This window comes from Herminiimonas fonticola (assembly GCF_003293745.1).
GTDB lineage: Bacteria > Pseudomonadota > Gammaproteobacteria > Burkholderiales > Burkholderiaceae_D > Oxalicibacterium > Oxalicibacterium fonticola.
In genome coordinates, this window is record NZ_PTLZ01000003.1 from 57,672 (window position 1) to 288,357 (window position 230,686).

Below are 230,686 nucleotides of genomic sequence, written 5' to 3' on the forward strand. Positions count from 1 at the left end.
GCCGAGCAAATCGCCGTTAGCGATGCGGAATAACAGGGAATAACCGATCTGACCGGCGGCACCGGTAACGGCAACACGCATAGGGGCTTTAGCCATGTTGAATCTCCAAGGTAATGATGAAATCGAGGTTGGGTATGGGGAAAATATTCCGCGTGGCGCAATGATACAGTTGAATACCTTATAAGTCAGCGGGGGCTATCCACAAGCAAGCCATGAACTTTGCGATTGCTTGAATAAAACGACTGGCGGAAACAATGTTGCTGGAAGTGTAGACTTTCGATATTGCACTGTCAATATGTATCTTATGTCTTATATAAGACATATTAATTTCCAATCTTTTACTGGACGGCACTACTGGTTTTGTGTTGAAATCTACATCCATGAGTTCAGCCCATTCTTCATCGAACAGCAATCCGGCACATCCAGCTACTGGCGGGCAGTCTGCGGGATCTTCGCCTACGTTCAGCCCGCTGTATCAGCAAATCAAGGCCTTAATCACGCAAAGCCTGCAATCAGGTGAGTGGCGTCCGGGTGAGCTGATTCCTAGCGAAATCGAGCTGGCCAATCGCTTTAAAGTCAGTCAGGGCACGGTACGCAAAGCGATTGATGAGCTTTCTGCCGAAAACCTGGTGGTGCGTCGACAAGGGAAGGGGACCTTTGTCGCAACGCATCATGAAGCGCGCGCGCAGTTCCGTTTCTTGCGTTTAAAGCCGGATGTCGGCGACGCTCAATATCCAGAGAACAATATAGTAGAAGCAAAGCGCTTGCGGGCGCCGGCCGATATCGCACGTCAGCTGGATATCAAAACCGGCGACTCGGTTTATTTTATCAAGCGTATTCAATCGTTTGGCGCTGCGCCGACGATTCTGGAAGAGTTGTGGTTGCCGGGTGCTATCTTCAAAGGCTTGTCGGTTGAGCGCGTGCTGGAATACAAAGGTCCCATGTACGCCTTGCTGGAAACTGAATTCGGCATCCAGATGATCCGTGCGGTTGAAAATATCCGTGCTGTGGTTGCGGATGAAAGTGCATCAAGCCTGCTGGCGGTGGAGTTGAACACGCCATTGTTGAGCGTGAATCGGGTTTCGTTTACATACGGAGATAAAGCAGTCGAGGTCAGGCGCTCTTTGTATGTAACAAATAATCATCATTATCAAAACGAATTGAGCTGAGCATATGGCGATGCGATTGTCAGTCCCTGGTTTGTCAATCAAACAAGGGAAAATTGTCAAACAAGATTTAATAAAAGATTTATTTTGGTGCAGCACACCAAAATCGGTGAAAATTACAAGTTCATCTCGTTTGGGAAAGTCACGCCATGTCTGATTCACTCAAAACCAGCAAGCCGGAATTCCGCAATATTCACATTACGGACATAGCGCGTTACCGTTTGCCGCTGGCCGGGATTTTATCGATCCTGCATCGCGCCAGTGGCGCGTTGATGTTTGTGTTGCTGCCATTTATCTTGCTGCTGCTCGATAAAAGTCTGATGTCTGAAATTTCTTTCGAATATTTCAAAGGCATTGTTTCTCACTGGTTTATCAAACTAATCATTCTCGCCCTGTGCTGGGCTTATTTGCATCATTTGTGTGCAGGTATTCGCCATCTATTCATGGACGTCCATTTCGGACTGAATAAAGAGCAGGCGAAAAAATCAGCTGCGGTGGTGTTTGCAATCAGCTTGCCATTAACCGTGCTTGTCGCGCTCAAACTGTTTGGAGTGTTCTGATGCCAAAAGATAATATCGGGCCACATCGTCTGGTCGTCGGCGCGCATTATGGTTTCAAGGATTGGCTGGCGCAGCGTGTGACGGCGATTATCATGATCGCTTACACGCTGGTTTTGTTAGTCGCTTTTCTAGTAGCCAGCGATTTCAGTTATGAAGGTTGGGCCGGGCTGTTTGCTCAGCAATGGTTCAAGATGTTTACCTTCGTCACCTTCCTCGCGCTGTTCTATCACGCGTGGGTCGGCATGCGCGATATCTGGATGGATTACATCAAACCGGTTTCTATACGCCTCGCATTGCAGGTTGCCACGATCGTGTGGCTGGTCGCTTGTGCCGGATGGGCGGCACAGATTCTCTGGAGAGCGTAACGTGGCAGCAATCAAATCAAGCATTCCTTCACGTCATTTTGACGCCATCATCATCGGTGCCGGCGGTTCGGGTATGCGCGCATCGCTGCAGCTTGCAGAAGCCGGATTGAATGTTGCAGTCTTGTCGAAGGTATTTCCAACGCGTTCGCACACAGTTGCTGCGCAAGGCGGTATCGGTGCTTCGCTAGGCAATATGGCGGAGGACAATTGGTACTGGCATATGTTCGATACCATCAAAGGTTCGGATTATCTGGGCGATCAGGATGCGATCGAATTCATGTGCCGCGAAGCCCCGAAAGTGGTCTATGAGCTGGAACATTTCGGCATGCCTTTCGACCGCAATTCTGACGGCACGATTTATCAGCGCCCATTCGGCGGTCACACTGCCAACTTTGGTGAAAAACCGGTGCAACGCGCTTGTGCGGCGGCCGATCGTACTGGTCATGCCTTGCTGCACACGCTGTATCAACGCAATGTACGCGCCCGTACGCATTTCTTCGTTGAATGGATGGCGATCGATCTGATGCGCGACGCCGAAGGCGACGTGATCGGCGTGGTCGCGCTGGAAATGGAAACCGGCAATGTCATGATGCTGGAAGCAAAAACAACTATGTTTGCAACCGGCGGCGCTGGCCGTATCTGGGCTGCATCGACCAATGCTTTCATCAATACCGGCGATGGCATGGGCATGGCGGCGCGTGCCGGCCTGCCTCTGGAAGACATGGAATTCTGGCAGTTCCATCCAACCGGCGTGGCTGGTGCTGGCGTGTTGATTACGGAAGGCGTGCGCGGTGAGGGCGGCATTTTGGTGAATAGCCAGGGCGAACGTTTCATGGAACGTTATGCGCCAACCTTGAAGGATCTGGCACCGCGCGATTTTGTTTCGCGCTCGATGGATCAGGAAATCAAGGAAGGTCGCGGTTGCGGCCCGAACAAGGATCACGTGATGCTGGATCTGCGTCACATCGGTGCCGAGACGATACAAAAACGTTTGCCATCGATTCTGGAAATCGCGCACAAATTCGCCAACGTTGATGCGACGCGCGAAGCTATTCCTGTGGTGCCAACCATTCATTATCAAATGGGTGGCATTCCAACGAATATTCACGGTCAGGTGGTTGAGCCGAAAAACGGTAATCCGAATCATGTCGTGAATGGTTTGTACGCCATCGGCGAGTGCGCTTGCGTATCAGTGCACGGTGCGAATCGTTTGGGTACCAATTCATTGCTTGATTTGATCGTATTCGGTCGTGCGGCTGGCAATCACATCGTTCAAAGCCATCTGAAACAACGCGAGCATAAACCTTTACCGGCTGATGCCGCCGATCTGGCGCTGTCGCGCCTGGCGCATCTGGAAAGCAGCACCGGTGGCGAACGCGTGCAGGATGTTGCCAACGATATTCGTGCGACGATGCAGCAATACTGCGGCGTGTTCCGCACCGATGCATTGCTGCAAACCGGTTACAAGAAAATCATGGAACTGGATGAGCGCCGCAAGCACGTTTCGTTCAAGGATAAATCCAAGGTTTTCAATACTGCACGTATCGAAGCACTCGAACTCGATAACCTGATTGAAACAGCCAAGGCCACCATCACCTCGGCAGCGGCACGCAAGGAATCACGTGGCGCGCATGCGCATCGGGATTTCGAAAAACGTGACGATGAAAATTGGTTGAAACATACATTGTTTTATTCGGAAGGCAATCGTCTCGATTACAAGCCGGTGGTAATGAAGCCGCTGACGGTCGATACCTTCAAGCCTAAACCACGTACTTTCTAAAAGGTCAGAACATGGCACGGACGCTAAGACTTCAGATTTACCGCTATGATCCTGACAAGGATGCGAAACCGTACATGCAGGATGTGACGGTGGAGTTGCAGGATAATGACAAAATGTTGCTGGACGCCTTGCAGCGCATCAAGGCCGATGTAGACGATTCACTGGCGCTGCGTCGCTCCTGCCGCGAAGGCGTATGCGGCTCGGATGCAATGAATATCAATGGCAAAAACGGCCTGGCTTGCACTACCAATCTGAACGAGTTGACAGAGCCTATCGTCCTGCGTCCATTACCTGGTTTGCCAGTGATACGCGACCTGATCGTGGACATGACGCAATTCTTCAAGCAATACGATTCAATCAAGCCGTATCTGATTAACGATACAATCCCGCCTGAGAAAGAACGTTTGCAATCGCCAGCCGAGCGCGAAGAACTTGATGGTCTGTACGAATGCATCTTGTGTGCATGCTGCTCGACTTCATGTCCTTCATTCTGGTGGAATCCTGATAAATTCGTCGGCCCGGCAGGTTTGCTGCAAGCCTACCGCTTCATCGCAGATACACGTGATCATGCGACCGGCGAACGTCTGGATAATCTGGAAGATCCATACCGATTGTTCAGATGTCATACAATCATGAATTGCGTGGATGTTTGCCCTAAAGGTTTGAACCCGACTCGCGCAATCGGAAAGATCAAGGAATTGATGGTGCGGCGCGCGGTGTAAGCTTCGTGCAGTGGCAAATCGGTGACGATGCGCCACACTGCTCCTTCCTCAGTCATAGACTGACGTAGATGGTAGTAACAAATGACGTGGAAAAGCGTTAAACAGATTGAATGAAACTCCATGTCGAACACCCATCAAGCTGATCCTGTAAAACGTGCACGCCTGAGATGGCGCGGCCGCCGCGGCTTGCTTGAAAACGATTTGCTACTCACACGTTTTCTGGATCAACACGAAGAAACGCTGACGGATGAAGAGGTGGAAGCCTTTTCGATATTGCTGGAATTGCCGGATAACGATTTACTGAATTTGCTGTTGTCACGCACCGAACCACAGGACGAGACCGATGTGCCTCATGTTCGTGCGCTGCTGACAAGATTGCGCGCCATTTGATTGAAACTGATCAGGCGTGCATCGATAAAGGTTTTTTTAATTTAGCGATTTATTAGTTCTTAAATCGACTTACCCCTTGTTATTTAGAAGGAAGAGCCATGCCCCACTCTCAATCTGACACCAAAGCCACACTGTCGTTTTCCGACGGTACGCCATCATTGGAGTTGCCGATCTATAAGGGCACTATCGGTCCTGACGTGATTGATATTCGCAAGCTCTACGGCGCGAGCGGAAAATTCACCTACGATCCAGGTTTCATGTCGACCGCTTCATGCAACTCGACCATTACCTACATTGACGGTGATAAAGGCGAATTGTTGTATCGCGGTTACCCGATCGAACAATTGGCGGTGAATTGCGACTTCCTGGAAACCAGCTACTTGCTGTTGAAAGGCGAATTGCCTAACGCGCAGCAGAAAAAAGATTTCGTCGCGACTGTCACCCGTCACACGATGCTGCATGAACAGATGCAATTTTTCTTCCGTGGTTTCCGTCGTGACGCACATCCTATGTCGGTGCTGGTTGGTACGGTTGGTGCACTGGCTTCCTTCTATCATGACTCGCTTGATATCACTGATGCGCATCACCGTGAAGTATCGGCGATCCGCCTGATCGCGAAGATGCCGACGCTGGTCGCGATGTCGTACAAGTATTCGGTTGGTCAGCCATTCGTGTATCCACGCAATGACTTGTCGTACAGCGCGAACTTCATGCACATGATGTTCTCTACGCCAGCTGAAGAATACAAAATCAATGACGTGCTGGTGCGCGCACTGGATCGCATTTTGATTCTGCATGCCGATCACGAACAAAACGCTTCGACATCGACAGTACGTTTGTCGGGTTCGTCAGGCGCCAATCCATTTGCGTGTATTGCAGCGGGTATTGCCTGTCTGTGGGGTCCTGCACATGGCGGCGCGAATGAAGCAGCATTGAACATGTTGAAAGAAATCGGTTCGGTCGACAAGATTCCTGAATTCATTGCTAAAGTTAAAGACAAGAATTCTGGTGTCAAGTTGATGGGCTTCGGTCATCGCGTGTACAAGAACTTCGATCCGCGTGCCAAGTTGATGCGCGAAACCTGCCATGAAGTGCTGGAAGAACTGGGCCTGCACGATGATCCATTGTTCAAGCTGGCAATGGCGCTGGAAAAAGTGGCGCTGGAAGACGAATACTTCGTATCACGCAAGCTGTATCCGAACGTCGATTTCTACTCAGGTATCGTGCAATCGGCATTAGGTATTCCTGTGTCGCTGTTCACCGGTATTTTCGCGATGGCGCGTACCGTAGGTTGGGTCGCGCAATGGAATGAAATGATTTCAGATCCGGAACAAAAAATCGGTCGTCCGCGTCAATTGTTCATCGGCGAAAAAGCGCGCGATGTACCAGAGATGTCAAAACGTCCAGCTTGATTAATAAGTAAATAAGCAGGTAAAAACAAAATGCAAAAAACGAGTCTGATGATTCGCTTTTTGCAGATTTGTTTTATGTTATTCTCGTTTCACATTATTAATTTTTAGTTGTCGAATTTTAGCTAACGAATAAAACGTCCTTCCCCACAACTTGATGTGCAATCCGCCAAACGGTCAGGCCGTGCCGCGGAAGGTTAAATTAACCCGCTAATCTCGCGAAACGCGAAGAAAGGTGAGCAAGATGATGCAACAAAGCCAATCCAACTCTTATCTGTTTGGAGGCAATGCGCCGTACGTTGAAGAACTGTACGAAGCGTACTTGGACAATCCGGGTTCCGTGCCAGACAACTGGCGCGCCTATTTCGACGCCATGCAACACGTGCCTGCTGTCGATGGATCCAGCAAACCTGACGTGGCGCATGCCTCGGTCATTGCGTCCTTTGCCGAACGTGCCAAACATGGTCCTATTCGTACCGTTACCGCTTCGGAAGATGTCGAGATGGGACGCAAGCGCGTCGCTGTCACGCAACTGATCGCTGCTTATCGCGTACTCGGTAACAACTGGGCCAATCTCGATCCGCTGCAACGCCAGGAACGTCCATCGATTCCTCAACTGGAACCAGCTTTCTATGGTTTCACCGATGCAGATATGGACATTGTGTTCAATATCAGTAATACCCACTTCGGGACAGAAACAGCGTCGCTGCGCGATTTGCTGAATGCCTTGCGCGATACCTACTGCCGCTCGATCGGACCTGAGTTCATGTACATCAGCGATCCTGCGCAAAAGTTATGGCTGCAGGAACGCTTTGAATCGATACGCTCGACACCGACTTTTTCCAGCGAAAAAAAGAAACACATTCTTGAGCGCCTGACTGCAGCTGAAGGTCTGGAACGTTATCTGCATACCAAATACGTAGGACAAAAACGTTTTTCTCTGGAAGGCAGCGAAAGCTTTATCGCGGCATTGGATGAAGTCATTCAGCGCGGCGGTGAAAAAGGCGTGCAGGAAATCGTCATCGGCATGGCGCATCGCGGCCGTCTGAACGTGCTGGTCAATACACTGGGCAAAATGCCGCAGGAATTGTTCGCTGAATTTGAAGGCCGTCATGGCGACGATTTGCCATCCGGTGACGTCAAATACCATCAAGGTTTTTCATCCGATATCAGCACACCAGGCGGCCCTATCCATCTGTCGCTGGCATTCAATCCATCACATCTGGAAATCGTTAATCCAGTGGTGGAAGGTTCGGTGCGTGCACGTATCGAGCGCCGTGGACAAAACGATCCGTCGCAACAAGTGTTGCCTATCCTGATTCACGGCGATGCAGCATTTGCCGGACAGGGCGTCATCATGGAAACCCTGAACCTGGCGCAAACGCGCGGTTACGGTACCGGTGGTACGGTGCACATCATTATCAACAACCAGATCGGTTTTACCACCTCTGATCCGCGCGATACGCGTTCGACCCTGTACTGTACCGACGTGTCGAAGATGATTGAGGCGCCGGTCATTCACGTCAACGGCGATGATCCGGAAGCAGTGGTGTTTGCAGCGCAGATGGCACTTGATTATCGTCTTGAATTCCGCAAGGACATCGTGGTCGATATCGTCTGCTATCGCAAACTGGGGCATAACGAACAGGATACGCCGGCGCTGACGCAGCCGCTGATGTACAAGAAAATTTCCCAGCATCCAGGTACGCGCAAGCTGTACGCAGACAAGCTGTTTACGCAGGGTACCCTGGCGGAGAATGAAGCCGATGACATGGTCAAGGCATACCGCGATGCGATGGATGCCGGCAAGCATACAGTCGATCCGGTCATTTCCAACTTCAAGAGCAAGTATGCAGTTGATTGGATGCCGTTCCTGAATCGCAAGTGGACCGATGCTGCCGACACCGCCATTCCGCTGACGGAATTGAAGCGCTTGTCGCAGCGCATTACTGCGATTCCAGAAGGCTTCAAGGTTCATCCTCTGGTCGAAAAAGTACTGACTGATCGCGCCATGATGGGCCGTGGTGAAATGAGTCTGGATTGGGGCATGGGCGAGCATCTGGCCTATGCATCACTGGTTTCTTCCGGCTATGCAGTGCGCTTGACGGGCCAGGATGCCGGACGCGGTACCTTCGTGCACAGGCATGCAGTTTTGCATGATCAAAATCGTGAGCGTTGGGATGCAGGCACTTATGTTCCTTTGCAGAACGTTTCCGACCAGCAGGCCTGGTTCCGCGTGATCGACTCGGTGTTGTCGGAAGAAGCAGTCCTTGCGTACGAATATGGCTATTCGACAGCAGAGCCGAATACGCTGGTCATCTGGGAAGCGCAATTCGGCGATTTCGTCAACGGCGCACAAGTCGTCATTGACCAGTTCATCAGTTCCGGCGAAGTGAAGTGGGGTCGCGCATCAGGCCTGGTAATGATGCTGCCGCATGGTTACGAAGGCCAGGGTCCGGAACATTCATCCGCACGTCCTGAGCGTTTCTTGCAATTGTGTGCGGACAATAATATGCAGGTGGTACAACCGACTACTGCGGCGCAGATTTTCCATTTGCTGCGTCGTCAGATGATCCGCAAGTTCCGCAAGCCCCTGGTTATCCTGACGCCAAAATCCTTGTTGCGTAACAAGGATGCCGGCTCACCGCTGGATGAATTAGCCAAAGGTTCGTTCCAGACTGTGATCGGCGAAGTGGATACGAGCATCGATGCGAAGAAAGTCAAACGCGTCATTGCTTGCTCAGGTCGTGTGTATTACGACTTGGTCAATGCGCGCAAGGAACGTGCGCAAAACGACGTCGCGATTGTTCGTATCGAGCAACTCTATCCATTTCCGCACAAGGCATTTGCGGCTGAGCTCAAAAAATATCCGAATGCAGTTGATTTGGTGTGGACGCAGGATGAGCCGCAAAATCAGGGCGCATGGTTCCAGATTCAGCACAACATTCTTGAAAATATGCCTGATGGACAAAAACTGGCTTACGCAGGTCGTCCCGCAAGTGCATCGCCAGCTGTTGGGTATTACGATAAGCATTACGCGCAACAAAAGGCTTTGATAGAAACAGCATTCAGCAAGTTAAAAGGTTTTATTCAAACGAAATAATGACCCTGCGGCATTCCAAAGACTGGGATGTCGTATGAACAAACCGAAACGGAGAGTTAAATGGCAATTCTTGAAATCAAAGTTCCGCAACTGTCGGAATCCGTTGCAGAAGCAACCTTACTGCAATGGCATAAAAAAGTAGGCGAGACCGTCACACGTGACGAAAACCTGATCGATATCGAAACCGATAAAGTCGTACTTGAGTTGCCGGCACCGGCTGCTGGCGTGATCACGCAAATCGTTCGCGACGACAATAGCACTGTGGTTGCCGGCGAAGTGATTGCGCTGCTTGATACCGATATGTCGGCAGTTGCTGCTCCTGCGGCGACAGCTGCGGCCGCCGCGCCTGTTGCTGCTGCAGCACCAGCTACGGCAAGTACTGCTGCATCGTCGAACGCCGCTAGCGGCATTGCGATGCCAGCTGCTGCCAAGATGCTGGCGGAGAACAAACTGGCGACGACTGATGTCGCGGGCACCGGCAAAGATGGTCGCGTCACCAAGGGTGATGTGATCAATCAGTTGGAGAAAAAACCAGCTGCACCTGCGGCCAAGCCGGGATTGCAGCAAATTGCCCCACCAAATTCTCCGGCCTCGCTTGCGAATCGCCCGGAAGAGCGCGTGCCTATGAGTCGCTTGCGTGCGCGTATCGCAGAACGTTTGCTCGAATCGCAATCCACCAATGCGATCCTGACCACGTTCAACGAAGTCAATATGCAGCCGGTGATCGACCTGCGTACCAAGTACAAAGACAAGTTTGAAAAAGAGCATGGCGTCAAACTCGGCTTCATGTCTTTCTTCGTCAAGGCCGCGGTCGCTGCGCTGAAAAAATATCCGATCATCAATGCATCTGTCGATGGCAATGACATCGTGTATCACGGCTATTTCGATATCGGTATTGCAGTCGGTTCGCCACGCGGTCTGGTCGTGCCTATCTTGCGCGATGCGGATCAAATGTCGATCGCAGACATTGAAAAGAAAATCGGCGAATTCGGCAACAAGGCAAAAGAAAGCAAATTGACGCTAGATGATTTGACTGGCGGCACCTTCTCGATTTCGAACGGCGGTATCTTCGGCTCTATGTTGTCGACTCCTATCATTAACCCGCCGCAATCGGCGATTCTGGGCGTGCATGCAACCAAGGAACGTGCGGTTGTTGAAAACGGTCAGATCGTGATTCGCCCTATGAATTATCTGGCGATGTCTTACGATCACCGCATCATCGATGGACGCGAAGCGGTATTGGGCCTGGTCGCGATGAAAGAGGCATTGGAAGATCCAGCTCGCTTGTTGCTGGATCTCTAAGATCGGTCAGATAAAAAGACACGCGAGCGCATTGAATTCATTCTCCATGCCTCCGTGTCTTTTTATTTATGTGAAAAACTTCGCGGGATAAAGATATGTCGAAAAATTTTGATGTGGTGGTAATAGGCGGTGGCCCAGGCGGTTACATTGCGGCGATTCGTGCCGCGCAACTGGGATTTTCAACAGCCTGTATCGATGAATGGAAAAATGCCAAAGGCGGTGCAGCACCAGGTGGCACATGTACCAATGTAGGTTGTATTCCTTCCAAGGCTTTGCTGCAATCTTCGGAACATTATGAGCATGCCGGCCACGCATTTTCCGACCACGGTATTGAAGTCAAAGGTCTGTCGCTGGACATGAAAAAAATGCTGGCGCGCAAAGACACCGTTGTTAAACAAAACAACGATGGCATCCTCTATCTATTCAAGAAAAACAAGGTCACCTTCTTCCACGGCCGCGGATCATTTGTCAAAGCGGTAGAGGGCGGACATGAAATCAAAATCGCCGGTGCAACTGAAGAAAGTATCGTCGCCAAGCATGTAATCGTGGCGACAGGTTCCAATCCGCGCGCATTGCCGGGGGCAGATTTTGACGAAAAACTGATACTGTCGAACACAGGCGCGCTCGCTATTGCGGATGTTCCTAAACGTCTGGGTGTAATTGGTGCGGGTGTGATTGGTCTGGAAATGGGCAGTGTCTGGCGTCGCCTCGGCTCCGAAGTAACCGTGCTGGAAGCATTGCCAGCATTCCTCGGTGCAGTAGATGAGCAGGTAGCGAAAGAAGCGCAAAAGCAATTTACCAAGCAAGGTCTTGCCATCAGCCTGGGCGTAAAAATCGGCGCTATCACAGCTGGCAAGAACGATGTCACGGTCAATTATGTCGATGACAAAGGCACGGCACAAAAAGCTGTGTTCGATAGATTGATCGTGTCTATCGGTCGTATTCCAAACACAATCGGCTTGAATGCAGAAGCGGTTGGCTTGAAACTCGACGAGCGCGGCTTCGTCGCAGTAGATGGTGATTGCAAAACCAGTTTGCCAAATGTGTGGGCAGTAGGTGATGTCGTACGCGGCCCTATGCTGGCGCACAAGGCGGAAGAAGAGGGCGTGGCTGTCGCCGAACGCATTGCGGGTCAGCATGGCCACGTTAACTTCAATACGATTCCATGGGTGATTTACACTTCGCCGGAAATCGCATGGGTAGGCAAAACCGAGCAGCAATTGAAAGCGGAGAAAGTGCCTTATAAAGCCGGCTCTTTCCCTTTCCTCGCAAATGGCCGCGCACGTGCATTGGGCGACACGACAGGTTTCGTCAAGTTTCTGGCGGATGCAAAAACAGATGAAATTCTTGGCGTACACATTATCGGGCCGCAGGCATCGGAGTTGATTTCGGAAGCCGTCGTGGCGATGGAATTTCGCGCCTCGTCGGAAGATATCGCACGCATTTGCCACGCACATCCATCCTTGTCAGAGGCAGTAAAAGAAGCAGCACTTGCCGTAGATGGCCGGGCCTTGAATTTCTAGGAGTTGTTGATGCGCTTTGCCACTTGTTTCGCTTTGTCTTTATCATTGTTGTTGGGAGCATGTGCGACGACCGGTCAGGGCGACGGCCGCGTTTCGATTGCGACTGCAAGCAATGGTCAGGAATTTGGCGGCGCGAATTGTGTTGTGAGCACCGGCGCTGGCAGCTGGAATATCACGACGCCGGCGACCTTGCAATTGGGGGACGCCAACGGTGAACTGCGCATAGTCTGCAACCGCTTCGGTTATCGCACGTCTGAGTTAAGATTGCCGCCTTACGGCCAAACTTCGGGTTCCAATGTCGGCGTTGGTTTGGGCGGCGGCAGTGGTGGTGTGGGAGTTGGCCTCGGTTTCAGTTTGCCTATCACGTCCAGCGGTGGCGGCTATCCACCACGAGTTGTGGTGAATATGTATCCACAGTAAACGTTTGCAGCAATAGCACTGTGATGGAAATGTTTGGGCGAGTCATGACTCGCCCATTTTTATCTGGCGCACAGATAATTACATCGTCTGTTAAAACTGAAGAGAATTGGATTTGAACAGAATGAATGTTCAGGAGTTTTATGATCATGCCTTGTTGCAGCGCGGATTCAGTGCGGATGAAGCGCAGAGGAATGCGGTTATTCGGCTGCAGCAAGCATACGACGAGTGGGTAGAGTACAAGGCGCAGCGCGCCAATGCCTTTTTGCGTTTTCTCAAACCACCGGAAATTCCACGCGGCGTGTACATGTGGGGGGGTGTCGGTCGCGGCAAATCGTTTTTGATGGATAGTTTCTATTCAGTCGTGCCGGTTGTGCGCAAGACGCGCGTGCATTTTCATGAATTCATGCGCAGCGTGCATCGCGAACTCGACGAATTGAAAATGATCGCCAATCCGCTGGACGAAGTGGCTAGACGACTTGCAAAGAAGTATCGCCTGATCTGTTTTGACGAGTTTCATGTTACAGACATTGCGGATGCGATGATTCTGTACAACCTGTTCAAGGCCTTGTTCCAGAATGGCGTGTCATTCATCATCACCTCTAATTTTGAACCGGATACGCTTTACCCGGATGGTTTGCATCGCGATCGCATGTTGCCGACGATTGCGCTGCTGAAAGACAAGCTCGATATCATGAACGTCGATGGCGGCAATGATTACCGCAAACGCGCGTTGACGCAGGTCCATGCTTATCGCACACCATTAGGTGCACAAGTCGATCAAGCATTACGCACTGCATTTGCACGGATTGCGGAAACCAGCGATGAAAATCCTCTTATCAATGTTGAAGGACGTCAGCTCAAGGCGTTGCGGCGAGCGGGCGGTGTGATATGGTTTGACTTCGCCACATTATGTGGTGGGCCGCGTTCGCAAAATGATTATCTGGAAATTGCCAGTCGTTTTCATACCATTATATTGTCTGACATGCCGGCCATGTCGGTCGGCATGTCTTCCGAGGCTCGCCGGTTTATCTGGCTGATCGACGTGTTGTACGATCACAAGGTCAAACTAATCATCTCCGCGGAGGTCGAAATGGATAAGCTCTATACCGATGGTGCATTGCTGATGGAGTTTCAGCGCACGGTGTCGCGCTTGATCGAGATGCAATCGACTGAATATATGGAAGCCGAGCGTCGTCATAGCGGCAATGCAATTTTGTAGGTCGCCGAGAACGTAATTAAACTTAATTGAAACTGTAATTTATGAAATTGTTATTGAAGATGTTCGTTGCCGGCTCGATACTTTTGTCCAGCCAGTTTTCTTGGACGCAAGCTTCCGCCCTGGCAGTTTTGGATGAGACCGCTTTGCAAGCTTATTCCGTGCAAGGTGCAGTTGACAAGTATCCGGCCGGATCGATTCACTCGCATGAGGCTGCGAATAGCGCGCTGGAAATGGTAACGACTGCGCGTGCCAATATCGAAGCACGTTACAAGGTAGAGCAGCGTGTTTGCTACCCTAAATTCTTTACTACTTCCTGCTTGAATAAAGCGACCGAGCGTCGTCGCGTAGATTTGTTATTGCTTAAACCGGTAGAAGTTGAGGCAAATGCCTACATACGCCAAGCACGTGTGGCCGAGCGTGACAAACGTCTGGCAGAAAAAGCAGCCCAAAATGCAGGCAAGCCAATGCTGACTGAAACACCAGGCGATAACAAGGCTGCAACGGATGCCAGAAATGTCGAAAACGAAAAAAACGGTGTTTCAAAGGAAGCCGAGCGTAAGGCTAGAGCCGATGCCTATGCTGAGCGAAACAAGAAATATGTAGAAAAACAGCAGAATTTGAAAGCGAATGAAGTTGCAGAAGAGCAAAAGCGCGCCGAGAACATCAAAAAGTACGAGGAAAAGGTAAAGGCCTCGGAAGCTCGCCAAAAAGAGATTTTGGAGAAAAAAGCCGAGAAGGAACGCGCGCACTCAAATTGAGAACAATTGTCGATCAGAATTGGGCTGATGCAAATAAGTGATTGCGGTTTAAAAAAACATCGAGTTTTCATAAAGATAATGCCTGCTAAAAAGCGGAAATCAGCGGTGCTTTATTGCAACATTGCGTAATTATCAAAGTTTAACTATTTTTTTTTTATCCGGTATATAATCGAGCATCGTTGAGATTCGAGTTAGTAGTGCAGTATTAGTCTGTCATTCCTGTCTTGGTTGAAACGATCTAACGGGCAACTGCCCAACTTAACTGAAATTAGGAATTGCAATGGCAACTGGTATCGTAAAATGGTTCAATGATTCGAAGGGCTTCGGCTTTATTACCCCTGACGAAGGCGGCGAAGATCTGTTCGCTCACTTCTCGGCTATCCAGTCGAGCGGCTTCAAATCACTGCAAGAGAACCAACGCGTTTCTTTTGAAGTGACTGCTGGCCCTAAAGGCAAGCAAGCTTCGAACATTCAGCCTATCTAAGCTGAATCAAGCGAAATAGAAAATCCTCGGTTCGCCGGGGATTTTTTTTGTCTGGAAATTTGCGACCAGAAAAGTAAACGCGAAGTACTGGGGTGATCTGACTCAGCCTTGGATCAAGGCCTTGCGAAGATTTCGTTCCAGCTGCCACTCTTTATGTTCAATACTGCTTTGTGTCTGCAACTTTAGTTCAGATTCAGTTTTATCGACATGCGATGCGATCAAGCGATGGGCAATGCGATGATCGGGTATCGTGGTGCCGTAGAACATCACATCATCGCCACGTTGAATTAATAGCGTGGGGAAATTCTCGACATCGAAATCACCGACTAAATCTGCGCTATCTTCAATATCTATCCAAACGAAAAGCTTGTCCGGATGCTGCGCTGAAAGTTCGTCGAAGCCAGGGCGATAGCTTGTGCATACGTCGCACCATGCCGCGCACAGACAGGCTACGACCCATACGTCGTCTTTCATGCGTTGCGCTAATTGATGCTGGTTTTCCGGCTGTAGTGTGATACTTGGCATAGCGGTATTTTACCGGTTTCCTTGAAGCGGCGAGTGATTCACTCGCGTGCTGTAGTACTTCTGATTATTTCTCTAAAGAGTTGTATTCGTTCCAAGCGCCTTCCTGCGCGCGCGCTGTAAAATACTGCCATGTCTATCATTCTCGCTATTGAAACATCTTCTGAACTAGCCTCAGCGGCCTTGCTCCGTGACGGTGTCGTGACGTCTGCAGAGGCTGCTGGCGTTGTGACGCACTCCCAAAGCATCTTGCCCATGGTGCAAAGTCTGCTCGGCGATGCGGGCATCAAATTAGCTGATTGCGATGCGATTGCGTTCGGCTCGGGTCCTGGTTCGTTTACCGGTGTGCGCACTGCATGCGGAATTGCGCAGGGACTGGCTTATGGTTCTAATCTTCCCGTCGTGCCGATTGTGACGTTGCTGGCGCTGGCACAAGCCTGCCATGATAAAACTGGTGCGCGCGATGTATTGACGGTTATGGATGCTCGCATGGGCGAAGTGTATTGGGCGCAGTATAAATTTGATCAAACGTGGCAGATAGTCGTGCCCCCGACCTTGTCTGCGGCGGTGGAAGTGATGCCGATAGGCGAGGTGCTCGCTTGCGGTAATGGATTGAACGCTTATTCAACAGAGTTTTCATCACGACCTTTTTTCAGCGACGAGCGAAAAGCTTGGGTGCCGCACGCGGCGCATATTGCGCATTTGGGTGCGATTGCGTTTGCTCAAGGTTTGGGTGTGCCAGCCAAGTCTGCTGAACCTCTGTATTTACGTAACAAGATTGCGCTGACGACGAACGAACGTCTTGAGAAGGCAGCAAAGGCGTTGGCATGAGTTCTGTGCAAAGCCCGATTCCTCCGTTGGCATCATCGCCGCGACCGCTCAAACTGTATTTTTATCGAATGCAGTCCGCTGATATCAGCGATGTGCTGGCGATTGAAAATGACGTTTATCCATTTCCGTGGACTCGGGGGAATTTTCTTGATTCCATTAATAGCGGCTATGAAACCTGGATACTGCGAGACGGTACAGGTGTATTGAGTGGATATTTTTTATTGATGCCATCCGTGGACGATGCACATTTATTGAACATCACAGTACACCGTGATCTGCAAGGTAATGGCATTGGATTGTTATTGCTGGATAAAGCAAAAGCCATCACGTCTGAAAGAAATCTGCATGCACTTTTACTGGAAGTGCGACCATCGAATACACGTGCTGAAAAAATCTACGAACGTTATGGTTTTGCACGGATTGGCGTTCGTAAAGGATATTATCCGGCGCCGAATAATCAGCGCGAAGACGCAATTGTGATGAAGTTGGATCTATGAGCGATCAAAACCGTCGTGTGGCATTTTTGAATGAAATGGGCCTGGGACCTGTCTGGTCGCAACGTGCTGCTACGGCTTTGTTGCAACTAAATGAAGACGACGCGCCTGCCATTGACCCAGTGCTTGCAAGTATGCCGGTGGTGGCAGAGTTGCGTGTTGTCGAGCCAACGTCATCGGCGTGGGCTGACGTCGAGTCGACGGCGATGGATACGTTTGTGCCAGTTACAGCGAAACCAGTGATTCCCATTGCTGACATCACTGACATCGCACATATGGACTGGAATCAACTCAAGTCTGTTGTTTCGACTTGTACGCAATGCGATTTATGCAAAAGCCGCACCCAAACTGTATTCGGGGTCGGTGATCAAAAAGCCAGATGGTTATTTGTCGGCGAAGGTCCGGGACGGAATGAAGATTTCCAGGGACTTCCTTTCGTTGGTCCTGCAGGGAAATTGCTCGACAATATGTTCTCCGCGATGGGGATGAAGCGGGGCGAGAATACTTATATCGCCAATATCGTGAAGTGCCGGCCGACGGATGCCAACAAGCGCGATAGGCCGCCTGCAGCAGAAGAAGCGAACGCCTGTCTGCCGTATCTTGAACGGCAAATTGCCTTGATTAATCCGACTGTTATCGTCGCCCTTGGCAAAACGGCTGCTTTGTCGTTGCTGAAACTTGATCCGGCAACGCCGGTGAGCAGGTTGCGCGGGACTGTGCATCGTTATGCCGGCCGGCCTGTCATCGTCACTTATCACCCGGCGTATTTGCTGCGCAGCCCTGCAGACAAGAGCAAGGCCTGGGCCGACTTGTGCCTTGCCATGAAAACCTATGCCGGTAGTGCAGACGCCTAAACCCACGCATAATTTTTACACTGAATTCCACCTGCGCTGCGGGGGGCTGAACGATCTGCACGTGCGTGCATTGGCGTGGTTATTGTTGGCTCCCGATTTGCTTGATAAGCATGCGCCGCAATGGGGCGACAAGATCGCGACGCTGCCAACATATCTGCTGGATGGCGTGGATGACTGGCTGCAAAATCTGGATCGCCAGCCTGCAGCCTTACACAGCTATCTGGATCTGCAGCCTTTTGCCCGACTAGGGCGTTACGCTGAGAAGTTGATGGCGTTTTTCCTTGAACAAAATGGCGTGCTCTTTGCACATGGTGTTCAGGTACGCGCAGGAAAAACCAGCACGATAGGCGAATTCGATTTTCTGTTGCGTATAAACGAACAGCTAATTCATTGGGAATTTGCCACCAAATTCTATTTGCTGGAAGCTAGCGGTGCAGGTGACGATGCGGATTATTTTGTCGGCCCGAATCTGGCGGATACGCTGGGTGCAAAAATGCACAAGATTCTTGATCGCCAATTACTTCTTTCTACACATGCTGCCGCGCAAATTCATCTGCCCGAACCTGTGAGTTGCGCGCAGGCCTTGGTCAAGGGTTGGCTTTTCTATCCCGATAATGAATCGCAGAAATTATCCGTATTCGGTACATCAGCAGCGCATTGCCGAGGTTTCTGGTGCACATTTTCTGAAACCTTGAATCTAGGCGCGGAGCGATACGCAATTTTGCCGCGTTTACAGTGGCTTGCTCCAGCTAAATTGCCTGTTCAGCAGACGATGGACAGGCAAGCACTACAAAGCTATCTGGAAGAATACTTCGTCAACGATACGATGCCAGTGCTGGTGGCGCTGCTGGAAGTAAATGGAAATACTGCGGTGGAAGCGAGCAGGGGATTCATCGTGCCAGACGACTGGCGTACACGTGCCAGACAAAGAGTGAAGCTGGCACATCCATCAGCATAAAAATTACTGATGTTTTTTTAATAATCTGATTCATTGAATGACGAGTCGGGTTATTAAAACGAATTAGTGCTTGTGTTCGCCGATCAGGGACAGCGAATCATGTTCGCTCTGATTGGCGGCATGGCGACGCATGATCAGGAACATGATGCCGGAGACTGATAGCCCGAACATGACAATGACAATGTTGATATCCAGATCCAGTTTGACCATCAATGCGTAGAGCAGCAACATCGTCAAAACAGACAGGTTTTCATTGAAATTCTGAACTGCAATCGAATGACCTGCGCTCATTAACACGTGACCACGATGCTGTAATAGCGCATTCATCGGGACGACAAAATAACCGGACAAAGCGCCTACCAGTACCAGCAAAGGATAGGCTAGCCAAATCGTGTTTACCATCGTCATGATGACAACGACGAAACCCATGATGACGCCTAAAGGCATCACGGATAATGATTTCTTCAATGGGACAAAACGGGCTGCCGCGACGGCACCAATGGCAACGCCAACTGCAACCACCCCTTGCAGGATGGCGGCTTTATCCAGCGGCATTCCCAGAGATTTTCCTGCCCATTTCAAGACAATGAACTGCAAGGTCGCGCCGGCGCCCCAGAACAAAGTGGTAACAGCGAGTGAAATCTGACCGAGTCTATCTTTCCACAAAGTGGTAAAGCAGTGCGCAAAGTCGCCTATCAATTTGATCGGATTGCGCTCCTGATGTGGATAATGTGCGCCTGTGTCAGGAATTTTCAGGTTGAAGAGCGCTGCCAGCAAATAGAACACGGCAATAATGCACAGTGCTGTTTCTGCTGGTGTGTCGATCCCGAAGTCGACAAGAGGGAAGTCGAAAGCGAGCAGTTTGGCGGCGATACTGGGGTTGATTAATGCACCGCCTATTACTGTGCCGAGAATGATGGATGAAACGGTAAGACCTTCGATCCAGCCATTTGCTGCCACCAGTTTTTCCGCTGGCAACAGTTCGGTCAAAATTCCGTATTTGGCAGGGGAGTAAGCTGCGGCACCGAAGCCGACCACTGCATATGCGATCAATGGATGCACATCAAAGAACATCATGCCGCAACCGAAAATCTTGATCAGATTGGTGACAAACATGACGCGTCCTTTTGGCAAGGAGTCCGCGAATGCGCCGACGAAAGCGGCGAGTAATACATAAGAGAGGACGAAGAAAAGCTTCAGTAATGGCGTCATCCAATCGGGTGACTTCATTACTGTCAATAAAGCGATAGCCGCAATGAGGAGGGCGTTGTCGGCGAGCGATGAAAAAAACTGCGCCGCCATGATGGTGTAAAAACCGCGATTCATCCGTATTGATCTATTCGTCTATGTATCTCCGGCTTGCTTTATACCATGAAAATATAAGACTTCGATTGAAATGCTCGTCATTCGCGGAGACGCGTCCGGTAAAATAAGGCACTCTTCTTGATTCCAGCTTGTGATTTAACTTACTTTACATTTGCTTATGCCCAGACCGCTCGTTGCCACTATCGATATTGCTGCTTTGCGCCATAACCTCGGCGTCGCAAAACGTTGTGCGCCGAATTCCAAAGTTCTGGCAGTCGTCAAGGCAAATGCATACGGTCATGGGCTGGAACGAAGCATGCGTGGCTTCGCCGATGCCGATGGTCTAGGCTTGATCGAAGTAGATAACGCGGCAAGATTGCGACAACTCGGCTGGCAGAAACGCATCGTGTTGCTGGAAGGTTTTTTTGACGCATCCGACTTGCAGGCGATCGTTGAACATCAAATTGAGACCGTTGTGCATTGCATGGAGCAACTTGAAATGCTGGAAAATGCGCAGCTGAACGGTCGAATTAATGTGCATTTGAAAATTAATAGCGGCATGAATCGTTTGGGATTTCTGCCATCGGTATGCAAGGCCATCTATCAACGTTTGCGCGCAATACCTGCGGTACGTGATATTTCCTTCATCACGCATTTCGCTAATGCAGAAGATGCGAACAATGCTCGCGTATCACTGGCGCAGCAAGTACAGCGTTTTAACGCTGCTATAGAAGGTTTGCCCGGCGACAGATGTTTATCCAACTCCGCCGCCGATTTAATGCATCCTGAATGCGCCGCGGATTGGGTAAGGCCAGGCGTGATGCTGTATGGCGGTACACCGGCAGACACGACGGCAGAAAAATTCGGATTGCGGCCTGCAATGACCTTGCGCAGTGAAATCATCGGCATCCAGCATATCGTTGTCGGCGATGCTGTCGGTTACGGCAGCAGTTTTGTCGCTGACAAAGCGATGACGATAGGTATTGTGGCATGCGGTTATGCCGATGGCTATCCGCGTCACGCGCCTAGCGGCACGCCTATCGTGGTTGATGGTATCAAGACCAGGATAGTAGGACGGGTATCGATGGATATGATTACCGTGGACCTGACATCGATTGCCAGTGCACGCGTAGGCAGCAAAGTCGTGTTGTGGGGACAGGATCTGCCAATTGATGAAGTCGCTAATGCGGCGGGGACGGTTGGCTACGAATTGATGTGCGCGATCGCGCCACGCGTACAAATCGCTGAACGTGATGACCTTGAACAAACTAACCATTCCATTTGAAATAGACCCTGATGGCAAAAGCCAAAACCAATTACACCTGTAGCGAGTGCGGCGGCATTACCAATAAATGGGGCGGACAATGTCCGTCTTGTGGCGCATGGAATACCTTGGTTGAAACCATTGTGGAAACCGGCTCGAACCGCTTTTCGGTACAGCACCAAGGATTGGCGCAATCTGCTCCCGTATTGAGTCTGGCCGATATTGAGGCGATAGACGTTCCTCGTTTTGGTACAGGCATAGAAGAATTCGATCGCGTGCTGGGCGGTGGTTTGGTTGCCGGTGGCGTGGTGTTGATTGGCGGCGATCCCGGCATAGGCAAGTCGACCTTGTTGCTGCAGGCTTTGGCCAATCTGTCGAAGATCAAAAAAGTCTTGTACGTCAGTGGTGAAGAGTCAGGCGCACAGATCGCATTGCGCGCCAAGCGTCTTGCCGTCGATGCAAAAGATTTGAAGCTGCAAGCTGAAATCCAGCTGGAAAAAATTCTCAATACCTTGGCTGATCACAAGCCGGACGTCGCCGTCATCGATTCAATTCAAACGGTGTATTCGGATGCCCTCAGCTCGGCTCCAGGTTCGGTCGCACAAGTGCGCGAATGTGCTGCGCAACTGACGCGCGTCGCCAAGCAGACCGGCATCACCATCATCATGGTCGGTCATGTGACGAAAGAAGGCGCGTTGGCTGGACCGCGCGTGCTGGAACATATTGTCGATACCGTTTTATATTTCGAGGGTGATACACATTCCAGCTTCCGTCTGGTGCGCGCGATCAAGAATCGCTTTGGCGCGGTCAATGAGTTGGGTGTGTTCGCGATGACGGAAAAAGGATTGAAAGGCGTTTCCAATCCATCCGCATTGTTTCTGTCGCAGCACGATACGCCGGTTCCCGGTGCGTGCGTCATGGTGACGCAGGAAGGCACGCGTCCCTTGCTGGTTGAAATTCAGGCCTTGGTCGATACCTCGCACTTGCCGAATGCGCGTCGCCTTTCGGTTGGACTGGAACAGAACCGGCTGGCGATGTTGCTGGCGGTATTGCACAGACATGCGGGCATCGCTGCATTCGATCAAGACGTCTTCATCAATGCGGTTGGCGGCGTGAAAATTACCGAACCGGCTGCCGATCTTGCCGTCTTGCTGGCGATTCATTCATCGATGCGTAGCAAGCCTCTGCCACGCGGCCTGGTTGTGTTTGGTGAAGTAGGGCTGGCCGGTGAAATTCGTCCCGCACCACGGGGACAGGAACGTTTGCGTGAAGCGGCCAAGCTGGGATTCTCAATCGCACTGATTCCGAAATCGAATGCGCCCAAGCAAAAAATAGAAGGCTTGACCATCATTGCCGTCGAACGGATAGAAGAAGCCTTGAATCGCGTGCGGGAACATGAATAAAAACGCGAATAAAGGCGTGAAGAAGATTCAGTCTTCTTCCTTATTCAGATTGAAGCAAATTTTTCTGAAGTCAAGCTGGCACTCAGCAGCTTCGCTGCTTTCACACCGCTGCGTACGGCGGATTCCAGTGTGGCGGGATAATCGCTGGCCAGATAATCGCCGGCCAGGACGAGGTGAGGAAACTCGGTTTGTTCTTGCGGACGTTGCAAGGCAGGCGTGCATGAAAACGTAGCGCGCTTTTCGGTAATCACACGACTCCATTCCGGCGTTGCCAGTTGTGGCATCTGCAGAGTGTTGGCAAGTTGCGCAGCGATCGCTGCCGACAGGGCTTCATGTCCCAGCTCAATCGCGTCTGTCGACGCGCTGACCACTACCGCGAACAAGCCGTTTTGCGTAGCGTCCAGTTGACCCCTATCAAATACAAACTGTCCCCAGCATTGTGTTTCTGGATCGTCATTCAACGCATAAAACGGGATATCAAGTTTTGTATCGGATGGGTATTGCAGATAGCAAGTGGTGATAGGTTCGTATTCAAAAGGCGGAATCTCTGTGCTTGTCGTTACATCGCTTAGCAACGTAGCGGCCTGACTTGCTGAAGTCGCGACGACAATGGCATCGTACATTTCATCTTCTGTTTTATCTTGCGTGACGATCCAGTGATTATCGTTCTGCACAATTTTTTGAACGGATGCACCGAGTTTGATTGCTCCATCGTACCGTTGAACAAACGCTGCGGCTTGTTGCGGGAATAGGGCAGTCAAATCCACGCGCGGAATCAACATGTCCGATGCCACACGACGTGCACCCAGACTATCGCGTAATACATTCAGAAAAATTTGTGCAGAAGCGCGTTCCGGTGGTGTGTTCAGCGCCGCGATACATAGCGGTTGCCACATCAATTTGATCAAGCGTTCGGTTTGATCGAAGCGTTGCAATAATTCGCTGACACTGCAATCGTCATTCATGCGCCAATCCATCCAGCGTGCAGCCGATGAAAAACGGGCCAGTGCCATTTTGTCTGCGCCAGCAAGGCCTTTGCTGCGCAACAGGGCAGCAATCAAATGAAATGGGGCTGGCAGTCGTGGTGCGACGAAGTCCATGCCGTCGGAGTTTTCCGGATAGCGAATTTGCAAGGGCAGGCGCAGCAATGTCTTTTCAGCATCGACGCCAACCTGCTGCAATATGCGCAAGGTTTCTGAATACGCACCGAGCAGAATATGCTGTCCGTTATCCAGTCGTGTGCTGTTGATGTCGACTGCACGGGCCCGACCGCCTAGAGTGCGTGACGATTCGTACAGTGTAATTTTATGACCGGCTGCAGCTAGCTCGACTGCCGCCGCGCATCCGGCCCAACCTGCACCGATGACAGCAATGGATTTGCTCATGCTATGCAGGATGCATTACGCATTAGCCGCGCACATAGGTGATCCATGCGAGCCAGAGTTTGCGTATCGGTGTCAGCGAAATACGTTGGTTCAAGACATGAAAGCCGTCATGTTCAACTTCATTCAGAACAGCGCGGTAAATCGCCGCCATGATCAGGCCGGGACGTTGTGCGCGCCTATCTTCTTTAGGCAGTAATGTGAATGCCTCGTCATAATATTTTTGCGCGCGGGCTGCCTGAAACTGCATCAGCTTTTCGAAGTTTTCGCTATGCCGTGCATTCAATATATCGGCAGCGGTGACGTTGAATTGTTGCAGTTCGTTGACCGGCAAATAGATACGACCTTTGCGGGCATCTTCACCGACATCACGAATGATGTTGGTGAGTTGAAAAGCGAGTCCCAGTTTTTCTGCGTATTCCAGAGTTTGCGGATTGGTGACGCCGAAAATTTTGGCGGACAGAATGCCGACTACGCTGGCCACATGCCAGCAATATTTTTGCAAGCCGGGGAAATCGAGATAGCGCGTTTGGTCGAGATCCATTTCCATGCCATCGATGATCGCCAGCAAATGCTGGGTATCAATAGAGAACGTCGCCAGATGCGGCTGCAGTGCTTTCGCGACTGGATGCGTAGGCGTGCCGGATGTTATCGCAGCTACTTCGCCACGCCACCAGCTCAGTTTGGTGCGGGCGATGCCGACGTCCGTACATTCATCAACGGTGTCGTCGACTTCGCGGCAGAAGGCGTATAGCGCAGTGATGGCGCGACGGCGATCCGCCTTCAGGAAAAGAAAGCTGTAGTAAAAGCTGGAACCGCTTTGTGCGGCTTTTTGTTGGCAGTAATCGTCGGGTGACATAAAAGTAGGTCAAGTAGAGCAGGTAGAGCGCTTGGCGCTGATGAAGCCGCTATGCTAGCCGACTAAGGCAATCGGGACAAATAATGTCGGTATCTTGTGTGTGATTTTTTGATACGAAACAACGTTATGGAAAAAGAGTTGGATGCAGTCCGCTTATTTGGAAGAATCGGGTGCTGCGCCAGCCTTCATGTTGATGGCACGCCATATCAACAAAATCCAATCACATTTTCCCAGCTTGGGACGGCGTTGAAATACATCGTAATCGACAGCTTCTATACATTCCAGAATCCGCAAGCCACCTTGCACTACCAATCGCAATTCCCAGCCTATGCGGCCCGGCAATCGCAATGCAAGCGGTGCGCCTGACAGCAACATGCTGCGCGCGCGGTCGACTTCGAACTGCATCAACTTGCGCCACGCATCATCAATGCGCTGAGCTGTGATGTGCTCTTCGGTGACCATGAATTGCTGCATGTCGGTCAGCGGTAAATAAATACGCGCTTTTTGCATATCCACCGCGACGTCTTGCCAGAAATTGATCAGTTGCAGGGCAGAGCAGATGTCATTCGAATCGCGCAAATTTTCTTCGCTGGCCGCGCCATATAAATGCAGCATGAGCGTGCCGACTGGATTGGCTGAACGGCGGCAGTAATCCAGTAAGGCCGTGAAATCTGCATAGCGCGTCGTTACAACATCTTGTTTGAAGGCGGACAGCAAGTCGCGGAACGGCTGCAAGGGCAATTGATATTCGGCAATGACTTTTGCCAGATCCGTGAATAATACGGTGCTTGGTGTGCTTGCGGCGGCGATCTGGTCCAGTCCATCTTCATATGCACTCAATGCTGCGAGACGTTCATCTGCGCTGGCGTCACCTTCATCTGCCAGATCGTCGGCACTGCGGGCGAATGCATAAATAACTTCAACTGCGGGACGTAATCGTGCCGGCAGCAAAATCGAAGCGACAGGAAAATTTTCGTAGTGATCGACAGCCATGGTTGGAAAAATTAGTGCGCGTAGAGATGATCGCTTCGTAGAACTATTGCAATGAAGCAGGAAGCCAGCCCGCATAGTAAATGAAAATGCATGTCTTACAGGCAAATAAGCATTTTTCGAAGATCCATAATTGGACTTGGAATCAAGCTCCGGGATTGTCGATAAACAAAGTAATAATTCATTTTGCAGGAGGGATTGGCATCGGCAACATAGGCAAACTGTCAAAATCTGCGCAGGCGCTGCAAAATCCAGTAAAATCCCGGGTTGAAGTTGAACGGCCGATACAAAAGGCAGTGCAGGGCGACCCACAGTTTCACTTCCAGGTCGCCCTTTGCTTTTGTATTTGCGCACTTAGTGCACATTCCCGCGAGGATGGCGAAATTGGTAGACGCACCAGGTTTAGGTCCTGACGCCAGCAATGGTGTGGGGGTTCGAGTCCCCCTCCTCGCACCACAGAATTCTTTATTTTTGGATGATTCACATGGCAACTGCAGTCGAAACTCTGGACAAACTTGAGCGCCGCATCACGATTACCGTACCGCTCGCCGATGTACAAGCGGAAGTTGAAAAACGTCTGAAGGTCCGTGCTCGCACGGTCAAGGCGCCAGGCTTCCGTGCCGGTAAAGTGCCGATGAAAATGGTCGCGCAACAATACGGCTATCAAATCGAAAACGAAGTGCTGAACGACAAAGTCGGCCAGGCATTCGGCGAAGCAACGAGCGAAAACAAGCTGCGCGTCGCTGGTTATCCAAAAATTGAAGCCAAGAACGACGACGTAGCTGAAGGCACACTTGCTTTCAACGCAACCTTCGAAATTTACCCAGAAATCAAGGTAGGCGATCTGGCTAAAGCGGAAATCGAAAAAACTACCGTTGAAGTCAGCGATGCTGAAATCGATAAAACCATCGATATCCTGCGCAAACAACGTGTGCACTACCACGTCAAAGGCGAGCAAAGCGCGCACGGCGACGGCGGCTCGGATCTGACCGCTAAAAACGGCGATCGCGTGACTATCGATTTCGTTGGCACCATCGACGGCGTTGAATTCCAGGGCGGCAAGGCAGAAGGCTACGCATTTGTATTGGGTGAAGGCCGCATGCTGGCTGAATTTGAAGCCGGCACGATCGGCTTGAAAGTCGGCGAATCCAAAACTTTCCCATTGTCTTTCCCTGCTGATTACCACGGTGCTGACGTTGCCGGCAAAACTGCCGAGTTCACGATCACACTGAAACAAATCGAATGGGCGCACATGCCAGAAGTCGATGCAGAATTTGCAAAATCGCTGGGTATCGAAGACGGCGATCTGAGTAAAATGCGTGCAGACGTCAAACAAAATCTGGAACGTGAAGTCAGCAACCGCGTAAAAGCGCGTACCAAAGACAGCGTCATGGATGCGTTGATCAAAATCAGCGAATTCGATGTGCCTAAAGTGCTGATCGACCAAGAAACCGAACGTTTGATGGAATCGACCCGTCAAGACATGACACAGCGCGGCATGAAAGTCAGTGACTTGCCTTTCCCTGCCGAATTGTTCACCGAACAAGCAGAACGCCGCGTACGTTTAGGCCTGATTCTGGCTGAAGTTGTCAAAGCGAACGACCTGCAAGCAAAACCAGAACAAGTCAAAGCGCAAGTTGAAGAGTTTGCACAGAGCTACGAAGACCCAACTCAGGTTCTGAAGTATTATTTCAGCGACCGTAATCGTTTGGGCGAAGTAGAAGCTCTTGTATTGGAAGAAAACGTCGTCAATTACGTGTTGGGTAAATCCAAAGTAACCGACAAGTCGGTTGCGTTCGATGAATTGATGGGCAATAACGCACAAGGCTAATCGCTTTGTGCGCTCCATAAGGAAAGCACATGACCACTAGCATGACTCGTACTTCCGCTCTTGATACCGACATGCTCGGTATGGTCCCTATGGTGATCGAGCAGAGCGGTCGCGGCGAACGCGCGTACGATATTTATTCGCGTTTGCTGAAAGAGCGCATTATCTTTTTGGTCGGACCGGTCAATGACCATTCGGCCAATCTGATTGTTGCGCAGTTGCTGTTCCTTGAAAGCGAAAATCCGGACAAGGATATTTCCTTGTATATCAATTCGCCAGGCGGTTCTGTTTCGGCAGGCATGGCGATTTTCGATACGATGCAATTCATTAAACCGAATGTATCGACGCTGTGTACTGGCCTGGCTGCATCGATGGGTGCTTTCTTGTTGGCTGCTGGTGAAAAAGGCAAGCGTTTCTCTCTGCCTAATTCACGCATCATGATTCATCAGCCATTGGGCGGCGCACAAGGTCAGGCTTCCGATATCGAAATCCAGGCGCGCGAAATTCTGTATCTGCGCGAACGTCTGAATGCGATTCTTGCTGAAAGAACTGGCAAATCGATAGACGAAATCAGCCGGGATACCGATAGGGATAATTTCATGTCCGCCGATGCAGCTGTCGAATACGGCATGATTGATAGTGTTTTAGCAACACGCGCCTGATAGTTATTGTATTTTTTGTACAAAGTGACGCCCGGGCGCTTCAACGTTCGGGCGTTTTACATTGTGATCCTGGTTAGTGGACCTTGCTTTTCGTGCCCGACGTGACGAATCCGTAATTCGCAGGTAATATCAATCCGCAGCCAAGATCAATCTGTATCAACCATAGATAACGCGCACCATGTCAGAGAAAAAATCCTCAAACGGCGAAAAACTGCTCTATTGCTCCTTCTGCGGCAAGAGCCAACACGAGGTTAAAAAACTCATTGCTGGACCATCCGTGTTCATTTGCGATGAGTGTATCGACTTGTGCAACGACATCATTCGTGATGAAGCCTCCAGCGTAGAAACATTGGGCAGCGGCCCACGTACGGATCTGCCGACACCGCAGGAATTATGCGAGTTGCTGGATCAATACGTGATCGGCCAGAATTCAGCCAAACGTATTTTGTCGGTAGCGGTTTATAACCACTACAAACGCCTGAAGCATCTGGGTAAAAAAGACGACGTTGAACTGGCGAAGAGCAATATTCTGCTGGTCGGCCCAACCGGCTCCGGTAAAACACTGCTGGCACAAACACTGGCGCGCACACTGGATGTACCTTTCGTGATCGCCGATGCAACCACGCTGACTGAAGCGGGTTATGTTGGTGAAGACGTAGAAAACATCATTCAAAAGTTGCTGCAAAACTGTAACTACGAAGTCGAACGCGCGCAAAAAGGTATCGTCTATATCGATGAGATCGACAAGATTTCACGTAAGTCAGACAATCCATCGATTACGCGCGATGTGTCCGGCGAAGGTGTACAACAGGCTTTGCTGAAACTGATAGAAGGCACGATGGCTTCGGTGCCGCCGCAAGGTGGTCGCAAGCATCCTAACCAGGATTTCGTGCAGATCGATACCACCAACATCATGTTCATTTGTGGCGGTGCATTCGACGGTCTGGCCAGAATCATTTCTGATCGTTCGGAGAAGAGTGGTATCGGCTTCTCGGCTACTGTGAAGAGTCGTGAAGAACGTACTGCAAGTCAGGTCATGCTGGATACAGAACCTGAAGATCTGATCAAATTCGGTCTGATTCCTGAATTGGTCGGTCGTCTGCCGGTCGTGGCAACCTTGCGCGAACTGGATGAAGAAGCGCTGATTCAGATCTTGCTCGAACCAAAAAATGCGCTGATCAAGCAATATTCCAAATTGTTGCAAATGGAAGGCGCAGAATTGGAGATTCGTCCAGCCGCCTTGCAAGCGATCGCCAAGAAAGCAATTGCACGCAAGACCGGTGCACGCGGTTTGCGTTCGATTCTGGAGCACGCCTTGCTTGATGTCATGTACGAGTTGCCAAACGAGCAAAACGTTTCCAAAGTTGTGATTGACGAAGGTACGATTACCAACGGTGCGAAACCATTGTTGATCTATCACGAGCAACCTAAGGTATCAGGCGCAAAATAGTAAATATCTGCAAAAAACAGCAGGAAATATCAAAAAACAGGCTCTTTTGAGCCTGTTTTTCATTTGAAACGCAGTACAATAAAGTCAGCAGAGATCATTCAGGCTTACATCGTAAAGCCACTTCGAAGACAACTTCGCGGGTGGCTTTTTTTGTTTTTCGGTCTGATTTTTGTTGCTGTCCGGGCTTGTGTTTTGGCCGTTAGCGCCAACATCATTAACACGTTTATCGATAAGGCTCGCCATGACGACTACTATTTCCACTGAACAAACCCAACTGCCGCTGTTACCGTTGCGCGATGTTGTTGTCTTCCCGCATATGGTGATCCCACTGTTCGTAGGTCGTCCAAAATCCATCAAGGCGCTTGAAGCCGCGATGGAGCAAGGCAAGAGCATCATGCTTGCCGCGCAAAAAGCCGCCGCCAAGGATGAGCCGTCCGCCGACGACATCTATGAAATTGGTTGCGTCGCGAACATTCTGCAAATGCTGAAGCTGCCCGATGGCACCGTCAAGGTACTCGTCGAAGGCGCACAGCGTGCTCGCATTCATCACATCAGCGAACTCGACACGCATTTCGTGGCCGATTTGACGCCGATTGAATCTGAAGCCGGCGATGAATCTGAAGTCGAAGCGATGCGTCGCGCGATCGTTCAGCAGTTCGACCAGTACGTCAAACTGAACAAAAAAATTCCACCAGAAATTCTGACCTCACTGGCCGGGATCGATGATGCCGGTCGTCTGGCCGATACCATTGCCGCACATCTGCCGTTGAAGCTGGAGCAGAAGCAAGTCATTCTGGAAATCTTCAACGTTGCCAAGCGTTATGAACATCTGCTCGGCCAACTGGAAGGCGAACTCGACATTCTACAAGTCGAGAAGCGTATCCGTGGTCGCGTTAAACGCCAGATGGAAAAATCGCAGCGCGAATACTATTTGAACGAGCAGGTCAAAGCAATTCAAAAAGAATTGGGCGAAGGCGAAGAGGGCGCAGATTTCGAAGAACTCGAGAAAAAAGTACTGCTTGCCAAGATGCCGAAAGAGGCGCTTGCCAAAGCTCAAAACGAGCTGAAAAAACTCAAACTGATGTCGCCAATGTCAGCCGAAGCGACAGTCGTGCGTAACTACATCGATACCTTGGTCGGTTTGCCTTGGAAGAAAAAATCCAAAGTGAACAATGATCTGAGCAATGCTGAAAAAGTATTGGAAGACGATCACTACGGTCTCGACAAGGTAAAAGAACGCATTCTGGAATACCTCGCCGTGCAACAACGCGTAGACAAATTGAAAGCGCCAATTTTGTGCTTCGTTGGTCCTCCAGGTGTAGGTAAAACTTCGCTCGGCCAATCGATTGCTCGCGCGACAAATCGCAAGTTCATTCGCATGGCTTTGGGTGGTGTGCGTGATGAAGCAGAGATACGCGGTCATCGTCGTACTTATATTGGTTCGATGCCAGGCAAGATTTTGCAAAGCATGGCCAAGGCCGGTGTACGCAATCCATTGTTCCTGCTGGATGAAATCGACAAGATGGGCGCTGATTTTCGTGGTGATCCGTCGTCGGCTTTGCTGGAAGTGCTCGATCCAGAACAGAATCACACGTTCTCGGATCACTACATCGAAGTCGATTTCGATTTGTCGGATGTGATGTTTGTTGCGACTTCAAACTCGTACAACATCCCGCCTGCCTTGCTGGATCGTATGGAAGTTATTCGTCTGTCGGGTTATACCGAAGATGAAAAAACCAGCATTGCACAACGCTACTTGTTGCCTAAGCAGATCAAGAACAACGGTCTGAAAGAAGGCGAAATCAGCGTGGCGGAATCGGCAATTCGCGACATCATTCGCTACTACACACGTGAAGCTGGCGTGCGTTCGCTGGAACGCGAAATTTCGAAAATCTGCCGCAAGGTTGTAAAAATGCTTCTGCTTAAAAAGCAGGAGAAAAAAATTGCGGTTACTTCGAAAAATATCGACAAGTTCCTCGGTGTGCGCCAATTCGATTTCGGTGTAGCCGAAAAAGAAAATCAAATCGGCCAAGTGGTTGGTTTGGCATGGACCGAAGTAGGTGGCGATTTGCTGACCATCGAATCTATGGCAATGCCAGGCAAGGGCGGCATCATTCGTACCGGTACCTTGGGCGATGTAATGAAGGAATCGATCGAAGCAGCGCGTACTGTGGTGCGTAGCCGCGCGAGAAAACTCGGTATCAAAGCCGATATTTTCGAGAAGAGCGATATCCATATTCACGTTCCTGAAGGCGCGACGCCGAAAGACGGTCCGTCGGCTGGTGTGGCGATGACGCTTGCGATGGTGTCGGTTTTTACCGGTATTCCGGTACGTGCTGACGTCGCGATGACAGGCGAAATTACCTTGCGTGGTGAAGTCTTGCCGATTGGTGGCTTGAAGGAAAAACTGCTGGCGGCACATCGCGGCGGAATTAAAACTGTTTTGATTCCTGAGCAAAACGTGAAGGATCTGGCAGAGATTCCTGACAATGTGAAGAACAAGCTTGAAATCGTTCCGGTACGCTGGATCGATAAAGTGCTTGAGATTGCATTGGAACGCGCACCTGTGCCATTGACAGATGAAGAGGCTGCACTGGTTGAGGCAGCGCTTGCCAAACCAGCTGCACCAACTGATTCTGGTGTCGTGAAGCATTAAGTTGTTTAATTTAAAAAGCGCTCTTCGGAGCGCTTTTTTTTTTGCGTAAAACGTTCATGCTGCACAAGCACATCAGCATTCACACATTAAAGCTGTATTTTCAGAGGGAAAAGCGTGGCAAAGCGCTTGACACAAGGCTTTGCGGCTTGTTTAATACCTGCTGCAGATTTTTCTGCGACCGCATAGTCGTTTTGTTCATCTAGGCAAGAGCGATTTGCGGCATTAACCTTTGTGAGGGGACGTAAGTGAATAAAACAGAATTGATTGAACACATCGCCGGCTCCGCCGACATTTCCAAAGCTGCCGCAACGCGCGCACTGGATGCTGTTATCGACGCAGTTAAAACCACATTGAAAAAAAGCGGCACTGTTACCCTGGTTGGTTTCGGTACTTTTTCCGTTGGCAAACGTGCAGCACGTACAGGCCGTAACCCACGTACCGGTGAAGCGATCAAAATCAAGGCTGCTAAAGTGCCTAAATTCAAACCAGGCAAGGCTCTGAAAGACGCAGTTAACTAAGTAAATGCCTGATGCAATTTGTTCGCGTAAAAGCGTAGTGCAAATTGCGTCAAGATGTTGTAAAATAATTTCTTTGCGGCGTGGTGACAACGCTGTATGTTTGGCTGAATTAAGCAAGTGCGAGCAGTATGCGCAATTTGGGTGCTTAGCTCAGTTGGTAGAGCGGCGCCCTTACAAGGCGTAGGTCGGCGGTTCGACCCCGTCAGCACCCACCATCAGTCAAACTCGCAAATAATCATCAAGTAGTTTAGGAGTGGTAGTTCAGCTGGTTAGAATACCGGCCTGTCACGCCGGGGGTCGCGGGTTCGAGTCCCGTCCACTCCGCCAAAAAAGCAAAAAAGGCGAACGAGAGTTCGCCTTTTTTCATATGCGACGTATTAATCTGTTTGTGATTGGTTAGCCATGTTTGAATTTATCCGCACCCACCAACGTTTGATGCAGTTTTTGCTGCTGTTGATTATTTTTCCTTCGTTTGCCTTCTTCGGACTGGAAAGTTATACCAGTATGGGCGACGCTTCGAATACAGTGGCCAAGGTCGACGGTCAAACGATTACGCAACCCGAATGGGATGCGGCGCAACGCGAACAGATGGCGCGTTTCCGTCAAATGTTCGGCGAACAATTCGACGCCAAAATGTTTGATACGCCAGAAGCCAAACAAGAAGTCTTGAACAACTTGATCGCACAACGTGTGTTGGCTGCTGAGGCCAAGCGCAACAAACTCTCGGTATCTGATCAATCCTTGCAGCAAACCATTATCAATATGGGTGGTTTGACGACTGCAGACGGAAAATTCGACGTAGAGCGCTATAAAACCATCCTTGCAGCTCAAGGCATGACACCAACGACTTACGAAGCACGCTTGCGCCAGGATATGATTTCGCAGCAAGTGAACGCAGCAATTCAAAGCACCGCATTCGCGCCAGACTCATTGGCTAAACGCCTGTCGGAATTAGGCGAGCAAGAGCGTGAAGTACAGCAATTGGCATTCCGCGCATCGGATTATGTTGCGCAAGTCAAAGTGACTGATGACATGCTCAAAGCGTATTACGACAAGAGCAATCAGTTTGATGTCCCTGAACAAGTCAAAGCGGAATATGTCGTATTGACGGCAGATGCGCTTGCGGCACAAATCAATGTAAGCGACGCCGATATCAAATCGTATTACGAACAAAACACAAAGCAATACGGCACCGAAGAACAACGCCGTGCCAGTCACATTCTGATTGGTGTCAGCAAGGATGCATCCGACGCGGATAAAGCAGCTGCCAAAGCCAAGGCTGAAAAGCTGCTGGCAAGCCTGCGCAAGAATCCGCAGGACTTTGCCAAGCTGGCAAAGGAAAATTCGATTGATACCGGTTCAGCGGAACGCGGTGGTGATCTTGGATTTTTCGGCAAAGGCTCTATGGTCAAACCGTTTGAAGATGCTGCATACAAGTTGAAGCAAGATGAATTGAGCGACCTGGTTCAATCGGATTATGGCTTCCACATCATCAAAGTGACGGCGATCAAACCTGCTGCTATCAAGCCGCTGGAACAAGTTAAAGGCGAAATCGCCAGCGACATAAGAAAGCAATTGGTCGTCAAAAAATATACTGAAACTGCCGACGTGTTTAACAACACCGTGTATGAGCAGGCAGATAGTTTGAAAGCCGTTGCCGACAAACTGAAATTGAAAATTGAAACGACCGGTAATTTGTCGCGTCAGGTGAACCCTGCTGTTGCGCCAAGCACTCCTTACAATAATCAAAAATTCCTGACAGCATTGTTCTCGGATGAATCACTGAAAAACAAACGCAATACAGAAGCAGTCGAAGTTGCGCCGAACACATTGATCTCAGGCCGTGTTGTTGAATACAAACCAGCAACCAAACGCCCGTTCGATGAAGTGAAGGCCTTAGTGCAAGAGCGCGTAGTGCAGACAGAAGCGCACGCGCTGGCTAAAAAAGCCGGCGAAGCAAAATTGGCTGCGTTAAAAGAGAAAGATGACGCGACCGGTTTTTCGGCAACACAAGTTGTTTCGCGCGCTAAAAGCCAGGGTCTGAATCCTGCGGTATTTTTGGCAGTGATGAAAGCCGACACCAGCAAGCTGCCATCGTATGTTGGTCTGGAAGCGCCACAAGGTTATGCTGTGTTACGCGTTGTGCGCGTCGTGCAGCCAACCAATGTCGACAGCGCCAAGCGTCAAGCAGAACGTCAGCAAATCACCGCAGCTCTCGCGCAGCAGGAAACCTATGCCTACATCGAAGCATTGAAGAAAAAGGCTAAAGTCGAAATCAAGAAACCGACCGCAGCCAAATCCGAGACTGCTGAATAAAAAATCGGATGTTTTGAGAGACAATAAAAAAGCCGCTTTAACTAGCGGCTTTTTTTATTTGGAACTGGAAATCAAAGGTTGGAGTTGAGGCCAGATATTGTTCAGTATCTTCGGATGTGCTTCTGCGCTGGGATGTATGCGATCAGCTTGAAACAGTTCAGGTTTTTCAGCTACGCCTTGCAGCATGAATGGTACGAGTGATGTCTTGTTTTCTTTCGCCAGTTTGGGGAAGAGGGCGGCAAACTGTTTGGTGTAATCGCCACCGTAGTTAGGCGGTATTTGCATGCCAACCAATAAAACTTTTGCCTTTACACCTTTTGAGCTGCTGATCATGCTGCGCAGATTTTCTTGCGTTGCAGCGAGCGACAAGCCGCGCAGTGCATCATTGGCTCCCAGTTCGATGACGACGATTGCCGGTTGATGTTTGGCGAGTAGCGCTGGCAGTCGCGCTTTGCCGCCGCTGGTGGTTTCGCCGCTGATGCTGGCATTGACGATGGGGGCCGTAATTTTTTCCGTTTCCAGTTTTTTCTGCAGCAGACTGACCCAGCCTTCACCGCGTACCAAACCATATTCCGCAGACAGGCTGTCGCCGAGCACGAGTATGGTTTTTGATGCAGAATAAGCGCTCGTTCCGAATGACGTTAAAGCGACTAGCGCGACTGCTTGTAATATCGCTTTTATTTTTCCCACCTGATACGAGAACCTGAAATTAATCCGCATGCCTGAATCCTCTACTGTTTATCCTGCAATTGAAGCAATCAATCTGACTAAACGCGTGGCCGATGCAACGGGTGAATTAACCATCCTGCAAGCAGTTGATTTTACCGTGCAAGCAGGAGATACGCTGGCCATCGTCGGCGCGTCCGGTTCAGGCAAGTCAACCTTGCTTGGTTTGCTGGCTGGATTGGATACGCCTTCTGACGGTACGGTGAAGCTGGATAACGTTGATATCTTTGCACTGGATGAAGATGGTCGTGCCGGCTTGCGCAAAGAGAATCTGGGTTTTGTCTTTCAGTCATTCCAGTTGTTGGGTCATTTGAATGCCGTTGAAAACGTCATGTTGCCTTTGGAATTACGCAATGATGGCAAGGCTAGAGAAAAGGCTGAAGCGATGCTGGCACGGGTTGGCTTGTCCAGCCGCTTGAAGCACTATCCCAAGTATTTGTCGGGTGGCGAACAGCAGCGCGTAGCGCTCGCACGCGCCTTTGTCAGCGAACCGCCTTTGCTGTTTGCCGATGAGCCTACCGGCAGCCTGGATGCGGCGACTGGTGCATCAGTGATTAATTTGATGTTCGAATTGAATCATGAGCGTAAGTCGACCCTGGTATTGGTAACGCACGATCCATCGATTGCCGCTTTGTGCAAGAGGACGATTACGATCGCTGCGGGTCGCCTGGTATAAGCTGCAGGATTGCCGCAGTGATTATTTTTGCGCTGAGTTTTGCCTGGATACGAGTTGATTCAAGGCGCTACGTATTTCCGGAATCAGTTCGCTTGCAGTAAGCCCGATGGGGCCAATGCCGTTTGTCACCAGATTATCTGCCGCCTTGCCGTGCAGCCAAACGGCGGCGAGAGCCGCTTCCCAGAGTGGCCAATTCTGCGCCAGCAAGGCACCACACAATCCCGATAGCACATCACCGGCACCGGCAGTCGCCAGCGCCGGGTTACCAGTCGTATTAATCACGGTTGTTCCATCGGGTACCGCGATAACTGAACCTGAGCCTTTCAAAATCGTTGTTGCATTGAATTTCTTTGCAAGGGCGCGTGCCGCAGCCAAACGATCAGCCTGTATCTGTGATGTCGTTATTCCGAGCAGGCGTGCGGCTTCCAATGGATGTGGCGTCAACAAGGTATGAGCTTTGCGTGTAGCGAGCTTTTGTTGCAAGCCGGCTTCCACTGCGATCAGATTCAATGCGTCCGCATCCAGCACTAAAGGTGTATGCGCTGCCAATGCCCTCGCTAGAAAGTCATGTGCTGCGCGCGATGTTCCCAAGCCTGGCCCGGCCACGATGGTTGCGTTGTTGAAGTCGACGTCGGTGGCGTCGCGACACATTAACTCGGGTTGCATGCTGTCATAGTTCAAGTGCTCTGCAATACATGCAAGGAATACGCGACCGGCACCAGATTTGGCAGCGGTACGAGCGGCCAGCACTGCCGCTCCGAGCATGCCTTGTGCGCCGCCGAGCACAAGCACATCGCCGTAACTTCCCTTATGTGAATTGTGCCGCCTGTACTGCAGAGCGCTGGCAAACAATTCCGTCTGATTCAAGTGTGTGGACGATGGGGGAAATAAATCAGCATCCAGACCCAAATCGCTGACATGTACTTCGCCGGCGTAGTCGCGGCCGTCGCAGGTATGCAAGCCCGCTTTGTTGGCTATGAAGGTGATCGTGTGTGTGGCGCGAATTGCATTGCTATCGCCTTTGCCAGTGATATTGGCACCAATAATTGCACCAGTATTCGCATCCAGTCCGCTCGGTACATCGAGCGCCAGCACCGGGCAGTGAAGGGTATTGATCTGTTCGATCAGCGCGGATATTTCACCCGTAATCGCACGCGTCAATCCAATGCCGAATAAGCCATCAACGACCAATGCCCAATTGTTTTGTGTTGAGATGTTTTCGTCGATGAAGTGAGCCGGGCTGTTTTGCGCGCGTAACAATGCCTGTTGTGCATCTGCCGGTAAGCGTGCTGGATCACAGGATAAATATATCTTTACGTTCCAACCTGATTGCGCCAGCTGACTTGCTGCCTCCAGCGCATCGCCACCATTATTGCCGGGGCCGACCAGAACCAGTATTGCGGCACTGTAATCATGATCTGCGAGTAAGTGCCGTGCATAGTTGGCCGCAGCAGTTCCGGCACGTTGCATCAATGTGTAGGAGGGAAGTATTGCGAACGCAGCCTGTTCGATTTGGCGAATTTCTGCGACGGTATAAAGTGTGAGGCTGCTTGGCATCGGATACGACCATCAGAAAAATAGGTGAAAGCAGGGCGCAATCACAATTAATCTGATTCTATTCCAATCGCTTACACTGCTCTATCAGTTGGACCACAGCTTTAGTCTCAACAAGTCGCAATCAGCTGAAGCGCATGGCAGTCAAACCATCCAGATCGATATCCGTCACCCGATCAGAAACGATATCTGCCAGCACTTTGCCGGAACCTGCCGCCATGGCCCAGCCGGTAGAGCCGTGACCGATATTGACGTATACATTTCTGACCGATGTTGCGCCCAGCAGCGGTGGACCATCCGGCATCATCAGGCTGGTACCCGACCAGAATGACGCGGTGTTGTAGTTGCTCGCATCCGGGAACCAGTCATAGCCAATTTTCATTAAAGTATTCAATGCGGCCTGGCGTAGTTCCGGTGTACGTGAACCCAATTCTGCGGTGCCCGCAATGCGGATGCGATTGCCCATGCGCGTGATCGCCACCTTGTAGGCTTCATCGACGACCGAGGAGATAGGTGCGGATTCAAAATTGCGAATGGTCGCTGTGGCCGAATAGCTTTTGACTGGATAAACCGGCAAATGCAGGCCCATAGGTGCCAGCAGTTTGGCGCTGTCGGCGCCGCTTGCGAGGACGATTTTATCTGCGGAAAAGCTGTAATCATCAATCCGGATATCCACGCCGCGCGCAATTTGACGTATCGATTTGACGTTGCAGCCAAAGTGAAACTCCACCCCCATCGCTTGCGCAAGCTGGCGAATCTGGCGGGTGAACAAAGGGCAGTTGCCCGATTCATCCGCTGGTAAATGCAGGCTGCCAGCCAAGGGTATGTTGGTATTGAGCGCCGGTTCTATGAGACGCAGAGCATCCGCATCGGGTAAGTCGTGTCGAATGCCATTCGCGGCCAAGAAGTCGAAGCCTGATTTCGCGAGTTTCAGGTCACGTTCTGAACGGAACAACTGAAGGTAGCCAGATGCCTGTTCATAATCCAGTTGATGCCGATCGCGCAGTTGCTGCATGACGTCGCTGCTGTAAAAAGCAATTCGTTGCATGCGCTCGCGATTGATTTGATAACGCGCTATGTCCGATTCCTTCATCCAGCGTCGCATCCAGCGCCATAGGGAAGGATCGAGTACGCGATTGAAGAATAAAGGCGATTCTGCTTTCAGCAGATAAGAGAAGAAGGATTTTGGTACGCCTGGAGCTGACCAGGGTGCGATGCTGGAAGGTGCAAGTATGCCGGGGTCGCCAAAGCTGGCTTCTTCCGCCACATTATTGCGACGTTCGATGACCACGACTTCATGTCCTGCTTCAGCTAAAAAATAGGCAGTACAGACACCAATCACACCTGCACCAACAACTGCTACTTGCATTACTTCTACCCTTCTTGGAATTAGCGTGCCATGTTACCAAGCAGGTGTGTAAATGCGCTAGCACAACGAAGGTAAATCGCTAATAAGTTGCATGAAATGTGATAGCTGGTGGCCGCGTTATGCAGAAATTTGCGAATTAATGGCGATTCGCCAATAAAAAACCGCGCCAGACGGCGCGGTTTTTTAAATAAGCCGGCAAATAATTTTGCCGCTTTTTAAGCAATCATCACAAGGGCTTGCGACCGCTAATGATACGCAACAGGACGATCACGATGGCGATCACCAGCAGAATATGGATGAAACCGCCGATGGTATAAGAACTGACCAAACCGACCAACCACAGGATGACGAGTACGACTGCGATGGTATAGAGCATGGCAATTTCCTTTCGAGTTATGGTTCATTGTGGAATGCTCGCTACAGCAACTTCAAGTTTTTCTTTTTATCGTCGGCAAATTTGTGTCGGAATCATTTGGGTACAACGATAAAAGTGCTGATTGCAATAATCCAGCAGATTGGCAATCAGCTTCGTCAGAAGTGTATCTCCGCGTTCAACATGTATCTGTACGTTGGCGCACACAGACGCATCAATAGGAATTGTCGTGTGAATTACTATGATTTATAAAGACGCATATGGGACAATCGCTTCACGTTTATTCGCTTGTAATCGTTTGTTGCAGATGGCCATGGCAAGCGGCGGTTTCTGTAATATGGCAATCAATTTTCCAGGCACACAATCATGAGTAGCAAAAAAATAGAAGAGCAAGATGACGTGGCAGTGCCCGCTGAACTCAAGATAAATGGCAGTGCTTCCGGCGAGATGGCGCGCATTCATATTCCAGTCAATGCACGTGGCGTTGCGCTGACGATACTGGCCAGTGTGACATTTGTATTTGCACTGTCGGCAGCGCATAAATTTTTCATTCCGCTGATATTCGGCATCTTCATCGCCTATACCTTGAATCCTTTGGTGGCCAGACTGGAGCGCGTCCGTATTCCGCGCGTCATCGGTACTTTGGTCGTGATCACGACTATATTAACCAGTGCCTTGTGGACTGCGAATAATCTGCGGGATGAATTTAATTCGATCTTGATCAGCTTGCCTGCAGCGACACAAAAAATATCGCGTTCTATCAAACAGTTGCAACGTGATCAGACCAGCACGATTCAACAAATGCAGGTTGCGGCAAACGAGATTGAAAAGGCAACCAATCAGGCAACTGGTGCACGGCCTGTTGTGAAAAGCAGCAGTGGTGATCAATCCGTATTTAATTTAAGCCAGTGGTTGTTATCGGGCTCGGTAGGGATAGTCGCTTTCGCGAGCCAGGCCTTGATAGTGGTTTTTCTGGTGTTTTTCTTTTTGCTGTCGGGTGACATGTTCAAGCGCAAGCTGGTGAAAATCAGCGGTCATTCGCTTTCCTCGCGAAAAATCACAGTACATATTCTGGATGCGATCAATACTTCCATTCAGAATTACATGCTGATGATGTTGATCACCAACGTCATTTTTGGCTTGATGATGTGGATCGCCTTGCGCTGGATAGGTCTTGAGAATGCAGGTGCCTGGGCAGTTGCGGCCGGATTCTTGCACATCATTCCTTATTTCGGGCCCTTGCTGATTGTTGCAGCTACCGGCATATCGGCGTTCATGCAGTTTGGAACGTTCGCTTCCGTGTTGGCAGTCGCCGGCGCCACGCTAGGGATAGCAACCATCATAGGAACATTCGTGACGACCTGGATGACAGGACGCATCGCACGGATGAATACGGTGGCGGTATTCGTTTCACTATTGTTCTGGACCTGGCTCTGGGGTGTATGGGGCATGCTGCTCGGCATTCCGATCATCGTGATCATCAAAGTGATTTCGGAGCATATCGACGGCTGGCAGGTAATCGCCGAATTGTTGGGCGAATGAGCTGGATAGTCGGTTCGCCATGCTTGATGACTAACAGTATTCGCGCTTGTGCATAAGCGGGAGTATTATGTCTCTGGCAATAAAGCCGGCTTGTATATTGTCTCGCTACCTCTCTAACTAAACACTACCTATCAAGGATGAACACTATGCAAAATACTGACGACCTCGGAAAGTTGCTGTTGCGGCTAGTGCTGGGGATAACCATACTGTTGCACGGCATCGCCAAGATCATGGCCGGTCCGGCTTTTATCATCAGCTCGGTGACGGCGGCCGGATTGCCGGCGCCACTGGCGTATCTGGTGTATGTGGGCGAGGTGCTTGCGCCCATCCTGTTAATCATCGGCATTTGGTCGCGGCCGGCGGCTTTGGTCATTGCCGGCAATATGGCTTTTGCGATTTTCCTCGTACACATGAAACAATTGACATCGCTGAATGATCAAGGTGGCTGGGCGCTGGAATTACAGGGCATGTTCTTGGTGACGGCACTGGCGCTGGTTTTCCTTGGGGCGGGGCGCTTCAGCTTAGGTGGCAATGGCGGCAAGTGGAATTGACCGCACGCTAGCTGAGCCGTAGTCTGATAGCGAATTTATCGAAGGCATATCAAATAAGGGACGCATGAAAATGCGTCCCTTTTGCATTCCTGGCATAGCAATCCTTGCGGTTCAGGCAGTTTTTAGGTCGTTACCCGGCAGTAAAAAGGTGCTCCGTCGCGGTATAATCACGCTTTCTGATTTAACTCGCAGGACGGCAGCGGATTTACTCTGCTTTTCTGCATCAACTACCTTCTCGCCATGCTGATTTTGCCAGGTTCCAACGCCCTGTCTGCCTTTCGTACCGAACGTCTCTTACTGCAACTGCAAGAAATCGATCATGCGATCGTCAGTGTCACTGGACGGTTTATGCATTTTATCGATTCCGCTGCGCCTATCGCACCGGACGATGTCAAACGCCTGAATGGCTTGCTGACTTACGGCGATCCGTTTGACGGCAAGATCGAAGGTGACGAATTTGTCGTGATTCCACGCTTTGGGACGATTTCTCCATGGGCCAGCAAGGCGACCGATATTGCGCATAACTGCGGCATGACGGATATCCATCGCATCGAACGCGGCATCCTGTATGTCGTGCACCTGAAATCAGGTTTGCTGGGCGGTGCGAAAAAATTATCGGAAGAAGGCATCGCAGCAGTGCAGGCATTGCTGCACGATCGCATGACCGAGATGGTCTTGCGCAGCCCCGAAGAAGCCGCTGGTTTGTTCCGCGCACTGGACGCCAAACCATTGGCATTCATCGATATCATGCAAGGTGGCAAGACGGCTTTGGTACAAGCCAATACCGAACTCGGCCTGGCCTTGTCTGATGATGAAATCGATTATCTGCTGGCCGCTTTTACCACTGCGAAACGCAATCCGACGGACGTCGAGTTGATGATGTTTGCGCAGGCAAACAGCGAGCACTGCCGCCATAAAATTTTCAACGCCGACTGGACCATCGACGGCGTGAAGCAGGATAAATCCCTGTTCGGCATGATCAAGAATACGCATCAACTGGCACCGCGCGGTACCGTGGTTGCATATAGCGATAATTCATCGGTAATCGAAGGCGCTACGGTTTCCCGTTTTTATCCACGTGGCGCAGCGAGCGGCAACGTGTATGAAGCATCGGAAGAGTTGACCCATATTCTGATGAAGGTCGAGACGCATAATCATCCGACCGCGATTTCGCCTTTCCCTGGCGCGTCGACTGGTGCCGGCGGTGAAATTCGTGATGAGGGTGCAACTGGTCGTGGCGCGAAGCCTAAGGCAGGCTTGGGCGGCTTTACCGTTTCCAACCTGATGCTGCCGGATGCTGTGCAGCAGTGGGAAAACGATCACGATGTCACCATCGCGGTCACAGGAAAAACAAAATCGAACGCATACGGCAAGCCTGATCGCATCGCGTCGCCTTTGCAAATCATGATCGACGGTCCTATCGGTGCGGCGTCGTTCAACAATGAATTCGGCCGTCCGAATCTCGGCGGTTATTTCCGCACCTACGAACAAAACGTGGCTGGCTCGGTCAACGGTTATCACAAGCCAATCATGATCGCCGGTGGCATTGGCAGCATCTCTGCCAAGCACACCAAAAAGAACGATTTACCGGTTGGCAGCTTGTTGATTCAACTTGGTGGCCCGGGTATGCGCATCGGTATGGGCGGTAGCGCTGCATCGTCGATGGCGACTGGTGCGAATACTGCCGATCTGGATTTCGATTCGGTGCAACGTGGCAATCCCGAAATGGAACGCCGCGCGCAAGAAGTCATCAATGCATGCTGGGCGATGCAGGATGACAATCCTATCCTGTCGATTCACGACGTAGGCGCAGGTGGCTTGTCGAATGCCTTCCCGGAAATCACCAACGATGCCAAACGCGGCGCGATCTTCGACTTGCGCGCAGTGCCGCTGGAAGAAAGCGGCATGGCACCGAAGGAAATCTGGAGTAATGAATCGCAGGAGCGTTATGTCCTGGCGATCGCACCGGACAGCCTGCCGCAATTCGAATACCTGTGCAAACGCGAGCGCTGCCTGTTTGCGGTCGTTGGCACTGCGACTGAAGAACGTCAATTGAAGGTCATCGATCCGCAACACGGCAACGAGCCGGTCGATATGCCTATGGACGTCTTGCTCGGCAAGCCGCCGAAAATGCATAGAGACGTCAGCCACGTCAAACAAACATTGCCTGCGGTCGATTTGACTGGCATCGATTTGCTGGAAGCATCGGTGCGCGTATTGCGCCTGCCTACCGTTGCCGATAAATCCTTCCTGATCACGATTGGCGATCGTACGGTTGGTGGCACCACAGTGCGCGACCAGATGGTCGGTCCATGGCAAGTGCCGGTCGCTGATTGCGCCGTCACAGCGATGAGTTTTGAAGGCTATCTTGGTGAAGCAATGGCGATGGGTGAACGCACTCCGCTGGCCGTCATCAATGCTGCAGCGTCCGGCCGTATGGCGGTGGGCGAAGCGTTGACCAATATTGCAGCGGCGCCGATAGCCGATATCTCCGATATCAAACTGTCCGCGAACTGGATGGCCGCTTGTGGTCAGCCTGGCCAAGATGCAGCGCTGTTCGACACAGTCAAAGCGGTCGGCATGGAATTGTGCCCGGCCTTGGGTATCAGTATTCCAGTCGGCAAGGACTCCTTGTCCATGCGTACGACATGGCAAGACGATGGTGAAGACAAGGCGGTTGTTTCGCCGGTCTCGCTGATCGTCTCGGCATTCGCACCTGTGTATGACATCCGTAAATCATTGACGCCGCAATTACGTACCGATGCCGGCGACACCGTGTTGATCGCAATCGATCTGGGTCGCGGCAAGAATCGTTTGGGTGCTTCTTGCTTTGCGCAAGTCATGCAGCAAATCGGTAACGAAACACCGGACGTCGATAGCGCTGAGGACCTGAAAGGATTCTTCAATGCGATCCAGCGCTTGAACAAGGAAGATAAACTGCTCGCATATCATGACCGTTCCGACGGTGGTTTGTTTGCAACCTTATGTGAAATGGCATTTGCCGGTCACAGCGGTTTGTCGGTCAATCTGGATATCCTGACGCTGGAAGGCGAGCACGCCAGCGATGGTGGCGATGCGAAAAACTGGACTGGCCAGATCGCAGAACGCCGTAACGACATGACTTTACGTGCCTTGTTCAATGAAGAGCTGGGTGCCGTGATCCAAGTACGTGCAGCTGAAAAATCGGACGTCATGAATGTGCTGCGTGAATACAATCTCGGTGCATGCAGCCACATCGTCGGCAAGCTGAGCGACGACGACATGATCGAATTCACGCGTGACGCGAAAGTCATCTATAGCCAATCGCGCATCGATCTGCACCGCTTCTGGAGTGAAACCAGCTGGCGCATCGCGCGCTTGCGTGACAATCCGGATTGCGCTGATGCCGAATACGATCGTATCCTCGACAAGCTCGATCCAGGTATTACTCCAATACTGACTTTCGATCCGCAGAAAGATATCGCGGCACCGTTTATTGCCAAGGGAGCGCGTCCTCGTGTTGCGATCCTGCGCGAGCAGGGCGTCAACTCGCAAGTTGAAACAGCTTACGTGATGCACAAGTCGGGCTTCGAAGCTGTCGACGTGCACATGAGCGACCTGATCACCGGTCGCGCTTCCCTGAGTGACTTCAAGGGCCTGATCGCTGTCGGTGGTTTTTCTTACGGCGACGTATTGGGTGCAGGCGAGGGCTGGGCAAAAACTATTCTGTTCAATATGCAATTGGCGGAAGAGTTTGCAACCTACTTTGATCGCGCGGATACGTTTGCGCTGGGTATCTGTAACGGTTGCCAGATGATGAGTAATCTGAAATCGATTATTCCTGGCGCACAAGCATGGCCTAAGTTCACGCGTAACAAGGCGGAACAATTCCAGGCACGTTTCTCTATGGTTGAAGTGGCGCATTCTCCATCCATCTTCTTCAACAACATGGCCGGCACACAAGCGCCTATAGCCATTGCACACGGTGAAGGTTATGCCGACTTCTCGCTGACCGGCGATATCGACGAGGCAATTGTGGCAATGCGCTTTATCGATAACAAAGGTCATGCAAGCGAAACCTATCCGTACAACCCTAACGGTTCGCCGGAAGGTATTACGTCGGTGACGACACCGGATGGTCGCTTTACGGTCTTGATGCCACATGCAGAACGGGTGTTCCGCAGTGTGCAGCAGTCGTATCATCCGGATTCGTGGGGTGAAGATTCGCCATGGATGCGCATGTTCCGTAATGCGCGTAAGTGGGTGGGCTGATTAGGTAGTTTGTGGTTTGCCGTAGGCAAGCCGCTCGATTGGAAATGCCGTTCAGTTTTTGACTGGGCGGCATTTTTTATTGATGAGTGTTTTTGTTAATAATATTTTTGCTGCTCCGTGGAGGCTTGCCGGGGGTAGCCCGGCGGCTACTCACTTTTCTTGCTTCGCCAAGAAAAGTAAGCAAAAGAAGGCGACGCAGAAGCCGTTGCCCGCTACGCGGGTACCCAAGTCAAACGATCCTCAGTCGGGAGCACAAACAAACTCGCCTTCGGCTCAAACAGGTTTGCGCTCCTTATCCGACTGAGGATCGTTTGACTTGGCAACGTCACATGCGGTTAATGTCAAAAACAATCGCAACCGCAACCGCAACCGCAACCGCAACCGCAACTTCTACAACCTTGGTTACTTGTTGGTTTTTGAGTTGGCTCGTGCCAATGCTGTTGCCGTTGAATTGCCGTTGAAGTTAAACCGCTGTGACGCTGCCGTTTGTGCGAAGCAGAAAATGGAAATAGAAGTGAACGGTGTCTGAGCGAAGCGAGTTTCGTTCGCTTCCCATTTTTTGATTTGCACAAGTAGGAATCCGAAGGGCAGCGGCTGTGCGGTCGCCTTTCTTTGCCTTCTTTTTTGGCGAAGCAAAGAAAGAAGGTGGCCGCCGGGCCACCCCGGCAACCCAACTCTGTCCGAAGAAATACAACCATCATCACCACCAAACCAAAAACAAAAACCAATAAAAAAAGCGCTCCGAAGAGCGCTTTTTTATACCTGCAAAAGATTATTGAATCTTCGCTTTAGCACGCAATTGCTGTTGGAATGCTTGCAGTTTTTTCTGTTGCAGGCCTTCTGCGATTTGCGGTTTGACTTCTTCCAGTGTCGGGATTTTTGCTGTACGTACGTCATCCAGCTTGATCACGTGGTAACCGAATTGTGTTTTAACCGGTGTGTCGTACAACTGGCCTTTTTGCAGGGAAACCATCGCATCCGAGAAAGGTTTGACGAAAGCTGCTGGTGCTGCCCAATCCAGATCGCCGCCGTTGGCTGCTGAACCTGGGTCTTTGGATTGCTTGGCCAGATCTTCAAACTTGGCGCCAGCTTTCAATTTAACGATGATGGCTTTTGCTTCATCTTCTTTCTCAACCAGAATGTGGCGAGCGTGATATTCCTTGTCGCTGGCTTGTGCCTTGAAGCGGTCATATTCAGCCTTGATGTCTGCATCCTTGACCGGATTCTTTTTCAGATAATCGGCGACCAGTGCGCGGATCAGAATCGATTGGCGTGCGATTTCTACCTGGCTTTTGACGTCGGCATGGGTGCCGAGGCCGAGCTTGTCAGCTTCCTGGATCAGGATTTCGCGGTTGATCAATTCATCCTTGATCATGGCGCGCAGTTCGGGTGTGTCTTGCTGGCCCTGAGCAACCATTTGCTTGACCATGACATCTGCACGAGAAGACGGTACTGGTTTGCCATTCACTACAGCCAGATTTTGTGCCATCGCAGGCAGTGCAGCGGATACGAATAATGCGACCAGCAGATGAGCAGGTTTGAAAGTCATATAAATTCCTAATGGAAGTATTTTATTAGAGGGTACGGCAATCGATCTATTTACCAAGCGCGCATCGGATTTCAACATCAAATTTCTGAAGGCGCCAAAGCAGTAATGGCTAACGCATGTATTTCTTTTTGCATCATGTCATCGAGGCAATCATACACCAGCCTATGGCGTTGTATACGGCCCTGTTTTTCAAATTTCACGGAAACAATGCGCAGTCTATAGTGACCGCCACCTGAGGCAGCACCGGCATGTCCTGCATGCAATGCTGACTCGTCTTCCAATTGACATTCCGAAGGTGCAAAAGTTTCAACAAGTCGTTCCCGGATGCGGTCAATTCTGTTATTCATTGCGGCTCTTTTATGTGTTTGGACAGGATCAGACTTTGCGCAATGATGAAGGCAAACATCAATCCCATGCTGCCGAATAACTTGAAGTTGACCCAAGTCGCGGTCGAAAAGTTAAATGCTACATACAGGTTCAGCAAGCCCATGGTCATGAAAAATGCGACCCAGGATAGATTGACGCGACGCCAGATGCCGTCCGGCAGCGACATTTGTTTTTCCATCATCGTGCGTATCAGGTTTTTCTTCAGGAAAATTTGGCTGAATAAAAGTGCTGCAGCAAAACACCAGTACAGAACGGTAGGCTTCCATTTGATAAAGGTTTCATTGTGGAAGTAAATCGTGGCGCCGCCGAAGAACACAATGATGGCGAGCGATAGCCACAAGGTTCCATCAACTTTCTTTTTGCGTGAAAGCAGATAACCGATTTGGAAAATGGTGGCGATGATTGCGATCGCAGTTGCCAGCAGGATAGGGGCTTGCGTTACCGTGACCTGTCCACCGGAAACCAGGCCGGAAAGAAACTGCTGGCCGAACGATTGCGCAGCCTCGGCATTGCCTTCACCCCATTTAAATACAACGAAGAAAAGAATGACGGGAAAAAGGTCGAACAGGAATTTCATTTAGGCTTGCCTTCAGTCAGGTCGGGGGTGGCATCGAAGCGTAAGGATGCCGAATTGATGCAATAGCGCAGGCCGGTTGGTGGCGGGCCGTCGTTGAAGACGTGGCCCAGATGCGCATCGCATACGTTGCAGATCACTTCGGTACGGATCATACCGTAGCCACGATCGACTTTTTCTTTGACGTTTTCTGGATTGAGCGGTGTGAAATAGCTCGGCCAACCGCAGCCAGAATCGAACTTGGTATCGGATGCGAATAGCGGCGTATTGCAGCACACGCAAGTGTAAATGCCGTGCTCGTGATGATCCCAGTAGCGGCCGGAATAGGGCGCCTCGGTCGCAGCGTGACGGGTAACGTCGTACTGCTCATCGTCCAGCATTGCGCGCCATTCGGCGTCGGTCTTGATTACTTTTTCAGTCATGATGAACAACTCACTTCCAGGTCGTTGGCCCAGTCGGGCGGTAAGGCGGCATATTTCTCGTTTTCGGGTTGCTCGTCAAACGGTTTTTCCAGCACCTGCAATAATTTTGCTACTTCGGAAAAGTCTTTATTTTGCGCTTTTTCAATCGCAATTTGGGCCAGATAATTGCGTAAAACGTATTTGGGGTTGACTGCGTGCATTGCAAGTTTGCGCGCTTCATCATCACTGTTTTCTACCTTGAGGCGAGCACTGTATTGCTGTGCCCAGCTGTCAAATGACGCTCGATCTATAAACAGGTCGCGTACCGGTTCCCAGCTAGCGGCCACGTCGATCTGTACATTGCCCAGACTGCGGAAGAATAGCGTGAAGTCGGCGTGACTGCCGTGCAGTACTTCAAACAAGCGATCAAATAGTTTGCCGTCATCCGGCTGGCTGGTTTGCAGGCCGAGTTTGGCACGTATCAATTCCTGGAATTTTTCGGCAAACGCGGGTTTGTAAATACGCAAGGCGGCTTGGGTTTCCTCGACTTCGCCTATCAATGGCAACAAGGCCTGACCCAGCGCATAGCAATTCCATTCGCCGATTTGCGGTTGGCGTGCATAAGAGTAGCGGCCTTGCTGATCGGTGTGATTGCAGATGTGCGTGGCGTTGAATGCTTCCATGAAACCGAAAGGACCGTAATCCAGCGTCAGACCGAGTATCGACATATTGTCGGTGTTCATCACGCCATGCATGAAGCCGACGGCCTGCCAGTGCGCAATCATGTGCGCAGTGCGCAAGGTGACTTCGGTCAACAGCGCCTTGTACGGATTGTCTGCAGTCTTGAATTGCGGATAAAAATTGGCGATAACGTAATCGGCCAGCGTTTTCAGCTCATCATGTTTTTCATTGTAGAACCAGTGCTCGAATGAGCCGAAGCGCACAAAGCTTTGCGCCATGCGAGTCGCTACTGCGGCGGTTTCACGCTGTTCGCGCATGACGATTTGATCCGAACCGGTGACGCACAGTGAGCGCGTGGTTGGAATGCCCAACGCTGCCATCGCTTCGGAACACAGGAATTCGCGTATCGATGAGCGCAGTACTGCGCGGCCATCGCCCATGCGGGAGTAGGGCGTCAGCCCGGCACCTTTTATTTGCAACTCCATGCGGCCGGACGGCTCAATCGCGGGCGCAGGCACATCGCCTAGCAGGATTGCGCGGCCATCACCCAATTGCCCAGCCCATGTGCCGAATTGATGGCCGGAATAGACAGCCGACAAAGGTTTGGAGCCTTCAAGAATTTGATTGCCGGTAAAGATATCGATGAAAGTCGCGTCATTGGCATCTGCAATATCAAGGCCGATCAAGGCTGCGGCCGATGCGCTGGCACATACCAGATAAGGCTTGGACAAAGGCGTAGGCATCAATGCCGTGTAATGCGCAGGCGGTAAATCGGCAAAGGAGTTGGCAAGCGGCAGTTGGTCTATGCGGTGACCAGCTTGCGGCGATAGTGGGGCGTTCATGTCAATTCCTTGAGTTTCTGGGGCCTGCGGTCGGGGGCGATTGAGCAAAGGAGGTAATCAGACTAAAGACGATGCAAATGAGCAAATTGAGTTGCTGCTCTGCTCGCGCCATAATTGCGGGACGAAAACGCGTATTTTGACAGAGAAGATCAAATCAGATGCGGCGCGCTGGAAATAGTTTCTTTAATGTATTTTTTGAAACTTTTTTGAAGCGATGCCTCCCATATATATGGTATAAAAATGGCTATTATTGCTTACAAGAAAATACGATGCATTTTCGCGCTTTCTCCCTGCCGCTGTCTTTAATTGCCACTGCTGCCATTTCCTTCGCATACGCACCGCTTGTGCAGGCGGAGAATGTGAAGATCGCCTTCATCGATCCTTTGTCCGGCCCGTTCGCACCTGTCGGTCAAAATCTGTTGAGAAGTTTTCAGACGATAGCCGAGTTGGCGAATCAAAAAAAATGGGGCGGTAACAACACGATAGAAGTAGTTGGCTTCGATAACAAGGCCAGCCCGCAGGAGTCGCTGATTCAATTGAAGTCCGCGATCGATCAGGGTTACCGCTACATCACGCAAGGCAATGGCTCGGGCGTTGCGATTGCGCTGTTGGATGCGGTGAACAAGCATAACGAGCGCAATCCCGGCAAGGAAGTTGTCTTCCTCAATCACTCCGCAGGTGATCCAGTGTTGACGAACGAAAAATGCAGCTTTTGGCATTTCCGCTTCGATGCGCATTCCGAAATGAAGATGGAATCGCTAACTGCCTACATGGCGAAAGATCCGAGCATCAAGAGGGTGTATGTGATCGGACAGAATTACGCCTTGGGCCAGGAAGTTTCGCGCACATCGCGTATTTACCTGAAACGCAAACGTCCTGACATCCAGATCGTCGGTGACGATTTGCATCCTATCGGCCAGGTAAAGAATTTTTCTCCATACATTGCGAAAATGAAGGCGGCAGGTGCAGACACCATCATTACCGCCAACTGGGGCGCGGATCTGGCCTTGTTGATCAAGGCGGCGAAGGATGCGGATCTGAAGGCAAATTTCTATACCTACTATGCGGCGACGACAGGTGTGCCGACGGCGATGGGTGCAGCCGGCCTGGATCGCGTGCGCTATATCGCTTACTGGAATCCGAATAACGAAACCTATGCCGGCAAGGAAATCATCGAGCAGTTCAAGAAAAAGTATAACGACGATTATTACGCGATGACCTCGTACACCATCATGGCGATGCTGGGCAAGGCATTCAAGGAAAGTGGCTCGACCGATCCACTGAAAGTCGCATTGGCGATGGAAGGGATGAAGGTCAAAAGCCTGAACGGCGACGTCGACATGCGCAAATCCGATCATCAGGTGCAACAGCCTTTATACATCGGTACCTGGGTGAAGAAAAATAATACCGATGTTAAATTCGATCAGGAAGACACCGGCTACGGCTGGCGCACCAACCAGAAAATCGATGCCTACGTCGCGGCTCAGCCGACTTCTTGCCAGATGAAACGTCCCCAGTAATCGCAGAGCAAGGGTAGTATTGCAAAGCTGTAAATTTTGTACAGCTGCCCTTGCGTAGCATATCGCCACGCACGTAAATAAATAGGCGTGTCATTTGCGCTGCAATCAAACAGGGAAACCGGTTTCTTGGAATTCACGCTGATCTCATTGCTGAACGGATTGAGCTACGGCTTGCTGCTGTTCATGCTGTCATCCGGATTGACGCTTATTTTCAGCATGATGGGTGTGCTGAATTTTGCGCATGCCAGCTTCTATATGATAGGTGCGTATTTCGCATATAGCATTAGTACCGCCATCGGTTTCTGGCCTGCGCTGGTGTTGGCACCGTTGGCAGTAGGATTGCTAGGCGCGCTGGTTGAACGCTATGGTCTGCGCAAGGTACACAAATATGGCCAGATCCCCGAATTGCTGTTTACCTACGGCCTGTCCTACGTCATCGTCGAACTGGTGCAATTGTTGTGGGGCCGCGTTGCCGTGCCCTATGTCATTCCTGCGGAACTGCAGGGTTCGCTGTTCACGCTCTACACCACGACTTTCCCAATCTATCGCGCCTTCATGATGTTGATTGCGTTATTGATGTTGTGCGCTATCTATCTCGTGCTGACGCGCACCCGCATAGGTTTGGTGATCCAGGCAGCATTGACGCATCCGCAGATGGTAGAAGCGCTTGGTCACAATGTGCCGCGCGTCTTCATGTGGGTATTCGGTGGCGGTTGCGCGCTGGCTGGCCTGGCTGGCGTGATAGGTGGTAATGCCTTCGTGACCGAACCGAATATGGCACATGCACTTGGCAGCATCATTTTTGTCGTCGTCGTCGTCGGTGGCATGGGTTCGTTGACAGGTGCTTTGCTGGCATCCTTGTTGATCGGTGTGTTGCAGACCTTCGCGGTTGCGCTGGATTTTTCAATGTTGAGCATGTTGGCGATGCTTGGTATTCATGTAGACGAAGGCGCATTCGCGTATGGCGCGCTGAAGCTGACGATTTCTCAACTTGCACCAATCTTGCCTTACCTGTTGCTGGTACTTATCTTGATCTTCAGGCCGAAAGGCTTGTTGGGCACGAGAGAAGGCTAACTCATGCAAAACTTCAATTTTGGCCGCTGGATCGTATGGGGTGGTTTTGCCTTGACTTTGCTGATCGCACCTTTGATTTTCAATAAAGGCGCCTCGCTGTCCTTACTGTGTCAGATGGGCACCTTCATCATTCTCGCATTGTCGTACAACATGCTGCTGGGTCAGGGTGGCATGCTGTCGTTCGGACATGCGGTGTATTCTGGGCTGGGTGCATTCTGCGCTATCCATGCACTTAATCTTGCCGCGGCCGGGAGTGTCGCGATACCGGTTACCTTGATTCCATTGGTAGGTGGTGTTGCTGGCTTATTTTTCGGCGCATTGTTTGGTTATGTGACGACAAAAAAATCCGGCACGACGTTTGCAATGATCACGCTAGGAATTGTGGAATTGGTGTTTGCCTGTTCGCTGATGTTTCCTAAATTTTTCGGTGGCGAAGGCGGTATTTCAACGAATCGGGTGATTGGTGAAGCTTTCTTCGGCATCAGTTACGGGCCACAGATACAGGTGTATTACCTAATTGCGTTCTGGCTTTTTATCTGCACGATCGCGATGTTTGCATTCACGCAGACACCACTGGGTCGCATTATCAATGCGGTACGGGACAATCCTGAACGTGCAGAATTCATAGGCTACGATCCGCAATGGGTGCGCTATCTGGTCTTGATGTTTTCTGCATTTTTTGCAGGGATTTCCGGTGGTTTGACGGCGCTCAATTTTGAAATCGTCAGCGCAGAAAATGTAAGTGCCTTGCGATCCGGCGCCATCTTGTTGTTTACCGTTATCGGCGGGGCCGGTTTTTTCTTCGGCCCGCTCATAGGCGCTATTCTCGGTGTGTTTCTGACGGTCATGCTGTCCGACTTTAGCAGCGCGTGGCAACTTTACTTCGGCGTATTCTTTTTGTTGATCGTCATGTATGCGCCTGGTGGAATTGCGGGTTTGATCATGCAAATTCCTGCTCTGATTCGCAGCGGGAAAATCAGATATGTGTTGCCACAGCTTGGTTTGACTCTGTTCGCAGGATTGTTGATGACGACAGGTTTTGTGATGATGGTAGAGATGCTGTATCACCTGACCTTGAATGCGGCGAATGGCAGTGGCATGCAGTTGTTCGGTTTTGCTGTTGATACTGCGCAGGTTTATTGCTGGCTATTCGCAACGACATTGCTGTGCATAGGTTTAGTTGGCGGGATCAATTCTAGAAAAAGACTTTTACATGCATGGCAGCTTGCCAATCCAGAACTTCTGGATGAAGAAAAACAGGTGCGTGTATGAGTGTGCTTGTACCCACACTGTCATCTGCTGCTTCCACGGTGCCGGCAATTGAACTCATCGACGTACGCAAGAGTTTCGGTAAAACGGAGATCATCCGCGGTGCCAACTTGCAGATAGCGCAAGGACAGCGCTATGCCTTGATCGGTCCGAACGGTGCCGGAAAATCCACCTTGTTCAATTTGATTTCCGGCCGTTTTCCTCTAAGTAGCGGCGATATCTTGTTGAACGGTACTAGCATTGCCGGTCGCAAGTCCCATCAGATTAACCGGCTCGGGCTATCGCGCAGTTTCCAAATCACGAACATTTTCCATCGTTTAAGCGTGTTTGAGAATTTGCGCTGTGCGGTGCTGTGGTCGTTAGGGTATCGATATTCGTTCTGGCATCGCTTGAGTGCTTTGAAAGATGCGAATGAACGCAGCGAGAAAGTACTGGAAGAAATCGGTTTGCAAGCAAGGCGAAACATAGAAGCGGGTTTGCTGACTTACGCAGAGCAGCGCGCGCTGGAGATCGGTATCACGATAGCGGGCGGTACCAGCGTTATCCTGCTGGATGAACCGACGGCCGGCATGAGCCGCTCTGAAGCCGAAGCGGCGGTTGAACTGATACGCAAGGTCACCGTTGGCAAAACGCTGCTGATGGTTGAGCACGACATGAGCGTCGTCTTCGATCTGGCAGATCGTGTTGCCGTACTGGTTTATGGCGAGATCATCGCGTGCGACACACCGGCAGAAATTCGCAATAACCAACAAGTACAACAAGCTTATCTTGGCGGTTCAACACTCAGCGAAGAAGTTGTATGAGTGCGCTGCTCCAAATCAATAATCTGCATGCCTACTATGGCAAAAGCCATGTGCTGCACGGCGTCGATCTGGTAGTGAATCAGGGCGAGATAGTTAGTCTGCTCGGACGTAATGGCGTAGGACGTTCAACTACCGTCAAGGCTGTAATGGGCATGGTCGAAGCGACTGGTTCGCTGAAATTCAAAGGCGATGAGTGCCTGGGTTTGAAGACATTTGAACTTGCGCAAAAAGGTTTGGCGTATGTAGCAGAAAGTCGCGATGTTTTTCCTACTTTGACGGTTGCGCAGAATCTGTTGTTGGGTGAAAAACGAACAGGCCAGTCGCGCTGGCATGCCGACGATATGTATCGTTTGTTCCCGTATCTGAAAGCCCGCCAGGATGTCGCCGCCGGTGTGCTGTCCGGTGGCGAACAACAAATGCTGGCCTTATGTCGCAGCTTGATCGGTGATCCTGATCTGATCATGATCGATGAACCGACTGAAGGCTTGGCACCGCAAATCGTCGCGGTGGTTGCGGAATTTTTAAAAGAGTTGGTACAGCGTGGCGTATCGGTTTTGTTGATAGAACAAAAGCTCGATATCGCGTTGAAGATCTCTCAACGCGTCTACGTGATGGGACACGGAAAAATTGTTTTTGAGGGGACGCCGCAAGCATTGCAGGCAGATGCGGCAATACGCAAAGAATGGCTGGCAGTTTGAAGAAGGCTGTCGACTAAAACTTTTCGAAAAAAACAATGCAGGCGACAGAGTTCAATTGAATCCTGCCGCCTGCTTTTTTACTTGCGCGGCAAACAGTGTGTCGTAAGTTGTCAGCAACGTTTTGATCGATATGCGTTTTGCTGAGGATCAGGCTGTCAGGTGTCAGAGACAGTGGAGACCAGAGTGCACACGCGGTTGCGGCCGGATTCTTTTGCCTGATATAGCGCCTGATCTGCGGTTCTTACCAAATCTTGCGCCGAATTTCCTGCCAGGCTGCGCACCGGCACAATGGACGTTACACCAGCGCTGATGGTCACGATGGATCCTGGATTTTCTGCATGCTCGATGTTCAGTTCCTGTATTGCGGCACGAGTGCGTTCGGCGACCACGGTTGCGCCATCGATATCCGTGCCGGGTAACAGAATGGCAAATTCTTCGCCGCCATAACGGGCAACCAGATCGCCGGTTCTGCTTTGTAATTTCTTTAATACGCGACTGACTAATCGCAGGCATTCATCACCTTGTGGATGCCCATAGCGATCGTTGTATTTTTTGAAGTGATCGACATCCAGCATGACAAGCGCGAGTGGTGTTCGATTGCGCATGGCACGTACGTATTCTTCATCCAGAGCCGCATCGAAACGTCGGCGATTCGCCAAGCCGGTCAAGCCGTCCAGCAAGGCTAAAGCTGCCAACTCACCGTTCATTCTTTCCAGATCATCTCTGGCTATACGCAATTCAGCTTGTGCACGTTCGCGTATCGTGATTTGATGAATCAGGCGCAAACCCATTATCCATAGCAACACGATGAGGACAACGCTGGCTGATACATAGCGTATGGTTTCCTCACGCCAGCCAGTCAGCACTTCTTCCGTGGAGAGTGCAACAGAAATCAAGACCGGGTAGTGATCAAGACGACGATAGCTGCTGATACGTTCTACCTGGTCAATTTTGGAAACCAAAATAGCTGTGCCGGATGGGCCATGTTTGGAGTAGTGCTGAAATATAGAGCCTTTGCTGACATCGCTGCCTATCAGTTTTTCGTCGAAGGGGCGACGTACCAGCAAGGTTCCGTTTTGTGTCGCCAGAAAAATTGCACCGGATTTTCCTATATCAAAGCTTTCGTAATACGAACGGAAGTATTGCATGCTGATTGTCGCTAATACGACGCCGGAAAAACTGCCATCAGGATGTTCCAATCGTCGCGATACGGTAATGATCCAGTCGCCGGTAGAGCGGCTGCGTACTGGCGGTCCAACATGTGGGCCGCGATCGGCATGATCGCGATGGAATATGAAATATTCACGATCAGAATTATTGAATTCGGTACGCAGGACTTCTTGCGAGTTAACGATCCATCTACCCTTGTCGTCGTAGACAAAAAGACCATGCAGCAAAGGCAGGTCTGCCACGCGTTGGCGCATGAACATGTTCATGCGATCGAGATGTTCGCTATCCCATGGATTCTGTTCCAGTGTTTCCACCAGCCCGACCAAGACATTGTCGATGCCGCCTATGGTGTCTTCACCATGTTGCGCCAGCGCTCTCGCCATATTGGCAGTGGCTGTCTTGGTTTCGTTTAATGTGGTCGTGCGTGCATTCCAGCTATTCCAAGTGAGAATGCTGATCAATAAAAAGGTAACGGTGACGACAAATGCAGTGAGCATTCCCTGCAAGGAAAGTCGTTTTGATTTTGTTGGGGTGGTAGGAGTATGAGTGGTCAAAATTCATGCCAAAACAAAGTGTGCAGAATTATAACGCGCGACAACAACGGTTAAGTCCCATTGAGTATCCCACCGCTATTGCGCGCTTCTATTTATTTTTTTCCAGATTAAAGCATTTCTCTTCAAGAATTGGCATCCGGATTTTAGAGCCAATATTCCAATCGACGTGCCATCCACTCTTGGATGCGATCCGAAGTCGGACGTTGCTCCCATTTTTCAGGATTGATTTCGAGCGAATTTTTCAAGTCTTCATTAAAGGCGCTTTCCATCACGGCACCGAAATTCTGATCAATGGCAATCAGATTAACTTCGCTGTTATGCAAAAAACTACGCATATCAAGATTGGTAGAACCGACGGTCGACCAGTAACCATCAATGACTGCAGTCTTGGCGTGCAATACCGATGCCTGCAATTCGAAGATGCGTACGCCGCTGGCCATTAATTGTGTATAGAAAGAACGACCGGCATGCCTCACCAGGCTGGCATCGGAAACGCCCGGAAAAACAATCCTCACGTCGACACCACGTTTGGCTGCCTTGGTAAGTGCGTCCACCATTTGTGCATCCGGCACGAAATAGGAATTGGTGATGTGTATGGATGTTTTTGCCTCCTGCATGGCCAGAATGTAAGCCTTGTATATTTCATAGTCACCGTCGGGTTCGCTGTCGATGACGCGCACAATTTTGTCGCCTACGGGCTTTAATGGAGGGAAGTATTTTCTTGCAGCCAGGTCGTCGACTTTTTGGCTGACCCATGTTTGCATGAACAGCCATTGAAATGAGGCAACGGCAGGGCCTTCAACCTGAATGTGCGTGTCGCGCCAGCCCAGATTTGCGCGACTTTTTGAGCGCGAGCGGAACAGCGAGGCTGAGGAATAGTCGTCCGTAATATTGATGCCACCTGTAAAAGCGATCATGCCATCAACCACCAGAATTTTGCGATGATCGCGATTATTCAAACGCCATGAAATCATCCGTTTGAATGGATTGACTGGATTGAATTCGACGACGCTGATGCCAGCATCACGCAGCTTCTGGAAGAATTCCGGAGACGTACTGAGCGAGCCTATGCTGTCGTAAATAATATTTACCTGCACGCCTTCGCGCTGCTTTTGTATCAGCAGATCGGCGAATTCTCCGCCCAGACCTTCCTGATCAAAAATATAGGTTTCCAGGTTGATGTGGTCTTTGGCATTTTTGATCGCGGCCATCATTGCAGCCATCGTCTTCGGACCGTCATTAAGCAAAGTGAGTTTGTTGCCGGCGATGAGCGGCCGGCCGGTCGCTGCTTCTTCCAGTGCGGCCAGTTCTGGCAAATCGACTTTTGCGCTGCGCAGTCTTTGTGCGAGCAAGGATTCTGTTTTTTGTTTGGAGAGTGTGTTGCCTTGTGCGGTTTGCACGGAGGCAGAATTTTGCGGGTCCAACGATGTTTTTAAATAATGAACATCCGGCAGGGAAGCACAAGCACTCATCAAAAGACACAGCGCCGCGAGAGTAGGGTTCTTCAAAAATTGAACGCGAAATTGATTATGCATGATGATTTTTATATTTTAGATTGTTCAAAAAAATCAATAGCGGCTTGATTGAAGCTTCATTAGCCAAGTCCGCGTGCAAACATCTATCTCATCTTGGAAGCGAGTGCGCATTGCTGTAGAGACGATAATCAATATGACAGAAAATTCTCTCAAAAGTTGGCTTCAAAGCAAACTTTCTTTTCTCGATGTAGCTTTAGTTTTGAATCCTTGTAATTTTTACAGACGGATATTCTCATCTCTGATCTAAAGTATTCAGGGCATTGGCCGATAAGAAGTAAGAAGCGCCATTTCAGGTGCATGTAGAGGCGAATATGGACGTAAGCAATATTGCGAATTTGGCGACAAATCTGGCGCAACAACGCAACGATATGGATATCTCGGTTGCTGTTTTTAAAAAGGCTCTGGATGCGCAAAGCTCTGCAGCGCTTTCCTTGATTGAGGCTATCCCTACGGTGTCGCTTCCTCCTCATCTCGGTAATAACGTCAATACAAAAGCCTGATCAAAAAGCTTTTTACGGTTGCAAAATCGACCATATGTCCGCATCTATTTTTCTTTGAGAAAATAGACAAGGATGACAATGGAAACTGCAGACGCGATACACGAATTCTGGTTCGGCACAGACGCGGATGACGTCAAGGCTGCCGATCAAAAGAAAAAACTCTGGTGGTCCAAGGACGCTGCGATTGATAACATCATCGTGCAGCGCTTTGAAAAATCTACATTGGCCGCCGCCGATGGGGCATTGGACTTCTGGAAAACTACTCCGCGCGGATTGCTGGCGCTCATTCTTCTGACTGATCAATTTCCCCGCAATATGTATCGCGGCACAGCAAACTCGTTTGCATACGATCACATCGCCTTGCAATTGAGTTTGCAAGCACTGGAGCAGGGTGTTGACCAACTATTGCGGCCAATAGAGCGTGTGTTTGTCTATTTGCCGCTGGAACATTCTGAATCGATAGACGATCAGGAACGCGCAGTGCAATTGTTCGAGCAGCTTGCGCGCGATGTAGTACCTGCGCAGAAAAGCACCTTCGATGGCTTCCATCAATTTGCGATTCGTCATCGCGACATCATTGCCCGCTTCGGGCGCTTCCCTCATCGTAATGAAATCCTGGGGCGAACTTCGACTGAAGAAGAAATTTCATTTCTGAAAACAGCAGGATCTTCGTTTTAACAGAGCGCTGACTGTCTGCTTCGGCCGCTTGAATCCAAACCCTAAGCAGACGATCCAAGCATCACTTCCATCAATATGAACTTTCATTCATAACTATTGCCAAAGAGATCGCCATTTACTTAATAGGGATCGCTATGGACTGTCCAGTTTGTCAGAATACAAAACTTTTGATGTCAGATCGAAAGGGCATCGAAATCGATTACTGCCCTAACTGCCGCGGTGTTTGGTTGGATAGGGGGGAGCTCGACAAGATTATTGAGCGATCAACTGAGGACGACTCTGCGCCGTCTCGTCCACAGAGCCGTGCGGAACCAAGCCAGGGGCAGCAGTATCAGCAGCAGGGATTTGGCCACAACCAACAGACGCATAACCATCAGCAACAAGGTCATTACAAAAAGAAGAAGGGTGGATTTCTTGGTGAATTGTTTGACTTTGATTGAGGGAATACCTCGGTCATGAAATCCGCTATCAGCCAGTTTCTGGCTGATAGCTGCCATCTGTCTTTAGGCGACGTTGCTATAAATACGATTAGAAGTTCGTATGCAATTGAAATTAAGCAGAGTTCTGGGTATCGAATTCTGCTTTCGCAAATAACTCTGCAGTCCATTCCGCGAAGGCTCTTACCTTTGCCGACAGATGTCGATTCGGTGGATACAAAATCCATACGGGAATCACTTCAGATACGTAGCCGTCAAGTACAGGCACCAGCTGACCCGAAGCGGTGTATTCAGTTGCGATAAACGTCGGCAGTTGTATCAAGCCTATGCCTGAGCAGGCAGCGACTGCGCATATATCGAAATCGTTGATAGCGACCCGTGGGCGACCCTGGATCGTAGTCTGTACTTCGCCTTGCTCATAAATGAATGGATAAGTCTTGCCGGTTTTGGATGAGAAAAAACTGACGACTTGATGGCGCTCCAGTTCTTCCAGATCTTTTGGCGTGCCGTGTTTGGCGAGATAGGAGGGCGCTCCATAGGTGATCATGCGGAATTCGCCCAGACGACGTGCCACCAGCGATTCGTCGTTGATATCGCCCCCGCGGATCACGCAATCTATCCCTTCATTGATCAGATCCACTGGTCTGTCAGAACAACCCATTTCGAGATCGATCTCGGGGTAACGATCAAAGAATTCGGCGAGTGCAGGGGCGAGAATGCGACGACCGACTGCACTGGGTACGTCGACGCGTAATCTGCCTTTCGGTGTCATCGCAGCATGGCTGACAGCGGCTTCGGTTTCTTCCAGTTCACCCAACAAACGTATCGCGCGCTCGTAATAGCCTGCGCCTTCCGGCGTGACGCTGACGTGGCGCGTGGTGCGGTTCAACAGTTTGACGCGCAAGCGTTTTTCCAATGCGATGACTTGTGCAGATACGGTCGCCTTCGGCAAATTCAATGAGACTGCAGCTTTGGTGAAGCTCGTTAGTTCAACCACGCGGGTAAAGGCCAGCATTGTGTCGAAGCGATCCATCGCGTTTTTCCGTTATCGATTAAAGTTGTTGTGATTCTAGTGTATTTATTCTCACGCTTCTTTGAAAGCAGGGACCTTACGCGCTGCGTCACGAGATCTTTTTAAGTTGCCATCAAATGCAATCTCATTTTACTCAACAGGAAACTGCATGATTACTCTCTATACGTGGACCACGCCGAACGGGCGCAAACCGGCAATCATGCTGGAAGAACTCGGTGTGCCTTATCAGGTACGTGCGGTCAATATCGGCAAGGATGAGCAGTTCGCACCATCCTTTTTGGCGATTGCGCCGAACAACAAGATTCCCGCTATCGTGGATGAAGATGCAGAAGGCGGTCCGCTGCCGATTTTCGAGAGCGGTGCGATCCTGACTTATCTGGCAGAAAAGCATGGGCGTTTTTTGGCTCCTTCCGGTCGTGCACGCTATAAGGCACTGGAATGGTTGCATTGGCAGATCGGTGGACTGGGTCCGATGCTGGGTCAGCTCGGATTCTTTGGCGTGCGCTCCAAAGATAAATCACCGCTGGCAATTGATCGTTTTGTCGAAGAGTCGGATCGGCTGCTGACGGTGATGGACAAGCAGCTTGCCAGCAGTACTTATCTGGCTGGTGACGACTATACGATTGCGGATATTGCGTGTTACCCGTGGACCATCGCAGCAACGATTACCTTGAAAGACGTGCTGGCGGAAAGCCTGGCGACCAAACCATCTGTGCATCGCTGGTTGCAAACTGTAGGTGAGCGCCCAGCAGTGAAAAGAGGGATGACAATTCCCAAGCTTTAAAGCGAGACTGAAATAAAAAACGCTCGATATCTTTATCGAGCGTTTTTGTTTTTCTACGAGAATTTCGTTCAGCGAATTAGCTAGCGATCTGCTTGTATATTGGCCATGCACGCATTGCAGTCGCGGCGATCGCCAGCAGCTTGTCACGATTACCACCGCTATCTCGCGCTTGCGTCGACATGCCTTGAATCACTGTTGTATAAAAACTTGCAAGCGCACCGGCATCTGTATCCGGATGCAATTCGCCTTCGGCAATTCCCCTTTCTATTCTTGTCGTGATCAGGGTTTCCACATTATCGCGACGCTCGGTCATCGCGCTCTGCACATGTTCGGATGAAGCAGAGCAGTTGGTGGCAGCGGTTACGACCAGACAACCGGGCGGATGACTCGGACAAGTGTTATCTACAGCACTGCTTTGCAACAGACGTTCAATCGCATCGCGCGCAGTCGGTGCCTGATTGAACAGGCACTGCAACGCGTCGCAACTCTTGGTTGAATAACGTTCTACCGCTTCCAGAAAGAGCTTTTCCTTGTCACCGAATGCAGCATACAAACTCGGCGGCGTAATTCCCATCGCCGACGTCAATTCCTGCAGCGAAGCAGCTTCATAACCGTAACGCCAAAACACCAGCATCGCGCGTTCGAGCGCAACTTCGCGATCGAATGAAAGCGGTCGGCCAGTCTTTTTACGTGGTTTTTCGGATTTATTTTCTATTTCCATAGTGATCGATAGTAAACCTCTTGACACCTGAAAACAAGCGCTATAAAGTCACAAACTTAATTCATAGCGATCGCTATTAAATATGACGTTTGCATGACAAGGCGTCATTTCCCAGAGTGTATTTATTAAAAAGATGATTGAAGGTCATCAATTTTTGCGTCAAATATGATCGACTGTCCAGAAATTATAGATAGTTCTTCATAAATATCAGTATTTATCTTTGATTGATGGATTCATATACTCCTTCCATCGAATCAAGTTTTACGGGAGCAACAAAATGAAAAATCAAATTTCTCGGCGTATTTCGCGTCACTTATACCAAGCCACTGCTGTTGCCGCAAGCACATTGGTGATCTCTGTTGCACTGCAAAACGGTGCTTTCCAGGATGCGATTTACGACGGTGCACTGACCGGCGGTGCAATGTGGGCCAGCGCAACTTCGGTCGGTTCTTTTGCACAATCGACTTCGGTGGAGCATCGCTGAGATGAGTTCGACCGGCACAAGTTCAGCGTTTGATCCTTTGACCACTTCGTTCAAGACGTCGGCAGAATCGCGCGAAATCGGTTTGCGCGTATTTGGCAAAAACGGTGGAAAAAGCAGAACAGCTGAATTGTTGCCGCTCGTCGTTTACTTCCACGGTGGCTTCTTCACTTGCGGTGCGGTGGAAGATGCTGATGGCATTGCCAGCGCATTGTCGGAAAAAGCAGTCGTTGTCGCCGTGGATTATCCACTTGCCGGCGATGATTCCTTTCTCGATATCACCGAAGTTGCATTCGAAGCCTTGCAATGGGCATACGACCATGCAGACGGATTAGGCGCTGACGGCACGCGCGTGATGGTGGCTGGCGATCAGGCAGGCGGCAATCTGGCCGCGGCAGTTGCGATGATTGCACGCGACAGATTGACACCAACCACACGCGGCATCTGCCTCAAAGGTCAGATTTTGATCACACCTATGCTGGATCCTACCCAATCGACCAAATCCATGAAGGCACTTGGTAAATGCGTGTGTCAGGAAGGTTGGGCTGCATACCTGCCTTCGACAAGTGACGCCTTGCACCCGTATGCGGCGCCTGCGCAATCGCGTCGTCTCAGTGGTTTGGTTCCGGCATTGGTAATCACCGCACAGAACGATGCCTTGCGCGATGAAGCCGAGCAGTACGCATCAAGTTTGATCGCCGCCGGCGTACCGGTACAGGTTCGTCGCTTTGCTGCAGAAAGCGGACAACTGGTCGATCCGACTCACGCAAGTTTTTCATCCGTCATTTCAACGATTAAGCAATTTATTCAGGATCCAGCCTGATCCGGCACTTTTTGGCAAAAGCCTTTTCATCTTTCACAAACATCCTTATTTACGCTTACTTAATTTTTCAGGTGAATAAAAAATGCAAACCTCCACCACACCACGGTTTTCTCGTAGCGCGATTGCGATTGCAGTCGGCGTCCTATTAGTCATTGGTGTCGCTACCGTATCGTTGACCGGCCATGCAGAAAAATCTGCACCTGCTGCACCGGCAGCGACACCAGTTACGGTTGCGAGTGTCATCGAACGCTCTGTTACTGAATGGGACGATTTTTCCGGCAGGGTGGAGGCGATAGAACGGGTTGAAATTCGTCCGCGCATATCCGGCACCATCGACGCTGTGCATTTTCAGGATGGTCAGTTGGTGAAAAAAGGCGCATTGCTGTTCACCATCGATCCACGTCCATACAAGGCTGAACTGGCGCGTGCCGAAGCTGCACGCGCAGGCGCGCAGGCCCGTTTGACATTGTCAAAAACAGAACTGGATCGTACCCGTCGTTTGCTGGAAGACCGTGCAGTTGCGCAACGTGAGCTGGACCAACGCGAAAATGCATTGCACGAAGCTGATGCCAATCTGAAAGCTGCAGATGCTGCAGTACTGACCGCACGTTTGAATCTGCAATACACCGAAATCACGGCGCCAGTTAGCGGCCGCGTCTCGCGTGCCGAGATCACAGTCGGCAATCTGGTGGCAACCGGACCAACCGCACCGACATTGACGACACTGGTTTCGGTATCGCCGGTCTACGTCAATTTTGAAGTCGACGAACCTACTTATATTCGTTATGCAGGCAACGGCACGGTCGGCAACAGCGGTGTGAATCGCGTCCCGGTTTCCATCGGTCTGACCAGTGAAGAAGGTTATCCGCGTCAAGGTCATGTGAAGTCCTTTGACAATCGCATCGACAACAGCTCCGGCACGATACGCGTGCGCGCCGTGTTCGCAAATGAAGACGGCACGCTGACGCCAGGCATGTACGCACGCGTACGTACCGGCGACTCCAATGCAAAGAATGCATTGCTGATCGATGACAAGGCAGTCGGTACCGACCAGGACAAGAAGTTCGTGATGGTGGTCGGTGCGGATAACAAGGCGGTTTATCGTCCGGTGACTTTGGGCCCTATGGTGGAAGGTTTGCGCGTGGTTCGCAGCGGCTTGAAACTGGATGAGCGAATTGTCGTGAACGGTCTGCAACGGATACGTCCGAATGACACCGTCGCACCGGAAGTCGTGAAGATGGATGCGCGTGTTGCGAGCGCCAATACAGGCAAGTCGGCAGGGCAGGCGGCTTCGAGTGCAGTCAACTAAATCGAAATTCAATTTGATTTAAACCATCAAGTTGAATTTCCAAGCTGACTTCACTATCCACATTTAAAAAGAAGAAACTGAAATGAATATCTCTCGATTTTTTATCGATCGCCCCATCTTTGCCGGCGTGCTGTCGGCCATCATCCTGATCGGTGGTTTGATCTCGATGGTCAGTCTGCCGATTTCCGAGTATCCGGAAGTCGTTCCCCCATCGGTCGTGGTCAAGGCCAACTTCCCCGGTGCCAATCCGCAAACCATCGCGGAAACCGTTTCCACGCCGATTGAAGAGCAGATCAACGGCGTCGAAGGTATGTTGTACATGCAATCGCAAGCAACGTCCGATGGCTTGATGACATTGACGGTTACTTTCAAACTGGGTGTGTCGCCGGATCAGGCGCAACAACTGGTGCAGAACCGTGTGAATCAGGCATTGCCTCGTTTGCCCGATGTCGTACAGCGACTCGGCGTGACGACGACCAAGAGTTCGCCTGATCTGACGATGGTGGTCCATTTGGTGTCGCCTAACGATAGATACGACATGGCCTACCTGCGTAACTATGCCGTGCTGAATGTGAAAGATCGTTTGGCGCGCTTGCCAGGCATAGGCGCAGTGCAACTGTTCGGTTCGGGTGATTACTCGATGCGCGTCTGGCTGGATCCGCGCAAGGTTGCCGAACGCGGCTTGTCGGCCAATGATGTGGTTGAGGCGATTCGCGAGCAGAACGTCAATGTCGCTGCCGGTGTGATAGGTGCATCGCCATCCGTACCGGGTGTCGATTATCAAATCTCTGTGAATGCACAAGGTCGTTTGACGACCGAAGACGAGTTCCGCGATATCGTTATCCGCACCTCGCCTGATGGTGTGGTCACACGCTTGCGCGATGTGGCACGTGTGGAACTGGGTGCCAGCGAATATGCATTGCGTTCTTTGCTGAACAACAAGTCTGCGGTAGCGATTCCTATTTTCCAGTCGCCAGGTTCCAATGCGCTGGATATTTCTAACAACGTCCGCAAGACGATGGCCGAGTTGAAAAAGGACATGCCGGAAGGCGTCGACTACAGCATCGTTTACGATCCGACCCAGTTCGTACGGGCGTCGATTGAAGCGGTTGTGCATACCTTGCTGGAAGCGATTCTGCTGGTCGTGATCGTCGTGATCATCTTCCTGCAAACATGGCGCGCATCGATCATTCCCTTGCTGGCGGTGCCGGTGTCGGTGATCGGTACGTTCGCGGTGATGATGGGACTCGGCTTTTCGATCAATGCGCTCAGTCTGTTCGGGCTCGTGCTGGCAATCGGTATCGTCGTCGATGATGCGATTGTGGTGGTCGAGAATGTCGAGCGGAATATTGAAGACGGACTCACCGCGCGTGAAGCGACTTACAAGGCGATGCGTGAAGTGTCCGGCCCGATTGTGGCGATTGCGCTGACTTTGTCGGCTGTATTTATTCCGCTCGCATTTGTCAGCGGTTTGACTGGTCAGTTCTTCAAACAGTTCGCTTTGACAATTGCGATTTCGACCGTGATCTCGGCTTTCAACTCGCTGACCTTGTCGCCTGCATTGGCTGCCTTGCTGCTGAAAAGCCACGGCGCGCCGAAAGACAAATTCCAGTTGTTGATCGATCGTCTATTCGGCTGGTTCTTCACACGCTTTAATAAAGTCTTCCATCGCGGTTCGGAAAAATACGGCACCGGCGTTACCGGTGTGTTGAAACGCAAATCGGCATCGCTGGCAGTGTATGCAGTGTTGATAGGTGCGACGATGTTCCTGTTCCATCATGTACCGGCCGGCTTCATTCCTGGCCAGGACAAGCAGTATCTGGTTGGTTTTGCACAATTGCCGGATGCCGCTTCGCTGGATCGTACGGAAGACGTGATCCGTCAAATGTCCGAAATCGGCATGAAGACACCGGGCGTTGAATCGGCAGTGGCTTTCCCTGGCCTGTCTATCAATGGCTTCGTCAACAGCCCTAGTTCAGGCATCGTTTTCATGTCGCTCAAACCGTTTGAAGAACGCAAGAGCAAAGAGTTGAGTGGCCCGGCGATTGCGCAAAGTTTGAATCAGCAAATGTCCGGCATTCAAGGTGCATACATTGCAATGTTCCCGCCACCGCCGGTGCAGGGTCTGGGTACCATCGGTGGCTTCAAGCTGCAGATTCAGGATAGGGGCGCATTGGGCAAGGAAGCATTGAACGATGCATTGAAAGCGTTTTTGGCCAAGGCTTACCAGGCCCCTGAACTGGCTGGCATGTTCTCCAGCTATCAGATCAACGTACCGCAACTGTATGCCGATCTGGATCGTACTCGTGCACAGCAACTTGGTTTGTCGGTACCGGCTGTATTCGATACCTTGCAGGTTTATCTGGGCTCGCTGTACGTCAATGACTTCAACAAATTCGGTCGGACTTTCCAGGTACGTGTACAGGCAGATGCACCGTTCCGTGCCCATGCTGAAGATGTCGGTTTGTTGAAAGCACGTAACAAGAATGGCGAAATGGTGCCGCTGTCATCGGTATTGAAAATGACGCAGAGCTACGGCCCTGATCAATTCATCCGTTACAACGGTTTCCCGGCAGCGGACGTCAACGGTGGACCTGCACCTGGTTACAGTACAGGTCAGGCGCAAGCTGTGGTTGAGCGTCTATTGGCAGAAACACTGCCGCGTGGCATCAGCTATGAATGGACCGAGATCACGTATCAGGACAAGATTGCCGGCGATACCTTGTTCATCATCTTGCCGTTGGCAATGTTGCTGGTGTTCTTCGTACTTGCTGCGCAATATGAAAGTCTGGCTTTGCCGCTCGCCGTCTTGTTGATCGTGCCTATGGGCTTGCTGTCTGCCATCTTCGGTGTCTGGTTGACCGGTGGCGACAACAACATCTTTACGCAGATCAGTTTGATCGTGTTGGTGGGGCTAGCCTGCAAGAATGCGATTTTGATTGTCGAGTTCGCTCGTGAACTTGAACATCAGGGACGTGAAACCTATGCAGCAGCAATTGAAGCAGCACGTTTGCGTCTGCGTCCTATTCTGATGACATCGATTGCGTTTATCGCTGGTGTAGTGCCACTGATTCTGTCTTCCGGTGCTGGTGCAGAAATGCGTCATGCGATGGGTGTTGCGGTGTTCTCCGGCATGATTGGTGTAACTGCATTCGGTCTGTTCCTGACGCCTATCTTTTACGTGTTGCTGCGTACGCTGGAGAAGAAATTCACCCGCAAGAAGGAACCGGAAGGCGAGGCCTACGTGGCTCATTCGGCTCCTGTCGCGTTGGACACTCAGCACAATTACGAGGGTTGATCATGAAAAAATTTAATTTAACTCTTACTGCTTTGGTCGCGGCACTGGTACTCGCAGGTTGCTCTACGGCGAAACCGCCGGATCAGGTGAAACTCGATTTGCCTACGCAATATCGCGAAAAGTCCGAACAGCTGGATGGCGCATGGAAAGTTGCTACGCCAGCCGACAATACAGATCGTGGTGCCTGGTGGAAGGTGTATGGCGATAACGATCTGGGTAACCTGATCGTTGAAGCGACGACCTCGAATCCAAATCTGGCAATGGCACTGGCGCGCGTAAAAGATGCGCGTGCTGCTGCCGGTGTAGTCGATGCTGATCGCGGTGTGCAGGTTGATGTCGGCGTAGGTCCGACTCGCGTTGGGAATGCACAAACAACATCAACCACTTATCGTGCACCTTTGTCGTTCTCGTACGAAGTCGATTTGTTCGGTCGCTTGTCCGACTCCAGTCGTGCTGCACGACTGGATGCAGAAGGGCAGGAGGCTGCGTATCGTTCCGTTCTGCTCGCATTGCAATCGGATGTCGCGCAACTGTATTTCACGATACGTTCACTTGATTCGGAAATCGATGTTCTGCAAAAAACCATAGACTTGCGTCAGGAGGCACTGGATCTGGCACAGCGTCGTTTTAATGCAGGCGACACCAGCGAGCTGGATGTAGCGCAGGCAAAAACCGAATGGGCTACCACCAGCGCCGAGCTGGAAGGCGTCAACCGTGAACGCGCACGCAGTGATCATGCATTGGCGATTCTGCTGGGCAAAGCACCAGCTGAATTTACTTTGGTCGTCGCTCCGTTCAACGCACCTATCGTGACAGTACCGGCTGGCTTGCCATCCGATCTGCTGGAACGCAGACCGGATATTGCACAGGCGCAGCGTCAACTTGCCGCATCCAGTGCACGTATCGGTGCGGCCAAGGCAGCCTTCTTTCCGAAGTTGCTGTTGACCGGTTCTGCCGGTTACGAGTCCAACGAATTGCGTGACTTGTTCAAATGGTCTAGCCGTAGCTGGATGCTGGGACCTGTAGTTGGCACCATGTTGTCTATGCCATTGTTTGATGGCGGTCGCAACAAATCCAATCTGGCACGCGCCGATGCTAACTACGAAGGTATGGTTGCCAATTATCGTCAGCAAGTATTGGTTGGTTTCCGCGATGTCGAAGATAACCTGAGTGCGTTGCGTACCTTGGATAGACAAATGGTGTTCGAAGAGCAGGCAATCAAATCGGCGCAACTCGCTGCGCGCCTGGCAGATTCGCGTTATCGCAATGGTTCGGCCAGTTACTTTGAAGTGATCGATGCACAACGTTCCAATCTATCGTCGCAACGCTCACGCGTACGCAGTGCAGGTCAACGTGCAGTGGCATCGGTGGGCTTGATCCGTGCATTGGGCGGTGGCTGGGAGTCGCCAGTGCAGAAAGATGTACCGCCGCTGGCGCAGCAACAGTAAAAGGAAGTTATCAAATAAAAACACCGACAGAATCGATGACTCTGTCGGTGTTTTTTTATGTGCGCTTAATTAGCTTGAGTGGTGCTTTTCAAATACTTTTTTGATTGACGCGTTTGCTCAATGCTTCCGCGCTTTCCTTGCGTTCACTGTAGCGGTCTACCAAATACGATGATGCATTACGCGTCAGCAAAGTGAATTTAAAAAGTTCTTCCATGACATCGACCACGCGATCGTAATAAGGAGATGGTTTCATCCGACCATCTTCATCGAATTCCAGAAAAGCCTTTGCAACCGACGACTGGTTGGGGATCGTGATCATGCGCATCCAGCGGCCGAGTATGCGCATTTGATTCACAGCATTGAATGATTGTGAGCCGCCGGAAACTTCCATCACGGCCAATGTTTTGCCTTGCGTAGGACGGACCGCACCGATGGCTAATGGGAGCCAGTCGATTTGCGCCTTCATGATGCCGGTCATCGCACCGTGACGTTCCGGCGAACACCAGACCATGCCTTCGGCCCATGCTGCCAGATCACGCAGTTCCTGTACTTTGGGATGATCATCGGGCGCACTGTCAGGCAAGGGTAGGCCATGCGGATCAAATATTTCGACTTCGCCACCCATTGCTTCCAGCAGGCGTGCGGCTTCCATAGTAAGCAATCGACTATAGGAACGTTCACGCAGAGAACCGTACAACAATAGAAATCTTGGCGCATGAGTTTTTGCAACGCATGCTAAATGCTCTGCAGTTGGAACGCGAAAATGTTCGTTCGAAATCGCCGGTAAATCAGAGAGAGGATCTGTCATGAGAATGTTGAAATTATTTTGCTTCGTACCAGTTTTTTGACCGGTTCACGATACCTACGATCAGCAGCATGACGGGAACTTCAATCAATACGCCGACTACCGTTGCCAATGCAGCGCCAGATTTAAAGCCGAACAGGCTGATGGCTGCAGCAACTGCAAGCTCGAAGAAATTGGATGCACCTATCAATGCTGAAGGGCAGGCGACAGAATGTTTTTCGCCGACGACTTTGTTCAACCAATACGCCAGGGCAGAATTAAAAAATACCTGTATCAGGATAGGCACGGCGAGCAGGGCAATGATCAGAGGTTGTTCGATGATGGCATTGCCCTGGAATGCAAACAGCAAAACCAACATGAGTAGCAAAGCGCTAATCGACCACGGTTGTATCCGTTCCATTACCTTATCAAAGCCGGCTTGTCCCCGACGTAAAAGATGTTTGCGCCAAACTTGAGCAAGCAACAGTGGAACGACAATGTAGAGAAGCACCGATGTCGCTAGCGTGGCCCATGGCACGTTGATGCTCGATACACCCAGCAACAATGCAACCAAAGGTGCGAATGCAAAGACCATGATCAAGTCATTGATAGCAACTTGCGATAGCGTGAAGTAGGGATCGCCGCCGGTGAGGCGGCTCCAGACAAAGACCATCGCAGTGCAGGGGGCGGCAGCCAACAGTATCAAGCCGGCGACATAAGAATCCAGTTGATCGGCTGGCAGATACGGTGCAAACCAATGCCGGATAAAAAGCCAACCCAGGAAAGCCATAGAAAATGGTTTGACTGCCCAGTTGATAAACAGGGTGACGCCCATGCCGCGTGCATGCCCTTTGATTTGCTTCCATGCCGCAAAATCGATCTTGATCAGCATAGGAATAATCATCAGCCAAATCAGCACGCCGACCGGCAGATTGACCTGGGCGATTTCGAGTGCGCCTACGGCTTGTACCGTAATCGGAAATGCCTGCCCAAGAAAAATTCCGGCGATGATGCACAAACCTACCCACACACTCAGATAGCGTTCGAAGTTATTCATGGATGTGTCTGTCCGCGTATCGGCGGCTTTGCATAGGCTAGACATGGAGACTCAATCAGTGAGGGCGTGAACCGATGGCATCCATCTCGCGCTTGATCGCAGTTTTTTCCAGCGTAGCGATAGGCAAATTGTTCAGCAGATTGATGCGGCTGTAAATCTGCTTGGCAATTTTGGAAAACACGGCACGTTTTTCATCTTCGGTGCCGGTAGCCGCTGCCGGATCTTCAAAACCCCAATGTGCAGAAACGGGCTGACCTGGCCATATCGGACAGACTTCGCCGGCGGCGTTATCGCAAACAGTAATGATGAAATCCATCTTAGGCGCGTCCGCTGCTGCATATTCATCCCAGCTTTTGCTGCGCAAATTGTCCGCAGCGTAGCCAGTCGTTTTGATTTGTTCTATCGCGAATGGATTGACCGTGCCGCCGGGATGGCTGCCGGCGCTATAGGCACGGAAGTGCCCGTTGCCTATCGTGTTCAACATGGCTTCAGCCATGATGCTGCGTGCAGAATTACCGGTGCAGAGGAAAAGTACGTTGTACGTCTTGTCATTCTGTTGCGTAGTCATGTTGCTTCCTTTGTGGGATGTATGGTTGAGCGATATAGCTAGGAGACTGTTTCTTCTGGAGTACAGCAGGCAACGACGGGAGTGCAGACGTTGCCGCCGCAACAGTTTTCAGTAAGAAAACCGATCACCGCATTCATGGTGCTGAAGTTGGCTGAGTAAATGACGTAGCGGCCTTCTTGCCTCGCCGTGATCAGGTCGGCATGCGCCAGTTCTTTCAAGTGGAAAGACATGGACGAGGGCGCGATGCCCAGTTGCGCACCGATTTTGGTGGCGGCCATTCCTTCCGGACCAAGTTGTATCAGCAGGCGAAAGACAGCGAGGCGTGATTCTTGTGCGAGTGCCGCCAGGGCGACGATAGTGGCTTTGGTATCCATACAGATCCTTTATTCAATGTTTCAATTATTATTGAAATGACGGAAAAAAACAAGCATTCTCGTTTTATGGGTGCGCCATATCGTCATGTGGAGCATGGATATCCGCTGGATTCTGCACGATAGCGTCGAATTTCACTGCATTTGACGATGCATTAGTTGATGCATTAGTTGCTGCATTAAGTGATGCATTAGACGATGCATTTTTTCATTGCGTATGCAGCAGGGTGGGATTGCGGTCGCAAGTCCGGCGCATTAGCCGGCGCATTATTGAGTGCCTTGCCGCGTCGCGAGCAGCTGCATCACAGGAGCCAGGTTTTGTGCCGACTTGCTGTAGTCATTCCACGGCGTATTGCCTTGTTCCAGTCGCGTCCGGATAGTGGCGATAGTCCAATGTGCGCTGCCATGCAACTGTGCGATTTCGTCGCGCGAGACCGGTACCGATACAGCGAGTCCGGGACGCGCACGCACTGACCAGGCGGCGACCGTGGTGGCACCGAAACCATTGCGCAAGTAATCGATGTAGATTTTTCCAATGCGATTTTGCGCGCCGCTTTTGGCGACAAAATGCATGGGGTAGATGGCGGCTGCGTGAAGCACGATGGCATGGGAGATATCCCTGACGGTTTTCCAGTCATGCAGCGGCTGCAGCGGAACCACGATGTGCATGCCTTTGCCGCCGCTGGTTTTGACGAATGGCGGCAAGCCCAGTTGCTCCAGCAGTGAGCACATCAGCAAGGTTGCTTCCTGCGTCATTTCCCACGCTACGCCGGCGCCGGGATCCAGGTCGAAGGTCATGCGGTCAGGTGTGTTGATTGCGGTTTTCCTGCTGTTCCAGGTATGGAATTCGATCACGTTGATTTGGGCTGCCGACAGCAGGCCCATGGGGTCGACGATTTCTATCAGCGATGCATGTTCCGGATCGAGTGACCGGTCGAGCAAGGCGATGCCTTCCATGGGTGCGTCCAAATGTTTTTGGAAAAACAATTCGCCGTCTATACCGAGCGGCGCGCGTACGACGGATACCGGCCTGTCCTTGAGGTGAGGCATCATGAAAGGGGCGACCAGCGAGTAATAGCGAATCAGATCGATCTTCTTCATGCCGGTGTCTGCATCCACGACACGATCCGGATGACTGACATGGACCTTGTTGTACAGCACAGGCCTCGCCCCCACGTCCGACTGAGGACTCGACGCCATTGCCGCGGGCGTGTCGGCGGCAGCTGATGTGCGACCAGGGCGATCAACATCATCGCTACCGTCTGCCGTCATATTGGGCCGGGCCGGGACATCTTCGCAATCCAGATCGGCCACGCTATCCGGCATGGCATCGACGATGCTGAATTCGGCAGCCGGACGCACATACTGGTCCTTTTCCTTGATCAGCAACCATGTCTCTTTTTTTTCGCCTTTTCCTTTCATGCGTATCAATACCCATTTTCCGTGCAGCTTGTGGCCATACAGCGCGAATTGCAGATGACCGTCGCGATAGCCCTGGTGCGGGTCGCCGTCAGGTATCCAGGTCCCTCTATCCCAGATGATGACTTCGCCGGCACCATACTGGTTTTCCGGTATGCGTCCTTCAAAACTGTTGTAGGAAATCGGATGATCTTCGACATGTACCGCCAGCCGCCTGTCTTTGGAATCCAGGCTCGGCCCCTTGGGAATGGCCCAGCTTTTCATCGTGCCATCGAGTTCCAGCCGGAAGTCATAGTGCAGTTGAGTGGCCCAGTGTTTCTGGATGACGAAGGAACGTGCTGCTGGATGCGCCACGCCACCTGCGGCTGGTTCCGGCGTCACGCTGAAGTCGCGTTTTCCCTGATAAGTCTTGAGAGGGTGGGAGGCCATGATCGACGCCCTATAAAAAAGCGATTGATACTTGATGCTACGCCTACCCGACTATCGTTTCGCAAATAAATGCGGAAACGATGCGCGTTGTACGCACTTTATCCTGTGTATATGGGATAGCGGTTGCCTGTCATCCACGTATCATGAAAAGCGAAAATACATAGTTGATACAGCCGCCTGTCTTTCATTGGAATGAACCCGCACCCGGAGCATGCAATGCGCACTGAAAAACTATTTCCCATACGCATTGTTCGACTGTTTCTGATCGCGCTTATTGCATCTTGTTGCATGCAGGAACCCGTCTTTGCACTTGACGATAATGCGTCCAGGCGCGCTCCCGTCATGCTGGCCAATGTGTATCACGCCGACATTGATTTGCACGCGTATTGGGTAAGCGAAAAATATGATGGCATACGCGCTTACTGGGATGGCAAGACACTGTGGACCCGTGGCGGGGAAGCGATTGCGGTGCCTGCATGGTTTGTAGCCGGCTGGCCGGAGACTGCACTGGACGGCGAATTATGGGCAGGGCGCGGAGGATTTTCCGATGCAGTATCGACTGCACGGCGGCAAGTGCCGGATGATATCGCGTGGCGAAAAATGCGTTTCATGGTGTTTGATTTACCTGCGCACGCCGGCACTTTTGATCAGCGATTGCCGATACTGCAAACTACCGTTGCGGCAATTGGATTGCCATGGGTTCAATCGGTGAAGCAAAGCAGGGTGAGTGATCATCGCAGCTTGCAGAAAATGCTCAGCACGGTGACAAAGGAAGGCGGCGAAGGTTTGATGCTGCACCGCGGTGCATCGTACTACCGCGCAGAACGCAATGACGACTTGTTGAAACTCAAGTTGCACGATGATGCCGAAGCACGCGTGATTGCCCATATCGACGGCAAGGGGAAACATGCCGGTCGCCTCGGTGCCTTGCTGGTCGAGATGCCGAACGGGCAGCGCTTCAAACTCGGGACCGGATTCAGTGATGCGCAACGCGCGCAGCCGCCTATGTTGGGTAGTCTGGTGACGTATCGTTTTCGTGGCGTGAATGACAGCGGCATTCCGCGCTTTGCGAGTTTTTTGCGTGTGCGCGAAGATTTGTAATTTCAGCGGATAAATTCTGCTGCTATGGATATACTGATTTGCCAGGCAGAACTTCAACAACACTCGTCCACCAAGGAGACATCATGTTTATTCCCCATTTTTCCAAATCGGTTATTGCCGGTTCGTTGATGTGTGCCGCATCGTTCGCCTGGGCTTTGTCGCTGGCTGATGTCAGCAACAAGGATGCGACGAGCGGCGTCAAGGCAGCGCTGGAAAAAGGCGCAACCATCGCTGTCGCCAAGCTTGGCGTTGAAAACGGTTTTCTGAATAACGAGAAGGTGAAAATCGGTATGCCGGCATCGATAGAAAAAGCGATGCCCTTGTTACGCATGACTGGTCAAGGCAAGAGAATCGATGAATTACAGGTATCGATGAATCACGCTGCCGAATCGGCTGTCGCACTGGCCAAGCCTATGTTGCTGGATGCTGTGAAGTCGATGTCGGTAAGCGACGCGAAGAATATCCTGACTGGTGGTGAAACCTCGGTAACGGATTTCTTCCGCCAAAAAACGGCTACACCTTTGAGCGCAAAATTCTTGCCGGTCGTGAAAAAAATCACAGATGGGAACGGCTTGTCATCCCAATACAATGCGGTGATGGGCAAGGCCAGCGCCAGCGGTCTGGTATCGAAAGAAGAAGCAACGGTGGAAAGTTATGTCACACAACGCGCACTGGATGGTTTGTACACGATCATTGCCGAAGAAGAAAAGGCGATACGCGCTGATCCGGTAGGCAGCGGCAGCGCAATTCTGGGCAAGGTGTTTGGGGCGATGAAATAAAAATGAAGTAAAGGGGCTATCAAGATGAAGCCACAGCCATCAACTAACGATCCGAGTTCGGTAGTGCGATATTGCTGAGAGCGGGAGATGAGTGGGCAGTATCATCATAATAATTGCTGTTGCTGATGTTGATGTTGATGTTGATGTGGTGGTTCTTGTTGCGAGGCAGTTAAAGAAAGCGGTTTTTGTACCGAACGCTCGTTCTTTCTGTACTCGCAAGGTGAGATGGACATATGCTTTCGGAATAATTTGGCAACGTGTTCACCACTTAAAAAACCGCAGCGACGTGCAATTTTATCGACGGGTAAATCTGTTTCAGCCAGCTGTCGTCGAACTGCTTCCAGACGTAGATGCAATAAGAATTCGTGCGGCGTCCATCCGGTTCCCCGTTTGAACTGACGCTGAAAATTGCGTTCGCTCATCGATACGAAATTTGCGGCATCGAGGATGTTGATAGGTTCTGCCATGTGTTCGGCAAACCAGCGTGAGGCTTGCTGGATTTTATTGTTTTTGCTTGCCTCGGGCACTTTCATTGGGCGTACTGTGGGCGGATTGTCCCGACGACGCTGACAAATCAGCAGACTTTCTGCCACCCGTTTTGCAACGCTGGGGCCCAAATCGGCTTCCAGAAAATGCAGCGCCAGATCTGCAGCCATGCCGATATCGCTTGCGGTAAAAATACCGTCGTCTTCCGTAATCGTCGCTTCCCGTTCAATTTTGATTTGCGGGAATTCCTGCATCAATTTATCTTGCAATGCCCAATGTGTGGTCGCACGACGATTGTTGAGCAGGCCGGCTGCGGCCATGACGAATACACCGGTGCAGATGGCACCAATGCGACGTACATTGCCTTTGACTTTTTGTAACCAGGAGAGCAGCGCGGGATCGCGATAAGCGTCGAAATTTCCAGTACCACTGACGATAAGCAGGCTATCAAATGAATGATTGTCGTGCGCTGGTAATGGGGAGGTCATGATTTGAACCGAGGCGGAGGATTTCACGATGCCGCCCTGTAGAGATAGCAATGATATTGCGTAACCTGTCTCGCCTACATATATGGAGGAAAGAAGTTTGTCACCAACACCGAATACATCTGCAATGCCGATAACATCAGTCAGGATCACTCCTTCAAAAACAATAATGCCTATATGCTTGATTGATCGAGAACAGTCGTTCAATGCCAGTGTTTTAAATGACATCACTTCCATGTTGCCCTCCGACGATTAATTCTTTGTCTTGTTTACTTTCCTGAAAAGAAAGTTATTGCTTTTTAGTTTGCTGCTCCCGGCAATCTGGGATGACAGCAAGCGGAGTTGTTTTTTTTACATCGTTCCATGAGATTACCCCATGTGTTTTAATCAGCCTATATTTTTTTGTCAAAAAAATATTTTTTATCATTTATCTTCCAATGAATCTTTCAATCGAGAATTTTCCAATGCCATTTCAGCAACAATTTGCTTGAGTCTGACATTCTCTTCTTGTAAACATTTCAAATCCTGCGGAAACCCTGGTAAAGCGCTGTAACGCTTTTTCCAGCTAAGGAATGTGTGCTCGGAGACGCCTGCCTGCCGAATCACGTCTTCCAATGGCATCCCCAATTCTTCCTGTTTCAAGGCGGCTGCAATCTGATCGCTGGTGGTAGTCCGCTTCATCACGCACTCTCTGATTTCTATTCCGTTACCGGGTAGCCGGGGCGACTGGCTCTTCAGCTGCTGGCTGGCTGAGCGCAGGCGTACTAACTTCAGGTTGAGCCTGTGTGACCGAAGAGGTTGTGACTTCGGATGGCGGCGGCGCTAAAGATGCGACCGGAGCTGCCTGTACTACAGGTTTGGGTTGTGCCAGGCTAACGGTAGGCGGAGCAACGCTGGGGCAGGAGCGGCCAGTCGATTCAATCGCCTTGCGATTGGCGTCGCTCTGGCATAGCAATGCGAGCGCAACGTCGTTCATGCCCATGGCACGGAACTCTCGTGAATCCAGTCGTCGTACGCAAGCATCGTCAACCACGGTGGTGCCGCCTGTCGCACCAAATCCGACTACCGACAAACCAAAGGAGGCCGATCCCATGCACGTATCGGATAAGGTTGCCGTGAGCGATGGTGAGATGACGCTAGGTACTGTCTTGACGGTATAGCTGCCGCCATAACCTACATATGCTGCGGTGTTATACGCACTGCTGCCCGGGTCTCCCACCGCACCGACTTCTGCCGCTGCCGGCCCGGCTGTAGTGCCGCTTCCATTACTGCCCGTGGATACCGAAACATTAACATTCGAAGAGCCGCCAGCTGCACTGCCGCCGGTAGCCGATCCGCCACTTGCCGCACCACCTGCACCACCTGCACCGCCGGTGGCGGATGAGCTTGATGAGGATGCCGGGCTCGATCCGCCTGATCCTCCTGGGCCATTTGCATATGCGGACAAAGCTGGTAAGGCGAATATTGAGGCTACCAGCACACCTAGAAGATTGCTTTTCATGGCTGCTCCATCACAATTTTTTGTTCTTGAAAAACAGGGGAATTCTCTTTCCCCCTGTTTTTCGGGCTATCTGATCGATAGCTGTTTGCTGCTGATTAGTCGTGAGCAAAAGCAGCTGAACTGCCGCCACTGCCGCCGTCACCACCGATAGCTTTGCCGCTGAAAGCGGGGCCGCCGATCGTGATTGTTTTAGCTGAACCACCGAGATTCGTGTTGCCATCGGCTGAAGCGTCGGCTTTGCTGGACGATATCGTGGTGCCGCCAACTGCCATGGCGTTGCCATTCAATTTTTGCTCATTGCCGCTTGTGTTGCCTGCTTTGGCAGTACCGCCGCCGCTGTTATGTTGGCCATAGCCGCGTTGGAAACCCTGGCTGCTACCCGATGGATTGCCGACAGAAGCATTGCTCGAAGTGCCGCCAGATCTAGTGTCGCCACCGGACGCTTTCACGCCGCCCGTAGCTGTATAGTTGCCGCCGGAATCGGCAGCGCCGCCCCAGTTAGTCTGATTTGCTGCGCCACCTGTTGCAGTCCCACCAGTGGTAGCACCGCCGGTAACATTGCCTGAAGCTGCGCCGCCACCAGCACCGCCGGCACCACCAACTGAAACGGCGATGACTTTGCTTGGTTGCTGTTGTTGATGATGTTGTTGTCCGGGATAACCGGCGTATGCCGAGGCCGCGAACAACGAGGTGACGGCTATTGCAATGATGTGCTGTTTCATTTTTGATTCTCCTAGATAAGGGGTGTCATTTACTTTGTGATTGCGTTCATATAAAACCGATTGGAAGACAGAATTTTAAAAACGACTTTCTGTCTCCCATCAGGCTCAATCCACTTGTCCCAGCGGCCGTCTGGTTTCGTCTGGATTGGGTTGATAATAGGACGCCTGACTATTTACTAAACGACAAAACCTTGTCTACTTCGGACAGATGTACATGGCGCTTTTGTTTAGGGTTTTCGTCGTCAATATGGCGCGAAGATCAAACCTCATGGCGACATGCTGTTATATCGTTGCGCGAAAAAAAGAAAACGCGTCGACGGATATTTTTGCTGTGCAATTTCTTTTTTGAATTTATTTTTCTGTTGCAAGGTTTTATTGCGCAGAGAAAAATTGCTTGTGCGATGAGATTAATGAAGAAGCCCAGGCATGCTGGCAATGAGGGTGTTTCGGAGCATCAGCGCAAATGAAAATACGCTACTCGCAAGAGTGAGAAAAAATAAAAAAGAGGATACGCAAGCTGCGTGGAACGGCGGCCATATCATCATGGCGCACGAGGAAAAAACGCTGCGAGTCGATTCACTCAAAAGTGGGTAGCGTTATTTCGAACAAGATTTTTGGCGCGTTGAAGTGGCAGTTAAAAATTCCATGCAAGTATCGGTGATTGCCTGCACTCTGTTCCTGGCGGATGACATGTTCGATACTCTCAACCATGTTGTTGAAGCTGATGCCGGACGTCATCAGCCTGTGTGACTTCCTGCATCAGCGATGGAACAGTTGAATGATTGAATGGCGTCTTGCGCCATTCATCGAATCGCACATGGGCGTGATTTTGTTTACCGAGTTGCGACTTGCATGTCGTTTGTGATCCAGTCAAAAACGGACGTATGCGTTGGCTCCCAAGCCAATTCCTTGCGAGCCTTGGCAGCAGTCACACGACTGTTGGAGCCGAAGGAATACACGGCATGACCGAAACCCCATTCCTTGATTGCTTCGTCGACTGGCCATGATTGCGGTGCGCCTAGTTTCAGACGTTTGGCGATCGCTGCAACGATGTCGGCATACGAGGCTTCGCCATTTTCCACGAAGTAGAAAGAGCCGGCCGGTGCATTCTTCAATGCCAGCAAATACAGTTCAACGACATCCTTGATATGCACGTTGGACCAGACGTTGACGCCTTGGCCTACATAGCGCGCGATACCGCTTTTTTGCGCTTGCATTACGAGTGGCGGGATTTGTACGCTATTCGGACTGACACCCAGGCCGGTGCCGTAGATCATCGTGTTGCACAGAATGACCGAGCGCACACCGCGTTGAGCCGCATCGATAATCAATTTGTCGAGCGCTGCACGCGCTGCTTTTTCCGGCACGATGGTGACTGGTGTGTCTTCGGCAAAGACCTTGTCCGACTTCCATTCGCCGCGCGCATCGTCACCAATGACGCTGGAGCCACTGGTATGAACGAAGGCTTTGTTTGAGCCTTCGAGTGCGTTGAGCATGGTTTCTACCGAAGCCAGGTGATCGGAGCTGGCGGCGTTGATGACCGCATCTGCCTGTTTCGCTTCGCGCGCCAGGATGTCTTTATCTTCCAGTGTGCCGATCACAGGGTCTATGCCGAGTTGCCTGACGCGGTCTGCCTGTTCTTGCATGCGTACCAAACCGCGTACTACGTAACCTTCTTTCAGCAGACGTGCTGCAACCGATCCGCCGATATAGCCTGCTGCGCCAGTGATGAATACGTTCATGTTTTATCCTTTGTAGAGTTGATCTATCTGGTGGCTTGCTCCGTGCCGGAGTTTTCCGGCTGCAGGAGCAAGTGCATGGACGTACTATGCCGGCATTTATTGTTGAGAAAAATAGCTGTATTATCAAAACATACTTTCTCTAAAATCAATAATAAGTTAACTATAAGTGCGGCGTATGGATATCAATTCAGACGATTTAAAGACATTTGTCACTGTGGTCGATAGCGGCACCTTGGGCGCTGCAGCGATCAATCTGGGGCAAACCACATCGGCTGTCAGTCGCGCCTTGTCGCGGCTGGAAGAAAAACTGGCGACATCTTTGTTGACACGCACCACACGTCGAATGGAGTTGACGGATGAAGGTCATCTCCTTTTAAAGAAGGCGCGCAACATTCTGGCAGCGATGGACGAGGCGGAAGAAGCGATACGCGTGCGGCGACAAAGACCGAGCGGCCGATTGCGTATCGATGCGGCAGCACCATTCATCCTGCATGCAATCGTGCCGCATGTAGCGGAATTCCGCGCGCTGTATCCCGAGATCACACTGGAGCTGACCAGCAACGATCAGGTTGCGGACTTGCTTGAGCATCGCACCGACATCGCGATACGCATAGGTAGCTTGCAGGATTCAACTCTGCATGCACGTGCCTTGAATTCCAATCCGCTTTATTTATTAGCGAGTCCGGAGTACTTGCAAAAGCATGGCACACCAAAAACGCCAGAGGAATTGGTGCAGCATCAGCTGCTGGGTTTTCTGCAATTTGAAACCGGTAACGCGTGGCCGATACGGCATAGCGGAGGCGAAACACTGATCGTTACGCCATCGATATTTGCTTCGAGCGGTGAAACTTTGCGTGCCTTGGCACTGCACGGGCAGGGCATTGCCAGCCTGGCAGATTTCATGACTAGGGAAGATATTGCGGCAGGTCGACTGGTCAAAATCCTGCAGGATTACTACACGGGATACCGGCAACCCATCCATGCGGTGTATTACAGGAATACGCAGTTGTCACGGCGTATCAGTTGTTTTCTGGAATTTTTGCAACAGAAGTTATAGTAATTTTATTTTTTTAAAAAACAATAAATTACGATTGAAAGTTAATGTTGGTTTGAATGCTACTTTCAATGCTGGCCGCTGCTTGAAAACACCAGTGCCAAGGCTCGTATATAAATCCTAAAGTATTGTCGCGCGGGTAGGACAGGACAAATCCAAAGCGTCCTGCGTGTTCATGCAGCCAGCGATATGCGGCCGTATTTTCAAACTCTTCTTCGGTGGCGACGCAACCGGGCGTGTTGATATCGATTGCGCAACCAGTGTGATGTTCGCTGTAACCAGGTGGCGCGCTCAAGGTCAAAATCTTTTCGATAGGCATGTTGCGATCCAGCTTGTTCTGGATGATTTCGATTTGCCTGTCGATGGAACGGAAGGCAGAGACGACTTCCAGAATCACATTGTCCTGTAAGGCTGCCGCCTTCATTTCAGCCCAGGCTGCCGCCGTCGCTGGCGTCATCATGTACTCGCGACCGTCGGCATCTGTTTCGCCTATTGCCAGTTGCTGTGCTTCCATATAAAACGGCAATTTTTTCTGCGCGATCAATTCCAGCGCAATGCCCAGCTTTGCCAATTCGCGATTGATGCGGTTTTCATATTCGTGATTTCTGATTTTGTTTTTCATGCAATTTTTTAATCGGGCTTGCCAGGACGAGTCAGCTTACGTCGGAATTTCGATGTCTGCAATCCTGCGACATGTTTGGATCTGCGTGGAGTGATGCCGAACTGCGTTATGATGCCAGCCAAAGAAAACTATGAGGTGACATGTGAACTTGAAGATGAAAGAAAATTCGATCTTTGCCCTATTGCTGCGCGCGCAGTGGTGGGTGAGTGGCGGTATTGCATTACTCATCGCAATCATTGCCTCGGCTTTGATGCCGCGACAATACGCGGTGTACGGTATTTTTACCGGCATGCCGTTCATGATTGTCTGCATCATGGTGCTGTGGCGCAAACGCGGTGAACCCAGCGCTACCCGCGTGGCGGAAATCATGCAGGCAACGCGTGCGATGTCGTGGAAGGATTTTTCAGTAGAGATAGAGCGCGCATTGCTGCGTGATGGCTTTGAAGTAACCCGTATCGACCAGCCGCATGCAGATTTTTCCATTATCAGTGGTGGTCGCAAGGCGCTGGTCAGTTGCAAACGATGGAAAGCAGCGAGCAACGGTATCGAACCTTTGCGCGATTTGCATAATGCGGTGGAGGCGGGTGGTGCGGATTACTCGTTCTATATTACTGCCGGCGAATTCACGCCAACTGCGATGCAGTTTGCGGTGGCTCACAAGATGCGTCTGGTGCACGGTGCCGGTCTCGCCAAACTGTTGCGCGAAATGACGGTGCTCAAGAGTAAAGGCTAGTTGTCTATACGCTGGATAGCTGCCGTCCATTGTATTGATTCAAAATGATTAACGATTGATTGAACCCGGCGTCCAGCCGGGTTTTTCATTTTGGGTAAGGAAAAAGTTGCGCCGGCTTGCATGAATGCAGCTCACGCGAAATAAAATAGATCATGTCGTGATATAATTATTGCTTTCATTTACATGCGATATCTGGCGCAAATCACGATATCGAGCTCTGCAACATGACAACTACTCCTGCGCTGGAACAAGCCGATTTTGAGGCTCTGTCCGAATTCCGATATCAACTGCGCCGCTTTTTGAAATTCAGCGAAGATGCCGCGCAAAGCGTTGGTCTGACCCCGCTGCATTACCTGGTTCTGCTGCATATCAAGGGTTTCCCGGGGCAGGATTGGGCGACGGTGGGCCAGTTGGCAGAGCGCTTGCAAATCCAGCATCACGGTGCAGTTGCGCTGGTATCGCGCTGTGAAAAAGCCGGCCTGGTGACACGTACGCCAGGTTTGGAAGACAGGCGCCAAGTGCGCGTCAAGCTGACTGCCGTCGGCGAAAAGCAGTTGCGCCATCTGGCGGAATTGCATCGCAATGAATTGCGTTCCTTGTCGAATGTCTTCAAGGTGGCGCGCATTTCAGCCTTCAATGATAGCGGGAACGGGCGTGATCAGAACTCCTGAGTTCGCTATCACTGCTTCCAAGGTATTCCCTGTCGCGTTTGCTGTACTTGAGCGTTACACAAACATTCAAACGAGCATTTTCCTTTATGCAAACTCATAAAAATCATGGGCATCACGGTGCTCATCAGCGTGACTTTTCTTTCGATAAGCGGATTCTTCTTCTGTGTCTGATTGCTGTCGTGATTGGCGTGGTCAGTACAGTTGCGGCTTATATTTTGCTGAACTCTATTCATTTTTTTACCAATCTTTTCTTTTTTCAAACCTGGTCGTTTGAAGATCGTTCGCCGGCCGGCAATACCTTGGGTTTGTGGGTGATTGCAGTGCCGGTTGCGGGCGGGCTGATCGCTGGTTTGATTGCGCGTTACGGTTCGGACAAGGTGCGCGGCCACGGAATTCCGGAAGCAATCGAGGCGATTCTGTTTCGCAAAAGCCAGATGTCACCCAAGGTCGCGGTGCTCAAACCATTGACGTCCGGCATCGTGATCGGTAGCGGCGGCCCCTTCGGTGCGGAAGGCCCGATCATCATGACAGGCGGTGCAATCGGTTCCTTGATCGCACAGAATTTTTCCATGAGTGCGGCGGAGCGCAAGACCTTGCTGGTGGCTGGCGCGACTGCGGGCATGACGGCGGTATTCGGTACGCCGGTAGCGGCGGTGTTATTGGCGGTGGAATTGCTATTGTTTGAATGGCGGCCGCGTAGTTTGTTGCCGGTGATGCTGGCTTGTGCGGTGGCGGCTTTCTGCCGGCCTTTGCTGCTGGATACTGGCCCTTTGTTCCCGATTCATACTGCGCCTGTTGGTTTGGCTGCATTTGGGATTTGCATCGTTGCGGGTTTGTTGAGTGGTGCCTTGTCGGCGTTGATGTCGGTTTCGCTGTATCAGGTAGAAGACTGGTTTGGAAAATTGCCGCTGCACTGGATGTGGTGGCCAGCCATAGGCGGCTTGGTGGTCGGCATAGGCGGCTACTTTGAACCGCGCGCATTGGGTGTGGGCTACGATGTGATTTCGGATCTGTTGAATAACCGGATGTTGCTATCGGCCGCCTTGTCCTTGCTGGTAGTCAAAGCGGTGATCTGGGTTGTTGCACTTGGCTCCGGCACATCGGGCGGTGTATTGGCGCCGCTGCTGATGTTGGGTGCTGGCCTGGGTGCTGTCATCTCAAGTTTGGTGCCGGGTAGCGATCCGACTTTGTGGCCCCTGGTGTGCATGGCGGCAGTTTTGGCTGGCGTGCTTGGCGCACCTTTGACTGCGGCGATTTTTGCGCTCGGTCTGACTGGTGATTTCAACGCTTTGCTGCCTTTGTTGCTGGCTACCGGTGTTTCTTACGGCTTCACGGTGTTGGTGATGCGTCGTTCCATCATGACGGAAAAAATCGCACGTAGAGGGCTGCACATTTATCGCGAATACAGCGTCGATCCGCAAGAGCGCGTGTTTGTACACGATGTGATGGCGACTGAGATGGTCAGTATCGCGGCATCTTTATCGCTGAAAGAGGTGGCGCAAGATTACTTCGGCAATGAGCAAAAGCATCGTAGTTTTCCAGTGGTGGACACGCGAAATGCGGCACAACAACGCTTGTTGGGTATGCTGGATAGAGAATCCTTGTTGAGCGGTTTGCACAAGCACGATGAAAATCAGACGGTTGCGACCTTGTTCGATGAGGCACCACATGTGGCTTTGGCGACAGAAACCTGTCAGGTTGTGAGCCGACGCATGGCGATCCAGCATGTAGAAAGATTGCCGGTGGTGACCGACAAGGAAACGCTGCACTTGATCGGCATCATCAGCCGCAGCGATCTGGTCAAGCCATCACATACGGTATTCCATGAAGAGCACGTCAGGGAGCGTTTGTTCAGCCGCTGACGGGATGACGCGGACTGATCCAAGAGATAAATAAAAAAACGGTAGCAAGATTATTCTTGCTACCGTTTTTTTATAAGCGTTACTGCTTTGCGTTGTTACGCTGCTGCAGTTCCAGCTCAAGTTCCGGATTTTTCAGCCAAGGCTTTTTCCAGTTCGGCAACACGTACGCGTTGCGCCTTATCGTTGGCGAAGCGTTCGGTGATATCTCTGGCGACTGCCAGTGCTCCCAGGATTTTTCCTGCTTCATCGCGCACCATGCCGAAGCTCATGTCTATGTAAATCTGGCTACCGTCTTTGTGCATGGAACGGGTGGTCAACACCTTGTTGACGTACTTCATTTCGCCAGTGCTAACGGCGTGGTCGAAGCCTTTGTTATGCGCATCCAGCATACGTTCAGGGATGATGATATCCAGTGGGCCGCCGATGACATCCGCTGCCTCGTGACCGAAAATGCGTTCTGCACCGCTATTCCATATTTTGATCATGCCGGCAGGGTCGGCAAAAATGATTGCATCCGGTGCCTGATCGACGATCGCCTTGGATAAAGCCAGATCCAGATTGGTAGTACCTGTAGTGTTATTACTCATTCTTTAATCTCCTGTAATACATGCTGAATGCGTTCCGATAATGCCTTGGCACGAATATGAACGTTTTAAATACCTTCGGCAAGGCCGTGTTCGAAAAGTGCTGCGATCATGTCGGTCTGCGAAATCATTCCAACCAATCGTCCTTGTCCATCGATCACCGGCATCTGGTGAACTTCAGAGTCGGACATCAGCGGTATCAGATCGACGATAGATTGATCGGCGTTGGCCGTGTAAACCTCTTTCGTCATGATCTGACCGACGACTTCATGCTTTTCCGTATGCGTCAGTTGAGAAGGGCGCAGCAAATTGGTCAGCCGTTGACCGAGTCCTTCATGCAGTTCGATTTCTGCATGAAGCAAGAAGTCTGCCTTGGTCACGATCCCGATCACGCGTCTGCCTCTATCGATCACCGGCAAAGCAGTTAAATCGTGCGATTGAAATTCTGACCAGGCTTCGGCCAGTTCGGTGCCGAATTCAACACTGACGACGTCCTTGGACATGATGCTGGAACACTTCACTTCACCCATCCGGCGGCGATACGCCTGCATTTCTGTTTGCAGCATGATCGATTCAAGATCGGCGCGGCTGATATCGAGCACCTGGTTATAGCGTGTCAGTACGCTATCCAGATCACTAGGCGTAATACCGATGCGTTCGGTCGGCGGGACGTCTGTGGTGTTATGTTTGCTGCTGCGGTCGGGCTGTACGACATGCGGATAGCGACGTCCCGTTGCGTTATTGAAAAACAATGCAGTCAGCAAAAGCAGCAAGGAGTTGAGTGCAACCGGGATCAGTACAAAGCTGTAACCCATCGCATGCACGGCAGGTCCGCCCAGTACGGCGGTCAAGGCCACCGCACCGCTAGGCGGATGAATACAGCGGAAGGCAAACATGGCACCGATTGCCACCGCTGCGGCGAGGCCGGCTGCCAGGATCGGTTCGCCTATCAGTTTGGCGCAACTTACACCAACGATTGCCGCAATAATATTGCCGCCCATGATGGACCACGGTTGTGCCAAAGGGCTGGCCGGTACCGCAAACAACAGCACGGAAGATGCTCCCATAGGTGCAATCAGCCACATCGCATGCACGTCTTTGCCAAGGAGAAGATAAGTAGTGAGACCGGTGATAACCAGACCAAATAATGCGCCTGAGCAGGCGCGCATTCTTTCATAACGATCGACGGAACCCGGTGCCGGGAAAAAACGGTACATCCACTGCCATTTCGATTGAACCATGCTGCCCCTAACAGATTGCGGAATGTGCCATTACATCACAACGTGATACTGTGGAATGCTTCAGTCCCGTACAGCATCGTCGCGTATTGTCATGCGGATTATCATACGAACTCGATAGTTTGCGTTTGATATTCCTGAGCAAATAAGACCTTGCTCTTCAAGAATGGAAGTTTAAATATGTTGCATTTCAAATGCAAGTATATTCGAAGCCTTGCTTCTCGATGGAAAAGCATTTCGATTTCCCTTCGACGGCGCATGAAACCTCGCTGCAGTCTTCGCCAGCATTATTTCGAAGTCTCATAATAAAAAAACAATCGCCATGAGTCTGTAATTCTGTATCTTTAATACACGACTCAATACCATTGGTTAAAAACATTCATCTCAAGAATGATGGCGAAGAAATAAAATATCGCATATAAAAATAAAGACCTGCCATCGTGTGCAGCCAGCGAATCAATCTGAATTGATCGTTTAAAAGGAAACCACCTGATGTCCATCATCACCAATATTGAAGATTTACGCGTACTGGCGCAAAAGCGCGTACCTCGCATGTTCTACGATTACGCCGATTCCGGTTCATGGACCGAATCGACTTATCGCGCCAACAGCAGTGATTTTGCCAATATGAAGTTTCGTCAGCGGGTGGCGGTCGATATGTCCAATCGCACGTTGAAAACCACGATGGCCGGGCAGGATGTACATATGCCAGTGGCGATTGCGCCTACAGGTTTGACCGGCATGCAGCATGCGGACGGCGAAATCCTCGCGGCCAAGGCTGCTGAAAAATTCGGGATTCCCTTCACGTTATCGACAATGAGTATTTGTTCGATCGAGGACATTGCCGCGCATACCAGCAAGCCATTCTGGTTTCAGCTGTATGTGATGAAGGACCGCGCATTCATCGAGCGTTTGATAGAACGCGCCAAGGTTGCCGGTTGTTCTGCGCTGGTGTTGACGCTGGATCTGCAGATATTGGGGCAGCGCCACAAGGATTTGAAGAACGGCTTGTCCGCACCGCCGAAACTGACGCTGGCGAATATCGCCAACATGATGACCAAGCCGCGCTGGTGCATGGGCATGCTGGGTACCAAGCGTCGCGGCTTCGGCAATATCGTCGGCCATGCCAGCGATGTGTCGGATATGTCTTCGCTGTCGTCATGGACTTCGCAACAGTTCGATCCGGTTTTGTCGTGGAAAGACGTCGAATGGATCAAGAAGTGCTGGGGCGGCAAGTTGATCATCAAGGGCATCATGGATGCGGAAGATGCCAAGCTGGCAGTTGCCAGCGGTGCCGATGCATTGATCGTGTCGAATCACGGTGGCCGTCAACTGGACGGAGCCTTGTCCAGCATCGCAGCATTGCCGAGTATCGTTGAAGCAGTCGGCGACCAGATCGAAGTGCATATGGATGGTGGCATCCGTTCCGGTCAGGATGTCATCAAGGCCTTGGCTTTGGGTGCGAAAGGTACGTATATCGGCCGTTCCTTCTTGTATGGTTTGGGTGCGATGGGCGAAGAGGGCGTGACCAAATGCCTGGAAATCATCGAGCGCGAGCTGGATCTGACGATGGCTTTTTGCGGTTTGACCGATGTGAAAAAGGTCGACAAGAAAATTCTGATTCCAGGTACGTACTAATCGGAAGTAATTAAGCCAGTGCGATGAATCCGATGTAAGAATGAAAAAAGGCCGCACATGTGCGGCCTTTTTTCATTCTGGAACTCTTCTAGGATAGCAGCGCTCGGCGATGCCGGGCGGCAGTTGCGGCAAGGGCAGAGTGGTTAACGCTATATGAAAGTTCACTGAAAACGGGTTTGCCGAGAACACGTGTCGCGAGCGGTTTGAGCAGTATTTCCGGAACCTCTAACGGCAAAATGATTGGTTCAAGGTGCACCGGGCCGCGACGCTTGATGATCTCTACCGAAAGTCGTCCGATAGCCAGCGGTTTGCAAAGCATGCGTAATGGTGCAGGCGAGGCCTGATCTTGCGCGTCTAGCGGGCGAAACAAAAACGTCAATCCTTGCGTGCCGGCAGCCGCCAGTTGCAAGCGTCGCAAATGGTCGTCTCTTGCTTGCGGCAACCAGCACAGCAATGCACCGAAGCTGGCGCTTTTCAAGGCTTGTTCCACGGCCCAGATCTTGTCTGCCGGGTTGTCTACTTCTATCAGTGTGACTTTGCTCATGTCTATCCCCAACTCGCTCAGGCTTGTCGCGATTGCAAGATGCGTAGGGGCCAGTACCACCACGGCTTTGCCAGCTTCCGTGATGTGCGTCAGAGTTGATGCCAGCAAACGCAATTCACCGATGCCGGGATTGGCCAGCAGCAGTTCAGTCAAAACTGAAGGAGGCCAGCCGCCATGCGGCAACTGCTGATCCAGCTCGCGAGAGCCGGAAGAAATCGGCTTGGAGCGGTACGCCGCTACCTGATCGCTTAGCCAGATTGAATCTGGTCGCGACGCAAGAATGGACGAAGTGGAAAAAGGAAGAGCAGAAGCCAGTGCAGCCATAAAACCTCCAAAAGTACTGTTTGGGACAAAACGCCATTTGCTCAGGCGAGTTATCAATATACTGTATATGCATACAGTATAAAAGGTTTATTTGTATTTTTCAGCTTGGACGATACATCTCTTGTCAGACTGCAAAGACGAGTGCTATTTTTTCTTGCCGTTTTTGGCCTTACCAAATCGTATAAGTCATGATGAACCCGGCCGACACCATCGCCGTCAGTGCGACAGCGAACAAACCCTCGGCGATACGTGTCAGTAATTGAACAGTACGTTGGTGTTTGGTACGTAGCGCCCAGAAGACGCAATAAGTACACAGCAGGAAAAACAGGGCGCTGATGACAAAGATATCGTCAACGACGGTGCCGCCAGTCGTTCGGCCCAATGTTGAGAAAAGAGTAGTGCCTGTGATGCAGAGGCCGGCCATGGTGCCGGAGGTTGAGAGCAGGTGGCGCAGCTCTTCGCGTGTGTTGTTGTCCATATTCCACCCCAGTAATCGATCTGCTAATAACTCTGGCGGCAGCTTTATGGTTGACGGGGAGTCGCAGCGTTTTCTACCAATGCGATCCTTCTGCGCAAGCGTTCCGCTTCGACTGCGTCACCGGCGTTTTCCGCGCGTAACAGTTGTACGCCTAACCAGGCCAGCAAAGGCCGACGCCAGCCTTGTGCCGAAGCAGTGTCGGCAGCAACTGTCAGGATAGCGGGTGTGGCGCGATTGCTGCGGAACAGAACGCCGGCGGCAACCAGTCTGGCCAGTGGATCTTCGATACCCTGCAATGCGCTGGCGGCAGCAACATCTGAACTGGTACCAGCGACCGTGCGGTGCTGCGCTGGCAGCAAGGCAATATCGTTAGACTTGATTTTTCCTGTCAGATAATCGGCGTAAGCACGTTCTGGTGCTGCGGCATCTGTTCTCAGTTTTTCGAAGTCCTCGCATTCTTCGATGACAAGACTGGCGACACGCGCTGCGCATCGCGTGAGTTCTACGCGCGCCATCAGGTCGGCGCGACCGGTGCGGCTGATTTCGCTGCGCGCCAGATTGAACTCCTGGGTTTCGACGCGCGCGTTACCTTCGAGGTAGGCGGCGGTGGCGCGCTCCATAGCAGTCTTGGCGTTCATTTGCCAGTCGGGAGCTGGCGTGCCTGCACATGCCGCCAGCAATCCGGTTAAAACGACAGGTAAAGCGATGCGTGAAAAAGATGAGGTCGAGATCATGGCAGCGTCAACTCCGTATCGTGTGCAAACGGCCATTTGCGGTTGATTTCATTGACCAGTTGATCGACCTTGCGCAGGCTGCGATCCACATCCGCACGCAAGACACCCAGATCGCTGGTAGCGATTTTGGCGTTGGCGCTGATGGCTTGGGCATCGATCAATACCGCATCGACTTTTTTCAGACTTGATCTGGCTTCGCTCAACATCGCATTGAGCTGGACGATGGTGGCCTGGCTATTGCCATCCTTGCCGAAAATCTGATTGTCGGCTTTGACCAGCAAGCCATCGACCTTGTTCAGCACACTGTTGGCGCGGTCCAGTGTCGCTACCAGTTTTTGCGCATCTTTTTCATTGCCCATCAATCCGCCTAGTGCGCCATGTGGACCATTGAATTTTTCTGTCAGTCCCTGCAAATTACTCAGGCTGGCGCTGAGTGCAGATTCCGCTGCGGTCAGACCGTTCAGATTTTCTATCAATTGTTTGGCGGATGCGACCAGCAAGGGAATTTCTGCTGCGACATCGCCCACCAGCAAGGTACGTTCGGCACCGGGCGGCAAGGCCGGATCGGTCGGGACGCCGGTGTAAGCCCGCATCTTTGTACTGCCGACTATGCCGCGTTCCATCGCGAATACGCTGGAAGTGCGCAGCCAGTGCGCATCTTTTTCCGCGACATCGACGATCATGCGCGCCTTGCCTTCCTTGCTGAGTTCGATACGACTGACGCGCCCGATAGGGAATCCGGAAAACGTCAGATCCATGCCAACCACCACGCCTTCTGAATCGTCAGCCAGCAAAACCAGTTCCTGCGTCGTTTCGAAAGCACCGCGCGCATACATCAGATAGGCTGCCGAACCGGAGACCAGCGCGATCAAAAACATCAGCAGAATAGCCGCCTTGAACTCAAGATTCTTGGGCATCGCCTGCAGCGGTGGGTTGGGTGCCTGGCTAGAATTGTCGGGGTGTTCTTGCATGGGGTCATATGCCATATAAGGATTAGTAATAGTTACCCATCAGCGAAGCAACTTCAATCAGCAAAATAACGAAGAACAATCGCACCATCGCTGCCAGTTCATTCGCGGCTTTGGAGCGGCTATGCAACGGCGTATCGCGGGTATCGTAAAGCGATGATGCCATCGGACTCAACGATACGGCCAGGCTGAAAAAGATAGTCTTCAGCAAGAAAATCATCGCCACCGAGGGATTGAATATCTGTCCCACTACGCGTGTGTATCCCGGTAGCGCCCAATGCGTAAAGCCGTAAATCGATAGATACGCAAGAATCAGGGAAAGCACGCAACTGACCGCAGCCAGCATCAATACAGAAAACATCCCGGCCACTGCGCGCGGGAAAAATTCGCGACGAATCGGATCTATGCCTTGCTGTTGCAACAGTGCGAGATCGCCACGCCTGCGCATTTCGGCCAGTTCCACGCCATCCGGCAGTGTCCGACGCAAGGCGACGAACAATGCAGCCGTCAGCGGAATGAGTTCCAGCACGAGGACACGCACCACCATTTCCAGCGCGTATTTGGAAAGGCCGTAACTCAAGGCGGTGACGACTACGATGCGAATCAGGATCAAACTGACCAGTGATGACAATACGGAAAACCAGATCAAATTCTGGAAGGTGCCGAGCACGATCTGATACGCAATCGCATGCCGGTTCTCGCGCTGATAGGTAGCCGGCGACAATGCCAGCGATAGCACCAGCATGCCGAACAGCACTATGCGCCAGCCGCTGATCAGCCAGCGCAGGGTCGCGCGGCCCATGTGCCAGAAAGTGCTGAAGAGGGATGCTTTCGCAGTCATGCAAACATGGTAGCAGCGAATCGCGCGTCTTTACATAGCTTGCATAATTGCATGCCGGCTTTTGACTTTGCCGTCGGATCGCACCACACTGCATCTTTATTGATTGCATATTGCTGATTCAATTCATGAATTTTTTCACTCCGGAACGTATAGAAAAAACCAGAGCGCTTGTACGAGATGGCAAGCCTTTCGTTTTCGACGATGGCGATATGCGCACCTTGCATTTCAATGAGCAGGTCGTGCAAAGCGCGATGCGTTTGTCTGCGCCGGATGAGCTGGTGATTCCGTATACGCAGGCGATGGCGGGATTCCTGTCCATGCATCCTGCTCCGCAACACATCCTGATGATAGGTTTGGGCGGCGGCTCCCTGGTCAAATACTGTTATCGGCATTTCCCGTCGGCACGTATTACCGTGCTGGAATCGAATGCCGATGTGCTGGCGCTGCGCGATCAATTCATGATTCCAGCGGATGACGCACGTCTGCATGTATTGCATGTGGATGCCATCGCACATATGCAGAAGCTCGCGGTTGGTTCGGTCGATGTGATCATGCTGGATGGCTTCGATGCGAAAGGCGCACCAGCCGCTTTGCGTTCGCATGAATTCTTTTTCAACTGCCAATTCGTTTTGGCAGAGCGCGGCGTATTGATCACGAATATGGGCGACCAATACGACAATATAGTCGGCACCGTGACGCAAGGGCAGCTGGTGTTTGGCGCGTTTCATCATTGGTGGTTCAGAGTGACGACGGATAACAGCCACGTTGCGGTCGCAGTATGCGCCATCGATGATGAAGCCAGCGCTGCGTCGCTGCGAATTGCTGCGCTGGACATTGCCGAACAGTCCTCACTCGAACTTGTTTATCCAAAGAATCTGGCATCGGAATAAAAAAGCATGCGCGACAACACAGTTCTGATTCTTGAATATCAGTTCAGATGTCGCCACTGCCTATATTGATGAGCGCCAGTCCACTTTCTGTGTCGAAGGTACGTTTCAGATGTGCCGGTGATTCGGTCAGGATGATTTCCAGTGTGGGTCGCACATACGCTTGCAGCAAATGGCCGCCATGTGCACTGCCATCGCGTTTGCCAACGACGACGTGCACATGGGTTTTCGGCTCGCCATCTTCCAGCGCGACATCGCCTATCAGCGATAACACTTCTACCTGTTCATTGACTGGAATCGTTTCGTAATTCTTTTGATCCCAGTTGAAATAGGCCAGCGTTGCACTACTGAATGCACCGATTGCGCTAAAGCGGCTGGCCGCCAGATCGTTTTCTTTTGCAAAGCGCTGCAATTGGCTGACGACTTCTTCGCCGGTCTCCAGTATCAGGACATATGTTTTCTCTGAAGCATCGTTAATGATCTTGCTGCGCATGGTCGTTCCTTCCTCATGTATGGTGGAAAAGCATGTTGGATAGACGCGTGCCATCACCGAAAGTTTGCTTTGAACGCAAATTTGAATTTTCCTGCAGTATAAAAAACGGGAACTCTTATTCGTTTCCTCCCTCCAACTGTTGAAAATACGACCGCATGGCAATCTAAAATCCGCACAAGCGGGAGGGGAAATATGGTCATGAACATCCCTATGCATGCCGAAGAGGCATGCGTGTTGCGATTCTTTGTCTCTAACGAAGATTGTTTCCCTGGCGTCAAAAAACGCAGCAAAAAGAATGACAGCTACGCGGCTAGCCACATAGAGCGTGATACGTGTGAACGTCGCGCATGCAACTTGCTTCCCTTCACTTTGATTTCAATTGCTGCATCTGAAAAAAGTGGGGTGGCACTTGGCTATTAATACCCTTCGGCAAAAAATCCTCCAGTACTTTCCGTTTCTTTCCGTATCAGGAAATGACGAGGATTTTTCTGATGAGTTGCCACGCGTTGAAATTTTCAGTGCAGAAAAACTTGAATTCCACGCTGCCAATCTGGCTGCAACTCAAAAAATAGGCCCTGCACCATACCGTATGTCGATCTCCGCGATTGCGCGAGATGACGGTCATGCCCTGGTCGCAGCTCATGCAGCGATAGAACGCGCCGCTAGCGAACGACGCGCGATTACACCCGCAGGCGAATGGCTGCTGGATAACCTGCATGTGGTGCAAGAGAACGTATCCGGCGTGGTCGAAAGCATGTCTCGCCGCGTCTATAAATCGCTACCAAAACTGAGGAACGGCGAATACGCCGGCATGCCGCGCATCTATGGTTTGTGCTGGGAATTCGCCGCGCATACCGACAATCACTTCGATACCGATTTATTCCTGCGCTTTGTTCGTGCGTATCAAAGCGTGCAAGCATTGAAGATAGCCGAGCTGTGGGCTTTGCCGGTTGTGATGCGAGCCGTGCTGCTCGTGCATTTGCGTCGGGTGGCAATACGGGTGGTCAGAGCGCAGGCCGCGCGACAAGCTGCCGATGATTTTGCCAACGACCTGATTGCGATTGCGCAAAAGACACCAGAGAAAGAACAGCCGCCGATTGTTTTACCTGCCGGGCATTTACGTCAGCCCTTCGTCGTGCAACTGGTGCAAAGGCTGCGTTATCAGCAACCCGGCTTTACGCCATTGCTGGACGCGCTTGCTGCACGTTTGGCAGATCAGAACCTGACGATAGATGATCTGGTGTTACGCGAGCATACGACACAAGTCGCTTCCAATCAGAGCATCCGTAACATCATTACCAGCATGCGCGGCATTGCAGCTTTCGACTGGCGCGCGTTTTTTGAGTCGGTCAGCCTGGTCGAGAAAAAATTGCAAACGCTGCCGACCTATGCGGTACTGGATTTTTTGACGCGCGATCGTTATCGCAAGATCATTCAGCAAATCGCACTGAATGCGCGTTATTCGGAACAGCAAATTGCCGATGCGCTGGTACGCAAGATTGAATTTCACCGTAGCCAGATGCAGCATGACGATATCGTCGCCGATGAACGCGCGCTCGATCCCGGTCATTATTTGCTGGCCGGTGGCAGGAATGATCTGGAAGCTGAGCTGGGCTATCAGCCGCATCTTTCGCAAAAACTGAGACGTCATTACATTGCACACGCCAGCTTGTATTACCCGCTGACGATTATTATCGGCGCTTTTGTTTTTCTGGCGTTTCCCCTTTGGAGTACACGCGACAATGCGGTGCCGCATATTGCATTGGCATTGTTGATCGCAGCCGGATTTTTTCCGGCAGCTGATATCGCAATTACCGTTATTAACAAGATATTGATGCGCCTGTTCTGGCCGCGCCATTTGCCGCGACTGGAGCTGGTAGACATTTCGGAAAGCTTGCGCACCTTTGTCGCGATGCCGGTGATGTTGACGAGCACAGAAGGTATCGAAGAAGAAGTGCGCCAACTGGAGGCGCATTACCTCGCTAATCCGGATGGCGATGTTTACTTTACGCTGCTGTCTGACTGGGCTGATGCACCGCATGAGCACATGCCGCAGGATTTGTATCTGCTGGAAAAAGCACGCACAGACATCGCCGAATTGAATGCGCGCTATGGCCCCAGTGTCAGTGGCCAGACGCGTTTCTACATACTGCACAGAAAACGTTTGTGGAATGCAGCAGAAGGTCACTGGATGGGATGGGAGCGCAAGCGCGGCAAGCTGCATGAATTCAATCGCTTGCTACGCGATGCACATGACACTTCGTTTTTGCTCGACGATATTCCAGTGCCGCACAATGTACGCTACGTGATTACACTGGATGCCGATACGCGCATGCCTATCGGCGCCTTGCGCGCGCTGGTTGGTGTCGCTGCACATCCGCTGAATCAACCACGTCACGATCCGGAAACCGGACGGGTGATTGAAGGCTACGGCATCCTGCAACCACGCATCACCCCAACCTTGCCGGTGAAACAGGAACGTACCTTGTACCGCCGTTTTTTCTCGGCGCGCGGTGGCATCGATCCTTACGGTGGCGCGGTCGCCGATGTGTATCAGGACGTATTTGGCTGGGGCAGTTATTCCGGCAAGGGCTTGTACGACGTCGATGCATTCGAACATGCACTCGCCGGCAAGGTGCCGGAAAACACCATGCTCAGCCATGATCTGTTTGAAGGTGCAGTGGCACGCGTAGCCCTGGTCAATGATGTGGAATTGTTTGAAGACTTCCCGTCACACGTAGAAGAAGCTGCAGCACGCCAGCATCGCTGGACGCGTGGCGATTGGCAGTTGCTGCCGTGGTTGTTGCATCGCGACCGCGCATCGATATCGACGATAGATAGATTGAAAATTGTCGATAACATGCGTCGTTCACTGATGGCACCAGCCATTCTGGTTGTGCTGGTGACGGCATTCTGTCTTGAATCTTCGCCGAGCTGGCCGTGGCTGGTACTGGGCATGGTTGGCCTGGCTGTGCCATCGGTATTTCAGTTCATATCCGATCTGCTGCCGCATCGCGATGACCTGTCATTCAAGGCGCATTGGCGGCGTGGCATGGCCGTGTTGCCGGACACCATCGCCGTGGTATTCATTTCGCTGGCGGTATTGGTACAGCATGCGTGGCTGATGCTGGATGCGATATTCCGCACTCTGGTACGTTTGATGTTTACGCGCAGGAAGTTGCTGCAATGGGTCACCTCTGCACAAGTCAGAAAATCCAAACAGTATTCGCTTGCCAATTTTGTCTGGCGCGGACGCATGGGCGTATTGCTCTCTGTTGCGATAGTCGGGATTGTGTATCTGGCGAATCCGGTGAGTTGGACGATGGTGTTGCCGCTGTGTCTGTTGTGGGCCTTGTCTCCGGTCATTGCACGCTGGATCAGTTTGCCGCCTGTCGAAAAAAACGTTGAACTTCTGGAGTCGGATGAAGCAACGGAATTGCGCCTGATCGCGCGCCGTACCTGGCGGTTCTTCACCACGTTTGTGGGCGCAGAAGATCATTATTTGCCGCCGGATAATTTCCAGGAAACGCCGCATCCTGTCATTGCACATCGTACGTCGCCAACCAACTTCGGCTTGTATCTACTTGCCGTTGCCACTGCTCGCGATTTTGGCTGGCTAGGTTTGGGCGACATGATGCAAAGGCTGGAAGAAACCATGGATACGCTGCACAAGCTGCCGCGCTATCACGGTCATTTCTTCAATTGGTATGAAACAAAAAGGCTGGAAGTTCTGTTGCCACGTTATATCTCGACGGTCGATAGCGGCAATCTTGCGGGCCATCTATTTGTGCTGGCGCAAGCATGCAAGGATGCACGTGAACAAACCATATTGCAGCCAGGCATGGCTGCCGGTATGCGCGATACGGTTTTGTTATTGCGTTTTGCGATTGCAGGTATCAGTCGCGAATTGCGTACGCACACTGTAAGCATCATGGAATTGCGCAAGAATGCAGAGCAATTCAGCGATCTGCTGCCGGAAAACGGTAACGGTTTAAGTACTTATGAAGTCTGGAAAAAACTGGTCGAACGCGCAGAAAACATGGTGGATCTGGCCCAGGCCTTTTCTGCCGAAATCCAGAGCGCCGACAATGAGGTGCTGGCATGGGCCAAGGAATTGCGTGATGCTGTACGCACGCATTGTGCAGATTTTGTAGCAGTCGTACCGTGGGCGCATCTGGAAGCGCAAGATCGCGAACAAAAGCAGAATGGCGAACTATGGCAACTCATCAATGCACAAATCACGACTGATATTGTGCTGGAAGATTTACCTGAACGTTACGCCTCGGTACGCATTGAAGTCGCTCGTTTGTTCTCATCCCAAAACCGGCTGGACCCTGACGTGATGTCGCAGGATTTGTTTGACGAGCTGGATGCGATATTGAATCAGGCAACGCTGTTTTCAAGCAAATGGTTGTGGCGTCTGGAAACGCTGGAGAATGGGGCGCGCCAAATGGCGACAGAAATGAATTTTCGTTTCCTGATGTCGCCCGAACGCAAGCTGTTTTCCATTGGCTACAACGCAGACGAAGGACGTCTTGACGACAGTTACTACGATTTGCTGGCGTCCGAAGCGCGGCTCGCCAGCATGGTGACGATCGCTGAACGACAAGTGCCGCCGTCACACTGGTTTCGTCTCGGACGCCGCATGTTGCCAGGGCCAGATTGTCCAGTTCTGGCTTCATGGTCGGGTTCGATGTTCGAATACTTGATGCCGTCGCTGGTGATGTCATCGCCGCGCGGGAGCATGCTGGATCAAACCTGTCGCTGCATTGTCGAACGGCAAATCGAATATGGCAAAGAGCGCAAGGTGCCGTGGGGCGTGTCTGAATCGGCGATGAATGTGCGTGATCACGCTTTCACGTATCAATATTCTGCCTTCGGCGTACCTGGCTTGGGACTTAAACGCGGGCTGGAAAAAGAGATAGTCATCTCGCCATATGCCACCGGCCTGGCTGCGATGTACATGCCGAAAAGTGCGCTTGCCAATTTCCGTCGCTTGACCGACATGGGCGCGCTTGGGCGTTATGGTTTTTACGAAGCGCTGGACTTTACTCCTGGCCGCCGTGCAGAAAATCAAACCATGGCGATGGTGTATGCCTACATGGCACATCATCAGGGGATGTTGCTGGTATCGCTGGGCAACGTCATTAACAAGAATGTGATGCGTCATCGTTTTCATCGCGAACCGATTATTCGCTCTGCCGAATTGCTTTTGCACGAATCGCAGCCACGCTGGATACAACCCGCTTCATTGGCATTGCGTGATGAGTTGGAGTTCTTGACGGTAGTCGAACCAGAGTCAGGTGTTGTGCGCCATTTTGAGAGTGCGATGACGACTACGCCAGAAACGCAATTGCTGTCGAACGGGCATTATGCGGTGATGCTGACGGCGGCCGGTTCCGGTTACAGCCTGTGGAATAAATTAGGCGTGACGCGCTGGCGCGAAGATGCAACGCGCGATCAATGGGGCAGTTATCTGTATCTGCGCGATTCGGATAGTGGCACGTTCTGGTCGGCCTGTTATCAGCCGACTGCGGTCGAACCGGATTCCTATCAGGTCAAATTTTCCGAAGACCGCGCGCGTATCTCGCGCGTCGACGGTTCGATTTCCAGCATGCTGGAAGTGATCGTGTCGCCGGAAGATGATGCCGAGTTGCGACGTCTTACGCTGACCAATAATGGCCTGCGCGCGCGTACGATAGATGTGACTTCGTACATGGAGGTATTGCTGGCACCGGTCGCAGCGGATGTTGCGCATCCGGCTTTCTCCAATCTGTTTGTAGAAACCGAATACCTGCATGAAGTGCGCGGCTTGCTTGCATCACGCAGGCCGCGCAAGGATGGTGAAACACGTCTCTGGGCCGCACATGTGGTGGCGCACGGTGAAGGTAGTAGCGCGATCGGGATTGAATATGAAACCGACAGGGCGCGTTTCATCGGACGTGGGCAAGGTGTAAACAATCCTCGTTCCATAGGCGATGGTCGACCTTTGTCGAATACGGTGGGAGCGGTGCTCGATCCGATTTTCAGTTTGCGTGTGCGTGTGCGCATAGAACCGGGCGAAACTTCGCATCTGGTATTTACAACGATGGCGGCGAAATCGCGCGAAGAAATTATCAGCCTCGCGGATAAATATCATGATGGCTCAACCTTTGCGCGGATTTCCGCATTGGTGTGGACACATGCACAAGTGCAGTTGCATTACCTGCGCATAGAACATTACGAAGCGGAATTGTTCCAGCATCTGGCGAGCCGCATCTTGTTCTCCGATGCTGCATCGCGTGCTGGCTGGAGAGTAATCCGTTCCATGTCCTTGAGTCATGCCGGTTTGTGGGGGCAGGGTATTTCCGGTGACAGGCCGATACTCTTGCTGCGCATGGCCAAGCAGGAAGACTTGCGACTGGTCTCGCAATTATTGCGTGCGCAAGAGTATTGGCGCATGAAACAGTTGCCGGTCGATCTCGTCATCCTGAATGAAAAAGGTGCGTCCTACGCGCAAGAGTTGCAGATCTCGATGGAAAGCATGGTGCGTGCTGCGCAAGCATTCTCGGCACAGCAGGAGCAGGCCGAACGTGGTGGCGCCTACATCGTGCGCGCCGATTTGATTAGCGATGATGAGCGCACCTTGCTGCTGGCAGCCGCTCGCGTAGTGCTGGAAGGTGGCCAGGGCAGTCTTGCTGAACAGATGCAACCGCGTCCCGATAGTGATGTCGATGCGCCTTTTTCGTGGCTGGAACCTGATGTGCGTGCACCGCAAGGTGCGCCTGCCGGACCGGTACCGCAACTAGCTTTGTTTAACGGTCTGGGTGGTTTCGATCCGAGCGGTCGAGAATATGTGATCGTACTGGGTCAGGATCAGGAAACGCCGGCACCGTGGATTAATGTCATCGCCAATCCCGTTTTCGGCTTTACCGTTTCCGAACGTGGTGCCGGTTATACGTGGAGTTTGAATAGTCGCGAAAATAAATTGACGCCATGGTCTAACGATCCGGTGTCCGACCCATCCGGCGAGGCCTTTTATATACGTGATGAAGACAATGGCGCTCTGTGGAGTCCGACCATGTCGCCGATACGCGTACCGAACGCGACGTACACGACACGGCACGGGCAGGGCTATAGCCGCTTCGAATTGACCTGCAGTGGCATCACCAGCGAGTTGCTGCAGTTTGTCAGTTGGGACGATCCGGTCAAGATTTGCCGCTTGCGCTTGAAAAACGTTTCGCGCAACCCGCGTCGCTTGTCGTTGACGTCGTATGTGGAATGGGTACTGGGCGCAGCGCGTACCAATAACGCCCCTTTCATCGTGACGGAACGCGATGCAGAAAGCGGCGCGATCTTTGCGCACAACTCATGGAATATAGAGTTCGGCCAGCGTGTTGCATTCGTCGATCTGTGCGGCAGTCAAACCGCGTGGACCGGCGACCGCAAGGAATTCATAGGCCGTAACGGCAATATGCAAAAACCGGCAGGCCTGATAGCTGGCCATGGTTTGTCGAATCGCGTCGGTGCCAGTTTCGATCCATGCAGCGCATTGCAAACTCTGTTTGAAATTGCACCCGGTGAGGAAACCGACATCGTGTTCCTGATGGGGCAGGCCGATACGGCGGAAGCTGCGCGCGAATTGGTACGGCGTTATCGCGCCGCCGATATCGATGAAGTATTCGTGATCAGCCAGCGCAACTGGAGCGAGATCCTGCACACGGTACAGGTGGAAACACCGGATCGCTCCATGGATTATCTGCTCAACGGCTGGCTGTTATATCAAACCTTGAGTTGCCGCTTCTGGGCGCGTACCGCGTTTTATCAGGCGGGCGGCGCTTACGGTTTTCGCGATCAGTTGCAGGATACGCAGGCCTTGGCGCTGGTTGCGCCGAAGCTCGCACGCGATCAGATCTTGCGTGCATCGTCGCGTCAATTTCCGGAAGGCGATGTTCAACATTGGTGGCATCCGCCTAGCGGACGCGGTGTGCGTACGCATATTTCCGATGACTTGATCTGGCTGCCATATTGCGCGGCACATTATGCCGATGTGACCGGCGACAGGCAGATTTACGATGAGCTGATTCCTTTCCTCGAAGGCGATTTGCTGCCGCTGGAGAAAGAAGATAATTACTTCGAAGCGAAAATCTCTGACGAAAAAGCCAGCGTCTACGAGCATTGCGCACGTGCGCTGGATCACAGCCTGCGCGTAGGTCCGCATGGTTTGCCCTTGATGGGTGGCGGCGACTGGAACGATGGCATGAATCGCGTCGGCCACGAAGGCAAGGGCGAAAGCGTCTGGCTCGCGTGGTTCCTTTACGCGACCTTGCTGCGCTTTGCGCCGGTGGCAGAAGCACGCGGCGATCAGGTTCGCGTCACGCGCTGGTTGCAGCATGCCGAGAAACTGAAAGCCGCAACCGAGAAACATGCATGGGATGGCGCATGGTATCGCCGCGCGTATTTCGACGATGGCACACCCCTGGGTTCAGCCAGTAATGCGGAATGTCGTATCGATTCGATTGCACAAAGCTGGTCTGTGATTTCCGGTGCTGGCGAAACCGGCCGATCACAACGCGCAATGGAAGCTGTCGATCAATATCTGATTCGTCCGGGCGATGATTTGATCCTGCTGTTCACGCCACCATTCGACAAGACAACGCTTGATCCGGGTTATATCAAAGGTTATTTGCCCGGCGTACGTGAAAATGGCGGACAGTACACGCATGCGGCGGTGTGGTGCCTGATTGCGTATTCAATGATGGGCAAGGGTGGTCAGGCGCACGATCTGTTCAAGATGATCAATCCGGCCAATCGCACCAGTACACGCACCGGCATGGCCGCATACAAGGTGGAGCCGTATGCAGTCGCTGCCGATATCTATGCCGAGTCGCCGCATGTACGACGCGGTGGCTGGACCTGGTACACCGGTGCGGCCGGCTGGTTATATCGCGCTGGTGTCGAGTTCATACTCGGCTTGCAAGTCAGGGCAGACAAACTTAGTCTCGATCCATGTTTCCCACCTGAATGGCGTAACGCCAAATTGCATTATCGCTTTGGTGACTCGATGTACAACATCAATATCGTCAATCAGGATGGCGTCAGCAAAGGCGTTATACGTGTTGAGCTGGATGGTGTGGCGGTGGCCGACAAAGTCGTTGCCATGCTCGACGATGGCGTAACGCATACAGTGACGGTCGTGATGGGAGTCGACAAGCTGACGTAATGAGATGACGTAACTTCGCTGTCTGCACTGCAGTCCTGGATACCGGTTGCGGCGTTTTCGTCGATTGCCAGTTTTTGTACACTTTTATTTAATAAATACTTAACCCGGAAAATTTCCCAACAAGGGAATAGCTAGGTAAAAGCTCCATACATCTCCCCTTTGCTTTGTTGTGACGCTCACCATAATGATGCTTCACGTACCTGTTCCTGCCGGAGCCGTACGCAAACGACAAACACGAGGATGACACCATGCTGACTGAACGCGAACTTGAAAGCTCCTATCTGGGCCAATTCATCCCTGTGCATTACCACCACAATATGTTGATGGACCAGAATCGGATGTCGGGCTTCAAGGCAGCGATCAATCATCTGGTTGCGCCTGGCGCCAAGGTACTAGAGTTGGGTGGCGGCACCGGCGTGTTGTCATGGTTCGCAGCAGCCAAGGCGGAAAAAGTCTGGTGTGTTGAATACAACCCGGATCTGGTTAGAGAAGCGCGCAATTTCTTGTCGAAGAATGTCAACGGACACAAGGTCGAAGTGGTCGAGGGCGATGCCTTTGACTATCTGCCGCCAGAACCTGTCGATGTCGTCATCTGCGAAATGATCCACGTCGCGATGGTGCGCGAGAAACAGGTGCAAGTCATCGAAGCATTCAAGCAGCGCTATCTGGAAAAATTCGGTGGGCCTTTGCCGATCTTCATTCCGGAAGCGATGATCATGGCGGTGCAGCCTTTGCAGCAGGATTACAGTTTTGAAGGCTATAACGCACCTATCGTGCAATTTCGTGAAGCGACCTTTGAACAAGCAGGCAGCATCGATCTCGCTACGCCAGCTGTGTATTCCTTGCTGGACTTTACACAGCCTGTTGGTACCGCTATCGCATGGCAGGGTTCGTTTGTGATCGAACGCGATGGTATCGTCAATTCCCTGCGTTTCGTGACCAAGAATATTCTAGCTGTCGTGATGGAAAAAAACACCACCATCGATTGGCTGAATCACTACATGACACTACCTTTGGCCGATCCGATAGCTGTCAAGGCTGGCGACCAGTTATGCGTCAGTTTTGCGTATCGTGCCGGTGGTTCCATTCAATCGTTGCAAGCCTCGATACGTGCGGGTGATGCATCGATCTTTGCAGTTGAAGAACAATCGGAAAGCGTTGCAGCCTGATTCCTGATCACAGCAGCTGAATAAAAAATGGCGAGCTCTCAGGCTCGCCATTTTTAATTTTGGTAAATGAACTTACTTCACAACTAGCGAAACCACCATCAGCAAAACAGCGATGAAAATCGCTACGCCTAACAGCGCGGCAATGATGACGTAGACAGGATTAAGTCCGGTTACATCTTTTTCATAATCGGAGCGGCGACGCAGACCGATGAAAGACCAGAACACAGCACCCAGCGTAGCCAGAAAAGATGTCTTTTCAGTTTCTTTCTTGATCGGCTCTGTCATCATTTTTCCTTGAACATTTGATCAGCACTTCGTCATCTGCGCCACATCACGACCATCATTCGTGAGCGAAACTTTCCTGATTAACAGAATACAGACCGCCGCTTGCTGTTGAAAGCATCAGATGCGTTTGTATTCTCCGTATCAGATGCCGGTCCAGCCAGCTCTCTTAATGTTTCGACGTCAATAATGTCAGTGTCTGGATCAACATCTTGCATTCATCCGGATTGCCGATGCTAATGCGTAAATACTGATTCACACGCGGATGCTTGAAGTGGCGCACGATGATTGCACGTTCACGCAAACCGGCCGCCAATTGCTCTGCACTATACGATTCGTGGCGCGCAAAGATGAAGTTGGCGGTCGAAGGTAATACCGAGAAACCAAGCTTTTGCAGCGCGGCGGTCATCTGTTCGCGGCTGTCGATAATCGCTGCATTGGTTTTCTGGAAATAAGCTTCATCTCCGTAGCTGGCGACTGCGCCGGCCAGCGCCAATCTATCCATAGGATAGGAGTTGAAACTGTTCTTCACACGTTCCAGCGCTTCTATCAATTTCGCATGACCCATCGCAAAACCGATACGCAAGCCAGCCAGCGAGCGCGATTTCGAGAAGGTGCGTATCACCAGCAAGTTCGGATACTTGTGTATCAATGGAATCGCTGTTTCGCCGCCGAAATCGACATAGGCTTCATCGACTACGACGACTGCATGCGGCTGTTTGATCAGCAAGGCTTCAATCGCCGCCAGGGGCAAGGCAACGCCGGTAGGCGCGTTGGGATTCGGGAAAATAATGCCGCCGCATGCGCGATTATCGTAATCAGCGGTGTCGATTTCCATAGTGCCGCTCAATGGCACTTCGACGTAATCGATGCCGAACAGCTTGCAATAGACAGGATAAAAACTGTAAGTGATATCCGGGAACAGCAAAGGCTCGGAATGCTTGAGCAGGGACATGAAGGCAAACGCCAACACTTCGTCCGAACCGTTACCGACAAAGATTTCATTCGCTTGCACGTCGTGATAGGCGGCCAGCGTCTTTTTCAGTTCGGATGAGTCAGGGTCGGGATACAGGCGCAGCGAATCTGCGGTGACTGCATGCATCGCTGCCGTTACGGCTGGCGACGGCGGATAAGGGTTTTCATTGGTGTTCAGCTTGATCAAGCCTGGCAATTTCGGTTGCTCACCCGGTACATATGGCGTGAGTGTTTGCACAATGGGGCTCCAGAACTGGCTCATGACTGCTTTCCTTTTTGATTGATACCGTCATTTTATCGTGTGCGCTGGCTAAAAAGAAAATCGCGGCGCTTGAAATGAGATTTAGTCTCGCAGAGGTATATGCTGATTTTCGTACGAGCGATGACTGGATGACATCAAACTGCAGAGGTTTTTCTCCTATGACGGCTGATAAATTCGCGTCGTTCTGGTACAGTGCCGCCATGAGTAAATTGACCTTAGACCGCATCCTGCAATCACAGGGATTCGGCACCAGAAAATATTGTCGCGGCCTGGTTGAGGACGGCGAAGTCAGCATCAATGGCGAAGTTGTCGACAGCATCAAGACGGCTTTCGATACGACGGATCTCGAGTTCACGATCTTCGATGAAGTGTGGCGCTATCGCGAACACGTCTACATTGTGTTGAACAAACCTGCGAATTTCGAATGTTCACGCAAGCCCAGCCATCATCCTGGCGTATTGACCTTGCTGCCTGAGCAATTCACCTGGCGCGACCTGCAACCTGTGGGACGGCTCGATCACGACACGACAGGCATGCTGTTGATGTCAGATGACGGTCCGTTTATTCATGCGCAATCTTCACCGAAACGGCATATTCCTAAAGTGTATGTCGCGACCACGCATGATCCCGTGACGCCTGAGTTGATTTCGCAATTGCTGGGTGGCGTGCAGTTGCACGATGAGCCGGCACCGTTAGCAGCGCAGACTTGCCGGATGCTGGGTGAGCATCAGATCGAGATCGTGCTGGAGCAGGGTAAATACCATCAGGTCAAACGGATGTTGGCGGCGGCGGGTAATCATTGTTCGGCTTTGAGCCGGGTGGCGATTGGGGAGCTGACGCTGGAGTCGCTGGGGCTGGAAGAGGGGGAGTGGGCTTATCTGGATGCTGCGCAATTGGCTTTGTTGCGGGCGGTTGAGCCGGCTGCTGAAGGTTAATTCTTTTCTTTCTTCGTGGTGGCTCTGTTGCCGGGGGTAGCCCGGCGGCTACTCACTTTTCTTGCTTCGCCAAGAAAAGTAAGCAAAAGAAGGCGACCGCACAGCCGCTGCCCTTCGGGTTCCCGTTTGTGCAAATCAAAAAATGGGAAGCGAACGAAACTCGCTACGCTCAAACAACGTTCACTTCTTTATCCATTTTCTGCTTCGCACAAACGGCAGCGTCACAGCGGATTCAGTTCACCAGCAAGTTCCAAAAACAATTCAAGAGCAGCAGCATCTCGCGCGGGGTTGGCATAGCTATCTGCGTGCTGTTGATCTTAATCGCATCTGACGTTGCCAAGGTAAGCGGTCGTCAGTCGGATAAAGAGCGCAAACCTGTTTGAGCGTAGCGAGTTTGTTTGTGCTCCCGACTGATGATCGTTTGACTTGGGTACCCGCGCAGCGGGCAACGGCTTCTGCGTCGCCTTTCTTTGCCTTCTTTCTTTGGCGAAGCAAAGAAAGAAGGTGGCCGCCGGGCCACCCCCGGCATCCCCACTCTCATCGAAGAGACGAGCGCATTAATTAGAATCACACGTCAAGCTTCAACGTCAAAAAACCTCAAAACCACTCCGCAGAATCCTCAACCCCGCCAGATTCATTTTTCGCAGCATCCTGCTCCATCCGCAACCAAACCTCAAACTGCTCTGCCGGCATAGGCTTGCCAAAGTAATAGCCCTGCAATTCATCGCACCCAGCAGCACAAAGCAGATTGACATCCTGTTCCAGCTCCACGCCTTCAGCAACAACATGCAAGCCCAAGGTATGACCCAGACCAATGATGGCATTGGTAACGGCCAGGTTGTGCGAAGAGATGTGGATGTTTTGTATGAAGGATTTGTCGATTTTCAGTCTATCGATAGGGAACTGGTAGAGATAATTAAGGCTGGAATAACCAGTACCAAAATCGTCTATCGATAATGAAAATCCTAGCGCCTTGATTTGCTCCAGGGTTTTGATCGTCGCTGGTACGTTGTCCATCAGGATGGATTCAGTTAATTCCAGTTCGATGTTGCGGGCGTCGGCAGGGATATCTTTTAACGCGTGTTCGAGTACCTTCAACAAGCCGCCTTCTTTCAATTGAACTGCGGAGAGATTGATCGATACCGGGATTTGACCGTAACCGCTGGCGACCCACGCGACGTGCTGGCGCATCGCTTCTCGTATGATCCACGCGCCTATCGGGACGATGAGACCGGATTCTTCAGATACGGGGATGAAGTTTGCCGGCAGGATCATGCCTTCGGTCGGATGTTGCCAGCGAACCAGACTTTCCACGCCGGCCAGTCGGCCTGTCATCGCATTGATACGCGGCTGGTAATAGAGCATTAGTTCATTGCGCTCAACCGCATGGCGTAAATCGCTTTCCAGATGCATGCGCTTGACGACGCGGTCATTCAGTTCGGCTGTGAAGAACTGCGCATTGTTGCGGCCGCTTTCCTTCGCTTGATACATCGCGGAATCAGCGTGGCGCATCAACAAATCGATGTCGTCGCCGTCATCCGGGAACAACGCAATACCGATGCTGCATGAGATATACAGTTCCATGCCATCGACTATATGCGCCTGTTGTATGCGCGGGATCATGCGTTGTTCGACCAGCTTGCCGACTTCTTCCGCACTTTCCACATTATTGAGAATGATGACGAACTCATCGCCACCAAGTCGGCTGACGGTATCGCCTTCACGCACGGTGTCGACCAGACGACGCGCAACGGAAATCAGCAAGCCGTCACCGATGTGGTGGCCCATCGAATCATTGATGTTCTTGAATCGATCCAGATCGATGAACAGTACGGCGACCATGTTTTCAGCGCGCTTGGCTTGCTGGATCGCCATTTGCAGTCGTTCATCGAACAGGAAGCGATTCGGCAAGGCGGTCAACACGTCGTGATGTGCAAGATAATGAATACGTTGTTCGTTGGCCTTGCGTTCGCTGATGTCGAGTGACATCGCGATGTAATGCTGGATTTCCCCCTGACGATCGCGCACGGCATTGAGCACCAGCCAGGCTGGATAGGACTCGCTATTCTTGCGGCTGATCCACATTTCTCCTTGCCATGAACCTTTGGTTGATGCAGTGCGTGCCAAGGTTTGCGAGAAGTTCTTTTGATTGCGCTTCGACAGCAGCATTATGCTGTACTTGCCTATCAGCTCATGCAATTCATAGCCGGTATTCTGTGAAAATGCGCGGTTGACGGTGACGATGCGACCGTTTGCATCGATGATGACTATGCTTTCTGACGATGCCTCAAACACCTTGGCCCATAACTCCAGCCGCCGCTCCATGTACTTCATGTGGTTGATAGGCGTGAAGGTCGTCAACACGGCTGCTTGACCCTGATAGTCGAGACAGCGTGCGGAGACCAATGCCCAGGATGGTTTTTCGCCGCCGGTCCAGCGCACTTCGAACTCATCGACGGTATCGGTATCGTGCAAGCTTTGGAAGAAGCGTGCGCGCAAGGCTGGCAACATGCCGGTTTTCCACGGGTTCTCATCACGGCCACCCAGCCATGCGCGCGCGGCATCGTTCGCATGCAGCACTGCATGATCTGGGATAGAGGTCACCATCAGTGGAATCGGGATCGCTTCGACCAATTCATGCTGAGCTTGCGCGGCGCGTGTTTGCGCGACCATTTCCTGTTGTGCGATGCGTTGCTGATCCAGCTGTTGCAACATGCCATTGAAGCCGTTGACCAAACGGCCAATTTCATCCGTGCTATCCCATGACGAGCGCAAGGAATAATCGCCGGAGCGGCTCACATTGTCTGCGACACGCGCCAGATTCCGGATCGGTAAAGCGATTTGTCTTGCGACAAAAAACACCAAGCTCAGAATCACCATCAACAGCAAAGCTGCGGTGCCTAAATGCTGCCACATGCGGCTATAAGCTTCCGCAATACGATCTTCCAGCAGGCGATGCATTTGTTGTTCTGCGGCGATCCATGCAACGTGCAAGTCGCGTATCGCAGCGATCCTCAACTGGTGATAGGCGCTATCGGTTTCGTCCACTTCGATGATGCCGGCCATGGCCTGGCTGGCAATCCGGAAGCGTTGAATTGAAGCCAGCAAATCATTCCGTGATTTATCCAGCTCGGCTTGCAGTGCAGGGCGGCTGGCGGCAAATGCTTCATCGTAATCGCTTTGAATTCCCTTGGTGGTGGCGTCTAGTCGGCCTTCCAGAATCAGAAAGCGTGTCTGTTGCACTGGCCGATTATCGTCGTACATCCTCGGCAGTTGCGCCGCCAGATCGCCGGTACGGTCCAGCAGTTCCAGCAATTCAGGAAAGCGCAAAACAATCAGCGACATCGTGTAATAGCTGTCCAGATCAGGATCGAGAATCAGATTGGATTGATTGCCTATGCGCGTCAGCAGAGCGCGACCTTGTGCGAAAGCGTCGTCGGTTTGTGTGAGTGTATTGTGATCTGCTTGAGTCGCCTGCAGGGATTTGGTAAATGTTTCCGCCAAATCCTTGCTACCCATTTCATCACCGTATTTGTGTTCCGCTTCCCGGATCGCTTGTGCATGTTGAACGGGCTTAGTTGTATCAGTTGCAGGATTGACTGCTGCGATCAGCGCTTCGCGTACGGTGGCGATGTATTGATTGCCGATGATCTCTTTGTTAGAGAAATTGATGGCGATGAATTTTTCATGGATCAGGATGCCAGAAATGAAGATGACTGCTGTCAGATCGAGAAAGTAAATCAGTGCGAGCTTGCGACCGACTGTCAAACCACCGATTAATTTTGTAATGCTTTTTTTCATTTTGACTATCAGCCAATAGAGGTTGTGTTCTCTATCAGCAATGGGCGTGCCATCGATTCAGTTTCGATAGCAAAGATTTTGTGGAGATACGATCCCATAACGGTGCGTGAAGACCGTTGAAATAATTTCTTTTGTGCAATTTTCGTGCGCTTGCGAGCGTCTAGGAAAACAGTGCGTATTTAACGCACTCAAGCGATGCATGTGCTTATATTTGTATCTTTGAAAAGTTTAAATGTTAATTACAGTTAAAGATGTAGCGACTGAACAAAATTGGATATCTAGTCCAGCTTTGTTACGATATGATTAATTTCATATCACATCAAATTTTCATTGGAGCCGGTCCCAGTAATGCACGCCATCAAACCTGTGATTCAGTTGGCCAAGGAGCGTGCGTTATTCCGATTTTCCGCTCTTGCAATTCGCATGTTGCAGGATGTGAATGTCAGCATCAGGCAAGTCACTCCTGCCACCGGTTCGGTGAACGAACAAAAAACAATTTCCGCAGCAAAAGAATGGTTGGCAACGCAGGAAGTGCTTTTTCTGAAACGCCTGAACGTCAGTTATTCTGATTATGTCGAGCGTGGCATGCAAACCATGTATCGCGATTTGCGTCATGAGCTACGGGATGTTTCAGCCAATACCTGGGCCCTGATCGACGACGAAACCATCACGCGCCAGATCGATGTGGAACGCCGCGTATTGCGCTTGCGCGATGCAGATCAACTCAGTCTCGGCCGCTTGAATTTGATGATCGCGCAACTGCATGACGAGCACGATGTACGCGAGAGAGAAAATCCTTTCCGTCCCTATCTGATGGCGCGTGCCTTGCACGATGTGTTGTGCGAAATGAGTGCCACCAGCGATTTGTGCGCGATGCTGTTTGATCACATGTCTGGCGCGTTGGCCACGGAATTGCCGGAGTACTTTGCCGCGATTCGTGAAGTATTTGAATCGAATGGTGTGCATGCACGCTTGCTGGCACGTCCAGCTTCATTGAATCGCCGCGATCGCGAAATGTTGATACCGCAAGGACAAAATTTCCCGCAGGTTATTTACAGTGGTGCCACGCATTCCGCTGGCGATCAGTCGGCTAATGCAGGGAATAATTCAGGTAACAACTTGAGTAATAACGCAGGCAATCAATCTGGTCATTACTCACCTAACTTCTCTCTACCACCCGCACTTGAACATATGTTATCCCTGATGCAGCAACGTACATCGGATGGTCATAATGTATTGCATGCGCCGGAGCCGGAAGAGCAAACTGCGCTGCAGGATTTTGTCTGGAAAATATTCGGTCAGGTTGCACCCGATAGAGTTCCGTCTCATCCGCGTCAGTCAGACAATCCGGTTACCGAATTTCGTCCTCTTGTTGACGATGATGTGTCCAAGCCGCATGCATTGACTAGCCAGTTGCATCGTCTGCAACAGGAGGCGGTCAACGGTGCCGTGCGCGAAGAGGCGATTCAATTGCTTGATTTGCACAGCGAACTGGAAACCGAAAGACTCAGCGAGATGGAACGCGTGGCGATGGATGTCGTTGCGATGCTGTTCAATTTCATTGCCAACGATGATTCGATACCGGATGCATTCCGCGTCACGATCACACGTTTGCAAGTACCTTTCCTGAAGGCTGCGATGCTGGTGCCGCGGATTCTCGAACAGCCTGATAACGCACCGAGGAAATTATTGAATCGGATGGCGTCGCTGGCGATCGGACTGGATGCACAGACCCCGTTGAGTATTGAAATTCATGCAGAAATGGTTGTGACTGTCGAGAAGATTCTGAATGATTTCAAAACGAATCTGATTGTATTTGCCGATGCGCTGACGCAATTTGACGAGGCGATTGCGAGAATACTGCGTGAGTCCGATCCCGAAATCCTGCGTGTCATCGAAGCGCTCGATGAAGCTGAAAAAGATCCAAAACGTTATGACGTGCTGATTGTGGAAACCGTCAATGCGCTACGTGAACGGCTGCAGACGATACAGACCGATCAACGTGCTGTCGATTTTTTGATCAGGATCTGGTCGCGGGTGCTGGTGCATGCGAATGAAGATGAAAGCATCGATAGCCAGCCATTTCGCGATGTTGTACCTGAATTAATATGGAGTGTGTATCAGCACGATTTGACGGAACGTGGCGCGCTGATGAAGCTCTTGCGCAGGCTGGTGCGGCAGGTCAAGCAAGGGATGAAACTGATTGCATTGCCTGAGACCGAGACCAAGCAGGCGATCGACGATTTGATCGCGATGCATGCCGCAGTGCTGGGCACGATCCAGTCGACGCCGCTGAAGGCTTCGGTAAAAATGGAAACCTTGCATCAGCATTTCGCATCCTTGAAAATTGGGAGTGTCAATGCGGAAGCCGCTACGATTCATGCTCCGACCGTGTCGCAAATTCGTCTGCAATCAGCATTGCAAAAATTTAATGTAGCTGCGCATCAGCATCTGGACAACGATATGGGCACCTTGCTCAGTTCCGATGCTGGCTGGCTGGGTGGCATGCAAGTGGGAACGGTGGTCGAATGGTGGGCGAATAATGTTTATCAGCCGGCACGTTTGATGTGGGTAAATCCGCAGCAGTCGTTTTACATACTTCAATTGGCCGCGTCCAACGAGCAGCCGCGTTTGCTGATTTACTCTTCAATTTCCTTGATCAAGGCGCTGCGTGAAGGCTCGATAGGCATGATCGAATACGCCCCGATTTTTGATCGGGCAATCGAATCGCTGCTGGACGTTGCAGAAGTCCGGCAGCCGATCAGCGTTTAAAGCGGATGTTGTTTGATGCTTATTTGATGATCCTGTAGCAGGGCACATACTTCTTGCCCGGCAGCTTCATTCGGCTTTGCGCAACGAATGCCGACAAGAGCGCATCCATCGGTTCCATGATGTCGCGGTCACCGCTTATTTCAAACAAACCGTGCTTTTCAATCGAGCGTATCCCGCTATCCTTCACGTTACCTGCAACCACGCCGGAGAAGGCGCGACGCAGATTGGCCGCGAGTGCGTGGTTTTCCTGGTTTTTATGCAAAGATAGATTGCGCATGTTTTCATGCGTAGGGAGAAACGGCTGCTGGAAAAGCGGATCGATTTTCAGCGTCCAGTTGAAATAATACGCATCGCCTTTGCTCTTGCGGAACTCGCGCACTTGCGCAATGCCTGCCAGCATTTCCTGCGCAACCTGTTTGGGATCATCGATGATGATTTTGTACCGCTCTTGTGCCTTGGGACCCAGTGTTACACCAATGAATTGGTCAATCTGCTTGAAGTAATCGGATGAATTGGCCGGGCCGGTGAAAATCAGAGGGAAGGGCAGCTCGGCATTATCCGGATGCAGCAGGATGCCAAGGATGTACAAAATTTCTTCCGCCGTACCTGCACCGCCTGGGAACACAATAATGCCGTGACCGGCACGCACGAATGCTTCCAGACGTTTTTCGATATCCGGCATGATGACCAGATCGTTGACGATAGGGTTAGGCGCTTCGGCTGCAATGATGCCGGGCTCGGAAATGCCAAGATAACGTCCGGCTAGAATGCGCTGCTTGGCGTGGCCGATGGTCGCACCTTTCATTGGCCCCTTCATTGCACCAGGGCCGCAGCCGGTGCAGATATCCATGTCGCGCAAGCCGATTTCGTAGCCTACTTTCTTGGTGTAATCGTATTCTTCGCGTGAGATAGAGTGACCGCCCCAGCACACTACCATCTTTGGATTCAGATTCGGATGCAGGACTTTGGCATTGCGCAGGATATGGAAAACTGCATCCGTAATGCCAGTCGATGACTCCAGATCGAAAGTCGGATTCGCGATGATTTCATCATGGGTGAACAAAATGTCGCGCAATACCGAAAACAGGTGTTCGTGTATGCCCTTGATCATCTTGCCATCGACAAACGCACTGGCAGGCGCACCTATGATGTCGAGCTTGATGCCGCGCTCGCGCTGGATGATATTGATGTCGAAGAACTTGTAACGCTCAAGCAATTCCTTGCCATCATCGGTCGTGCTGCCGCTATTGAGTACCGCCAGCGCGCAGTTGCGGAACAAGTTGTACAGACCGCCGTTGCGTGTATCGAGGAGTCGGTGAACTTCGGCCTTGGACAGAATATCAAGACGACCTTCAGGAGAGAGTTGTGTGTCGATTACTTCGTATGCCATGAGTGCTTAACTTCCGGATGATGGATCAGATGCGCCATTTTAATGCGCAAACAGTGATGACGTCTGTGTTTGATTTTGCCTGTTCTTGTACGGACGGAGGAGCTTGTTTCCTGATGATGCAAAGGTGACTGAGCAAAACGCCCGCTAAAATGTGAGTTCCAGCGGGCGTTTTCTATAGCGGCAGATAAGGATGGCAGTCGACGATACGGCCTAATTTCTCGGAGAGAAATCGAATGCAGCTTTCAAGGCCTGATAGGCTTTTTGTGCAACGACGGTATGCACAGGCGGCGGGACATTGACGATCACTGCGTACAAATCACCGGCCGCAGCATCTGCTGAAACGCCAGGAATACCTTTTCCCTTGAGTCGCAATTTTCGTCCAGGCATGGAGCCGGGGGGGATCGATAACTGTATCGCGCCTTCCGGTGTCGGCACATTGACGGTGGTGCCGACATTGGCAACAGCCGACGTCAATGGAATATCGAAATAAATGTCGCGTCCTTCAATACGATAACGACGATGCGGGCGAATCACGACTTCCAGATACAAATCACCAGCCTTGCCTTCGCCCATGCCGGGAAATCCCTGGCCGGCGAGTCGCAAGGTTTGTCCTGCGCGTATGCCTTTGGGTACACTGACTTTTAGCGTGCGCTTGGAAACCATAGGCATGCCGTATTCATCGGTGACGTAAGTCGGCATCGAAATACTGCATGCGGTACCGCGGAAAGTATCTTCCAGATCGATTTGTACTTTGGCATGCTGGTCGCTGCCATGGACATTAATACCGCGATTTTTGGGTGGGACAGGATTTGGCCGGCCCATGGCTTCACCGAGAATTTCGCTGAAATTGCCTTCGCCATGACCGTCATGGCGCGGATTGCTGCGCCCGGTCGTACTTTTCGTAGCTTTGTTTTCTGCGCGTGTTTCCTTCTTTGCGTCAAAACCATAGCTGCGTGCGGCTTGCGGCGGCACTTCCTTGCGGGTATAGAAAAAACCAGATATCTGATCGTATTCCAGACGTTTTTCAGGATCTTTCAATACCTTATAGGCTTCCCCCACTTCCTTGAAGCGAAGTTCGGCATGCACCTCGCGGCTGACGTCAGGATGATATTTGCGCGCCAGTTTGCGGTACGCATTTTTAATCGTTTCCTGTGTCGCATCGCGCGGCACACCTAGTATTTGGTAGTAATCCTTTGATTTCATTGTCAGATTTCGTAACTCTCAACTGAGCGTATGCCATCGTTAGGGAATGTGTTCTGTGCTGAAATTTGTTCTTTCTGCAAGGACATTCTGACATTGCCGGCATCAGGCCGAAAGGATGAATAGGGCGACTATTGCTTGTCAATTAATGCAATAGCAAGGTAAAAATCAGTGGCTGTCTTCTGGAAAAGATCCCTAATTTTCGTCATTTATGTTGTCTGACAGGATATGAAAAACGACAATTCAGCTATATCTATAGTGCTTTGAAGGGCATACTCTCAACTTCGTTCAATAAGCGACATTTAAAGTTGAAAAAGAGTTATGACCTACGAAGAATATCTGGATGAAGTCACCACGTTGCTGACTGAAATGTACGATCTGAGCGATGCCGCCGCGATCAAGTATGTGATGCGCGCGCAATCTGCCGACTTTTTCACGCTACACGACGACGATCCTGCGATGCGCACGCAAGAGCGCGCGGTCGAGGATGCAAAAACGATATACAAGCAACGCAATGTATCCAAGCCTGAAATTTTCAAAAAATAATGCGTCCGTGCTGTTCACGCTGTTCATCTAAGCGCCGATACCTCCGTCTGCAATTTGCAGTTTTATATCCCCTTTGTCTTTTATGGGTCACGCCTCTGTGAGTGAACAATCAATGATTAGCTGGACTGAAGCAGGCGAAGAACGCTCGGCGCGCTGGCAGTCCGAGAACAAATCGGCTGCACCCAAACGCGTTGTCATTGCGGACGACAAGATGACTGCTGATTCGGCTTTTCGTCTGGCAAGTGAAGGCAATGCCTTGCTGTGGCGCGGCGATTATCAAAATGCACGTCAATTGCTGCAGGCATTGGCACGACGTATTGAACGAAAACCGCGCAAAGCTGCGACATCACCGCTTGATGCATTCAATCTGCATAGACAGGCGCAATCGCAACGTGCTCGTACATTGGGGATGTTGCTGGTAGAAGTCGACGCCGATTACATCATCGCATTGCGTCGTGCGCCTGACATCAAGCTTGCGTGTAACGAGGCTTATGGTGCCAGCACCGGGCCGTTTATCGTCTCGCTGCGCGAAATACTGGGCTTGATAGGCGCGCATGAATGGCGCAAGAACGGTGTTGAAATTCCTGCGTTGAATGCACGTATTCACCCGTACTACGGTGTGTTTTCTCCTGTACGTGGCGAATATTTGAATCTGATTGCAGAGGCACCGTTGCCAACCACCAAGCTGGCTTTCGATATCGGCACTGGTACCGGAGTGATTGCCGCATTGCTGGCACAGCGCGGCGTGGAAAAAGTCATTGCGACCGATCAGGATGCGCGCGCTTTGGCTTGCGCGCGTGAAAATCTGTTGCGCCTGAATTTGCGCGATCGGGTGGAAGTGATCGAGGCTGATCTGTTCCCTGCAGGGAAAGCCGCATTAATCGTTTGTAATCCGCCGTGGATACCGGCACGTCCGAATTCATCAATTGAATACGCGATCTACGATCTGGATAGTCGGATGCTGCGTGGATTTTTGAATGGTTTGGCAGAGCATCTGGAACCGAAAGGCGAGGGCTGGCTGATACTGTCTGACTTGGCAGAGCACCTGGGATTACGCACCCGCGAAGCATTGCAGCAAATGATTGCCGATGCAGGTTTGAAATTGATCAAGCGCATGGATATCAAGCCGACTCATGCACGTGCAACGGATGAAACCGATCCCTTGCATAAAGCGCGCTCGGCCGAGATTACATCCTTGTGGCGGCTTGCCGCGCGCTGATTACGTGTTCACTCCGTTTTGAGTGCAACCAGACCACACTTATAATTTCATTTTTACAAGAACACAGATTCAGGAATCACGATGAGCAATAAACCCGCACGCACACTTACTTTCAAATGCACGAAATGCGCAAAGTCGGTTCAAGTCTTTTTGCAGAAGGTCTCGGCCTGTTCGCATATCCAGCCGTATCAAGGCATCTGCAGCTGTGGCGAGATTCGACGTTACGCGACCGGCGACAAGGATGTAGTGGAATCCTTTGTGGCAACGGGCGAAATCGGCCATCACCACTAAGATCAATTAGCCGTTATCGGTTGCTATAAAGCGCATTTTAAAATTGCGTCCCTTGATATTGCCGTCGCTTAAACTTGCATACGCCTTATCCGCCACGCGGCGGTCCAGCGCAACATAGGTCATGAATTCAAATACATTGATCTTGCCGACCTGATCCTTCGTCAAACCGGCATCGCCGGTCAAGGCACCAAGCAAATCGCCGGGGCGCAATTTATCCCGCTTGCCGCCCATGATGCACAAGGTAACCATAGGCGCGTGCAAGTCGTCACCTTCAGCCGGTTCTGCAGATTTCAGGTCGAACCATTGCGCCGGTTTGTGCTGATATTCCTCAATCAGCTTGACCCATTTCTTCTCGTTAGGCGCACACAAACTCAGTGCCAATCCCTTGTCTTGTCCGCGACCGGTACGGCCTATGCGGTGGATATGCACTTCGGTATCTTTCGATACATCGACGTTGATCACGGCCCCCAAGGATTGAATATCCAGTCCGCGTGCAGCCACGTCGGTCGCGACCAGCACTGAGCAGCTTTGATTCGCAAACAACACCAGGATCTCATCGCGCTCGCGTTGTTCAAGTTCGCCATATAAAGCCAGTGCGCTAAAACCTTGTGCGCGCAATTCTGCCGCCAGTTCGCGGCAATGGATTTTGGTATTGCAGAATGCCAGCGTCGAAACCGGACGGTAATGCTTTAACAGTGTGGCGACAGCCGCGTTGCGATCGTCGTAACCGACTTCGTAAAAACGTTGTTCAATCTGACTGTCATCGTGTTGTGCTTCAACTTTGATTTCTACCGGCTCACGCAAGAATTCTGCGCTGGCCTTGCGTATATCGTCAGGATAAGTCGCGGAAAACAGCAAGGTCTGGCGGCGCGCAGGGCAGGCGCTGACGATGCCGGCGATCTCTTCATAAAAGCCCATATCGACCATGCGGTCGGCCTCGTCCAGTACCAATGTTTGTACGGTAGACAGATTGATCGTATTGCGACTGATGTGATCACGCAGGCGGCCGGGCGTGCCAACGATGATATGCGCGCCATGCTCCAGCGATGCAATTTGCGGCCGCATAGGCGCACCGCCGCACAGCGTCAGCACCTTGATGTTGTCGGTAAAGCGCGCGAGCCGTCGCAATTCATTTGAAACCTGATCCGCCAGCTCACGCGTAGGACAAATCACCAGCGCCTGAATCGCAAACCAGGTCGGATTCAACTTCTGCAGCATGCCGATGCCGAAGGCCGCAGTCTTGCCGCTCCCGGTTTTTGCCTGCGCAATCAAATCACGTAATTGCAGAATCACCGGCAGGCTTTGTGCCTGAATAGGTGTCATCTCGTGATAACCCAGCGCGTCGAGATTGCTCAACATGGCGGGTGAAAGGGCGAGGCTGGAGAAGGGACTTGGATTCATGAGTGGCTTGCGTAATGCTGAAAAGGATTCGCAGTCTAACAGGCATGGAGGCATAGATGAAAAGTGCGATCAAAGAAGAGATGGACCAGAGTTTTGATCGGAGCGAAAAAACGGTCTTGGAAAACATCCAAAAACGGCCGATATTTCACGACCAAATATCTAGCTTCGCATTGTGAAAAATTGCTATCGCAATGCAACATACTAAAATTTCAGCGGGCAAAATATCATTCCGCATACAGAAAAATGCAATGTAACTACATGATTAATAATGATTAAAAATATTTAAAATATCTTATATAAGACATTGTTGCTTCGCAAAATATCTCCTATGATTAACTCAGGTTTTTTCTTGTTTGTTATTTCTGGCACTTATTACAAATATATAAAGGAGAATCATCATGGCAACTCGCGAACAGCAGATTCAGGCATTAAACAAGGACTGGTCCGAAAATCCGCGCTGGAAAAACGTGAAGCGCAATTACACTGCTGAAGACGTGGTGCGTTTGCGCGGTTCTCTGCAGATCAATCACACGCTGGCGCAGCGCGGCGCGGAAAAGCTGTGGGAGATGTGCAATAACGAACCCTTCGTTAATTCACTCGGCGCCTTGACCGGTAATCAGGCGATGCAACAGGTGAAAGCCGGCTTGAAGGCGATCTACCTGTCGGGCTGGCAGGTTGCCGGTGATGCCAATCTGGCTGGCGAGATGTATCCCGACCAATCGCTGTATCCGGCCAATTCCGTGCCTATGGTCGTCAAGCGCATCAACAATACCTTTCAGCGAGCCGATCAGATTCAATGGTCTGAAGGCAAAGGCGACATCGATTTCTTCGCGCCTATTGTGGCCGATGCCGAGGCTGGTTTCGGCGGCGTCTTGAACGCCTATGAGTTGATGAAATCGATGATAGACGCCGGCGCTGCAGGCGTGCACTTTGAAGACCAGCTGGCATCAGTAAAAAAATGCGGCCACATGGGCGGCAAGGTTTTAGTACCTACGCGTGAAGCTGTCGAGAAATTGAATGCAGCACGTCTGGCTGCCGACGTGTCCGGCACGACGACGCTGGTGATTGCGCGCACCGATGCTGAAGCGGCAGATCTGCTGACGTCCGATGTCGATGACAACGACAAACCGTTTCTGACTGGCGAACGCACGGTGGAAGGTTTTTACAAAACCCGTTCAGGTTTCGACCAGGCAGTGTCGCGCGGTTTGGCTTATGCACCTTACGTTGACATGTTGTGGTGCGAAACCGGCAAGCCTGATCTGGTCTTCGCGAAAAAATTTGCCGATGCGATCCATGCAAAATTCCCCGGCAAGATGCTGGCCTATAACTGTTCGCCATCCTTCAACTGGAGAAAGAATCTGGATGATGCCACCATCGCCACATTCCAGAAAGAGCTGGGTGCGATGGGCTACAAGTTCCAGTTCATCACGCTGGCCGGTTTCCATTCGCTGAACTATTCCATGTTCAATCTGGCGCACGGTTATGCACGCAATCAAATGTCTGCCTTCGTCGAGTTGCAGGAAGCCGAATTCGCTGCCGCCGATCAGGGTTTTACTGCGGTCAAACATCAACGTGAAGTCGGCACCAGTTATTTTGATGCCATCACGCAGGTCATTCAGCAAGGGCAGTCCTCCACGACGGCATTGCATGGCTCGACTGAAGACGAACAATTTTTCGAGTCGAACAAGCTCGCAAAAACTTGCATTGCAGGCCATAAAAACGCAGCCTGAAAACTGTTTCTCAAGAGATCGCACTTCACAAGAGTGCGATCTTTCAGAGAGCAACATCCAGTATCAGACGATTTGAAAAATTTGATTTACTCATTTCTAATAACTAATTGATAGACGGAGACAAGCATGGCAGAGATCACACTAGACATCCCGGCAGGAATCGAAATTGAAGGTGAGTTCAAGGAAGAATACGAACAAGTGTTGACGCCTGCTGCCCTAGCGCTGGTCATTAAATTGAGTCGCGCGTTTGAAGCACGTCGTCAAGAGTTGCTGGGCATGCGCAGTGCGCGTGCCAAACGTATCGATGCCGGTGAGCGTCCGGATTTTCTGCCGGAGACGGCGCACATCCGTGCTGGCGACTGGCGCATCGCGCCCATTCCAGCGGCACTGGAGTGTAGGCGCGTCGAAATTACCGGCCCGGTCGATCGCAAGATGGTGATCAATGCATTCAACTCTGGCGCAGATATTTACATGGCCGATTTTGAAGATGCGAATACGCCTAACTGGGATAACCAGATTCGCGGCCAGATCAATCTGATCGATGCCGTGCGCAAGACTATTACGCTGGACACCAACGGCAAGCACTACCAGCTTAATAACAAGATCGCCACGCTGATGGTGCGGCCACGCGGCTGGCATCTGGATGAAAAACATGTGCTGGTAGACGGCAAGCGTGTATCCGGCGGCATCTTCGATTTTGCACTGTTCATGTTCCATAACGCGCATGAATTGCTGAAACGTGGTGCCGGTCCGTATTTCTATCTGCCGAAAATGGAGTCGCATCTGGAAGCGCGCTTATGGAACGATATTTTCATCATGACGCAAAAAGAACTTGGCCTGCCGCAAGGCACGATCAAGGCGACCGTGCTGATTGAAACCATTCTGGCGGCATTCGAGATGGATGAAATCCTTTATGAGTTGAGAGAACATAGTGCAGGCCTCAATGCAGGACGCTGGGATTACATCTTTTCCTGCATCAAGAAATTTCGGCTCGACAAAGATTTCTGTTTGGCAGATCGCGCCAAGGTAACAATGACAGTACCGTTCATGCGTTCCTATGCATTGCTGCTGCTCAAAACATGTCATCGACGCGGCGCGCATGCGATGGGCGGAATGGCGGCGCTGATTCCGATCAAGAACGATCCTGCAAAGAATGAGATTGCAATGAACGCGGTGCGTATCGACAAGGAACGCGATGCGGTTGATGGTTACGACGGCGGCTGGGTTGCGCATCCTGGTCTGGTCGAACTGGCGATGACGGAATTTAAAAAGGTACTGGGCGACAAAGCCAACCAGATAGAAAAACAGCGCATCGATGTAACGACGACGGCCGACGATTTGCTGAACTTCCAGCCGGAGACACCGATCACCGAAGCTGGCTTGCGTTACAACATCAACGTCGGCATTCATTACCTAGGCAGCTGGCTGGACGGCAACGGCTGCGTGCCGATTCATAATCTGATGGAGGATGCAGCCACCGCCGAGATCAGTCGTTCGCAAGTGTGGCAGTGGATACATTCGAGCAAAGGCGTGCTGGAAGATGATCGCAAAATAACCGTCGCGATGGTGCGTGCGATGATCCCTGAAGAATTGGCAAAGGTAAAACAGCAGGCACCAAACGGCGTCAGCCCAAGCTATGAGCGTGCAGCGAAGATATTCGAAGAAATGTCGACTGCAGAAACGTTTGCGGAATTTTTGACCTTGCCGCTTTACGAAGAAATTTGATCTAGTGTGCTTGGTGCGTTGACATGCGCACCAAGCAATCAATGTAGTTATAGCTGGAATCAGCTACAGGCTTCAGTGCCAGCAGCCATCGCTTTTAACGCAGTGATATCCAGCAATTCGATCTCTCGATTGCTCACGCCTAACAAACCTTGTTTTTTGAACTTGGATAGCAAGCGACTGATACTCTCTATGGTCAGGCCCAAATAGCTGCCGATGTCTTCACGCGACATGCGCAACTGAAAATTGGTGGATGAATAGCCACGCGCCACGTAGCGCGATGCCAGATTGACCAGGAAGGCGGCAAGCCGTTGTTCTGCGCGCATATTGCCCAGCAAGAGCATGGCGCTTTGCTCGCGTGTGATTTCCTGGCTCATCATGCGATGGAAGTGACGCAATAGTGTTGGCATGGTACCGAACAGTTCTTCCAGCCGTGCAAACGGGATTTCGCAGACTTCACTATCTTCCAGCGCTATCGCATCGCAATGATGATGATCCGTGCTGATGGCATCCATGCCGAGCAATTCGCCCGCCATCTGAAAGCCGGTAATCTGTTGTTCACCGCCGGCATTGATCTGACAGGTTTTGAAATGCCCGACGCGTACCGCGTATAGATTGGTAAACACATCGTCCATCCGATACAGATAACTATCGCGCGGCACTTTCCGTCTGCGACCGATGATCTGATCCAGCTTGTCCATATCATTTTCGCCCAGGCCCATAGGCAAGCACAGTTGATGCATGCTGCAAGTTGAGCAACTGGTGCGCAATGAATTAACCAGAGACGACGGATTGGGAAGTGGGGAGGGGCTGCTCATGTATGCGTATGCTTCTTGTTTGGATAGTTATGTGCACTGCTATTATTGGTTTTCTGCTTGCAGAATAACTAGGCTTTATCTATCCCTGCCAGCAAAGATATTTTATCTTGAACTTGCGCCCATTTTTCATGATCCGGCATAGGGGATTTTTGCAGCCTGATGCGTTTCCAGTCTGGGTGTTGCGACAAACTGCGATTCAATTCGACGAAATGTTTTTGCTCTTCTGCAATTTCAGACGCGTTAACAATTGCGTTGACCGGGCATTCCGGTACGCACACCGAGCAATCTATGCATTCATCCGGATTGATGGCCAGGAAGTTTGGTCCTTCGAAGAAGCAATCCATGGGGCAGACTACGACGCAATCGGTGTATTTGCATTGTATGCATGACTCAGTAACAACAAACGGCATACTCTTGTTCCATTTCCCGGTTTCATTTTCTTTTATCAGTCTTGCCATTGTAAACGCTGCGAGTGCTAATACCTGTAATCAACATCTCAGATGAAAAATACTCAACTTCCAATTTCCTTAAACACAATGATTGCATCTTCTTTTTTGATGAAAAGATAAATAAATGCGCTGCTTCTACCTCCTTTGTGTCTGATAAACGCAATCTCAAGCAGCCTGCGATGAACAGATACAATATGCACATAGTAAAGAAATGCAACTTTTGCAAGAAACAATTGCTTTCAACTTGCAGGCGCAATGCCTGCTAAAGTTGCGGCGCACAGAAGACTTAACAGGGGATCGCGTTGCGGCTGTTTTCAATTATCAAGAAATCCATCGTGGATTGGTCCGAGCGACCAACCGACATCAAACTTCGACAGGCCGGCATCGTTGCGCTGATAGGCGCTGGTGCTTTTGCGTTGTTGATGGCGCTATTTACGGTCGTGTTCATTGTCCCGAATCTGCCATCGATAGATGCGCTGACCGACTATAGGCCGAAAATTCCATTGCGCGTCTACACTGCCGACAATGTGTTGATCGGTGAATTCGGCGAAGAGCGGCGCGACTTTGTATCGATAGGAGGAATCCCATCGAGCATGAAGAACGCGATCATCGCCATCGAAGACAATAATTTTTATGAACATGGTGGTGTCGATATTCTTGGCGTGGTGCGTGCCGGACTCGCGAATCTGATACACAGCCGTTCGCAAGGCGCGTCGACGATCACGATGCAGGTCGCGCGTACTTTTTTACTCACGCGTAAAAAAACCTACAGTCGCAAACTGCAGGAAGTGTTACTTGCATATCGCATTGAAAAGAATCTGACTAAAGACCAGATTCTCGAGTTGTACATGAATCAGATATATCTGGGGCAACGCGCTTACGGCTTCGGTAGTGCTTCACGTATTTATTTCGGCAAGCCGATCAAGGATTTGACTATTGCTGAATCGGCGATGCTGGCTGGTTTACCGAAAGCGCCAGCGAGTGCCAATCCGGTTGTCAATCCCAAGCGTGCTACCGAACGTCAGCAGTACATCCTCAAGCGCATGCATGAGCTCGGCTTTATCACGCAAGAGCAATACGAGAAGGCAAAAGCTGAAAAACTGAACGTGCTGGCCGACGGCAATCGCTTCCGCACCCATGCGGAATACGCGGCCGAGCAAGTGCGGCAGTTCATGTACACACAGTACAAGGATGAAATTTATACTAGCGGCATGAGCGTCTACACCACGCTCAATAAAGCCGATCAGGATGCGGCGTACGAAGCAGTGCGACGCGGCGTGCTGGATTACGACAAGCGCCACGGTTATCGTGGCCCTGAAGATAATATCGATTTGCCGAAAGATGAAGAAGACAGACAGCAGGCTATTGAAGACATTCTGGTCAAGCATCCGGATAGCGATGACTTGAAGGCAGCCGTCGTGACGGCAGCATCGGCTAAATCGGTGCGCGCTGAAACATTGTCCGGCGAGGATATAGAAATCACTGGTGACGGTTTGCGTTTTGCTGCATCAGGTTTGGCCAGCAAGGCTGCTGAAGGCAAAAAAATCAAGCCGGGATCTGTCATTCGTGTTGTACAAGACAGCAAGAAAAAATGGGCCATCGTCCAGTTGCCGGAAGTTTCTGCAGCTTTTGTTTCCGTCAATGCGCAGGATGGCGGCATACGCGCGATGGTGGGCGGCTTTGATTTTGCGCTGAACCAGTTCGATCATGTCACGCAGGCATGGCGTCAGCCGGGTTCCACCATCAAGCCATTCGTTTATTCGGCTGCGCTGGAAAAAGGTTTGTCGCCAGGCACGTTGATCAACGATGCGCCGCTCGCAGAAGATAACACCGAACAAAACGGCAAGGCCTGGAATCCGGGCAATGACAACGGCCAATATGACGGCCCAGTCACGATGCGTACCGGTTTGAAGCGTTCGAAGAATCTGGTATCCATCCGCATCTTGCGCAAGATCACGCCACCGTTTGCAATCGAACACATGGCGCATTTTGGCCTGGATGCAGATAAACAGCCATCTAATCTGACGCTGGCGCTGGGTACCGGTTCTGTAACGCCTTTGCAGATGGCGGGTGCTTATGCCGTATTTGCCAATGGTGGTTTTAAATTGGCACCTTATCTGATTCAAAAAGTCGTCGATGTGCGTGGCAAGGTATTGCTGGAAGCGGATCATCCGCAAGCCGGCGATGAAACTGCAAGGGCCATCGATCCACGTAACGCCTTCATCATGAATACGATGTTGCGCGACGTTGTACGCTCGGGCACCGGTTACATGGCTGGCCAGCGCTTGGGACGCAGCGATCTGGCCGGCAAAACCGGCACCACCAATGACTCGATGGATGGCTGGTTTGCCGGCTATGGTCGCGATGTCGTTGGTGTGGCATGGATGGGTTACGACAAGCCACGCACACTGGGCGGCAGGGAATTCGGCAGCACGCTTGCGCTACCGATCTGGGTTGACTATATGCGGACCGCTTTGCGCGGCAAACCGGAAATCGAGAATGCCGTGCCACCAGGTGTTGCGCAAGTTGATGGCGATTGGACGTATGAAGAATACGTCAATGGCGATTCGGTCAAGTCGGTGGATGTCGAGGAGCAAAAAGGATTCTGGGAGAAATTATTCAACCCGGGTGATGCGTCCCAACCGCAAGTGCCTGGAAACGTGAATCCGGATGAAAAGCCGAAAGATATTTACGGCGGCTAGATTCAATTGCAGGGCGGGGTGTTTATAGCGGCAAGATATTTGGAAGGATATTCAGCGCGTTCGCAGGTAAAACGTTTTGAATATCCTTTTGATGAGTCCGGTATTTAAGTCCCGAATGTAAACACGCTTGACGTTTATTCTGACGGTGCTGTTTCAACTCGACGCCGTCCCAATCCTTTGGCCTTGTACATTGCACGATCTGCGCGATGCAGCAAGGCTTCGCTGGTGACGCCGGAATCAGGATAGGCGGCAACGCCAATACTGGCTGAAACGAGCGCAGTCACACCATCCAGATCGTAAGGTTCAGATACGTTTTCGACCAGTGTTTCTGCAACTGTCTTGGCATTTTTCATGCTCGTTCCGACCATTACGATGGCAAATTCATCGCCTCCCAAACGCGCCACGACATCGGAACTACGGCTGCCGGCTTTCAGTCGTACGGCAACGCTGCACAGCAATTTGTCGCCGGTTTCATGGCCGTGTTTATCGTTGATGATCTTGAATCCGTCCAGATCGATATACAAAATCGAGAGCATCGTGTGATTACGTTCACACAGTAATAGTTGTTGATTGACGATTTCATTGAACAAAGTGCGATTCACCAGTCCGGTCAGGCCGTCATGATTGGCGCGATGCTGCGCGACCTGCAGCATTGCGGAGGCTTTCATCAATGAGGTACCCACTTCGTCTGCTTCCCGTAGATGCAGTGGTGGAATGTCGACTTGGTCGCCGGCACCTAATGCCAATGCGGGGTTGATCAGGCCATGTACTGACTTGGCAATGCGGCCGCCTATCCACCATGCTGCGGCGAGACTGATCACCAGCAGAATGAACGTCGCAAAAACCAGCCAAAATAGTGTTTCTCGCAATTCATGTTTGAAACTTTGCTTCGGGATGTTGAGTGCCAATGACCAGTTGGAAACAGAAGAGCGGATGAAGACGGTATGCACAGATATGCCATCTTGCGTCACCCTTTCAAGGGTGCCTTCTGTGGCTGCTTTCAGGCGCTTGACCATGTCAGGTGGCGCCATTTGGCCAGAGTAACGCTGCATATCGCGTGTGCGCGCAATAATTTTTCCATTGCCGTCAAAGATGACGGCGATCCAGCCTTCAGGCAATTTTTGTTGCAGCAACAGTCGTTCAAAACGTTCTGGAAAAATGCCTGCATTCAGGTTATAGCGTATGCCGTGATCGAATACCGGTACGCCTACTGCCAACAAGGGACGCTTGGTGACTCCTCCGACAAAGATGTCCGAGATGAGTGGTTTGCCGGTTTCGTAGATGGACTGCATGCCGACAAAGTTATTCCTGGTCGGTAGTGTTGTGTCAAAGGGGCTGCGTGTATTGATGTATTGCTTGCCTGTGATATCAAGCAGAGCGATATTCATTTCCCCTTGGCTGTTTTGGTTTTGCAAGACATTCTGCGCCTGCTGATAAAAAGCGCGGAAGTTGCCGGAACCAATATAGGGGGAGGTCGCCAGTGCAACCAGAGATGATTCGATGCTGGCCAGATCGCGATCAACAACCGAGACCATGGCTCTGGCAGTACTAAGCGAATTTGTCAGTAATTGAGCGCGGGCGCGCTGGTAATCGTGAGTAATCAGCAAAATGGCCACCAGACACGCCGGCACCACGCATGCCATGACGAGCAAAACAAGCTTGGAGCGTATCGTGGGCGCGCGCTTTGTGTTCATTCTCTGCGTCTGGATGGAGATCGCCCAATGACAGGGTGATCGGGAAAGTGCGAATTTTATAACATTTCGATTACGTCACCATTTTATTGTCAAAAGAGGAATAATCTATCAGGCTCATATGGCTATCGTTGCGATTTTTCTGCGACACTGAATTTTCCACTCAACTTTCCTCGCAAGAGTAATTTGCAAACGGAGCGTAGAAGATTAAAGGCAAATTGAAACCCAGCTGACTTTCCGCAAAAGTATATTTTTTGAACGCTATTCCAAATTTTATATGCGCCTACTGACAATACCTGTTCTTTGCCTGTCGTCGTTGCTTTTATCTGCGCATGCAGCTGAGTCGACAATTCAGAATGGACTCGACATGAAATTTGTTCTGGTTCCTGCCGGCGAATTCTTGATGGGAAATGATGCGTCGCCGGAGTCGCTTGCTCAGAACTATCCACAATACGAATACAAACGCTTTCAAGATTTGAGCGACGAAGCGCCTGTGCACAAGGTGTTGATCACGCATGCGTTCTATATAGGCCAATACGAAGTAACGGTAGGGCAGTTCCGTCGGTTTCTGGCGGCATCCGGTTATCGGCCTGAATCGGAGGCCGATGGCACCGGCGGCTATGGCTACGATCCTGATTACGATCCGACGAAATCTGTACGCGGCGATGCGTTTGAAGGACGCAATTTAAAATATTCGTGGCGCAATCCCGGTTTTCAACAAGGCGATGATCATCCAGTCGTTAATGTGACGTGGAACGATGCCGTCGCGATGTGCGCCTGGTTGAGCAAAGTGGAAGGCAAGAAGTATCGTCTGCCGACAGAAGCAGAATGGGAATACGCCGCCCGTGCCGGAACACGCACCCAGTATTACACTGGCGACGATCCGCAATCGCTGCTAACTGCTGCGAATGTATTCGATACAGATGCTGCAAAAAACTGGACGAAGTGGCAGAGTTATGCACTGGCCGGTTCTGACGGTTATGCATTCACTTCGCCCGCCGGCAGTTTTGCGCCGAATGCATTCGGGCTTTACGATATGCACGGCAATGCGTGGGAATGGACTGCGGATTGGCATGATGATCGCTATTATGCGAATTCGCCAGTCGCCGATCCACAAGGACCGGAAAGTGGCAGTGTAAGAGTACGGCGTGGCGGTTCATGGCATACATGGTCGTTTTACGCACGCTCCTCGTATCGCAACTGGAATGCGCCGAGTACACGTTACACGCTGGTCGGCATGCGCCTGGTGCGTGAAGCGGATTAGCATCAAGCCGAATAATTAATCCTTGTGGTGTTGTTGAGTTTGCTGTGCGCTCGGCGTACCGCAGGAATACGTTTTATGAATCAAGGAAAAATGAAGACATTGATAGAAGTGACAGGTTGCTTTCCTGTTCTACGCGCCTTGAATGCGCAGCAATTTACAAATGCAATCGAGCCGCGCCTGCTGGATATTCGCAATCCCTTAACTGGTCTGCAAATCGATATGTTCGGCAAGGTTACCTCGGTAGAAATCGCCGAAGAGCGCGGCATCGTCACTGTCGAGCTGGAAGTGGCTGATGATTTTTTGCAGCGCTATCATTTGCAGCCTGAACAGATACGCACGATTCTGGTAGAGCGCATTACCAAGTTGCGACATCCGGCAACCGGTGCAATGGCGAGAGTGGAAGCACGTCTGGTGAGTTAGTGATGATGACTGGCGCAGGTCAGTTACGCTGGTAATTACATCGCCCGGCAAGTCAGCGAACCTTGCTGCGCGTTCTGCTTTGTTTGTTCAAGGTATTCAATATCCGCTTTTGGTTCAACGGCGACAGGTGTTCGACGAACACCATCCCTTGCAAATGATCCAGTTCATGTTGTATGCACATCGCCTTCAATCCATCAGCTTGCAGTTCGAACGGTTTGCCATCGAGGCCTAGCGCCCTTACGCGTATCCATGCAGCGCGATTTACTGTTTCATATACATCTGGAATAGACAGACATCCTTCCTCGAATTCAGCTTTGCCACCCATCTTGATCACTTCAGGATTGATCAAGACCAGCAGTTGATTTCCTTTCTCAGAGACGTCAACCAGGATGATGCGTAGATGCACGTCCACCTGCGTCGCAGCCAAGCCTATGCCATCAGCCGCGTACATCGTTTGCGCCATATCCCTCACCAGTTTATGAATCTGGTCGTCGATCTGCGTGACCGGCTGCGCAATCGTGTGCAGGCGTTCGTCGGGATATTGCAGGATGGTTAGCTTACTCATGTTGATTCAGATTTCTCTCGCAGATGATGCGTACATATAAATTTGTTGGCTAATGCAATCGAAGTGGGAAGGCTTTTAGCACCGCTCACAGTCAATTTTTATATTTCGTTTACACCGCCCACCCAAGTCTTTACTAAATTTTTAGACCATTTCTCCTAAGCTACTTTTCATCAAAACAATGATGTGGAGTTTGAAAATGGATCTCGTATTTATAGGCGCAATCGCAGCGTTTTTGCTGGTTTGCTGGGCATTCGCCGAAGGCTGCAGCAAGTTGGGAGAACGTAAATGAACCTATTTTACGTAATCGGCTCGATTGTGGCGGTCGGTTTGCTTATTTATCTCGTGATGGCATTGGTGAAAGCGGAGGATTTATAAAATGACTTCGCAATCCATCATGTTACTCGTCGCTTTCTTAGCCGTATTGCTGGTCTTGGCTTATCCCTTGGGCATATTCATGGCGAAAGTGGCCGAAGGTACGCCACTACGCGGTTTCGGCTGGTTGCGGAAGATCGAAAACGTTCTTTATCGACTTGCCGGTCTCAGCGCACAAACCGCGATGAGCTGGAAAAGTTATGCCATCGCACTATTGGTATTCAATACTTTAGGTGCCTTGTTCGTGTACGCAGTACAGCGCATGCAAGCGTGGTTGCCACTGAATCCGCAGGCATTCGGCAACGTCAGTCCTGATTCATCGTTCAATACTGCGGTCAGTTTTGCCGCCAACACCAACTGGCAAGGTTATGTTGGTGAAGCGACGATGAGTTATCTGACACAGATGCTGGCGTTGACTGGACAGAACTTCTTTTCTGCAGCGACTGGTATCGCGGTTGCGTTCGCATTGATACGCGGCTTCAGTTCGCGTTCGGCCAAATCGATAGGTAATTTTTGGGTCGATCTGACACGTTCCACTCTGTATATCCTGTTGCCACTTTCCATCATCGTATCGATTGCGCTGATGGGGCAGGGCGTGATCCAGAATTTTTCTGCATATCAAGATGTATCGCTGATGGATCCTGTGACCTATCAGCAAGCCAAAACCAATGCTGACGGCCAGCCTGTAGTTGATGCAGAAGGCAAGCCTGTGATGGAAACGTTGAGCACCAAAACGCAAACCATCGCGATGGGTCCGGTTGCATCGCAAGAAGCAATCAAGATGCTGGGCACCAATGGCGGTGGCTTCTTCAATGCCAATTCGGCTCATCCTTACGAAAATCCGACTGCGCTGAGTAACTTCATCCAGATGCTGGCGATCTTCCTGATTCCGGCTGGCTTGTGCTTCACGTTCGGCCGTCTGGTAGGTGATATGCGACAAGGCTGGGCGGTGCTGGGAGCGATGACGCTGATCTTTGTCGTGATGACTTCCATCGTCATGATCTCTGAACAGACAGCGCATCCGACAATACAGGCGCTAGGAGTGGATCAGACCACGACTGCATTGCAATCCGGCGGCTATATGGAAGGCAAGGAAACCCGCTTTGGCATCAGCGCATCGGCCTTGTTTGCTGCCGTGACGACAGCGGCATCCTGCGGCGCGGTGAATGCAATGCATGATTCCCTAATGCCTATGGGAGGCTTCGTACCACTGGTATTGATGCAATTCGGCGAAGTCGTGTTCGGCGGTGTCGGTACCGGTTTGTACGGCATGTTGGTCTTCGCAATCCTTGCAGTGTTCATTGCCGGTCTGATGATAGGCCGTACGCCTGAATACCTGGGCAAGAAAATCCAGGCGTATGAAATGAAGATGGCATCGATTGCGATCCTGGTGACGCCGACACTGGTGCTGGTCGGTACTGCGATTGCGGTACTGGTTGAACCCGGCAAGGTCGGTATTGCCAATCCAGGTGCGCATGGTTTTTCCGAGATTCTGTATGCGTTCACCTCGGCGGCCAATAACAACGGTAGCGCGTTCGCCGGCCTGTCTGCCAACACGCCGTTCTATAACACGATGCTGGCGATTGCGATGTGGTTCGGACGCTTCGCGATGATCGTGCCGATTCTCGCAGTGGCCGGTTCACTCGCAGGCAAGCAAAGACTTGAGACTAACGCCGGCACGATGCCTACGCATGGTCCCTTGTTCGTTGCCTTGCTAGTCGGTGTCGTGGTGCTGGTTGGCGTACTGAATTACGTACCTGCACTGGCGCTCGGACCGATCGTCGAACACCTGCAACTGTTCTCACATTAATTAACTAGCGCGGGGTGGAAGCGCACAGCGATTCCACCTCCAATAAATTAAAGAAAGCCTGCCATGCAAATGCCAGAATCCAAGGCGGTGCCTATAGCTTCACGTAAAAGCCTGACGCTTTTCGATACGGCCTTGATAGGTCCAGCCATTGTCGATGCATTCAAAAAACTGACGCCACGCGCACAGTGGCGCAGTCCGGTGATGTTTGTTGTCTATATCGGCAGCATCATCACGACTTTGCTGTTCATTCAATCCCTTACCGGCAAAGGCGAGGCCAGCCCCGGCTTTATTCTCGCCACGTCCGTTTGGTTGTGGTTCACCGTGCTGTTTGCCAATTTCGCCGAATCATTGGCGGAAGGGCGCAGCAAAGCACAAGCCGCATCGCTGCGCGCCTTGAAACAAACCGTGATGGCGAAAAAACTCGCCATTCCTAAACACGGCACTTCATGGTTGCCCGCATCGCCAGCGGATTTACGCAAGGGCGATACCGTACTGGTTGAGGCTGGCGACGTGATTCCTGTCGATGGTGAAGTAATAGAAGGTGTGGCATCCGTCGATGAAAGTGCCATCACCGGCGAGTCAGCTCCCGTCATTCGTGAATCCGGTGGTGACTTTTCATCCGTCACAGGCGGCACGCGTGTGCTGTCCGACTGGCTGGTGGTGCGCATTACTGCCAATCCTGGCGAGGCATTCATCGATCGCATGATTGCGATGGTTGAAGGTGCCAAACGTCAAAAGACACCGAATGAAATCGCGTTGACGATTTTGCTGGTCGCGTTGACGATCATCTTCCTCATCGTGACCGTGACTTTGCTGCCGTTTTCCATGTATTCAGTGGAAGCTGCTGGCGCTGGTTCGCCAATCACGATCACTGTATTGATCGCCTTGCTGGTTTGTTTGATCCCAACCACTATCGGCGGTTTGCTGTCGGCGATTGGCGTGGCCGGCATGAGCCGCATGATGCAAGCCAATGTGATCGCCACATCGGGTCGCGCAGTGGAAGCCGCCGGTGACGTCGATGTCCTTTTGCTGGATAAAACCGGCACCATCACGCTCGGCAATCGTCAGGCATCCGAGTTTTATCCGGCACCAGGTGTTACGCAAATCCAGTTGGCAGATGTCGCACAATTGGCTTCGCTGGCGGATGAAACGCCGGAAGGCCGCAGCATCGTGATTCTCGCCAAGCAGAAGTACAACATGCGTGAACGCGATATCGCTGCCTTGAATGCACACTTCGTTCACTTCAGTGCGCAGACACGCATGAGTGGTGTCGATATGGGCGAGCGCATTATCCGCAAGGGTTCGGTCGATGCGGTCAAAAAGCATATCGAATTGCTGGGTCGTCCATTCCCGGTTGAGGTCTCGAATATGGTGGACGACGTTTCACGCCGCGGCAGTACGCCTCTGGTGGTGGTCGATGATGGCCGCGTAATGGGTGTGGTCGAGCTGAAGGATATCGTCAAGGGCGGCATCAAGGAACGCTTCGCTGAATTGCGTCGCATGGGTATCAAAACCGTGATGATCACTGGCGACAACAAGCTGACCGCTGCAGCGATTGCGGCTGAAGCGGGCGTTGACGATTTTCTGGCGGAAGCCACACCGGAACAGAAGCTCAAACTGATACGAGAATACCAGTCGCAAGGTCGTCTGGTCGCGATGACAGGCGATGGTACCAACGATGCACCGGCGCTGGCACAAGCCGATGTGGCGGTCGCGATGAATTCCGGCACCCAAGCCGCGAAGGAAGCCGGCAATATGGTTGATCTGGATTCGAATCCGACCAAGCTGCTGGAGATCGTAGAGATTGGTAAACAGATGCTGATGACGCGCGGTTCACTGACCACGTTCTCTATCGCCAATGACGTTGCGAAGTATTTCGCGATCATCCCGGCCGCGTTTGTGACGACGTATCCGCAGTTGAAGGCGCTCGACATCATGCATCTGAGCAGTCCGTCGTCGGCCATCATGTCGGCCGTGATCTTCAACGCGTTGATCATCGTCGTGCTGATTCCGCTGGCATTGAAGGGCGTCAAGTATCGTGCCGTCGGTGCGGCTGCACTGCTGCGTCGCAATATGCTGATCTATGGTCTGGGCGGCATTCTGGTGCCATTCATTGGCATCAAACTGATCGACATGATCCTGACCGTTTTTGGTCTCATCTGAATGAAGAATTAATACGAAGGAATTGATATGAAATCGACATTTCGTCCCGCACTGGTTTTATTCGCCGTGCTCACCCTGATTTGCGGCGTCATCTACCCGTACGCGATTACCGGCATCGGCAAGCTGGCCTTCAGCGAACAGGCGGAAGGCAGCCTGCTTACACGTAGCGGGCAAGTCGTCGGCTCATCGCTGATCGGTCAGGCATTTTCATCGCCGCAGTATTTCTGGGGGCGACCATCTGCGACCAGCCCGATGCCGAACAATGCCGCGGCATCCAGCGGCTCCAATCAAGGCCCGCTTAATCCGGCACTGATCGATAGCGTGAAAGGCCGCATCGCCGCATTGAAAGCCGCCGATCCGGTCAACGCCTTGCCAGTGCCGGTTGATCTGGTGACGGCTTCGGCGAGCGGACTTGATCCTGAAATCAGTCTTGCCGCTGCAAGGTATCAGGCGGCCCGCATTGCACGTGCTCGCGAGATGCAACCGGAAGAAGTACAAAGCATCATAGACAGATACAGCCAGGCTCAGTATTTCGGTTTCTTTGGCGAACCGCGCGTGAATGTCCTGGCATTGAACCTCGCACTGGACCAGCGTCACTAAGATATACAGCCCTTGCGTTTGTCGGCAGCCGGGCGCTGCCGATGGTATTTACTGATGAAGAGAGGGCCTAACGGCCCTCTCGAATATGGCACAATCAAAGCCGGCATTCCATTCACAATAGTTACTCTCATTGTCGTTCACATCCATGCCTCCAGCCGATTACCAACGCCCCGATCCAGATGCCTTGCTGGCGCATGTGCAGGAACAGGAACGCCGGGCCGAACGGGGCAAACTGCGCATTTACTTCGGCGCATCTGCCGGTGTGGGCAAAACCTATGCGATGCTGTCCGCCGCGCGCAGGATGCAGGCGGAAGGCCACGATGTCATCGTCGGCATCGTCGAAACGCACGGCCGCAATGAAACGGCTGCGCTGCTTGACGGACTGGAAGTGCTGCCGCGCAAAGAGATCGCCTATCGCGACAAAACCATTTCCGAATTCGATATCGATGCCGCACTGGCACGTCGTCCGGCGCTGATTCTGGTGGATGAACTGGCGCATTCCAACGCGCCAGGTTCGCGCCATCCCAAGCGCTGGCAGGATGTGCATGAATTGCTGGACGCCGGCATAGACGTGTTCACCACCGTCAATGTGCAGCATCTGGAAACGCTGAACGACGTGGTCGGCGGCATCACCGGCATTCGTGTGGCGGAAACCTTGCCGGATACGGTCTTCGACCAAGCCGATGAAGTCGTGCTGGTCGATATTCCGGCCGACGACTTGCTGGCACGCCTGAGCGCAGGCAAGGTCTATCAGCCGCTGCAGGCTGAACGCGCATCGCGCAATTTTTTCCGCAAGGGCAATCTGATCGCCTTGCGTGAGCTGGCCTTGCGCAGAACCGCCGATCGCATCGGCGATGATGTGCAGGCGTACCGGATAGAAAAATCCATCAATGGCGTTTGGAAAACCGATTCCGACTTGCTGGTCTGCGTGGGGCCGGGCGCCAATTGCGAACATGTGATTCGCAGCGCCGCACAGCTTGCCGTACAGTTGAATGCAAAGTGGCATGCAGTGTATGTGGAAACACCGCAATTGCAGAGCCTGCCTCCAGCGCATCGCGAACACATCCTGAAAACCCTGAAGCTGGCGCAAGACCTCGGTGCGACGACAGCGGTTCTATCCGGCAATACGGTCGCACATGAAATCGTTAACTATGCGCGCAGCCATAATTTTTCACGCATCGTGCTGGGACGGGATCACAGCAAATGGCCGTGGCAAACCTCGCATTTAAAATTGATCGCGCATCATCTGTCGGATATCGATCTGATAGAAATAGGGCGGATGGAAGGCAAGGGCTCGTCGTCATCACAAAATCTGTCGGCGCGTCTCAGCTCGGGTCTGGATGAAACGCCCGGCGGAAAGAAGCCGCGATATATGCCTTATGTATGGACGGTCGCAGCGTGTATTTTTACCGCCTTGCTTGCGACGCCCTTGCTGCCGCATCTGGATCTGGCCAATATCGTGATGCTGTTTTTGCTGACCGAAGTACTGATTGCCGTGCGCTTTGGACGCGGGCCGGCTGTGCTGGCGGCATTTCTCAGTGTGGCCGTCTTCGATTTTTTCTTCGTCTTGCCGCGCTTTTCCTTTGCGGTCAGCGATGTGCAATATCTGGTGACTTTTTCTGTCTTGCTGGTCGTCGGATTGATAGTCGGTCAATTGACGTCGGGATTGCGCTTCCAGGCAAGAATCGCCGCACATCGGGAAGGAAGGGCGCGCGCGCTGTATGAATTTGCCAGGGAGTTATCGAGTGCGTTGCAGGCCGAGCAGATATTCGAGATTACACAATCCTTCATACAACGCACGTTTCGGGCAAAGGCAGTATTGCTGTTGCCGGATGATGCGGCACGCCTGAGGCTGCCGGCGCAAGCTGCGGACGGCATCGGCAGCGATGCTGCCAACGGCAAGAACGTTGCCGGGCTGGATATCGGCATCGCCCAGTGGGCATTCGATCGCGCTACGCCGGCCGGCATGGGGACAGACACGCTGCCGGCCAGCACGTATTTTTACCTACCGCTGGTTGCGCCCATGCGCACGCGCGGTGTGCTGGCCATTCAGCCGGAGAACCGGCGCTGGATTCTGATTCCCGAGCAAAGACAGCAACTCGATACCTTCGCAGCGCTCGCTGCCATCGCACTTGAACGCGTGCATTACATCGAAGTAGCGCAAGACGCACTGGTGCGCATGGAGTCGGAACGTTTGCGCAATTCCTTGCTGTCGGCGCTATCGCATGACCTCCGTACACCGCTCACGTCGCTGATTGGCCTGTCCGAGTCGCTGACCATGTCGAAACCGCCACTGACATCCAGCCAGCAGGAACTCGCGCAAGCCTTGCACGAAGAAGCGCTTCGCATGGGCAATCTGGTGTCCAATTTGCTGGACATGGCACGCATACAAAGCGGCGAAGTGAAACTCAATCTGCAATGGCTGCAGTTTGAAGAAGTGGTCGGCAGCGCATTGCGCGCAAGCCAATCCGCGATTGCCCATCACGAAATTAAAACCAGGCTGGCGCATGACTTGCCGCTGGTGCGCTTCGATGCAGTGCTGATAGAGCGCGTGCTGTGCAATCTGATCGAGAATGCAGCCAAGTACACACCTGCCGGCTCCCGCATCGTCATCGCGGCAGAAATCAGCGGGCATTTTCTGGAAGTCTCCGTCTACGACAATGGCCCTGGTTTGCCGGCTGGCCAGGAAGAAGCGATCTTTGATAAATTCACCCGTGGCGAGCGCGAATCCGCAACGCCGGGCGTCGGTCTCGGATTGGCGATTTGCCGTGCCATCGTCGAAGCGCATCAGGGTACGATACGTGCCGCACATTCACCGGATGACGGTGCATGCATCAACTTTACCCTGCCGCTCGGCACACCTCCGGCCATGCCGGACATCGACGAGAATAAGATCACCACCTTGGACCAAAGACCATGAGCGAAGCATTACCCATCGCATTGCTGGTTGAAGACGAACCGCAAATTCGTCGTTTCGTACGCGCCGCACTGGAAGAAGAAGGCTGGCAAGTCTTTGAATCGGAAACCATCAAACGCGGCCTGATCGATTCAGGTACGCGCAAGCCGAATCTGATCGTGCTTGATCTTGGTTTGCCGGATGGAGATGGTGTCGATTTCATTCTGGATGTGCGCAAATGGTCTTCAGTTCCCATTATCGTGCTGTCGGCACGCGTGAATGAAAGCGACAAGATCAAGGCGCTCGATGCCGGTGCCGATGATTATCTGAGCAAACCATTTGGCGTTGGCGAGTTGCTGGCCCGAGTACGTTCCACAGTGCGCCGTCATCGTCGGGCCGCGAATGATGAAGAGGAAGCGATTCAGTTCGGCGACGTCAAGCTGGACATGAAAGCGCATCTGGTAACGAAAGGGAATCAGATGGTGCATCTGACGCCGACTGAATATCGCCTGTTGAGCGTGCTGGCAACGAATGCCGGCCGCGTCGTGACAAATCCGCAATTGCTGCGCGAAGTATGGGGGCCATCTCATTCGGAAAGCAGCCACTACCTGCGCATCTACATGGGACATTTACGGCAAAAGCTGGAAGACGATCCGGCACAACCGAAGTATCTGTTGACGGAAACAGCTGTCGGCTATCGTCTGCTGCTACCTTTGTAATTTAATTTACTTCCATACGATTAGATCAGTGCGATCTAATAATCTCTTGCGAGGTTTCAGTGCTTCTGGAATTTCACGGGCCAACTCGATATTTAATAATCCATTATCGAGTTTTGCGCCGACGATATGCACGTGTTCAGCTAACTGAAAGCTATGTTCGAAGTCGCGCGAAGCGATGCCGCGATGCAGAAAATTGCGAGGCATTTCTTCACGTGTCTTGCGACCAATGATTTTAAGTGCTCCGCCTTCGGTTACGATTTCTATTTCCGAGCGATCAAAACCGGCGACAGCCATCGTGATGCGATATTTATCTTCATCCACTAGTTCGATATTGTATGGCGGATAACTTGAGTCGGTGCGTTGTGCATCGTCAAAGAATTGTGCCAAACGATCAAAACCGATAGCAGAACGATAAAGTGGGGAAAAGTCATAAGTACGCATGGCTATATCCTTTCAAAGTGAAAGCGATAAGGTTTAAGCGAGTATCGATTGAGCCCCCACTAATCAAAATGTAGGTGCGTTGAAAAGTATTTCAAGCTTGGAAAATATGCAAAATATTCAATGAAAATCCTGTGCTGCAATTTATTTTTTTAATGTACATCGGTTACTGTGAAACAAGATTTTTACTGCTAGTTTTACTGTGATTTCCTGGCGTCTTGATGTGAAATACCTATTATGGATAAAGGGATATAGTCGGATGCTTATCGGTGCCAGCGAGTGGAGGAATATATGCAGGCTGGGTAGCTTTCTCGCCCTGTGTGGAATCGGCGTCGGACTTTCTGGTATTCGCGAGGTATCTACTGCAATTGGCAACATCAGGGAGTAAATGATGACAGCAATCCATTTTCACGATCAGAGACAGCAGGTACTGGTAACCGGTGCTACCGGTTTTATCGGACAGTTGCTGGTGCAGGCCTTGCTCGCTGACGGGCATGCAGTGACGGCACTGACACGCAATCCGAAGAAGGCGGCGCGGGTGCTGAAAGGTGCGGTACGGAGTATCACACGTTTGGATGAGATTGCACCGACAGAACAGATCGATGTGGTCATCAATCTGGCCGGTGCACGCATACTCGGACCGCGCTGGACTGCCGCGCGTAAGCAAATATTGCACGACAGTCGCGTGGCATTCACGGAAAAGCTGGTTGACTGGATGGCGTGCATGCAGCACAAGCCGCGCTTGATGCTGTCGGCCTCGGCTATCGGTTACTACGGCGTGCAGGCGGAGGATGATTTGACTGTGTTGAATGAGGATGCACCGTCGCAGCCGATATTCATGTCACAGCTATGTCGTGACTGGGAGCATGCGACGCAGAGCGCTCGCCGTTATGGCGTCGAAGCAATTTGCATGCGTTTCGGACTGGTGCTTGGCGACGGTGGCGCGTTTCCGATGATGGCTTTGCCCATCAAGCTCGGACTGGGCGGCCCGCTCGGTAGCGGACGGCAAACGCTGTCGTGGATACATGTGCACGATCTGTTGCGTGGTATTGCGCATCTGATGAGTCGCCCGGATACGGCCAGCCGACAAGCCGTCTACAATTTCACCGCGCCCGAACAGCCTACGCAAGCGCAGTTTTCGCAAGCAGCTGCACATCAACTGGGTAGGCCGTCATTTTTCCCGACGCCTGCTATGCCGGTGCGTTTCCTGCTGGGTGAGCAGGCTGACCTGTTGCTGAAAGGGCAGCGCGTGGCACCGCGTGCCTTACTCAAGGAAGGCTTTGTTTTCGACTATCCGACTGTCGAAACGGCAATGGCGGCCTTGCTCTTAAGATGAGGCCATGAGGTGTCTATCAAGCAATGCCTTACCTGACATGAAGGTGTGCTGGTTTAATCGTGTCGGCTTTCAGCCTTGGGTTTATTTGCATTTTTCAATATGAGAGTTTGTTTCTCAACTTCGCACCACTAATTTTTATGAGTGGAAATCCTCTAAATACTTATTTGTGCCTGAATCCTGCTTAAGGCTTGACCTTCCAATCATGGGAGGGATTACAGTGCTAACAAAATCCACACGGACATTGTTGAGGAACACCATGAAATCGTTCAATCAGGATCTTGTATCCAGCCCGGATGTTTCACTAGTTATAGAAGGGATGACTTGCGCTTCGTGCGTGGGCAGGGTGGAGCGCGCCTTGAAGGCAGTGCCTGGTGTGCAATCTGCATCAGTCAATCTGGCGACAGAACAGGCCACCGTTCAGTTGAGCAATGAAGTTGAACGCTCGGCCCTGGTGCTAGCGATACAAAATGCAGGTTATGCGGTACTGCCGGAAAATCCGGTTGAGCTCAATATTGAAGGCATGACCTGTGCCTCGTGTGTCGGTCGAGTCGAACGTGCACTACTGGCAGTTCCAGGCGTACAAAGTGCATCGGTGAATCTGGCGACCGAGCGCGCCAGCATCGTTGCCGACAATTCATTGAATGCGGGCGCACTGATTGCGGCTGTTGAAAAAGCCGGGTACCAGGCAAGCTTGATAGAAGCCACGAGCAGCGATGAGGCCGCAGCGCAGCGACGTGACGCAGAACTCAGTATCTTGCATAGGGATTTGCTGATTGCGGCCGTGCTGGCCGTGCCGGTATTTGTGCTCGAAATGGGATCGCATCTGATTCCCGGCATGCATGAATGGGTAGTCGCTACCTTGGGGATGCAGACCAGCTGGCTGCTGCAATTCGTTTTGACAAGCATCGTTCTGTTTTTCCCTGGCCTCAGGTTTTACCAAAAAGGTTTGCCGGCGTTGTGGCGTCGTGAGCCCGACATGAATTCTCTGGTGGCGGTCGGCACGCTAGCCGCTTACGGCTTTTCATTGGTCGCAACCTTTGCGCCATCCTTGCTGCCTAGCGGCACTATTACGGTTTACTACGAAGCCGCCGCAGTCATCGTGACGCTGATTTTGCTGGGCCGTTATCTGGAAGCGAAGGCGAAGGGCCGCACGTCCGAAGCGATCAAGCGCCTGGTTGGCTTGCAGGCAAAAACTGCTCGTGTGCGTAGAGAGCAAACCGTAATCGATATACCGATTGCTGATGTAATCAGTGGCGACATCGTTGAAATTCGCCCGGGCGAACGTATTCCAGTGGATGGTGCAGTCGTCGAAGGGATCAGTTTTGTGGATGAATCGATGATCACCGGCGAACCTGTGCCAGTTGAAAAAGGTTTGCATGCAGCTGTCGTCGGCGGCACCGTTAATCAAACCGGTGCGCTTGCCATCAAGGCAACTGCAGTAAGTGGCGCGACCGTGCTGGCGCAAATCATCCGCATGGTGGAACAGGCGCAAGCTTCCAAATTGCCGATTCAAGCAATGGTCGATCGCATCACGATGTGGTTCGTGCCCGCCGTCATGGGTCTGGCTACGCTGACCTTCCTGATCTGGTTCTTCTTCGGTCCTGATCCTGCGCTGACTTACGGTTTGGTGAACGCGGTTGCCGTGCTGATTATTGCTTGTCCGTGCGCGATGGGATTGGCGACGCCAACTTCCATCATGGTCGGTACTGGACGTGGCGCAGAGATGGGTATTCTTTTCCGCAAGGGCGAGGCGCTGCAATTATTGAAGGAAGCCAAAGTAGTCGCGGTCGACAAGACCGGCACGCTCACCGAAGGAAAACCGGCGCTGACGGATATGACAGTCGCGGATGGTTTCTTGCGCGATGAGGTGTTGGCAAAAGTTGCAGCGGTAGAAGCAAAATCAGAACATCCGATTGCACGCGCAATTGTCGCGGCGGCGGAGCAGGCTGGCCTGGTGTTACCAGCGGTGACCAGTTTTGAATCAGTAACCGGCTTTGGCGTGCGTGCAGCAGTAAGCGCAGCCGGAGTAGAAACGTGTGTCGAGATTGGTGCTGATCGTTACATGACTAAACTGGGACTCGATCCTTCCATGTTTGCATCGATTGCCACGCAACTCGGTGACGAAGGCAAGACGCCGCTGTATGCCGCGATCGATGGCAAGCTGGCGGCCATCATTGCGGTGGCCGATCCGATCAAGACGACTACTGCAGATGCGATTCGCGCACTGCATGCGCTCGGCTTGAAAGTTGTGATGATCACCGGCGACAATCGCAGAACCGGCGAGGCAATTGCGCGAAAACTGAATATCGATGAAGTGATCGCCGAAGTTTTACCTGACGGAAAAGTGGAAGCCGTCAAACGATTGAAGCGCGACTATGGCCGTCTGGCCTATGTCGGTGATGGCATCAACGATGCGCCCGCACTGGCGCAAGCTGACGTGGGCATGGCAATAGGCACCGGCACCGATGTCGCGATAGAAGCAGCCGATGTCGTGCTGATGTCCGGTAGTTTGAAAGGCGTGTCGAATGCCATCGCATTGTCCAAAGCGACCATCGGCAATATCCGGCAAAATCTCTTCTGGGCCTTCGTATATAACTGTGCGTTGATTCCCGTTGCGGCTGGCGCGCTGTATCCTGTCAACGGATTATTGCTGTCGCCGGTTTTTGCGGCTGGCGCGATGGCACTTTCTTCGGTTTTCGTTGTGGGAAATTCATTGCGTCTGAAAAAATTTCAGCCGCCGTTTGGCATGGATAAAAAGCAGTAAGCATTCGTGGTCACGCAACATCATTGATAGTTAATAAAGGAATTTTGTAGTGAGCAAACCTCATATCGCTGGTGATCAACATACGCACCACGACCATCATGATCACGATCATTCCCATGCGCACGATCACGCTGGTCATGATCATTCTGCCGGTGCGCATAGCCATGCACCATCGGTGACCGAAGCAAACGAAAAGCGCATTCGCCTCGTTTTTCTGATGACGGCAGGTTATGCCTTGGTGCAAGCCATCGGCGGCTGGATGTCGGGTTCGCTCGCCTTGATTGCCGATGCAGGGCACATGGTTTCTGATGCTGCGGCCTTGCTGCTGGCATTGATTGCCTACCGCGTGGCGGCACGTGCGCCGGATGCACTGCGGACTTACGGTTTCCATCGTGTGCGCGTATTGGCGGCATTGGCGAACGGCGCGGCCTTGTTGCTGTTGGTTGCGTGGATTGCCTGGGAAGCGATAGCCCGTTTTCGTTCCCCGACGACGGTGCTTGCCGGACCTATGCTGATCGTCGCCATCATCGGTCTGATTGTGAATCTGACAGGTGCTTATGTGCTTTTGCGTGGTAATCAAAGCGACGGCAATCTCAGAGGTGCATTGCTGCATGTGTTGGGTGACCTGCTGGGGTCTGTAGGCGCAATCGCCGCAGCTATCGGCATCATGCTTACCGGGTGGACGGTACTCGATCCTATCCTTTCGGTGCTGGTTGCTGTGCTGGTCGTGCGTTCGGCCTGGGGATTAGTCTCCGATTCTATTTTTATTCTCTTGCAGGGAACACCCAAGGGTCTCGATATCAAGGTGCTTGAAGCGGATATTGCTTCCTTGCCCGGCATTGCGGAAGTAGGGCATTTGCATGCATGGACATTGACGGATGAAAGCATAGTGGCGACGATTCATGTCACGCCTCAGCCTGGTTCTGATCCGCTTGCATTACCTGGCCTGGTGGTGGCGCGCTTGAAGGATAGGCATGCAATTGCGCATGCGACGGTGCAGGTTGATCCACCCGGTGGAATTCAAAAGCCTTGTGCTGATGGCAGTTGCTGATTGTCTTTTACTGCGGTGAGATGTTTTTCAATAGCGTTTTGAAAATGGGCTAAAATCCCAGCACTTATGAAACGTCTGCTGATCATTCTCATGTTGATAGTTGTGCCGCTCCAGCTTAGTTGGGCAGCGGCTGCAGTCTATTGCGAGCATGAAAGCAATCCCAAGACTGTGCATTTTGGCCATCATGAGCATCAGCACATCGCAAGTGCAGAAGAGACCAAAGCTGATAAATTCAAATCAGCCGCTGCCGTTGACGGTGATTGCACATCTTGCCATCTTGGCGGCATCGCGATCCTGACCATCCCTACACCTGGCTTGACGCTGGATCTTCTTGGTGCGCCAGCTATTACTACTGGCAATCCCTTGCTTGCTTCGAGTCGTCCCGCACGACCTGAACGTCCTAAATGGGCCGTCGCCGCTTCCTGATCCGGCGCCTGCTCGTTCCATTTTTCTCTACTCTTGATGTAGTTTCCAACGCAGGTCGTCGGATTCCCTTTGTCTATTCAAAAAGGAAATTCGATGCACAAGGTCTTATTGCCGTTTTTAATTACGGCATCCATAGCACTTCCACTCCACGCGCAGAGTATTGCGCAAACGTCTTCGTACTCGGCTGCGAATCAACAAGCCCGCGCAGAAACAATCGCATTAAAGAATCTGACACTGGCCACTGCATTGGATTTGGCTTTCAATGCCAATCCGGAAATCGCCATTGCGCGTCGTGAAGCTGAAGCCAACGAAGGCATGATTCAGCAAGCCGGTTTGATTCCCAATCCAGAGCTTTCAACTTTAGTCGAAGACACCAAGCGCGAGACGCGCACGACCACCGTACAAATTAATCAGGCCATTGAATTAGGTGGCAAACGTGGTGCGCGCATTACTGCAGCAGAACGTGGCCGTGATTTTGCGCAGATGGAGTTAAGCGGTAAGCAAGCCGAGATTCGCGCGACGGTGATTTCTGCTTTCTATGACGTGGTGATTGCGCAAGAACGCATTCGTCTGGCGCAAGAATCTTTCGAGCTGACGCAACGCGCGACGCTGGTTGCATCCCGCCGTGTGACTGCAGGCAAGGTTTCGCCTGTGGAGGAAACCCGTGCTCGCGTCGCCGAATCGGGTGTGCGCATCGAGCTTGCACAGGCGGCCAACGATCTCGATGTCGCTAGACGCAAACTCGCGGCGACCTGGGGTAGCGGCAAGCCTGGTTTTGAACGCGTTGAAAATCCTGATGCGGAGTTGCCAGCGATCGCAGCCTTACCTGAGTTGATCGAGCGTCTGCAACAGTCGCCCAGCTTGCAACGCGCCAAGATTGAAGTCGCACGCAGGCAGGCAATGGCTGAAGTCGAACGCTCGCGTCAAATCCCTGATGTGACAGTCAGCCTCGGTGCCAAACGCGATGAACAAATGGGGCGTAACCAGGCCATTATCGGTTTGACTATTCCATTGCCTGTGTTTGATCGCAATCAAGGCAATGTGCTGGAAGCATTGCGTCGCATCGACAAGGCGCGCGATGAGTTGCTTGCGACAGAACTCAATTTGAATGTCGAACTTGGGCAGGCCCACGGTCGTTTGAGTACGGCGAGGATGGAAGCGCAATTGGTAAAAGACGAAATTCTGCCAGGAGCGCAACGCAATTACGACGCGACTACCAAAGGTTTTGAATTCGGAAAATTCAACTTTCTTGATGTACTGGATGCGCAACGCACCTTGCTGCAAGCGCGCTCGCAATACATGCGCAGCTTGTTAGAAGCCTACCGCGCCGCAGCCGATATCGATCGCATCCTCGGTGAGCCTTTCAACGCTATTCAGCAGTAAGAGACGCTCAAATGAAAATCAAACTAGATAAAAAACAATCCATTGCCATCATCGCTATCGTTGTTGTTGGCCTGGTACTCGCCGGCTTCATCCTTTTTTCAGGAAAACATAAAACCGGTGGTGATGAGCATGGCCATGAAGAATCACATCAAGAAGAGTCGCATCAGCATGCCGAAGGAGAAAAAGCCAAGCAGCAAGAGTCGGCTGAAGCAAAACCGCACGAGGAAAAAATCGTTTTGAGCGACGAGCAAATCAAGGCTGCCGGCATCACCCTCGCCACCGCCGACACTGCACTCATCAAGACCGGTTTGATTCTGCCTGGCGAAATTCAATTCAATGAAGATCGCACTGCCCATGTGGTACCGCGCCTGACTGGCGTTGTACAAAGCGTACCGGCAGAACTGGGGCAAAAGATCAAAAAAGGACAAATACTCGCAGTGATTGCCAGTACAGATTTGTCCGAACAACGTAGTGAATTGTTTTCAGCGCAAAAACGGATGGCACTTGCGCGACTGACCTTCGACAGAGAAAAGAAATTATGGGAAGAAAAAATTTCTGCCGAACAGGACTATCTGCAATCACAACAAGTCTTGCGAGAAGCAGAAATCGCCGTGCAGAACGCGAATCAAAAGCTGGCTGCATTGGGAGCGGATTCTGGCAAGACAGGCGCTTTCAATCGCTATGAAATTCGCGCACCTTTCGACGGCTTGGTCGTCGCCAAACACGTGACCCTGGGTGAAGTGGTGAAAGAAGATGCCAGCATCTTTACCATTTCTGATCTGTCATCGGTATGGACGGAAATCGCCGTATCCGCCAAAGACTTGAATACCGTACGCGTAGGTGAAAAAGTCATCGTCAAGGCGACCGCCTTCGATTCAACTTCAACAGGCACGATAGCCTACGTCGGCTCATTGCTGGGCGAGCAGACGCGCACTGCCAAGGCACGTGTCACCCTGGCCAATCCACAAGGTACATGGCGGCCCGGCTTGTTTGTGAATGTAGAGATTATCGCCAGCGAAGTCCAAGTGCCGGTTTCCGTCGCAGCCGATGCAGTGCACAGCATCAATGACAAAGCGATCGTCTTCGTCAAAGTGGCAGATGGGTTCATCGCGCAAGAAGTGACAACCGGTCGCAGCGATACGCAAAAAATCGAAATTACCAAGGGACTGAAAGTCGGAGCGCAATACGCGGCGGATAGCAGCTTCATCGTCAAATCTGAACTGGGCAAGGCCAGCGCTGAACATTCTCACTGAAGTAAAAAAAGAGATGCGTATTGAAAGCCGCTAGCTGAGAGATCGGCTAGCCAAGTCAACAAGACAGAAAGTCCTATCATGTTTGAACGCCTTATACGTTTTTCCATCGAGCAGCGCTGGTTGGTGATGCTCGTCGTCGCTGCGATGGCGGCACTCGGTATTTACAACTATCAAAAACTATCTATCGATGCGGTGCCTGACATCACCAATGTACAGGTGCAGATCAATACCTCGGCTGCCGGTTATTCACCGTTGGAGACTGAGCAGCGCATTACATTTCCCATCGAAACAGTGATGGCAGGTTTGCCGCATCTGGAGCAGACGCGCTCCTTGTCGCGCTATGGCTTGTCGCAAGTCACGGTGATTTTCAAGGACGGTACCGATATCTATTTCGCACGGCAAATGGTCAATGAGCGGATACAGGAAGCCAGACAAAACCTGCCGCCGAATGTAACGCCGTCCATGGGGCCAATTTCTACCGGTCTAGGCGAAATTTATCTATGGACTGTGGAAACAAAGGAGGGCGCGAAGAAGCCAGATGGCTCTGAGTACACGTCTACCGATTTGCGCGAGATTCAGGATTGGATCATCAAGCCGCAATTGCGCAATGTGGCGGGCGTCACGGAAATCAATTCGATAGGCGGCTTTGCCAAAGAATATCAAGTTGCGCCCAACCCTGAACGACTCGCATCCTATGGTTTGACCTTGCAGGATATCGTCACTGCATTGGAGCGTAATAACGGCAACGTAGGTGCGGGTTATATCGAAAAACGTGGCGAACAATTGCTGGTGCGCGCACCGGGTCAGGTTCATTCCATCGCAGATATCGGCAACATCATTCTTGGCAATGTGCAAGGCGTGCCTATTCGTATCCGCGATATCGGTGCGGTTGAAATCGGGCGTGAACTGCGTACCGGCGCCGCGACCGAGAATGGCCGTGAGGTCGTGCTTGGTACTGTGTTCATGCTGATAGGACAGAACAGTCGTGCGGTATCGCAAGCGGTCGACAAAAAGATGATAGAGATCAATCGCACTTTACCGGAAGGTGTCGTCGCGATCACGGTCTACGATAGAACAGTGCTGGTCGACAAAGCGATCAATACCGTGAAAAAGAATTTGCTGGAAGGCGCGGTGCTGGTGATCGTCGTGCTGTTCCTGTTCCTCGGTAATTTCCGCGCGGCCATCATCACGGCGATGGTGATCCCATTGTCCATGCTGTTCACATTTACCGGCATGGTGAACTATCACGTCAGCGCCAATCTGATGAGCCTGGGCGCACTTGATTTCGGCATCATTGTCGATGGTGCGGTGGTGATAGTCGAAAATTGCGTGCGGCGTCTGGCGCATGCGCAGGCCCATCATGCGCGACCGTTGACGCGCGCCGAACGCTTCCATGAAGTATTTGCCGCGGCGAAGGAAGCGCGTCGTCCATTGATCTTCGGCCAGTTGATCATCATGGCGGTGTATCTGCCTATCTTTGCATTGACCGGTGTCGAAGGGCGCATGTTCCATCCTATGGCCTTCACGGTTGTCATCGCATTGCTGGGCGCGATGATATTGTCGATCACCTTTATCCCGGCTGCTGTCGCACTTTTCATCGGTGACAAAGTCGCCGAGAAAGAAAATCGCCTGATGCAAAAAGCACGCAACTGGTATGCGTCGGCGCTGGATCGTGTCATGGACAACAAACCTGTCGTGCTGACCTTTGCCGCAGTGCTGGTCGTGTTGTCGGGTTTGCTGGCGACGCGCATGGGCAGCGAATTCGTGCCGAACTTGAATGAAGGTGATTTTGCGATTCAGGCTTTGCGTATTCCCGGCACCAGTTTGTCGCAGTCACTGTCTATGCAGCAGCAACTGGAACTGACGTTGAAGAAGCAGTATCCGGAAATCGAGCGCATCTTTGCGCGTACCGGCACTGCAGAGATTGCATCCGATCCTATGCCGCCGAATATCTCCGACGGTTACATCATGTTGAAGCCGCGTGAGCTATGGCCGGAGCCGAGAAAAACGCGCGATGAATTATTGGCGGCAGTACAAAAAACCGTCGCCAGTCTGCCCGGCAGCAATTACGAATTCTCGCAGCCGATACAACTGCGTTTCAATGAATTGATTTCCGGCGTACGTAGCGATGTCGCCGTCAAACTGTTTGGCGACGATATGGATGTGCTGAATCAGACTGCCGACAAAGTCGCTGCCGTCATGGCGAAGATTCCTGGTGCGGCAGAAGTGAAGGTAGAGCAAACCACGGGCTTGCCCATGCTGACAGTCAATATCGACCGAGAGAAAACCGCGCGTTACGGTTTGAACGTTGCCGATGTACAGGACACGATAGCGACTGCGGTAGGTGGCAAGGAAGCCGGCACCTTGTTCCAGGGCGACAGACGCTTCGACATCGTGGTACGTCTGCCAGACAATATTCGTAATGATCTGGAGGCGATCAAGCGTTTGCCGATTGCCTTACCGCGTGCAGTCAATGGTGAGAGCAAGCTTAACTACATTCCATTGGGTGAAGTCATGACTTTGGAGTTGGCGCCGGGACCGAATCAAATCAGTCGTGAAGATGGCAAACGCCGCATCGTCATCAGCGCCAATGTACGCGGACGCGACATCGGTTCTTTTGTCGGCGATGCAGAAGAACAGATACGACAACAGGTAAAAATACCGAGTGGTTACTGGACCACCTGGGGCGGGCAGTTTGAGCAATTGCAATCGGCTACGCAGCGTTTGCAGATTGTGATTCCACTCGCGCTGTTGCTGGTATTTATCTTGTTGTTTGCCATGTTCGGCAATCTGAAAGACGGTTTGCTGGTGTTTAGCGGCATTCCATTTGCGCTAACCGGCGGCATTATCGCTTTATGGCTGCGCGATATTCCTCTGTCTATTTCAGCCGCAGTTGGCTTCATCGCATTATCCGGTGTCGCGGTATTGAATGGCCTGGTGATGATTTGCTTTATCCGTACTTTGCGGGAAGAAGGGCGTTCACTCGATGACGCAATTCGCGAAGGCGCATTGACGCGTCTGCGTCCGGTATTGATGACGGCGCTGGTCGCGTCTCTCGGTTTTGTACCTATGGCAATTGCCTTGGGTACTGGTGCCGAGGTACAACGTCCGCTCGCTACAGTAGTAATAGGCGGCATCCTTTCATCCACTACATTGACGCTGTTCGTGTTGCCCTTGTTATATCGATGGATGTATAGAAAGGAAGATTAGACGTTGATTGCTTCAGTCCTGGCACCCGCACATATTTGAAAATAGCCTGGCTTGTTGAGCGGCGTATCGCTGACACACTAGCGTCTCGTTTCAAATTGCCCGCATACATGTATTGCCGGAAGTTTTATTCTCACATACAATAACGATAATTATTCTCATTTGCGTTGACGGCTATTCAAACAACGCAAATATCCATATTTTTGTTAATGAAAAAGGAAGTCAGTGATGAAACGACGTTTAGCCTTGTTGCCTCTGGTATCTGCATTGGTGTTTGCCGGCGCTGCACACGCGCATCAAATCTGGCTGGAACAAACACCGAAAGCGGCGAATCTGTATTTCGGCGAGTTCGGAGAAAACTTGCGTGAAACATCGCCGGGCCTGCTGGACAAGTTCGTCAAGCCAACTGCGACTCTGTCGAGCGCAAAGGGCGATCAGGTTTTGACGCTGAACAAGCAAGCGAATGCATTTACTCTGTCGGCACCCGCAGGCAAGAACGAAACCATCACGGTTGAAGAAACAAACTACCCGGGCTTCGAGAAAAAAACCGGCGAAACCGTAGTTCGCAGTATCTGGACACCGGCTGCGCGTCTCGTCACATCAGATGCAGCACAAGCACCAAAGCTGACGCTGGATCTGGTCCCAAATGGCAAGCCTGGCGAGTTCAAGGTTTATTACAAAGGTCAGGCACTGCCAAAAGCAAAAGTCGGCATCATTGTTCAATCTGGTTGGGCCAAGGAAGCAACGTCGGATGAGCAGGGCATCGTCAAATTCAACTTGCCATGGCAAGGTACTTACGTACTCGAAGTGCATCACACCGACAAGACAGCGGGCGAACGTGACGGCAAACCGTACGACGTCGCCAGCTTTGTAACGACCTTGTCTCTGGCTCAAACCAAAGGGATCAAGGCCGTGGCCGCAGGACCGGCAGCTACGCCAAACAAGTAAGTCGATTAAAAGCACGCAAGCGACAAAAAACGAGCACCAAGAACGAGTAATTCAAAAATGAAACTGAATAGAGATGTGCGGTATCGCCTCGGTGTCGCTTCACGGGCGATCGCCGCCATTCTTGGCGGATATGCGTTAGCGGCAGCATCGACTGCTGTGTTGTCACTGGTATTGCCGCTGCCGCGTGTAGACGCGGTCATGACGGCAACCTTGCTGTCGTTTACCGTTTATACCTGTGCTGCAATCTGGGTCTTTGCTGCGCGTGATGCGTTGCGTGCCTGGCTAGGCATAGGTGTTCCCACCGTTGTGATGGGCCTGGGATTGTGCTTGCTTCGGAGTGCAGGATGAGAGACGGATTTCGTCAATCGATGGCATGGCTGCACACCTGGTCAGGATTGCTGGTGTGCTGGGTATTGTTTTTGGTATTCACCGCCGGTACCGCATCTTACTTCCGGGATGAAATCTCGCTGTGGATGGAGCCTGAGTTGCATGCCGCAGCCATTACGCCGGTATCCAATCTGGTTGCGACGCAAAATGCGATTCGTCTGCTGGAAAAAGAAGCTGCCGGTTCCCCGCGCTGGTTTATCACGATGCCTACAGATCGCAATCCGGCGGTGCGCGTAGGCTGGAGCAGCCCACCGGTCAAAGGCGAAAAAGGTCGTGGCAAATTCAATAGTGCAGACTTGAATCCGGCTACCGGTGAACGCCTTGCGGACGTGCGCGAAACGCGTGGTGGCGATTTTATCTATCGTCTGCATTACGACTTGCATTACATGCCCGCGAAATGGGCGCGCTGGATCATCGGTTTTTGCGCGATGTTCATGCTGGTCGCCATCATCAGTGGCGTGATTACGCACAAGCGTATCTTCAAGGACTTTTTCACCTTCCGTCCGAAGAAGGGCCAACGTTCCTGGCTGGATGCGCATAACGCAGTGGCCGTCCTCGCGCTGCCGTATCACTTGATGATTACGTATTCCGGCCTGGTTACATTGATGTTCATGTATATGCCGTATGGCGCACAAGTCGCATACAACGGCGACGAGAAAGCATTCCTTGCCGAGTCCTTCCGCCAGGCCGAAGTCAAAAAACCGGCAGGCCAGCCTGCACAATTGGCAGCGCTGGCACCGATGATTGCGCAAGCCGAGAAGCATTGGGATGAAGGGCAGATCGGTCGTTTTACGATCAATAATCCCGGCGACGCCAACGCCACCATTCAGATTACGCGCGAACGCGACGAAAAGAAGTTGTCGCACTTGCGTCAATCGATGCAGTTCGATGGTGTGAGCGGTGCATTGATTTCGACGATGGGCGATGATGCCAGCGCTGCGGCGGAAACAAGGGGCGTGTTGTTCGGTTTGCACGTCGCTGAATTTGCCAACCCATTGCTGCGTACCTTGTTCTTCCTGTGCGGTTTTGCTGGTTGCGCGATGGTGGCCACTGGTGCCTTGTTATGGGCAGTCAAAAAACGCCAGGGCTACGCCAAGGAATTGGCAAAAGGTGGGCGCGTCGGCTTCGGCGTGCGTTTGGTCGATGGCTTGAATATCGGTGCGATTGCCGGTTTGCCGATTGCGCTGGCAAGCTATTTCTGGGCGAATCGCCTGCTGGAAGTCGGTATGGAAAAACGCTCAGAAGCAGAAATTCGATGGTTTTTCATAGCATGGGGCATCGCCGCCATCCTTGCGCACATCCGTCCGAATCGCCGCATGTGGCAATGGCAGTTAGTTGCCGGCGGTGTGCTGTTTGCGTTGCTGCCGGTATTGAATGTGTTCACCACCGATACGCATCTGGGCGTTACCTTGTTCCAGGGTAAAGGACCAGTCGCAGTTGCCGGCTTTGATTTGTTTGTACTTGGCTTCGGTCTGCTGCTGATCTATGCAGCAAAAAGACTGGCTCCGAAAAAAGTCGCACTCAAGCTGGATCAAAAAGAGCAGGCTATCGAAAAAACAAGCAGCGATGGCGACCACTCGACGCTGCGGGAGGCAACATGAGCGCGTTTGGTTTTATATCGGGACTTGCCTTCGCGTATGCGGGCTGGACTGCACTGAGCATAGGTATGGACAGGCATTACGCGGATATCCACGGTCGCGGCACGGAGCCTGATCAAGGCATGCGGAATCAGGCTCGGATGACAGGTACCTTGGCACTCATCGCTACATTTGCAATTTGCGTGAAGCTCGAAGGCTGGACCGTAGGTTCTGTACTCTGTCTTGGGACCATGACGGCTGGCGCATTGCTGTTGGTGTTGCAACTGACCTATGCACCGCAACGCGTCATGCGCACAGGCAAAATCTCTCTTATTTCTGGCGTCGCACTCGGCTTGTGTTGGTTAGCCTGACATAAGTTGCAATTGTTAACCTTTTAGCGCAACGCTATTTGGCGAATTCACATATTTGTTTCAGCATTATCTGAGACAGAGAAAATATCGTTTTTCTCTGTTTTCCACTCTGTAGAACCTGGCTTTTACTCCCTCCGTTTCAAGATTGTTCGGTCCGAAAAGGGACCCAGTTGTAATCTTGCGCACAGCAAATTAATCACTTGCTTATTAGCAAAATTCGACCTAAAACTAAATATAAAAATCAATAAATATTAGAGGGACAAGATGCGCCGCACAGGGCTTCAAATCAGGCTACTAGCCTGTATTTTTTCTGCCGGCGCCGTGACTGCATCAGTTGCCACGGCGCAAGTAGTGAGACCTAATGCCGGTACATTGTCAGCACCACAGCCTTTAGCGCCATCTGTACCGCTGCCGAGCGGACCGCCTCTTGTCTTGCCGGATGTCACACCATCCGTGCCTGCAGGTCCATCCGTCAGTATCAAGCCCGCAGCTTTTCTGTTTGAAGGTAATACCTTATTCAGTTCGGAAGAACTCGCTGCTTTGCTGGCAGATCGCGTCAATCGGACAACAGATTTGGCCGGCCTTACCGAGGCGGCTCACGTGATCGCCAATTATTATCGCGAGCGGGATTATCTACTCACCGAGGTCTACCTGCCGGAGCAATCGTTTCAGGCTGCTGGCGGAACAGTGAAAATTGCGATTATCGAAGCACATATAGGTCGCGTACGCGTACAAATCGAAGATGACAAGCAAGGGCGGATTTCAACATCTTTTGCTGAATCCGGCGTCTTGTCCAACCTGAAGACAGGCGATCCCGTCACCGGTTATGCACTGGATAGAACAATACTTTTGCTACGTGATTTGAATGGCTACGATGCTGAAGCGACGGTGGAGCCAGGGCGGCAAACAGGCGAGGCCGATATCACTGTCGCGATCCGCGCAAAAGGTCCGCTTGTGGCTTACTCTGTAAGTCTGGACAACTACGGCACGCGTGCCGCAGGGCAGGCACGCGCCACACTCAATCTGAATGTAAACAACCTGCTCGGTCATGGTGATGTCGCGACATTGAGCGGACAACAAACGGATGTTTCCGACTCAAGACTTTACGGTTTCTCTTATACCTTGCCGGTCGGTAGTGCAGAGGGTCGGCCGGGATTTGTGCAAAATTCATCAAAAATCTCGCTAACATATTGATTTTACGAAGATTACATTCTATTCCTTACGCCGTTTAATTCGTTTGAGATAGCTTGGTTCATCGACTCGATCGAAACCGGTTCCTGCGGTTTTTGCAACATGCCCATGAGCCGTTTGATTGACGTATGGGACAGCCTCTTGAGGAGACATGCATACAAGCGCCGTTTCTTTTCTCTATTATTCAAATCGGCATCCCTGTGAGCGTTCAGTAGTTAATCAGACAAATTGACGTTTTGAAGCATATTAGTAGGTTGGCCGGGATTGCGGTCCACATTTATCCCTTTCTCAGTGCGATTCCATCTACTCCCCACTGACCACACGTAAAGACTGGGGCAGCCAGATCTACAGCTGGTGCAATGGTGATAATGTCGCAGTTGGATGGATTTGCCATCATTTCGAATTGCTCAACGGTCAAGTGCAGAAACCGTGTCACAAAACACCGAATGGTCATCCCATGCGTAACAATGAGGATTTTTTTCGTGTCATGACGTGCTGCCTGGCGCATTAAACTTTCGAGAAATGCCGAGGTCCGATCGTAGCAATCTGCAGGACTTTCCCCGCCGGCATGACGGTAGTAAAACCAGCCGTGAACTTTTCTTAAATGGTGCTGGGATTCTTCCTCCATGTAGCCGCGTTCCACCTCCCTTAAACGCGGATCTTCGTAAATCTTTTTTTCCTGAGACAGGTTTGCAGTTCGAACAATTTCGGCAGCCGTTTCACGCGTGCGCCTATACGGAGAACAATACAGCAACGAATCGGCAATAAAATCTTGCCCTATTGTGTGGCCGGCCTCTTGGGCCTGTTCAATTCCGTTTGCGGTCAGGCTAATGCCATAGTCGCCTACTTCGTGCGGCAGAACTTCGCCGGTATTGGAATGGGATTGGCCGTGGCGAACAAGCTTGATCATCATGTCGATTTTCCCGTGGCAGCATGTGTATGACTTGCCAGTGTAATGGTCGGGGCGCTATGGCACAACACGTGCATTGGCAAGTGGCGCATCCTGACGATTCATATAAGCGCGTAGTTCCTCTGCCATAGTCTGCTGCGTCTCCAGCTTGGCAAGCGCAGTGGCCAACTCCAATTCGAGCGCGTGCATGCGTGCTGACGTATCGGCAGCCTGTTTCAATGCCTCGCCTGCAGCAACTTTGAGTTGTTCGGCGTGCGCGTCTTTTTCCTGAAATTGCGCTTCCAGAAGTTGACACCGCTGCTCAACCGCCTGCAATGATTCCAGTTTCTGTTCGAGCTGCCGACCATGAGATTGCTGATCGTAGAGCGCCTTTTGCGCATGCGACAGATCGGCGACCAGGCGTGCCGCCTCCTGATTGATGCGCGTAACGTCTTCCTGTTTAACGATTAATGTTTGCTGTAGCAAACGCATTTCAGATTGCAGCTGTTGCACTTGCTGTTCATGCCGGCGCTGGTCCTGGTCGCGCTGCTCCTTGACCGATTGCCTGTAATGTTCGAGGGCTTCGCGCGCATGTTGATGCTTTTCTTCGAGCGATCGTCGGTGCGCTTCATTTTCGGCCAAGCGCTCCTTGAAGTCGGCAACTTGCTGATCTGCCGTATGGCGCGCAACGGTTTCCCGCTGCAGCACCTCGCGGGTGTGACCATGTGCTGCCTGCTCTTCCTGCAGAGCACCTTCGGTACGCTTAAGTTGTGTACGCGCGATATCAAGCTCCTTTTCCAGGCCAGCCAGTGCTTCGGCCTGCAGCCGTTCTTTCTCAACGTATTCGAGGCGCAGCGCATCGATTCGTGCATCGGCTTCATCCTGTAATTGTGCAGCCAAACGCGCCACCAGATCCTGCAGCGCTTCGCTGATCGAGGCTTGGCGTCCATCGGAGCCGCCATCTTCTTCAAGTTCTTTCATATACTTGTGGATGGTGGTCTTAGAGCCAGTATTGCCAAGCGCGATGCGCACTGCATCGACCGAGGGGTTCTTGCCTTGGGCGATCAACGAATCACGCGCTTTTTTGACATCCGATTTATACAATCCGCTACGAGCCATGACCACTCCTTTAAATATCGTAATATATTACGTACCACGTAATTACATACTAATTTTCATTGAAATTCAAGTGCATTTTTTATATTGGTAGAGATTGGATAATGTATTCTTATCCGATATGATGTGAAAATTCGGTCGATTTTGTTGATGTGTGGCCGTAATGCGCCTTCGGCCTGCTACTAAAAAATTCGCCATGAGTAAAATCGACGAGTACATCCACGCCGCAACGCGCGACAACACCCGACAAAGCTATCAATCGGCCGTTCGTCATTTCGAGGTCAACTGGGGCGGCTTTCTGCCGGCGACCGCTGACAGCATTGCACGCTATTTGGCCGACCATGCGGAAACATTGGCAATCAATACGCTACGCCAGCGCTTGGCCGCACTCGCGCAGTGGCACATCGACCAAGGCTTTCCTGATCCGACCAAAGCACCGGTCGTGCGTAAAGTGTTCCGTGGCATTCAGTCGCTGCATCCAGCGCAAGAAAAACGCGCAAAGCCGCTGCAAATTGACCAATTGGGACAAGTCGTGCAATGGCTCGATGCTGCAATTACTGAGAAGCAGGCTTGCGGCGATCGCGCTGGCGAACTGCGCCACACGCGCAACAAGGCACTCCTGTTGCTTGGATTTTGGCGCGGCTTTCGTGGTGATGAACTGGCGAACCTGCAGGTTGAACATGTTGAGGTCATGCAAGGCGAAGGCATGACGTGCTACTTCCCGCAAACCAAAGGCGATCGGACCTATCAAGGCACGACCTTCAAGGCACCTGCTTTATCATGCCTATGCCCGGTTGAGGCATATACGACCTGGGTAGAAAAGGCTCATTTGAATTCGGGTTCGGTGTTTCGCGCGATTGACCGCTGGGGGCATGTCAGCGATGCCGGCATGCATACTGATAGTCTGGTGCCGCTCTTGCGGACAATATTGTCTGATGCCGGCATTGACTCGCCCGATCTATACAGCGGCCATTCTTTGCGGCGCGGTTTCGCTAACTGGGCAAGCTCAAACGGCTGGGATCTGAAAACTTTGATGGAATACGTTGGCTGGAAAAACGTGCAATCAGCCATGCGATATGTCGAAGCGTCCGACCCATTTGCCAAACACCGCATTGAACAAAATTTATCGATTTTAACTTCATGACGAGGAGAACCTAATGACGAAAAAACCATTCTGGTGGGCAGTGCTAGCTTATCTGTTGCCTACGTTTCCTCTGGGTTATTTTTGGCATTTAGTAACGTTTGCCGACCAATACCACCGCTTGGCGATGTATCGCGGCGAGGTGATCATCCCCTTAGGCTTATTATCAATGGTCATTCAAGCGTTGTTGTTTGCATGGTCTTATCCACGTTTGTTCTCAGCCTATCGAGATAAGTGGGGCCGCGGCGCCTGGGCATTTGGTGCATTCTTCGGACTCTTAGCATTTTCTTTTGCGGTACTCCCTGTGGCCGCCAAGTACAACATGTCGTCAGTGACAGACTTCCTGTTGCTTGAATCCGCGTTCACTCTTCTTCAATTCAGCATTGTGTCGCCGCTTATAGCACTCGCCTATAGAACGGATTCTGACAGTTAGCTGTTGAATTGATCAGCAGCACGTAGAGTCGAATCATTTTTCGATTCCGATTCCTCGCCAAAATGCGATGCGGTTGGCGATTTTCTTTGCTGCGTCGAGAGGATGACGATACGTCCATGCGGCATCCCGATTCGTTTGCCCATTGACCACCACGTCATAGTAATTCGCCGAACCTTTCCAATGGCATTGCGTAATTTTCTTGCTGGTCTGCAGATATTCCTGATGCACAGCTTGAATCGGAAAATAGACATTTCCCTCGACGATTTCAACTTCATTGTCCGGCGCTTCAGCGATCACAACACCGTTCCAGATAGCTTTAGGCATGGGCACTCCTGGTTTGCTCTTGTAACATTCAAATTATTTTCACGGCAACCCAGGCAATACCCGCTGCCAGTGGCAAGGTCGCAACCCATGACAACAGGATGTTGCGCAATGTTGGCCAATTCAATGAATGCGCACCGGCACCGACGCCGGCAATCGAGCCGACCGACACGTGAGTGGTCGAGACAGGCATGCCCAGATGGCTTGCGCCAAGCACAAGGGTCGCGGTGATCAGATTGGCGGCCACGCCTTGCGTATGATCCATGCGCGTGACGCGTTGGCTCATCGTGACGGCCACGCGCCTGGCAAATATCAGACCGCCCAACGCCATCGCGACAGCGATCAGCAAGATCGACATGCGTGTATCGATCAGATGCGCCGCGATCAACAGTGCTGCCAGCTTTGGCGTGTCGTTGACGCCACGTGCAAAACAGATCAGACCGGCTGACAGGATGTGGAGACGATCCAAGACCCGTGCGATGGAAAAACGGGCGACTGGTTGTGCCAGCATGTCGCATGCGGCATCCTCGGCGATGACCAGACGCGTAGCCGTGATCCGCATTGTTGCAGCGCTCGATACAGCAGCGGACGCCGGTTCACACGCCACCACGCAAGCGCAATCCCTGGCTGTCGAGCGCAGACGCATCAAACGGTCTGCGATATAACCCAGCGCAGCAGCGGCCACAGGGCTGAACAAGAGCGGCAGCATGAAGCTGCTCCAAAGCTTGGCAAACCGGACATCACCGGCACTGGATGCCAAACCGGCACCGATCAGGCCACCGATCAACGCGTGGGTGGTGGAAATCGGCAATCCGGCACGGGTCGCGATCATGACTGTCAACGCAGCGGCAATGCCAACGCTCAGGATGAATTGCGGCGCGTTGGCAATCGCGTCTGGCAACAAGCCTTTGCCGGAGAATTGCTGCACGAGTCCGTCGGCAAGAAACAGCGACAACAGGCTGCCTGCAACAGTGGCAACAGTCGCCAGCAACAATGCCTGGCGGTAGCTCAAGGTGTCCGATCCCCAGACGGTCGCAAAGCCCTTGAAATTGTCATTCGCGCCGTTGCCGAATGACAGGAACAGCGCAATGCCTATCAATAGAATTTCCATCGTTGCTCTCCTGTTTGCGTTCAGCAGCAAGCGCCGCTTGTCGTGCCACTCTGTCCGTCGAACGGCAGCGCACTGCCGCACCCCTCGAAAATGCCGTAATGGCGGCTGAAATCGCCGATGAAATCGAAATGCGCGGCAAAGCGTGTGCCATGCAACATGTACCAGGTATTGCCGCACACCGGAAACACTTTGCCGGTTTGGATATCGTGATGTTTGTCGAGTACGAAGCGGTCAGCGCTGTCCGGTATGCTGCCGCGATAGATCACAGCCTGGCCGTAGTCTTCACAGGCAGTTTCCAGTATGTCGAGTTTGAACAAGCGATAAGTGGCTGAAAAAAATTGCAGATTGCCGATACGCGTCGCCAGTTCCGGATCAGTGATCGCCAGCGGCCGGTCGTCAACCAGACGTGGGTCGGTAAATCCCTGGCGGTGTGCCAGACGCAAGAAATCATTCCAATATAAAGCGCCGCCCAGGCATTCGCCATACAGAACCGGGTCGTTGCGTACCGCATCGGGTACCCGCCGGTCCGCGTAGACGTCGGAAAAATAAAATTCGCCACCATCCTTGAGCAGACGTTGCACGCCACGCAGCACCGCGTCCTTGTCGGGCGACAGGTTGACCACGCAGTTCGACACAATCACATCGAAGCTGCCGGGTTCCAGCCCGAGTTCATCCAGGCGCTCGATATAGCCATGCAGGAAACGGACATTGTTGAAACCAAAAGATTCCGCATGGTAGGCGCGATGCTTTTCGGCCACTGCAAGCTGTTCGTCAGTCATGTCGACGCCCACCACCTCGCCAGTCGGACCAACCAGTTGCGCGAGCGCATAAACGTCACGACCGGAGCCGCAACCAAGATCGAGTACACGGCAGCCTTCCAGCAACGGCGGACACACCAGGCCGCAACCGTAATAGCGCGACAGCACTTCCGGATGGATCCGCGAGAGCAAGGGTTTCAGCCACGCCGGAATCTGGCTGATGTCGCAGCAGGCGCTGGTTTTGAGATCGTCGCTATGCTGCAACTGGCGGCCGTAATAGTCTTGAACGATATCGTGCATGATGGTCCCGATTGAAATAGTGGTGTTATTAATCAGTCGTTGCTGCGGTTCGATTTGTTACACTCGCCAAACAGATTTCGGGAGCCGGTTAATGACCCGTTGTATTCTCATCACTGAATAACCAGTTGATTTGCAGATCGATATCAATCGGAATGCTCGACAAAAGTTCGACCGATTTATCTTCGAGCAAGCCCGATTTCCGTCGTTTCTCTGCCAATTTCCACAAAGCCTTGTCGCGTTCCATCAAGAGCTGTTCAATTTGTGGTCGGAACAAGGCCAATAATGCGGTCAGCCATTTGCTGATCCGCAGCTCATGTTGCGTATGTACGGAAAAGCCGGACAGCAAACGTAATGTCGTCTCCGCGCTAAGCAGATGGTCGCCGGTCACCCATCGGTTGACGGTAAACAATGCGGTAGGCACGCCCTTGGCATCGAGCGCCACGCACAGTAGATGGATCGTGTTGGCATCCGCCGGCAGCTCTCCATTCAGGCGCTTCAGGAACTCCTGTTCGGCGTTCGGATCAACGCCCGTGCCATGCACATCCTGGCGTGCGAAGACGTGAAAATGGCCATGCTCAGCCGTCGCATCGCGGTCTTCAGGAGAATGGGAATGATAGAAAAACTGGTACCCGCCGGCATGATCGATCACATCGTCATCAGGATAATGCGCCCATTGACGGGGTACGCTGTCGTCGAGAATTTCTGACAGCAGATGCGATTTGTCGGCGGCCAACTCGGCATAACATGCGAGCAAGGCTTCAGCGGCAGACTGCATGTGGCTGATCTGCTGTGGTGTCTGATGAGCCATCGCTGCGCTCAAGTCTTTGTTATTCATATTGCCTGATTTGCTGGATGAAAGGACGCCGGGCAGGTATGACACCCGGCGCCATTCCTGTCCCGAAGAGCTTACTTTGCGCCGCACTTTGGTGCGCATTTTGGCGCGCACTTGGGAGCACACTTAGGCGCACATTTCGGAGCGCATTTTGCAGAACATTTTGCACCGCACTTGGCAGCTGCCTTGTGCTTCTTGCTCTTTTTGACAACTTTTGCAGGCGCGCATTTCGCACCGCACTTGGCGCCGTCAGGCGTGTCGCTGGCAGCAGCCGCGGGCAAGGAGAAAGTAGCGGCGGTCAGGGCGGCAATCGACAACTTCAGCATTGATTTTTTCATTAAAAACTCCAGAAAACGGGTTAAGGGATGAATCGCAAGGTGTAACACGCCAGGTCAAACACGGCATTTCGAACCATATCCGCCTGAGCTGGAGGTGTAGTCGTTCAAACTTGTCGGGTTGTTACACTGGACTGAAATTTTTCCTTAACTCTCTAATGTAGTTTGGTTACGCAGCGTATATTTTTTCGGTTGGCGCAATCAGATGCCCACGGTGAGATTGACCCAGACATCCGGCAACCAACTCAAAATCCGGGCTTCCAGCCACTTGTCGCCGCCGGTCAGGATGGCAATTCCCATCGCACCAAGCAATACTGCGAAGCCGTAGCGCACCTGTTCGATACGCGTCAGCACCCAGTCCCGCACGCGCACGAAGCCGCTGCGCGAAGCGTAGGCCACGGCTACCAGCGGCACCGCTGCGCCGAGGCCGAAGGTGCCAAGCACAAGGCCGCCCCGCGCCACGCCCCCTTCGCTGGCGACCAGCGTCAATGCTGACCCCAGCAAGGGGCCGGAGCACGGGCTCCACACCAGACCCAGCACGCCGCCGAGCAACAGCGCGCCAAACAAGGAACCGCCATCCAGTTTGGCGGAAGCGGTATTGGCCGTGCTCGCAATCGGTAACATCCATTGCGTGAAATGTTCGCCCAGTGCGGGGATCAGCATGATCAGCGCGAACGCGATCAGCATCACGGCGCCGCCGGTTCGTATCGAGTCGGCATCAATGCCCAGTGCGGGACCAAGCGCGCCCAGCAGCATGCCGATCCCGGCAAATGACGTGATCATGCCCACGCCCATGGCCACAGGCGCAAATCGGTTGCCCTGCAACGCACCACCCAACACCAGCGGCAACAGCGGAAACACGCAAGGCGATAAAGTGGTGAGGCTGCCCGCAAACAGGCTGAGACCCATTTGCGGCAGCGACAGTGTGGCAGACATCAATGCTCCTTTTTAGAGTGCCGACTTCAGCGCATTGCGGATGCCCGACGACGAGGTATCGCCTACCAGCCGCGCCACTTCTTTCTGCCCCTTCAGCACGACCAGGGTGGATTGTGCGTTAACCTTGAAGCGGCGCTTGAGTGCTTTCTCGGTGTCGTAGTTCACTACCAGCACAGTCAGATCCAGCCCTTTTTCTGCTTTCAGTTCCTGCAGCACTGCCGTTTGGGCTCGGCAAGTCGGGCACCAGTCCGCATGAAAATGCAACGCAACCGGCTTGTCGGCCTTTTGTGCCGCAGCCAGCGTAGCGGCAGTGTAAGGCTGGATGTCGAGCGCGTGTGCCATCGTTGCGGCGAGGATCAGAAGCGTCGAGAAGAGGATATGCTTGATTTTCATGATGATTTCCTTTCGCGGTGTTATTCAAATGGACGATGCATGTCACTGCTACTGTTCAATAAAACTGTTTGTGCTGATGGCATCCAACCATGTGTTCGGCAACCACTTCAAATCGGCCGGCTCGTCGATGTCATGCAGCTTGGCGTGGCTTTCGACAGTCCAACCCAATCGCCCCAAACGGCACAAGGTCTGGAACGCCACGGTGTCGGTGCTCCATGCGATATCGGTGAACATGGAGGGGTCAAAACGGTTCAGTCCCAGCAATGCATAACCGCCGTCCGCAGTCGGGAACAGCGACGCATCGGCGCGCTGCAATTCGTTGCCAGCTTGCCGCAAATGATCCACGCTCAGTTCAGGGCAATCGGTCCCGATCAGCACAACCGATTCGCCACCGTTGGTCACGCGCTGCGCTGCACGCGCCATTCGCTCGCCCAGATCGCCGTCGCACTGATCCGACCAGTGCACCGCATCCGGTATGGACAATGTTTGCCAAACCGGATCGGAGGGTGCAGGCGTCACGCACAATTCCACTGTCCCGATGTTGGCGGCAAGCGCCTTGTCCAGCGTGTGGATGAGCATGTGGCGCGCGAGGTCGGCCGCCCCTTGTGCACCGAGCGCCGGAATCAGGCGCGTCTTGGCCAGACCCGGCTGCGGCGCCTTGGCAATGATCACGATGCGGACCGGTTTCATTTGTAGGACTGCGCCAGTTGGCTGGCCGGGACACCGCACCAGTATTGAAAGCGCAAACGCCACATCAACAGAATCGTGCTCCAGACGCCGTACGTTTCCCAGCGCCGACCGGAGGTGGTCACGCAGCGGGCGATGCAGGCCGGACGCGACACCTTGCGCAAGCGCTTGGACAGTTCGATGTCTTCCATCAAAGGCTGATCCGGAAATCCGTCCACCGCATCGAATGCCGCGCGCGTGGCAAACATCGCCTGGTCGCCGGTAGCGATGCCGGTCAGGCGCGAGCGCCAATTCATCATGCGTCCGATCACGCGCAACATCATCGGACGCCCCGCGATGCAGACGTCGAAACGCCCCCAGCAATGGGTGCCGTCTGCGAGAGCCTGCTCCACCAATACCCCCGCGCCATCCGGCAAACGTGTATCCGCATGCAGAAACAGCAGCGTCGTGCCGGTGGCTGCCGCAGCACCCGTATTCATTTGGCGGGCACGACCGCGCGGCGCACGCAACACCGTGAAGCCTGCACATTGTGCGGTGTCGGCGGAACCGTCGTTACTGCCGCCATCGACGACGATGACCTCGCAACCATGTCGCTGCAGCGGCATCAGCCGTTCCAGCAACAGCGGCAACTGCTGCGCTTCATTCAATATCGGTACGATGATGGAGAGTTTCATGGCTAACCTCCTTTCCCGCTACTGGCGTTGAGCCGCCAATCGTAAGGGAGGAAATCGATGTGCATTTTGCCTGCCGCCAAACGGTTGGCCGTTTCGGCAGGCAGCCCCAGTGCCTCGCGGTACAACGCGAGAAAACCGCCGAGGCTGCTGGCACCGCGCCAGCCTTGTTCGAAGTCGCCGCGATACCATTTGAAGATGCTCGACACCTTGAGCGCGTCGTCTTCAGGCCGATTGCGGCTACGGTCCGACAGGAATTTTTGGGTTGCGTCTTCCAGTTGCGCATCCAGCCGCTCGGCCACATAGGCTTCCGGTCGCAGCGCCGGACAACCGATGCTGGCGCAATTGACGGCAAAATGAACGCGCGGCTCCTGGTAGCGGCCGGAGCCGCGGATCAAGCCCTGCTCGATGTCGTCGAGCGAGCGCGTTTCTCCCAGCAAGGGGATGAAACGTTTTTTCCACGGCGATTGCAGAAAGCTGCCTAAATCCTTGATGGAGGACACGTCCGGATACGCGCTCAATATCAACTCAACTGTCCAGGCGTTATAGGCGTTGATCAGGAACGCCAGTTGTTCCGGCTTGCTCCAGCGGTCGAAGTCAGCCCGGCCAACGCCGGAGGTCGAAGACAGGTATTGCGTCAGCGTGACGCGATCGGTTTTAAATCCTGCGTAATCCACTTGCGTCGCCTGTCCGCCGCGCAGCACGACGACGTGCTTCTTGAGCAGCGCATCCCAACCCGCATGACTAAATCCAGCCGCGTGCGATGACAGGATCACGGCGGCAAACAACAAGAAAGTTTGAACCAAGCGACGCAACATGATCAACCCCGCCTCCATGCGTGATAGCGCGACAGCCACGCCAACACGCGCTGCGGCGCATGGGCACGCTTCCATTCGCCGGCGGCGTACTTGTTCGCCTCGGCCATGGTCGGATAGGTGTGGATCGTGCCTAGGATCTTGTTGAGTCCCAGTCCATGTTTGATCGCCAGCACGAATTCGGCCAGCAAATCGCCCGCGTGTTCCCCGACGATCGTCACGCCCAGAATCCTGTCTTTGCCCGGCACGGTCAGCACCTTGACGAAGCCGTGCGCATTGCCGTCGGCGATGGCGCGGTCAAGATCGTCGATGCCGTATTTGGTGACCTCGTAGGCAATGCCTTTTTCCCTGGCATCCTGTTCATTCAATCCGACGCGTGCGACTTCCGGTTCGATGAATGTCGCCCACGGCACCACCGAATAATCGACCTTGAATTTCTTGAAGTCGCCGAACAGCGCATTGACCGCCGCATACCATGCCTGATGCGCAGCGATATGGGTGAACTGGTAAGGCCCGGCCACGTCGCCGGCGGCATAGATGTTCGGATACAGCGTTTCCAGATAATCGTTGGTCGCCACCGTGCGCTTGGTCTCAATGCCGAGCTCTTCCAGCCCATAACCGGAAAGACGCGCCACGCGGCCGACTGCGCATAACAGAGCGTCGAATTCAATGCGTTGTTCCACGCCGCCGTGTTCGACCACGATGAACTTGCGCGCGCCTTCACGTTCGCAGCGCAGCGCCGTGTGGCCGGTGAGCACCGCAACGCCGTCGCGTGCCAATGCATCGCGCGCCAGGGCGGAGACTTCCTCGTCCTCGCGCACCATGATGCGTGTGCCTTTTTCGACTTGCGTGACCCTGGAGCCGAGGCGCGCAAAGCTTTGCGCCAATTCGCAACCGATCGGCCCGCCGCCCAGCACCACCAGGCGCGCAGGCGGCGCATCCAGTTTGGCAAACTCGTCCCACAGCGTATCGCTGGTGACGTACCCGACCTCGTCCAGCCCGGGCAGCGGCGGCACAAACGGCTGCGCACCGGTGGCGATGACGATGCTGCGGGTGGTCAGCACCTGCGTGCCGCCGTCATTAAGTGTCACTTCGACTGTCCACGGATCGAGGATGCGGGCGTAGCCTTGCAGCACCTCCACGCCCAATTCGGTATAGCGCTCCACGCTATCGTGCGGCTCGACGGTGCGGATGACGTCATGCACGCGTGCCATCACCTTGCGGAAGCTGAATGCAGGCATGGTGTTTTCCAGACCGTAGTGTTCGCCGTGGCGCATCTGGTGCGCAATGCGCGCCGACTTGATGATCGCCTTGCTCGGCACGCAACCATAGTTCAGGCAATCGCCGCCCATCTTGTGCGCCTCGATCAGCGTCACTTTGGCTTTCACTGCGGCGGCGATATAGGAGGTAACCAATCCGGCAGCACCGGCACCGATTACGATCAGATTGCGGTCAAATTGTTTAGGACGATGCCACTTTGCATACACGCGACGTCGCTGGAGATAGTTCATGAGTTGTTTGGCCAGTAGTGGAAAAATGCCGAGCAGCGCAAACGACAGCAACAAGCCGGGTGACAGGATCCCGGACAGGCTCGTCAGTTTCGCCAATTGGGTTCCCGCATTGACATACACCAACGTGCCGGCCAGCATGCCGAGCTGGCTGACCCAGTAGTAAGTGCGGGTGCGGATCGGTGTCAGTCCCATCAACAGGTTGACCAGAAAGAAGGGAAACACCGGCACCAATCGCAGCGTGAACAGATACAGCGCGCCATCACGCGCCATGCCATCGTTGATCGCCTTGAGGCGTTCGCCGAAGCGCTGTTGAATCGCGTCGCGCAGCAGGTAACGCGACGTCAGAAAGGCCAGTGTCCCGCCCATGGCCGACGCGAATGACACAATCACCGTGCCGCCCAGCAGGCCGAACAAGGCGCCTGCCGCCAGTGTCATGATGACCGCGCCAGGCAAGGACAGCGCCGTGACCAGCACATAGGCCGCGAAGAAAAGCAATCCAACCAATAGCGGTGAACTTGTGCGCCATGTCTCGAACTGCCCCAGGCCTGCCTTGAGTCCATCGAGCGTCAGATAGCGATGCAAGTCCAGCGCAAAATAGGCTGCGATCAATAATGCAGCAACCAACAGGATGATGATTTTTTTCATAGGGCACCGCCGCAACTGCTGCCCTGACCGGCAGTGCAGCCGTAGCAGTGATCGGCCACGCGGATCGCGCGCCCGTCGATATCTTCGCGCAGCAGGCTGCGCAAGTGCGGACGTCCTTCACGCAGTTGCGCCATCGCTGATGCGTGCGGCAAATCCAGACCCAATTGCTGGTTGAAGTCGCAGTCGTACAGATAGCCTTGCCAGTCGACGCTGACCAGGTTACGGCACATGACATTGGCGAGATTGGCCGCTGCAAAATTTTCTTTCAGCAGGCGCATGTAATCGTTGAACTTGCCCTTGGAGATCAGCGTCGAGCCGAAGCGCTGGATCGGCATGTTCGCGATCGCAAACAACTGGTTGAACACGATGCCGAAATGGTCGAACAATTCGCGCTTGTAGTCAGCCTCCAGCTTGATTTGATCGGGCGGCAGCACCGCGCCTTGCGGGTTATAGACCAGATTGAGCGTCAAGCCCGATCCTTCCTTGCCGTAACCCAGCGCATTCAATTTCTGCAGCGCAGCGATGCTCTTGTCGAATACGCCTTCGCCCCGCTGCTTGTCCACATTGGCGAGCGAATAACAGGGCAGCGACGCGACGATCTCGACCTGCTGCTCGGTCAGGAATTCAGCCAGGTCTTCTTGTCCAGGCTCGAACAAAATGGTCAGATTGCAGCGGTCGATCACCTTGACGCCCAGCGTACGCGCTTCGCGTACCAGTTGCCGAAAACCTTCATGCAACTCCGGCGCACCGCCTGTCAAGTCGAGCGTCGTGATATCGCGAGCAGTCAGCACCGAAGGGATCAGTGTCATCGTTGTACTATCCATCATCTCGGTGCGGTTGGGACCGGCATTGACGTGGCAATGCAGGCAGGTCTGGTTGCAGCGGTAGCCGAGATTGACTTGCAGGGTGGTCAGTTGCCGGCGACGGAGTTGGGGAAACTCAGTTGCCTGCAGTAATGGTAGTGTGGCGTGCATGGCGCTCCTCTATAGTTGCAATAACGGCCACTTCATCCAATGTTTGCGGCCGCGTGATGACGGTACAGTCGTTGCGGGCAGAATATTTCTTACACTTCCAAGACAGACTCGATCGCGCGGCGGTTTTAGCTTTGAACGTCAGATAAAGCGGTAAAAATATCGCCGCCATTAAATTGATGCTCGCGCGTCACACGGCCGAACAGACCAAACTGCATCACTGTAAGAATTAGACAGCGCACAGAGTCGAAGTCTTTATGAATACGATCAAGGGGATGGGCATGAATACCGTACAGCGATTTATTTTCGATACGCTTTCACGAATCGGAACCTCAATTCTTGCGGGCAGTCTCGTGTCATGCCTGGTAATCGGACGGCTTGAGCCACTGCATATTGTGTTGATGCTGATTGGCGTCGTATTGACGGGATTCGGCTTTCCACTAATCAGAGGATCGTAATCAGGCGATCGTATGCCACTTACGAACAATTTTCATGCCGCTGTAATAAATCGAATTGCGCCAGCGACTGAAGTAATAGATACGCCGATTATCAGCAGAATATGCGGCGATGAATGCCGAATCATTATCAGGAGAGATAACATGGCAAAAGTCACTATTTATGGCACCCAATGGTGCGGGTATTGCCAAAGCGCCGAGCGGTTGTTACAACGCAAAGGCGTCACGGATATTGCCAAGATCGACGTTGATCAGGATCAGGCTGCATTCAAGGCCATGGCCGAACGCACCGGACGGCGCATGGTGCCGCAAATTTTCATCGGCGATTTACACGTAGGCGGATTCGACGACCTGTCTGCGCTGGATCGCGGCGGCCAGTTGGACAAGCTCTTGCAACAATAATCGGCCATCTGTGTAAGACGGTGTAAGAAATGGGTGCCGACCCACGACTATGTTGGCACTAGGCTGGTAAAGACGCGCAAATATCGAGTCGTGTGCGCGTTGCCTATAAATTTGGCGTGCCTCTCTTGAGGCACTATTCACAACCGTAAATAGGAGATTGACCATGAGCAGTTTCACCATGACACAAAAAACAACCGCCGCCGCACTGGCACTGGCATTTGGCGCTGCACTGACCGTCACCGCTGCCCCTGTATTGGCCGCTGACAAGATGGCTGACACAGAAAAATGTTTCGGCGTCGCATTGAAGGGCAAGAACGACTGCAAGGCTGGTGCAGGCACCACCTGCGCAGGCACATCGAAAATCGATCATCAAGGCAACGCCTGGTCGATGGTTCCAGCCGGCACTTGTGCAAAGACAGTATCCAAAACCTCGCCTACAGGATTTGGACAACTCGTCGCGTTCAAGGAAAAGAAGGCCTGATCGCCAACCGACAATAGCGGAGCGCCTGGTATGCCAACAGATCTTTCTTCCGTGCTGCCACGCAGTGGCGCTTCCGCATCTGCATCGCCCCCCGATTTGCCTGCACGCGCAGGCGTGGGGCTGAAGCCCGAACATTTCCGCGGGATTATCGACGCCCAACCAAATCTCGGTTTCTTCGAAATCCACGCCGAAAATTACCTGGTCGACGGCGGTCCTTTCCACCATTACCTGACCCGCATCCGCGAACATTATCCGCTCTCCATCCACGGCGTCGGCTTGTCGATCGGCGGCGAGGCTGCACTGGACGTAACGCACTTGGACAAACTGGCGACGCTGATCGACCGCTATGCACCGCAATCGTTTTCGGAACATCTGGCCTGGTCCAGCCATGGCGATGTGTTTCTCAACGATTTGCTGCCGCTGCCGTATGACGCACAGACGTTGCAACGCGTATGCGATCACGTCGACCAGGTGCAAACTCATCTGAAGCGCCGCATGCTGCTGGAGAACCCGGCGACTTATGTCGAGTTTGCCACGTCCACCATGGCGGAAACCGATTTCATCAATGAAGTGTTGCGCCGCACCGGTTGCGGCTTGCTGCTCGACGTGAACAACGTCTACGTTTCCTGTGTCAACCATCACCGTGATCCGCATGCCATGATCGATGCGCTGGCGCATCAAGCGGTGGGCGAGATTCACCTGGCCGGCTTTGCGGAAGAGATGGACGGCGCGGGCGACACGCTGCTGATTGACAGCCACGGCTCACCGGTCGCGCAAGCGGTCTGGCAACTGTACGAATACGCGCTGGATCGCATCGGTCCGGTCGCCACGCTGATCGAACGAGACAACGATATTCCTGCTTTCGACGTGCTGTTCGGGGAAGCTGGACAGGCTGAACTGCTGATGCAGTCCCATACCGTCCGCGAGAATGCCGCATGAGCGAGCAACAGGAATTTTTCGATGCACTGCGCGATCCCGTGCGGCCAATTCCTGCAGGGCTGACCACCTGGAACGGTTCCGATCCGGCAGTACGCTTTGCGGTGTATCGCAACAATGTGATTGTTTCACTGATCGATGCACTCGCGGATACGTATCCGGTCGCGCAGGAACTAGTCGGCGAAGAATTCTTTCGTGCGATGGCACGGCTTTATGTCGATGCCGAACCGCCCCGTTCGCGCGTGCTGGCTTTTTACGGCGCGTCGTTTCCGGACTTTATCGAACGTTTTCCGCCGGCCGCATCGGTGCCTTATCTGGCCGATGTCGCGCGGCTGGAGATGTTGCGGGTGCGCGCCTATCACGCAGCGGAATGCCCAACCCTGCCTGCCGATGCAATTGCACAATCACTGATGGACGTCGATCAATTGCCGAACATGTTGGTCGCTTTCCATCCATCTGTGGGATTGCTGCGTTCGCAGTACGCAGTCGCATCGCTCTGGGCGGCACATCAAGGCATCGCGGATATCGCCACGGTCGATCCCGAGGAGGTGGAGCACGTATTGATCGTTCGGGCACATCTCGATGTCGAGGTCGTGCGCGTATCGGCAGGCGCGGCCGATTTTATTGCGCGTTTGCTGGACGGCACAACACTGGGAAGCGCCGTCGAACAGGCCAGCCTGGCCCACGCGGATTTTGATCTGGGCAATACGCTCAGCCTGCTGCTACAGAAGCAACTCATCTCAACCATAACAACATCAAGGGAGAAATAACCATGATCTCACATCGCCAAACCGATTCCGCTGTCACATCCAAAGTGGCCGCATTGATAGAACGGCTGATTGCCACGTTCGGATGCATCCCCGATTGGCTCATCGCTGCCATCGGCCGCTTCTCGATTGCTGCCGTATTCTGGAAATCCGGTCAGACCAAGGTGCAAGGCTTCGCCATTGACCTGATCGGCGGCGAGTTTCACCTGGGTTGGCCGCGGTTATCCGATTCCGCCATTGACCTGTTCAAGACCGAATACCGCCTGCCGTTGATCCCGCCGGAATTGGCTGCGCCGATGGCCGCTTTCGCCGAGCATTTCTTCCCGGCCCTGATCCTGTTTGGGTTGGCGACACGCTTTTCCGCATTGGCCTTGCTCGGCATGACGCTGGTCATCGAGATATTCGTCTATCCGGATGCATATCCGACGCATGGAACATGGGCTGCGATCTTGCTGTATCTGATTGCCAAAGGTCCGGGCAAGGTTTCGATCGATCACTGGATTGCCCGCCGCCATCAAGCATCGTAACCACCTGACGGCCAAGGAGTCGGGCAATGGGACTGGCACTCGGCTGGCTGGGGAGGCGTCTGGCACGCTTCCTCACGCAAATCACGCATGTGCATGGAACCGGCCCGGCCACCGGGCAGGACCAATTGCTCGCATCGCTGCAACCCGGCGATGTGCTGCTGGTCGAAGGCAACAGCCGCGTCAGTACCGCAATAAAATACCTGACCCAGTCAACCTGGTCGCATGCCGCACTTTTCGTTGGCACGCACCTGGCAGGCGCAGGCGGCAATCCCGATCACTGTTTTATCGAAGCGGATATCGTGGAAGGCGTGCGCAGCGTCGGTATCGATGAATTTGCCGGCGCGCATACCCGCATTTGCCGTCCTATCGGTTTGACCGAGCTGGATTGCCGACGATTGACTGCGTTTGCGATTGCCCGTTTGGGCAATCAATACGATTTGCGCAACGTGATCGATCTCGCCCGCTATCTGCTGCCGACGCCGCCGGTGCCGTTGCGTTTTCGGCGCCGCATGCTTGCGTTGGGCAGCGGCGATCCGACCCGCGCCATTTGTTCCACACTGATCGCACAAGCATTTCAGTCGATACGATTTCCCATCTTGCCGATCACGGACACGCGCAACGCCAACCGTCCGGATTGCCCCGGCTGTATCGAAGAGATCTTGCGCGTGCGTCACCACAGCCTGTTTGCGCCACGCGATTTCGATGTCTCGCCGTATTTTCAGATCGTCAAACCGGGCATAGGGCTCGGCTTCGACTACCATGCCTTGCGTTGGGATGATGCGCCGCATGCCGACTTCAACGGCATGTCGTAGCCATCCATTGGTCGCCTGAATCAGTCGACCTTGTAGGCGGCAAATTTCTCATCAACCTGCGTGCCGAAGGCCTGATTGCTGTAGTTGCTCAACGCTTTGACCGCAGCGGCCAAAATGATGTAGAGCAAGTCGCGTTCCTGGTATCCGGCGTTCAGGAAAGCCTTGACGACTGCTTGGGATGGCTGTCCATGCTTGGCAACCATTTCAACAGCCATTGCTGCCAGCGCAGCGAGCTTTGCATCCGGGATCGGCTGCTGTGCACGGATCGCCTGCAGCACATCCTTGGGCACGCCCGACATCTTGTCGGCAATCATGCTGTGGGCGGCGGTGCAGTAATTACAACCGTTGTATTGGCTGATGACGAGGAACACGACTTCCTGCTCGACCGGGGTCAGGCCAGATTCGCTGCGGAACAAAGCGTACCCATGCAAATACGTGCTCAGCACAGCGGGCGCGTTGGCCATGTTGGCGTACATGTTGGGAATGAAGCCGACTTGCTTCAGCGCGACGTCGAGTACTTCTTTTTGTTTGCCCTGTGCGCTGGCGTGATCGACGGGAGCAAGATGGTGAATGATGACATTTGACATGATTATTTCTCCTGAAAAAGGTGCGATGCAAATTCTGCATACGAAGGGAAATTCCTCCGGATTCGCTGCGTCATGAAAAATGGTATTCCGGATCGATAGCTGAAGGTGAACCGTGCGTCTCGTTCTATTGTCCGCACGTCTCGAATCGGGATGGGCGTGGTGTCGCGCGGCGCGTGGCCGGCACTAGGGGCTGCGTGTATTCAGCACGGCAGATTATTCGTCGGCGGCCAGGGCATTAATCATTGGGCAACCGCAACTGCCATCGGTATGCGCACAGGCTTCGATAAAACTGCGCAAGCTGGATTCGATGGTCGCCAGGTCGGCGATCTTTTGCCGGACCAATGCCAGCTTCTGCTCAGCCAGCGATTTGGTTTCGGCACAATGCGTCCCATCGTCCAATGCCAGCAGCGATGACACTTCTTCCAATGCAAAACCAAGCCGCTGTGCGCGCTTGATAAAGCGCAAGCGTCGCAATGCATCCCGTCCATAACGTCGGATGCTGCCGTAGGCACGCTCCGGCGCCGACAACAAACCGATCCGGTGGTAATAACGGACTGTTTCCACATTGACATCGACAGTTCTGGCCAACTGGCCGACCGTAAAATTTTTCTCATCCATCGCAAAAATCTCCTTGAGTCCGTACCTGACTCCGCACCTATGCTTAGTCTACTCTTAATTGTTATGAAGGATACGGCACATGGCAAACAGCAATAAAACAGACTCCGCTCCACTGGCGATCGGCGGCTTGGCGGCGATCCTCGCGTCCACCTGCTGCCTTGGTCCGCTGGTGTTGGTGGCGCTCGGCTTCAGCGGTGCGTGGATCGGCAACCTGACAGCGCTGGAGCCGTACCGCCCGATCTTCATCGGTACCGCACTGGTGGCAATGTTCTTCGCCTGGCGGCGCATTTTTCGGCCGGTACAGGCGTGCAAACCGGGGGAAGTCTGCGCGATCCCGCAAGTACGGACCACTTACAAACTCATTTTCTGGATCGTGACCGTGCTGGTCGTTATCGCGCTCGGATTTCCCTACGTCCTTCCATTTTTCTATTGATCAGGAGTTCACCATGAAGAAACTGTTTGTTGCCCTCGTAATTGCCACCGCCGTCGGCTCCACTTGGGCCGCCATACAGACAACCACCTTATCGGTGCCTGGTATGACTTGCGCGGCCTGTCCGATCACGGTCAAGAAAGCGCTCTCCAGGGTTGAAGGCGTCAGCAAGATTGAGGTGAGTTATGACAAGCGTGAAGCAGTTGTCACCTTCGATAATGCCAGAACCAACATACAGAAGCTGACCAAGGCAACCGAGGATGCGGGTTATCCATCCAGCGTCAAACACTGAGCACTAGACAAGATTCAGGAGCGACACCATGGGACTAATCACACGCCTTGCCGATAAGGCCGGCGCCCTCGGCAGCATCGTCTCCGCGATGGGTTGCGCTGCCTGCTTTCCAGCCATCGCCAGTTTCGGCGCAGCCATCGGGCTAGGCTTTCTGAGTGAATACGAGGGGCTGTTCATCTCCAGGCTGTTGCCGTTGTTTGCCGCCATCGCCTAGCTGGCGAACGCGTTGGGCTGGCTGAGTCATCGGCAATGGCACCGCAGCGTGCTCGGCATGATCGGGCCATCCATGGTGCTGGCGGCGACAGTTTGGTTTCTCGGCAACTGGTGGACGGCCAACCTGATGTACATCGGCCTGGCGCTCATGGTCGGAGTATCGATCTGGGATGTCATCTCACCGGCAAACCGGCGTTGCGGCCCTGACGGTTGCGAACTGCCGGCGAAACGCGGTTGACGGCATGAGCCGTTACCGACGTAAATAAAAGGAATGAATTCATGGCTGACTTAAAGATTACCGGCATGACCTGCGACTCATGCGCGACGCACGTTAAAGATGTCTTGGAAAAAGTGCCCGGCGTACAGTCGGCGGTTGTCTCTTATGCGAAGGGCAGCGCGCATCTCGCCATCGAGCCCGGTACCCGATTGGAGGCGCTCACGGCCGCCGTAGCCGGACTAGGCTATCGCGCCACGCTCATCGATGCCCCGCCAGTTTCGACGCGTGGTGTTTTGCTCGACAAAACACTGGGGCAGCTGGAAGGAAACGACAAATCTGATCACGACGTACTGCATATCGCTGTCATCGGTAGCGGCGGCGCTGCAATGGCGGCGGCGCTGAAAGCTGTTGCTCAAGGTGCACGCGTCACGCTGGTTGAGCGCGGCACTATCGGCGGCACCTGCGTCAACATCGGCTGCGTGCCATCCAAAATCATGATCCGTGCAGCACATATCGCCCATTTGCGCCGCGAAAGCCCGTTTGACGACGGCATCGCGGCGGCTGAGCCGACGATACAGCGCAGCAAACTGCTGATCCAGCAGCAGGCGCGCGTCGAAGAACTGCGGCACGCCAAATACGAGAGCATCCTGGACGGCAATTCGGCCATCGTCGTGCTGCGTGGCGAGGCGCGTTTCAAGGATAGCCAGCACCTCATCGTGAAACTGAATGCGGGCGGCGAGCGCACGCTGGCATTTGACCGCTGCCTCATCGCCACCGGTGCCAGTCCATCCATCCCGCCTATCCCCGGCTTGAAAGACACGCCGTACTGGACCTCAACGGAAGCATTGGCCAGCGACACCATTCCCGAAAGGTTGGCCGTAATCGGCTCATCAGTGGTTGCCGTAGAACTGGCACAGGCATTTTCCCGTCTTGGCAGCAAGGTCACGATCCTGGCGCGCAGCACATTGTTCTTCCGCGAAGACCCAGCCATCGGCGAAGCGATCATGGCGGTCTTCCGCGCTGAAGGCATCGCGGTGCTGGAACATACTCAGGCCAGCCATGTGGCGTATGGGAATGGCGAATTCGTGCTCACGACGGAATACGGTGTAGTACGAGCCGACAGGCTATTGGTCGCCACCGGTCGCGCGCCCAACACGCACGAGCTGGCGCTGGAATCGGCGGGTGTTGCTGTTAACGCGCAAGGAGCCATCGTCATCGACAATGGCATGCATACAAGTAATCAGTATGTCTATGCCGCAGGCGACTGTACCGACCAACCGCAATTCGTTTATGTGGCAGCGACAGCCGGCACTCGTGCGGCCATCAATATGACAGGCGGGGATGCTGCGCTCAATTTAACCGCGATGCCGGCGGTGGTGTTCACCGATCCGCAGATCGCCACCGTCGGTGTCAGCGAGGCGGAAGCGCATCACAACGGGATCGAGACCGACAGCCGCACACTCACGCTCGACAACGTGCCGCGCGCGCTGGCCAACTTTGACACGCGTGGTTTCATCAAACTGGTCGTCGAGGCAAGTTCAGGTCGTCTGATCGGGGTGCAGGCAGTGGCCCCGGAAGCGGGCGAACTGATCCAGACCGCTGTTCTTGCCATACGCAACCGAATGACGGTGCAGGAACTGGCTGACCAGTTGTTCCCGTACCTGACAATGGTCGAGGGGCTTAAGCTTGCGGCACAAACATTTAACAAAGACATCAAGCAACTTTCCTGCTGTGCGGGGTGAGGCACTAATCTGTGACGTAATCCTTGTAATAAATAGTGCAGATCATACGACTATATTGCTGCAGGACTGACCGCTATGCCAGCGATGCCAGATCCAGACACAATAGGAGACCATTCATGCTCACAGCAAGGGTGCACCGGTACTATCCAGAAAAGAAAATCGTATGACAGATCCCAAATTAAAACCGGCCTTGCATCCCGCCAAGGCGGCGATGAAACCGACACCGGCTAAACTGCCCGGCCAGGTCGTACTGGTCATGCAAGGCGGCGGTGCGCTGGGCGCCTTTCAGGCCGGCGTGTATGAGGCAATGCATGAGGCAGGCATCGAGCCGGACTGGGTGGTCGGCACATCGATCGGCGCGATCAACGGTGCGATCATCGCCGGCAATGCGCCGGAGAACCGGCTGGCCAGATTGACGGAGTTCTGGAACATCGTTGCCAAAGGCGCTGCCGCGACCTCATGCTGGAATGCGTTTGGCTTGGGCGATCTGATGCACAAGTTGACGACGGTGTCGCAGGGCATCCCGGGATTCTTCGAGCCGAACCCGCGCTCGTGGTTGGGTGGCCACACGCCGTTGGGCATCGCAGACGCCAGCTATTACAGCACCGCGCCGTTGCGCCGGACACTGGGTGAGTTGGTGGATTTCGACCATCTCGCCAAGGGCACCACACGCTTGGCGCTCGGTGCCGTGAATGTTTGCTCGGGCCGAATGCGCTACTTCGACAGCCGAGATGACGTGCTGGGCCTTGACCATGTAATGGCCTCCGGCGCATTGCCGCCTGCATTCCCTGCCGTCATGATCGATGGCGAACCCTACTGGGACGGAGGCATCTATTCCAACACGCCAATCGAAGTCGTGATGGACGACAATCCACGACGCGATTCGGTCATCTTCGCTGCGCAATTATGGCAACAGGAAGACAAAGCGCCGCACTCGATCAACCGCGTGATGAGTCGCTACAAGGACATCCAGTACGCCAGCCGGGCAGAGAGCCACACCATGCACCAGCAGCAGATTCACCACCTGCGCCACATCGTGCGCGAACTCGGCAACCTGCTACCGGAAAAAATTCGCGCCACAACTGCTTCCCAAGAGCTGATCGACTGGGGCTGCGGCACGGTGATGCACGTCATATCCTTGCAAGCGCCGGCGCTGGAAGGTGAGGATCATACCAAGGACATCGACTTCACGCCGAATGGCATCGCGCAACGCTGGAATGCCGGTCGCAATTTTGCACGCAGCAAGATTGCATCAGCGCCGTGGGATCAACCTGTCGACCCGATTCAAGGCATTGTGGTGCATGATTGAACGCCCTCTGATAAAGTGAAGCATCATGAATTGGCATCGTCGCCCGGAATCCTGGTCATTCATCCTGCGCAAGTATCTACCGCGCTTGGCGCTCTGCAGTCTAGCATGGGAGATAGTACAGCTGCCGTTCTACAGTCTATGGGCAGAGTCGCGCTGGGAGTCGATCGCTTTTGCTGTTGCACATTGCACGGTGGGAGATGTGATGATCGGAACGGCAGCACTGGTTGTTGCGCTCGCTTTATGTCGCGTCGGCAAACCAGCCAACTGGCACAGAACGAAAGTCGGCATGTTATCGGTTGTACTCACGGTCGCCTATACCGTTTTGAGCGAGCGCATCAATCTGGCTCGGGGCAGTTGGTCCTACTCGGCATGGATGCCGGTATTGCCCTGGATCGAAGTGGGGCTGGCGCCAGTGGCGCAATGGATCATCGTGCCGACCATCGCTTGGTGGTGGGCGAACCGGTATTACGTTCTAAGGTGGCAACTCAGATGAGAATTTCTATCTCAATCATGATGATGTCTCTCTTTTTTCCGATAAGTCATTGCGTTTGGCGAGAAATTCATCGCGAGTGATTTCACCGCGTGCATACGCCTTTTCCAGAATGTCGATCGCCCGTTCCGATTGCGGTGGCGTTGCGTTCCTGCGATTGACCAACATCACCAGCGCAACAATCAAACCAATTGGTACCAGCCAAACCAATAACATGCCGAATCCCATTATTCCTCCTGCGCCACATCCCCAATCCCAAGCATGCCATGAATACATAAGATCCTCCTTCATACGCTTGATCAACGTCCTTGCATCATCCAGCTCACTGTTAATTGAGCTGGATCAAATTTATACAAACCATGCAGCAAGCTACCGAGATGATGGATGCGATTGTTGTTGCCATTTGAGCCATGCCGCAGGAGAACACCCCAACTTGCGCACGAAGACGCGGGTCAATGCGCCGGCACTGCCATACCCGACGTCGTAGGCGACGTGTTTAAGCTGCAACCCTTGTTTCAACAAACGTTGTGCCGCCATGACGCGCCATGAAGCCAGATAGTCAACCGGCGTCTCGCCGGTGACCTCACGAAAGCGCGCTGCAAAACGCGCACGTGACATGCCTGCCAAGTCGGCCATCTCGGTCAGTTCCCAATTGTGGGCGGGGTCTGCGTGCAGGGCTGTCAGCGCTTTTGCCAGACGACTGTCTGCAAGTCCAGCCAGCGTGCCGCTCTGTGTCAATCCTTGGTCGATGCAATGGCGCAACAAACGGATCATCAATACTTCGCACAGCCTGTCAAGCGCCGCCTGGCTGCCACATTGTTCAGAAAAGGCTTCGTCGAACATCAGACTCAACAAGGCCTCCATGCCAGGCAGTGCAGCGAGCGCCACCAGTACAACATTGGGTAGTGAATCGGAAATGGGATTGCTTCCGCCGCCGCCAAACTGAATTGTGCCGCACACCACATCCGCGCCCGCCTGATCATCGGCAATCAGGCGGTGCGTATCGGGACGCGGCAGGAACAGGATGGTTGGCTCAGTGATGGTGATCACCTCGCCGGAAGCGCCAATCATTTGGGCCGATCCGCGCCGTACCAAATGGATGTGCCCACGCATGGCGTCTTCGCGAAAATCGTGAACGCCGCAGATGTTCCCGGTGTAAAACACGCCCGCGTGCAGTGAGAATTGTGTCAGGAGCGGTGTCAATCTATCCATGGTTCACAAGCACCAAACGACGATACAGTGCGCAGTCGTCATTACAACGCCTATTTGTCCTTCTTGTCGACACGTTCATCTGCTCCCTTGGCATAAGCACGCGTCGCTTGACGAAGCGTGACCATCTGTTTGCCGAAATTGCGACAGCCGGAACACATCATCACATGCATCTTGAGCGACATGCGTTCTTGCAAAGTAAGTTTTCTCTCTTGCGATTCCGAGTACAGGCGCGTGACATCTTTGCAGTTCAACATGGTAGTTCTCCCTTCAAGAACCATTGGTTCTCCAGGCATTCGCGCAACCGTATCCGGCTGCGGTGCAACATCACATTCAGATTGCTCACGGTAATGCCAACGGTCGAGCAGATCTCATCAGAATCGAGTTCGATAAATTCCCGCATCATGAAGACGCGCGCTTGGTGGCCGGGCAAATTTTCCAGGCATGCTTCAAATACGCGCCAGAAATCACCTTCATGCATCGCCCCCTCCGGATTACCCCATGTCGCCGGCCGCTCATCTGCTTGCCAGAATCCCTTCTTGTCGAATAATTCCGAGAAATCTTCCTCTTCTTCGTCATCGTGCATGAGGCTGCTGGCCTCGGCCATACGCTGTTTCTGGCGCAGGGTGTCTGCGATCTTGTTTTTGAGAATGGCAAACACCCAGGTTTTTAACGCGGCCCGACCAGCGAACGATTTGGCATTCTTGAGCGCACCAATCAGCGCTTCTTGCACGGCATCTTCGGCAAGGTGGGAATCGGACAGTTGCAGGCTCGCAAATTTATGCATCTGGCGCCGCAAGTTTTCCAGAAATTCCGTGTCCAAGAGTAAGGACGTGTTTTCCGATTCAGTGAAGCCAACGCCTGACGCCAGTGTAATCGCCTTATTCATCCTCGCTCCTGGTTAGCTGGTTTCTTGCAGCACTATAGCTTGCAACGCAGTACGGCACAAAATAATTCAACAACAGATGGAACCATGAAATGTTATTTCCCGCCAGGATGTGTTCGCCTTGATTGATCAGATTCAACGCTGTCCCCACTACCAAGGCAACGCGCAAGGCACTCTTCGCGATCCTGGCCGATAAAATCAGCCGCATCATCGATTTCATCGCGCAGCCCCGACCGGCATCGACGCCGCCTTCATCAGATCCGCAATCGGTAGCGCTTCCACCGCTGCGCGTACCGTGCGTGCGATCAGTGCGGAATCGACTTCCGGTTCCAGATCGACTGCTTGACCTTGCCTGCCGGTCGGTACCGCGACCAGACCTGCGTCCTGTTTTTCCAAAGTAAATCCACCGCTGCAGTTGCGACAGTAGAGATGATCGCCTTCGTTGTTCTCGCGCGTGATCACCAGCGTCGGCCCGCACATCGGGCACGATTGCAGCGGGATGCTTTCGTCGCTGTGACCCATCACATGATTGAGCTCACCGGCTTCACCCAGAGCGATAAAAATGTCGGCATAGTGTGTATCGAATTGCGTGCCGCGATATTGACGCAGGATCGCAATCGCCTTGTCGCGCGGCATGCCGGAACGATACGGACGATGACTGGTCATCGCATCGAACGCATCGCAAATGCCAACGATGCGCGCCATGTCGGGAATCACATCGCCAGACAGCCCGCGCGGATAACCGAGGCCATCCGGCCGTTCGTGATGCAGCAATACGGCATCGCTGACCAGTTGCGCCAGCGGGTGTCCGGACAGCATGCGCATGCCGATGGTCGGATGGGTCTTGATGACCGCGTATTCTTCATCCGTCAACCGATCCGTCTTGCGCAAGATCGCATCGGGCACGCCGACTTTACCCAGATCGTGCAGGAAGCCGCCGAGTCCAATGCGCGCGGCATCGGCATTATTGAAACCGGCCCGTTCCGCCAGCAGGCGCGCATACCGCGATACCCGCCACAGATGCCCGCCGGTGTACGGATCACGCGCTTCGACAAACCAGGCCATGGTCAGCAGGCTGGCCAGCAAATGGCTGGATTGGGTCGCAACATCGGCCGATGCAGGCTCCGCATCCGGGTGCAGCCAGTGGCTTAATTGTTTGATGACATTCATGTTGCCTCCTTCGAGACCAATGTATCACGCCGCCGCCCTGAATTTGAATGCCGTGCAATGAAACCGCGGTCGATCCGATCCTTCCAGCGCCATACCCATGCGCCTTCCGCGCTGAATCCTCCCCACGACGCAATCGCGTATTGATCCCCACATGCCAGCAGGTACAACGAACGCTTGCGCGGCTTGTAAGTGGCAAGCGGTAGCCGTTTCAGTGTCGCCAGTAGATTGGCTGCCAGAACGGGGCCAGCATGTACTGCATGCACGCCCGAACGTGCCATCGTCAAATCCTGGCGCGCACAGATATCCCCGGCGGCAAATACATTCGCATGTGACAGGCTCTGATGCTGGCCGTTGACGGCGATATAGCCGTGTTCATCCAGCAGTAGCCTGGAAGGTTGTAACCAGCTGGGTGCGCGTGCACCGGTGGCGGCAATCACGCAGTCGGCCTGAAGAACCGTCGCGTCGGACAACATCACGCCTTGCTCTATCCCAACCGCTTTTTGTGCATGTAGTTGCACGCCTGCGCGTGCCAACGCAAGCGTCATGCGGCGCTGGACACCCGGAGCGTGCCCGGGTAACAGGCCGCTGTCGGACGCGACCAGATCCACCTGCGCATTGGATGCGTTAAGTTGCAGCGCATGGTGGGCCGCCAACGCCAGCTCGACACCCGCAGCGCCGCCGCCGACCACCACCAACCTGTAACCGGACTGCGCATTTGCGGCAGCCAACACTTTCGGCCACGCGTCGAAGAAGGCATCCAGCGGCTTGACCGGCAACAGCTTGTCGCCTGCCATCTCCAGCCACGACACGTCGATCTCGCTGCCGACATCCAGCGACAGCAAATCGTATTCAATATGCCGTCCGTCCGGCAAGCCGACGCAACGCCGGTCGGCATCCATGCCGGCAATGCGGTCGATCACCATCGTCACGCCGGCCGCACGTGCCAGCGCTTGCAAATCAATTCGGCATTGGGCAAGCGAATAATGACCCGCCATCCAGCCGGGAAGCATGCCGGAATAATTCTGATGCGCGCTGGGCGTGACCAGCACGACCTCGACATCGGTTAATTTTTCCTGCGCCAATGCCTGCAATACAGATAAATGCGCATGTCCGCCGCCGACCAGAACCAAACGTTTCATCAAGTAGCCCGCTTTCAGGTTCAGCGAAAATGCCGCTGTATCATCCGTTTCGCAATCGCGCGACGCGCCGGATCTGCCAAGTCATCCTTGCTGATATAGAAGAAAGTGTCCGGTTTGCCAAGCGCCGAAGCGGATTCATTGCCGGCCGCCACCCCAAGGATGGTGGCCTGCATCCCGGCCTGTTCTGCAAGCCGCGTCAAGTTGCTCTTGCTCGAATCGAAATCCAGCATGGCGGCAAACAACACGGGCGTGCGGGGCGCGTCCTTTCGCAATTGCGAGAGCACTTCGAATGCCGATACGCCGATCGCCGAGGAGATGGCAAGCGAGATCACCACACCGGCGCTGTTTTTTGCCTGCGTTGCCAAATCCGCCATGTTTTCCAGTTTGGCGGCGACATAACCGCCGTCCTCCAGAAAAGGCTTCATTTCTGAAACAATGAACGGGTGCGGGCGTGCCAGCAGAACGGTCTTGGTCATGTCAGGTCTCCGGTTTGGTGGAATATAAGGACTCAGTCGGCACCGGCGCGTGATTTATTACACTCGGATCGGGTATCAGGCTGTAATAAATTGATTGCGGGCGACGACCAACTTGTATCAATCGACCACTTTGGAGTTTTTATGCAACAAGCACTGATCGGCATCATCGGCGGCAGCGGCCTCTATCACATGGAAACATTGCAAAATGCGAAAGAGCATGCCATGGATACGCCTTACGGAAAACCATCCGATGTACTTGTGACCGGTTCAGTACATGATGTGCCGGTTGCCTTTTTGGCACGGCATGGGCGCGGCCATCGGATGATTCCATCCGAAGTGCCGTACCGTGCCAATATCCACGCGATGAAACAGATGGGTGTGCGGTACCTGATTTCGATGTCTGCTGTCGGGTCGTTGAAGGAGGAAATGAAGCCATTGGATATGGTGCTGCCCGACCAGTTTATCGATTTGACCAAGCGACGCGACAGCACGTTCTTTGGCGACGGCGCGGTTGCGCATGTTTCGATGGCAGAGCCGGTTTGTTCCAGTGTGGCCGATGCGCTTGCGCGTGCAGTCGAGCAGGTGAGCACGGACGATCACATCACACTGCACCGTGGCGGCACGTATGTCTGTATTGAAGGCCCGCAGTTCTCAACACAATCCGAGTCGCACTGGTATCGCAGCCTGGGCGCCAGCGTGGTCGGCATGACCAACATGCCGGAAGCAAAACTGGCGCGGGAAGCGCAGATCGCCTACGCGACATTAGCCATGGTGACCGACTTCGACTGTTGGCATCCGCACGAAGAACATGTGACAGCGAATCTGGCGATCGCCAATTTGATGAAAAACGCAGAGCGTGCCCAACACATTGCGACTGCTGCGATCCGGATTATTGGCAAGGAAAGACCTGCTTCGATTGCGCACAACGCATTGGCTAGTAGCCTTGTTACCCAGCCATCAGACATGACGGCTGAAACCCGTCGTCGATTAAACACCATAATAGGCGCAGAAAAGTAAGCGACAAATCGCGTCGAAAAGGTACACCTGCCGCCGAGAGAAAAACAAGAACTTCAGGGAGTCCATCGCTGTGAGCAGTATTCACGAAACGGCTTATCCACGCTTCAAACCAGAACTCACGCAACGCGAGCTTGAGGATATCTACACGCCAGGCGAAGAAGAACTGAAATTTTCTCGGCGCTATGCCCGTAACATCCCGGCCCGGCTGTTCATCATCGTTCTTCTCAAAACTGTGCAGCGCCTAGGCTACTTTGCCATGCTGGCGGAGGTACCTTCACCGATTGTTTCATTTCTCGCAAAATGTATCGGCGCTCGATCGGTCACGCAAAAAGAACTGCAGGAACTCGAAAAATCGAATACAAGACAGCGCTTTATTGAAAATATACGCGCCTATGTCAATATTAAACCAATCACGAAAGAGACCAATCACGCTATCCTGATTGCCGCAACGCAGGCTGCGCAAACAAAACAGGAGCTGGCGGACATCATCAATGTCGTTATCGAAGAATTGATCCGCCAACGCTACGAATTACCCGCATTCAGTAGTCTCAATCGCACAGCGCAACGCGTGCGTAATCAAGTCAATGAAAACTATTTCCGCACATTGAGCGATCCGTTGCCAGCAGAGGTCATCACGCAATTCAACGCCATGCTGGACGTATTGCCGACCCATCTGACAAGCGGATGGCAGCTGGTAAAACAGGAACCGAAAAAGCCAACGAACACGGAAGTCAGACAATATCTCGATCATGTGAAATGGCTCAAAACGTGGTCCACTCAATTGCCGCCGGTCGATCATATTCCGATCGTGAAATATGGGCAGTACGTGAATGAAGCGCGGGCGCTCGACGCTGCCGACCTAAAAGCGGTCCAGCCTAATAAGCGCTATGCCCTCATGGTCGTGCTGTTTCATGCCCAGTTAAGCAAATCGCTCGATGACGCGGTCGATATGTTTATCCGCAAACTCCGAAAAATACATTCAAGTGCCGAAGAGCAACTGCAGCGCTATTACCTAGAGCACCAGAAACGTGCCGAGAAATTGGTGTCGCAGTTACGTGATGTGCTTGAAGCGTTTCAGGATGGCGAAACGGACCAAGAGCGCGGCGCGAAGATTGCGGCCGCCATGCATGATGAACCGGAATTATTACTGGCCGAATGCGAAGAACATATGGCCTATGCCGGCAATAACTATTTGCCGTTCATGCTGGTGCCATATCAGACGCAACGGCCGTTACTGTTGAATTGTTTGGGATTGCTGGATCTGGAGTCGACAACGGCCGATCTCTCATTGATCAATGCGATTCGCTTTGTCCTCAAGCATCGGCAAAGCCATAAAGAGCATTTATCCATCGTTGAAGATAATATCAACCTGAAGTGGATTCCGGAGAAATGGCGCAAACTCGTCACTGGCCAGCGCTCGGGTGCCGTTTCTGAAGTCAATCGCAAGTATTTTGAGCTTTGCGTGCTGACAGAAGCCATGCAAGAGCTGCAGTCCGGCGATTTGTACGTTGCCAATAGCGATCAGTACAGCGACTACCGTGAACAGCTCGTGGATTGGGAAATTTACCAGGCGCAAGTGGCGGAATATGGTGCCATGCTCAACTTTCCAACCGAGCCGAAAGAATTTGTAGCCAATCTGAAAACCTGGCTGTCCGATATGGCCAACAAGGTCGATAACGCATTCCCGGACAACGACCATGTTGATCTTGAAGGAACAGAGATCATTATTCGCAAACACACCAAAGATGCAAAGCCGGCTGCGCTGGAGCAGATCGATAAGCACCTGACCGCACGCCTGCCGGAAAAGAATATTCTCGATATCTTGGTCGAGTCTGAAGGATGGCTGGATCTGCATAAACTTTTCGGTCCACTGTCTGGCTTTGAAGCCAAGATCGATGATCCCCGCAAACGCTTTGTCACGACGCTGTTTTGTTATGGTTGTAACTTGGGGCCAACACAGACTGCACGGTCCGTAAAAGGAATAAGCCGCAAGCAAGTTTCCTGGCTCAACCTGCACCACATGACGGAAGAGCGTCTGGAAAAAGCCATCGTGCAAGTCATCAACGCCTATAACAAATTCCTATTGCCAAAGTATTGGGGCACAGGAAAAACAGCGTCAGCCGATGGTACGAAATGGAACATGTATGAGCAGAATCTGCTATCCGAGTATCACATCCGTTATGGTGGCTATGGAGGAATCGGCTATTACCATGTCTCAGACATGTATATCGCGCTATTCAGCCATTTCATCCCGTGCGGTGTCTACGAGGCGATCTACATTCTGGACGGGTTAATCAAAAATGAGTCCGACATTCAACCGGACACATTGCACGGGGATACGCATGCCCAAAGTGCACCGGTGTTCGGACTCGCGTATTTACTGGGCATCAACCTGATGCCCCGAATTCGCAACCTGAAGAAATTGATGTTCTTCCGTCCGGAAAAAACAACCCGGTACAAACACATCAATTCACTTTTTACTGAAAATATCAATTGGGATATTATCGAGACACATCTGCCGGATATGCTGCGCATCGTATTGTCCATCAAAGCGGGCAAGATCACGCCGTCGACCATCTTGCGGCGACTCGGCACGGCCAGCCGGAAGAACAAGCTGTATTTTGCGTTCCGTGAACTAGGACGCGTGGTGCGAACCGAATTTCTGCTGAAGTACATAGGTGATATCGAGCTACGCAAGACGATTCAGGCAGCCACCAACAAGAGCGAGGAATTCAACCAGTTCATCAAATGGCTGTTTTTTGGGAACCAGGGTGTCATTTCAGAGAACGTACGTCACGAACAGCGTAAGGTAGTCAAATATAATCAACTGGTGGCCAACCTGGCGATCTTGCATAACGTGGAAGCGATGACCGGGGTGTTGAAAGAGATGCAGGAGGAGGGTCTTCCGATTAGCGAAGAAATTCTCGCTGGACTGGCGCCATACCGTACTGAGCACATTAATCGCTACGGCGACTACACGCTCGATCTGGAGAGGAAAGTGCCTCCCATGAATTACAAAACGAGAATCCTTTAAAAATTCAAATAGTTACAGCCGGATTTGATGAATTTTGCACGAATCCCGGCCGACCCTCGTGCAGGGACGCAAATCGGTTTCAGCATAGCGCGGCTTGAGTACGCGCTTGAAAAACAATTTGCGGCATTAGGTGCAACAGGTAATGCCGATGTGCTGACGCTGAACTTGTCGCATCCATTCATACGTTCACGGACCAACAATCTGTATGGCCTGCTGAGCATAGACCAGAAAAAACTCAGCGATGAAACTGCTACACCGGTGCAGCAAAGCGATAGAAAAATCAATGCCGTTCACTTTGGGCTCGCCGGGCAGTATGTTGACAAGCTGTTCGGCTGGTCGGGCTTTAGCGCATATAGAGTGAATGCGACAGCAGGGCATCTTCATCTGGATCAGGCGTCGCTGGCTTTTGATAGCGGCCCTGGCGGATCGAACGCTGCAGGCTCTTTCGGCAAGTTGAATCTTGATTATCAGCGCACGCAAATTTTCTCTGCAACGTCCAGTCTTTATGCCAGCCTGCAAGCTCAGCTGGCATCCAAAAATCTTGGCTCTGCCGAAAAAATGAGTTTGGGCGGCCCCGAAGGTGTCAGGTCATATCCAGTCGGTGAGGGCATAGGCGATGAGGGTGCTCTGGTCAGGTTGGAGTATCGACATCGCTTGCCGTCGACTGTTGAGGCGATAGGTGCGCCGCTTACTTTGTTGGCTTTTTATGACTATGGTCACCTGCATTTCAATCATGACGGTGCGATTAATGCGAATGCTGTCAACAGCACCAGCCTCGGCGCCGTTGGTATAGGAGCGACTGTCGAAAAAATTGGCGATTTTGCCATCAAGGCTTACCTGGCTTGGCGCACTACCGATGCACTTCCGACGACCGGTGATCCTGATAGAAGTCCGCGTGCCTGGCTATCGGTGCAAAAATGGTTTTGAGTGGAGTTTGTAATGAAAACTTCAAGTACTCACGCTTCCAAACACGGATGCCGACTCTGGGCCGTCCAAACGGTAATTGTCAGGCTGTCGCGCAAAATAACTGTGACCTACCGCTTGCGCGCACAAAGGCGCTTGTCGCAGTTGATGGCCATCATGCTGACCAGTATTTCTCCGCTTGCCCTGGCTTTGCCTACAGGAGCAGAACTGGTAGCAGGGCAAGCAAGCATCAGCACGCCGACAGCCAATTCCATGATGGTGAATCAGGCGACAAACAAGGCAATTCTGAATTGGCAAACATTCAATATCGGGGCCGGCCAATCTGTGCAGTTCGTGCAACCGGCTTCCTCATCGGTAGCGCTCAATCGGGTTGTCGGTAATCAGGCTTCATCCATATATGGTTCGCTGACTGCTAACGGTCAGGTCTTCTTGGTCAATCCAATTGGTGTGATGTTCGCGCCGGGTGCGCAAGTCAATGTAGGCGGTCTGCTTGCATCAAGTCTCGGAATCAGTAATGAGAATTTCCTGGCTGGCAAATACACATTCGGAGGCGATGCCGGCGGTGCAGTTGAAAATTACGGGAACATAAGAACCAACGGTGGGGGTTACGTAGTACTGGCTGCCCCGACTGTCAATAATGCCGGCAGCATAGACGCGCATGGCGGCTCTATCGAATTGCTGGCAGGATCGCGGGTGACGGTAGATAACTCCGGTGCCGGATTGGTGAAGTTTTCGGTGGATGCAGCAGCGGTCCAGGCTGCCATAGTAAATAGCGGCACAATGACAGCGGATGGCGGCCATGTGGGTCTACTCGCTAGCGCAATGGGCGATGCGATGGCAACCGTCATCAATCAGACCGGCGTCATACGCGCAAACTCTGCGGTAGAACGCAACGGTGTCATTACCCTCAGTGGTGGCAGCAACGGAGTGGTCAAGGTCGCAGGCACTATCAAAGCGGCAGGCGCAGTTGATGGTTTAAGTGGCGGCTCGGTCAAAATTCTTGGAGATAAAGTCGCATTGCTGGACGACGCGCGAGTTGATGTTTCGGGAAAAGCGGGCGGCGGAACGGCACTCGTTGGCGGTGATTATCAAGGTAAGGGCGCCGAACAAAATGCCAGTAAAACCTTGATATCTTCTGGCGCAGTCATCGATGCCAGCGCGACGAATACAGGTAATGGCGGCAAAGTGGTGGTGTGGGCGGATGATGCGACGCGCTTTTACGGCGATATCAAAGCCACAGGCGGTACCCTTGCAGGTGACGGCGGTTTTGTCGAAGTCTCGGGTAAACAAGCGCTCGATCTGCATGGCAGCATCGATGTCGCAGCGCCAGCCGGCATAGGCGGTAAAGTGCTGCTGGACCCGCAAGATATCGTCCTCAATACAACGATACAAGTATCGCCGCCGAATAACGCGAATGGCACGCCTGACGTCGCTTTTGCAGATGCGCCGGACCCCGGCACTTACACCATTCAAGTTGCTGACGTCACTGGCTACAGCGAATTATTCCTGCAAGCGAGCAGGGATATCACACTGGCTTCTGCCCTGAGTATGGGCGCAGGTAATAGCGTGCGCCTGGAAGCCGGCAATAACATTACGACCAACACCGGCGCCACACTTGCCATCACTGGTGCTGGCTCAATCAATCTCAAAGCGGACGCAGACAGTAGCGGTACCGGCACACTCGCGCTCGGTGCTGCAGTGAGTTCGCAAGCAGGCGGCATCACCTTGTCAGGTGCAAGCGTGACCAGTACCGCGGCAGGCAGCATTGCAACGACGGGAGCTGCCAATTCTGATGCAGGGCAACTGACGATTACGTCTGGCGGCATCGTTAACCTGGCAGGTGCCATCACGGCAACGGGCGGTGCAGCTGGTGCAGGATTAAGCGGTCGCGCCGGCGGCACGGTGAATGTAACTGGTGTGGGCGGCGTCACGACAGCGGGCATCAGCGTCAGTGGCAGCAATGGCGGCGCCGGCAATACTGCGGGCGGTAATGCTGGCACGATCAATGTTGCCAATAGCGGTAGTGGCAATATCACTACTGGTGCGTTGACTGCCAGTACGGGAAATACCGTAGGTACAGGAGCAAGTGGCGTCGCAGGCAGTATCGTCGTCAATAATACGGCGGCGGCCGGCAACGCGACAACAGGTGTGGTCACCACTACCGGCGGCACCAAAGGTGATGGCGGCAACATAGCGCTCAGCGCTTTAGGCTTGTTTGCTTCAGGTAATATCATCAGCTCAGGCGGTACCACGATTACCGGCAATGCCGGACGTAATGCGGGAACAGTCAGCGTTACCGGTGCAGGTATCAATCTGGGTGCCAGCACCGTTACTGCCAATGGTTCCGCCGGTTTGGGCACTAGCCAAACCGGCGGTGCAGGCGCTGCTGTCACATTAACATCGACCGCAGGCATTACTCAGACAGGTGCGATGACTGCGAGTGGTGGTGCTGGTTCGGCCGCTAATGGTTCCGGCGGTAACGCCGGCAGCATTGCCGTTTCGAATACCGTTGCCGGCAACATCAGCCTGGGGGCGCTGACTGTCAGCACAGGTGCCACCGTAGGTACAGGAGTGGGTGGCATTGTCGGAAGTATTGCCGTTACCAATGACGCGACCAGCGCCAGTCTCGGTACCGGAAACCTCAGCACTGTTGGCGCCGCTGGCGGTAACGGCGGCAACATCACTCTTGCCTCGCAAGGAGATGTCACAGTGACTGGTACGCTGAACACGAGCGGCACGGTACTCGCAGCAGGTACGCGCGCCGGCAGCAATGCAGGCAATATCAGCATCACCGGTATCAATCGTTCCGTGAGCGGTACCGTCACTGCCAGCGGCAGCGCAGCGAATGGGGTAAGTCAGGCCGGTGGCAATGCCGGTACGGTTTCCATCACTGGCACCGGCACTTTGAACACGGCAGCAGTTACAGCACAAAGCGGTGCAGCAACAGCGGGAGGTGCGGGCGGTAACGCCGGCAGCATCACTCTTTCCGGCAGCACGGTTGCCAACTCGGGAGCATTGACGACCTCGGGCGGCACCAATGGCGCAGGCGGCGCAGTCAACATTACGTCACAAGGTACGATAGGCTTGAATAGCATCGCTGCTGCTTTCGGTGCAGGTTCAACGGTGCGCGGTGATGTGACCTTGCTGGCGGGTGGCGCGATTACACAAACTGGTTCAATCATCGCGGGTAATTTGAATGCCACTACCGCGAACGCTGCAGGCAGCGCGATCACCCTGAGCAATGCAGGTAACGATGCTCAGAATATCAATCTGCAAGTGCGAGATGGCACAGTGGCAGCCGTAGGTACGTCCAATGCGCCAGCGGCAATTAGCTACCGTGATAGCAACGCAGTGGTTGTATCCGGTATCAACAATGGTACGGGGGCAGGCGGCAATCTCACACTGACCACAGCCGGTGCCCTTACACAGACCGGCGCTATCGTTGCTGCGAATACATCAATCACAGCGGGCGCTGCGAATAGCGTCACATTGCAAAACGCCGGTAATGATTTCAGTGGACCTGTCGCCGTGGGTTCGGCACTGAATGTCAGTCTCGCAGACGCGAATGACTTGATATTGGGCACGTCTACCGTATCCGGCACATTGAACGTGAATAGCACTGGTGCCATTACACAAACAGGTGCATTAACCGTCACCGGTCTCACGACGCTGGCAGCCGGCACTGCCAACGACATCACACTCAATACTGCGACCAATAATTTCTCTACAGTGGCAGTCACCAGTGGCAAGGACGTATCGCTACGCGATAGCAATGCGCTGATTGTCGGTACTTCAACTGCTAGCAATAATTTGGCGCTTGTGGCTGGTGGCGCAATTACACAAACGGGTGCCATTGTTACACCTGGTCTGAGCGCAAAAACACTGCTCAATGCCGGTGCGGCGATCACACTGAGCAATGCCGCCAATGAGGTCAACACAGTCGATCTGCGAGCAAGAAATGGCGCCGATACGGCCAACGTGGCTGGTGCAATCAGCTATACCGATGCCAGTGCTCTCACCGTCGCTGCAACGCAATCGACCAGCACAGTGACATTGATTGCCGGTGATGCATTGACGCAAAGCGGTGCAATTGCAGCAAGCACACTCACTGCGACTACTCGCAATAATGCGGGTGCGGCAATCACGTTTAATAACAGTGCCAACGATGTCACTACGGCCAATCTGCAGGTGCGCGATCTGGCTGGCACTGCTAACGCTGCGGCAGCAATCGCGTATACAGACGCCAATGCAGTGGCCATTTCCGGCGTCAATAATGGCACCGGTGTGGGCGGTAATGTGACATTGAACGCCGGCGGCTCGATTACGCAAAGCGGGGCGATGAACACGGCGATACTCGCAGCCAACCTTACCGGCGCAGCCAGCAGCCTGACATTGGGCACGGCTGGAAACAACATCGCCCAGTTATCGAACATCACAACTCCAGGTGGCTTCACTCTCGCCAACGGAAATAACGCAGTGAATATCGGTGGCGTAATTAATACGACTAACACCGGCGTGTCGATTAGCAGCGGCACAGCGGCAACCACATTCACAGCAGGTGCTTCCATCGCCAGCACGGGCGGCAATGTGGTGTTGACCAATTCAAACGCCAGCAAGGTGCTGGGCAGCGTAGATACCACGGGCGGGGCAGCCGCCGGCAACTTCACCATCACCGGTGCCGGTGCTGTTTCGCAGCAGGCAGGGACTGCGCTCAAGATCAAGGGAGCGACTGCGATAGCAGCCGGCGCAGCCAACAATGTCACATTGACAGAGGTGGGCAACGATTTCGGCGGTGCAGTCGCGATCGCCAGTGGTTTGAATGTTGCCGTCACTGACAGCAGCGCGCTCGCACTCGGAACATCCGCCGTCTCCGGAACTTTGGATGTGAATGCTGCAGGTCCGGTTACGCAAACCGGCGCATTAACCGTCACGGGACTTACAACGCTTGCAGCGGGTAGTGGAAACGACATTACCCTCAACAACGCAGCCAATAATTTTTCTACAGTGGCAATCGCCAGCGCGAATAATGCGTCGCTACGTGATACCAATGCGCTGGTAGTCGGCACATCAACAGCAAGCAATAATCTGGACCTGATAGCGGGTGGCGCAATTACACAAACCGGCGCAATTACTGCGTCTAACCTGAGTGCGAAAACCCTGATCAACGGTGGCGCTGCAATCACATTAACTAATCCCGGCAACGATGTCGGTAACGTTGATCTGCGTGCGAGAAATACGGCCGATACGGCCAACGCAGCCGGCGCGATTTCCTATACGGATGTAAATGCTCTCAATCTCGCTGCAGCGCAATCGACCAGCACAGTGGCATTGATTGCCGGCGATGCATTGACGCAAAGCGGTGCAATTGCAGCAAGCACGCTCACGGCGACTACTCGCAATAATGCGGGTGCGGCAATCACGTTTAATAACAATGCCAACGATGTCACTACGGCCAATTTGCAGGTGCGCGATCTGGCTGGCACTGCTAACGCTGAGGCAGCCATCGCGTATACAGACGCCAATGCAGTGGCCATTTCCGGCATCAATAATGGCACTGGTACGCGCGGCAATGTGACATTGAACGCAGGCGGTGCGATTACACAAAGCGGCGCGATCACAGCCGCCAGCCTCAGTGCAAAAACACTAGTCAATGCCGGCGCAGCCATCACTCTGAACAATGCCGGCAACGACGTAGCGACGCTTGATCTGCGCGCCAGGAACGCTGCTGATACAGCAAATGCAAACGGTGCGATCAGCTATCGCGACGCCGGCGATTTCAACATCGCAAGCGTCGCGACTACCGGTGCCTTGACTCTGCAATCCAATGGCAATATTGACCAATCAGGTGGAGTCACGGCAGCATCACTGGCTGTCAGCGGCACGGGAACCGGTGCAGTGAATCTGGGGACTCAGGCCAACACGATAGCGACACTGAACGCTATTACTGCTGCGGGTGGTTTCACCTTGGATAACGGCAATACCAATCTTGCCGTGGCAGGCAATATCAACACGACTAACAGTGCAGTGTCGATGGCTACGGGTACTGGTAGTTATACTCAAAATGCAAATATCGACATCGTGGCCGGTAGCGGCCCGATTACAATCAGTGCCGATACGGTAACTATCAACGCCAATACTGGTAACAATGCACTGACCACTAGTGGCGCGTTGACCCTCAAGGCAAAAACTGCCGGCCGCGCAATGTCCCTGGGCGGTGCGTCTGGCTTTGATCTGTCCACTGCAGAATTGACAGCGTTGGCAACCGGTGCCACCGGAGCTATCGTGATTGGTGATGCGGCCAGTACAGGTGTCATGACCATAGGCTCGGCGGTCAATCTTGCAGGGAAAACCTTGACACTGAATGCCGGCTCCATTACCGATATCGGCGTAAGAACCATCACTGCCAGCAACGTCAACCTGAACGCAAACGGACAAATCGGTAGCAGCAATGCAGACGGCATTGATATTGCCGCCAGCAACCTCAGCGTCAATACGACAGGTAACGCTGATGCCTTCATTCGTACCGGTGCGATCAACCTCGGTGCAGGAAGTGAAGGCAGCAATGTCGGCAGCGCTACATTGGATATCGTCGCGACCGGTACGGTGACGCAAACAGCAGGCACCGGCAACATCACGGCAGGCGCCTTGAATGTAAAAACACTGTCGGCAGGTATCGCCAATATCACTCTGAACAACAACGGTAACGATGCCGCAACAGTCAATTTGCAAGCACGCAATGCCGCAGACACCAGCAATGCCAGTGGCACCATTCAATATAGCGGTAGCGGTGGTTTCGATGTCGCCACCGTAGCAACGGCTGGTAATGCAACCTTGTCGGCAGGTGGTGTGGTAACTCAATCCGGCGGGATAGGCTCAGCCGGCCTCGCACTTGACGGAGCTGGCGGCGATTACACCTTGCGTCACGCCAGCAATGCAGTAAGCACACTGGCTGCGAATGCCAGTGCCATTGATTACAGTCAGACGAATGCCTTGATAGTTGGCACAGTTGGCGCGATGAGTGGCGTCAGCACCACAGGTACTGCCAAAATTGAAACCACAGGAGCCAGCGCCAACCTGACGCTGAACAACGCTGTTTCATCGGCAGCTACAGGTGATGCCATCGTCTTGAAAGCCGGATCATCGAATGCTGCGGGCGTAGCGACGGGAGGCCAGTTCATCAATACGGTAGGAGCTGGCGGCCTGACCGCGTCGACCGGCCGCTATCTGGTGTATAGCGGCGACCCTGGAACAAGTACGGAAGGTGTCAGTGGTTACAGCAAACGTTATAACAGTGCCGCAACTTATACCCCGGGCGGCACAGCAGATACGTTCATGTATCGCATCGCACCTACCTTGACCATCACTGCCGATAACACCGCACGGGTATACGGACAAAGCAATCCGGTGTTCACCGGAAGTACTGCCGGTTTTATTGATGGCGATACGGCCGCTAGTGTTGGCGTCAGCCGCAGTAGCACGGCGGTGTTCAATACACCGGTTGCGGCGAGTCCTGCAACCATCACGGTTGCCGCGATCAATAATGAAAATTACACCTTGGCATTGACCGATGGCCTGATGAGCATCAGCAAGGCTTCCATCAGCAACGTTACCGGCATCACTGCCGCCCACAAAATATTTGATGGCAATGTCAGCGCTACACTCAATACTGCTAGCGCCGGGTTCAACGGCATCGTCGCGGGCGATGTCCTCAATGTCGCGACCGCTTCCGGCACTTTCGACACGCCGGCAATTGGCACTGGAAAAACCGTGCAAATCAACGGCATTACACTGGCCGGCATTGCCGCTGCAAACTACACGCTCGCCAGCGATACGGCTACAACGACAGCCAGCATCACAGGTTCGGCGCCAAGTGCATCTGAGTCATCTAAAACAACGCTCAATTTGAACTCACCACAAGTAGTTGCTGCATCAAAGTTGACGATAGAGGAAATCAATGCATTGCTTCAAAAAACGCCTACTGCCAGTGGGGAAAGCGATACGGAGTGTGAGGACGGGGGTGCACAAAACCGGCCGGCAGGCGGCAGCCATCGTTCAGGGGGATGCTGAAAATAGGCAAGCGGGTTTTAGCTGCAAGTCACAGCGATTTTCAATGTGAATTTAAGTGAATTTCAGTTGAAGAGGGCATGCCCGCACTGTCCTAATACACTATAATTTCCGAATGGAAATGACGTCCCACGCACCGCTTGCCAGTTTTATTGATCTATTGATGGATGCCGTCTTTGCGGTCAATGCCGATGGGTGCGTCGTCTTTGCAAGTGCATCGTGTGAACGTATTTTTGGATACACCCCGCAAGAAATGGTCGGAAAGACCATGTTCGATATGATCGTTGAAGAAGATCGCGAACGAACCCGGCAGTCGGCGCGTGACGTCATGTTAGGCTATCCCCAATTCCATTTTGAAAATCGCTATATCCGCAAGGATGGGCAAATCGTCCACATCATGTGGGCAACACGCTGGTCGCCGGCAGATCAATTACGGATCGGTGTTGCGCGCGACATCACCGGACTCAAACGAGCAGAGTCGATGCAGGCCGTGCTTTATTTGATTTCCGAAGCTGCGTACGCTGCCGAGGATTTGATTGCGCTGTTTAAACGTATTCATCAGATCGTTGGCACGCTACTGCCAGCAGATAATTTTTCCGTTACGCTGTACGACGAAGAAAAAGACCAACTGAGTTTTCCATATCGTATTGACGAGGTCGAACAGACTTCCGACGTATCCAAACCCGCCGCCGGGACGCTCTGTGCAGAAATTATCCGTAGTGGACAGCCCTTGCTGCTCACGCCGGAGACGATGGCTGCTCGCCTGGAAGAATTGCAAGTCACTGCCGAGCAGAATTTGCTCTGCTGGCTTGGTGTCCCGCTTAAATCGCACAAGGGCATGATCGGTGTTTTGATGGTCAAAACCTACGTCGGCGGCGCGTGTTACAGCGAAAAAGATCAGGAATTACTACAGTTCGTCTCTACCCAGATTGCCATCGCCATTGAGCGCCAGCAAATGCAAAGCGGGCTGCTGCATATGGCGCAGTATGATCAACTGACAGCTCTTCCCAATCGTGGATTTTTGTACGATCGTCTGAAAGTCGCGCTGGCAACAGCACGTCGGGAGCAAGGGCGATTGTCCGTGCTTTATCTTGATCTGGACAAATTCAAACAGGTCAACGATACCTTGGGCCATGACATCGGAGACCTCTTGCTGCAAGAGGTTGCCAAGCGCTTGAAGCAATGCATGCGCGAATCGGATACCGTCGCCCGTATAGGCGGCGATGAGTTTGTCGTACTGCTACCAAGCATCTCCTTGCCTGAACAAGCCGAGTTGGTGGCTGAAAAAGTCCGTCATGCCTTGAACAGTCCCTTCAATATAAACGGCCACTACCTGAACATCAGGTCAAGTATCGGGATCGCGCTCTATCCCGAACATGGCGACAACGAGCAGCAACTGCTCAAACATGCCGACAATGCCATGTATCTCGCTAAAAATAATGATCATCGTAGCCGGATCGACAGTTAACTGAACGATCCTTTCGGGCGCATCAGTCCACTAATTATTTGCTGAAGCGCTGAACCAGAAAATCGATAAATGCTCTCGCTCGTGCCGTCTGGTTACGTCGATTTACGTAATAGACAAACAGGTCAGCCGATGGCAAGTTGAACTCGGGCAGTATGACCTTGAGGCGACCGCTTTCCAGATACTTGGCCAAATCCCATTCTGAGCGAATCAGGATGCCGTGACCATCGAGCGCCCAGCCGAGGACAATGTCACCGTCATTGCTGGCCAGCGCTCCCTGGACTTTCATCACTTCGCTTTGTTGCTCGCGGGTAAAGCGCCAGATGCCATAGGCTTCATCGTTCTGCCTGTGAATAATGCAGCGATGATGCGCAAGGTCGGCGAGGATGGCGGGTGTGCCGTATTGCTCCAGATACAGCGGCGATGCACACAGAAATCGTCTGTTAGTCATCAGGCATCTGGCGTTGAGTCTTTGATCCGGCAAAGCGCCAAAACGGATTGCCATATCAAACCCGCCTTCGACCAGATCCACAGGTTTGTCGGTTAATTCGACTTGCAGCTCGACGTGTGGATGGCGCTTGGCGAATTCTGAAACTAGAGGCGCAATTGTCGTGCGGCCAAAACCCAGCGTAGCGTTCACGCGCAACAGACCGCGCAAATCCGTTTTGCTGCTGGATACGGCATCTTCCATTTCCCGCAACTGTTGCAGAATCCGGGTCGCATGCGACAGGTAGGTTTCGCCTTCCTTGGTCAGGCTGATACTACGCGTCGTCCGGTTGATGAGGCGTACGCCCAGCTTGGCTTCCAACTGCGCCAAACGCTTGGTGGCAGCGGGCGGAGTTATATCCAGTGCACGTGCCGCAGCGGACAGATTGCCGTGGCGCGCGATCAAAATGAAGAATTCCAGTTCAGATGCAAGGTCGTTTTTCACGGAGCGTTATTCACCAAAAGTTAATAATCAACTGATTTTGGGTGAAGTATAAGCGCACTTTAAGCAGATAAGCTGGCGACTCACTGCAACATGCCGTAACCGAGCAGTAACTGAATACTTAGGAGAAGAAATGAGAATCGTCGAAATCCGCGAAAAAACCCTGCCCATCAGCTCGCCCATCCGCAATGCCTACATCGATTTCAGCAAAATGACGCTGAGTCTGGTGGCTGTGATTACCGATGTGATTCGCGATGGCAAGCCGGTGGTCGGTTATGGCTTCAACTCCAACGGTCGTTACGGCCAAGGCAAACTGATGCGCGAACGCTTCATTCCGCGCTTGCTGGAAGCCGATCCTGATTCCCTGATCAACGACGCCGGCGACAATCTCGATCCGCACAAAATCTGGGCGACGATGTTCACGAATGAAAAACCGGGCGGTCATGGCGAGCGCTCGGTTGCGATCGGCACTATCGATATGGCTGTGTGGGACGCCGTGGCGAAGATAGCAGGCAAGCCGCTGTTTCAATTACTGGCGGATCGTTACGGCAATGGCACGCCAGATCGCGAGATTTTTGTGTACGCCGCCGGCGGTTATTACTATCCCGGCCAGAATCACGAAAAGCTCAAGGATGAAATGCGCAGCTATATAGACCGCGGCTATACCGTGGTCAAAAAGAAGATAGGTGGCGAATCGCTGGATGAAGACTTGCGTCGTATCGATTCGATCTTGAGCGTTTTGCAGGATGGCCAGAAACTGGCCGTCGATGCGAATGGTCGCTTTGATCTGGATACCGCGATCCAGTACGCCAAAGCCTTGTCCCAATACGACTTGTTCTGGTACGAAGAGGCGGGCGATCCGCTGGATTTCGAGCTGCAGGCGACCCTACGCAATTACTACAAGAACCCGATGGCAACCGGTGAAAACCTTTTCTCCATGCAAGATGCACGCAACTTGATCCGTTACGGCGGCATGCGCGCGGATCGCGATTACCTTCAATTTGACTGCGCCTTGAGTTACGGCCTGGTGGAATATCTGCGCACGCTGGACATGCTGAAAGAACATGGCTGGGCTAAGACCCGTTGCATTCCGCATGGCGGCCATCAGATGTCCTTGAATATTGCCGCAGGCCTGGGTCTTGGCGGCAACGAGTCCTATCCGGATTTGTTTCAGCCTTTCGGCGGCTTCCCGGATGGTGTGAAGGTCCAGAACGGTTACATCACCATGCCGGATTTGCCGGGTATTGGCTTTGAAGGGAAGGCCGATTTGTATCAGGAAATGCAGAAGTTGTTAGCCTAATTGAGATGCCGCCACGCTGATGTACTCAGCGTGGCATGCATCCAGAAGCAAGGGGAGAGCGCAATGCCTCCAGGAAAGATGACTATTTTTGGCGAACAAAATAGTGATTAAGAACAAGAGAAATTTCTAAAGTTGTTTAGCTAAATAAGCTCGTAAGAACATGATTATTAATTTAATTTTCATTAAAAAATAAATCACTTTAAGTATTCATTATCCTGAATACCTCAGCCTTTTCTCTGTTTCTTCCAAGCATAAATATCCATACGAGATTGCTGTTGTTTGTCGGCAATGCTCACATTAACGAATACGGCTTGCGTCGTTTTTGAAGTCGCTTCAGATGTCGAAGCGGACTCGCCGGCTTGCAACTGTGCAATGCGTTGCATGACAAACTAAAGATTGCGTCAATCGGATTCCAGCGTTCTGAAAAGCACCTGCGCCGGATAAGACCCCCCCCTGCAAAACAAAAACTGAATGGCGTGGAGTGAACCCCTCGGGCTGGACCAGAGAAGCAAGATGAAGTGATACGCTTGTCGAGCCTTCGCCAGACAGTGGAAGGTGGATCAGTTGGAGAGGGTCAACTCTGCGAGCAAATCAACAACCACCTCCTGCGATCGATTTGAAAGTAGTACCACAAGCCTCACCTAAAGCTGGCGCGAAACAACCTAAGCGCGAAACAGCCGACCTGGCACTGTGATTCAAGCCACATCGAATACTGGCTATTCGAAACGTGGCATTAATAGAAAAAGGGCCTGGTGTAAAAACCAGGCCCTTTTTTCATCGCTTCGAAAAACTGTTCAACCTTGGGTATGAGGTGCTGTATTGAAGACGAAATGCCAATGCTGCAGTCAGTTAACGCAGAGATGGCCGTTGCGAAAGGTGCTTATAGCACGAGGCAAATGACGTTTTAACACTCCCACTCATAGAGTATTTTGTGAACTGCCGCCTTGCGTTCTTTTACCTGGTCTTGCACAGAGCTGTTGTTTAGCTGGCTAGCCATTGAGTCAAGGTTTGCAAGATCTTGTTTTGCCGCCTCGCACACGTATTTATTGCGGCCAGCAGGCTTGGTCGCACGGGATGGCTTTCCGGTTTCGCGTTCATCACGCGTGGTTTGCTTTGTTGCTTCGATTTTGCAAGCCGATTTGGAATAAGTCGTTTGGCCATCAACGATGCACTTGTAGGCGCGTGATTGTGCAGATGCTGTTTGCGTGAAGGTCAATGCGGTGGCAATCAGGAGCAGATATTTGATATTCATGAAAGCCGCTTGTTAAGTTTGCTTAGCGTTGATTATGCTACATCCGCATTAAAGTTGCTGTTTCGCAATAAATTAAATCATTTTCTTTTGAACAATGATCGACACGAGCCGCCAGCCCGCAGACGCTTTGAAATCTGCTGAAGTGTCGATCTCGTAGTGGATGCCCGGATCAATGACCTCGACCCTTGTGACACGTTTGGAAATTTTCCTGTTTGGGCCGCTAAGTAATGACGGATAAACGCAGCGCTTATCTACTTGCTGGGTGCCCCAGCCAATACCCAATCAGCCAGAACACGAACGTCGGCATCGCTCAGGCTGGGCTGGGGCGGCATCGGTACGGAGCCCCATACGCCTGAACTGCCACTCTTTATTTTCTTGGCCAGTCGATCCGGGGCCGCAGCGTCGCCGGCATATTTAGCGGCAACATCCTTGTAAGAAGGCCCCACCATCTTCCGTTCAACTGCATGACATGCCATGCAAGCGCTTCTGTTGGAAAGTGCGATAGCGCGGCTATTGTCTTCGGCTGCATGCACGATTGACGTCGCGCCGAGAGATAGAAACAGAAAAATTGCATGCTTCAGATGTGTCATGACGGGTCTTTCAATTAATTGGATAAGACAGCTCTTCTTGCTCCCGCAACGGCATATCGATTGCATCCTTCACGGATGCGATGTTGACTGTATTCGGCAGCACGACACCGTTGCGTACGGCAGTCAGTTCGGCCAGGATGGAAATCGCGATTTCTGCCGGGGTTTTACTGCCTATGTAGAGGCCGATAGGGCCGTGCAGGCGCTGCAATTGTTCATCGCTGAGGTCGAATTCTTTAAGCCGCTCGCGGCGGCGCGCATTGTTGATGCGCGAACCGATGGCGCCGACGTAGAATGCATCGGACTTCAAGGCTTCCATCAATGCCAGATCGTCGAGCTTGGGGTCGTGTGTGAGTGCGACGACTGCAGTGCGGCTATCCATTTTCATGTCGATGACGAGGTCGTCCGGCATCGCGTGGATGACTTCGACGCCATTCACTTGCCATGCCAGCCGGTATTCTTCGCGCGGATCGCACACGACTACGTGATAATCCAGGCCTGTGGCGATCTGCGCAAGAAATTGCGACAGTTGTCCAGCACCGATGATCAGTAAGCGCCAGCGCGGACCGTGGATCGTGCTCAACACGCCGAGTGTCAGATCGAGTGCTGCATCTGCAGTCGCCGGGCTGAGTCGCACCTCACCGCTGACCAGATCTAGCTGACGCTTGACCAGTTCATGACGCATGACGTGCGTCAGCAATTCCTTGATGCCGCTCTTGCCGGATAGCGGTTCAATCGCCAGCTTGATGGTGCCGCCGCAGGGCAGGCCGAAGCGATGTGCCTCGTCGGCGCTGATGCCATAAGTTACCAGTTCAGGCATGGTGCGCGTAATACCTGCATTGTGGACACGCGCGATCAGATCATCTTCGATGCAACCGCCGGAGACTGAACCGATGACGCGGCCATCATCGCGAATGGCCATCATCGCGCCTACCGGACGTGGGCTGGAACCCCAGGTCTGGACGACGGTGACCAGTTCGCAGGCTTGCCCGTCGTCTATCCAGGTGTCGGCGGCTTTGAGTACTTCAAGATCGATGCTATCCATGATTGCCTCTGTTATCCGATCAAGACGCTTTCAACTGGTTGCGAACCGGCAGATCACGGATGCGTTTGCCGGTTGCAGCAAAGATTGCATTGCACAAGGCGGGGGCTATCGGTGGCGTAGCCGGTTCGCCGACACCGCCGAGTGGTACATCGAAATCGTGCTTGATAAAATGGACGCGTATGTCGCGCGGTGCGTCCATTGAGCGCATGACTTCGTATTCGTGGAAGTTGCCTTGCTCGGCACGGCCATCCTTGAACGTGATTTCACCGCTCATCGCAAGACTGAGTCCCATGATGCATGCACCCTCAAGCTGCGAGCGGATGCGATCCGGATTGATCTGCGGCCCGCAATCGACGGCAATGTCAACGCGCGGAATAGACAGGTCGCCGTTGTCTGCAACCACCACTTCGATGACGACGGCAACGTAGGTGACGAAGCTATAGCTGACGGCGAGGCCGAGGCCATGTCCTTTCGGCAGTTTGCGCCCCCATCCGGCCTTGTCGCTCGCAAGCGAAATGGTTTTCCGCATGCGGCCGGTATCGAGCGGGTAGCGCTCGGGTGATTCGCCGTAATTCCATTCATCCGACATGGCTTTTGGATTGATCTTGCGTGCAGGTCCGATCAGATCAAGCAGGTAATCGCGATGATCACGTTTTGCCGCAGCCGCCAATTCGGCGACGAAAGACTGAATCGCAAAGACATGCGGGATGTTGGATACCGAACGAAACCAGCCTATGCGCGTGTGTGCTTCCACCTCAGGTGCTTCCACACGGAAGTTCGGTATTGCAAAAGGAATATTGACGGCGGACATGCCGAGTTCAAACGGTTGTTCACCCTTGGCACCTTCGCTGAATATCGAAGCGATGGTCGGTGCGGCGGTGCGATGCAGCCATGCAGTAGGCTTGCCGGCAGCGTCCAGCGCCACTTCCAGCCGCTCGACAGAAACGGTATGGAAATAATCGTTGTGGATATCATCCTCACGCGTCCATGTCACCTTGACCGGCACGCCCTTCATCGCTTGTGACAGCAGGGCAGCTTCTGCTGCGAAATCGGGCTTGGACTTGCGGCCAAAGCCGCCACCCAGCAGCGTGACATGCACGGTGACATCTTCAGGTTTGAGTTTGAGATGTGCCGACACGATTTCGCGCGTGGCTTGCGGCGCCTGCACACAGGCCCATACTTCGCACTTGCCGTTGACGATGTGCGCTGTTGCTGCTGGTGGCTCCATCGTTGCATGGGCGATATGCGGCAGATAGTATTCGGCCTCGATACGCCGCGATGATTTGGACAGTACAGTCATCGTGTCACCATTGTTGCGCACCGCCTTCGCCGGTTTGCGTGCGGCTTCCTGCAAGGTCTTTTTATACTCGATCGAGTTGTAGCTGGTGTGCTTGCCATCGTCCCAGTTGATCTTCAGCGCTTCGCGCCCCTTCATTGCCGCCCAGGTATTCTTTGCAATCACGGCGATGCCACCCAGTGGGTGGAAGCCGGCAGGTGCAGGACTGCTTTTTAATTCGACCACTTGAATCACACCCGGCACTTTCAATGCAGCTGACGCGTCGAAACTTTTCACTTTGCCGCCGAGCACCATAGGACGTGCAATGACTGCATACAGCATGCCGGGTAGCCGTGTGTCTATGCCGTATTGCGTATTGCCCGTCACGATATTCTGGAAGTCGATCCCGCGTGTGCTTTCCTTGCCTATATAGCGAAACTCGGCTGGTTTTTTAAGTCGCAGTTCCTTGCCCGCAGGCGGCGTGATTTTTGCTGCAGCTTCAGCAACCGCACCATAGCTGAGGCGACGTCCGGTTTTGGTGTGAACGACTTCGTGATTCTTCGCTCGCACTTCATCCGGCTTTACATTCCATTGCTGCGCCGCCGCCATCTCCAGCATCTGGCGCGCTGCGGCGCCGACACGGCGCATGGGCTCGAACGAGTGGCGCATGCTGCGCGAGCCATCGGTGTTTTGATTACCGTATTTTTCTTCGAGGCCGAGTGCCTGTACGACACGTACCTTGCTCCAGTCTGCTTCCAGTTCATCGGCCACGACCATAGGCAAACTGGTACGTACGCCTTGTCCCATTTCGGACCGATGCGCGACGATGGTTACGATGCCGTCCGCGCCTATTGATACAAAAGCCAGCGTGTCATCGACCAGCCCGCCCGGCATGCCATCGCCACCATATTTTTTGATTTCATCGCTGGTGGCGGCGCGCACGATGCCGGCAGCGCCGACGGTCAATGCCAGGCCGGTGAGTGCACCTGCGCCCTTGAGCCAGGTTCGGCGTGTCATCGATGGTAATAACTGGTCGGCAGGATTGACTTCTTTATCTTCAGGTTGAAATACGGAGCTCATTTTTTAACCCTTCTTCGCAGAGGCTGATTTGACAGATGCTTGTTTGATCGCAGCGCGGATACGCGTGTAAGTACCGCACCGGCAAATATTGCCGCTCATCGCCGAGTCAATTTCTGCATCGGTCGGATGCGGAGTGGTTTTCAACAACGCCGTGGCGGACATGATTTGTCCCGATTGGCAGTAGCCGCATTGCGGTACGCCGAGATCTGTCCACGCTTGCTGCACAGCTTTGCCTACACTATCTTCCGCCATAGCCTCGATGGTGGTAATCCGTTGCCCCACGGCGGCAGAAACCGGCGTAATGCAAGATCGTATGGGCTGGCCATCGAGATGCACGGTACATGCGCCGCACAAGGCCATGCCACAGCCGAACTTGGTACCGGTCATCCCCAGGTGGTCACGTAATGCCCACAGCAGGGGAGTATCGTCAGACAGGTCGATTTGATGTTGTTTGCCGTTGATATTGAGAGTCGCCATGATTTTTTAGAAAAGAGTAGGGGATGAAACACGGATTACCAAAATAGCGTTCTTAGTATCAACAGTCGGAAACCAGCAATAAATGAAAATGTTAAGATTTGAGAATTCCAGATTCTGGAATTCTATTAAGCATAGCTTGCTGATATACAAGGAAGAAAAGGGGAACAAGACGTGCTGAATCGCCTGGAAATGCTTCGCCTTTTTTGCGCTGCAGCGGATGCAAGCAGCTTCAAGGAGGCTGCTGCCCGCCTCGGAACATCGCCACAAGCGATCACTCGTGCGATCAAGGAGTTGGAAGAGGCAGTTGGCGAAGTACTTTTTCATCGCAATACCCGCGGCATCCAGATCACTGAATTTGGCACGCAGTTAGCGGAGCATGCCAGCGAAATGGTGGCAGGTGTCGACAACCTGTTTCACACCACTGATAGCGTGTCCGACAAGGATCTTGCCGGCTTGGTACGTATTACCGCGCCAAGCATTATTGGGCGACACTATTTATTGAAGTCGCTGCTGCCTTTGATTAACCGCCACCCTGGAATCAGGCTGGAGCTGGGCGTAACTAATCTGGTAGCTGATGTCGTCGACAAAAAAATAGATATTGGCGTGCGTATTGGTCAGCTAAGGGATAGTCGCTTTGTTGCGCGCTCGGTAGCAAAAATATCTTTTCATATCGTTGGCACACCTGCGCTTGTGGCTACCAAAGGTAAGCCGAGCACGCCTCATGATTTATTGAAGTTGCCAACCACCGCGCTAATGGATGGAAATACAGGGCGGATATGGCCCTGGTATTTTGCCGGCAACCACTTGCTGACACCAAGCGCATCGACGTTTGTTACTGATGACCCAGAAGTGGAGTGTGATGCTGTACTGGCCGGGATCGGTTACGGACAATTATCGAGTCAGCAGGCAGAGCCACATATTCGTTCAGGCCACTTAGTCACAGTACTGGACGACTATCAGCCTGAGCCATGGGATCTCTACGTGTATCGTCCACAACGTGGACCTGTTCCAGCACGTATCAGGCTAGTCTTTGATCGCATCGTCGAAATACTCTCGGACCCTAATACTTTCACAGAAGCACCTTAGCTAGTCTTCGGAGGAAATTAGATCTGCTGAAGTGTCGATGTCGTAGTGGATACCCGGATCATTGACCTCGACCTTTGTGACTGGATGAATTTTCAACAAGGCACGTGCGCCCTGATCGCCGCCTAGCTGGAGCAATTCGGCAATGTGCTTCTTGCCAAAACCCACCGGATTGCCGCGTTCGCCTTTGTAAAAGGGCGCGACTATATCGGCACCGTTCCTGAGCTGATCTGTCAGTGCTGCAATCGTTGCCGTTTGTATTCCCGGCATGTCGCCCAGGCCAATAATCCATCCGGCAGCGTGCTGATTTTGCTCTAACGCGCAAACAAGGGATGCGCCCATGCCTTTGTCTGCGTCAGGACACACAACAAGCTTGCAACCCAAACTTGCCAATTCGATGGCGACCGCATCGTCAGCGTTGCGTACAACAGCAGTAACGACTGGCAGCACGGACAGTAATGCGGTAGCGGCCGCGACGACAACCTTGTCGCCGGCTATGGTCGTTTGCAGCAACTTGTTCTGTACACCTGTCGGATCAAAGCGCACGCCTTTTCCTGCTGCCAACAGAATCCCGACAATTTGATCGTGTTGTTGTGGCTGCATGAGTGAAGGCTTGTTATAAAAAGTAAGGAAAAATTGATGGCATCAGTGTGAAGCAAGCGTGCAATCAGGGACATGTTGGCCGCTAATTTTACCTGACACTTATCAGGCGCTCCTCTCTGGCATGCCGCATTCATGACAGATCCTCAGCCGCGATCAGGTCAAGTAGCGACAGTGGAATTCGCCAGTCAGGTCGATGTGGCAACGGCCACGTACCGAGCGCATCCGGCGCGTTGAAATAAACCATCGCCTTCAACAAGGGCAGCGTCGACATCGTGTGCCGTAGCGCAATTAATTCATTGCGTTGTTGTTCCGGACTGCCGCTGACACCCAGTTCGGCAACAATCACCGGCAAATTGTAATGCCGCACGCGACGATATTTTTCCTTCAAGATGTCAGCGGTTGAATGCCGATCACCGGCAGGCCAGACGCCGCATGCGGGACAGTCGAATAAGGACAAGCCGACGTAGTCCACATATTTTTGCCCCGGGAAAAATGCCGCTAGCGTCTTGTCGCCGCGCGGCGACCAGACGAACTGCATCTGGCTTGCCGCCCCACGACAACGCTTCACAAAGTATCGATACGTACCAATGTAATCGATTGGTTTCGTGGTAGCCCAGGGGTAACGTCCCGTTACTGTTTCCATTTCATGGGCCCAGCGCACCAGCACAGGCGCATTCAGCGAACGTATCGACTGGCACGTTGCGTCGATTTCCTGGTTGTAGTCGCCAGTGCGTATGTCTTGCAGCAAGGTCTGACCTGTTCTCGAAATTTTTGGCCAGGGTTCGATGGTGACCATCAGTTGCCGGTTGCGGCGAACCGCATATTGGTAAGAATCCTGAATCAGCATCGCGGTGGCTGGGTCAGCCAATCCCACGAAAATGTGTTCGATATTGATAGTGCGTTCATCGTCGGCAAACACATGCTCGGGATCGTAGGCGCCGATGAGAATAGGTGCGGGCGCTGCGGCCGAGGCGATTGCCGGCATATCGCCGTCACGCCAAAGCAGCGCATTGACACCTTCCACCAGCCGCGCCGAAATCCCGACGCTCAACGCCAGCAACGCGGTTAGGAATAACCCTCGCCGCACCAACTGGCCGTCGCCGATGATGAGCCGAAGCAGGGACGCATGCTGTCCACTCTCACGTGCGTGAGCCACAACGACCAGCAATGCAATGACCAGATATATCAGTGCATTGAGGATGGATATCACATAGAAACCGCGTGCGTTGCCGGCATCTGTGACGATAAGCAGCGGAACGCTGCATACCAATGAGATAAACAAGTAAGGAAGCACGACACGTAGCGGTGGCCGCACGTCGATGCCGGCAGTCTTCGGCGTCACACGGAACACAAACTCCCTACCGCGTATGCAATCCATGATCGCGGAGCTAATGCCGAGCAGAGACCACGGCCAGCGCGCAAACAAAAAAATGGTGCCTTCCCACGACACAACTTTCGCGTTGCGGGGCCTGAAACAGCCGGTGCTCTTGACCCAGCGCATGAGCAACAGGATGCTCGCAGTCACCGCACTGACATACGCGAAGTACGAGATATACGAGACATTGGCCCATACCTGGTGCGTGAGCAGTGCGATCACGGGCATTACTACTGTCGCAGCCATCGTCAGCGAGAACAGCGAGTACCAGAGTTGCGCGAACAAGAATTGTGCTTTCAAGCGCAGCGGCAATGCGCCGAAGTAGCGCGGTGTATATCTGAACAAAAGGATCGCCAGGCTCTTCGACCATTGATATTCCTGCGTGACCATGTCGGCAAAGGTGCGCGGGCCTTCGCCATTCGCGATGGCGTCGAGCGCGTGCACTCCCGACCAGCCTTTGGCATTCATCATCAGCGTAGTCGAATGATCCTCTGCCAGTTCCGGACCGAGTCCACCGATGTCACATAGCGCAGTTGTGCGCACTGCATAATGCGAGCCTATGCATAGTGGCGCCCACCCTCCATTATGTCCAGCCTGCAAAGCGCCATGTAACGCCGCTTCGACATACAGCCGTCCGCGTGCCGACCAGCTCTGCGCAGCATTGCTATCGCAAATACTGGGTGCGGATACGTAGCCGACGCGCGGGTCTGCGAATGGCCGCAACATTGCATCGAGGTAGCCATCAGCTGGAACGTGATCGGCATCGAGCTGTGCGACAAAATCATAGCGCGCATAGCCGTAGTGGTCGTAGAAGTATGCGAGATTGCCTTCCTTGCAACGGGTCCGCCTGGGCCAAGATAGATTGTGATACGCATCTACATTCTGGCGGGTAGACAGCAACACGCCGTGACGCGCGCACCAGGCAATCGTCTCCGCGGAAGGGGCTTCGTCCGCCAGCCATGTGTCGTGCGGATAGTTCTGTGCAAGCATTGCCAGCAAGGTGGTACGCACGATAGGAAACGGCTCGGAGGGCGCCTTGGTGACGACCATTGCGACGCGCAGTCCGTCCGGGATCGGACATGCCGGATTAGCGATGCTGGCTCGCGAGAAAATCAGTATGAAATAACCGGGAACCACCGTTGCCCAGAACAGGATGGCACAGTTCACGACATACCTGAACGTGTCCATATTGTGTTCTGGGCGCAACCACCATAACCAAAATACAATGAGACAGGACAGCCAGCAGCCAGACAGCATCAGGAACACAATCCGCTGCCGGAATGACAGCAGCGGAATCAGAAAGGGCACGGCGCGTTGCGTCCCTAAGGAGCTCTGTTCCTGACGTTCGTTACGGACACGGAACTCATCACGCGTGCTCGGTGCCAGTGGTTGCTGCGAACGAAAGTTTTCTATCCGCGCGCTCATGCCGCTTTGCTCTCTCCAATCGGTCCGTTTAGTTCCGGCCGTTGTTGGGGCATCGGCCATAACATGAGTGGTATTTCAGTCGGAAGCGGCTCGCTGCTCAGCTGTTTTTTCTGCTGCACTAAACCCGGACGCGCACCCAGCAAGTTGGCCGACTTGCGTCCGACTCGTATGTAGTGACGAAAACCTTTGCTGCACACGGTTTGCTCATCGAACAAATTGCGCAGATCAATCATCACCGGATCCGCCATATAAGCAGCAAGTTCGCCGAGATCACAATCGATGAATTGTTGCCAGTCGGTCAGTATCACAAGCGCATCTGCGCTCTTGACCGCATCGACAGCACTTGCTGTCATGCAGAGCCCAGGCAGCAAACGTGAGGCCTCAGCCGGCGAAGACGGATCGTAGGCTCTGATTTTTGCTCCCTGTTCGGTGAGCGCGCGGATCAAGTCTATGCTTGGGCTTTCGCGCACATCGTCAGTCTGTCCCTTGAACGTCAAGCCAAACACCGCCAGGCGCTTGCCAGAGACCGAGCCGCTGCAAGCGTTCTCGATTTTTTTCAGGATTGCGTATTTGCGCTGTGTATTCGACTCGATTGCCGCATCGACGATGCGCATCGGTACGACATGCTCGGCTGCGGTCGCCTTCAATGCACGCGTGTCCTTGGGAAAGCACGAGCCACCCCATCCAGGCCCGGCTTTAAGGAAGGCGGCACCAATACGGTGGTCGAGGCCGATACCGGTTGCAACACGGTCCACGTCAGCCCCGACTATTTCGCACAGATCGGCGATTTCGTTGATGTAGCTGATCTTGATAGCAAGGAACGCATTGGCAGCATACTTGATCAATTCTGCGGTTTCGATCCCGGTCGTGAGTACATCGTAGCCAAGGTTCTCAAGCGGTGCATAGATGCGCCGCATAATCACAGCCGCCTGCTCATTCTCCGTGCCAAACACGATCCGATCCGGGTGCATGAAGTCCTCAATTGCGGACCCTTCGCGCAGGAATTCCGGATTCGATGCGACGACCGCCATGTGCTGCTCTGGTACGCAATGCTTGATGACGCGTTGCACTTCCCGATTGGTGCCAACCGGAACCGTCGATTTGATGACAATCACTGTGAAACGATCGACGTTCGATGCAATCTGTTCGGCCGCCGTCATGACAAAGTGTAGGTCCGCACAGTCGGTACCCGGATGCGATGGTGTACCTACTGCAATGAATACTGCTTCGCGACCGCTTACGCTTCCCGGCAAATCCACACTGAAGCGCAGATTGCCGCGCTTGACGTTGCGACTGACCAGTTCATCGAGACCTGGTTCATAGATCGGAATGCAACCGTTGTTCAGCGCATTGATCTTGCGTTCGTCGTTGTCGATGCAGATCACGTCGTGACCAAGATCCGCAAAACAAGCTCCGCTTACAAGCCCGACATAGCCAGTTCCAACAATAGCGATTCGTACGTTCATTTGATTCCCCTGGTTAGCGATTGAACTTTATTACCGACATAATTCTTTTCAGGTGTGCCAATTCGATGGCCTTTACGTTCTCCATTTTTAAGAAACCAGGACACGGCCGTCTCAACGATAGGAACGATGCTGACGAAACGTGGTTGCCAACCGAGTACTTGTGCGGCGCGGTCGGCCCTTGCATACAAGGCGGGCGGGTCGCCCGGTCTACGTGCTGAATACAACAGAGGCACGTGTAAGTCGGTAGCAATTGCGACCGCACTGACTACAGCCCGCACCGACGTCCCATGGCCAGTCGAAAGGTTGAATGCGCTGCTGTTGCCACATGTATCGAGATGAATTATCGCGCGCATGTGCGCGTCTGCGAGATCGGTGACGTGGACATAGTCGCGCACCGCAGTGCCATCCGGCGTTGGATAATCGGAACCAAACACGGAGAAGGGTAGGGCGGTGCCGAGTGCGGCACCGATTGCGAGCGGTATTGCATGGGTTTCAGGATCGTGGCGCTCACCAAGCTCCCCGTCAGGATCAGCACCGGCCGCATTGAAATAACGCAAAGCGATCCAGCGGATGCCATATGCTCGCTCATAGTCAGCGACCATACGTTCGATCGCGAGTTTCGTGAAACCGTAAGGGTTGACCGGTTGTTGCGGCGTGTCTTCGGAAATCGGCAGCACAGTAGGAATGCCATACGTTGCGCAACTTGAGGACAGCACAATGCGCGTCACACCGCGACGGCGCATTGCATCGAGCAGAGTCTGTGTCCCGGTGATATTGACCCGGTAATATCGACTCGGATCAGTGACCGATTCACCGACATAAGCGAGGGCCGCGAAATGAAGGACAGCATCGGGACGATAGTTGGCGAAGACCGCATCGAGTGCATCCGGGTCGAGGATGTCACCGATGTACAGGGGACCCCAACGCACCGCATCGGCATGACCCGATGATAGATTGTCGAAAACGATAGGAGTATGACCAGCCTGTGCGAGGGCTTTACAAGTGTGACTGCCGATGTAACCGGCACCGCCAGTAACAAGTATTCTCATTTGGCGTGCTCCTTATCGAGCTGTGCCAACCACAGTTCGGTGCAGAAATAGGCGATCGTCGAGGAGAGTCCTTCCTTCAACGGAATCACCGGCTTCCAACTGAGTAGCGTATCGGCCAGGCCGATGTTCGGACGTCGCTGCTTCGGATCGTCCACAGGTAGTGCGCGGACGGTGATCTTGGATGGTGAGCCTGTCATCTGAATGACGACTTCGGCTAGCTCACGCATCGTAAATTCGTCAGGGTTGCCGAGGTTGACCGGACCGGCGCTAACGGTCGCTGTGCGCATCAGTCTGAAAAAACCTTCAATCAGATCGCTCACATAACAGAACGAACGTGTTTGCGAGCCGTCACCATACAGTTCTAGCGGTTCACCAAGCAGCGCCTTGACAATGAAATTCGACACCACACGACCGTCGTGCGGATCCATGTGTGGGCCATAAGTATTAAAAATCCTTGCAATCCTGACGTCGACGCCATGCGTACGCTGATAGTCGCAGCAGAGTGTTTCTGCGGCACGTTTTCCTTCGTCATAACAGGCGCGCGGGCCGGTCGAATTCACCTGGCCGCGATAGCTTTCAACCTGCGGATGAATTTCCGGATCGCCGTATACCTCACTGGTGGATGCCTGGAACACGCGAGCCCCCGTTCTGTGCGCGAGATCCAGACAGTTCTTCATGCCCATCACGTTGGTCAGCATCGTATGTACGGGATCTAATTGATAACTGGGAGGGGAGGCGGGACATGCAAGATTCCAGATTTCATCGACATCAATCTGCGGCAGTTCAGTGGCGATGTCTGCCTCAATCAATGCAAAACGAGGTGAAGACCTCAGATGTGCAACATTCGAACGACGTCCAGTCATCAGATTGTCGACGCATACGACATGCGCGCCCTCTGCTATAAGCCGGTCGCAAACGTGGCTGCCGAGAAAGCCGGCTCCCCCGGTCACCATTACAACGGGATGAATACTCGATGGGCGCTGCCGTGTGATAGTCATGATGTCCTCTTTTCTTACATTGGATGGGTTCGCAAGAGCACCTCGCATTTCAAGGATGTGTCTAACGGAGTGCCTCAACCATAGATCTAATGACAACAGCGCTTCGGACAAAAGCTTGTCTATTTCCGACAGAAGAAGGTGGCGGATTTTGGAAGTTTCAGGATCGAAATGGCGGGAAATGCAAGCATGCAGTGACGCGCTTGAGTCTGTCGAAGTGCGCTTTTGAGAGGCAAACAGTTGGTCGCATGCGACGTGCACGCAAGATATTTGTGGAGAACATTTCTCACGGGTGACGAGATATTGCTTATCATCGCCATGTTAAAAATCGCTGATAAAAACTTCTTTAATGTGTATAAATACAATTGCCTAAAATCGATATGAGCGAACGGCCCGAAAAACAGTAAAAGACTCACGACACAGAGGAGATGAAATGAGAAAAACATCAACGCTTTGCGCAGCCAGCCATATCGCATCGAAACTCGTGTTCATCATCAAGCCGCTAGCGGCCGTCATTCTGACCAGCGCCAGCATGGGAGCCGCACAGGCGCAAAACAACGTCACCATCTACGGTCGTGTCGTCGCCGGCGTCAATTATCAGAGCAACGTCGACACCCGCGGTGGCAGCAAATGGTCGATCGACGGCAATGAATGGGGCACCAGCATGCTCGGCTTCAAGGGCAGTGAAGATCTGGGCGGCGGCACCCGAGCCTTCTTTACCCTGGAATCCGGTTTTGACGCCAGCACCGGTAGCATCAGCAGTGCCGGGCTGTGGTCGCGTCGTTCCTATCTCGGTTTGAGCGGTTCAGCCGGTACCCTCAAGATGGGTAAAGATATGGCGATTCAAAGCGATCCGGTTTGGGCACTGGATCCCACGGGGCAGCAAGCCTTGAGCACTGCAACTCTGGTCAAGGGGCGCAGCTGGCTGCAAACCAATAATATGGTTAGCTATACATCACCCAATTTTGGTGGTTTCACCGTAACCGGCATGCACGGTTTTGGCGAACAGGCTGGTTCGTTCACTAGAGGCAGCCGCGATGGTATTTCGCTAGCCTATGTGCAGCCGACTTATGAACTACGCGCCATCTATGATGTCCAGCGCGATGCAAACGGTGGCTACTCCAGTCTGTATCAGACGTCCAAGGAACTCATCCTGGGCGGTACCGTGACGCTGGACAAGCTCAAACTGTTCGCCGGTTTCGAAAACCTGCGCGCGCCGAATGTAGTTGGTACTGATCCCGATCGCGCCAATCTGTACTGGCTCGGCGCCAACTACCAGATCATCCCGGCACTGACATTGATCGCTGCGGCTTATCACACCAATGTCAATAAGGGAGTAGGTGATGCGAACCTGTTCATGCTGGGCGGCAATTACAATTTATCCAAACGCACTCTGTTGTACGTAACCATTGGCACTGTGCGTAACAGTGCCAATTCCGATTTTTCGGTGGAGTACGGCGACGGGGGAATCGCAGGTCAGCGTCAGAACGCGTTCTACACAGGTATCAGCCACTCGTTCTAAGGATAATTGTTGATTTGCTCGCAGAGTTAGCCCCCCCCCTTTAAAATGAGAAAATTCTTGGTACTACTGTTTTTGCTGGCCAGCGGCGCGGCGTCTGCGAACGAAAGCATCAGTGTCTGTTACAACTACGGCTGTACTGACGAGGCGGCAGCACGGTTTTCGGAGCCACAACTGCGAACACTTGCAAAGAAGCTGCGCTCGGCGCGTTCTGCCGCGGAAGAACGCAAAGCCCTGGCCGATGTCATTGGTCAGCTGTATTACTGGGCCGGACAGCAAACACCCGTGTACGCGGACAAGGGTGGGAATGTGGCTGATGATGCGGTGAATGGCGCGATGGATTGCATAGACCATTCCACAACAACCACGCGCTTCCTCAAGATGCTGGAGCGTAGAAAGCTGTTGAGGTATCACGAAGTCGAGAACGTGGTGCGCCGTCGCCGGTTTTTCCTGTTTGAACATTTCTCGGCGATGATTGAGGAGCGTCCTCATCCCTTGCTGGCAAAGCCGGCTGATGATGGCATTTTGGATTTTTGGGACGAAGTAAAACCGCATCGATACGTGGTCGATAGCTGGTTCGTGAATAATGGCAAGCCGGCGGTGATTTTGCCTCTGGAAGACTGGACAGATGGAGCTGGTCCCAACTTGGAGCCAAGCCGTTATTAGAGGAGGGCGGCGATCTGCTGGCAGAGCGTGACGTTGGCTTCTTTACCGAAGTTCGCTGTAAACAAAGCTAGTTGAGAATACCTGCTGCTCAATGTCTCTCCGCTTAATCTGATGCACTTCAGTTGATTAGCATCCAAAACTGACCCACATTTAGAACACAATCCTACTTACCAAAGTGAGTGTCATCATAAATTCGAGATCCGTTACAAAGCTTAGCTAAGGTCTTCGGTTTTCTGATAAATGACATGGTAGATGAAGCCCACAAAGACTGTACCACCCAGCAGATTCCCGGCTAAAACCGGGACAAGATTACTCAAAAAATCCAGCCATGTGATTGATGCAACCGCTTCATGTGTTGCCCCACCCAGCTGCAGAAGCATGGCCATCGGGATGAAATACATGTTTGCCACGCTGTGCTCGAATCCAGCCGCAACAAATGCAGAAATGGGAAACACAATCGCCACAGCTTTATCAACCACGCTGCGGCCGGCTAGAGCCATCCATACAGCTAGGCATACGAGCGCATTGCAAAGTACGCCTCTGAAAAAAGCCGTCCAGAAGGGCATGCTGGTCTTTGCTCCAGCGATGTTGATGTATTCGCGGGCTATTGCACCTTGGTTCATGTCAGGGTGATGCGACAGATATACCAATAGGGCCAAGCCAATCGCGCCTATGAAATTTCCAAGACATACAATCAACCAACTTCGTAGTAATTCAACAGTCGAAATTTTCCGGTCCGCCCAAGCCATGACCAATAAATTGTTTCCGGTAAAGAGCTCCGCCCCCGCGATAATGACCAGAATTAACCCCAGCGCGAATGTCACGCCGCCAAGAACCTGCCGCGCCGCAAAACCGATTGTCGGATCAGATTTCACGACGACAAAGTACAGGGCGCCGAGACCGATGAAGGCACCGGCCAGGACTGCCAGCATCAGCATAGGCAACAATGGCAAACGCGCCTTCGCTACGCCAACAGTGTCTACTTTTTCAGCAATCTCTTTCGGAGAAAAGGCATCAAAACCAAAAATTTCGTTCATTTCTTACCCCGCAATTTTATGACTTATACCCCAACGGCTCATAGTTGACTGAGCGGGCTGCTGCTTCCTTGCCAACATTGAATATCGAGCGCATTTGCGATGTATGCATGAAGATACGTTTAGGTTCTATAACCACATAGTAAGTAGAACACTATGTATAGGAACACGTTGAGCCTGCTCCTGCTAACCCAGTCCTTATGAAATCAAGGGCTTAGCGACCACTCTTGCCTTCATCAAGCAAATTCACAAGCTTAATTTTCTAATTAGGCGCATTTCCCAAGCTAATTTTTCAAACGGGCCATACAAAGATAAGACTAAAGGAGTAAATTCGCTCTTTTTGAAATAGGAATATTGCGTCGGTGGACTTGATTTGCTACCTACTAGTATGTAGAGTGGCGAAATGAAGCCAAACAACACAGCCCAAGAAATTCTAAATTGTGCCCGGTCTTTAATAGTTTTAGGGGGCTATAACGGATTCAGCTATGCAGATATTTCCAAGGTGGTTGGCGTACGAAACGCGACCATTCATCATCATTTTGCAAGCAAGTCTATTCTGGTTCGCACACTCGTGACTAATTATCGAGAGGAAGTACAACTCGGTATGGCGGAATTAGAGCGCAATGTTCCGGAACCAGTTGAGCAGCTGCGCGCCTACATTCAGTATTGGGAGTCCTGCATCGCAGACAATACCGCTCCTTTTTGTGTATGTGCATTGCTTGCAACTGAGATGCCAATTCTTCCCGAAGAAGTAGCGCTTGAAGTACGAACTCATTTTCGAACGCTATCGGCTTGGCTGGCCACGGTCCTGGAACGCGGTGTAGCACAAGGAAAAATTCGATTAACAACGTCAGCCAGAATTGAGGCTGAAAGTTTTATGGCTACGGTGCACGGCGCAATGCTCTCAGCACGTGCATACGGCGATGCAAAGATATTCGGGGTAATCACGCATCCGTTGCTGAGCCGGATTTCCTAATCTGAAATCTCAAAAGCGGAACTCTATTTAGTCTCAATGCCTACCAACTAATAGGTATGCAATTGGAAACTTGTTTTTAGCGGCATCATTTGATCATTTTACGAAAGGAATCAACATGTTTGGAATAACGCCTCTAGGCTGGTTACATACACTTGGCAGCCTGCCTGCCATACCTTTAGCCATATATATGTTCGTCCGGCATGGTCGAATTACGCCCCGTAATGCTCTGGGTAAGGCCTACTTTATTTCGATGCTAATCGGTGCGACTACGGTATTTCTTGTTGCGCATCAACCAGTGAGTTATGGCATTGGCATTGCTACGCTCTTGCTTTTGGTGACGGGGTACGGAATAGCACACCTTACTTACGTTGGGAGAGCAGCCGTTTATATCGAGACTGTTAGCCTTAGTCTTACGGCTTTCTTGTTGATGGTCCCAACTGTAAGCGAGACGTTACGCCGCGTTCCAGAAGGTCATCCGTTCGTGACTGACTTAAAATCTCCACTTCTCCTTGGTTCCCAGGGCGCTCTCTTGGTCATTCTTATCATCGGAGTGACTGCTCAAATAATGTTCTTGCGCCAGAAGAGTAAGTCCGTTTAGAAGAGCAGGGTTGTGCGAATCAACGATACATCGCCGACGGCGTAGGCGATGTAGGCCTAGGTGCCTAGCGTGATGACTTGCTTGGCTTCTCGTTCTAGCAGATCAAGACCTTTTGCTTTTGCCACCGACCGCATATGCGATCACGATGTCTGCGATCAGCGCAACGCCGAGCGATAACGCCGCAACCAAGAATAGCAAGCGATGATTGCCGCCGCTCCCATTGAAAATAGCCGAGTAGGCATATCCAGCCAGGGCCTGAAACAAGGCGAACATCGTTGTTGCGTGTCCCCAGGCGATGTTTTGCTGATGAACGTGATGTGGGATCAGCTCGCGAATCCGTGTAAGAACCAATGGCACGATCCCCGGAGGGAAAGTGCCGACGATAATCGTCGCAACGGCGATAGCCGCATAGTTGCTTGTTGAGGCAAGACCCACGACCGCCAATACCTGGAGTAGCAATAAAAATCGTAATGCTGTACGACCGCCTAGACGATCCGCGAAAAATCCGTATAGCGGCGGACCGAAAATCGCCCCCACGCCATACAAGATCCAAATCAGCGATCCGAGATGCGTACCTGCTCCGAGGCCCCGGGTGATGAAATCTACCAAAAACACCATTGCGGGAACTAGGCCGATGGCCATCAATGCATATTCCGCATAGAGAACCTTAATTATGAAATCAGTGGGCGAATGGCCCGCGGCTTGCGGCGTTTGATCCGATTTCTTCGAGACAGGAATTTTCTGTTTAGACGCAGGCCAGGCGAACCAGCTTGCGGCCGTAATTAATGCGGACAGCAGGGCCAGGCCGATCCAGGTCTCGCGCAGCCCGAGGTTCAGCAAGAGCGGGACAACTGTTCCAGAACCGGCAATGCCGATGCCAATACCAAGGAAAATGGCGCCACTTGCGAGACCCTTGCGTGCGCCAAATACATGCGGCAGAACGGTTGCCGCGACTAACACCATGATCGAGCCACCAGCGACACCGGATATGAATCGCCATGCGAAAAACCACGCCGTGGAGAGCGGAAAAGCGCACGCGAGGAAAGCAATCGTCACCGACAGCATCATCAGACGCAATGTGTGCTCGTTGGATAACCGTTCTGCGATGTGCCGACCCAGCAGCGCACCGACGAGATAGCCGGCCAAGTTTGCGGCACCGAGATAAACCACATTTGATGCAGAAAACCAATGTGCCTGGATGAGCTGTGGAATGAGTGGGGTGTAGGCAAAGCGTGCTAGTCCGATGCCGATCAGACTAGCGCAGAATCCGGCAAAAATATAACGCCAAGGCGTCTGGCGGCTTGTCGCGGGATGCGTTGGCATAGGGGTCTTATAGTGAGTGAGCTAGGAGCTTCAAGAGGCGCTAACCTAAATCTGATTTCAATCAATCTGCTATAAATATCTGATTTCTTTAGTGAAGTGATTTGTGCCAAATCAAATTTACGTTTGTAGGTGTGAACATAAATGTCAGTTGTAAACGATCACTTTACGTGAATCTGATGTGGAAATAAATGCTGGTCTTTGGCTTTGAATTCATCACGTCTTGAATAGTAATGTCAGCTTTCGGCCAAAAGCTAACATGCAACCGCATAAAAGAGGCGACCAACTGGTCGCCTTTTCTCGGTTTTCATTTGTTCAATAAGCCATAGCAGGAATACTAGTCGGTAGCCTTATCTTCCTCATGCTTCGGTGGAGGAATATATTCAATATTTCCCAATACAAGCGCACGGCCGGCAAATAGGCCGCCGGTAGTCTCCAGCACGAATCGCTCGGCATCCCGATTACGGACTTCAGCAATCAAATCCTCGGCTTCTTGTTCGCCAGAACCCAGCAAAACGACGGCTTGCTTTGCCATCAGCAACGATGATTCAAATGTCTCGCGGACTATGAAATCGGCATCGTGTTTGACTAACTCGAGGGCATGCTCGCGGTCGAACGCACGTACGACGAGTCTGATATTCGGACATTCATGCCTCGCCGTCTCAACAATTCTGGTAACAGCGTTTTTGTCGTTGATGCAAACCAGGATGACGGATGCTTGCAGTGCACCAGCAGCGTGAAGAATGTCAGCGCGTGCACCGTCGCCATAAAAAACCTTGAATCCATAAGGTTCGGCGGCACGAATGACATCCGGGTCACTATCGATAATCGATAGCTTTGCGCCCTTGGCCAACGGACCTTGGCTCGCAATCTGACCAACACGACCAAAGCCAATAACGAGCACGCTGGCCTGAACATCCCTGGGTTCTTCTACGCCATCCAGCGAAACATTTTGTTTAGTGCCAAACCGCTTGTGGAGAACCACTACCATCGGTGTTAATGCCATTGAGAGCACCACGATGGCAGTTATGTTTGCATTGATTTCAGATGTAAGGACATTCAGCTTGAGTGCTTCCGTAAAGAGCACGAATGCAAACTCACCACCTTGTGCCATGAGAATCGCCCTGTCGATTGCTTCTGCATGATTGCTTTTTGCCAGGCGTGCTACACAGTAGATACAGATGGCCTTTGTAATCATCAGAGCCATGACGCCTGCAATGACTAGTTGCCAGTTACGCCCGACCACATCAAGATTCAATGCCATACCGACGCCGAGGAAGAACAACCCTAGCAGTAGCCCTCGAAATGGTTCAATGTCTGCTTCCAGTTGATGGCGGAAGGTCGATTCCGAGAGCAGGACGCCTGCCAAAAACGCGCCCATGGCCATCGACAGGCCACCTAACTCCATCAGAAGCGCTGCACCGAGTACCACCAACAAAGCAGCGGCGGTCATCACTTCGCGCGCCTTTGCTTTTGCCAAGACGCGGAACAGTGGGTTAAGGAGCCAGATGCCGGCACCAATAAGTACGGCTAAAGACAGTCCTGCGAAAGCTATCTTTTCCCAAATCGGCAAGCCATGTTTTGTGGCTATATCGGCAGGCGCGAGGAAAGCGACAATTGCCAACAAAGGAACAATCAGCAAATCCTCAAACAACAAGATGGAAACAATTCGTTGTCCCTTTGGCGTTTGAATGTCGCCGCGTTCGCTGAGAACCTGCATGACGATGGCGGTCGACGTCAGTACAAATCCTGCACCACTGACAAAGGATACTTGCCACGAGAAGCCGAAAGCTATGCCTACAAATGTGAGCAATATCGAACTCAGCACAACTTGCATACTTCCCAAACCGAAAATTTGTCCCCTCAAGCTCCACAGATGCGACGGCTTCATTTCCAAGCCGATGATGAACAAGAACATGACGACACCAAGTTCGGCAATATGAATGATGGTCTGTGCATCTGACATGAGCCCTAGACCTGATGGGCCAATCGCAAGGCCGGCGGCCAAATAACCAAGAACGGAGCCAAGACCAATACGCTTAAAAAGCGGTACACCTATTACTGCAGCGCCCAATAAGGTCACGACGCCAATTAATTGATTGGCACTTCCGTCCATTGCCATAAAGTTCTTCCTAATTCTGCGGGTAATACCCGATGCGGACGCCATTGTAACTAGAATAACGGAATGATGATTTTAAGAGTCATTAACGTAAATATAGGTGGAAAAAGGGAATTGGTACTTTTTGAATTTCCACCATACCTTTACGTTTCGTAAGCACCTAGATCTAGGTTAGAGCACTGCGAAAAGTGCATACAGTGCTTTTTTAATTCGCCGTATCATTTGACATAATATAAATTATGCGAAGGGACGGTAGTTTCCAAAATGTGCTACCACGTCGATCCAGCGCTATGACTATCCTGAAAATGGCAATGCCTCCGCACATCTTGATCTTGTAATGCATGGTGGCCCGTTTAGATGCATAGCTCAGAAAAATTGCCGGAAAACTGATCTCCCCATTCCCAATGTCAGCACATAAAGACGATGCCCCGGGTCGCTATGTGATTGAGCCGTGATGAGAAAAAGAAGCCATCAGTTTGCTTGATGTAAGTCAAAAGGCAGAAAGATAAATCGTCGATGATGATTAAAGCAATTTCAAAGTTTGGAGAGATGAATAGCGTTGAAGAAGCCCGAGCCTTTGTGTAGCGGATTTTTTTAACTCGGTTGCGTAACGAAACAACTTGCACCCTCACCCATACCCTAAGCTCATTTAAAGGAATGTGCCATGAAAATCCTATTGGCAGTTGATGGATCTACGTTTACGACAAAAGCGGTGAATTTCTTGATTTCGCATATTGCTGATTGCAAAAGCGGAATTGATTTGCACCTTCTGCATGTTAAAGCGCCCATTCCTAGTGGCCTGGTAGTACACAGAACGCGTGCAATTCTCGGTAGTGATGCAGTGAGTGATTATTACCGTGAGGAAGCGGAAGCAGCTCTCAGTGTCGCAGAAAAACTGTTGCGAAATAAAGGGATCACTTTTCAATCCGAATATACGATCGGTGACGCGCCTTCAGAAATTGATAAATATGCGAAGGAGCACAAAATCGATTTAATCGTAATGGGCTCCCACGGGCATGGTGCCATCGGCTCCATTCTTTTAGGCTCCGTGACAAGTAAGGTATTGGCAACCTCTAGCGTCCCCGTTTTGATCGTTCGTTAACCAACATTGCCTAAATCGGATACGTGACTTACTTGTCATTGCCATGGAGGCGTTAGGTAAGCCAATCTGCTTATTAATCTGCGTATTACTTAATGATGACAACCGGCACCGAGCTATGGATCAACACTTTTTGTGCAACGCTTCCGAGCAAAATCCTGTCCACGCCCTTCAGCCCATGCGAGCCCAGGAAAATTGAATCGCATCCATATCGCTGGGCTGACTCAATAATTTCTTTGTAAGGACTGGATCCGCGCTCGGTGTGTACTTCACAGCGGATCTTCGCAGCAGCTGCAAGATCGGCAATTTTCCGAACATTATCTTTTGCGAATTCTTCGGCCTTATCCGTCGCTGCATAAGGAAAATAAGGGTGTGATTCTTCAACTGACAAGCCGATGATTTTGCTGTGGTTTTCCTTTGCAAATTCAATCGTTGATCGGATCGCCTTGATTGATGCGTCTGAACCGTCCGTCGCAAGCAAAATCGTTTTGAACATTATCATCCCCTCTGTAAACTTTCCTTGTTCTTGGCACCAAACACAAGGCGTTAGACATATCTACTGCGAAAATTGCAGCAAGCCAAATATTGAAGCAGAAAAAGGCAAGCTGTTGCACTCGTACAGATCTTATTTCTCCTTAATCTCTAGCCCTTGATCTATATCAAGTAGGCGTCAAAAACCGTTGTTAGGCTAAGCTCGACATCCCCTTGAAAGTCTTCCGTGTCCGGCTCAATCAGGTATGTGAGGCAGGCATATCAGCTCGCCTCGTTGACATTTCAAGCCTCCATTGAAATGTTTCATTTGAATGGAGTGCATTGTTGCCTACGTGATGGGATGTTAAAAGAGGAACGGGATGGAACATTCTGAAAACATCATTGGTTTGACGAGCGTTGAGGCGGCATTCCGTTTGCAAAATGAAGGATCAAACGCTTTGCCGGCTCAAAAAAAACGTAACGTACTTGTCATTGCCCTGGAGGCATTACGTGAGCCAATGTTCGTTTTGCTACTGTGCGCCGCGTCCCTCTATCTTCTTATTGGTGAATTTCACGAAGGTTTTTTTCTTCTTTTAATGGTTTTGCTGACCTTGGGCCTGACTCTTTATCAAGAGAATAAAGCCGAGCGGGCACTTGAAGCATTGCAAGCCATGAGTACGCCTCAGGCATTGGCAATTCGCGACGGCCGGCCGCAATACGTTGATAGCAAAACCTTGGTAAGGGGGGATGTACTTGTACTATCAGAAGGAGATCGCATTGCCGCAGACGGCATACTAATGACAGGCCCAGGGCTACAAGTTGATGAATCATTGCTGACCGGAGAGGCCGTTCCTGTCTACAAAACCACAAAGAAAAATAGCGAAATATTTTCATCGCACATGAACGTCTCATCGTCCACCCTGTTTGCAGGCACTTTGGTGGTTCAAGGTGACGGGGCTGCAGAGATTACAAAAACAGGAGCGCAAAGCGAGATGGGGCGCATCGGCTCCAAGCTTAATGACATAACGCCTGAATCCTCGTTGCTGCAGAAGCAGATCTCCAAGCTGATAAAAACGTTTGCCTTGCTAGGTATCGCCCTCAGCACCTTGCTCACAATCGTGCAAGGTTTATTTCATGGCGAATGGCTGCAAGGGCTACTTGCAGGTATTGCTTTGGCTATGTCGATGATGCCTGAGGAATTCGCCGTGATACTCGCGGTCTTTCCTGCACTCGGAGCATGGCGACTAGCTCAAGCAAAGGTTCTCACGCGCCGCTTGTCGGCGATAGAAACCTTGGGTACCACATCCGTACTTTGCACTGACAAAACTGGCACCTTGACTGAAAACAAGATGAAAGTCGCCCGTCTCTACATCGACAACGAAGAAATCGATATTGAGCAGTTGGCAGTGACTCGCCTTCCGGAAATTTTTCATTCCTGCCTGAATATCTCAGTACTCGCGAGCCGGGCGGTGCCATTTGATCCCATGGAAAAAGCATTTTATTCAGCACGTGAAAAATTTGTCCCGCCAGCAAACTCGCAAGACCAGCGAAAAATGGTCCACGAATATGTCTTAACACCGGGGCTTCGTGTCATGTCGCAGTGTTGGAAAAACAGTGATCAGAAAACGTACTTTATTGCTAGCAAGGGCGCGCCAGAAGAAATTGTAGCTATCTGCAAGTTAGAAAAACTGCACCAGCAACGCATACTGGCTGCCGCTGATCGAATGGCGGCCGATGGGCTACGTGTACTTGGAGTGGCATCCGCGATCTTTGAGGGTGATGTATGGCCGAACGATCAGCGTTCCTTCCAGTTCACTTTTTCTGGATTGATTGGATTGGTAGATCCTCTGCGGGAAGACATACCGGATGCAATTGAGAAATGTCGTACTGCTGGAATACGCGTGATCATGATTACCGGCGATTATCCGCTCACGGCAATGACCATTGCACGGCATGCGGGACTGCAAGAAGGAATTGTATTGACCGGAGACATGATGGCTCTGCTTGATGATGCTCAGTTGGTTGAGCGCATCGAGACAACCACTGTATGTGCCAGGATTACGCCAGAACAAAAACTGCGTATTGTGCAGGCCCTGAAAGCTGCTGGCGAAGTGGTCGCCATGACGGGTGATGGCGTCAACGATGCCCCCGCGCTCAAGGCTGCACACGTTGGAATCGCTATGGGCAAGCGCGGCACACAGGTCGCACGAGAGGCCGCTAGCCTGGTTCTATTGGATGACAGCTTTACCTCGATTGTGCGGGCAATTCGTATAGGCAGAACCATTTTTGGAAATATGCGCAGGGCCATGACCTATCTGGTGTCGATACATGTGCCTATCGCGGGCATGGCATTAGCTCCGTTGCTGTTAGGGTGGCCGATTATGTTGTACCCAATGCATATTGTTTTTCTGGAATTAATTATCGATCCTACCTGTTCTTTGGTATTCGAGAATGAGGAACCAGACGAAAGTATTATGAACTCCCCTCCTCGTAATCCAGGCGTCCCGTTGTTCACTAATTCCGCATTGCTGATGGCTTTGTTGGAAGGTTTAGGGGTCTTGATTGTGGTTGCATTAGTTTATAGCTTGGCCTTGGATAACATGTCTGAATCCGGAGCTAGAGCTTTTGCTTTTACTGCCTTGATTACTGCCAATCTAATGTTGATGATTTCCAATCGATCATTGAAAAATGGGATCACGGCGATGCTTCGAAAACATAACTCGATTATGTGGGGCGTCATTGTCGGCTCAGTCAGCCTGCTTTTTTTCGTAATTCAATATCCCCTGCTTCAAAACATATTTTATTTTTCTTCCCTGTCGTTGAGTTCAATGTTGATTGCAATCACGATAGGTTTCGCCAGCGTCATTTGGCACCTTCCTTTGAAATGGTATAAAGCTCAGAAAAATTACTGAGTACTTTGAAGCTGCAGGAGAGTGATGCCATGACTTCCAAAAAATCTTCGCTGCCCTATGTTGAGCCTGAATGCTTCTGTCAGTTGAATTGAGAAATACAGAAAGTTTTTATGAGGTGACGATGAACAATGATGATTTGCGCATAGTGCAGAATCAGGTATTTGATGAAATCGCCATCGGCGATGAAGCCTTCGTCGAAAGAACGCTGAAGTCGGAAGACATCCAACTATTTGCGATCCTGTCGGGAGATGTCAATCCGCAGCACCTGGATGCCGAATTCGCATCGTCGACACGCTTCCACAGTGTAATTGCACACGGCATGCTCGGTGGTGCCCTGATTTCTGCAGTGCTCGGTAGCCGTCTGCCAGGGCCAGGCACGATTTATCTGGGACAGACCTTAACTTTCAAGGCACCAGCGCGTATCGGCGATACGCTGCGAATCTGTGTGCGCGTTGTTGAACGCCATGATGATGATAAGCGACTCAAACTCGCTTGTTCCTGCGTCAATCAGGATGGCATCACTGTAATCGAAGGTATGGCAGAGGTTATCGCGCCCGTCGAACGTATTTGCATGCCGCGCACCGCAC

199 protein-coding genes, 3 tRNA genes and 2 pseudogenes (2 of these 204 only partly in view) are annotated in these 230,686 nt (G+C 52.4%); 116 read left to right on the forward strand and 88 right to left on the reverse strand.

Annotated features, from left to right (window positions below; all coding sequences use genetic code 11):
* Nucleotides 1-96 carry the beginning of a malate dehydrogenase gene (locus tag Hfont_RS11260; RefSeq protein ID WP_112992517.1) on the reverse strand. 894 nt of this gene lie to the left of the window's left edge, so the window shows 96 of its 990 coding nt (coding positions 1-96); the start codon lies at nucleotides 94-96; the stop codon falls past the left edge of the window.
* 284 nt (nucleotides 97-380) lie between these two features.
* Here Hfont_RS11260 and Hfont_RS11265 point away from each other — a divergent pair, with 284 nt between their 5' ends.
* The 14 genes from Hfont_RS11265 to Hfont_RS11330 all read left to right on the forward strand — a co-directional run bounded on the left by Hfont_RS11265 (nucleotide 381) and on the right by Hfont_RS11330 (nucleotide 15,201).
* Nucleotides 381-1,169 carry a GntR family transcriptional regulator gene (locus Hfont_RS11265; RefSeq protein WP_112992518.1) on the forward strand — a complete coding sequence of 263 codons (789 nt, stop codon included), beginning with the start codon at nucleotides 381-383 and terminating at the stop codon, nucleotides 1,167-1,169.
* Between the two features lie 146 nt (nucleotides 1,170-1,315).
* Nucleotides 1,316-1,726 carry a succinate dehydrogenase, cytochrome b556 subunit gene (gene sdhC / locus Hfont_RS11270; RefSeq protein ID WP_112992519.1) on the forward strand — a complete coding sequence of 137 codons (411 nt, stop codon included), beginning with the start codon at nucleotides 1,316-1,318 and terminating at the stop codon, nucleotides 1,724-1,726.
* Nucleotides 1,726-2,091: a succinate dehydrogenase, hydrophobic membrane anchor protein gene (gene sdhD, locus Hfont_RS11275; protein WP_112992520.1), complete on the forward strand. Its 366-nt coding sequence runs from the start codon at nucleotides 1,726-1,728 to the stop codon at nucleotides 2,089-2,091. The genes sdhC and sdhD overlap by 1 nt, the downstream gene beginning before the upstream one ends.
* A 1-nt stretch (nucleotide 2,092) precedes the next feature.
* Nucleotides 2,093-3,871, forward strand: a complete 1,779-nt coding sequence (gene sdhA, locus Hfont_RS11280) for a succinate dehydrogenase flavoprotein subunit (RefSeq protein WP_112992521.1) — start codon at nucleotides 2,093-2,095, stop codon at nucleotides 3,869-3,871.
* 11 nt (nucleotides 3,872-3,882) lie between these two features.
* Nucleotides 3,883-4,593 carry a succinate dehydrogenase iron-sulfur subunit gene (locus tag Hfont_RS11285; RefSeq protein ID WP_112992522.1) on the forward strand — a complete coding sequence of 237 codons (711 nt, stop codon included), beginning with the start codon at nucleotides 3,883-3,885 and terminating at the stop codon, nucleotides 4,591-4,593.
* A 120-nt stretch (nucleotides 4,594-4,713) separates the two neighbouring features.
* Nucleotides 4,714-4,983 (forward strand): succinate dehydrogenase assembly factor 2, encoded by a 270-nt coding sequence (locus tag Hfont_RS11290; RefSeq protein WP_112992523.1) that lies wholly within the window; start codon nucleotides 4,714-4,716, stop codon nucleotides 4,981-4,983.
* Nucleotides 4,984-5,081: 98 nt separating this feature from the next.
* Nucleotides 5,082-6,395, forward strand: a complete 1,314-nt coding sequence (gene gltA / locus Hfont_RS11295; RefSeq protein ID WP_112992524.1) for a citrate synthase — start codon at nucleotides 5,082-5,084, stop codon at nucleotides 6,393-6,395.
* A gap of 241 nt (nucleotides 6,396-6,636) precedes the next feature.
* On the forward strand, nucleotides 6,637-9,495 hold the full coding sequence (locus tag Hfont_RS11300) for a 2-oxoglutarate dehydrogenase E1 component (protein ID WP_112992525.1): 2,859 nt from the start codon (nucleotides 6,637-6,639) through the stop codon (nucleotides 9,493-9,495).
* A 60-nt stretch (nucleotides 9,496-9,555) separates the two neighbouring features.
* A complete protein-coding gene (odhB, locus tag Hfont_RS11305) occupies nucleotides 9,556-10,797 on the forward strand; it encodes a 2-oxoglutarate dehydrogenase complex dihydrolipoyllysine-residue succinyltransferase (protein WP_112992526.1) in 1,242 nt (413 codons plus the stop codon).
* Nucleotides 10,798-10,892: 95 nt separating this feature from the next.
* The gene (lpdA, locus tag Hfont_RS11310; protein ID WP_112992527.1) at nucleotides 10,893-12,320 is read left to right on the forward strand and encodes a dihydrolipoyl dehydrogenase; all 1,428 of its coding nucleotides are present in this window, start codon (nucleotides 10,893-10,895) and stop codon (nucleotides 12,318-12,320) included.
* A 9-nt stretch (nucleotides 12,321-12,329) separates the two neighbouring features.
* Complete coding sequence (locus tag Hfont_RS11315; protein ID WP_112992528.1) at nucleotides 12,330-12,740, forward strand: hypothetical protein; 411 nt, start codon at nucleotides 12,330-12,332, stop codon at nucleotides 12,738-12,740.
* Nucleotides 12,741-12,861: 121 nt separating this feature from the next.
* Nucleotides 12,862-13,959 (forward strand): cell division protein ZapE, encoded by a 1,098-nt coding sequence (gene zapE / locus Hfont_RS11320; RefSeq protein ID WP_112992529.1) that lies wholly within the window; start codon nucleotides 12,862-12,864, stop codon nucleotides 13,957-13,959.
* Between the two features lie 41 nt (nucleotides 13,960-14,000).
* Nucleotides 14,001-14,717 (forward strand): hypothetical protein, encoded by a 717-nt coding sequence (locus Hfont_RS11325; protein ID WP_241523090.1) that lies wholly within the window; start codon nucleotides 14,001-14,003, stop codon nucleotides 14,715-14,717.
* 280 nt (nucleotides 14,718-14,997) lie between these two features.
* The gene (locus tag Hfont_RS11330) at nucleotides 14,998-15,201 is read left to right on the forward strand and encodes a cold-shock protein (protein ID WP_009665193.1); all 204 of its coding nucleotides are present in this window, start codon (nucleotides 14,998-15,000) and stop codon (nucleotides 15,199-15,201) included.
* A gap of 102 nt (nucleotides 15,202-15,303) precedes the next feature.
* Here Hfont_RS11330 and Hfont_RS11335 read toward each other — a convergent pair whose 3' ends face one another.
* Nucleotides 15,304-15,726 carry a thioredoxin family protein gene (locus tag Hfont_RS11335; protein ID WP_112992530.1) on the reverse strand — a complete coding sequence of 141 codons (423 nt, stop codon included), beginning with the start codon at nucleotides 15,724-15,726 and terminating at the stop codon, nucleotides 15,304-15,306.
* Between the two features lie 129 nt (nucleotides 15,727-15,855).
* On the opposite strand from Hfont_RS11335, the gene tsaB reads away from it, so the two are divergent.
* The 4 genes from tsaB to Hfont_RS11355 are packed head-to-tail and all read left to right on the forward strand — an operon-like array spanning nucleotide 15,856 to nucleotide 18,860.
* Nucleotides 15,856-16,554 carry a tRNA (adenosine(37)-N6)-threonylcarbamoyltransferase complex dimerization subunit type 1 TsaB gene (tsaB, locus tag Hfont_RS11340; protein ID WP_112992531.1) on the forward strand — a complete coding sequence of 233 codons (699 nt, stop codon included), beginning with the start codon at nucleotides 15,856-15,858 and terminating at the stop codon, nucleotides 16,552-16,554.
* Nucleotides 16,551-17,051: a ribosomal protein S18-alanine N-acetyltransferase gene (gene rimI / locus Hfont_RS11345; protein WP_112992532.1), complete on the forward strand. Its 501-nt coding sequence runs from the start codon at nucleotides 16,551-16,553 to the stop codon at nucleotides 17,049-17,051. The genes tsaB and rimI overlap by 4 nt, the downstream gene beginning before the upstream one ends.
* Nucleotides 17,048-17,902, forward strand: coding sequence for a uracil-DNA glycosylase (locus Hfont_RS11350; protein ID WP_112992533.1), 855 nt, complete (start codon nucleotides 17,048-17,050; stop codon nucleotides 17,900-17,902). Before rimI ends, Hfont_RS11350 begins: the two co-directional genes overlap by 4 nt.
* Entirely contained in the window at nucleotides 17,880-18,860 is a 981-nt protein-coding gene (locus tag Hfont_RS11355; RefSeq protein ID WP_112992534.1) for a DUF1853 family protein, read from the forward strand. The genes Hfont_RS11350 and Hfont_RS11355 overlap by 23 nt, the downstream gene beginning before the upstream one ends.
* 63 nt (nucleotides 18,861-18,923) lie before the next feature.
* On the opposite strand, the gene lplT is transcribed toward Hfont_RS11355, so the two are convergent.
* Complete coding sequence (gene lplT / locus Hfont_RS11360) at nucleotides 18,924-20,186, reverse strand: lysophospholipid transporter LplT (RefSeq protein WP_112992535.1); 1,263 nt, start codon at nucleotides 20,184-20,186, stop codon at nucleotides 18,924-18,926.
* A 157-nt stretch (nucleotides 20,187-20,343) separates the two neighbouring features.
* Between lplT and alr the strand changes: the two genes are divergently transcribed.
* Nucleotides 20,344-21,450 (forward strand): alanine racemase, encoded by a 1,107-nt coding sequence (alr, locus tag Hfont_RS11365; protein WP_112992536.1) that lies wholly within the window; start codon nucleotides 20,344-20,346, stop codon nucleotides 21,448-21,450.
* 11 nt (nucleotides 21,451-21,461) lie between these two features.
* The gene (gene radA, locus Hfont_RS11370) at nucleotides 21,462-22,832 is read left to right on the forward strand and encodes a DNA repair protein RadA (RefSeq protein ID WP_112992537.1); all 1,371 of its coding nucleotides are present in this window, start codon (nucleotides 21,462-21,464) and stop codon (nucleotides 22,830-22,832) included.
* A 44-nt stretch (nucleotides 22,833-22,876) separates the two neighbouring features.
* Here radA and hpnE read toward each other — a convergent pair whose 3' ends face one another.
* From hpnE to hpnC, 3 genes are all read right to left on the reverse strand, one after another.
* Nucleotides 22,877-24,217 carry a hydroxysqualene dehydroxylase HpnE gene (hpnE, locus tag Hfont_RS11375; RefSeq protein ID WP_112992538.1) on the reverse strand — a complete coding sequence of 447 codons (1,341 nt, stop codon included), beginning with the start codon at nucleotides 24,215-24,217 and terminating at the stop codon, nucleotides 22,877-22,879.
* 22 nt (nucleotides 24,218-24,239) lie between these two features.
* Complete coding sequence (gene hpnD, locus Hfont_RS11380; protein WP_112992539.1) at nucleotides 24,240-25,073, reverse strand: presqualene diphosphate synthase HpnD; 834 nt, start codon at nucleotides 25,071-25,073, stop codon at nucleotides 24,240-24,242.
* Between the two features lie 153 nt (nucleotides 25,074-25,226).
* Complete coding sequence (hpnC, locus tag Hfont_RS11385) at nucleotides 25,227-26,066, reverse strand: squalene synthase HpnC (RefSeq protein WP_112992540.1); 840 nt, start codon at nucleotides 26,064-26,066, stop codon at nucleotides 25,227-25,229.
* Nucleotides 26,067-26,432: 366 nt separating this feature from the next.
* On the opposite strand from hpnC, the gene Hfont_RS11390 reads away from it, so the two are divergent.
* From Hfont_RS11390 to Hfont_RS11430, 9 genes are all read left to right on the forward strand, one after another.
* Nucleotides 26,433-26,519: transfer RNA gene (locus Hfont_RS11390), tRNA-Leu, on the forward strand.
* Nucleotides 26,520-26,547: 28 nt separating this feature from the next.
* The gene (gene tig / locus Hfont_RS11395) at nucleotides 26,548-27,894 is read left to right on the forward strand and encodes a trigger factor (RefSeq protein WP_112992541.1); all 1,347 of its coding nucleotides are present in this window, start codon (nucleotides 26,548-26,550) and stop codon (nucleotides 27,892-27,894) included.
* Nucleotides 27,895-27,923: 29 nt separating this feature from the next.
* Entirely contained in the window at nucleotides 27,924-28,553 is a 630-nt protein-coding gene (gene clpP / locus Hfont_RS11400; RefSeq protein ID WP_112992542.1) for an ATP-dependent Clp endopeptidase proteolytic subunit ClpP, read from the forward strand.
* A gap of 178 nt (nucleotides 28,554-28,731) precedes the next feature.
* The gene (gene clpX, locus Hfont_RS11405; protein ID WP_112992543.1) at nucleotides 28,732-30,003 is read left to right on the forward strand and encodes an ATP-dependent Clp protease ATP-binding subunit ClpX; all 1,272 of its coding nucleotides are present in this window, start codon (nucleotides 28,732-28,734) and stop codon (nucleotides 30,001-30,003) included.
* A 241-nt stretch (nucleotides 30,004-30,244) separates the two neighbouring features.
* Nucleotides 30,245-32,659 carry an endopeptidase La gene (gene lon, locus Hfont_RS11410; RefSeq protein WP_112992544.1) on the forward strand — a complete coding sequence of 805 codons (2,415 nt, stop codon included), beginning with the start codon at nucleotides 30,245-30,247 and terminating at the stop codon, nucleotides 32,657-32,659.
* Between the two features lie 245 nt (nucleotides 32,660-32,904).
* On the forward strand, nucleotides 32,905-33,177 hold the full coding sequence (locus Hfont_RS11415; protein ID WP_112992545.1) for an HU family DNA-binding protein: 273 nt from the start codon (nucleotides 32,905-32,907) through the stop codon (nucleotides 33,175-33,177).
* 139 nt (nucleotides 33,178-33,316) lie between these two features.
* Nucleotides 33,317-33,392 (forward strand) — tRNA-Val (locus Hfont_RS11420).
* Nucleotides 33,393-33,427: 35 nt separating this feature from the next.
* A tRNA-Asp gene (locus Hfont_RS11425) sits at nucleotides 33,428-33,504 on the forward strand.
* 75 nt (nucleotides 33,505-33,579) lie between these two features.
* Nucleotides 33,580-35,493 (forward strand): SurA N-terminal domain-containing protein, encoded by a 1,914-nt coding sequence (locus Hfont_RS11430; RefSeq protein WP_112992546.1) that lies wholly within the window; start codon nucleotides 33,580-33,582, stop codon nucleotides 35,491-35,493.
* A 54-nt stretch (nucleotides 35,494-35,547) separates the two neighbouring features.
* Here Hfont_RS11430 and Hfont_RS11435 read toward each other — a convergent pair whose 3' ends face one another.
* A complete protein-coding gene (locus Hfont_RS11435; RefSeq protein WP_112992547.1) occupies nucleotides 35,548-36,213 on the reverse strand; it encodes an arylesterase in 666 nt (221 codons plus the stop codon).
* Between Hfont_RS11435 and Hfont_RS11440 the strand changes: the two genes are divergently transcribed.
* On the forward strand, nucleotides 36,212-36,895 hold the full coding sequence (locus Hfont_RS11440; protein ID WP_112992548.1) for an ABC transporter ATP-binding protein: 684 nt from the start codon (nucleotides 36,212-36,214) through the stop codon (nucleotides 36,893-36,895). The genes Hfont_RS11435 and Hfont_RS11440 overlap by 2 nt on opposite strands.
* Before the next feature lie 21 nt (nucleotides 36,896-36,916).
* On the opposite strand, the gene Hfont_RS11445 is transcribed toward Hfont_RS11440, so the two are convergent.
* From Hfont_RS11445 to Hfont_RS11455, 3 genes are all read right to left on the reverse strand, one after another.
* Nucleotides 36,917-38,452 carry an NAD(P)H-hydrate dehydratase gene (locus tag Hfont_RS11445; protein WP_112992549.1) on the reverse strand — a complete coding sequence of 512 codons (1,536 nt, stop codon included), beginning with the start codon at nucleotides 38,450-38,452 and terminating at the stop codon, nucleotides 36,917-36,919.
* A gap of 121 nt (nucleotides 38,453-38,573) precedes the next feature.
* Nucleotides 38,574-39,818: a D-amino acid dehydrogenase gene (locus Hfont_RS11450; protein ID WP_112992550.1), complete on the reverse strand. Its 1,245-nt coding sequence runs from the start codon at nucleotides 39,816-39,818 to the stop codon at nucleotides 38,574-38,576.
* 226 nt (nucleotides 39,819-40,044) lie between these two features.
* A complete protein-coding gene (locus Hfont_RS11455; protein WP_112992551.1) occupies nucleotides 40,045-40,194 on the reverse strand; it encodes a lmo0937 family membrane protein in 150 nt (49 codons plus the stop codon).
* A gap of 444 nt (nucleotides 40,195-40,638) precedes the next feature.
* Between Hfont_RS11455 and Hfont_RS11460 the strand changes: the two genes are divergently transcribed.
* The 4 genes from Hfont_RS11460 (at nucleotide 40,639) to Hfont_RS15095 (ending at nucleotide 47,064) form a co-directional block, all read left to right on the forward strand.
* Complete coding sequence (locus Hfont_RS11460; RefSeq protein WP_421800998.1) at nucleotides 40,639-41,733, forward strand: AI-2E family transporter; 1,095 nt, start codon at nucleotides 40,639-40,641, stop codon at nucleotides 41,731-41,733.
* Nucleotides 41,734-41,879: 146 nt separating this feature from the next.
* Complete coding sequence (locus Hfont_RS11465; RefSeq protein ID WP_112992553.1) at nucleotides 41,880-42,284, forward strand: DoxX family protein; 405 nt, start codon at nucleotides 41,880-41,882, stop codon at nucleotides 42,282-42,284.
* A 240-nt stretch (nucleotides 42,285-42,524) separates the two neighbouring features.
* Entirely contained in the window at nucleotides 42,525-46,535 is a 4,011-nt protein-coding gene (gene purL / locus Hfont_RS11470) for a phosphoribosylformylglycinamidine synthase (protein ID WP_112992554.1), read from the forward strand.
* Nucleotides 46,536-46,851: 316 nt separating this feature from the next.
* The gene (locus Hfont_RS15095; protein WP_162845921.1) at nucleotides 46,852-47,064 is read left to right on the forward strand and encodes a hypothetical protein; all 213 of its coding nucleotides are present in this window, start codon (nucleotides 46,852-46,854) and stop codon (nucleotides 47,062-47,064) included.
* A gap of 243 nt (nucleotides 47,065-47,307) precedes the next feature.
* On the opposite strand, the gene Hfont_RS11480 is transcribed toward Hfont_RS15095, so the two are convergent.
* The 5 genes from Hfont_RS11480 to Hfont_RS11500 form a co-directional block, all read right to left on the reverse strand.
* Nucleotides 47,308-48,084, reverse strand: coding sequence for a peptidylprolyl isomerase (locus tag Hfont_RS11480; protein WP_112992721.1), 777 nt, complete (start codon nucleotides 48,082-48,084; stop codon nucleotides 47,308-47,310).
* Between the two features lie 77 nt (nucleotides 48,085-48,161).
* A complete protein-coding gene (locus Hfont_RS11485) occupies nucleotides 48,162-48,431 on the reverse strand; it encodes a BolA family protein (protein WP_112992556.1) in 270 nt (89 codons plus the stop codon).
* Nucleotides 48,428-49,048 (reverse strand): septation protein A, encoded by a 621-nt coding sequence (locus Hfont_RS11490; protein ID WP_112992557.1) that lies wholly within the window; start codon nucleotides 49,046-49,048, stop codon nucleotides 48,428-48,430. The genes Hfont_RS11485 and Hfont_RS11490 overlap by 4 nt, the downstream gene beginning before the upstream one ends.
* Nucleotides 49,045-49,467, reverse strand: coding sequence for a peptide-methionine (R)-S-oxide reductase MsrB (msrB, locus tag Hfont_RS11495; protein WP_112992558.1), 423 nt, complete (start codon nucleotides 49,465-49,467; stop codon nucleotides 49,045-49,047). The genes Hfont_RS11490 and msrB overlap by 4 nt, the downstream gene beginning before the upstream one ends.
* Nucleotides 49,464-50,969 carry a protein adenylyltransferase SelO gene (locus Hfont_RS11500; protein WP_112992559.1) on the reverse strand — a complete coding sequence of 502 codons (1,506 nt, stop codon included), beginning with the start codon at nucleotides 50,967-50,969 and terminating at the stop codon, nucleotides 49,464-49,466. Before Hfont_RS11500 ends, msrB begins: the two co-directional genes overlap by 4 nt.
* Before the next feature lie 269 nt (nucleotides 50,970-51,238).
* Here Hfont_RS11500 and Hfont_RS11505 point away from each other — a divergent pair, with 269 nt between their 5' ends.
* The 5 genes from Hfont_RS11505 (at nucleotide 51,239) to Hfont_RS11525 (ending at nucleotide 56,333) form a co-directional block, all read left to right on the forward strand.
* Nucleotides 51,239-52,489 carry a branched-chain amino acid ABC transporter substrate-binding protein gene (locus Hfont_RS11505; RefSeq protein WP_112992560.1) on the forward strand — a complete coding sequence of 417 codons (1,251 nt, stop codon included), beginning with the start codon at nucleotides 51,239-51,241 and terminating at the stop codon, nucleotides 52,487-52,489.
* A gap of 126 nt (nucleotides 52,490-52,615) precedes the next feature.
* A complete protein-coding gene (locus Hfont_RS11510; protein ID WP_112992722.1) occupies nucleotides 52,616-53,563 on the forward strand; it encodes a branched-chain amino acid ABC transporter permease in 948 nt (315 codons plus the stop codon).
* A gap of 3 nt (nucleotides 53,564-53,566) precedes the next feature.
* A complete protein-coding gene (locus Hfont_RS11515; protein WP_112992561.1) occupies nucleotides 53,567-54,835 on the forward strand; it encodes a branched-chain amino acid ABC transporter permease in 1,269 nt (422 codons plus the stop codon).
* A complete protein-coding gene (locus Hfont_RS11520; RefSeq protein ID WP_112992562.1) occupies nucleotides 54,832-55,635 on the forward strand; it encodes an ABC transporter ATP-binding protein in 804 nt (267 codons plus the stop codon). The genes Hfont_RS11515 and Hfont_RS11520 overlap by 4 nt, the downstream gene beginning before the upstream one ends.
* A complete protein-coding gene (locus Hfont_RS11525) occupies nucleotides 55,632-56,333 on the forward strand; it encodes an ABC transporter ATP-binding protein (protein WP_112992563.1) in 702 nt (233 codons plus the stop codon). The genes Hfont_RS11520 and Hfont_RS11525 overlap by 4 nt, the downstream gene beginning before the upstream one ends.
* Nucleotides 56,334-56,488: 155 nt before the next feature.
* Here the strand turns inward: Hfont_RS11525 and Hfont_RS11530 are convergent, their stop codons facing one another.
* Nucleotides 56,489-58,000, reverse strand: coding sequence for a sensor domain-containing diguanylate cyclase (locus Hfont_RS11530; protein WP_112992564.1), 1,512 nt, complete (start codon nucleotides 57,998-58,000; stop codon nucleotides 56,489-56,491).
* Between the two features lie 200 nt (nucleotides 58,001-58,200).
* Nucleotides 58,201-59,592: a cardiolipin synthase gene (gene cls / locus Hfont_RS11535; protein WP_112992565.1), complete on the reverse strand. Its 1,392-nt coding sequence runs from the start codon at nucleotides 59,590-59,592 to the stop codon at nucleotides 58,201-58,203.
* 311 nt (nucleotides 59,593-59,903) lie between these two features.
* On the opposite strand from cls, the gene Hfont_RS11540 reads away from it, so the two are divergent.
* The 3 genes from Hfont_RS11540 to Hfont_RS11550 all read left to right on the forward strand — a co-directional run bounded on the left by Hfont_RS11540 (nucleotide 59,904) and on the right by Hfont_RS11550 (nucleotide 61,210).
* Nucleotides 59,904-60,092 (forward strand): YjfB family protein, encoded by a 189-nt coding sequence (locus tag Hfont_RS11540; protein ID WP_112992566.1) that lies wholly within the window; start codon nucleotides 59,904-59,906, stop codon nucleotides 60,090-60,092.
* 78 nt (nucleotides 60,093-60,170) lie between these two features.
* Nucleotides 60,171-60,770, forward strand: coding sequence for a DUF924 family protein (locus Hfont_RS11545; RefSeq protein WP_112992567.1), 600 nt, complete (start codon nucleotides 60,171-60,173; stop codon nucleotides 60,768-60,770).
* A 134-nt stretch (nucleotides 60,771-60,904) separates the two neighbouring features.
* Nucleotides 60,905-61,210: a TFIIB-type zinc ribbon-containing protein gene (locus Hfont_RS11550; protein ID WP_112992568.1), complete on the forward strand. Its 306-nt coding sequence runs from the start codon at nucleotides 60,905-60,907 to the stop codon at nucleotides 61,208-61,210.
* 112 nt (nucleotides 61,211-61,322) lie between these two features.
* Here the strand turns inward: Hfont_RS11550 and Hfont_RS11555 are convergent, their stop codons facing one another.
* On the reverse strand, nucleotides 61,323-62,240 hold the full coding sequence (locus Hfont_RS11555) for a LysR family transcriptional regulator (RefSeq protein WP_112992569.1): 918 nt from the start codon (nucleotides 62,238-62,240) through the stop codon (nucleotides 61,323-61,325).
* 148 nt (nucleotides 62,241-62,388) lie between these two features.
* Here Hfont_RS11555 and Hfont_RS11560 point away from each other — a divergent pair, with 148 nt between their 5' ends.
* The gene (locus tag Hfont_RS11560; RefSeq protein ID WP_112992570.1) at nucleotides 62,389-63,024 is read left to right on the forward strand and encodes a glutathione S-transferase family protein; all 636 of its coding nucleotides are present in this window, start codon (nucleotides 62,389-62,391) and stop codon (nucleotides 63,022-63,024) included.
* Nucleotides 63,025-63,100: 76 nt separating this feature from the next.
* On the opposite strand, the gene Hfont_RS11565 is transcribed toward Hfont_RS11560, so the two are convergent.
* Nucleotides 63,101-63,745 (reverse strand): TetR/AcrR family transcriptional regulator, encoded by a 645-nt coding sequence (locus Hfont_RS11565; protein WP_112992571.1) that lies wholly within the window; start codon nucleotides 63,743-63,745, stop codon nucleotides 63,101-63,103.
* A 277-nt stretch (nucleotides 63,746-64,022) separates the two neighbouring features.
* Here Hfont_RS11565 and Hfont_RS11570 point away from each other — a divergent pair, with 277 nt between their 5' ends.
* The 5 genes from Hfont_RS11570 (at nucleotide 64,023) to Hfont_RS11590 (ending at nucleotide 71,104) form a co-directional block, all read left to right on the forward strand.
* Nucleotides 64,023-64,229 (forward strand): hypothetical protein, encoded by a 207-nt coding sequence (locus Hfont_RS11570; RefSeq protein ID WP_112992572.1) that lies wholly within the window; start codon nucleotides 64,023-64,025, stop codon nucleotides 64,227-64,229.
* Nucleotide 64,230: 1 nt separating this feature from the next.
* Nucleotides 64,231-65,049, forward strand: a complete 819-nt coding sequence (locus tag Hfont_RS11575) for an alpha/beta hydrolase (protein ID WP_112992573.1) — start codon at nucleotides 64,231-64,233, stop codon at nucleotides 65,047-65,049.
* Between the two features lie 82 nt (nucleotides 65,050-65,131).
* Complete coding sequence (locus Hfont_RS11580; RefSeq protein WP_112992574.1) at nucleotides 65,132-66,358, forward strand: efflux RND transporter periplasmic adaptor subunit; 1,227 nt, start codon at nucleotides 65,132-65,134, stop codon at nucleotides 66,356-66,358.
* 82 nt (nucleotides 66,359-66,440) lie between these two features.
* Nucleotides 66,441-69,656, forward strand: a complete 3,216-nt coding sequence (locus Hfont_RS11585; RefSeq protein ID WP_112992575.1) for an efflux RND transporter permease subunit — start codon at nucleotides 66,441-66,443, stop codon at nucleotides 69,654-69,656.
* A gap of 2 nt (nucleotides 69,657-69,658) precedes the next feature.
* Nucleotides 69,659-71,104 carry an efflux transporter outer membrane subunit gene (locus Hfont_RS11590; RefSeq protein WP_112992576.1) on the forward strand — a complete coding sequence of 482 codons (1,446 nt, stop codon included), beginning with the start codon at nucleotides 69,659-69,661 and terminating at the stop codon, nucleotides 71,102-71,104.
* 88 nt (nucleotides 71,105-71,192) lie between these two features.
* Here the strand turns inward: Hfont_RS11590 and arsH are convergent, their stop codons facing one another.
* From arsH to Hfont_RS15325, 6 genes and pseudogenes are all read right to left on the reverse strand, one after another.
* Nucleotides 71,193-71,912, reverse strand: coding sequence for an arsenical resistance protein ArsH (gene arsH / locus Hfont_RS11595; RefSeq protein ID WP_112992577.1), 720 nt, complete (start codon nucleotides 71,910-71,912; stop codon nucleotides 71,193-71,195).
* A gap of 13 nt (nucleotides 71,913-71,925) precedes the next feature.
* The gene (gene arsB / locus Hfont_RS11600; RefSeq protein ID WP_206604474.1) at nucleotides 71,926-72,945 is read right to left on the reverse strand and encodes an ACR3 family arsenite efflux transporter; all 1,020 of its coding nucleotides are present in this window, start codon (nucleotides 72,943-72,945) and stop codon (nucleotides 71,926-71,928) included.
* 55 nt (nucleotides 72,946-73,000) lie between these two features.
* Nucleotides 73,001-73,513, reverse strand: a complete 513-nt coding sequence (locus tag Hfont_RS11605; RefSeq protein ID WP_112992579.1) for an arsenate reductase ArsC — start codon at nucleotides 73,511-73,513, stop codon at nucleotides 73,001-73,003.
* Between the two features lie 38 nt (nucleotides 73,514-73,551).
* Nucleotides 73,552-73,887 (reverse strand): ArsR/SmtB family transcription factor, encoded by a 336-nt coding sequence (locus Hfont_RS11610; protein WP_112992580.1) that lies wholly within the window; start codon nucleotides 73,885-73,887, stop codon nucleotides 73,552-73,554.
* Between the two features lie 264 nt (nucleotides 73,888-74,151).
* A complete protein-coding gene (gene ligD, locus Hfont_RS11615; protein WP_421800999.1) occupies nucleotides 74,152-75,210 on the reverse strand; it encodes a non-homologous end-joining DNA ligase in 1,059 nt (352 codons plus the stop codon).
* Nucleotides 75,187-75,732: pseudogene (locus Hfont_RS15325) on the reverse strand (DNA polymerase ligase N-terminal domain-containing protein); the annotation flags it as partial. The pseudogene Hfont_RS15325 and the gene ligD, both read right to left, overlap by 24 nt.
* Before the next feature lie 192 nt (nucleotides 75,733-75,924).
* Between Hfont_RS15325 and Hfont_RS11620 the strand changes: the two are divergent.
* Entirely contained in the window at nucleotides 75,925-76,833 is a 909-nt protein-coding gene (locus Hfont_RS11620) for a DNA ligase (RefSeq protein WP_342353491.1), read from the forward strand.
* A gap of 83 nt (nucleotides 76,834-76,916) precedes the next feature.
* A complete protein-coding gene (locus tag Hfont_RS11625; RefSeq protein WP_112992583.1) occupies nucleotides 76,917-77,612 on the forward strand; it encodes a DUF4197 domain-containing protein in 696 nt (231 codons plus the stop codon).
* 104 nt (nucleotides 77,613-77,716) lie between these two features.
* Here Hfont_RS11625 and Hfont_RS11630 read toward each other — a convergent pair whose 3' ends face one another.
* The 4 genes from Hfont_RS11630 to Hfont_RS11645 all read right to left on the reverse strand — a co-directional run bounded on the left by Hfont_RS11630 (nucleotide 77,717) and on the right by Hfont_RS11645 (nucleotide 80,806).
* On the reverse strand, nucleotides 77,717-78,820 hold the full coding sequence (locus Hfont_RS11630; protein ID WP_112992584.1) for a GlxA family transcriptional regulator: 1,104 nt from the start codon (nucleotides 78,818-78,820) through the stop codon (nucleotides 77,717-77,719).
* A 186-nt stretch (nucleotides 78,821-79,006) separates the two neighbouring features.
* Nucleotides 79,007-79,264, reverse strand: a complete 258-nt coding sequence (locus Hfont_RS11635; protein WP_112992585.1) for a transposase — start codon at nucleotides 79,262-79,264, stop codon at nucleotides 79,007-79,009.
* A gap of 25 nt (nucleotides 79,265-79,289) precedes the next feature.
* Entirely contained in the window at nucleotides 79,290-80,084 is a 795-nt protein-coding gene (locus Hfont_RS11640; RefSeq protein ID WP_241523092.1) for a histidine kinase, read from the reverse strand.
* A gap of 95 nt (nucleotides 80,085-80,179) precedes the next feature.
* On the reverse strand, nucleotides 80,180-80,806 hold the full coding sequence (locus Hfont_RS11645) for a hypothetical protein (RefSeq protein WP_112992586.1): 627 nt from the start codon (nucleotides 80,804-80,806) through the stop codon (nucleotides 80,180-80,182).
* A gap of 627 nt (nucleotides 80,807-81,433) precedes the next feature.
* On the opposite strand from Hfont_RS11645, the gene Hfont_RS15265 reads away from it, so the two are divergent.
* Nucleotides 81,434-81,556: a hypothetical protein gene (locus Hfont_RS15265; protein WP_277740531.1), complete on the forward strand. Its 123-nt coding sequence runs from the start codon at nucleotides 81,434-81,436 to the stop codon at nucleotides 81,554-81,556.
* Nucleotides 81,557-81,639: 83 nt separating this feature from the next.
* Here Hfont_RS15265 and Hfont_RS11650 read toward each other — a convergent pair whose 3' ends face one another.
* On the reverse strand, nucleotides 81,640-82,548 hold the full coding sequence (locus Hfont_RS11650) for an NAD-dependent epimerase/dehydratase family protein (RefSeq protein ID WP_112992587.1): 909 nt from the start codon (nucleotides 82,546-82,548) through the stop codon (nucleotides 81,640-81,642).
* 175 nt (nucleotides 82,549-82,723) lie between these two features.
* Between Hfont_RS11650 and Hfont_RS11655 the strand changes: the two genes are divergently transcribed.
* Nucleotides 82,724-83,605, forward strand: a complete 882-nt coding sequence (locus Hfont_RS11655; protein ID WP_112992588.1) for a LysR family transcriptional regulator — start codon at nucleotides 82,724-82,726, stop codon at nucleotides 83,603-83,605.
* Nucleotides 83,606-83,633: 28 nt separating this feature from the next.
* Here Hfont_RS11655 and Hfont_RS11660 read toward each other — a convergent pair whose 3' ends face one another.
* A complete protein-coding gene (locus Hfont_RS11660) occupies nucleotides 83,634-84,224 on the reverse strand; it encodes a M15 family metallopeptidase (RefSeq protein ID WP_112992589.1) in 591 nt (196 codons plus the stop codon).
* A 154-nt stretch (nucleotides 84,225-84,378) separates the two neighbouring features.
* Between Hfont_RS11660 and Hfont_RS11665 the strand changes: the two genes are divergently transcribed.
* From Hfont_RS11665 to Hfont_RS11675, 3 genes are all read left to right on the forward strand, one after another.
* Nucleotides 84,379-84,957: a restriction endonuclease gene (locus Hfont_RS11665; protein ID WP_112992590.1), complete on the forward strand. Its 579-nt coding sequence runs from the start codon at nucleotides 84,379-84,381 to the stop codon at nucleotides 84,955-84,957.
* A gap of 224 nt (nucleotides 84,958-85,181) precedes the next feature.
* Nucleotides 85,182-85,628: a MarR family winged helix-turn-helix transcriptional regulator gene (locus Hfont_RS11670; RefSeq protein ID WP_112992591.1), complete on the forward strand. Its 447-nt coding sequence runs from the start codon at nucleotides 85,182-85,184 to the stop codon at nucleotides 85,626-85,628.
* Nucleotides 85,629-85,714: 86 nt separating this feature from the next.
* On the forward strand, nucleotides 85,715-87,490 hold the full coding sequence (locus Hfont_RS11675; protein WP_112992592.1) for a chloride channel protein: 1,776 nt from the start codon (nucleotides 85,715-85,717) through the stop codon (nucleotides 87,488-87,490).
* A gap of 116 nt (nucleotides 87,491-87,606) precedes the next feature.
* Here Hfont_RS11675 and Hfont_RS11680 read toward each other — a convergent pair whose 3' ends face one another.
* Together Hfont_RS11680 and Hfont_RS11685 are read right to left on the reverse strand one after the other, a co-directional pair.
* Nucleotides 87,607-88,077, reverse strand: coding sequence for a PAS domain-containing protein (locus Hfont_RS11680; RefSeq protein ID WP_112992593.1), 471 nt, complete (start codon nucleotides 88,075-88,077; stop codon nucleotides 87,607-87,609).
* A gap of 65 nt (nucleotides 88,078-88,142) precedes the next feature.
* The gene (locus Hfont_RS11685) at nucleotides 88,143-89,315 is read right to left on the reverse strand and encodes an HPP family protein (RefSeq protein WP_112992594.1); all 1,173 of its coding nucleotides are present in this window, start codon (nucleotides 89,313-89,315) and stop codon (nucleotides 88,143-88,145) included.
* Nucleotides 89,316-89,804: 489 nt separating this feature from the next.
* Between Hfont_RS11685 and Hfont_RS11690 the strand changes: the two genes are divergently transcribed.
* The gene (locus Hfont_RS11690) at nucleotides 89,805-90,950 is read left to right on the forward strand and encodes an alpha-hydroxy acid oxidase (protein WP_112992595.1); all 1,146 of its coding nucleotides are present in this window, start codon (nucleotides 89,805-89,807) and stop codon (nucleotides 90,948-90,950) included.
* Between the two features lie 88 nt (nucleotides 90,951-91,038).
* On the opposite strand, the gene imuA is transcribed toward Hfont_RS11690, so the two are convergent.
* The 5 genes from imuA to Hfont_RS11715 form a co-directional block, all read right to left on the reverse strand.
* Nucleotides 91,039-91,818: a translesion DNA synthesis-associated protein ImuA gene (imuA, locus tag Hfont_RS11695; RefSeq protein WP_112992596.1), complete on the reverse strand. Its 780-nt coding sequence runs from the start codon at nucleotides 91,816-91,818 to the stop codon at nucleotides 91,039-91,041.
* A 169-nt stretch (nucleotides 91,819-91,987) separates the two neighbouring features.
* On the reverse strand, nucleotides 91,988-92,296 hold the full coding sequence (locus tag Hfont_RS11700; RefSeq protein ID WP_112992597.1) for a hypothetical protein: 309 nt from the start codon (nucleotides 92,294-92,296) through the stop codon (nucleotides 91,988-91,990).
* A gap of 44 nt (nucleotides 92,297-92,340) precedes the next feature.
* The gene (locus Hfont_RS11705; RefSeq protein ID WP_112992598.1) at nucleotides 92,341-93,030 is read right to left on the reverse strand and encodes a hypothetical protein; all 690 of its coding nucleotides are present in this window, start codon (nucleotides 93,028-93,030) and stop codon (nucleotides 92,341-92,343) included.
* A complete protein-coding gene (locus Hfont_RS11710; protein WP_112992599.1) occupies nucleotides 93,027-94,001 on the reverse strand; it encodes an MlaD family protein in 975 nt (324 codons plus the stop codon). Before Hfont_RS11710 ends, Hfont_RS11705 begins: the two co-directional genes overlap by 4 nt.
* 22 nt (nucleotides 94,002-94,023) lie before the next feature.
* Nucleotides 94,024-94,839: an MlaE family ABC transporter permease gene (locus tag Hfont_RS11715; protein WP_162845919.1), complete on the reverse strand. Its 816-nt coding sequence runs from the start codon at nucleotides 94,837-94,839 to the stop codon at nucleotides 94,024-94,026.
* A 125-nt stretch (nucleotides 94,840-94,964) separates the two neighbouring features.
* Here Hfont_RS11715 and Hfont_RS11720 point away from each other — a divergent pair, with 125 nt between their 5' ends.
* Nucleotides 94,965-95,729, forward strand: a complete 765-nt coding sequence (locus Hfont_RS11720; RefSeq protein ID WP_112992601.1) for a fused MFS/spermidine synthase — start codon at nucleotides 94,965-94,967, stop codon at nucleotides 95,727-95,729.
* A gap of 43 nt (nucleotides 95,730-95,772) precedes the next feature.
* On the opposite strand, the gene Hfont_RS11725 is transcribed toward Hfont_RS11720, so the two are convergent.
* Nucleotides 95,773-96,219 carry a PPC domain-containing DNA-binding protein gene (locus Hfont_RS11725; protein WP_112992723.1) on the reverse strand — a complete coding sequence of 149 codons (447 nt, stop codon included), beginning with the start codon at nucleotides 96,217-96,219 and terminating at the stop codon, nucleotides 95,773-95,775.
* Nucleotides 96,220-96,628: 409 nt separating this feature from the next.
* Between Hfont_RS11725 and Hfont_RS11735 the strand changes: the two genes are divergently transcribed.
* A complete protein-coding gene (locus tag Hfont_RS11735) occupies nucleotides 96,629-105,421 on the forward strand; it encodes a GH36-type glycosyl hydrolase domain-containing protein (protein ID WP_241523093.1) in 8,793 nt (2,930 codons plus the stop codon).
* A gap of 248 nt (nucleotides 105,422-105,669) precedes the next feature.
* Nucleotides 105,670-106,590: a class I SAM-dependent methyltransferase gene (locus tag Hfont_RS11740; RefSeq protein WP_112992603.1), complete on the forward strand. Its 921-nt coding sequence runs from the start codon at nucleotides 105,670-105,672 to the stop codon at nucleotides 106,588-106,590.
* 72 nt (nucleotides 106,591-106,662) lie between these two features.
* On the opposite strand, the gene Hfont_RS11745 is transcribed toward Hfont_RS11740, so the two are convergent.
* Together Hfont_RS11745 and hisC are read right to left on the reverse strand one after the other, a co-directional pair.
* Nucleotides 106,663-106,878, reverse strand: a complete 216-nt coding sequence (locus Hfont_RS11745; RefSeq protein WP_421800996.1) for a DUF2970 domain-containing protein — start codon at nucleotides 106,876-106,878, stop codon at nucleotides 106,663-106,665.
* Nucleotides 106,879-107,041: 163 nt separating this feature from the next.
* Nucleotides 107,042-108,109 (reverse strand): histidinol-phosphate transaminase, encoded by a 1,068-nt coding sequence (gene hisC / locus Hfont_RS11750; protein ID WP_112992605.1) that lies wholly within the window; start codon nucleotides 108,107-108,109, stop codon nucleotides 107,042-107,044.
* A 200-nt stretch (nucleotides 108,110-108,309) separates the two neighbouring features.
* Here hisC and Hfont_RS11755 point away from each other — a divergent pair, with 200 nt between their 5' ends.
* Together Hfont_RS11755 and Hfont_RS11760 are read left to right on the forward strand one after the other, a co-directional pair.
* A complete protein-coding gene (locus Hfont_RS11755) occupies nucleotides 108,310-109,044 on the forward strand; it encodes a pseudouridine synthase (protein ID WP_112992725.1) in 735 nt (244 codons plus the stop codon).
* 128 nt (nucleotides 109,045-109,172) lie between these two features.
* A complete protein-coding gene (locus tag Hfont_RS11760) occupies nucleotides 109,173-109,427 on the forward strand; it encodes a hypothetical protein (RefSeq protein WP_112992606.1) in 255 nt (84 codons plus the stop codon).
* A gap of 214 nt (nucleotides 109,428-109,641) precedes the next feature.
* Here the strand turns inward: Hfont_RS11760 and Hfont_RS11765 are convergent, their stop codons facing one another.
* Nucleotides 109,642-112,845 carry an EAL domain-containing protein gene (locus tag Hfont_RS11765; RefSeq protein ID WP_112992607.1) on the reverse strand — a complete coding sequence of 1,068 codons (3,204 nt, stop codon included), beginning with the start codon at nucleotides 112,843-112,845 and terminating at the stop codon, nucleotides 109,642-109,644.
* A 348-nt stretch (nucleotides 112,846-113,193) separates the two neighbouring features.
* On the opposite strand from Hfont_RS11765, the gene Hfont_RS11770 reads away from it, so the two are divergent.
* Nucleotides 113,194-115,617 carry a DUF1631 family protein gene (locus Hfont_RS11770; protein ID WP_112992608.1) on the forward strand — a complete coding sequence of 808 codons (2,424 nt, stop codon included), beginning with the start codon at nucleotides 113,194-113,196 and terminating at the stop codon, nucleotides 115,615-115,617.
* Between the two features lie 19 nt (nucleotides 115,618-115,636).
* Here the strand turns inward: Hfont_RS11770 and ppnN are convergent, their stop codons facing one another.
* Nucleotides 115,637-117,007 carry a nucleotide 5'-monophosphate nucleosidase PpnN gene (ppnN, locus tag Hfont_RS11775; RefSeq protein ID WP_112992609.1) on the reverse strand — a complete coding sequence of 457 codons (1,371 nt, stop codon included), beginning with the start codon at nucleotides 117,005-117,007 and terminating at the stop codon, nucleotides 115,637-115,639.
* 210 nt (nucleotides 117,008-117,217) lie between these two features.
* Nucleotides 117,218-118,210 (reverse strand): DnaJ C-terminal domain-containing protein, encoded by a 993-nt coding sequence (locus Hfont_RS11780; RefSeq protein ID WP_112992610.1) that lies wholly within the window; start codon nucleotides 118,208-118,210, stop codon nucleotides 117,218-117,220.
* 318 nt (nucleotides 118,211-118,528) lie between these two features.
* Here Hfont_RS11780 and Hfont_RS11785 point away from each other — a divergent pair, with 318 nt between their 5' ends.
* The 3 genes from Hfont_RS11785 to Hfont_RS11795 all read left to right on the forward strand — a co-directional run bounded on the left by Hfont_RS11785 (nucleotide 118,529) and on the right by Hfont_RS11795 (nucleotide 120,263).
* A complete protein-coding gene (locus Hfont_RS11785) occupies nucleotides 118,529-118,753 on the forward strand; it encodes a hypothetical protein (RefSeq protein WP_112992611.1) in 225 nt (74 codons plus the stop codon).
* Between the two features lie 97 nt (nucleotides 118,754-118,850).
* Nucleotides 118,851-119,972, forward strand: coding sequence for a methyltransferase (locus Hfont_RS11790; RefSeq protein WP_112992726.1), 1,122 nt, complete (start codon nucleotides 118,851-118,853; stop codon nucleotides 119,970-119,972).
* 81 nt (nucleotides 119,973-120,053) lie between these two features.
* Nucleotides 120,054-120,263: a hypothetical protein gene (locus Hfont_RS11795; RefSeq protein ID WP_112992612.1), complete on the forward strand. Its 210-nt coding sequence runs from the start codon at nucleotides 120,054-120,056 to the stop codon at nucleotides 120,261-120,263.
* Between the two features lie 6 nt (nucleotides 120,264-120,269).
* Here Hfont_RS11795 and dbpA read toward each other — a convergent pair whose 3' ends face one another.
* Nucleotides 120,270-121,664 (reverse strand): ATP-dependent RNA helicase DbpA, encoded by a 1,395-nt coding sequence (gene dbpA, locus Hfont_RS11800; RefSeq protein WP_112992613.1) that lies wholly within the window; start codon nucleotides 121,662-121,664, stop codon nucleotides 120,270-120,272.
* Nucleotides 121,665-122,062: 398 nt separating this feature from the next.
* Here dbpA and aceA point away from each other — a divergent pair, with 398 nt between their 5' ends.
* Nucleotides 122,063-123,394 (forward strand): isocitrate lyase, encoded by a 1,332-nt coding sequence (gene aceA / locus Hfont_RS11805; RefSeq protein WP_112992614.1) that lies wholly within the window; start codon nucleotides 122,063-122,065, stop codon nucleotides 123,392-123,394.
* 126 nt (nucleotides 123,395-123,520) lie between these two features.
* Nucleotides 123,521-125,119 (forward strand): malate synthase A, encoded by a 1,599-nt coding sequence (gene aceB / locus Hfont_RS11810; protein ID WP_112992615.1) that lies wholly within the window; start codon nucleotides 123,521-123,523, stop codon nucleotides 125,117-125,119.
* A 59-nt stretch (nucleotides 125,120-125,178) separates the two neighbouring features.
* On the opposite strand, the gene fnr is transcribed toward aceB, so the two are convergent.
* Nucleotides 125,179-125,934, reverse strand: coding sequence for a fumarate/nitrate reduction transcriptional regulator Fnr (gene fnr, locus Hfont_RS11815; protein WP_112992616.1), 756 nt, complete (start codon nucleotides 125,932-125,934; stop codon nucleotides 125,179-125,181).
* A 68-nt stretch (nucleotides 125,935-126,002) separates the two neighbouring features.
* Complete coding sequence (gene fdxA, locus Hfont_RS11820; RefSeq protein ID WP_112992727.1) at nucleotides 126,003-126,344, reverse strand: ferredoxin FdxA; 342 nt, start codon at nucleotides 126,342-126,344, stop codon at nucleotides 126,003-126,005.
* A 374-nt stretch (nucleotides 126,345-126,718) separates the two neighbouring features.
* Here fdxA and Hfont_RS11825 point away from each other — a divergent pair, with 374 nt between their 5' ends.
* Nucleotides 126,719-129,085 (forward strand): penicillin-binding protein 1A, encoded by a 2,367-nt coding sequence (locus tag Hfont_RS11825; protein ID WP_421800997.1) that lies wholly within the window; start codon nucleotides 126,719-126,721, stop codon nucleotides 129,083-129,085.
* A 134-nt stretch (nucleotides 129,086-129,219) separates the two neighbouring features.
* On the opposite strand, the gene Hfont_RS11830 is transcribed toward Hfont_RS11825, so the two are convergent.
* Nucleotides 129,220-130,779, reverse strand: coding sequence for a sensor domain-containing diguanylate cyclase (locus Hfont_RS11830; protein WP_112992617.1), 1,560 nt, complete (start codon nucleotides 130,777-130,779; stop codon nucleotides 129,220-129,222).
* A 274-nt stretch (nucleotides 130,780-131,053) separates the two neighbouring features.
* On the opposite strand from Hfont_RS11830, the gene Hfont_RS11835 reads away from it, so the two are divergent.
* Both Hfont_RS11835 and Hfont_RS11840 read left to right on the forward strand, forming a co-directional pair.
* Nucleotides 131,054-132,040, forward strand: a complete 987-nt coding sequence (locus tag Hfont_RS11835) for a formylglycine-generating enzyme family protein (protein ID WP_112992618.1) — start codon at nucleotides 131,054-131,056, stop codon at nucleotides 132,038-132,040.
* A gap of 75 nt (nucleotides 132,041-132,115) precedes the next feature.
* Entirely contained in the window at nucleotides 132,116-132,460 is a 345-nt protein-coding gene (locus tag Hfont_RS11840) for a hypothetical protein (RefSeq protein ID WP_241523094.1), read from the forward strand.
* 52 nt (nucleotides 132,461-132,512) lie between these two features.
* Here the strand turns inward: Hfont_RS11840 and def are convergent, their stop codons facing one another.
* Nucleotides 132,513-133,025: a peptide deformylase gene (def, locus tag Hfont_RS11845; RefSeq protein WP_112992619.1), complete on the reverse strand. Its 513-nt coding sequence runs from the start codon at nucleotides 133,023-133,025 to the stop codon at nucleotides 132,513-132,515.
* A 285-nt stretch (nucleotides 133,026-133,310) separates the two neighbouring features.
* Here def and kdpF point away from each other — a divergent pair, with 285 nt between their 5' ends.
* The 6 genes from kdpF to kdpE all read left to right on the forward strand — a co-directional run bounded on the left by kdpF (nucleotide 133,311) and on the right by kdpE (nucleotide 141,585).
* Nucleotides 133,311-133,400, forward strand: coding sequence for a K(+)-transporting ATPase subunit F (gene kdpF, locus Hfont_RS11850; protein WP_112992620.1), 90 nt, complete (start codon nucleotides 133,311-133,313; stop codon nucleotides 133,398-133,400).
* Between the two features lies 1 nt (nucleotide 133,401).
* Entirely contained in the window at nucleotides 133,402-135,207 is a 1,806-nt protein-coding gene (kdpA, locus tag Hfont_RS11855) for a potassium-transporting ATPase subunit KdpA (RefSeq protein ID WP_112992621.1), read from the forward strand.
* A gap of 69 nt (nucleotides 135,208-135,276) precedes the next feature.
* Nucleotides 135,277-137,370, forward strand: a complete 2,094-nt coding sequence (kdpB, locus tag Hfont_RS11860) for a potassium-transporting ATPase subunit KdpB (RefSeq protein ID WP_112992730.1) — start codon at nucleotides 135,277-135,279, stop codon at nucleotides 137,368-137,370.
* Nucleotides 137,371-137,397: 27 nt separating this feature from the next.
* On the forward strand, nucleotides 137,398-137,970 hold the full coding sequence (gene kdpC / locus Hfont_RS11865) for a potassium-transporting ATPase subunit KdpC (RefSeq protein ID WP_112992622.1): 573 nt from the start codon (nucleotides 137,398-137,400) through the stop codon (nucleotides 137,968-137,970).
* Between the two features lie 145 nt (nucleotides 137,971-138,115).
* Complete coding sequence (gene kdpD, locus Hfont_RS11870) at nucleotides 138,116-140,890, forward strand: two-component system sensor histidine kinase KdpD (protein WP_112992623.1); 2,775 nt, start codon at nucleotides 138,116-138,118, stop codon at nucleotides 140,888-140,890.
* Nucleotides 140,887-141,585 carry a two-component system response regulator KdpE gene (gene kdpE, locus Hfont_RS11875; RefSeq protein ID WP_112992624.1) on the forward strand — a complete coding sequence of 233 codons (699 nt, stop codon included), beginning with the start codon at nucleotides 140,887-140,889 and terminating at the stop codon, nucleotides 141,583-141,585. The genes kdpD and kdpE overlap by 4 nt, the downstream gene beginning before the upstream one ends.
* A 6-nt stretch (nucleotides 141,586-141,591) precedes the next feature.
* On the opposite strand, the gene Hfont_RS11880 is transcribed toward kdpE, so the two are convergent.
* Complete coding sequence (locus Hfont_RS11880) at nucleotides 141,592-142,026, reverse strand: Hsp20 family protein (protein ID WP_112992625.1); 435 nt, start codon at nucleotides 142,024-142,026, stop codon at nucleotides 141,592-141,594.
* A 385-nt stretch (nucleotides 142,027-142,411) separates the two neighbouring features.
* Here Hfont_RS11880 and Hfont_RS11885 point away from each other — a divergent pair, with 385 nt between their 5' ends.
* The 12 genes from Hfont_RS11885 to Hfont_RS11940 all read left to right on the forward strand — a co-directional run bounded on the left by Hfont_RS11885 (nucleotide 142,412) and on the right by Hfont_RS11940 (nucleotide 157,920).
* A complete protein-coding gene (locus Hfont_RS11885) occupies nucleotides 142,412-143,359 on the forward strand; it encodes a TIGR01777 family oxidoreductase (RefSeq protein ID WP_112992626.1) in 948 nt (315 codons plus the stop codon).
* Nucleotides 143,360-143,615: 256 nt separating this feature from the next.
* A complete protein-coding gene (locus Hfont_RS11890; protein ID WP_112992627.1) occupies nucleotides 143,616-146,123 on the forward strand; it encodes a heavy metal translocating P-type ATPase in 2,508 nt (835 codons plus the stop codon).
* Between the two features lie 49 nt (nucleotides 146,124-146,172).
* A complete protein-coding gene (locus Hfont_RS11895; RefSeq protein ID WP_112992628.1) occupies nucleotides 146,173-147,174 on the forward strand; it encodes a cation diffusion facilitator family transporter in 1,002 nt (333 codons plus the stop codon).
* 66 nt (nucleotides 147,175-147,240) lie between these two features.
* Entirely contained in the window at nucleotides 147,241-147,600 is a 360-nt protein-coding gene (gene czcI / locus Hfont_RS11900) for a cation efflux protein, CzcI family (RefSeq protein WP_112992629.1), read from the forward strand.
* A gap of 93 nt (nucleotides 147,601-147,693) precedes the next feature.
* A complete protein-coding gene (locus tag Hfont_RS11905) occupies nucleotides 147,694-148,983 on the forward strand; it encodes a TolC family protein (RefSeq protein WP_112992630.1) in 1,290 nt (429 codons plus the stop codon).
* Between the two features lie 11 nt (nucleotides 148,984-148,994).
* Nucleotides 148,995-150,236: an efflux RND transporter periplasmic adaptor subunit gene (locus Hfont_RS11910; RefSeq protein ID WP_112992631.1), complete on the forward strand. Its 1,242-nt coding sequence runs from the start codon at nucleotides 148,995-148,997 to the stop codon at nucleotides 150,234-150,236.
* 78 nt (nucleotides 150,237-150,314) lie between these two features.
* Nucleotides 150,315-153,446: a CusA/CzcA family heavy metal efflux RND transporter gene (locus Hfont_RS11915; protein WP_112992632.1), complete on the forward strand. Its 3,132-nt coding sequence runs from the start codon at nucleotides 150,315-150,317 to the stop codon at nucleotides 153,444-153,446.
* A gap of 225 nt (nucleotides 153,447-153,671) precedes the next feature.
* Nucleotides 153,672-154,391: a DUF4198 domain-containing protein gene (locus Hfont_RS11920; RefSeq protein WP_112992633.1), complete on the forward strand. Its 720-nt coding sequence runs from the start codon at nucleotides 153,672-153,674 to the stop codon at nucleotides 154,389-154,391.
* A 57-nt stretch (nucleotides 154,392-154,448) separates the two neighbouring features.
* A complete protein-coding gene (locus Hfont_RS11925) occupies nucleotides 154,449-154,739 on the forward strand; it encodes a DUF3649 domain-containing protein (RefSeq protein ID WP_112992634.1) in 291 nt (96 codons plus the stop codon).
* Entirely contained in the window at nucleotides 154,736-156,379 is a 1,644-nt protein-coding gene (locus tag Hfont_RS11930; RefSeq protein ID WP_112992635.1) for a PepSY-associated TM helix domain-containing protein, read from the forward strand. The genes Hfont_RS11925 and Hfont_RS11930 overlap by 4 nt, the downstream gene beginning before the upstream one ends.
* On the forward strand, nucleotides 156,376-156,726 hold the full coding sequence (locus Hfont_RS11935) for a DUF3325 domain-containing protein (RefSeq protein ID WP_112992636.1): 351 nt from the start codon (nucleotides 156,376-156,378) through the stop codon (nucleotides 156,724-156,726). Before Hfont_RS11930 ends, Hfont_RS11935 begins: the two co-directional genes overlap by 4 nt.
* Before the next feature lie 351 nt (nucleotides 156,727-157,077).
* The gene (locus Hfont_RS11940; protein ID WP_162845917.1) at nucleotides 157,078-157,920 is read left to right on the forward strand and encodes a ShlB/FhaC/HecB family hemolysin secretion/activation protein; all 843 of its coding nucleotides are present in this window, start codon (nucleotides 157,078-157,080) and stop codon (nucleotides 157,918-157,920) included.
* Between the two features lie 274 nt (nucleotides 157,921-158,194).
* Here the strand turns inward: Hfont_RS11940 and Hfont_RS11945 are convergent, their stop codons facing one another.
* Nucleotides 158,195-158,830: a histidine phosphatase family protein gene (locus Hfont_RS11945; protein WP_112992638.1), complete on the reverse strand. Its 636-nt coding sequence runs from the start codon at nucleotides 158,828-158,830 to the stop codon at nucleotides 158,195-158,197.
* Nucleotides 158,831-158,884: 54 nt separating this feature from the next.
* On the reverse strand, nucleotides 158,885-159,925 hold the full coding sequence (locus Hfont_RS11950) for a DNA-binding protein (RefSeq protein ID WP_112992639.1): 1,041 nt from the start codon (nucleotides 159,923-159,925) through the stop codon (nucleotides 158,885-158,887).
* Between the two features lie 193 nt (nucleotides 159,926-160,118).
* Between Hfont_RS11950 and Hfont_RS11955 the strand changes: the two genes are divergently transcribed.
* Both Hfont_RS11955 and Hfont_RS11960 read left to right on the forward strand, forming a co-directional pair.
* On the forward strand, nucleotides 160,119-161,066 hold the full coding sequence (locus tag Hfont_RS11955) for a site-specific integrase (RefSeq protein ID WP_112992731.1): 948 nt from the start codon (nucleotides 160,119-160,121) through the stop codon (nucleotides 161,064-161,066).
* A 13-nt stretch (nucleotides 161,067-161,079) separates the two neighbouring features.
* Nucleotides 161,080-161,496: a hypothetical protein gene (locus Hfont_RS11960; RefSeq protein WP_112992640.1), complete on the forward strand. Its 417-nt coding sequence runs from the start codon at nucleotides 161,080-161,082 to the stop codon at nucleotides 161,494-161,496.
* Nucleotides 161,497-161,529: 33 nt separating this feature from the next.
* Here Hfont_RS11960 and Hfont_RS11965 read toward each other — a convergent pair whose 3' ends face one another.
* The 4 genes from Hfont_RS11965 to Hfont_RS11980 form a co-directional block, all read right to left on the reverse strand.
* Nucleotides 161,530-161,820, reverse strand: coding sequence for a DUF427 domain-containing protein (locus tag Hfont_RS11965; RefSeq protein WP_112992641.1), 291 nt, complete (start codon nucleotides 161,818-161,820; stop codon nucleotides 161,530-161,532).
* 28 nt (nucleotides 161,821-161,848) lie between these two features.
* Entirely contained in the window at nucleotides 161,849-162,928 is a 1,080-nt protein-coding gene (locus Hfont_RS11970; RefSeq protein ID WP_112992642.1) for an inorganic phosphate transporter, read from the reverse strand.
* Nucleotides 162,929-162,948: 20 nt separating this feature from the next.
* On the reverse strand, nucleotides 162,949-163,986 hold the full coding sequence (locus Hfont_RS11975) for a methyltransferase domain-containing protein (RefSeq protein ID WP_112992643.1): 1,038 nt from the start codon (nucleotides 163,984-163,986) through the stop codon (nucleotides 162,949-162,951).
* An 88-nt stretch (nucleotides 163,987-164,074) separates the two neighbouring features.
* Nucleotides 164,075-164,821, reverse strand: a complete 747-nt coding sequence (locus Hfont_RS11980) for a DUF6969 family protein (RefSeq protein WP_112992644.1) — start codon at nucleotides 164,819-164,821, stop codon at nucleotides 164,075-164,077.
* A 171-nt stretch (nucleotides 164,822-164,992) separates the two neighbouring features.
* Between Hfont_RS11980 and Hfont_RS15100 the strand changes: the two genes are divergently transcribed.
* Entirely contained in the window at nucleotides 164,993-165,187 is a 195-nt protein-coding gene (locus Hfont_RS15100) for a hypothetical protein (protein WP_162845927.1), read from the forward strand.
* A 167-nt stretch (nucleotides 165,188-165,354) separates the two neighbouring features.
* Here Hfont_RS15100 and Hfont_RS11990 read toward each other — a convergent pair whose 3' ends face one another.
* The 7 genes from Hfont_RS11990 to arsS are packed head-to-tail and all read right to left on the reverse strand — an operon-like array spanning nucleotide 165,355 to nucleotide 171,785.
* Nucleotides 165,355-166,089, reverse strand: coding sequence for a cytochrome c biogenesis CcdA family protein (locus tag Hfont_RS11990; RefSeq protein WP_112992646.1), 735 nt, complete (start codon nucleotides 166,087-166,089; stop codon nucleotides 165,355-165,357).
* Between the two features lie 12 nt (nucleotides 166,090-166,101).
* Nucleotides 166,102-166,482, reverse strand: a complete 381-nt coding sequence (locus tag Hfont_RS11995; RefSeq protein ID WP_112992647.1) for a thioredoxin family protein — start codon at nucleotides 166,480-166,482, stop codon at nucleotides 166,102-166,104.
* A gap of 48 nt (nucleotides 166,483-166,530) precedes the next feature.
* Nucleotides 166,531-167,211, reverse strand: a complete 681-nt coding sequence (locus tag Hfont_RS12000) for a TIGR04282 family arsenosugar biosynthesis glycosyltransferase (RefSeq protein ID WP_241523095.1) — start codon at nucleotides 167,209-167,211, stop codon at nucleotides 166,531-166,533.
* On the reverse strand, nucleotides 167,169-167,843 hold the full coding sequence (locus tag Hfont_RS12005; RefSeq protein WP_112992649.1) for a TIGR04283 family arsenosugar biosynthesis glycosyltransferase: 675 nt from the start codon (nucleotides 167,841-167,843) through the stop codon (nucleotides 167,169-167,171). The genes Hfont_RS12000 and Hfont_RS12005 overlap by 43 nt, the downstream gene beginning before the upstream one ends.
* Nucleotides 167,844-167,845: 2 nt before the next feature.
* Entirely contained in the window at nucleotides 167,846-168,733 is an 888-nt protein-coding gene (locus tag Hfont_RS12010) for a DUF547 domain-containing protein (protein ID WP_206604475.1), read from the reverse strand.
* Nucleotides 168,661-170,811, reverse strand: coding sequence for an FAD-dependent oxidoreductase (locus tag Hfont_RS12015; RefSeq protein WP_112992650.1), 2,151 nt, complete (start codon nucleotides 170,809-170,811; stop codon nucleotides 168,661-168,663). The genes Hfont_RS12010 and Hfont_RS12015 overlap by 73 nt, the downstream gene beginning before the upstream one ends.
* The gene (gene arsS / locus Hfont_RS12020; protein ID WP_112992651.1) at nucleotides 170,808-171,785 is read right to left on the reverse strand and encodes an arsenosugar biosynthesis radical SAM (seleno)protein ArsS; all 978 of its coding nucleotides are present in this window, start codon (nucleotides 171,783-171,785) and stop codon (nucleotides 170,808-170,810) included. Before arsS ends, Hfont_RS12015 begins: the two co-directional genes overlap by 4 nt.
* A gap of 596 nt (nucleotides 171,786-172,381) precedes the next feature.
* On the opposite strand from arsS, the gene grxC reads away from it, so the two are divergent.
* The 6 genes from grxC (at nucleotide 172,382) to Hfont_RS12050 (ending at nucleotide 176,162) form a co-directional block, all read left to right on the forward strand.
* Nucleotides 172,382-172,639 (forward strand): glutaredoxin 3, encoded by a 258-nt coding sequence (gene grxC, locus Hfont_RS12025; protein ID WP_112992652.1) that lies wholly within the window; start codon nucleotides 172,382-172,384, stop codon nucleotides 172,637-172,639.
* Nucleotides 172,640-172,802: 163 nt separating this feature from the next.
* Nucleotides 172,803-173,120: a BufA1 family periplasmic bufferin-type metallophore gene (locus Hfont_RS12030; RefSeq protein ID WP_241523097.1), complete on the forward strand. Its 318-nt coding sequence runs from the start codon at nucleotides 172,803-172,805 to the stop codon at nucleotides 173,118-173,120.
* A gap of 30 nt (nucleotides 173,121-173,150) precedes the next feature.
* Nucleotides 173,151-174,059 (forward strand): MNIO family bufferin maturase, encoded by a 909-nt coding sequence (gene bufB, locus Hfont_RS12035; protein WP_112992653.1) that lies wholly within the window; start codon nucleotides 173,151-173,153, stop codon nucleotides 174,057-174,059.
* On the forward strand, nucleotides 174,056-174,826 hold the full coding sequence (locus tag Hfont_RS12040; RefSeq protein WP_112992654.1) for an HvfC/BufC N-terminal domain-containing protein: 771 nt from the start codon (nucleotides 174,056-174,058) through the stop codon (nucleotides 174,824-174,826). Before bufB ends, Hfont_RS12040 begins: the two co-directional genes overlap by 4 nt.
* A 2-nt stretch (nucleotides 174,827-174,828) precedes the next feature.
* Nucleotides 174,829-175,350, forward strand: coding sequence for a DoxX family protein (locus Hfont_RS12045; protein WP_112992655.1), 522 nt, complete (start codon nucleotides 174,829-174,831; stop codon nucleotides 175,348-175,350).
* Between the two features lie 26 nt (nucleotides 175,351-175,376).
* Nucleotides 175,377-176,162 carry a YiiX/YebB-like N1pC/P60 family cysteine hydrolase gene (locus Hfont_RS12050; RefSeq protein WP_112992656.1) on the forward strand — a complete coding sequence of 262 codons (786 nt, stop codon included), beginning with the start codon at nucleotides 175,377-175,379 and terminating at the stop codon, nucleotides 176,160-176,162.
* A 20-nt stretch (nucleotides 176,163-176,182) separates the two neighbouring features.
* Here Hfont_RS12050 and Hfont_RS12055 read toward each other — a convergent pair whose 3' ends face one another.
* The gene (locus tag Hfont_RS12055) at nucleotides 176,183-176,749 is read right to left on the reverse strand and encodes a carboxymuconolactone decarboxylase family protein (RefSeq protein ID WP_112992657.1); all 567 of its coding nucleotides are present in this window, start codon (nucleotides 176,747-176,749) and stop codon (nucleotides 176,183-176,185) included.
* Between the two features lie 213 nt (nucleotides 176,750-176,962).
* Entirely contained in the window at nucleotides 176,963-177,367 is a 405-nt protein-coding gene (merR, locus tag Hfont_RS12060; protein ID WP_112992658.1) for an Hg(II)-responsive transcriptional regulator, read from the reverse strand.
* Nucleotides 177,368-177,446: 79 nt separating this feature from the next.
* On the opposite strand from merR, the gene merT reads away from it, so the two are divergent.
* The 6 genes and pseudogenes from merT (at nucleotide 177,447) to Hfont_RS14990 (ending at nucleotide 182,063) form a co-directional block, all read left to right on the forward strand.
* Nucleotides 177,447-177,800 (forward strand): mercuric ion transporter MerT, encoded by a 354-nt coding sequence (merT, locus tag Hfont_RS12065; RefSeq protein ID WP_112992659.1) that lies wholly within the window; start codon nucleotides 177,447-177,449, stop codon nucleotides 177,798-177,800.
* A gap of 13 nt (nucleotides 177,801-177,813) precedes the next feature.
* Nucleotides 177,814-178,089 (forward strand): mercury resistance system periplasmic binding protein MerP, encoded by a 276-nt coding sequence (merP, locus tag Hfont_RS12070; protein ID WP_112992660.1) that lies wholly within the window; start codon nucleotides 177,814-177,816, stop codon nucleotides 178,087-178,089.
* Between the two features lie 28 nt (nucleotides 178,090-178,117).
* Nucleotides 178,118-178,540: pseudogene (gene merC / locus Hfont_RS12075) on the forward strand (organomercurial transporter MerC).
* Nucleotides 178,541-178,581: 41 nt separating this feature from the next.
* Nucleotides 178,582-180,261 (forward strand): mercury(II) reductase, encoded by a 1,680-nt coding sequence (gene merA / locus Hfont_RS12080; RefSeq protein ID WP_112992661.1) that lies wholly within the window; start codon nucleotides 178,582-178,584, stop codon nucleotides 180,259-180,261.
* A gap of 163 nt (nucleotides 180,262-180,424) precedes the next feature.
* Nucleotides 180,425-181,570: a patatin-like phospholipase family protein gene (locus Hfont_RS12085; protein ID WP_241523098.1), complete on the forward strand. Its 1,146-nt coding sequence runs from the start codon at nucleotides 180,425-180,427 to the stop codon at nucleotides 181,568-181,570.
* A 202-nt stretch (nucleotides 181,571-181,772) separates the two neighbouring features.
* Nucleotides 181,773-182,063, forward strand: coding sequence for a hypothetical protein (locus Hfont_RS14990; RefSeq protein WP_133467299.1), 291 nt, complete (start codon nucleotides 181,773-181,775; stop codon nucleotides 182,061-182,063).
* A gap of 15 nt (nucleotides 182,064-182,078) precedes the next feature.
* On the opposite strand, the gene Hfont_RS12095 is transcribed toward Hfont_RS14990, so the two are convergent.
* The 8 genes from Hfont_RS12095 to Hfont_RS12130 all read right to left on the reverse strand — a co-directional run bounded on the left by Hfont_RS12095 (nucleotide 182,079) and on the right by Hfont_RS12130 (nucleotide 186,940).
* Nucleotides 182,079-182,336: an SHOCT domain-containing protein gene (locus Hfont_RS12095; RefSeq protein ID WP_112992663.1), complete on the reverse strand. Its 258-nt coding sequence runs from the start codon at nucleotides 182,334-182,336 to the stop codon at nucleotides 182,079-182,081.
* Between the two features lie 93 nt (nucleotides 182,337-182,429).
* The gene (locus Hfont_RS12100; RefSeq protein ID WP_112992664.1) at nucleotides 182,430-183,272 is read right to left on the reverse strand and encodes an AraC family transcriptional regulator; all 843 of its coding nucleotides are present in this window, start codon (nucleotides 183,270-183,272) and stop codon (nucleotides 182,430-182,432) included.
* Between the two features lie 50 nt (nucleotides 183,273-183,322).
* Nucleotides 183,323-183,526: a zf-HC2 domain-containing protein gene (locus tag Hfont_RS12105; protein ID WP_112992665.1), complete on the reverse strand. Its 204-nt coding sequence runs from the start codon at nucleotides 183,524-183,526 to the stop codon at nucleotides 183,323-183,325.
* Nucleotides 183,520-184,158, reverse strand: a complete 639-nt coding sequence (locus Hfont_RS12110) for an RNA polymerase factor sigma-70 (protein WP_112992666.1) — start codon at nucleotides 184,156-184,158, stop codon at nucleotides 183,520-183,522. Before Hfont_RS12110 ends, Hfont_RS12105 begins: the two co-directional genes overlap by 7 nt.
* Nucleotides 184,151-184,375 (reverse strand): nitrate/nitrite transporter NrtS, encoded by a 225-nt coding sequence (gene nrtS / locus Hfont_RS12115; protein ID WP_112992667.1) that lies wholly within the window; start codon nucleotides 184,373-184,375, stop codon nucleotides 184,151-184,153. Before nrtS ends, Hfont_RS12110 begins: the two co-directional genes overlap by 8 nt.
* A complete protein-coding gene (locus Hfont_RS12120) occupies nucleotides 184,372-185,325 on the reverse strand; it encodes an HD-GYP domain-containing protein (RefSeq protein ID WP_112992668.1) in 954 nt (317 codons plus the stop codon). Before Hfont_RS12120 ends, nrtS begins: the two co-directional genes overlap by 4 nt.
* Nucleotides 185,322-186,464 carry an FAD-dependent oxidoreductase gene (locus tag Hfont_RS12125; protein WP_112992669.1) on the reverse strand — a complete coding sequence of 381 codons (1,143 nt, stop codon included), beginning with the start codon at nucleotides 186,462-186,464 and terminating at the stop codon, nucleotides 185,322-185,324. The genes Hfont_RS12120 and Hfont_RS12125 overlap by 4 nt, the downstream gene beginning before the upstream one ends.
* Before the next feature lie 20 nt (nucleotides 186,465-186,484).
* Nucleotides 186,485-186,940: a hypothetical protein gene (locus tag Hfont_RS12130; RefSeq protein ID WP_112992670.1), complete on the reverse strand. Its 456-nt coding sequence runs from the start codon at nucleotides 186,938-186,940 to the stop codon at nucleotides 186,485-186,487.
* Between the two features lie 141 nt (nucleotides 186,941-187,081).
* Here Hfont_RS12130 and mtnP point away from each other — a divergent pair, with 141 nt between their 5' ends.
* The 5 genes from mtnP (at nucleotide 187,082) to Hfont_RS12155 (ending at nucleotide 201,447) form a co-directional block, all read left to right on the forward strand.
* Complete coding sequence (mtnP, locus tag Hfont_RS12135) at nucleotides 187,082-187,957, forward strand: S-methyl-5'-thioadenosine phosphorylase (RefSeq protein ID WP_112992671.1); 876 nt, start codon at nucleotides 187,082-187,084, stop codon at nucleotides 187,955-187,957.
* Nucleotides 187,958-188,027: 70 nt separating this feature from the next.
* Nucleotides 188,028-190,991: a Tn3 family transposase gene (locus tag Hfont_RS12140; protein WP_112992672.1), complete on the forward strand. Its 2,964-nt coding sequence runs from the start codon at nucleotides 188,028-188,030 to the stop codon at nucleotides 190,989-190,991.
* Between the two features lie 27 nt (nucleotides 190,992-191,018).
* Nucleotides 191,019-191,918 (forward strand): ShlB/FhaC/HecB family hemolysin secretion/activation protein, encoded by a 900-nt coding sequence (locus tag Hfont_RS12145; protein WP_112992673.1) that lies wholly within the window; start codon nucleotides 191,019-191,021, stop codon nucleotides 191,916-191,918.
* A 12-nt stretch (nucleotides 191,919-191,930) separates the two neighbouring features.
* Nucleotides 191,931-199,982 (forward strand): filamentous hemagglutinin N-terminal domain-containing protein, encoded by an 8,052-nt coding sequence (locus tag Hfont_RS12150; RefSeq protein WP_112992674.1) that lies wholly within the window; start codon nucleotides 191,931-191,933, stop codon nucleotides 199,980-199,982.
* Nucleotides 199,983-200,100: 118 nt separating this feature from the next.
* Nucleotides 200,101-201,447, forward strand: coding sequence for a sensor domain-containing protein (locus Hfont_RS12155; RefSeq protein WP_241523100.1), 1,347 nt, complete (start codon nucleotides 200,101-200,103; stop codon nucleotides 201,445-201,447).
* A 34-nt stretch (nucleotides 201,448-201,481) separates the two neighbouring features.
* Here the strand turns inward: Hfont_RS12155 and Hfont_RS12160 are convergent, their stop codons facing one another.
* Complete coding sequence (locus tag Hfont_RS12160) at nucleotides 201,482-202,375, reverse strand: LysR substrate-binding domain-containing protein (protein WP_112992676.1); 894 nt, start codon at nucleotides 202,373-202,375, stop codon at nucleotides 201,482-201,484.
* A gap of 130 nt (nucleotides 202,376-202,505) precedes the next feature.
* On the opposite strand from Hfont_RS12160, the gene Hfont_RS12165 reads away from it, so the two are divergent.
* Complete coding sequence (locus Hfont_RS12165; protein WP_112992677.1) at nucleotides 202,506-203,672, forward strand: mandelate racemase/muconate lactonizing enzyme family protein; 1,167 nt, start codon at nucleotides 202,506-202,508, stop codon at nucleotides 203,670-203,672.
* A gap of 904 nt (nucleotides 203,673-204,576) precedes the next feature.
* Here the strand turns inward: Hfont_RS12165 and Hfont_RS12170 are convergent.
* From Hfont_RS12170 to Hfont_RS12195, 5 genes are all read right to left on the reverse strand, one after another.
* Complete coding sequence (locus Hfont_RS12170; protein ID WP_112992678.1) at nucleotides 204,577-204,924, reverse strand: hypothetical protein; 348 nt, start codon at nucleotides 204,922-204,924, stop codon at nucleotides 204,577-204,579.
* Between the two features lie 251 nt (nucleotides 204,925-205,175).
* Nucleotides 205,176-205,514 (reverse strand): c-type cytochrome, encoded by a 339-nt coding sequence (locus tag Hfont_RS12180; protein ID WP_112992680.1) that lies wholly within the window; start codon nucleotides 205,512-205,514, stop codon nucleotides 205,176-205,178.
* 10 nt (nucleotides 205,515-205,524) lie between these two features.
* Complete coding sequence (locus Hfont_RS12185; protein ID WP_112992681.1) at nucleotides 205,525-206,556, reverse strand: XdhC family protein; 1,032 nt, start codon at nucleotides 206,554-206,556, stop codon at nucleotides 205,525-205,527.
* A gap of 19 nt (nucleotides 206,557-206,575) precedes the next feature.
* Nucleotides 206,576-208,912, reverse strand: coding sequence for a xanthine dehydrogenase family protein molybdopterin-binding subunit (locus Hfont_RS12190; protein ID WP_112992682.1), 2,337 nt, complete (start codon nucleotides 208,910-208,912; stop codon nucleotides 206,576-206,578).
* A 3-nt stretch (nucleotides 208,913-208,915) separates the two neighbouring features.
* A complete protein-coding gene (locus Hfont_RS12195; protein WP_112992683.1) occupies nucleotides 208,916-209,389 on the reverse strand; it encodes a (2Fe-2S)-binding protein in 474 nt (157 codons plus the stop codon).
* Between the two features lie 171 nt (nucleotides 209,390-209,560).
* On the opposite strand from Hfont_RS12195, the gene Hfont_RS12200 reads away from it, so the two are divergent.
* Nucleotides 209,561-210,475 (forward strand): LysR family transcriptional regulator, encoded by a 915-nt coding sequence (locus tag Hfont_RS12200; RefSeq protein ID WP_112992684.1) that lies wholly within the window; start codon nucleotides 209,561-209,563, stop codon nucleotides 210,473-210,475.
* On the opposite strand, the gene Hfont_RS12205 is transcribed toward Hfont_RS12200, so the two are convergent.
* From Hfont_RS12205 to Hfont_RS12225, 5 genes are all read right to left on the reverse strand, one after another.
* The gene (locus tag Hfont_RS12205) at nucleotides 210,476-211,075 is read right to left on the reverse strand and encodes a nucleotidyltransferase family protein (protein WP_112992685.1); all 600 of its coding nucleotides are present in this window, start codon (nucleotides 211,073-211,075) and stop codon (nucleotides 210,476-210,478) included.
* Between the two features lie 130 nt (nucleotides 211,076-211,205).
* Nucleotides 211,206-213,875 (reverse strand): glycosyltransferase family 2 protein, encoded by a 2,670-nt coding sequence (locus tag Hfont_RS12210; RefSeq protein WP_112992686.1) that lies wholly within the window; start codon nucleotides 213,873-213,875, stop codon nucleotides 211,206-211,208.
* Entirely contained in the window at nucleotides 213,872-215,341 is a 1,470-nt protein-coding gene (locus Hfont_RS12215) for a UDP-glucose dehydrogenase family protein (RefSeq protein ID WP_112992687.1), read from the reverse strand. The genes Hfont_RS12210 and Hfont_RS12215 overlap by 4 nt, the downstream gene beginning before the upstream one ends.
* A complete protein-coding gene (gene galE, locus Hfont_RS12220; RefSeq protein ID WP_112992688.1) occupies nucleotides 215,338-216,390 on the reverse strand; it encodes a UDP-glucose 4-epimerase GalE in 1,053 nt (350 codons plus the stop codon). The genes Hfont_RS12215 and galE overlap by 4 nt, the downstream gene beginning before the upstream one ends.
* Nucleotides 216,387-217,388 carry a UDP-glucuronic acid decarboxylase family protein gene (locus tag Hfont_RS12225; RefSeq protein WP_112992689.1) on the reverse strand — a complete coding sequence of 334 codons (1,002 nt, stop codon included), beginning with the start codon at nucleotides 217,386-217,388 and terminating at the stop codon, nucleotides 216,387-216,389. Before Hfont_RS12225 ends, galE begins: the two co-directional genes overlap by 4 nt.
* A 430-nt stretch (nucleotides 217,389-217,818) precedes the next feature.
* Here Hfont_RS12225 and Hfont_RS12230 point away from each other — a divergent pair, with 430 nt between their 5' ends.
* The gene (locus Hfont_RS12230) at nucleotides 217,819-218,907 is read left to right on the forward strand and encodes a porin (RefSeq protein WP_112992690.1); all 1,089 of its coding nucleotides are present in this window, start codon (nucleotides 217,819-217,821) and stop codon (nucleotides 218,905-218,907) included.
* Between the two features lie 57 nt (nucleotides 218,908-218,964).
* Complete coding sequence (locus Hfont_RS12235; protein WP_206604477.1) at nucleotides 218,965-219,570, forward strand: hypothetical protein; 606 nt, start codon at nucleotides 218,965-218,967, stop codon at nucleotides 219,568-219,570.
* A 212-nt stretch (nucleotides 219,571-219,782) separates the two neighbouring features.
* Here the strand turns inward: Hfont_RS12235 and Hfont_RS12240 are convergent, their stop codons facing one another.
* Nucleotides 219,783-220,607 (reverse strand): formate/nitrite transporter family protein, encoded by an 825-nt coding sequence (locus Hfont_RS12240; protein ID WP_112992692.1) that lies wholly within the window; start codon nucleotides 220,605-220,607, stop codon nucleotides 219,783-219,785.
* A 400-nt stretch (nucleotides 220,608-221,007) separates the two neighbouring features.
* On the opposite strand from Hfont_RS12240, the gene Hfont_RS12245 reads away from it, so the two are divergent.
* Nucleotides 221,008-221,580, forward strand: a complete 573-nt coding sequence (locus Hfont_RS12245) for a TetR/AcrR family transcriptional regulator (protein WP_112992693.1) — start codon at nucleotides 221,008-221,010, stop codon at nucleotides 221,578-221,580.
* Nucleotides 221,581-222,280: 700 nt separating this feature from the next.
* Here Hfont_RS12245 and Hfont_RS12255 read toward each other — a convergent pair.
* Entirely contained in the window at nucleotides 222,281-223,501 is a 1,221-nt protein-coding gene (locus tag Hfont_RS12255; protein WP_112992695.1) for a YbfB/YjiJ family MFS transporter, read from the reverse strand.
* 334 nt (nucleotides 223,502-223,835) lie between these two features.
* Complete coding sequence (locus Hfont_RS12260; protein ID WP_112992696.1) at nucleotides 223,836-225,620, reverse strand: monovalent cation:proton antiporter-2 (CPA2) family protein; 1,785 nt, start codon at nucleotides 225,618-225,620, stop codon at nucleotides 223,836-223,838.
* A 661-nt stretch (nucleotides 225,621-226,281) separates the two neighbouring features.
* Between Hfont_RS12260 and Hfont_RS12265 the strand changes: the two genes are divergently transcribed.
* Nucleotides 226,282-226,719, forward strand: a complete 438-nt coding sequence (locus tag Hfont_RS12265; protein ID WP_112992697.1) for a universal stress protein — start codon at nucleotides 226,282-226,284, stop codon at nucleotides 226,717-226,719.
* A gap of 85 nt (nucleotides 226,720-226,804) precedes the next feature.
* On the opposite strand, the gene Hfont_RS12270 is transcribed toward Hfont_RS12265, so the two are convergent.
* On the reverse strand, nucleotides 226,805-227,212 hold the full coding sequence (locus Hfont_RS12270; protein WP_112992698.1) for a universal stress protein: 408 nt from the start codon (nucleotides 227,210-227,212) through the stop codon (nucleotides 226,805-226,807).
* 355 nt (nucleotides 227,213-227,567) lie between these two features.
* Between Hfont_RS12270 and Hfont_RS12275 the strand changes: the two genes are divergently transcribed.
* A complete protein-coding gene (locus Hfont_RS12275; protein WP_112992699.1) occupies nucleotides 227,568-230,099 on the forward strand; it encodes a cation-translocating P-type ATPase in 2,532 nt (843 codons plus the stop codon).
* Nucleotides 230,100-230,220: 121 nt separating this feature from the next.
* A protein-coding gene (locus Hfont_RS12280) for a bifunctional enoyl-CoA hydratase/phosphate acetyltransferase (RefSeq protein ID WP_112992735.1) crosses the window boundary here: on the forward strand, nucleotides 230,221-230,686 show its 5' portion. 941 nt of this gene lie beyond the right edge of the window; only the first 466 of its 1,407 coding nucleotides appear in the window; it begins with the start codon at nucleotides 230,221-230,223; its stop codon lies beyond the right edge, outside the window.

Excerpts from the sequence above, each read along its gene's own strand:
- czcI (WP_112992629.1), top strand. The coding sequence starts at position 147,241 with ATGAAACGTCTGCTGATCATTCTCATGTTGATAGTTGTGCCGCTCCAG.
- Hfont_RS11515 (WP_112992561.1), top strand. The coding sequence starts at position 53,567 with ATGCAAAACTTCAATTTTGGCCGCTGGATCGTATGGGGTGGTTTTGCC.
- Hfont_RS11740 (WP_112992603.1), top strand. The coding sequence starts at position 105,670 with ATGCTGACTGAACGCGAACTTGAAAGCTCCTATCTGGGCCAATTCATC.
- Hfont_RS11570 (WP_112992572.1), top strand. The coding sequence starts at position 64,023 with ATGAAAAATCAAATTTCTCGGCGTATTTCGCGTCACTTATACCAAGCC.
- Hfont_RS11685 (WP_112992594.1), bottom strand. The coding sequence starts at position 89,315 with ATGGTTCAATCGAAATGGCAGTGGATGTACCGTTTTTTCCCGGCACCG.
- Hfont_RS11920 (WP_112992633.1), top strand. The coding sequence starts at position 153,672 with ATGAAACGACGTTTAGCCTTGTTGCCTCTGGTATCTGCATTGGTGTTT.
- fdxA (WP_112992727.1), bottom strand. The coding sequence starts at position 126,344 with ATGCCGTTTGTTGTTACTGAGTCATGCATACAATGCAAATACACCGAT.
- Hfont_RS11970 (WP_112992642.1), bottom strand. The coding sequence starts at position 162,928 with ATGGAAATTCTATTGATAGGCATTGCGCTGTTCCTGTCATTCGGCAAC.
- Hfont_RS11710 (WP_112992599.1), bottom strand. The coding sequence starts at position 94,001 with ATGCAAGAACACCCCGACAATTCTAGCCAGGCACCCAACCCACCGCTG.
- def (WP_112992619.1), bottom strand. The coding sequence starts at position 133,025 with ATGAGTAAGCTAACCATCCTGCAATATCCCGACGAACGCCTGCACACG.
- Hfont_RS11590 (WP_112992576.1), top strand. The coding sequence starts at position 69,659 with ATGAAAAAATTTAATTTAACTCTTACTGCTTTGGTCGCGGCACTGGTA.
- kdpE (WP_112992624.1), top strand. The coding sequence starts at position 140,887 with ATGAGCGAAGCATTACCCATCGCATTGCTGGTTGAAGACGAACCGCAA.
- aceB (WP_112992615.1), top strand. The coding sequence starts at position 123,521 with ATGGCAGAGATCACACTAGACATCCCGGCAGGAATCGAAATTGAAGGT.
- Hfont_RS12215 (WP_112992687.1), bottom strand. The coding sequence starts at position 215,341 with ATGAACGTACGAATCGCTATTGTTGGAACTGGCTATGTCGGGCTTGTA.
- Hfont_RS11565 (WP_112992571.1), bottom strand. The coding sequence starts at position 63,745 with ATGGAAATAGAAAATAAATCCGAAAAACCACGTAAAAAGACTGGCCGA.
- Hfont_RS12030 (WP_241523097.1), top strand. The coding sequence starts at position 172,803 with ATGAGCAGTTTCACCATGACACAAAAAACAACCGCCGCCGCACTGGCA.
- clpP (WP_112992542.1), top strand. The coding sequence starts at position 27,924 with ATGACCACTAGCATGACTCGTACTTCCGCTCTTGATACCGACATGCTC.
- hpnC (WP_112992540.1), bottom strand. The coding sequence starts at position 26,066 with ATGGCTGTCGATCACTACGAAAATTTTCCTGTCGCTTCGATTTTGCTG.
- Hfont_RS12210 (WP_112992686.1), bottom strand. The coding sequence starts at position 213,875 with ATGAGCGCGCGGATAGAAAACTTTCGTTCGCAGCAACCACTGGCACCG.
- Hfont_RS11315 (WP_112992528.1), top strand. The coding sequence starts at position 12,330 with ATGCGCTTTGCCACTTGTTTCGCTTTGTCTTTATCATTGTTGTTGGGA.
- hpnE (WP_112992538.1), bottom strand. The coding sequence starts at position 24,217 with ATGAGCAAATCCATTGCTGTCATCGGTGCAGGTTGGGCCGGATGCGCG.
- Hfont_RS11925 (WP_112992634.1), top strand. The coding sequence starts at position 154,449 with ATGAAACTGAATAGAGATGTGCGGTATCGCCTCGGTGTCGCTTCACGG.
- Hfont_RS11990 (WP_112992646.1), bottom strand. The coding sequence starts at position 166,089 with ATGTCTGCCACACTGTCGCTGCCGCAAATGGGTCTCAGCCTGTTTGCG.
- Hfont_RS11675 (WP_112992592.1), top strand. The coding sequence starts at position 85,715 with ATGCAAACTCATAAAAATCATGGGCATCACGGTGCTCATCAGCGTGAC.
- Hfont_RS11720 (WP_112992601.1), top strand. The coding sequence starts at position 94,965 with ATGAATTTTTTCACTCCGGAACGTATAGAAAAAACCAGAGCGCTTGTA.
- Hfont_RS11505 (WP_112992560.1), top strand. The coding sequence starts at position 51,239 with ATGCATTTTCGCGCTTTCTCCCTGCCGCTGTCTTTAATTGCCACTGCT.
- Hfont_RS11460 (WP_421800998.1), top strand. The coding sequence starts at position 40,639 with ATGGCGCGCATTCATATTCCAGTCAATGCACGTGGCGTTGCGCTGACG.
- Hfont_RS11560 (WP_112992570.1), top strand. The coding sequence starts at position 62,389 with ATGATTACTCTCTATACGTGGACCACGCCGAACGGGCGCAAACCGGCA.
- Hfont_RS12150 (WP_112992674.1), top strand. The coding sequence starts at position 191,931 with ATGAAAACTTCAAGTACTCACGCTTCCAAACACGGATGCCGACTCTGG.
- kdpA (WP_112992621.1), top strand. The coding sequence starts at position 133,402 with ATGACTTCGCAATCCATCATGTTACTCGTCGCTTTCTTAGCCGTATTG.
- Hfont_RS12255 (WP_112992695.1), bottom strand. The coding sequence starts at position 223,501 with ATGCCAACGCATCCCGCGACAAGCCGCCAGACGCCTTGGCGTTATATT.
- Hfont_RS12045 (WP_112992655.1), top strand. The coding sequence starts at position 174,829 with ATGATCTCACATCGCCAAACCGATTCCGCTGTCACATCCAAAGTGGCC.
- Hfont_RS11890 (WP_112992627.1), top strand. The coding sequence starts at position 143,616 with ATGAAATCGTTCAATCAGGATCTTGTATCCAGCCCGGATGTTTCACTA.
- Hfont_RS11645 (WP_112992586.1), bottom strand. The coding sequence starts at position 80,806 with ATGAAACAGCACATCATTGCAATAGCCGTCACCTCGTTGTTCGCGGCC.
- grxC (WP_112992652.1), top strand. The coding sequence starts at position 172,382 with ATGGCAAAAGTCACTATTTATGGCACCCAATGGTGCGGGTATTGCCAA.
- Hfont_RS11545 (WP_112992567.1), top strand. The coding sequence starts at position 60,171 with ATGGAAACTGCAGACGCGATACACGAATTCTGGTTCGGCACAGACGCG.
- Hfont_RS11835 (WP_112992618.1), top strand. The coding sequence starts at position 131,054 with ATGCGCCTACTGACAATACCTGTTCTTTGCCTGTCGTCGTTGCTTTTA.
- Hfont_RS11905 (WP_112992630.1), top strand. The coding sequence starts at position 147,694 with ATGCACAAGGTCTTATTGCCGTTTTTAATTACGGCATCCATAGCACTT.
- Hfont_RS12155 (WP_241523100.1), top strand. The coding sequence starts at position 200,101 with ATGACGTCCCACGCACCGCTTGCCAGTTTTATTGATCTATTGATGGAT.
- sdhC (WP_112992519.1), top strand. The coding sequence starts at position 1,316 with ATGTCTGATTCACTCAAAACCAGCAAGCCGGAATTCCGCAATATTCAC.
- Hfont_RS11465 (WP_112992553.1), top strand. The coding sequence starts at position 41,880 with ATGCAAAATACTGACGACCTCGGAAAGTTGCTGTTGCGGCTAGTGCTG.
- gltA (WP_112992524.1), top strand. The coding sequence starts at position 5,082 with ATGCCCCACTCTCAATCTGACACCAAAGCCACACTGTCGTTTTCCGAC.
- Hfont_RS11350 (WP_112992533.1), top strand. The coding sequence starts at position 17,048 with ATGAGCGATCAAAACCGTCGTGTGGCATTTTTGAATGAAATGGGCCTG.
- Hfont_RS11355 (WP_112992534.1), top strand. The coding sequence starts at position 17,880 with ATGCCGGTAGTGCAGACGCCTAAACCCACGCATAATTTTTACACTGAA.
- Hfont_RS12125 (WP_112992669.1), bottom strand. The coding sequence starts at position 186,464 with ATGAAACGTTTGGTTCTGGTCGGCGGCGGACATGCGCATTTATCTGTA.
- hpnD (WP_112992539.1), bottom strand. The coding sequence starts at position 25,073 with ATGTCACCCGACGATTACTGCCAACAAAAAGCCGCACAAAGCGGTTCC.
- Hfont_RS12010 (WP_206604475.1), bottom strand. The coding sequence starts at position 168,733 with ATGGAAGCGTGCCCATGCGCCGCAGCGCGTGTTGGCGTGGCTGTCGCG.
- Hfont_RS11915 (WP_112992632.1), top strand. The coding sequence starts at position 150,315 with ATGTTTGAACGCCTTATACGTTTTTCCATCGAGCAGCGCTGGTTGGTG.
- Hfont_RS12040 (WP_112992654.1), top strand. The coding sequence starts at position 174,056 with ATGAGCGAGCAACAGGAATTTTTCGATGCACTGCGCGATCCCGTGCGG.
- arsH (WP_112992577.1), bottom strand. The coding sequence starts at position 71,912 with ATGACAGATCCTCTCTCTGATTTACCGGCGATTTCGAACGAACATTTT.
- radA (WP_112992537.1), top strand. The coding sequence starts at position 21,462 with ATGGCAAAAGCCAAAACCAATTACACCTGTAGCGAGTGCGGCGGCATT.
- rimI (WP_112992532.1), top strand. The coding sequence starts at position 16,551 with ATGAGTTCTGTGCAAAGCCCGATTCCTCCGTTGGCATCATCGCCGCGA.
- bufB (WP_112992653.1), top strand. The coding sequence starts at position 173,151 with ATGCCAACAGATCTTTCTTCCGTGCTGCCACGCAGTGGCGCTTCCGCA.
- Hfont_RS12265 (WP_112992697.1), top strand. The coding sequence starts at position 226,282 with ATGAAAATCCTATTGGCAGTTGATGGATCTACGTTTACGACAAAAGCG.
- Hfont_RS12240 (WP_112992692.1), bottom strand. The coding sequence starts at position 220,607 with ATGAACGAAATTTTTGGTTTTGATGCCTTTTCTCCGAAAGAGATTGCT.
- Hfont_RS12050 (WP_112992656.1), top strand. The coding sequence starts at position 175,377 with ATGGGACTGGCACTCGGCTGGCTGGGGAGGCGTCTGGCACGCTTCCTC.
- Hfont_RS11550 (WP_112992568.1), top strand. The coding sequence starts at position 60,905 with ATGGACTGTCCAGTTTGTCAGAATACAAAACTTTTGATGTCAGATCGA.
- Hfont_RS12015 (WP_112992650.1), bottom strand. The coding sequence starts at position 170,811 with ATGAAAAAAATCATCATCCTGTTGGTTGCTGCATTATTGATCGCAGCC.
- Hfont_RS12145 (WP_112992673.1), top strand. The coding sequence starts at position 191,019 with ATGAATTTTGCACGAATCCCGGCCGACCCTCGTGCAGGGACGCAAATC.
- ppnN (WP_112992609.1), bottom strand. The coding sequence starts at position 117,007 with ATGGCATACGAAGTAATCGACACACAACTCTCTCCTGAAGGTCGTCTT.
- Hfont_RS11525 (WP_112992563.1), top strand. The coding sequence starts at position 55,632 with ATGAGTGCGCTGCTCCAAATCAATAATCTGCATGCCTACTATGGCAAA.
- Hfont_RS12260 (WP_112992696.1), bottom strand. The coding sequence starts at position 225,620 with ATGGCAATGGACGGAAGTGCCAATCAATTAATTGGCGTCGTGACCTTA.
- Hfont_RS11945 (WP_112992638.1), bottom strand. The coding sequence starts at position 158,830 with ATGATGATCAAGCTTGTTCGCCACGGCCAATCCCATTCCAATACCGGC.
- Hfont_RS12275 (WP_112992699.1), top strand. The coding sequence starts at position 227,568 with ATGGAACATTCTGAAAACATCATTGGTTTGACGAGCGTTGAGGCGGCA.
- arsS (WP_112992651.1), bottom strand. The coding sequence starts at position 171,785 with ATGCACGCCACACTACCATTACTGCAGGCAACTGAGTTTCCCCAACTC.
- Hfont_RS11575 (WP_112992573.1), top strand. The coding sequence starts at position 64,231 with ATGAGTTCGACCGGCACAAGTTCAGCGTTTGATCCTTTGACCACTTCG.
- kdpD (WP_112992623.1), top strand. The coding sequence starts at position 138,116 with ATGCCTCCAGCCGATTACCAACGCCCCGATCCAGATGCCTTGCTGGCG.
- cls (WP_112992565.1), bottom strand. The coding sequence starts at position 59,592 with ATGCATAATCAATTTCGCGTTCAATTTTTGAAGAACCCTACTCTCGCG.
- Hfont_RS11830 (WP_112992617.1), bottom strand. The coding sequence starts at position 130,779 with ATGAACACAAAGCGCGCGCCCACGATACGCTCCAAGCTTGTTTTGCTC.
- msrB (WP_112992558.1), bottom strand. The coding sequence starts at position 49,467 with ATGACTGAAAAAGTAATCAAGACCGACGCCGAATGGCGCGCAATGCTG.
- alr (WP_112992536.1), top strand. The coding sequence starts at position 20,344 with ATGCCCAGACCGCTCGTTGCCACTATCGATATTGCTGCTTTGCGCCAT.
- lon (WP_112992544.1), top strand. The coding sequence starts at position 30,245 with ATGACGACTACTATTTCCACTGAACAAACCCAACTGCCGCTGTTACCG.
- Hfont_RS12190 (WP_112992682.1), bottom strand. The coding sequence starts at position 208,912 with ATGAGCTCCGTATTTCAACCTGAAGATAAAGAAGTCAATCCTGCCGAC.
- Hfont_RS11485 (WP_112992556.1), bottom strand. The coding sequence starts at position 48,431 with ATGAATAACAGAATTGACCGCATCCGGGAACGACTTGTTGAAACTTTT.
- Hfont_RS11530 (WP_112992564.1), bottom strand. The coding sequence starts at position 58,000 with ATGCTCACTGCATTTGTCGTCACCGTTACCTTTTTATTGATCAGCATT.
- Hfont_RS11755 (WP_112992725.1), top strand. The coding sequence starts at position 108,310 with ATGAGTAAATTGACCTTAGACCGCATCCTGCAATCACAGGGATTCGGC.
- Hfont_RS11265 (WP_112992518.1), top strand. The coding sequence starts at position 381 with ATGAGTTCAGCCCATTCTTCATCGAACAGCAATCCGGCACATCCAGCT.
- Hfont_RS11480 (WP_112992721.1), bottom strand. The coding sequence starts at position 48,084 with ATGACTTTCAAACCTGCTCATCTGCTGGTCGCATTATTCGTATCCGCT.
- Hfont_RS11840 (WP_241523094.1), top strand. The coding sequence starts at position 132,116 with ATGAATCAAGGAAAAATGAAGACATTGATAGAAGTGACAGGTTGCTTT.
- Hfont_RS11785 (WP_112992611.1), top strand. The coding sequence starts at position 118,529 with ATGACCTACGAAGAATATCTGGATGAAGTCACCACGTTGCTGACTGAA.
- Hfont_RS11610 (WP_112992580.1), bottom strand. The coding sequence starts at position 73,887 with ATGGATACCAAAGCCACTATCGTCGCCCTGGCGGCACTCGCACAAGAA.
- Hfont_RS11795 (WP_112992612.1), top strand. The coding sequence starts at position 120,054 with ATGAGCAATAAACCCGCACGCACACTTACTTTCAAATGCACGAAATGC.
- merA (WP_112992661.1), top strand. The coding sequence starts at position 178,582 with ATGGCTGACTTAAAGATTACCGGCATGACCTGCGACTCATGCGCGACG.
- Hfont_RS12230 (WP_112992690.1), top strand. The coding sequence starts at position 217,819 with ATGAGAAAAACATCAACGCTTTGCGCAGCCAGCCATATCGCATCGAAA.
- Hfont_RS11335 (WP_112992530.1), bottom strand. The coding sequence starts at position 15,726 with ATGCCAAGTATCACACTACAGCCGGAAAACCAGCATCAATTAGCGCAA.
- kdpB (WP_112992730.1), top strand. The coding sequence starts at position 135,277 with ATGCCAGAATCCAAGGCGGTGCCTATAGCTTCACGTAAAAGCCTGACG.
- Hfont_RS11910 (WP_112992631.1), top strand. The coding sequence starts at position 148,995 with ATGAAAATCAAACTAGATAAAAAACAATCCATTGCCATCATCGCTATC.
- Hfont_RS11885 (WP_112992626.1), top strand. The coding sequence starts at position 142,412 with ATGATGACAGCAATCCATTTTCACGATCAGAGACAGCAGGTACTGGTA.
- zapE (WP_112992529.1), top strand. The coding sequence starts at position 12,862 with ATGAATGTTCAGGAGTTTTATGATCATGCCTTGTTGCAGCGCGGATTC.
- Hfont_RS12270 (WP_112992698.1), bottom strand. The coding sequence starts at position 227,212 with ATGTTCAAAACGATTTTGCTTGCGACGGACGGTTCAGACGCATCAATC.
- Hfont_RS12110 (WP_112992666.1), bottom strand. The coding sequence starts at position 184,158 with ATGAATAAGGCGATTACACTGGCGTCAGGCGTTGGCTTCACTGAATCG.
- Hfont_RS11520 (WP_112992562.1), top strand. The coding sequence starts at position 54,832 with ATGAGTGTGCTTGTACCCACACTGTCATCTGCTGCTTCCACGGTGCCG.
- Hfont_RS12205 (WP_112992685.1), bottom strand. The coding sequence starts at position 211,075 with ATGCAGCCACAACAACACGATCAAATTGTCGGGATTCTGTTGGCAGCA.
- purL (WP_112992554.1), top strand. The coding sequence starts at position 42,525 with ATGCTGATTTTGCCAGGTTCCAACGCCCTGTCTGCCTTTCGTACCGAA.
- Hfont_RS11995 (WP_112992647.1), bottom strand. The coding sequence starts at position 166,482 with ATGAAAATCAAGCATATCCTCTTCTCGACGCTTCTGATCCTCGCCGCA.
- Hfont_RS12100 (WP_112992664.1), bottom strand. The coding sequence starts at position 183,272 with ATGGATAGATTGACACCGCTCCTGACACAATTCTCACTGCACGCGGGC.
- dbpA (WP_112992613.1), bottom strand. The coding sequence starts at position 121,664 with ATGAATCCAAGTCCCTTCTCCAGCCTCGCCCTTTCACCCGCCATGTTG.
- Hfont_RS12195 (WP_112992683.1), bottom strand. The coding sequence starts at position 209,389 with ATGGCGACTCTCAATATCAACGGCAAACAACATCAAATCGACCTGTCT.
- Hfont_RS12085 (WP_241523098.1), top strand. The coding sequence starts at position 180,425 with ATGACAGATCCCAAATTAAAACCGGCCTTGCATCCCGCCAAGGCGGCG.
- Hfont_RS11445 (WP_112992549.1), bottom strand. The coding sequence starts at position 38,452 with ATGCCAAGCAGCCTCACACTTTATACCGTCGCAGAAATTCGCCAAATC.
- odhB (WP_112992526.1), top strand. The coding sequence starts at position 9,556 with ATGGCAATTCTTGAAATCAAAGTTCCGCAACTGTCGGAATCCGTTGCA.
- Hfont_RS11325 (WP_241523090.1), top strand. The coding sequence starts at position 14,001 with ATGAAATTGTTATTGAAGATGTTCGTTGCCGGCTCGATACTTTTGTCC.
- Hfont_RS11625 (WP_112992583.1), top strand. The coding sequence starts at position 76,917 with ATGTTTATTCCCCATTTTTCCAAATCGGTTATTGCCGGTTCGTTGATG.
- Hfont_RS11655 (WP_112992588.1), top strand. The coding sequence starts at position 82,724 with ATGGATATCAATTCAGACGATTTAAAGACATTTGTCACTGTGGTCGAT.
- Hfont_RS11640 (WP_241523092.1), bottom strand. The coding sequence starts at position 80,084 with ATGAAAAGCAATCTTCTAGGTGTGCTGGTAGCCTCAATATTCGCCTTA.
- Hfont_RS11975 (WP_112992643.1), bottom strand. The coding sequence starts at position 163,986 with ATGCACGATATCGTTCAAGACTATTACGGCCGCCAGTTGCAGCATAGC.
- merT (WP_112992659.1), top strand. The coding sequence starts at position 177,447 with ATGGCAAACAGCAATAAAACAGACTCCGCTCCACTGGCGATCGGCGGC.
- Hfont_RS11585 (WP_112992575.1), top strand. The coding sequence starts at position 66,441 with ATGAATATCTCTCGATTTTTTATCGATCGCCCCATCTTTGCCGGCGTG.
- Hfont_RS11780 (WP_112992610.1), bottom strand. The coding sequence starts at position 118,210 with ATGAAATCAAAGGATTACTACCAAATACTAGGTGTGCCGCGCGATGCG.
- Hfont_RS11540 (WP_112992566.1), top strand. The coding sequence starts at position 59,904 with ATGGACGTAAGCAATATTGCGAATTTGGCGACAAATCTGGCGCAACAA.
- Hfont_RS11665 (WP_112992590.1), top strand. The coding sequence starts at position 84,379 with ATGAAAGAAAATTCGATCTTTGCCCTATTGCTGCGCGCGCAGTGGTGG.
- Hfont_RS12170 (WP_112992678.1), bottom strand. The coding sequence starts at position 204,924 with ATGAATATCAAATATCTGCTCCTGATTGCCACCGCATTGACCTTCACG.
- Hfont_RS11930 (WP_112992635.1), top strand. The coding sequence starts at position 154,736 with ATGAGAGACGGATTTCGTCAATCGATGGCATGGCTGCACACCTGGTCA.
- Hfont_RS11765 (WP_112992607.1), bottom strand. The coding sequence starts at position 112,845 with ATGAAAAAAAGCATTACAAAATTAATCGGTGGTTTGACAGTCGGTCGC.
- Hfont_RS12225 (WP_112992689.1), bottom strand. The coding sequence starts at position 217,388 with ATGACTATCACACGGCAGCGCCCATCGAGTATTCATCCCGTTGTAATG.
- Hfont_RS11430 (WP_112992546.1), top strand. The coding sequence starts at position 33,580 with ATGTTTGAATTTATCCGCACCCACCAACGTTTGATGCAGTTTTTGCTG.
- Hfont_RS11880 (WP_112992625.1), bottom strand. The coding sequence starts at position 142,026 with ATGCGTACTTATGACTTTTCCCCACTTTATCGTTCTGCTATCGGTTTT.
- Hfont_RS12095 (WP_112992663.1), bottom strand. The coding sequence starts at position 182,336 with ATGTATTCATGGCATGCTTGGGATTGGGGATGTGGCGCAGGAGGAATA.
- ligD (WP_421800999.1), bottom strand. The coding sequence starts at position 75,210 with ATGCCGGATAGCGTGGCCGATCTGGATTGCGAAGATGTCCCGGCCCGG.
- Hfont_RS11650 (WP_112992587.1), bottom strand. The coding sequence starts at position 82,548 with ATGAACGTATTCATCACTGGCGCAGCAGGCTATATCGGCGGATCGGTT.
- Hfont_RS12180 (WP_112992680.1), bottom strand. The coding sequence starts at position 205,514 with ATGACACATCTGAAGCATGCAATTTTTCTGTTTCTATCTCTCGGCGCG.
- Hfont_RS12245 (WP_112992693.1), top strand. The coding sequence starts at position 221,008 with ATGAAGCCAAACAACACAGCCCAAGAAATTCTAAATTGTGCCCGGTCT.
- Hfont_RS11955 (WP_112992731.1), top strand. The coding sequence starts at position 160,119 with ATGAGTAAAATCGACGAGTACATCCACGCCGCAACGCGCGACAACACC.
- Hfont_RS11290 (WP_112992523.1), top strand. The coding sequence starts at position 4,714 with ATGTCGAACACCCATCAAGCTGATCCTGTAAAACGTGCACGCCTGAGA.
- Hfont_RS12005 (WP_112992649.1), bottom strand. The coding sequence starts at position 167,843 with ATGAAACTCTCCATCATCGTACCGATATTGAATGAAGCGCAGCAGTTG.
- lpdA (WP_112992527.1), top strand. The coding sequence starts at position 10,893 with ATGTCGAAAAATTTTGATGTGGTGGTAATAGGCGGTGGCCCAGGCGGT.
- arsB (WP_206604474.1), bottom strand. The coding sequence starts at position 72,945 with ATGAATAACTTCGAACGCTATCTGAGTGTGTGGGTAGGTTTGTGCATC.
- Hfont_RS11700 (WP_112992597.1), bottom strand. The coding sequence starts at position 92,296 with ATGGACAACAACACACGCGAAGAGCTGCGCCACCTGCTCTCAACCTCC.
- hisC (WP_112992605.1), bottom strand. The coding sequence starts at position 108,109 with ATGAGCCAGTTCTGGAGCCCCATTGTGCAAACACTCACGCCATATGTA.
- sdhD (WP_112992520.1), top strand. The coding sequence starts at position 1,726 with ATGCCAAAAGATAATATCGGGCCACATCGTCTGGTCGTCGGCGCGCAT.
- lplT (WP_112992535.1), bottom strand. The coding sequence starts at position 20,186 with ATGAATCGCGGTTTTTACACCATCATGGCGGCGCAGTTTTTTTCATCG.
- Hfont_RS11770 (WP_112992608.1), top strand. The coding sequence starts at position 113,194 with ATGCACGCCATCAAACCTGTGATTCAGTTGGCCAAGGAGCGTGCGTTA.
- Hfont_RS11580 (WP_112992574.1), top strand. The coding sequence starts at position 65,132 with ATGCAAACCTCCACCACACCACGGTTTTCTCGTAGCGCGATTGCGATT.
- Hfont_RS11635 (WP_112992585.1), bottom strand. The coding sequence starts at position 79,264 with ATGAAGCGGACTACCACCAGCGATCAGATTGCAGCCGCCTTGAAACAG.
- Hfont_RS11450 (WP_112992550.1), bottom strand. The coding sequence starts at position 39,818 with ATGCAAGTAGCAGTTGTTGGTGCAGGTGTGATTGGTGTCTGTACTGCC.
- Hfont_RS11670 (WP_112992591.1), top strand. The coding sequence starts at position 85,182 with ATGACAACTACTCCTGCGCTGGAACAAGCCGATTTTGAGGCTCTGTCC.
- Hfont_RS11950 (WP_112992639.1), bottom strand. The coding sequence starts at position 159,925 with ATGGCTCGTAGCGGATTGTATAAATCGGATGTCAAAAAAGCGCGTGAT.
- galE (WP_112992688.1), bottom strand. The coding sequence starts at position 216,390 with ATGAGAATACTTGTTACTGGCGGTGCCGGTTACATCGGCAGTCACACT.
- Hfont_RS12130 (WP_112992670.1), bottom strand. The coding sequence starts at position 186,940 with ATGACCAAGACCGTTCTGCTGGCACGCCCGCACCCGTTCATTGTTTCA.
- mtnP (WP_112992671.1), top strand. The coding sequence starts at position 187,082 with ATGCAACAAGCACTGATCGGCATCATCGGCGGCAGCGGCCTCTATCAC.
- Hfont_RS11285 (WP_112992522.1), top strand. The coding sequence starts at position 3,883 with ATGGCACGGACGCTAAGACTTCAGATTTACCGCTATGATCCTGACAAG.
- aceA (WP_112992614.1), top strand. The coding sequence starts at position 122,063 with ATGGCAACTCGCGAACAGCAGATTCAGGCATTAAACAAGGACTGGTCC.
- Hfont_RS11660 (WP_112992589.1), bottom strand. The coding sequence starts at position 84,224 with ATGAAAAACAAAATCAGAAATCACGAATATGAAAACCGCATCAATCGC.
- Hfont_RS11500 (WP_112992559.1), bottom strand. The coding sequence starts at position 50,969 with ATGAACGCCCCACTATCGCCGCAAGCTGGTCACCGCATAGACCAACTG.
- Hfont_RS11455 (WP_112992551.1), bottom strand. The coding sequence starts at position 40,194 with ATGCTCTATACCATCGCAGTCGTACTCGTCATCCTGTGGTTGGTCGGT.
- tig (WP_112992541.1), top strand. The coding sequence starts at position 26,548 with ATGGCAACTGCAGTCGAAACTCTGGACAAACTTGAGCGCCGCATCACG.
- Hfont_RS11555 (WP_112992569.1), bottom strand. The coding sequence starts at position 62,240 with ATGGATCGCTTCGACACAATGCTGGCCTTTACCCGCGTGGTTGAACTA.
- Hfont_RS11620 (WP_342353491.1), top strand. The coding sequence starts at position 75,925 with ATGAACCCGCACCCGGAGCATGCAATGCGCACTGAAAAACTATTTCCC.
- Hfont_RS11490 (WP_112992557.1), bottom strand. The coding sequence starts at position 49,048 with ATGAAATTCCTGTTCGACCTTTTTCCCGTCATTCTTTTCTTCGTTGTA.
- Hfont_RS11630 (WP_112992584.1), bottom strand. The coding sequence starts at position 78,820 with ATGGAAGTGATGTCATTTAAAACACTGGCATTGAACGACTGTTCTCGA.
- merR (WP_112992658.1), bottom strand. The coding sequence starts at position 177,367 with ATGGATGAGAAAAATTTTACGGTCGGCCAGTTGGCCAGAACTGTCGAT.
- imuA (WP_112992596.1), bottom strand. The coding sequence starts at position 91,818 with ATGGCTGCACTGGCTTCTGCTCTTCCTTTTTCCACTTCGTCCATTCTT.
- Hfont_RS11725 (WP_112992723.1), bottom strand. The coding sequence starts at position 96,219 with ATGCGCAGCAAGATCATTAACGATGCTTCAGAGAAAACATATGTCCTG.
- Hfont_RS12105 (WP_112992665.1), bottom strand. The coding sequence starts at position 183,526 with ATGTTGAACTGCAAAGATGTCACGCGCCTGTACTCGGAATCGCAAGAG.
- tsaB (WP_112992531.1), top strand. The coding sequence starts at position 15,856 with ATGTCTATCATTCTCGCTATTGAAACATCTTCTGAACTAGCCTCAGCG.
- fnr (WP_112992616.1), bottom strand. The coding sequence starts at position 125,934 with ATGAGCAGCCCCTCCCCACTTCCCAATCCGTCGTCTCTGGTTAATTCA.
- Hfont_RS11300 (WP_112992525.1), top strand. The coding sequence starts at position 6,637 with ATGATGCAACAAAGCCAATCCAACTCTTATCTGTTTGGAGGCAATGCG.
- Hfont_RS14990 (WP_133467299.1), top strand. The coding sequence starts at position 181,773 with ATGATCGGAACGGCAGCACTGGTTGTTGCGCTCGCTTTATGTCGCGTC.
- Hfont_RS11440 (WP_112992548.1), top strand. The coding sequence starts at position 36,212 with ATGCCTGAATCCTCTACTGTTTATCCTGCAATTGAAGCAATCAATCTG.
- Hfont_RS11680 (WP_112992593.1), bottom strand. The coding sequence starts at position 88,077 with ATGAGTAATAACACTACAGGTACTACCAATCTGGATCTGGCTTTATCC.
- Hfont_RS11330 (WP_009665193.1), top strand. The coding sequence starts at position 14,998 with ATGGCAACTGGTATCGTAAAATGGTTCAATGATTCGAAGGGCTTCGGC.
- Hfont_RS11705 (WP_112992598.1), bottom strand. The coding sequence starts at position 93,030 with ATGATCTCGACCTCATCTTTTTCACGCATCGCTTTACCTGTCGTTTTA.
- Hfont_RS11605 (WP_112992579.1), bottom strand. The coding sequence starts at position 73,513 with ATGACTACGCAACAGAATGACAAGACGTACAACGTACTTTTCCTCTGC.
- clpX (WP_112992543.1), top strand. The coding sequence starts at position 28,732 with ATGTCAGAGAAAAAATCCTCAAACGGCGAAAAACTGCTCTATTGCTCC.
- Hfont_RS12120 (WP_112992668.1), bottom strand. The coding sequence starts at position 185,325 with ATGAATGTCATCAAACAATTAAGCCACTGGCTGCACCCGGATGCGGAG.
- Hfont_RS11690 (WP_112992595.1), top strand. The coding sequence starts at position 89,805 with ATGTCCATCATCACCAATATTGAAGATTTACGCGTACTGGCGCAAAAG.
- nrtS (WP_112992667.1), bottom strand. The coding sequence starts at position 184,375 with ATGAAATCGATGATGCGGCTGATTTTATCGGCCAGGATCGCGAAGAGT.
- kdpF (WP_112992620.1), top strand. The coding sequence starts at position 133,311 with ATGAACCTATTTTACGTAATCGGCTCGATTGTGGCGGTCGGTTTGCTT.
- Hfont_RS12165 (WP_112992677.1), top strand. The coding sequence starts at position 202,506 with ATGAGAATCGTCGAAATCCGCGAAAAAACCCTGCCCATCAGCTCGCCC.
- Hfont_RS11435 (WP_112992547.1), bottom strand. The coding sequence starts at position 36,213 with ATGCGGATTAATTTCAGGTTCTCGTATCAGGTGGGAAAAATAAAAGCG.
- Hfont_RS11965 (WP_112992641.1), bottom strand. The coding sequence starts at position 161,820 with ATGCCTAAAGCTATCTGGAACGGTGTTGTGATCGCTGAAGCGCCGGAC.
- Hfont_RS11980 (WP_112992644.1), bottom strand. The coding sequence starts at position 164,821 with ATGAATAACAAAGACTTGAGCGCAGCGATGGCTCATCAGACACCACAG.
- Hfont_RS11960 (WP_112992640.1), top strand. The coding sequence starts at position 161,080 with ATGACGAAAAAACCATTCTGGTGGGCAGTGCTAGCTTATCTGTTGCCT.
- Hfont_RS12055 (WP_112992657.1), bottom strand. The coding sequence starts at position 176,749 with ATGTCAAATGTCATCATTCACCATCTTGCTCCCGTCGATCACGCCAGC.
- Hfont_RS11745 (WP_421800996.1), bottom strand. The coding sequence starts at position 106,878 with ATGATGACAGAGCCGATCAAGAAAGAAACTGAAAAGACATCTTTTCTG.
- Hfont_RS12185 (WP_112992681.1), bottom strand. The coding sequence starts at position 206,556 with ATGGATAGCATCGATCTTGAAGTACTCAAAGCCGCCGACACCTGGATA.
- Hfont_RS11715 (WP_162845919.1), bottom strand. The coding sequence starts at position 94,839 with ATGACTGCGAAAGCATCCCTCTTCAGCACTTTCTGGCACATGGGCCGC.
- merP (WP_112992660.1), top strand. The coding sequence starts at position 177,814 with ATGAAGAAACTGTTTGTTGCCCTCGTAATTGCCACCGCCGTCGGCTCC.
- kdpC (WP_112992622.1), top strand. The coding sequence starts at position 137,398 with ATGAAATCGACATTTCGTCCCGCACTGGTTTTATTCGCCGTGCTCACC.
- Hfont_RS11935 (WP_112992636.1), top strand. The coding sequence starts at position 156,376 with ATGAGCGCGTTTGGTTTTATATCGGGACTTGCCTTCGCGTATGCGGGC.